A 179,278-nucleotide genomic window follows, 5' to 3' on the forward strand; every position below is an offset into this window, starting at 1 on the left:
CGCCGTTGACAGTCAGAGGAACGGGGGTCTAGCTTCGATCTACAGAGTCAGCCGCCGGGGACGGCGGACGGGCACGACGGAGTGGAGTGGTCATGGGGCGGTCGCGGACGGTCGAGTGGGAGGACGCGGGGGCCACGGCCCGGGCGGCGGCGTCGATGGCGGGGCTCGACTTCCTGCGCGAGATGATCGCGGGCCGGCTGCCGGGCCCGCCGATCGCGGCCCTGCTCGGCTTCTCCCTGGAGGAGGTCGAGGACGGGCGGGCGGTCTTCGCCCTGGAGCCCGGCGAGGAGCACTACAACCCGATCGGCAGCGTGCACGGCGGGGTCTACGCCACGCTGCTGGACTCGGCCGCGGGCTGCGCGGTGCACACCACGCTGCCGCTGGGAACCGCCTACACCTCGCTCGACCTGCAGACCCGGTTCCTGCGGCCGATCACGATGGACACGGGCAAGGTGCGGGCCGTCGGCACGGTCATCTCGCGGGGGCGGCGGACCGCGCTCGCGGAGGCCGGGCTGTACGACGGGGAGGACCGCCTCCTCGCGCACGCGACCAGCACCTGCATGCTCTTCCCGGTTCCCGGCCGGGAGGCGGGCGACGGCGCTCGCGCCTGACGCCCGCGCGCCCGTCCGGTCAGCGCAGCACGAGGACCGGGCGGGCGCGAGTGCAGCGGTCGGGCGCGGCGTCGGGAGCCGACATGGCCTGGAGGGCCGCGCTGACCAGGGTGGCGAGCAGGTCGATGTCGGAACCGGCGTCGAGCCGGACCGTGACCCAGCCGGAGCCAGCCCGGAGCCGTACCGCGGTCGAGGTCTGGAGGGCGGGCCGCAGTCGGGCGACCATCGCGCGGGTGAGGTGGACGTCGGCCTCGTGCTCGCCGTGGAAGTGGACGATCTCCTCCGTCGCCGTCCCGAGGCCGAGTGCGGCACCGCAGTGCGCCCGGCCACGGGTCAGCGAGGGCCAGCTCATCAGACGTTCACTGGCATGCCTGGCCGTGTTCATACGAGGAGCGTGCCGGGCGGCGGGGCGCGGCACAAGCGTCCTGGCGAAAGAATCCCGTCGAGGCCGGAAACCATCGGCCGGGAGGGGCGAGGTGACGTGCTGTCACCACCGTGGGTGGGGTCGGGGAAGCGGTCCGTCACGGGCGCGGGATCAGCCGGACGGGCGGGTCCGGACGCGGGCCGCGAGGACGGCGACGTCGTCCTCGGCGTGGTGGGCGTCGAGCCGGCCGAGAACCTCGGCGACGACCTGTTCGGGTCCGGGTTCCGGCGCCAGCCGCAGTCCGGCCAGCCGGGCCAGCGAGACGTCGATGTCCTCGCCCCGGCGCTCGACCAGGCCGTCGGTGAAGAGCAGCAGCGTGTCGCCCTGTCCGAGCTCGCGGGTGGCGGGCTCGTAGCCGCCGACGCCGGTGCCGAGGGGCGGGCCGACGGGCAGGTCCACGAGTTCGGCCGAGCCGTCCGGGCCGAAGACCACGGGCGGGAGATGCCCGGCGCTGGCGAAGGTGGCCGCGCCGCGCCCCGGGTCCACGCGGACCAGGAGGCAGGTCGCGGGGCGGCGGGCGCTGTCCTCCGCGACGACCGCGTCCAGGTGGCGCAGCACCCGGTGGGGCGGGAGGTCGGTCGCGGCGACCTCCCGGAGCGCGGAACGGTAGGCGTTCATGTCGACGGCGGCGTCGAGGCCGTGCCCCATGACGTCGCCGACGACGAGCAGGCTGCGCCCGAAGTGGAGCCGGACCGTCTCGAACCAGTCCCCGCCGACCAGGGCGCGGGGTCCGGCCGGAAGATAGCGGCCGGCGATCTCCAGGTTGGGGTGGGGCCTGCCGGGTTCGGCGACGAGGGCCCGCTGGAGGTGGAGGGCGACGTCCTCGGTGGCGGCGAGCCGCCGGGCGTGGCGGATGTGGCGGGCGGCGAGCCGGGCGGCCTGTCGCACCACGGCGTGGTCGGCGTCGGTGTACGGGGGCGCGGCCCGGGCCACCGTGACGGTCCCCAGCGGGCGCTCACGGTCCACGGCGAGGGGGGCGGTGAGCGTGTGGACGCCCTCCGGCCGGGCGGCGCCGAGCGGGACAGCCTGACCTGCGTCCGGGGCTGCGTCTGCGTCTGCGACCGGGCCTGCCTCCGCGTCTGCGACAGGGCCAGTCACATCCGCGCCGGCCGTGGCCGGCTGGGTGGCGTCCGGGGCCGCCGTGGCCTCCTGGGTGACGCCCGGTCCCGGCGGGGTCTTCCGGGTGACATCGGGTGGGCCCGGTGTGGACCGCTCAGGAGTGTCTGGGCGCGCTGCGGGCTGCGGGGCCGCGGGCGCGGTGTCCGGGTCGGCGTTCTCGGTCGTGCCGGGGGTCAGCGCGACGGTGGCGGTGCCGCCGGGGTGGCGGGCGAGGAAGGCGGTCAGTTCATGGCAGGTGAGGGCCTCGTCGAGCGTGGTGCCGATCAGGCCGATCGCCGCCTCCAGAGCGGACGACAGGCGCCGCTCGGCCTCGTCCCTCTCCGCGCTCTCCGCGCTCTCCGCCACGACACCTCCACCGCCGTGCGGCCACCGGGCGGGCGCCGGGCGCCCGCTCACCCCCATTGCACCAGCGGGCGGCGTTCCGCGCGCGGTACGCGGTGGCGCGGGAACGGTTGTGCGGCGGTGCGGGATCTGATCAAGTACCCCCAGAGGCTACCGGCCAGTAGGACACTTCGCTCCCCGGGGGGACTGCCATGACGAACGGGTTCTTCGGCTCCGTCGACGAGGTCGCCGAACGGCTCGCCGCGACCGGATACCTGGCCTCCCCCGCCATCGCCACCACCGTCTTCCTCGCCGACCGGCTGGGCAAGCCGCTCCTCGTCGAGGGCCCGGCCGGCGTCGGCAAGACGCAGCTGGCCAAGGCGGTCACCGAGGCGACCGGCGCCCGGCTCGTCCGGCTGCAGTGCTACGAGGGCGTCGACGAGGCCCGGGCGCTGTACGAGTGGAACCACGCCAAGCAGCTGCTGCGGATCACGGCCGGACGGGGCGAGTCCTGGGACGAGACGCGCACCGACATCTTCAGCGAGGAGTTCCTGCTCCCCCGGCCGCTGCTGACCGCGATCCGTTCCGAGGAGCCGACCGTGCTGCTCGTGGACGAGACCGACAAGGCCGACGTCGAGGTGGAGGGGCTGCTCCTGGAGGTCCTCGGCGACTTCCAGGTCACCGTGCCCGAGCTGGGCACCATCACCGCCGCCCGGCGCCCCTTCACCGTCCTGACCTCCAACGCGAGCCGGGAGCTGTCCGAGGCCCTGCGGCGGCGGTGCCTCTTCCTGCACATCGGCTTCCCGGAGGAGGAGCTGGAGCGCCGGATCGTCACCCTCAAGGTGCCGGGGCTCGACGCGGCACTGGCCGCCTCGGTGGTCCGGGTCGTGGGCGCGCTGCGCGCGATGGACCTGCGGAAGGTGCCCTCCGTCTCGGAGACGATCGACTGGGCCCGCACCCTCCTCGCCCTGGGCGCGGACCGGCTGGACGAGCGCGTGGTCCGAGAGACCCTGGGCGTGCTGCTCAAGCACCAGGACGACATCCTCAGGGCGGCGGCCAAACTCGACCTGGACGCGGTGTGAACGGCGGCCCCGGGCCCGCTCCCGCCGACTCCGCCGGGGCCGAGGTCCCGACGGAGGGGCCCGTGGCGCGGCTGACCGCCCTGGTGGCGGCGCTGCGCGACCACGGTTTCGGCATCGGCACCGGCGAGACCGTCGACGCCGGCCTCGCGCTGGAGGCGATCGGGTTCACCGACCGCCGGCGCGTGCGGGAGGCGCTCGCCGCGACCCTGCTGCACGGAGAACGGCAGCGCCCGGTCTTCGACCGCGTCTTCGACCTGTACTTCCCGGCGAAGGCGACGGCGCCGACGACGGCCACGGCCCCCGACGACCCCGACGACCGCGCCGACGCCATCCACGCCACCGCCGGCGCCCCGGGCGGGGCGGGCGACGCCGGACTCGCGGGCCTGCGCGCGAGGATCGCCGAGGCGCTGGCCGCCGGTGACACCGCCCTCCTGGACCGGCTCGCGGCCGAGGCGGTGGCCGGTTGGGGCGCGTACGGTTCCGGCCCCGGAACCGACGGCTGGTCCTCGTACCAGACCCTCTCCCGGCTCCGCCCCGAAACCCTGCTCGCCCGGGTGCGCGCCGCGCGCACGGCCTCCGGCGGGGAGCCCGAGTTCACCGACCGGCTGCTCGACGACGAGATCCGGCGGGCGATCGAGGGGTTCCGCGAGCGGGTGCGGACCGAGGCGCGGCGGCGGGTCGCCGACCGGCAGGGCCGGGACCGGGTCGCCCGGCGGGCGGTGGCCGGGACGGCCGACCGGGTGGACTTCCTGCTGGCCGGTCGCGAACAGCTGGACGAGCTGCGCAGGACCGTCCGCCCGCTGGCGCGCAAACTGGCGACCCGGCTCGCGGCCCGCCGCCGCCGCGCCGCACGCGGCGAGATCGACCTGCGCCGGACCCTGCGGGGCTCGCTCTCCACCGGCGGCGTGCCGGTCCGGCCGGTGCTGCGCCGACGCCGCCCCGGGCGCCCCGAGCTGGTGCTGCTGTGCGACGTGTCCGGGTCGGTGGCGGGCTTCGCCGAGTTCACGATGGCGCTGGTGCAGGCCCTGCACGACCAGTTCAGCCGCGTCCGTGTCTTCGCCTTCGTCAACCGGGTCGACGAGGTGACCGGCCTTCTCGCACGGGGCGCGGCGGACCCGGCGGGGCTCGGCGAGCGGATCCTCGCGGAGGCACGCCTGACCGGCTGGCACGGGCAGAGCGACTACGGAACGGCGCTCGACGAGTTCGTCGAGCGGTACGCGGACGCGCTCGGCCCGCGCACGGTGGTCTTCGTCCTCGGCGACGCCCGCACCAACCGGGCCGACCCGCGCGCGGAGTCGCTGCGGCTGATCGCCGAGCGGGCCCGCCGCGTGCACTGGCTCAACCCGGAGCAGCCGGCGCTGTGGGGCACGGGTGACTCGGTGGCGCCGCTCTACGCGGAGCTGGTCGACATGTGGCCGTGCCGCAACGCCCGCCGGCTCGGCGAGCTGATCGGGCGCCTGCTCCCCGTCTGACGCCCGCCCCCACCCCAGGCGCCCCGCCCGAACACAGGCACCCGCCCCGCCGCCCGAGCACAGGCACCCGCTCCGCCGCCCGACCCCGGCACGCCGTCCGGCCGCCCGACTCCGACACCCCGACACCCCGACACCCGGCACCCGACACCCGACACCCGGCACCCCGGCACCCCGGCACCCCGCGAGCGGAGCCCCCGCGGGTCCGGCCCGCCCGTGGCAGGATCGGCCGCATGGCCACGACCGGATCCGACCGTCCCGAGACCGACTTCCCGCGCGGGGTCGGCGCGCCCGCGACCCGCGCCCTCGCCGCCGCCGGCTACACGCGGCTCGCCCAGCTCGCGGGGGTTCCGGCGGCCGACCTCGCCGCCCTGCACGGGGTGGGCCCCAAGGCCCTGCGCGTCCTCGGCGAGGCCCTGGCGGAGCGGGGCCTCGACCCGCTGGGCTGAGCCTCCCCGCGATGCCGCGCTCCCGCCCCCACCGTCCCGGCTGTACGGTCCAGGGCCGGGCGAACTAGCGTGGGGCCCATGGAACTCCTGGGAGAGATCACCCCCGACCGGCCGCTGCTCGTCCTCGCCGTCAAGGAGGAGGCGCAGTTCTTCGAGACGACCCTGCCCGTGCTCCTCACCGGAATGGGCAAGGTGAACGCGGCGACCGCGCTCGCCACGGTCCTGGGCCGGGGCCCGCGTCCCTCCGGCATCGTCAACCTCGGCACCGCCGGCGCCCTGCGGGCCGGCTGGACGGGCACGCACGTCGTCGGCACGGTCGTCCAGCACGACCTGGACGGCGAGCTCCTCGCGACGCTGACCGGCGAGACGTACGGGGCGCCGATCGCGCTCCCCGACGGCGGTGACGTGGTGCTCGCCACCGGGGACGCGTTCATCTCCGACGAGGCCGCCCGGGTCCGGCTCGCCGAGCGAGCCCCGCTGGTGGACATGGAGGGCTACGCGCTGGCCGCCGCGGCGGAGGCGTCCGGGGTGCCGCTGCGGATCGTGAAGCACGTGAGCGACGAGGCCGGCGACGGCGCCGACCGCACCTGGCGCGACTCGGTCGCCGCCTGCTCCCGCGAGCTGGCCGACTGGGCGGCCGCCCACATCCCGGCGTACCGCTCCTGACACGAGCCGCCGGGCCCCTCCCCCGTACCGGTCACGGGTTGTGGAAGTGGACCTCCGGGTGCGCCCGGGAGGGACCGGCGAGCGGGCCGTCCGGCGCTCCGCGCAGATGGCGGTCGAAGAAGGCCGCCACATAGGCGCGGGTGAGGAAGACCGCCCGTTCGGGCGCGATCTCCGGGGCGGGCAGACCGAAGTGGCGTTCGATCATCGGGAAGTCCGAGTAGGTCGCGTGTGCCGTTCCGGCCACGGTCAGCCACCGCTTCCAGCCGTCGAGGCCCGGCCACGTCCGGTCCCAGGTGGTGTCCTCACCGCCGGGCAGGTGGACCTTGTCGTGGGTGCCGAGCATCAGGAAGGGGCGTCCGCGCAGCCGCTCCGCCGGCAGCTCCTCCCAGAAGGCGCCGTCCATGTTGACGCCGGCGTCGATCCTGCGGTCGGCCACCATCGCGCTGGCCGCGCTCGCGCCGCCGATGGAGTGCCCGGCCATGCCGATCCGGCGCGCGTCGATGACCCGGGCGTGCCGCCACGCGGGACGGGGACCGGTGAGCCGGTCCAGGACGTAGCGCATGTCGGCGGCCCTGGTCGAGGTCACGACGCTGCCGGGGACGCCCTGTTCGTCCAGGGCGACGCAGGCGACGCAGGGGAGGGTCTCGCCGCCGGGCAGGGTGATCCCGTACGACTCGTAGGCGTGGTCGACGGAGGCGACGACGTAGCCGCGCGAGGCGAGGTCCTCGGCGAGGTGCGTCAGGGTCCAGCGGGAGACGGAGAAGCCCGGGGAGAGCAGCACGAGCGGGCGTCGTCCGGGGGCGGGGCGGACGTCGCTCCGGCTGTGGGTCCGGGTGGCGGCGACGATGTCCGCCGGCATGACGGAGGACGCGCCGATCCCTTCGGCCATCCGGTGCGCCTCCTCGCGGCCCGCGTACGGGGCGCGCGGTCCGCCGCCGGGCCGTGCGGCCGGATAGTGGAGGGTGACCATCAGCCGCCGCCCGTCGGCGGTCGGCACCCACGGGTCGGTACGGGAGCGGTCGACGAGCGGCAGGACGGTGCTGCCCACGGGGTGCCGCCCGGTCGGCGCCGGCAGCGTGAAGGGCTTCGTGGGAACCGCGGCACCCACCACACCGGCGGGCGCCACCCGGCGCGGCAAGTCACCGCCCGACAAGGCATCGACCGACAAGGCACCGGTCAGTAAGGCCGCGGCGGCACCGGCCGGTAAGGCCGTGGCGGCACCGGCCGGTAAGGCCGTGGCGGCACCGGCCGGTAAGGCCGTGGCGGTGCCGGCCGGTAAGGCGAGGGCGCAGGCGAGGACGGCGGCAGCGGCCGCCCTGGTGAGTCGCTTCATGCGGATCACGCTAGAAGGACTCCCCCGGGCGCCGCGTCGTCCGCGAGGCGTACCCCGGGCGGAGGAGGTTCAGCCGAGGGGCAGCTCCAGGTAGGAGGCGGCCCCGGGCGGCGAGCCGACCTCCGTCTGCGTCCAGGTGACGGAGGCGTCCCCGTACAGCGGGTCCTTGCTGTCGATGACGAGCATCAGCCGGTGGCCGGCGGGGATGTCGTACGCGGCGGCCTGGAGCGACCAGGCGACGGTGGTGTCCTGATCGGCGGTCAGGTCGTACGCGTTCAGCGGCTCGTGGGTGATGATCCGCGCCGTGCCGTCCTCGGCCACGTCGAAGAGGTGGGCGATGAGGCAGGCCGAGGTGACGGTGGAGCGGACGGTGAGGCGGAGCCGGGGGACGCCGCGGACGCGCCGGCCGACGGGTCCCCCGTCGGCGGCGGCGAGGGGTTCGGTGGTCCAGGCGAGGGCGTGCCTCCGGTCGATCTTGTGCGTGTCGTAGAGCCTGGGGTCACCCTTCCACTCGGCCTGGCCGGTGCGCAGCGGTTCGCCCATCGCGGTGGCCTCGGTGTCGACGCCGGCGAGGAAGGTGCGGCGCCAGCCGGTGGTCTCCGCGTCCCCGTCCGCCGGGACGAGCAGGCCGTCCGTGCCGCCGGCGCCGTCCCCGGTGAGGCCGAGGAGTTCGCGGCCGACGGTGACGTCCTGCCAGGTGGGGCGGGACTCGCGGACGGCGGGTTCGACGATGCGGCGCGCCCCGGTGGGCCGGCCCGTGACGGGGTCGAGGGCGGGCTCGGTGACGTACGTGAACATCACCTGGCCGCAGACCTCGTCCCACTCCTCCACGCCGTTGCGTTCGCCCTTGAGGTGGTGGTCGAGCCAGGCGTACGCCTCGTCGAGGACCGGGTCGGGGGCGCCGAGGGAGGCGCCGAGGAGGCCCGCGCCCTCGGGGGCCGCGTGGTCGCCGATCCAGAGGTTGAGGCGCTTGGGGACGCGGAGCCGGTCGAAGGTGTCCACCGCTTGGTTGACGGCGAAGAGGCTCTCGTGCCAGGTGTTCGAGTAGAAGGTGGGGGTGCCGTGGTCGTCCGTGAGGTCGGTGTACGTGCGCGGCGAGCGGCGCTCGCCCCAGCTGACGACGGCGTCGAGGTTGCGGTCGTGCAGGAAGTCGTCCAGGATCCGGCGGTTCGCCTCGTCGAACTTCTCCTCCACGGGCCCGCCGGTGAAGTCGATGAGCGCCCTCACCGCGGCGAGATGGCGGGTCTTGTTGTCGTACAGCGCGGCGGCGAGGTCGCCCCAGGTGCTGAGGGCCACGACGGCGGCGACGCGCTCGTCGTGGGCGGCGACGAGCTGGCTGATGCCGGAGCCGTAGGACGCGCCGAGGAAGCCGATGACGGCGGGGGCGAAGCGCTCGACGGCGAAGTCGATGACGGTCGAGCCGTCTGCCACGTCGTGGGGGCCGGCGACGTCGACGTACCCCTCGGAGGTGGTGGGGAGGCCGGGGATGCCGAGGCCGCGCGGGGTGTAGGCGAGGACGTGGTAGCCGCGGAGGGCGAGGGCGAGGTAGGCGCCGGGGAAGAGGCCCCAGCCGAAGGGGGTCCAGCCGGAGGGGACGACGACGAGCGGGTGCGGGCCGGGGCCGAGCTGCCGCAGGCCGAAGGCGGAGAGGCGGTGGCCGTCGGTGGTCTCGACGCGGTGGTAGCCGGGCACGGCGAGGCCGCGCACCCGGGCGACGCGCTCGGCGAGCGCGGCGGGGAGCGTGCCGTGCGGGAGGGGCTGTTCGGCGAGGAGGGCGGTGACGACGGACTGGCCGAACCGGACGGCTTCGGGGTGGACCGTGCAGCCGGAGGCCCAGAGGCCGTCGGCCGCGACGGCCTCCGCGTCGGCCTCGGTGAGGGTGGTCCTGAGCCCGGGGAATCCCGGGAACTCCTCGGACGAGCCGTCGGTGGTGGGGTTGGGCTGGGGCACGTGCACCCGTTCCTCTCGACTGGACTGTGACCGTCCGCCGTGCGGACGCACGCAAGCCTCACGTATCGGGAAGTGAGCGGCCAGAGCGCACGAAGGGCGCACGCATCACGCAACGGGGCGGGAACGACCCAGGCCGCCGCGAACTCGACGTTTGGGAGCGGACGGAGTCGTTCCGGCAGTCGTCGGCGCGGGTTCCCGGGCGGACGGGAGCCGTCAGCGCGGAATCCCGGGCGGACGGCAGCCGTCAGCGCGGGTGGCCGGACGGACGGCAGCCGTCAGCGCGCGTGCCCGGGCGGCGCCGTACCGTCGGTGCGGGCGATGAGCAGGGCGGCGACGTCGTCGTCCAGGCCGCCGGTGCCGTAGGCGGCGAGGTCCCGGTGGAGCAGTTCGGGGACCCGCTCGGAGGCGGCGTCCGCCCACTGCCGGGCGCGCTCCTCCAGCGGGTAGAACACGCCGTCGCGGTCGCGGGTCTCGCTGACGCCGTCGGTGTAGAGCAGCAGCCGGTCGCCCGGTCCGAAGGGAAACTCCTCCACGTGGTGGCGGGATTCGGCGAGCCCGGCGAGGTTGAGCGGCAGCGAGGGTTCGGCGACGTCCACGACGGTGACGGTGGCGCCGCGCTGGAGCAGCGGCGGCGGATGCCCGCAGCTGAGGAGCCGGCCGGTGTCGCCGTCCTCCGGGATCTCGACGAGGACGACGGTGGCGAAGCGCTCCGCCGCGTCGGACTCGGGGTCCCACGCCACGTAGCGGGCGAGGCCCTCGTCGAGCCGGTCGGCGAGCGCGCCGAGGTCGGGGGCGTCGTACGCGGTCGAACGGAACGCGCCGAGGAGGACGGAGGCGGTCTCGACGGCTCCGAGGCCCTTGCCCTGGACGTCGCCGAGCATGATCCGCACGGCTCCGGGGATCCGCACGGCCTCGTAGAAGTCGCCGCCGATGCGCGCCTTGGCCGCGGCGGCCACGTACAGCAGGTGGAGTTCGACGGGGCCGAGGCGGAGCGGGAGCGGGCGGAGCACGACCCTCTGGACGACGTCGGCGACGGCCGTGACCTCGGCGAGGTCCCGCTCGTAGCGGGTGCGGACCGCGCTGACCCAGGCGGCGACGGCGGTGATGGAGAGGATGAGGCCCTCGCTGGCGAGGAGTTCGTCCACCGCCGCCCCGCCCCGGCTCACCGCGAGCACCGCCCGCAGGGCCATGGCGAGCAGGCCCATGCCGACGGTGCCCCACACGCTCCAGGTGGCGGCGGCGAGAGCGGGGACGGTGAAGAGGAGGCGGTCGACGCGTTCGGCGTCGGGGGTGACGAGGTCCGCCACGACGACCACGATCATGACGAGGACGGGCAGGGCGCGGCCGAGGTTGAACTGGGCCCTCGACGTGGTGGCGGGTCTGGGCCGGGGCCGGGGACCAGCTGCGTGCATTTCATGATCGTACGCAGAACCGGCGGCGCGACCGGGGCGCGGCGGGCTGGCGTGTCCCGCCGCGGGCTCGGGGAGCGGCCCGGGACTGACCCTGAGGTGGAGGGTGAGACCTGGGCCGCCCGAACGACCGGATCGACACTTTCCGCACATGTTCGCCCATATCTAGGTAGCAAAGGGACGGAACCGAGCTCCGAGCGATCCGTCCGTTACACTTGCGGGCAGCGAAGGGGAGTAGCCCTGCGAACCGGTCGTCGACACACTGGAACCCCCGGGTTCCCGGTGACCGGGTCCGCGTGTGAACGCGGACGGGCGAGACCTTCGGCCAGGCATCACCGCGTCCACACCTCCGTGGGCGTGGTTCGTCATGCCGGGCCGAGTGGTCCTCCCGTCGCCCGCCGAGGTGCCGTGCGGGGCCGCGTGGCCCGGACCGAGCAGAGAGCGCCGGTATGCACCTCGACCCCTTGGCGATCGTCACCGCCTTCGGGCTGATCTTCCTCGCCGAGCTTCCCGACAAGACGATGTTCGCGTCGCTCGCCATGGGCACGCGCATGCGTCCCCTGTACGTGTGGTTCGGAACCTCCGCCGCCTTCGCGGTGCACGTCGCCCTCGCCGTCGGCGCCGGCAGCCTCCTCGGGCTGCTCCCCGGCTGGACCGTCAAACTCGTCTCCGCGCTGATGTTCGGCTTCGGCGCCTTCATCCTGCTGCGCGGCGGGGGCGACGACGACGAGGAGGACACCGGCGGCAAGACCGTCACCGGCTTCTGGCCGGTGTTCTCCACGGCGTTCATGGCCGTCTTCATCAGCGAGTGGGGCGACCTGACGCAGATCACCACCGCCAACCTCGCCGCCACCAACGGCACCGCGTCGACCGCGATCGGCTCCTTCATCGCCCTCACCTCGGTCTCCGCGCTGGCCCTCGTCGCCGGCCGGTTCATCGCCAAGCGCGTCCCGCTCAAGACCGTCCAGCGCGTCGGCGGCGTCTGCATGGCGGGCCTCGCGATCTGGTCCCTCGTCGAGGTCTTCACCGGCTGACCGCGTCCCGCCACGCCCGCCTCCGGGGCCGTGCCCGCACACCGCGGGCGCGGCCCCGGAGCCGTACGCACCGCACCGGCCTTCCGTTCCGCGGCCCCGGCGGCGAGCCTGGCCGTGGGGACGCGGGCCATGGGGCAGCGTCGGAGCCGCGGACACCGAAACCGAAGCGGATACCCAGACCGAAGCTGACACCCGAACCGAAGCGGACACCCAGACCGAGGCGGACGCCAAAACCGAAGGGGAGCCCATGCGTCACGATCCCGTCCACACCGAGCTCGACCGGCTGGCCGAGAGGACCGCCGCGCGGGTCGTCTCCTGGCGGCGCCACCTCCACCGGCACCCGGAACTCTCCAACCGGGAGGAGGGGACGGCCAGGCTCGTCGCCGGCCATCTGCGTGACCTGGGGCTCGACGAGGTCCGCACCGGCATCGCCGGGCACGGGGTCGTCGGCGTGCTCCGGGGGACCGCCCCCGGAGGCGGCGGACGGGTGGCGGCGCTGCGCGCGGACACGGACGCGCTGCCGGTGAAGGACCTGTGCGGGGCGGAGTTCGCCTCCACGGTGGTGGACACGGAGTATCCGGGCGGGCCGTTCCCGGTGTCGCACGCCTGCGGGCACGACTGTCACACGGCGATGCTGATGGGGGCGGCGACGGTCCTCGCCGGGGTGCGCGACCGGCTGCCGGGGACCGTCCTGTTCGTCTTCCAGCCGGCGGAGGAGGGGCCGCCGGTGACCGAGACCGGCGGCGCGCTCGCCATGGTCGAGGCGGGCGCGTTCGCCGACCCGGTGCCGACGATGGCCTTCGGCATGCACGTGACGCCGTACCCGAAGGGGTACGTGGGGTACCGGGTGGGCAACCAGTACGGCGCCTCGGTCCTGGTCCGGATCACGATCAGCGGCACGCAGGTGCACGGTTCCACGCCGTGGCAGGGCGTCGACCCGATGCCCGCGGCCGGGGCGGTGCTCACCGGGATCGGGCAGCTGTACCGGCAGGTGTCGGCCTTCGACCCGGTGACCGTCACCATCGGACACGTCGAGGACGTCGGCCGGTTCAACATCATCGGCGAGACGGTGACGCTCTGGGGCACCGTCCGCTGCGCCGTGGAGTCCGACATGGCGGACGTGCGGGAACGGCTCCGGCGGCTGGCCGAGCACTCCGCGGCGGCGTACGGGGCCACGGCCGGGGTGGAGTACCTCCAGCCGGTGCCGCCGGTGCACAACAGCGGGCCGTGGGTGGCCGCCGGGCTGCCGACCCTCCGGCGGGTGGTGGGCGAGGAGCGGGTCACCGAGACCGGGGCGACCCTCGGCTACGACGACGTCTCCGAGCTCGTCTCGCGCTTCGGCGGCCTGTACGTGATGCTCGGGGTCCAGGACGCGACGCTCGGCCCCGGCGGCCTGCCCGTGCCGGAGGAGGGCGGCCGCGGTCTCGTCACCAACCACCATCCGCGCTTCTACGCCGACGACGACACCCTCGTCACCGGGGTCCGGCTCCACGCGCACGTCGCGTACGACCACCTCACGGGGGCGCTCCTGCCGGCCGGGTGAGCCGCGCCCGCGGCCCGAGTTGCGCGCGCGGACGCAGCCGGGAGGCTGGGGGTATGAACCTGGACCTCACGGCCCTCGCCGACGAGCACCTGGCCGCCGCCCGCACCGCCCCGCACGGCCGCAGCGCCCGCCTGGTGCTGCACGACGGGGTGCTGCGGCAGACCGTGATCGCGCTGACCGCCGGCACGGCCCTGGACGAGCACAACGCTCCCCCGGCGGCGAGCCTCCAGGTGCTCACCGGCCGGGTGAAGCTGACCACGCACGGCTGGGCGGACGAACTGACCGCGGGCGCGCTGCGGGAGATCCCCAAGGAGCGCCACGGCCTGACGGCGGTCGAGGACTCCGCGGTGCTGCTCACCGCGGTCAACGACTGAGCCCGACCGGCAGCCGCCACCAGCGACGACCCGCCCGACGACGCACCCGACGGCGCGCCCGTCATCCGATCGCGTCGAGGTCCCCCGCGTAGTGTTCGATGGCCGTGCGGTACGCGCGTACGGACGGGTCGTCGCTGGTGGCGGCGAGGAGGGCCAGGAGCAGCCGGACGGAGTCGTGGTGGCGGCCGGTGTTGTACAGGGCCATCGCGAGGAAGGCGCGCAGGGCGCCGTCCTCCGGGAACTCCGCCGCCGCCGGTTCGAGCACCCTGACGGCGTCCTCGTACCGGCCGAGGGTGCGATAGGTGCTGCCGAGGCCGAGGAGGGCGCCGCGCCGGTCGTCGGCGGTGAGGCCGGTGCCGGCGAGCGCGGTCTCGTAGTACGGCACGGCGTCGGTCTCCAGGCCGAGGACGTCGTGCGCCCAGGCGGTCTGGTAGGCGACCTCGGCGTCTCCGGGGAGGCGCGCGGCGAGGGAGACCAGCCGCTCGCGGGCCTCCTCCCGGCGGCCCGCGCCGCGGAGGGCGACGGCCTCCTTCAGCAGACGGTCGCGCTCGCCGGGGGTGGGGGCGGTGTCGTTCATCCGGTCATGATGGCAGCGGTGGGGGCGTACCGGCGGGGCAGGGGCGGGGTCTGACGTTCCGTCGTCCGCGTCCGGCTCGCCCACGCACCCCCTGTTAACGTTCATGGATGCGGCTTTTATCCCGATTCCCCCGAGGCGATGTGCGTGGTCTCGTACGGCGGGCGGCCGCGCTGCGGCCCCGGCGGCGCGCCGGCACGGTCACGCTGCCGGAGGACGAGACCGCGGGCCGGGAACGGCTCCGGGATCTCGCCGCGCTCCTCTGCGAACTCGGCTCCGACCTGCTGCGGGCCGCAGAGCGCAGCTCCGAGGTCGAGCGGACGCTGCACGACGTCGCCGCCCGCTACGGCACCAGGGCCCGCTGTTTCGTCGTCCCCACCGGGCTCTTCGTCCGCGTCGGCGGCGGCCCCGACGGTCGCGGCGGGGAGCTCGACTTCGCCCCCGTCGAGGGGCCCGACCTGCGGCTCGACCAGGTGGAGGCGCTCCAGGCGCTGGTCACCCGGATGCTGAGGGAGGAGGTGCCGTTCGACGAGGTGCGGCGGGCGCTGCGGCGGAACCGCGAGCGGCCGGAGCGCTTCAGCCCGTCGGCCACCGTCTTCGGCTACGTGCTGCTGACCGTCGGGCTCGGCACCATGCGGCACGCGACCCTGCCCGCGATCGCCGGGTACGCGGTGCTGGGCGCCGGCGTCGGTCTCCTGCGCCTCTTCGGCGACCGGCTGCCCTCGGCCCGTACCGCCCTGCCGGTGGTCACCGCCGTCCTGGTCACGGCCGCCTCGCTGCGATGGGCCGGCCCGCTGCTGCACGAGAACCCCGCCGTCCTGTACATCCCGCCGCTCATCGCCTTCCTGCCCGGTGCCGCGCTCACCCTCGGCGCGATCGAACTCGCCACCGGGGCCGCGCTGTCCGGGCTCTCCCGGCTGGCCGGCGCGGTGAGCGTCCTGCTGCTGCTCTCGCTCGGCATCCTGGTCGGCTCCGAGCTGCTGCGGCCCCGTCCTTCCGGCGGCGGGGCGGCGGAACCGCTCGGCGCGTGGGCGCCGTGGGTGGGCGTGCTGCTGCTCGGCTTCGGCTTCCTGCTGTACTTCTCCGCGCCGCCACGGGTGACCGGCTGGCTGCTGGGCGCGCTCCTCGTCGAACGGCTGGTGCAGTCGACCGCCGCCGAGCTGGCCGGGGCGGCCTTCGGCGCCTTCGCCGCCGGGGCGGTCCTGCCGCCGATGGCGACGTGGATCGAGAAACGCTCCCGCACCCCCGACCAGGTGGTCTTCCTGCCCTGCTTCTGGCTGCTCGTCCCGGGCGCGATCGGGCTCACCAGCGTCTCGGAGATCATCGTGGAGAAGGACACCGACGGCGGTCTGAACAGCCTGGTCGGGACGGTGATCACGGTGGCCGCGATCGCCCTCGGCGTGCTCGTGGGCGCCGGTCTCCAGCGCCGGCCCCGGCTCCTGCTCGGCGAACCCGCGCCGAGCACCCCCGCCCCCGCCCCGGAGAACTCCCGCGCCGATTCCGAGGACGGCGCCGGGGCACCGCCCCCGGGAGCCGGGAGCTGAGCCGTCCTCAGAGGACGGGCCGCAGCGGGCTGCCGGGCGGTGGGCGTGGCGGAGGAGAGGTCGGGGAGACGACTCGAATGGGTCAGCGTGGCGGTTCCGGAAGCTCCTCGCCCGTCTCCAGGAGCGACTTCAGGCTGGAGACGATCGCGGGCCAGCCCTCTCCGATGAGTCCGCGCATGATGCCGTCCGGCTCCAGGCCGCCGTGGGTGACGGTCAGCCGGACCATGTCCCCGGAGGGTTCGACCGTGAAGGCGACCGTGGACCGGCGCTCGCGGGAGAGGAGCCCGTACACCTCGTCGTCCAGGCCGACGGCCTTCGCCCATTCGGGGGTGAAGGTGTGCCAGGTGTACGCGAGCCGGCGGCCCGGTACGGCCTCCACGACGACCTGCTCGGGGTCGGCGGTCCTGCGGTCGCCCTCGTCCCAGACCATCGGCGCGCCGGGGGTCCACTCCGACTCGAAGGCCACGCCCCAGTAGCGCCGGGTCAGTTCCGGCTCCGTCAGCGCCTTCCAGAGGTCGTCCGGGGTGGTCCTGATGTAGCTGGTGTAGACGTACGCGTCGGTGTCCATGGCGCTGCTCGTTCCTCCGGCTCCCCGGTCGTCTCCCCCGCGGTGTCCTGGTGATCCAGCGTAGGCAGGCCCCGCGCGGGCTGCCAGGCAAGAGGGCGCGGACCACGGCTTCCGCGGCCCCGGACGGCGGGTTCCGCGGTCGTTGAATAGGTGCGGAGGAAACTATTCAACGGACTGCTAGCGTGTCCGGATGTCCCTCAAGCACGCCGTCCTCGCAGCTCTCCTGGAGGGCGAGGCGTCCGGATACGACCTCGCCAAGATCTTCGACGTGTCCGTCGCCAATTTCTGGGCCGCCACCCCCCAGCAGCTCTATCGCGAGCTCGACCGCCTCTCCGAGGCCGGGCTCATCACCGCGCGCGTCGTCGAGCAGGAACGGCGCCCGAACAAGCGGATGTTCAGCCTCACGCCGGAGGGACACCGGGACCTCGACTCCTTCACCTCCGTCGCGCCGCGCCCGCTGGCGGTGCGCGACGAGCTCATGGTGCAGGTGCAGGCGTGCGACGGCGGTGACACCGAGGCCGTGCGGGGCTTCGTGGCCCGGCGGATGGACGTCTCGCGGGAGAAGCTGGCGCGGTACGACCGGCTGCGGGAGTGGCTGCTCGGCGGGCGGGACGAGGAGACGTACCTGCGCGAGTCGGAGCGCGTGGGGCCGTATCTGACGCTGATGCGGGGCCGCTTGCTGGAGGAGGAGAACCTCCGGTGGAGCGAGCGGGTCCTCGCGGTCCTGGACGCGCGGATCGCCGCCGGCCGGGGCGGCGGCGGGGTGACGCCGGCTCCTACCCTGCGGTAGAACTCTCGGGTAGCCCGCCGGGGAGGCCGGGGGCAGGGCGGACGCCGGGAGACCGGCCCGTCCTAGGGAAGGGCGGACGCCGGGAGACCGGGCCGCTCTGCGGAAGGGCGGACGCCGGGGAGACCGGGCCGCCCGGCGAAGGGGCGGACCCATGAACGTCGGTGACCTCGTCGAGGACTTCACGCTTCCGGACGAGACGGGCACCCCGCGCTCCCTCTCCGGGCTGCTCGCCGAGGGGCCGGTCGTGCTCTTCTTCTACCCGGCGGCGATGACGCCCGGCTGCACCGCCGAGGCGTGCCACTTCCGCGACCTGGCCGCCGAGTTCCGCGCGGCGGGCGCGCTGCCCGTGGGGGTCAGCGGGGACGTCGTGGAGAAGCAGCGGGAGTTCACCGAGCGGCACTCGCTCGGCTATCCGCTGCTCTCCGACCCCGAGGGCGCCGTCCGCGAGCGCTTCGGGGTGCGGCGCGGCTTCTCGCTCGCCCCGACGAAGCGGGTCACGTTCGTGATCGGTCAGGACCGGCGGGTCCTGGAGGTGGTCAGCAGCGAGCTGCGGATGAGCGCCCACGCGGACCGGGCGCTCGCCGCGCTCGCGGCGCTGCGCGCGTCCTGAGGCGCGGGGCCCGGATCAGACGCCGAGCAGCTTGGCCTTCGCCGCGGCGAACTCCTCGGGGCTGAGCAGCCCTCGCTCGGCCAGTTCGCCCAGCCGGGTCAGCTGTTCCGTGAGACCGCCCGGGTCCTGGCCGCCGGGCTGTGGTGCCGGCGCGGCCTGCGGGGGCGGGGGCGTCGCGGCGGGCGGCACCGGGGACTGGTACGGCTGGGCCTGCTGGGGCTGTTGCGCCTGCTGGGGCTGTTGCGCCTGCTGGGCCTGGAGGTCGGCGATGGCCGCCTCCTGGTCCTGCTCGCGGCGGGAGGCCCGGGCGGCGCTGCGGCCCGCGGCATAGGCGGCTCCGCCGACGAGAGCGCCGCGCAGCAAGGGGGCTCCCGCGGGCCGGATCACCGGGCGGGCGAGGGGGCGTCGTCGCATGAACATCCGGTCAGCTCCTTCCGGCGGCCGCGGCGACCGCCTCGCGGTAGGCGGCGCGCGCCTCCTCCACATGGTCGTCGGGGATGCGGACGCTGGCGGCGATGCGGCCGCCGGCCTCGTGGATCGCCTCCAGCGCCCGCGTGGCCCAGATGTGCTCGACGAGGAGCATCAGCGCGCAGGAGCCCGGCTCCATCGACTGGGCCACCTCGGCCGCGTCCTCGGGGCCGAGGAGGTTCGCCTCGGGGCCGATCTCCGCCGTGGCCTCGTCGTACTCGTCGTACTCGACGAGTTCGGAGGTGGAGACCTCCCCGCTCGCCGCCTTGACCACCACGAGCGAGTCGATCAGCCGGACCTGGCCCTCCTTGCGGAGTCCGGCGACGGCGGCGACGGCCGCCACTTTCAACCGCTCCCCCGGAAAGGCGAGCACGACACATTCCACCGGTCCCATGGCACTCCGCTCCTCGTCGTCCCCGCGGACCGCCGTCCGCGCACGGGAGTTCCCATCCGAACACGGGGGCGGGCGGCTCGCACGCGGAGCCCGGACGGACCGCCACGACATGCGGGGGCGGGGCGGACGGGTGAGACTCGCTCCAACGCGCGGCCTCCCGGCCGCGAGGGAACGGAGTGCGCAGGAATGGACGACTACCCCCTCCTGAACGTCTTCTGGACGATGCTGTGGTTCTTCCTCTGGATCATGTGGCTCTTCCTGCTCTTCAAGGTCATCACGGACATCTTCCGGGACCACGATCTGAGCGGCTGGGGCAAGGCGGGCTGGCTGATCTTCTGCATCCTGCTGCCCTACCTCGGCGTGCTGGTCTATGTGATCGCCCGCGGCAAGAGCATGAACCAGCGTGACATCAAGCAGGCGAAGGACGCCGAGGCCCGCTTCCAGGAGTACATCCGGCAGACGGCGGGCACACAGGCCGCGGCGACCGGGACCCCGAGCTCCACGGACGAGCTGGCGCGGCTCGCCGACCTGAAGGCGAAGGGCGCGATCTCCGAGGAGGAGTTCCAGCAGGCGAAGGCCAAGGTCCTCGCCTGACCCGCCCCTCCCCACGGCCGAGCATCCCGGACCCGCACCCTTAATGCGAGTCCGGGATGCGCCTTTGATACGGTCGATTCGTGAGGCTGACCAAGTTCACCGACCTGGCCCTGCGCGCCGTGATGCGCCTGGCCGTCACCGACGACGAGGAGCCCGTCACCACACGCGCGGTGGCGGAGGAGATGGCCGTGCCGCACGCCCACATGGCGAAGGTGGTCACCCGGCTCCAGCACCTCGGCGTGGTGGAGGCCCGGCGCGGGCGCGGGGGCGGACTCGCGCTCACCGAGTTCGGCCGGCGCTCCTCGGTGGGCTGGCTGACCAGGACGCTGGAGGGCGAGGAGGAAGTCGTCGGCTGCGAGGCCGACCCGCCGTGTCCGCTGCGGGCGGCCTGCCGGCTGCGGGGCGCGCTGCGGGAGGCGCAGGACGCCTTCTACCGCACACTCGACCCGCTGACGGTCGCCGATCTCGTACGGTCGCCGACCGGCCCCGTGCTGCTCTCCCTCACCACCCGACCCCCGGCGTGAGCCCGTCAGGCGCCACTCCGGGCTCCACTCCGGCTTTAAATGCGTAGATCATCTACCAGATTGAGAGTTCCGATGCTGTCCGAGCAGGCCGTCCCCGTCGTCCGCGCCACACTGCCCGCCGTCGGCGGAGCCCTCGACGAGATCACCGAGCGCTTCTACGGGCGCCTCTTCGCCGCCCACCCCGAGCTGCTGCGCGACCTGTTCAACCGGGGCAACCAGGCCAACGGCGACCAGCGCAAGGCGCTCGCCGGCTCCATAGCCGCCTTCGCCGTCGCCCTCCTGGAGCACCCCGACACCCGCCCCGACGCTCTGCTCTCCCGCATCGCGCACAAGCACGCCTCGCTCGGTGTCACCGCCGACCAGTACAAGATCGTGCACGAGCACCTCTTCGCCGCGATCGTCGAGGTGCTCGGCGAGGCGGTCACGCCCGAGGTCGCCCGGGCGTGGGACGAGGTCTACTGGCTGATGGCGAACGCGCTCATCGCCCTGGAGAGCCGCCTCTACCAGGAGGCGGGCGTCGAGGACGGCCGGGTCTGGCGGACGGTGCGGATCTCCGAGCGCCGCGAGGAGACCGCCGACGTCGTCTCCCTCACGCTCACGGACCCGGACGGCTCGCCGCTTCCCCCCTTCCTGCCCGGCCAGTACGTGAGCGTGCGCGTCGCCCTGCCGGACGGCGCCCACCAGATCCGCCAGTACAGCCTCTCCCGCGCACCCGGCCGCCCCGCGTGGCGGATCACGGTGAAGCGCGTCGACGGCGACCCGGCGGGCGAGGTCTCCCACCGGCTCCACGCCCACGCCTCCGCCGGCGACCTCCTGGAGGTCTCCGCGCCCTTCGGCGACCTGGTGCTGCCCGAGGGCGACGGCCCGCTGCTGCTCGCCTCCGCCGGGATCGGCAGCACCCCGATGCTCGCCATGCTCGACCACCTGGCCGCCACCGGCGCCGGACGTCCCGTCGTCGTGGTGCACGCCGACCGCTCCCCCGACGCGCACGCCCACGCCGAGGAACTGCGCGCGCTCGTCGGGCGGCTCCCCGAGGGCAGCCTGCACCTCTGGTACGAGGAGCCGGGCGCGTCCGGCGCCCGCGCCGGCCGTGCCGACGTGACCGCGCTGGAGCTCCCGGCCGGCACGAGCGCGTACCTCTGCGGCCCGCTCCCCTTCCTGCGGGCGGTCCGCGGCGACCTCGTCGCCTCCGGCGTCGCCCCCGCCGACGTCCACTACGAGGTCTTCGGCCCGGACCTCTGGCTGGGCGCCCCGGCCTGAGCCCAGCCTGCATGATCCTTCGATCCCCAAGCGCCATGGCGTTCCCGCCGAGGATCCTGCATAGTGTGGGCGCGGATCGGCCTCGTAATCAGTGGGCCGACGGGGAATGGACGGAAGCGATGGGATCGTACGGAGCGGGTGGGACGCACCTGGACGCGCGGCGGCCGGTGCGGGGGATCGCCCTCGACATCGGCAGCTCACGCACGCGGGCCTGGGCCCCGGGGGCGGGCGTCTTCGCCGACGTGCCGAGCGCGGCGGTCCGGCGCGGCGGGGTGCCGGACACCTCCTCCCAGCTGTCGCTCCTCAAGCGGCTGACCGCCTCCGCCCCGGGCGGCGGGAGCCACGACACCGTCGTGATGCTGACCCATCCGGTGCTCGCCGCCCCGGCCGAACGCGAGGCGGCCCGCCAGGTGGTCGCCGGGCTCGGGGCGATCCGGGTGATCGCCGTCGACAGCGCCCGCGCCGCCGCGGCGTACGCGGCCCCGCCCGGCGGCGGTCCGCTGCTCGTGGTGGACCTCGGCGCCCGGCTGACCGAGGTCACGCTCGTCGTCGACGGTCAGGTGCAGGACGCCCGGCTCGCGGAGCTCGGCGTGGACGACCTGCCCCCGCACGGCGGGGTGCCGGACGCGGTGGCCGGCACCGCCGCCGACATGGTGAGCGACATGTGGCGCGCCGACGGCACCGGCGCGGTCCGCGGGGCGCTGCGCCGCGGGGTGCTGGTGACCGGCGGCGGCGCGCTCCGGCTCGACGTGACCGCCCGGCTGGCGCAGGTGCTGCGGGGCCGGGTGCGGCTGGCCAACGATCCGGCGACCAGCGTCGTGCGGGGCGCCGGTCTGATGCTGGCCTCGGCCCTGCGGCACCCGGGAGCCCGGCGCACCCCGTGACCGGGGCACGCCGGGGCCTGGGCACGCCGGGGCCGGGTTCAGCAGCCGGTGGCCCAGATGTGGGAGTCGCCGCGGTCGTTGGCCGCGCCGTTGTACCCCACCTCCTGTCCCGGAGCGAGGCAGATGGTCATGCTGCCGCCCTGCCAGGCGTTCTCGTAGACGCGGACGTGGTCCTTGATGCCGGGGCCGGAGATGCCGTGGTTGGCCCACGAGGAGTCGGTGTCGGAGATCCAGCTCTCCCACCAGCCGTCGTCGCCGCTCCAGTTGGCGCGCTGTCCGCCGAAGTTGGAGTCCTGCCAGACGCAGAAGTGGCCGGAGGGGCATTCGGCGGCGGTGGCGGAACCGGCGACGGCGAGGCCGGTGGTGAGGGCGAGCAGGGCGGCGGCCGTGGTGGCCAGGATGCGCTTCACGAGGGGGCGTTGCCTTTCCGTGGTGGGGTGGGCGCGGGCAGCTGGACCGCCCGCAGCAGCGCGCGGTCGCGCAACTGCCGGTACGTGGTGAGCTCGTCGTGGTGCAGGGCTCGCACCTCGGTCAGCTCGGCGCGCTCCAGTCGGGCGCGGATCTCGGCGAGGCCCGACTCCCGCGCGCAGCGGGCGGCGTCCTCGGGGTCGGGCCGGGCGGGCCGGGGCCGGCCGGCCGGTGCGACGCAGGCGGTCCAGCGGTCGAGGGCGGCCCGGTGGGCGGGGGCGTCCCGGTAGCGCGCCTGGGCCTCGACGCGGAGGTTGTCGACGACGACCTGTGCCCGGAACCAGCGGTGCTGGTCGCCGTAGAGGCGGTCCCGGGCGACGGCGAGGCAGCCGTCGCTGTGGGCGGTGACGGTGGCCCCGGTGGCGAGCGTCACGGAGAGTTCACGGGGCCCGGTGCCGAAGAGCGCGGCCCGGAGCACCCGGTCCTCGGCGGGCGCGCGCGGCGCGGCGGCGACGAGGAGGCCGCGCCCGGCGAGGCAGTCGTCGGCGAACCGTCGCTCCGCCGCCTTGAGGAGTGCGTCCTGCTCCGTGCGGGCGGTCGGCACGACGGGCCGTTCGGGCAGGTCGGGGCGGACCGATGTGCAGCCGGTGAGCAGGGCCAGCGCGGCGGCGGCCGGCACGGCGCGGCGGGCGAGCGGCGTGATGGCGAGCGGCATGGGTCCCCCTTCGCGCGGTGGCGCGGTGTCCGGTCGAGGGGCCGGAGGATGATCGTCGGCCGGCCCGAACGATCACTGCCCGTGACGACGGAGAGCATGCCTGCGCTCACTCGATCGGGTCGAACGCGCCGTCGCGCGCGCCCCCGGGGCGCCGTGCGCGCCGCCCCGGACATGGCGAGGCCCGGGAGATGGTCAGGCCCGGACATGGTGAGGCCCCGGCTGGACGGGGGGTTCCAACCGGGGCTGCTCACCGTGACGGGCGAAGGGCGGTCCACTCCGGGGGGGGAACCTGGGGACCGGGCCCCTTCGCCGTCACATGAGGGAGAACGCCGCACCTTTTCCGAATGTTCCGGGCGCTACGGGGCGAAGGGTGTGAGTCGGCTCACCCGGTCACGGGACGGGCACCGCGGCGGTCGTCAGTCCTTCTCGGGCCGGTACACGGCGCCGGCGCGGGCCGTACCGGGCGCGAGGAGTTCGGGGACGGTCACGAAGGTGTAGCCGCGGTTCCGCAGCTCGTCGATGATCTCGGGGACGGCGGGGACGGTGCCGTCGTATATGTCGTGGAGCAGGATGATGCCGTCGCGGTGCGCCTGGGTGAGGACACGCTCGCGTATCAGCCCCGAGTCGGTGGTGGAGTAGTCCTTCGCGGTGATGCTCCAGAGGACCTGCGCGAGACCCAGTTCCCGGCTGACGTCGCCGACGGTGGAGTCGGTGCGGCCCTGGGGCGGGCGCATCAGGACGGGCTTGCGGCCGGTGATCTTCTCGATGGCGTCCTGGGTGCGCGACAGCTCCTCGCGGACCTCGGCCTCGTCGAGGTCGGTGAGGATCCGGTGCGACCAGGTGTGGTTGGCGACCTCGTGGCCCTCGTCCGCGATGCGCCGGACGACCTTCGGATAGCGGTCGACGTGCTTGCGCCCGAGGAGGAAGAAGGTGGCGGGGATCCGCTTCTCCTTGAGGATGTCGAGGAGGCGGGGGGTGTCCTTGCCCGGCCCGGCGTCGAAGGTGAGCGCGATGCACTTCACCTCGGCGCAGTCGACCCGGCGGGTCCCGGTGCCCGCCTTGCCGTCGTCGCCCGACTCGGCCCGCGCCGCCTGAGGCGTCACGGTGTCCATGGAGCAGCCGCCCAGCGTGAGCATGAGCGTGGCGGCGGCGAGCAGGGCGGCGGTCCTCCCACCGCGACGGCCCGGCCTGGATCGGAACATGGTGGTACCCGCTTTCCCCGGTTTCGTGTGTGCGTCATGGCCACGCGTCCGCCTGGTCAGGACGGATGGCCGCATGGCCGCCGTGAACTCTACACACGGTGTATACCGAGGTCGGAAGGGGGGTCTCCCCTTCCGCGCGAGCCCGCCCGCCCCCGTCTCCGGGCACGACTCAGCCCCGGGCGGGGCCCGTCCGCTCCGCCCGGGGTGTCCGGTGACGCCCGCTCCGGCGCTGCGCGATCAGCGGGAGGCGAGGAGCAGTCGCGCCTCGGTCTCCTGGTCGCCCGAGACCGACTGGCGGGACTCGACGTCGAAGCCGGCGGCGAGCACCTTCTCGACCTCCGAGACAGCGTGGTAGCCGCCGGTCAGCAGGGCGACGACCTTGCCGGTGAGCCGAGGGGGACGCACCTCCTCACGCGGCCCGCCGGAGGTGTCGAAGGTGGCCATCCACACGGTGGTGACCGGTCCCGCGCCCGCGGGGCCCGGGGGCTCGACGTCCTCCAGCAGGTAGTAGTGGTCGAGGATCTCGAACACGGCCCGTGCGTCCTCCTGGCGGCAGTCGCTCAGCTGGACGGTGACGTCGGTGTCGATGTGCAAGTCGTACACGTCGCTCATCTCCTCGCGGCAGGCTTGCCACCCTTCCAGCATCCCCCTCGTCCCCCGCCACGTCGACGGCTCCCGCCGGCCGGTGTCAGCCCGCGGCGAGGAGCGAGTCGACGGTGTCGGCCTCGGCCGCCGGCTTGTCGGGGCGGTGGCGGAGAACCCGGGCGAAACGCAGGGTGATGCCGGCCGGATAGCGGGTGGAACGCTGGAGGCCGTCATAGGCGATCTCCACGACCAGTTCGGGGCGGACCTTCACGGTGAAGCCGTCGTCCTCGACCGCCAGCTCCGTCAGACGGTCGGTCTGCCAGCGCAGCATGTGGTCGGTCAGCCCCTTGAACGTCTTTCCGAGCATGACGAAGCCGCCGTCCTCGGTGCGGGCGCCGAGGTGCAGGTTGGAGAGGTATCCGGTGCGGCGGCCATGGCCCCGTTCGGCGGCGAGGACGACGAGGTCGACGGTGTGCACGGGCTTCACCTTGAGCCAGGTGCGCCCCCGCCGGCCCGCCACATAGGGCCCGTCGAGCGCCTTGACGAGGACGCCTTCATGCCCCCTGGCCAGGGTGTCGGTGAAGAACCGCTCGGCCGCCTCCCGCTGCGCCGGGTCGTCGGGGGCGGTGACCTCTACGCGGCGCACCCGGCGCTCCGCGGGCAGCAGCCGCGCGAGGACCGCGTTGCGCGCGCGGCCCGGCCGGTCGACGAGGGGCTCGCCGTCCGCGGCGAGGACGTCGAAGAAGACCGGGGTCAGCGGCAGCGCGGCACTGGCTCCGGGGACGTCCGCGCGGGAGCCGACGCGGCCGGCGATGGACTGGAAGGCGGCCGGGCGGCCGGTGCCTGGATCGAGGGCGATCAGCTCGCCGTCCAGGATGAACGACTCCGACGGCACCTCTCGGGCGACGGCCACGACCTCCGGCAGGCGGGCGGTGATGTCGTCGAGCGAGCGGGTGTGGACCCGTACCTCCGCCCCGTCGCGGTGCACCTGGATCCTGATGCCGTCCAGCTTCTCCTCCACGGCGCACGGCCCCAGCGCCGCCAGCGCCTCGACGACCGACCCGGCCGTGTGCGCGAGCATCGGCTGCACGGGCCTTCCGACCCGCAGGGTGAACCGGTCGAGGGCGGCGCGTCCGTCCGCGAGGACCGCCTGCGCCACCGGGGGCAGCGAGCCCTCCAGCATCACGGCCCGCCGCAGTTCCCCGGCCGGCACCTCGGCTGCCTTCGCGACGCCCTCCAGCGCGATGGCGTCGAGCGCCCCCTGCCGCACCTCGCCGGAGAGCAGGCGTACCAGCAGCTCCTGCTCCTCGACGGTCGCCGCCGCGAACAACTCCCGGACCCGGCGCGCCCGTTCCGCCTGGGATCCGGGCCCGGCGACGGCAGCCAGTGCCTCCATCGCCGCGTCCACCTCGGCCAGCGTCAGCGCCGGCTCGGGCGCCGGGGGCACGGCCGGCGGCACGACCTCCTTGAGCGTGCTCCAGCCGACTCCGATGCGGCCCTGCGGGAGCCGGCCCGAGAGATAGGCGATGACCAGGGGGCTCTCCTCGGGCGTGGCCTCGGCGAACAGCCCGGCGAGCAGGGCTGTCTTCCGCGACCTCGCCGGGGCGGCGGCGACCTGCCGGGAGACCTCCGCGACTCGGGCCAGCAACATGCCCCCATCGTCACCGGGCGTCCCCGTCGCCGCACCCGCAGCCGCAGCCGCAGCCGCAGCCGTGAGCCGATTCAGCCCCAGTCCCTCCGCTCACCCCAGCCGGACCCGGCCGTCGAGCCCGGGAGCGAACGCCGGATCCGTGCCAGCAGCCCCGGCCGCCGGGTCCGCGCCACCGCCCGTCCCGGCGGGCGCCCCGCCCCGCCGGGCGACCGCTGCGCCCCGCCACGCGGCCGTTCCGTCGTGGGCCGGGCGCCGTCTCCCGGGTGCGGCGCCTGACAGGCGGCGCGGGCCTCGTCCAGGGCGAGGGCGAGGCTCACCCGATGCCACAGGATCTCGTCCGGGTCGTCGGCGCGGACGAGCCGGTCGGCGATCTCGCGGGAGGCTCCGGAGACCGGGAAGCCCGGCGGCGGGGGCGGGCGCAGCCGGTCGAGGTGGTTGCGCTCGTAGGGGTCGTCGACGACCTCCGCGAGCTGCACCGGGTCGAGCAGCGAGGCGATCGCCGCCGCCCGGGCCCATGGGTCGTCGGTGCCGCGCAGCAGCAGGCCCAGATGGCGGGTGCGCCAGTTCCTGGCCCGCAGGTCCTCGACCGCCGCCCGCGCGCGCACCTCTGCCGGCAGCCGGCCGGAGAGGAGGGCGGGGTGGTCCTCGCCGAAGGCGGTGACCTCGGCCGCCACGTACAGCCAGATCACCGCCCGGTAGCGGTTGAGGTAGAAGCGGACCGGGCTCAGGTGGCCCGTGCGGGCCAGCCGGGTGAACCGCTCGTGGGTGATGGAGAGGAGACCGGCGGCCTCCCCCGCGCCGACGGTCCTGACCCGTGCGCGGAGGCCGTCGGGGAAGTCCGGCGCGGCCTTGAGCCGGTCGAGCTCGGCCCGCTCGACCGGGCGCCACTCGCGGGCCCGGACCCTTCCGCTCCCCCGGTCCCGAGCCGGTGCTCCCAGCTCCGGCTCCGGGACCGGGGCCGGGGCCGGCGCCTGGACCGGGACCGTCCTGATCAGCCCCATCCGCACGGCGAGCCGGAACTCCTCGCGCCCCAGCTCCAGTTCCTGCGCGGCCCGGGCGGGCGTCACCGTCCGCCCCGTCGCGTCCGCCGGCCGCCGCCCGCCCTCCGTCGTCCCGTCCACCGTCGTCCCGTCCACCGTCATGGCGTCCGCCACCTTCCCCCGCTGGTTCGCCCGGCCTGCCGACCGGTCCGGGTTCCGGCGAACCCGACACCACGAAGGTAACGCAGAGTGACGACATCCGCACGGCCTGTGGACAACGGCCTGTGGACAAGGTCCTGTCACAACCTCAGGACGTGGGCCCGCCCGGCTGTCGAGCGGAGACGCCCAGGTGCTCGCCGACCCGGTTGACCAGGAGCGTCATCTCGTACGCGACCTGGCCGACGTCGGCCTCGGCGTCGCTCAGCACACAGAGGCAGCTGCCTTCGCCGGCCGCGGTGACGAACAGCAGCGCCTCGTCGAACTCGACCATCGTCTGCCGGGCCCGGCCGGCCCGGAAGTGGCGGCCTGAGCCGCGCGCCAGGCTGTGCAGGCCGGAGGAGACGGCGGCCAGGTGCTCCGCGTCCTCCCGGGCGAGTTCGCTGCTCGCGCCCGTCACCAGGCCGTCGTTCGACAGCACCAGGGCGTGCCGTATCGGCCCCACCCTGCGGGTCAGGTCGTCCAGGAGCCAGTCGAGCCCCTTGTCCAGCGCCATGCGGTGGTCCTCCCCCTCGTCGGTGCGGTCGCGCCGGCCGGGCCCCGTGCCCGCGTGCGCCGGTACGGACCGCGTGTCCCGGCAAGCCTTACGCACTGTCGTGGACAGGGCAAGCACCCCACCGGCCCGGGTGTGCCGCCGAGCGCCACCGCGTGCCGCACGATGGGGTCATGACGAGAATGACCGAGGACCAGTGGCGGGACTTCGTGTCCCGGGGGACCCGTACCGGCAAGCTCGCGACCGTCCGGGCGGACGGCGGACCGCACGTCGTGCCGGTGTGGTTCGTGCTCGACGGCGACTGCTTCGTGTTCAACACCGGTAAGGACACGGTGAAGGGCCGCAACCTCGCCCGGGACGACCGGGTGTCGCTCTGCGTGGACGACGACGCTCCGCCGTTCTCGTACGTCACGCTGACCGGCCGTGCCGAACTGAGCGAGGACCCGGCGGAGCTGGTCCACTGGGCGACCGTGATCGGCGGTCGCTACATGGGCGTGGACCGCGCCGCGGAGTTCGGTGCCCGCAACGGGGTGCCGGGCGAGCTCGTCGTCCGGGTGAAGATCGAGAAGGTGTCCTCGGCGGGCGGGGTCTCCGACTGACGGCTCCACGGGACGGCGTTCAGCCGACCGTGTCGAGGAGCCGGGCGGTGTGCATGCGCCCGGCGTACTCGACGACCCGGATGAGGACCTCCTTGCCGGAGTCCCGGTCGCGCGCGTCGCAGAGGACCACCGGCGTGCCCTGGTCCAGGTCGAGGGCGCGGGAGACGTCCTGCGCCCCGTAGGAGCGGGCGCCCTCGAAGCAGTTGACGGCCACCACGAACGGGATCTTCCGGTGCTCGAAGTAGTCGACCGCCGGGAAGCAGTCCTCCAGGCGGCGGGTGTCGGCGAGGACGACGGCGCCGAGGGCTCCCTGGGAGAGCTCGTCCCACAGGAACCAGAAGCGGTCCTGTCCGGGGGTGCCGAAGAGGTACAGGGACAGTCCCGCGCGGATCGTGATCCGGCCGAAGTCCATGGCCACGGTGGTGGTGGTCTTCCGGTCCACTCCCCCGGTGTCGTCGACGAGTTCGCCCGCCCGGCTGAGCCGTTCCTCGGTGCGCAGCGGGCGGATCTCGCTGACCGCGCCGACCAGGGTGGTCTTGCCGACGCCGAAGCCGCCGGCGACGAGGATCTTCAGGGCGAGAGCGGTGTCGCCGCCGTCCGCGCCGGTGCTGTCAGAGCGCTCGTAGGCCATCGATCACTTCTCTCAGGATGCGTTCGTCGGGGAGCTGGGCGGGCGGTACGGGCCGGCTGACGCGTACGAAGCCCGCTTCGAGGAGATCGCCGAGGAGGACCCGGACGACGCCCACGGGGAGGTCGGCGTCGGCGGCGAGTTCGGCCACCGACTGGGTCTCGGACCGGCAGAGGGCGAGCAGGGCGCGGTGCTCGGGTCCGAGGACGGCCTCCTCGGCCGGGCCGGGCGGGTCGTCGTCGACGACGACGAGGGCGATGAGGTCGAACCGGACGTTGCTGGGGCCGGGTTTGGTGCGGCCGCCGGTCATCGCGTACGGCCGGACGAGCGGTCCGGCGTCGGCGTCGTACCACTGGCTGCCCGCCGTCCAAGGGCCGCCCCCGGCGGTGTCGGCCGTGGTGTCGCCGGTGCTGTCCATGGTCATGGGAGTCTCCGGTCAGCCGGCGGCCGGCGGGGTCACCGTGAGCCGCGGCGGGGTGTGCAAGTGCTCGCCGACGCGTTTGACGAGCCGTGCCATCTCGTAGGCGATGAGGCCGATGTCGGCGCTGACGGAACTGAGGACGGCCAGGCAGGAGCCGTCGCCGGCGGCGGCGACGAAGAGGAAGCCGTCGTCCATCTCGACCATGGTCTGGCGGACGCCGCCGGTGTGGAACTGCCGTCCGGCGCCCTTGGCGAGGCTGTGGAAGCCGGAGGCGATGGCGGCGAGGTGCTCGGCGTCCTCGCGGCTGAGTCCGCTGGAGGCGCCGACGGGGAGGCCGTCCCCGGAGAGCACCACCGTGTGCCGGACCTCACGGACCCTGGTCACCAGTTCGTCGAGGAGCCAGTCGAGTTCGCCGGAGCGGTGGTGGGAGATCCTCTCGTGGTCGATCATGCGTCGTCTCCTTCGGATCGGGGGTCCTGGGGCGGGTTGGCGCGAGCGCCGAAGTACGGGCCGAGGTCGGTACGCGCGCGTGCGTCGCTCCGCGGGTCGTGGGGGGCCTCGCCGTGGGTGCCGTGGGCGGTGGCGTACGTCGTGCCGGCGGGACCGGCGTCGGCGTAGGGGCGGGTGACGCGGCCCGGGTCCGCGACGGCCGCGTCACCGGCCTCGGGGGCGCCGTCGCCGAGCGGGCGCCGGCTGCCCGGAGCGGGGCCGCCGCCGCGCTGCCAGCCGTCGCGGTAGGCGGCCATCCGGTCGCGTACCCGCTCGGGCGTCCGCTCCGGACTGCCGGGGGCCACGGCGGGGGGCACGGGATCCGGCGCGGGCGCCGCCCGCAGCTGCGGGACGAGGCTCGCCTGCCGGATGCGGCGCGGCAGTCCCGCGTCGCCGTCCGCGGCCCCGACCCCCTGGTCGCGGCCCTCCGTCGACGGCTGCTGCCGCGGTACGGCCTGACCGCGCGGGCGCAGGGTGGTCACACCGGCCGGTACGGGGGCGGCCTCGGGGCTCGGGGCGAGCGCGGGAACGGCCGTGGGGCGGGGCCGGGCCGGCGCCCGTACGGACTTCGGGGGCGCGGGCGTGACGGCGGGGCCCGCCGTTCCCGGGGTGCCCGGGATGCTGCCCGTCGGCCCCGGGGTGCCCGCGCTGCCGCCCGCCGCCCCAGACGTACCCGCGAGGGTGCCCGCCGTCCCGGGGACACCCGCGAGGGGCTTCGGCGTACCGCCGGCGGGCGCGGGGGTACGGGGTGCGGCCGGCGGTGCGGTGAAGCGGCGGGCCTCCGCGCGGTGGGCCTCCGCGCGCTCACGGGCGGCGCGTTCCTCGCCCTGCCCGGCGGTGTCGGCGGGCGCGGCGTGTTCCTCGGTCGCGCGGTCGGCGGGACCGGACGGCGGGGCTCCCTGGAGGAGGTCGGTGGGCAGCAGGACGACGGCGGTGGTGCCGCCGTACGGCGAGGGCCGCAGATGGACCTTGACCGCGTGCCGGGAGGAGAGGCGGCTGACGACGAAGAGGCCGAGCCGGTCGCTGTCGAAGAGGTCGAGGGCCTCGGACTGCGCGATGCGGGCGTTGGCCTCGGCGAGGCTGTCCTGGCCCATGCCGAGCCCGCGGTCCTCGATCTCCAGGGCGTAGCCGTTGCCGACGGGTTCGCCGCTGACCCGGACCTTGGTGTGCGGCGGGGAGAACTGGGCCGCGTTCTCGATGAGTTCGGCGAGGAGGTGGGTGAGGTCGGCGACGGCGCCGCCCGTGACGGCGGTCTCGGGGAGCCGGCGTACCTCCACGCGCGCGTAGTCCTCGATCTCGGAGACGGCGGCGCGGACGACGTTGGTGAGGGGGACGGGCATGCGCCAGGCGCGGCCGGGGGCGGCGCCGGAGAGGATGATCAGGCTCTCGGCGTGGCGGCGCATCCGGGTGGTGAGGTGGTCGAGGCGGAAGAGGTCGTCGAGTTCGGCGGGGTCGTCGGCGCGCCGTTCCATGCTGTCCAGGAGGTTGAGCTGGCGGTGGACGAGGACCTGGCTGCGGCGGGCGAGGTTGACGAAGACCCCGGAGATGCCGCTGGCGAGTTCGGCGCGCTCGACGGCCGCGGCGAGGGCGGCCCGGTGGACGGTGGTGAGGGCCTCGCCGACCTGTCCGATCTCGTCCTGGGGCGCGGGTCCCGGCGGTGCCTCGGCCTGGACGTCGATCTCCTCGCCGGCGCGCAGCCGGCCCATGGCGGCGGGGAGTTTGCGGCGGGCGATGCCGAGGGCGGTGTTGCGGAGGCTGACGAGTTCGACGACGAGCCCGCGGCCGATGCGTACCGAGATGACGAGGGAGGCGGCGACGGCGGCGAGGCCGAGGACGACGGCGGCGCCGGCGGGGCTGAGCATGCCGCCCGCGAAGGCCCCGGTGTCGTCGGCCGCGGCGGCGCGCGCCTCGCTCTCGACGGCGGCGAGGCCGGTGCGTACGGCGGCGAGGGCGGGGTCCCAGTCGGCGGAGGGCGCGGCCTGGGCGGCGGGCCGGCCGTCGGCGGCGGCGGAGACGCGGTCCTCGGCGGCGGTGAGCCGGGCGTGGTCGGGGTCGCCGGTGAGCCGGGCCCAGGCGGCGCGGCCGGCCGGGGGCAGGTCGGCGGTGGCGGAGGCGAGGAGGGTACGGCGGGTCTCGGCGGCGCCGGTGAAGGCGCGGTGGTGGGCGGCGGTGAGCCGGCCGGTGAGGTGGGCGGAGCCGAGGAGGGCGTCCTGGCGGGCGAGCATCTCGCCGGCGCGGGCGAGTTCGAGGAGCACGCGCGCGTGGGAGCCCTGTCCGGTGTCCTGGATGCCGCTGAGGGCGCCGCCCACGGCGAAGCCGGCCGTGACGGCGGTGGTGTACGCGGCGTACACCCGGTCCCAGTCGCCTCGTCCCTCGGCGGCGGTGGCGCGGAGCCGGGCGAGGCCCTGGGCCTCGCGGACGAAGGCGCCGACGCGCTCGGCGACGTCGGCGGGCAGGTCGCCGGAGTCGCCGACGGTGTGGCCGGCGCCGAGACCGAGCCGGGCGACGGCCTCGTCGGTGCGGCGGACGCGGTCCTTGAGCTCGGCGGCGCGCACGGCGCCGGGGGCTGCGATCTGCCGCAGGGCGGCCCGGCGTTCCTCCTGGAGGGCGGCGACGGCGGCGGAGACCGGCTGCCGGATGTCGGCGTCGACGCGCTGGAGCTGGCGGATCCTGGCCATGTCCTGGGCGGTGGTGACGGTGGCGAAGCCCCAGAGGGCGAGGAGGGAGACGACCGGGACCATGAGGAGCGAGACGATCTTGGCGCGTACGGTGCGGGGCCGGAGCCCTCGCCTCGGGGCCGGTTCGGCGGGGGCGGCCACCGCGCCGTCCGACGAGGCTCCGGCCCCGCCGCCTTCCGCGTCGCCGGGCGGGGCGCCCGATCCGGCCGCGGTACTCGGGCCGGGGCCGGCGCCGCGCTGTTCCGGTTCGTCGGCGGGCGGCCCGGCGTGCGCGCGCCGCCCGCGTGCGGTCGCCGGCGGCGCGGGCGCCGCGGCGTCCTGGTTCTTGCGGGGAGTTCGCATGGGCTCCTCGTTCCGGCTGGGGGAGGCAGATCGGTCGCTGGACGGGGGGAAGGGGGGACGGAGGCGGGCCGCGGGGCAGGCGTCGGGCGTCAGGCGTCAGGCGTCAGGCGTCAGGCGTCAGGCGTCAGGCGTCAGGCGTCAGGCGTCAGGCGTCAGGCGTCAGGCGTCAGGCGTCAGGCGTCAGGCAAGGGGGAGACGGACGGCGGCGGGTCAGGGAGTCGGTGTGCGGACGGCGTTCCGGTCGGCGCGGAACCCGGGCGGGGCCACGTCGACCGCGCGCTCGTCCGGTTCGGTGAGGCTCTCGGCCGAGGCGTACGCGGCTCGTTCCCTGGCCGTCGGGGAGAGGGCCACGAACGCGGAGGTGATGAAGAGGTAGGAGCCGAGGCCCACGGCGAGCGGGAAGATGAACTGCATGACGGTGGCGCCGGGCAGGTCCGCGGAGGAGGGGACGACGTCCACCCCGACGGCGAGCATGCCCGTGTAGTGCATGCTGCTGACGGCCGCTCCCATGACGAGGGAGGCGAGCGCGACCGCGATCGGCGCGTGGATGTGGAGGGCGGCCCAGAGGGCGGCGGTGGCGGCGACCACCGCGATGAGGACCGAGAGGGCGACGAGCAGCGGGTCGTAGTGGACGGTGCCGTGGAGACGGAGGGCGGCCATGCCCATGTAGTGCATGCTCGCCACGCCGATGCCGGTCGTCAGCCCGCCGATCAGAAGTGACCGCACGCGATCGCGTCCGTAGCCGACGGCGAAGACGCCGACCCCCACGACGCCCATCGCGATGACGAGGCTGAGGAGGGTGAGCGGCACGTCGTAGCGGATGTCGGTGCCGGTGACGCCGAAGCCGAGCATCGCGACGAAGTGCATGGTCCAGATGCCGGTGCCGATCGCGGAGGCGGCGGTGAGCAGCCAGTTCCGCCGCGAGCGGCCGGTCGCGTCGAGCGCGCGGACGGTGCAGCGCAGCCCGAGGGCGGCGCCTATGCAGGCCATCGCGTACGACAGCACAGGTGTCAGCCAGCCGAAGGTGGCGTGGTCCAGGTGTCCCATGACTCGGGGACGCTAGTGCGCACGAGGGGGCGCACTGGGGGCGCATTTCGAAAGCTGCTGGAATATGACGGAGAGAAGTACCGGTTCGATCGGACGACGTTCGAACGTGCACACAGAACGTTCACACGCGCGGGTGGGCGATCATGGGCACATGAGCGATGACCCCACAGATGTCCGAGCGTTCTTCGCCACCCGCGCGGCCGGCTGGGACAGCCGCTTCCCCGACGACGGTCCCGCCTACGCCGCCGCCGTCGCGGAGCTGGGCCTGCGCCCCGGCGACGCCGTGCTCGACGCGGGCTGCGGCACGGGCAGGGCGCTGCCCCCGCTGCGTACCGCCGTCGGCCCCACGGGGACCGTCATCGGCGTCGACCTCACCCCGGAGATGCTGGCCGAGGCCGTACGGGCCGGGCGGCGCGGCCCCCTGGGCGCCGGGACCCTGCTCCTCGCCGACGTCGGCGGGCTGCCGCTCCGGGACGGCGGGCTCGACGCGGTCTTCGGCGCGGGCCTCGTCTCCCACCTGGCCGATCCGGTCGCCGACCTGCGCGAACTCGCCCGGGTGGTACGGCCCGGCGGCCGTCTCGCGCTCTTCCATCCGATCGGGCGCGCCGCGCTCGCGGCCCGGCACGGAAGGCGGATCACCCCGGACGACCTGCGGGCCGAACCCCGGCTGCGCCCCGTCCTCGCCGAGGCCGGCTGGCGGCTCGTGTCGTACGTGGACGAGGACGCCCGCTTCCTCGCGCTGGCCGTACGGGAGGGCTGAGGCGCGGGACCGGCGGCCGGGACCACCAACGCCCCCTTCTGTCCCGGCACTTCACTGTCTACCGTGGACGTGCCGGGCAGCCCTGCCCGGGGAAAGGCGGCCGGCCGTGGCACGGATAGCGGAACGCATGCGCAAGCTCCTCCCCTCCGCCCGACGCGCGCCCGGGGACGGAGCCGCCCCGGCGGCCCGCACCGGACCGCAGGGCCGCAATCTCTTCGAGGCGGCCGCGGTCTACGTCGCCGCCTGCGCCGAGGACGACCAGGACCGGATGGACGAGGCCGCGACCTGGGTCTCCCCCGGTCAGCTCAGCTTCGGCGTCAACGAACTCGCCTGCCGTGCCCTCCTCACCCTCGCCCGGGAACGGAACCAGACCCCGGAGACGGTGGCTCGCTCCCTGCTCGGGGTGCGCGCCCGCTGAGAGCCTCGTGAGGGCGGGGGCCCTCCCCGGGCCTCCCCCGCTCGGGGCCGCCGGCCGGGACGCGTACCGTCGCGAACACGAGCAGCGAGGCCAGCGCGCCCAGGGCCGCCGCCACGAGCAGCACCGCGTTCAGGCCGGACGCGAACGCCTCCCGCACCAGCTCCGCCATGCCGGCGCGCTCGCTCTCCGGCAGGCCGTCCAGGATCGCCCCGGCCTGCCCGCCGCTCAGCGCGGCGGCCGTCCCGTGCGGGTCCGGGATCCCGGCCCCCGCCCTGAGGACCTGCTCGACGCGCGACGAGAAGATCAGGCCGAACACCGCGACCCCCAGCGCGAAGCCCAGCTGGCGGAAGGTGTTGACCGCACCGCCCACCATGCCGCCGCGCTCCGGGGGCACCGTGGCGAGGGCCGCCGCCGCGAGGCTCGGCGTCACGAGCCCGACCCCCACGCCGGAGACGACGAGTCCCGCCATGAGACTCCCGCCCGTGGATCCCGCGTCGAGGCCCGCCTGCATGCCGGCGCCCAGGGCGATGAGCGCGAGGCCGCCCCCGATCGACACCCGGGGCGGCCAGGGGCCGAACCGGCCCGCGAGCGCCGACGCGACGAAGGCGGCGGCGCACATGGGCAGGATGTACAGACCCGCCTCGACGGGCGCGTACCCCAGGACGGACTGCATCCAGAGCGACTCGTACAGCAGGTGCGCGAAGGCGGCGCCCTGGAGGAACAGGGCGCCGGCCATGATGCCGGTGAACGACGGGACGCGGAACAGCGACAGGTCGAGAACGGGCTCTTCGTGGCCCCTCTCGACCAGGACGAAGAGGGCGAGGGCGACGCCCGCCGCCGCGAACAGGCCGAGGGTGAGGGGAGCCGACCACCCGTCCGAGTGGGCGCGGATCAGCCCGAAGGTGAGGGACCCGCTCGCCACCGTGAAGGTCACGACGCCGAGGACGTCCGCCCGCTGCCCGCCCCGGGGCCGGTCCTCGGCCGCGCGCACGCAGCGCAGGGTCGCCACGACGGCGACCAGGCAGAGCGGGAGGTTGACGAAGAAGATCCACCGCCAGTCCAGGTACTGCGTGATCAGTCCGCCGACCATCGGCCCGGCCGCCGCCGCGACCGAGTTCGTGGCCCCCCACACGGCGAAGGCGATCCCCCGGTCCCGGCCGCGGTAGTGCGAGCCGAGCAGGGCGATCGTCGTCCCGAACATGCCCGCGGCGCCCGCTCCCTGCACCGCTCTGGCCCCGATCAGCACAGCCGCGTCCGGGGCGAGTCCGCAGACCGCCGACGCCGCGGTGAAGACCGCGAGGCCCGTGAGGTACACCCGTCTGCGGCCGACCCGGTCGGCGCGGGAACCGACACCGAGCAGCAGCGACGCCAGGGCCAGCGCGTAGACGTCGAGGACCCACTGCACGTCGGAGAGGTCGGTGCGGAGGTCCGCCGCCATGGCGGGCAGCGCCACGATCACGATCGTGACGTCGAGCAGCAGCATGAAGGTGCCGAGGCAGATCGCCGCCAGAGGACCCCACCGACGCATCCGAACCCCTCTCCTCCGCCGTGCCGGGGCGACGGCCCCGGCCGCCCCATGATCCACGCCGGAGGCGGCTTCCCCGCCGGCCGTCGCGCGCCACGCCGGGCGGGTGGATCGCAGGGGCGTATGCCTAGGGCCGCCTGGAGGATCAGCGGTGGCGGGGCCGATGACCCGCTCATAGCTTCGCCGTATGACGAAACAGCAGATCGCCTACCTGGCATGCACCGTGACCCTCGTGGTCGCGGGAATGGGGGCCGCCGCTCCGACGGCCGACCACCGCACGGTGCACCGGGTGAAGCCCGGCGAGTCGATCCAGAAAGCGGTGGACGCCGCGAAGCCCGGAGACACGGTCGTCCTCTCCCCGGGCACCTACCGCGAGAGCGTCCGCATCACCACCTCGAACGTGACCCTGCGCGGTTCGAACGTCCTGCCGACCGTGCTCGTCCCCGGCAAGGCCGCCGCGGGCGACACCTGCGCCGCAGCCGGCCACGGTATCTGTGTCACCGGCACGGCCGACAGCCCCGTCGAGGGCGTCGCGGTCCGCTCCCTGACGCTCCGGGGCTTCACGAAGAACGGGCTGTGGGCCTCGCGGACCGACCGGCTGAGGATCCAGCGCGTCACCGCCGAGGAGAACGGCAACTGGGGCATCGCCCTGGAACGGTCCGTACGCAGCGTCCTGACCCACAACCGCGCCCGGAACAACGCCGACGCCGGACTCTTCGTCTCCAACACCACCGACACCGAGTCGGGCGCCGTCGACGCCGAGGGGACGGTCATCCGCCGCAACCACGTGTCCGGCAACCGCATCGGCCTCACCGTGCGGCGCCTGCGCAACCTGACCGTCGAGAACAACGAGGCGACCGGGAACTGCGCCGCCGTGTTCGTGGTGGGCGACGAGTCCACCCCGCGCGCCGGGGCGATGACCCTGCGCCGCAACCACGTCCACGCCAACAACAAGCACTGCCCGAAGACGCCCCGGCTGCCCTTCCTCCAGGGCTCGGGCATCGTCCTCACCGGCGCCGAGGAGACGCTGGTCGCCGAGAACAGGATCGTGGACAACGTCGGCACCTCGCCGCTGTCGGGCGGCATCGTGCTCTTCAAGAGCTTCGTGGGCGCCCTCAACGAGCGCAACGAGATCCGCGACAACGTCGTCCTCGGCAACGGCTCGGCCGACCTCGCCAACCGGGACACCGGCAAGGGCAACACGTTCCGCGGCAACACCTGTGAGGTCTCGGAGCCCGCGGGCATGTGCTGACGGCCCCCCTCCCCCGTTCCATCCCCCCATCCCCCCATCCCCCCATCGCACCTCACCGACGAGAAGGCGACAGATGACGACTGTTGATCCGGTTCCCCCCACCGTCGACCCCGTCCCTCCGCCACCCATGCGGCTGCGGGAGCTCGTGTTCGGGGCGGCCTGTGCCGCCGCGATCCGCGCCGCCGTCCGCCTCGGCGTGGCGGACGCCCTGGGCGACACGCCCATGACCGTGGAGGCCCTGGCCGCCTCGGCCGGGTCCGAGCCCCGGACCCTGCGCCGCCTGCTCCGCGCGCTCTCCTGCCAGGGCGTCTTCGCGGAGAACCCCGACGGCACGTTCGCGCACACGGAGATGTCGCGGCTGCTGCGCGAGGACGACCCGCACAGCCTGCGGTACATCGCCCTGTGGTGCACCGAGCCGTGGACCTGGAACGTGTGGCCGAAGCTCGACGAGGCGGTGCGCTCCGGCCGCGAGGTCTTCGAGGACGTGTACGACGAGCAGTTCTTCACCTACCTCAACGAGCAGGCCCCCGAGTCGGCGTACGTGTTCAACCGCGCCATGACCACGTCGAGCCGGCAGTCCGCCCAGGACGTCGCCGACCTCCTCGACCTGCGCGGCGCCTCCTCCGTCGCGGACATCGGCGGCGGCCAGGGGCACGTCCTGGCGAGCCTCCTGGAACGTCACCCCACCCTGGAGGGCACGCTCCTCGACCTGCCCGGGGTCGTGGGCAACGCCGACCCGCGCCTGCGGGACGGCGGCGCGCTCGCCTCCCGGGTCCGGGTCGTCGCGGGTGACTGCCGCGAGGACATCCCGGTCCGGGCCGACGTGTACGTCATCAAGAACATCCTGGAATGGGACGACGAGAGCACCCGCAGGACGCTCGCCAACGTCCGCGCGGCGGCGCGCCCCGGGGCCAGGGTCGTCGTGATCGAGAACCTCGTGGACGACACGCCGTCGATGAAGTTCACGACGGCGATGGACCTCCTGCTGCTCCTCAACGTCGGCGGCGCCAAGCACACCCGGCAGAGCATGGTCGACCGGCTGACGGACGCCGGCCTCGTCATCGGCGAGATCCGCCCCGTCAACGCGTACCTGCACGCCTTCGAGTGCACGATCCCCGTCTGACCCGACGGACCGCGACGGACCCGAGGCCGCCCGCCCCGCTTCACGCGGGGCGGGCGGCCTCGGGTCCTCTGCCGTGCGGTGCCTCGGAGGGTCAGGACCCTCCGTCGCGCTCCCAGCGGTAGAAGCACTGCGCCATGGCGTCCTTCGGGCTCCGCCACGTCTCCGGGTCGTACGCGCTGACGTACGCCGACAGCTTCTCGCTGGCGTCCCGGAACTCCGGGTGGCCGGTCAGCCGCGCGATGGCGGGACCGGGGTCCTTCTCCGATTCGATGAGGTGCAGGTACACGTCGCCGAACTGGAACAGGCGGCGGCGGGTGACGCCGACCAGGTGCGGGAGCTCACCGCGGTCGGAGGCGGCGAACACGTCGGCGATGGCGGGCGCGGAATCCGGCGCCATGCGGGCGACGATCAGGGCGTGGTGCATCGAGCGTCCTTCCTGGGGTGGTGGCCGGTCAGCCGGGCAGGACCGTGGCGCTCCGGCGGTCACGGGCGACCTGCTCGATGCGGTCCCGGATGAGGGCCATCTGCGTGCGGGAGTTGCGGTTGATGTTGTCGGTCATCCAGGCGTCGTCGACCGGGGCGTCGGGCTTCATCGCGAAGTCCTGGAGCCACCGCATGCGGACGCCGGCCGGGGTGTCCTCGTACTCCCACCGGATGTTCATGTGGTCGAACGGGCCGGTCTCGACGCGGTGGGCGCGGACGGTCAGTCCGGCGCGGTCCACGGTGCGCTCCGACACCCAGCTCCAGACCTTCCCGTTCTCGTCCGGGTGCATGGTCAGGCGGAAGGTGGTCGAGTCGCCCTCGCGGGAGAGCACCTCCAGGGAGGCGTACTCGCTGAAGAGGGAGGGCCAGTTCTCGATGTCGTTGGTGATGTCCCAGACGAGGTCGAGCGGTGCCTCGATGGTGATGCTGTTGTCGGTGCGGCCGGACACGTCAGGCCCCCTTCTGGAGAACGCCGTTGACCAGGTCGAGGAAGTCGGCCGGCGACTTGCTGCGCTCGGCGTCGGTGGGCAGCGCCACGCCGTACCGGTTCTCCAGCTCGCCGACGATGCCGAGCAGGCCGAGCGAGTCGACGCCGAGGGTGCTGAAGGGCGCGTCCGGGGCCTTCTGGAGCTCCAGGGGGTCGACGGTGACCCCGGCCGCCTGCTTCATCAGCGCGGCGAGTTCGTCGAAGGTCAGTGCGGTGGTGATCATCTGTGCTCTCCTTCCCGCCCGGTCCTACCGGGCGGAGTCGTCGCCGCGGCGCACGACCAGCGCCGCGTTGGATCCCATGAGTCCCCGGCTGAGGACGAGGGCCGTGCGCAGCTCGCCGGGGCGAGCGCGCGACATCACCAGATCGAGGTCGTGGCAGATGTCGAACACGTACGGGGTGGGGGGCACCACGCCGTGTTCCATCGCGAGCACCGCGGCGGCGGTGTCCAGGACGGGCGCTCCGCAGTAGGCGCGGCCGATGCCCGTCTTGGGCGCGGTGACGGGCACGCGGGCGGCGTGCGTCCCGAGGGCGTCGGCGAGCGCCAGCGCCTCGGCGCGGTCCGCCTCGGGCACGCCCATGGCGTCGGCGAAGACGACGTCGATCTCCTCGGGGGCGCACCCGGCCTCGTCCAGGGCGACCCGGATGGCGCGGGCGAGTCCCTCGCGGGACTCGCGCCACCGGGAGGCGCCGGTGAAGGTGGCGCCGTGGCCGGCGACGTAGGCCCGGACGGCCGCTCCCCGGTCCCGGGCGCGGTGTTCGTCCTCCACGACGAGCATCGCGCCGCCCTCGGCGGGGACGAAGCCGCAGGCGGCCTCGGTGAAGGGACGGTAGGCGCGGTCCGGGTCCTCGACGGTGCTGAGCTCCGGGTAGCCGAGCTGGCACACCACCGAGTACGGGGCGAGGGGGGCTTCCGCCGCCCCGACGACCACCGCGCCGGTTCCGCGCCGGACGGCGCGGGCGGCGTGGGCGATGCCGTCCAGGCCGCCCGCCTCGTCGCTCGCGACCACCCCGCAGGGCCCCTTGAAGCCGCTGCGGATGGAGATCTGGCCGGTGCTCGCGGCGTAGAACCAGGCGATGGACTGGTAGGGGCCGACGAACTTGGATCCCTGGCCCCACAGTTTCTGGAGTTCGCGCTGGCCGAACTCGCCGCCTCCGGAACCGGCCGCCGTGACGACGCCGATGGAGAACGGGTCCTCCGGGACGCCGTGGACGACGCCGGCGTCGTCGAGGGCGAGCTGGGCGGCGGCCATCGCGTAGTGGCTGAACCGGTCGGTCTGGACGAGGAAGCGCTCCTCGATCAGGTCGGACGCCTCGAAGCCGCGCACCTCGCCCGCGACCTTGAGGGGCAGGTGCTCGCACCCCTCGCGGGTGACGCGGTCCAGGACGCCGAGCCCTTCCCGTACGGATTTCCAGTACTCGTCGGCGCACAGTCCGTCGGGGGCGATCACCCCGATGCCGGTGACCGCCACCCGCCCTGGTCGCTCGGTGCTCATCGTGTCCTCCCGGCCGGCCCCGTGAGGAGGACCGCGGACTGGAAGCCGCCGAAGCCGCTGCCCACGGAGAGCACGTTCCCGAGCTTCCGGGAGCGGGCGGTGCGCGGCACGTAGTCCAGGTCGCACTCGGGGTCGGGGGTCTCGTAGTTCGCCGTCGGGGGGACCACCTGGTGCTTCAGCGCCAGGACGCAGGCCGCCACCTCGATGGCTCCGATCGCGCCCAGTGAGTGCCCCACCATGGATTTGATGGAGCTCATGGGTGTGTCGTAGGCGTGCGCGCCCAGCGACCGCTTCACCGCGGCGGTCTCGTGCCGGTCGTTCTGCCGGGTGCCGGATCCGTGCGCGTTGACGTAGTCGACGCGCGTGGGGTCGATCCGGGCCTGGTCCAGGGCGGAGTCGATCGCCCGGGACATCTCCACGCCCTCACCGGTCAGACCGGTCATGTGGTAGGCGTTGCCGAAGGTGGCGTAGCCGCCGATCTCGCAGTAGACGTGCGCGCCCCTGGCGCGGGCGTGCTCGTAGTCCTCCAGCACGAGGACGGCCGCGCCCTCGCCCATGACGAAGCCCTTGCGGTTGTTGTCGAAGGGCCTGGAGGCGTGCTCCGGGTCGTCGTTGTCGGGCGAGGTGGCCTTGATGGCGTCGAAGCAGGCCATGGTGATCGGGGAGATCGGCGAGTCCGACGCGCCGGCGATGCAGACGTCCGCGCGGCCCTCCTGGATGGTGTGGAAGGCGTAGCCGACGGCGTCGAGGCCGGAGGTGCAGCCGGTGGAGACCGTCTGCACCGGGCCGCGGGCGCCGAACCGTTCGGCCACGAGGGAGGCGAGCGTGCTGGGCGAGAACGCCAGGTGCAGCCGGGGGTCGGCCGCCCTGTGGTCCACGTCCCACCGCTGCCCGCCCGCGCTGACCAGGACGTAGTCGTGTTCGAGCCGGGTGGTGCCGCCGACGGCGCTGCCGAGGGAGACCGCGATCCGCCAGGGGTCCTCCGCGGCGGTGTCGAGCCCGGCGTCCTGGACGGCCTCGTCCGCGGCGACGGCGGCGAACTGGATGTACCGGTCGGCGTGGCGGCTCAGCTCCGGGCCGAGACCGTGGGCCTCGGGGTCGAAGTCGCACTCGGCGGCGATGCGGGAGCGCAGACCGGCCGGATCGAAGAGGGTGATGCCGCGCGTCGCGGTACGGCCGTCGGTGAGGAGGTCCCAGAACGCCTTCGCTCCGGTCCCGCCCGGAGCGACCACACCGATACCGGTGACGGCCACTCGCCGGGTCACTCGATGGCCCCGCTTCGCTCGGCCGTCCGCCCGGGGTCGTGGACGATCAGGTGGGGTCCCGCCACCGGGGCCGGCGCGCCGTCCTCGGTGACCTCGGTGTCCACGTGGCCGAGGCTCGGCCGGGGCGCGAGCGGGCCCAGGTGGAAGACCATCCGGGCCTCCTTCTTCCCCACGTTGCGGAAGCGGTGCCGCACGTCGATCGGGATGAGGAGCCCCTGGTCGGGCCGCAGCTCGTGCGTCTCGCCGTCCAGGTCCACCTCCAGCGATCCGGAGACCACGTACACGAACTCCTCGGAGTACGGGTGGTAGTGCTCGCCGATGCGCTCGCCCGGCTGCACGATGGCCAGGCCCATGAAGCCGCTGGTCGAACCGACCGTGGCCGGGGTGAGCATGGCGCGCAGGTCGCCTCCCCGCCTGCGGTTGGGTTCGGTCTCGCTCAGGTTCACGATGCGCGGATGCTGCTTGAGCATGGTTGATACCTCCAGATGTGGCTGTGCCGTGCGGGGGAGCGGCCGGCGGCCGTGGCGGCCGCCGGGGCCGGCCGTCAGGCGGACGCCGAGCGGTCGGTGACCGGCAGCATGTCGATGTGCGACAGGAGCCGGTTGACGTTGCGCTCCGTGTCCAGGGAGCCCTCGACGCCGACCGCGGCGCCGTCGAGCAGGCGCTCCAGTTCGGCCGCCTTGCCGGTGCCCTTCAGGCCGAGCGAGGCGAGGGCGTCGAGGTCCGGTTCGCCGACGACGTCGATCAGGCGGACCACGATGTCGTCGCGCTGGAAGACGGTGCTGCCGTACACGGGGCCGTCCGGGTCCTCGGCCGCGGCCCTGTCCTGGTGGGCGAGCAGCCGGGCGAGGTCCGTGCCGCGACCCTCCTTGGCCGGGTAGTACAGCGCGTGCCGGCGCAGCCCGGCCGGGGCCGGCCGGTCCGCCACCACGTGCTGGACGGCCGGGAGGGCGGCCCGGGTGAAGAACACCCGGGCGGAGTCCGGGTCGGACAGGTCCCGGTCCTGCTCCAGGTAGGGGTTGATGGCCTCCTCGACCGCGCGCACCTCGGGCTGACGGGCGACGTGCCGCAGCGCCGCGAGCAGGTCGCCCTCGACCTCCACGGCCCGCACGACCCGGTTGCCGTGCATGAAGAGCGAGGTGCGGCGCAGCCGCGTGTTCTCGTCGACCCGCGCGGAGGGGGACTGGTACCCGGAGAGGATCTCGGCGACCTTCGACTCCGAGCCGGGCTTGACGGTGAACGTCAGGGCGTGGCGGGCCACTCCGTCGCCGACGCGCGCCTGCACCTGCGTGTCCGCGGGCGTGGTCGGCTGGGGCTGGGCGGGGTTGGTCTCGCGGAGGATGCTGTAGCGCATCGAGCGGGTGTCCCGGACACAGCTGTGCATGGGCTTGACGGTCTCGACGTGCTCCTCGCTGTTCACCCACGCGAGGAAGGGCGGCGCGCTCTCCCACTCGCTGGTGATGAGCCACTGCGAGGGGTTCTCGATGGACTGGCACAGCTGGTCGCTGATGTGGCCGGGCACGGAGGCGACCTGCCGGCGCATGAGCTCGTACGCGTCGAGGAACTGCTGCTGCGCTCCCTCGTACAGGTCGAGCAGGAGGATCACCCGCAGCCTGGAGCCGTCGAAGACCGACTGTGAGATGCGTCCCGAGGGGGCCATCCGGCACACCTCTTTCTCTTCAGTGGGAGGGGGGTGGGAACGATCCGCGTGTCCGACACGCCGAGATCGCCACGTGTCGATGGTTGACAGGAGCGCCGAGAGCGCGCGAGTCCCGTGGGGCAGGCGAGTGAACCGCGCGCCATCCGGGTGCCCCGGCACGCGGACACGCTTCCGAAGGACTTGAATCTGGATTCCATCCCCGACTCTCGTCGCGGGCGACGCAGGAGGCGCACCATGAACCCACTCGAAGTGGCCGGTGAGGCGATCGGTCACCGGACACCCGTACTCATCGTCGGCGGCTCGCTGGTGGGCCTCTCCACCTCGCTGTTCCTGGGCCGTCTCGGAGTGCCGCACACCCTGGTGGAGCGCCACGCGGGGACGTCGATCCACCCGCGCGGCCGGGGCAACAACGTCCGCACCATGGAGGTCTTCCGCGGTGCCGGCGTCGCGGAGCCCATCCAGCGGGCCGCCTCGGTCCTCGCGCACAACAACGGCATCCTGCAGACGCCGAGCCTGGTGGGCGAGGAGGGCGACTGGCTGTTCAAGGAGATCGACCCCGGCGGCGGTCTCGCCCGCTTCAGCCCCACCGGCTGGTGCCTGTGCAGCCAGAACGACCTCGAACCGGTCCTGCTCGCGCGGGCCGGGGAGCTCGGCGGCGACCTGCGGTACTCGACGGAGCTGATGTCCTTCGAGCAGGACGCCGAAGGGGTGACCGCCCGGGTCAAGAGCCGCGAGACGGGTGAGCACACCACGATCCGCGCGGACTACCTCGTCGCGGCGGACGGTCCGCGCAGCCCGGTCCGCGAGCTGCTCGGCATCGGCCAGACCGGGCAGGGCGACCTGTTCCACAACGTGAGCGTCACCTTCACCTCGCGCGGCCTCGCGGGCATCGTCGGCGACCGGCGCTTCATCGTCGGCTACCTCACCAACCCGGACGCCGAAGGCGCGCTCCTGCCGATCGACAACCGGGAGCGCTGGGTCTTCCACGCCCCCTGGCACCCCGAACACGGCGAGACGCTGGAGGAGTTCACGGACGAGCGGTGCCGGGACCACATCCGGCGCGCCGTGGGCGTCCCGGACCTCGACGTGGAGATCACCGGCCGGGCGCCGTGGCACGCGGCCGAGCGGATCGCCGAACGGTACGCGGACGGCCGGGTGTTCCTCGCCGGTGACTCCGCCCACGAGATGCCGCCCACCGGGGCGTTCGGCTCCAACACCGGGATCCAGGACGCGCACAACCTGGCCTGGAAGCTCGCCGCCGTCCTGAACGGCTGGGCTGGTCCCGGCCTGCTCGCCTCCTACGACACGGAACGGCGGCCGGTGGCCGTGGTGACGAGCGCCCGGGCCGCGGCGCGGTCGGTGGAGCACAGCCACCCCGGGTACGCCCCCGCGACCGGATTCGGCGGCCCCAAGGGCGGCAAGGGCGGCATCCTCAACGAGGTGCTCGGCTACCGCTATCCGCAGGGCGCCGTGCTGGGCGCCGACCCCTCGGTGCCGGTCGTGTCCGACGGACTGCGTCTGACGGGCGAGCCCGGCAGCCGGGCGCCTCACGTGTGGCTGGACCGCGCCGGCACCCGGCTCTCCACCCTCGACCTGTACGAGCGGTCCATGGTGCTGCTGAGTTCCGAGGACGGCGCCGGCGGCTGGCACGCGGCGGCGGTGCGCGTCGCCGGGGAGCTCTCGGTGCCGCTCGACGCCTACCGGATCGGCGGCGGACCCGAGGCCGAGCTCTCCCCCGCGAGCGACACGGACTGGGCGGAGGCCCACGGCGTCACCGCAGACGGCGCGGTGCTGGTCCGGCCCGACGGCTTCGTCGCCTGGCGGTCCGAGGGCGCGGCGGCGGACCCCGAGGCGGCGGTGCGGGAAGCCCTCACGGCGATCCTGAGCCGGGGCTGACCCTCCTCCTCGACGCAGCTCCCCTCCAGGGGCGGGAACCCGGCCGGTTCCCGCCCCTCGCCCGTTCGCGCGCAGCCCACCCCACGTTCTCCGGTTTCACCGGGACGCCCGTGACCTGCGGTGATGGAGGCGAGGACGGACGATCAAGCCTCCGAACGCGCGACATCGCGGGCGCGGCTCCCGTTGCGGCGGTCACCGGCCGGGGGTCTTCTCGTGCACGGAGCACAGCACAGGGGCCGCGCAGTCCAGCCGGCCGGGAAGGCTCCGCCGAACGAGAGAAGGAAGCATGCGCCTCGCACGTACGGGTGCCCAGCTCGCCCTGGCCCTGTCCACCCTCGCCCTGTCCGCGCCCTCCGCCATGGCGGCGACCTCCGGTGAGGTCCGGGTCAACCCGGGGCTCGCGGCCCCCGGCACCACCGTCACCGTCACCACCACCGCCTGCGGCAAGGAGACCTACGGCAAGGGCGAATCGGTGGCGGGCGGCCCGTTCCACCTCTTCGCCGGGGAGCGGCCCGGCGTCCTGGTGGGCCAGTTCACGCTGCCGGCGGACGCCGCGTCCGGCACGGACACCGTGACCCTCAAGTGCCCGCCCCGCATCAAGCAGACCGTCACCTACCGGATCTCCGGCGCGCCGAACGGCGCGGTGGAGGCGGGCTTCGGATGGGCGGCCGGCGGGGACGGCGGCACGGACGGGGACGCCGGATCCCCGTACGGCCTCGCCGCGCTCGGCCTGGCCGGCGCCGGCGCGGGCCTGCTGTTCGTCCGGCGCCGCCGGGTCGTCGCCGCGCGGCACACGGCCTGAGCCCCGCGCTCCCCGCGCCCGGCCCCGGACCTCTCCCCCGAGGAGGCCCGGGGCCGGGCCGCGTCGCGGGCGGGTCCACGGCGCGGGCGGGTCCACGTCGTGGGCGAGTCCCGCGTCGTGGGCGAGTCCACGCCGCAGGCCGGTTCTCCTCGCAGGCGGGTCCCGCGTGTGGGCCGGGACGGCCGTCGTGGAGCCCCTCTCGACGGCGAAGCTACTCACTGGTTAAGGTGCGCCGACGATCCGATGGGCGGCGAGTCGAGGAGGGTGCCGTGGTGGCGGAGGAAACGACGGCCGACGGCGCGCGGGCCGCGTCCCCGGCCGACGTGCCGGCGGACGAGGACGCGCTGTTCGTGCTGACCGCGTGCCTGCTGACGCCCGCGCGCTTCCCCTCCGTGCTCGGCGACGACTACCCGGCGGCCTGCGCGGCGCTCGGCCTCGCTCCGTACGAGGAGGGGTACGGGCTCGTCTTCGGCCAGGACGGGCTCGGCGCGCGCTGGACGGTCGTCATCGACGACGTGTCGCTGGTCGCGGTGGCGATCGCCTCCTGGGACTGCGGCATGGCCTACGACCTCTCCCCCGACGAGGCGTCCGTCGTCGCCGGGCTGCCCGGCTGGCCGCTCGCCGTGGCCACCCAGGCCCCCGGCGTCCCCGACCCGCACGATCCCGAGCCGGAGGAGGGCGACCCCGACCCGCTCACCCCACCCGCCGAGGACGTGTGGGGCCCCGCGCAGCGGCGGCTGGGGGCCGACGAGGTGGCCCTGCACTGGAACGAGTGGCGTGGCCGGTTCGCGCCGGAGGACGCGGTCGGGGCCGCTGCCGACACCGGGCCCGGGTCCGGTGCCGAGGCCGCTGCCGAACCCGGGTCCGAGCCCGTCCCCGGGGCCCCGGAGGCCGCGCCGGATCCGTACACCGGGGTGCGGCGCGCCCTGGAGGAGCTGCGCGGCTACCTGGAGGAGCCGCCCCCGGTGGGCCGGGTGCGGTCCGGCTTCGCCGGCGAGGGGGCCCGGATGCTCCGCGCCGACGGTCCCGGCTGGTCACTGGTGGCCCGCACCGACGACATGGCCTTCGTCCTCCTCGACGACCGGCCGCGCGAGGTGCTTCCGGTGGCCCGGGGCCCTCGCCTCCCGGCCCTCCTCGAAGGGCTCGACGCGCTGGCCGTGCGCCCCGCCTGAGGGGCGCGCGGCGCGAGGCTCAGACGCGCTCCAGCGGACGGTGCGAGGCTCAGACGCGCTCCAGCGGACGGTGCGGGCCGGCCGGCAGCTCGACCCGGATCGGGTCACCGGGCCGCACCTCGCCGCCGGTCAGCACGATGCCCATGATCCCGGCCTTGCGGACGAGTTCGCCGTCGGCGTCGCGGCCCACGACCCGCTTGAGCAGTCCGTTGCGGAAGTTGTCGATCTGGACGCAGGGGTTGCGCAGGCCGGTGACCTCGACGACGGCCTCCTCGCCGAGGTGGAGGAGGGCGCCGGTGGGCAGGGCGAGCAGGTCGATGCCCCGGGTGGTGACGTTCTCGCCGAGGTCCCCCGCGGCGACCTCGAATCCGGCCTCGGCGACCTCGTCGAAGAGCTCGCCGTGGATGAGGTGGACCTGCCGGAGGTTCGGCTGGGTCGGGTCCTGGGCGACGCGGGAGCGGTGCTTGACGGTGACGCCGGCGTGCACGTCGCCCTCCACGCCGAGTCCGGCGAGGAGCGTGATGGAGGAGCGGTTGGGCTTGGTGAAGGAGTAGACGCCGTTGCTGCTCACGGTGGTGACGGTGCCGTCGCTCATGTGGGAGACCCCCCGGGTGCTCTCTGCGGTGATCGGATGCGCGTTCGACCTTACTCCGGTCGCCCCGCGCGCTCCTCGCGAAGCCCCGCGCCCACCTCGTGGAGGTGGCCGAGCGCCTGCCGGTAGGAGTCGGTGAAGCCGGTCTCGGTGTACGGGATGCCCAGGGCCCGGCAGTGGGCGCGGACGGCCGGCTGGGCGAGCCGCAGGTGGGGGCGGGGCATGGACGGGAAGAGGTGGTGTTCGACCTGGTAGTTGAGGCCGCCGAGGAACCAGTCGGTGAGGGCGCCGCCCCGGATGTTGCGCGAGGTGAGCACCTGGCGGCGCAGATGGCCCCAGCTGTCGCCGTCCTCGTGCTGGTCGGGACGCTCCATGCCCTTGTGGTTGGGGGCGAAGGCCATGCCGAGGTGGAGGCCGAGCAGCATCTGGTGGACGAGCGCGAAGGCGAGGGCCTGGGCGGGGGTGAGCGCGGTGAGGAGCAGCGCCGCGTACCCGGTGAAGTGGAGCAGGAGCAGCGCGCCTTCGGTGAGGCGCTCGCGCCGGGTGCGGTACGGGCCGTCCTTCGCGAGCACGGCCTGGACGCCGTAGAGCTTGAGCGCGAGGGCCTCCAGGGTGGTCAGCGGGAAGAAGAGCAGGGCCTGGTGGCGGGTGAGGAAGCCGCGCAGTCCGGTGCGCCCCGCGGTCTGGTGCTCGGCGAAGACGAGGACGTCAGCGGCGACGTCCGGGTCCTTGTCGAGGTGGTTGGGGTGGGCGTGGTGGCGGTTGTGCTTGTCGTTCCACCATTCGCGGCTCATGCCGAGGAGCAGGTTGGCGTGGAGGAGCTGGATCGCGCGCCCGGCCCCGCGGTCGGCGGTGATCTGGGCGTGTCCGGCGTCGTGGGCGAGGAAGGCGGCGCGGGCGGAGAGCACGGCGAACGGGACGGCGAGGAGGAGGGACCACCAGGTCGGGCCGGCGAGGAGCAGGACGGCGGCGACGGTGCCGAGGCCGAGCAGGGTCAGGCCGATGTCCAGGGCGTACCAGCCGGGGCGGTGGTCGAGGAGGCCCTGTTCCCGCACCTGGCGCAGGAGCGGGGAGAACTCGCTGCCGCCGCGCCGCGGCCGGGCGGAGGGCGCCGGGGCGGGGGCGGTGGCGGTGGCCTGGGGCATGGAAGGCTCCGGCTTCTGTGAGGAGGGGGCGGCCGGCCCGCGCCGTGGCGGCGGCGGCCGTCCTCACCGTACGAAGCGGTGACGGTCCGGAACCATGGCGTCACCACCCGGCCCGGTGCGGGGGCGGGCGGGGGCGGCGGGGTGGGGTGTTCCCCACCCCGGCGCGTCGGCCCCGGTGTCGCCCCGGCCGGGAAGGGTGCACATGTGTCGGGCGTCACGCCCGGATGTGCGCGTTCCGCGGCGCGGTTGGGGTAGGGTCGGCCACTCCTTCCGCAGGTAGTCAAATTTGAGGAATGCGTTGACGTCGTCGCTCGGATCCTCTCGCCCCACCCCCGAACCCTCCTCCGCCCCTCCCTCCGGCGCGGCTCCCGCCGCCGTCTTCCTGCCCGCCGATCCGCCCCGCGCCGGACGGATCGTCCTCTGGTCGCCCGAGGACGAGCCCCTTCCCGCGCCGGCGCCGGCGGGCGCGGTGCCGGACGAGCTGACGGTGGTGGACGGGACCGACCTCCAGACCGTGGCCGTCCCCGCGCTGTCCCTGTCCGTACGGGACGCCCTGCCGTTCCTCGCCCGTGCCCGGCTCTCCGGCGAGGCCGACCCGGCCGCCGCGTTCTGGGGCGGCGCGGCGCTCCTGGCGCTGGACTTCGCGGCGCGCGGGCTGCTGCTGCCCGGTGTGACGGCCGCGGGCCACGACGCCTGGCGGGCCGGGCCCCTGGGACCGGAGGAACTGGACCGGCTGCGGACCCTGGCCGCCTCGATGCCGCCCACCGCGCACGCGGCCCCGTCGGCCGCCGGCCCGGACGAGGACCCGGACGGCGAGCCGCTGCTGCCCGAGCCGGAGGCGCTGCTGCGGGCCTTCCTCGACGCCGTCGCCGACACCCTCCCCCGTACCCCCGCGGCCCCGATCGCGGCCGGCGGCCCCGCGTTCGCCGCCGAGGAGCCGCAGGCCGTACCCGAACAGCGGCCGTGGGCCGCCGATCTGGCGGCCGGTCACGACGCCGGGGTACGGCTCTCGCTCCGCGTCGAACTGAGCGGCGCCGACGGGCCGGAGGCGGCCCCGGGCTTCCGGGCGGTGCTCCAGCTGCACTCCGCGGCCGACCCGACGCTGGTCGTGGACGCCGCCGACGCCTGGTCGGGTGCGGGACCGGTGGCGGCGGCGCTCGGACCGCGCGCCCGGATGGACACGCTGCTGGCGCTGCGGCGGGCCGCGCGCGCCTGGCCGGCGCTCGCGCCGCTGCTCACGGCCGCCGTGCCGGACACGATGGAGCTGGCCGACGAGGAGGTCGTGGAACTGCTCGGCCCGGCGTCCCGCGCGCTCGCCGCGACCGGGATGCGGGTGCACTGGCCGCGCGAACTGGCGGACCGGCTGACGGCCCGCGCGGTGATCGGCCCGGCGGAGCCGCCGACCGGACCGTCCGGCGACGGCCCCACCGCCGCCGGCGCCTTCGGCGGCGTCGCGCCCGGTGACGGGGCCTTCGGCGGGGCGTTCGACGGCACCTCCCCCGATGACGCGGGCGGCGCCGGCGGTCTGCCCTCGTTCCTCTCCGCCGACGCGCTGCTCGCCTTCAACTGGCGCTTCTCCCTGGGCGACCAGGAGCTGACACGGGCCGAGCTCGACCGGCTCGCCGAGGCCGGCCGGCCGCTGGTCCGGCTGCGCGACCGGTGGGTCCTGGTCGACCCGGCGGAGGTGCTGCGCGCCCGGGAGCGGCAGGACCGCAAGGTGACGCCGGTCGACGCGCTCGCCGCCGTCCTCACCGGCACCACGGAGGTCGACGGCCGTCCGGTCGAGGTGGTCGCCACCGGCACCCTGGAGCGGCTGCGCGAGCGGCTGGCCGACCCGGAGGGCGGCGCCCACGAGGTGCCGCAGCCCGCCGCGCTCGCCGCCACCCTGCGCGACTACCAGCTGCGCGGGCTGAACTGGCTGCACCGGATGACCTCGCTCGGCCTCGGTGGCTGCCTCGCCGACGACATGGGCCTGGGCAAGACCATCACCGTCATCGCCCTCCATCTGCACCGGCAGGCGGACCCGGCCACCGCGGGACCCACGCTCGTGGTCTGCCCGACCTCGCTGATGGGCAACTGGCAGCGGGAGTTCGAGCGGTTCGCGCCCGGCACGCGCGTGCGCCGCTTCCACGGCACCGCGCGCGACCTCGACGGGCTCGGGGACGGCGACGTCGTCCTCACGACGTACGGCACCATGCGGCTCGACGCCGAACGGCTCGCCGCCCGGCCGTGGGGGCTGCTGGTGGCGGACGAGGCCCAGCACGTCAAGAACCCGTACTCCGCGACGGCCCGCAGGCTGCGGACGGTGGGCGCACGCGCGCGCGTGGCGCTGTCCGGCACGCCCGTGGAGAACAACCTCTCCGAGCTGTGGGCCATCCTCGACTGGACGACGCCGGGACTCCTCGGCGGGCTGGGCGCGTTCCGGCGCCGGTACGCGGCGGCCGTCGAGGGCGGCACCGACCCGGCCGCGGCGGAGCGGCTCGGCGCGCTGGTCCGCCCCTTCCTGCTGCGCCGCCGCAAGTCCGATCCGGGGATCGCCCCGGAGCTGCCGCCGAAGACCGAGACCGACCGGGCCGTCTCCCTGACGCCGGAACAGGCCGGTCTCTACGAGGCGGTGGTCCGCGAGAACCTGCTGGCCATCGCGGAGGCCGAGGGGATGGCGCGGCGCGGCCTGGTGGTGAAGCTGCTGACCTCGCTCAAGCAGATCTGCAACCACCCGGCGCAGTACCTGAAGGAGGAGCGGCCCCGGATCGCGGGCCGTTCGGGGAAGCTGGAGCTCCTCGACGAACTCCTCGACACGATCCTCGCCGAGGGGGCGAGCACCCTGGTCTTCACCCAGTACGTGGGAATGGCCAGGCTCCTGGAGGCGCATCTGGCGGAGCGCGGGGTGCCGACGCAGTTCCTGCACGGCGGCACCCCGGTCGCCGAGCGGGAGGCGATGGTCGCCCGCTTCCAGGACGGCGAGGTCCCGGTCTTCCTGCTGTCGCTGAAGGCGGCCGGGACGGGGCTCAACCTGACCCGCGCCGAGCACGTGGTGCACTACGACCGCTGGTGGAACCCGGCCGTGGAGGCGCAGGCCACCGACCGGGCGTACCGGATCGGGCAGTCGCGGCCGGTGCAGGTGCACCGGATCGTCGCCGAGGGGACCGTCGAGGACCGGATCGCCGCGATGCTCGCCCGCAAGCGCGAGCTGGCCGACGCGGTGCTCGGCACAACGGGCGACACGCCCACGGAGCTGACCGAACTGACCGACGCGGAGCTGGCGGAGCTGGTCTCCCTGCGCGGGGACGGGGACGGACGATGAGCGGGTACGGAACGGGCCAGGGGGCCGAGGAGCTGACCTTCACGGCACCTCCGCCGGTACGGGGCGGGGCGTTCACCCGCACCTGGTGGGGGCAGGCGTGGCTGAAGGCCCTGGAGGACACGGCGCTCGACGGCCGGCAGGTCAAGGAGGGCCGGCGGCACGCGCGCGCGGGCGCGGTCGGCGCGGTGACGGTGCGGCCCGGGCGGATCACCGCCGTCGTCCAGGACAGGGACGGCACCGGGTACCGCAGCGACGTGCTGGTGCGGACCCTGACGGACGAGGAGTGGGACCGGCTGCTCGACCTCGCCGTCGACAGCGCCGGGCACATCGCCGCGCTGCTCGACCACGAGATGCCGCCGCACCTGGTGGAGGACGCGGCGGCGGCCGGCGTCGAGCTGCTGCCCGGCATCGGCGACCTGGACCCGGAGTGCGGCTGCGAGGCGTGGGACCACTGCCCGCACACGGTGGCGCTGTGCCATCAGATGGCGCGGATCCTGGACGAGGACCCCTTCGCTCTGCTCCTCATGCGGGGGCGGGGGCAGCGGACGGTCGTGGACGCGCTCCACGCCCGCAGCGCCGCCCGCGCGGGCGGCGGGACACCGGCCGGCGCGCCGGGGAGGCCCGGGGCGGAGCGGGGTGGCGCGGGCGACCGGGGCGGGGTGTCGGCGGCGGAGGCGTACGCGCTGGGGGACATCCTGCCGCCGCTGCCGGCCGTGCCGGTGCCGGACGCCGCTCCCGGGGAACCGCCGTCGCTGGACACGGAGACGGATCCGGAACCGGGCGTGGAGCCGGAGGCGCTGGAGTTCCTGGCGGCGGACGCGGCGGGCCGGGCGCACCGACTGCTCGGCGAGCTCCTCGCCGGCCGGACGGTCCCGGCGGGCCTCTCCGCGGCGGAGCTGACGGTCGCCGAGGACGCGGTCCGGCTCGCGGCCGGGCGTCCGCCGTCGTGGGTGGCGGCGCGGCTCGCCTCCCGGACCGGCCGGTCGCGGGCGGGTCTGGACGCCGCCACGCGCGCGTGGCGGTGGGGCGGGGCCGCGGCCCTCGCCGTGCTGGAGGAGTCCTGGACCCCCGGCGAGGAGGCCCTGGCCCGGGCGGCGGCGCGGCTCGCCGACGCCTGGGAGGACGGGGAGCGCCCGGAGCTCGTCCGGTCGGGGGCACGCTGGACGGTGGCGGGCGCGGGGGCGCAGCTGCGGCTCGGCGAGGACGGGCGGTGGTGGCCGTACCGGCGGGAGGCGGGCGGCTGGTCCCCGGCGGGTCCGGCGGACCGCGATCCGGCGGCGGCGCTCACGACCGCCGAGGGCGTGCCGGACGAGGAGGGCGTGCCGGACGGGAGGAGCGCGTCGGACGAGGAGAGCGCCGGTTCTTCCGCCCTTTCGGAATGACCGGTAAAAGGCACACAGCCTGATCGGTTGCTGTCATTTTCGATATGCATTCCTGCCCTCTTTCCGAGGCAGTTTGACTGATAGAACCCTTCCTTCCATCGAGGTCACACGCCAATCCCGAACTGACTATGCTCCGCAGATGTGTTGCGCCGCGCTCACAGCGAGTCATGAACGCTGGGAGCGGGCGCGTCGACGGAGCACGGCCCCAGGGAGACACGGCCATCGACGCGTGCGCGAGAGGGACCCGAAAGCGGTCCCATTCGAGCACGTGTGCGTGATCGATCACATGTCCGCTCTTTCCTGCCGGTACGTCGCGCCACTTCAGTCCTCTCCTATTTCCAGACGTTGAGGGAAACCGTTGATGGTTCGCGCAGGTTCAACTTCCAGAGCCAGGCCCGGTGCGATGGCTCCGGTGTGGCTCGTCCCGCCGGGGGTGCTGGCCGCCCTCTTCGCCATAGGGCTGCTCTACGCGCCTGCGCAGATACGGACACCCGTGGCCTGGTACGGCTTCGCGGCGGTCTCCCTCACGGTCGGCAGCACGATCCTGACCGTGCGCCTGGCCCGGGCGGCCGGCGAGGCCCGGCACCTCCGGGTCATGCACGCCGCCCAGCAGGCCCACGCGGAGCGCGAGACCGCGCTGCTCGGACGCCTCGCCGACCAGACCACCACCACCATCTGGATGGCCGAGCAACTCCTCCCGGCCGCCGTCGCCCGGCTCCGGAAGGGCGACACCACCTCGGAGATCGTGCACTCCATCCGGTTCGGCGACCACCTCGACGACGCGTTCACCAGCGCCCTCAGGCAAGCCCTCAAGGCGCTCCTGGAGGCCGTCGAGACCGAGGAGAACACCCGGGACTCCTCCCAGCGGACCCTCGTCGCCGTCGCCCGCCGCGTCCAGGCGATCGTGCACCAGCTCGCCAAGGACCTCCGGGAGATGCAGATCGTCCACGGCACGGACCTCGTGCTCGCCCGCGGTCTCCAGGACGTCGACCACCGCAACGCCCTGATCGGCCGCCTCGCGGCCAGCATCGCCGTCCTCGGCGACGCCCGCCCCGGCCGCCAGTGGTCGAAGCCCATCCCGCTCTACGACGTGCTGCGCGGCGCCATGTCCCGCATCGTCGCCTACCCGCGGGTCAAGCTCCAGTCGGTCACCGAGGCGGCGATCACCGGCCCCGGCGCCGAGCCGCTGATCCACCTGCTCGCCGAACTCCTCGACAACGCCACGTCGTTCTCGCCGCCGCACACCCCCGTGGAGGTGAGCGCCTTCGAGGTCCCCTCCGGCATCGCGATCGAGATCGAGGACCGCGGCGTCGGCCTCACCGAGGAGGTCCGCGCCCGCATCAACCGCGTGATGACCGACTCGGCCTCGGGTCTGTTCCTCGCGGGTCTCGGCGAGGTGACGCAGCTCGGCCTCCCGGTCGTGAGCCGGCTGGCCCGCGAGCACGGCTGCGACGTCGACCTGCGCCCCTCCGCCTACGGAGGCGTACGGGCCGTGATCCTCGTACCCCGGCGCCTGATCACCACGGTGGAGAGGCCCGTCGTGAGAACCCCCGAACCCGCCCGGAAGCGCGCGGGCGGACCGATCCGTCCGCTGCCGTCGCGCACCGGCCCGACCGTGCCGCCGCCGGCCCCCGCGCCGCTGCCCGTACCGCCGCCCCCGGCGCCCGACCCCCTCCTCGCGGCCTTCGACGACGACGCGGCCCCCTTCATCGACGGGACGACCCTCAACGGTCTGCCGCGCCGCCGCCGCGACTCGCCCGTACCGACGCCGGTCCTCCGCACCGGCCCCGACCCCGCCCCGGCCCCCCGCAGGTCCACGCGCGAACCCGGACTCATGTGGGAGGCGTTCAACGCCGACAAGCACGCGGGCGCATCCCCCACTCCGCACAGCCAGCCGTCTGATGAGGTCGAATAACATGCAGCCACTGCCCAACATCGACTGGATGCTCACCGAGCTCGTGGGCGGCGTTCCGCACGTACGGCACGTGGTCGTCCTCTCCGCGGACGGCCTGTCCATCGGCCAGGCCAACACCGCGCCCGACACCGCCGACGCGATCGCCGCCGCCTGCTCCGGCATCCAGAGCCTGGCCCGCGCCATCGCCCAGATGTTCCCGCACGGCAACGGCACCACCCACATGGTCGGCATCGAGGCCGACGGCGGCTACTTCTCCCTGATGGCGGCCGGCCCCGGCGCGTACCTCGCCGTCCTCGCCGACGAGGAGGTGGACGCGGGACTGCTCGGCGCCCGCATGCGCGCACTGGTGGTCAGGATCGGCAGGCACATGACCAGTCCGCCCCGTGAAGACATCGTCCGGCAGGCGATGTGACCTCGGACAACCCCCATCCCCCGGACCGGCCCCGCCCCTGGGAGGAGGGAACCCCCGTCCCGCTGTACGTCATCACCGGCGGCGAGGGCTCCTCGGCCAAGACCTTCGACCTCGTCACGCTGATCGCGACGAGGTCCACGCCGGAACCCTCGATGCAGCCCGAGCAGGCGGCCATCCTCTCCATGTGCGAGTACCCGCTGTCGGTGGCCGAGGTCTCGGCCTACCTCAGCCTCCCGTTCAGCGTCGTCACCGTGCTGCTGTCCCAGCTCGTCGACGACGAACGCGTCGAGGCGATTGCACCCGTGCCCGTCGCGGCCTTCCCCGACCGCGGCCTATTGGAGGCGGTGATCCATGGACTACGGAGACTCTGACACGCTCAGGGCAGGACCCCGCGACACCGACCTGCTGCTGCCGCACGGCGCCAGGGGCGTCAAGGTCGTCGTCGTCGGCGGCTTCGGCGTCGGCAAGACCACGATGGTCGGAGCGGTCAGCGAGATCCCTCCGCTGACCACCGAGGAGCGCATGACGCAGGCCGGCGTCGGGATCGACCACAATCCCGGGGCGTCGGGCAAGACCACCACGACCGTCGCGATGGACTTCGGCCGGATCAGCATCAACGAGGAGCTGATCCTCTACCTGTTCGGCACCCCGGGCCAGGAACGCTTCTGGTTCCTGTGGAACGGGATCTTCGAGGGCGCGCTCGGCGCCGTCGTCCTCGTCGACACCCGCAGGGTCGAGGTCTGCTTCGAGATCATCACCCGCCTGGAGGACCGCCGCGTCCCCTTCGTGGTGGCCGTCAACACCTTCCCCGAGGCCCCGCAGTACCCGCTGTCAGAATTGCGCACGGCCCTGGCCCTCAGCGAGTCCGTCCCCCTCGTCGCCTGTGACGCCCGCGACCGGGCGTCCTGCCGGGACGCGCTGCTCTCGCTGATGGTCTACCTGTGCTCCCTCGCCGCCCAGGAGACCGCATGACCCTCCCCGCCCACGAGCACGCCCCGCGCGAGAGCGGGCTCGTCCCCCCGCCCGGCTGCCCGGCCCACGCCTCGACCGGACCCGGCGGCGCGGCCCGGCTCTACGGCCCCGCCGCCGAGACGGACCCGATGGGCCTGTACGAGGAACTGCGCGCCACGCACGGCCCGGTGGCGCCGGTGCTGCTCGACGGCGACGTCCGCGCCTGGCTGGTCCTCGGCTACAACGAGAACCGGGACGTCGCCACCCGCTCCACCCAGTTCTCCCGCGATCCACGGGTCTGGCACGGCTGGTCCACCGGCGAGATCGACCCCGCCACCTCCCCGCTGATGCCGATGATCGGCTGGCGACCCGACTGCGTCTGCGCGGACGGCGAGGAGCACCAGCGGCTGCGCAGCGCGGTCACCGCCTCCCTCGACCAGTTCGACCACCGGGGCATCCGGCGCCGCATCAACCGCTTCGCCCACGAACTGATCGACACGTTCTGCGAGGACGGCCAGGCCGAACTGGTCGACCGGTTCACCGAGCACCTCCCGATGCTCACGCTCAGCCATCTGCTCGGCATGTCCGACGAGACGGCACCCCAGCTCGTCCGCGCCGCCCGGGACCTCTTCAAGGCGACCGAGACCTCGCTCGCGAGCAACGCGTTCGTGGTGGAGAGCCTGGAACAGCTCGTCCGGGAGAAGCACGAGGCCCCCGGGCACGACATCGCCTCGGCGCTGCTGGCCCACCCGGCGGGACTCACCGACGAGGAGGTCGTGCACCACCTGCGTCTGGTCCTGCTCGCCGGCTACGAGACCACCGCCAACCTGATGTCGAACGTGCTGCGGATGGTGGTGACCGATCCCCGGTTCCGCGGCTCGCTGGCCGGTGGTCAGATGACCCTGCCGGAGGCCGTCGAGCAGGTGCTGTGGGACGAACCGCCGTTGATGGTGTGCCCGTCCCGGTACGCCAACGGGGACACCACGCTCGGCGGGCAGCGGATCGGCGCGGGCGACATGCTGCTGCTCGGCCTCGCGGCCGGGAACATGGACCGGGCGGTCCGCCCCGACCCGGCGGCGCCGGTCCACCACAACCGCGCCCACCTGTCGTTCAGCGCCGGCAGCCACGAGTGCCCGGGCCAGGACGTCGGCCGCATCATCGCCGACGTCGGCATCGACATCCTGCTCACCCGGCTGCCCGACATCGTCCTGTCCGTCCCGGAGGAGACCCTCAGCTGGCGCTCCTCCACCTGGGCGCGGCATCTGACGGCGCTGCCGGTCACGTTCGCCCCCCGGGCTCCGCGGGGCGAGCAGTACGAGACGCCGCTGCCGGATGCCCCGCCCGCCCAGCTGTCCGGGATCCCCGCGCCGGCCGCGGCCCCGGAGGAGGTACCGGAGACCGCGCCGGGGTCGCCGGGCGGGCGGCCCGCGGCGCGGCCGTCATGGTGGGACCGGCTGCTGCGCCTGCTCCGGCTGCGGTAGCCCGCTCATGGCTCGGCGTCGCAGCCGAGCCAGACGGCGGACGGGGGTGTCGGCGCGTGCCTGCCGGCACCCCTTCCGTACCACTCCTCCTGGGTGGCGGAGGAGGGGAGGCGCTGTTCCGGGAAGGCCGGTTCGGCGGGGACGTACCGGGGGGCGCCGGTGTACCAGGCGTGCAGTCCGGAGAGGAAGCTGCACGCGCCGTCCAGCCAGGTGTCCAGCTCGGTTCGCTCCTCGGGGCTGAGCCCGGCGCGGTGGGCGAGCAGCGGGACGTCCTCCTCGCGCAGCTGCTCGAAGTCGCGCATACGGGAGTTGACCAGGTGGACGGAGGCCGGCACCGCCTGGCGGAGGGGGATGCCGAGGGAGGTGCCGAGGACCACGACGAGGTTGTTGACGTCGTGTTCCTCGTGGACCTCCCGTTCGTAGGAGGCGATGTCGTTCGCGAGGCCCATCACGTCCATGAAGGCGGCGACGAGTCCGCGGACGGTGCGGCTGTGGCGGATCCGCTCGGGTATTCGGGCGCCGGTGGCGAGCTCGACGGAGTAGGGCGCGGTGTGGGCGGCGAAGCTGTCGCGCCGGAAGGGCGCGTAGTCGATGAGGTGGGGGACGCGGCCGGTGCGGCTGTTGGCGAGCTCCTCGACGCCCGCGTCGATGTAGCGGGCGAGGGCCCGGCAGAACTCCTGCCGCCAGTGGGCCAGCCGGGGCGGGAAGAGGTGCTGCAGGAGGTCGGCGATGCCGCGCTCGACGGCGTTGACGGGCTCGGGCAGGCGGGCGCCCTCCTCGGGGCGCAGGAAGGCGTGGAGCCTGGCGGTGAAGTCGTGGGCGCCCTGGAGGTCGCTGGTCCGCTTGAAGGCGTGCGCGAAGTAGTCGTCCCAGGCCAGGGCCCAGATGTTGAAGCGGTGGTTGAGCCGGAGGGCGGCGGGGCCGGCGTCGGGCAGCGTCCAGGCGGTGAGCAGGTCCACCGTCATGGCCCGGAACTGGGTCTGGGTCCAGATCGGGCGGCGGTCGGGCCGTCCGTCGCCGGCGTCGAGCATGCCCATCTCGCGTGCCCACGTCTCGCTCTCCGTCCGTAGCCCCGGCAGATGCGGATTGACCTTGAGTGGATGAGGCATCCACAGCTCGGGGATTTCGACGGCATGCAGGGGCATGGTCGCTCCACCTCCTTCAGTCCTCGGAATCCGTTGTATGTTGCCGCTGTCACTGACGGCCGACAATTCCCGCCACGCGACGCTGCAAACCTGCCCGCCCTTCCGGGACCACAACCCCCGGACCGGACGGGTCCGGATGCCGGGAACCCTCGCGCCTTGCTGGGCAGTTGTGTCCTCCCGAAGCGCCGGGCCCGCCCGTACCGGGCCGGCGGGCGGTCCGGACGACCATGGCCGGTTCCGGCTGAGAACAGAAGCCGCCACCCGGCGCGTTCGGGTTCACGCGCTCCCGGGGGCGCGCGGTTCCCGACAGCCGGGAGTGATCACGGACCGGTTCAGCGGACGCCGCGCGGGCGGAACTGGACGCTGATGCGGGGGCCGACCGCGCGGCTCGTCTTGGGCACGGCGTGGTCCCAGGTGCGCTGGCAGGAGCCGCCCATCACGACCAGGTCGCCATGGCCGAGCGGGAGGCGGAGCGCGACCGGGCCTCCGCCGCGCGGGCGGAGGACGAGGTCGCGGGGGTCGCCCAGGGAGAGGATCGCGACCAGGGTGTCGCGGGTGGAGGAGCGGCCGGTCCGGTCGCCGTGCCAGGCGACGCTGTCGCGCCCGTCGCGGTAGAGGCAGAGCCCCGCGGTGGCGAACCCCTCCCGGAGCTCCGCCGCGTAGTGCGCGCCGAGGGCGGTGCGGGCCTCGGCGAGGGCCGGGTGCGGGAGGGCTTCGCCCTCGCGGTAGTGCGCGAGGAGGCGGGGGACGGCGACCACGTCGTCGTACATCCGGCGCTCCTCGGCGCGCCACTCCACCCCGTGGGCCAGTTCCTGGAAGAGGGTGTCCGCGCCGTGGAACCAGCCCGGGAGGTGGTCGACCCAGGCGCCGTGGGCCAGCGGGATCCTCCGGAGGCCGTCCAGGGGCCCGGGGCGGGGGTCGTCGCCCTGGTCGAAGAGGGATCCCTGGAGGCCGGGGAGGTCCGGTGGTGCCGCGGTCATGGATCCAGCATACCCACGGAACCGAACAGGTGCTCGAATAACGGTGGCGGGGCGCCGCTCCCGTCAGCCCTGCCCGCCGGAGAGCTCGCCGAGGAGCTTCCAGGTCCTGCGGCGGGCCTCCTCGCCGCCGAGGTCGGTCGCCGTGAAGACCACCTCGGTGGCGCCGGCGTCCCGGTACCGGCGTACCTCGGCGGCGACGGTCTCCTCGTCGCCGAGGACCGCCAGACCGGCGGCGCCGTCGGCGCCCGACAGTTCGATGACGCGCTGGTAGGAGGGGACGCGTTCGTAGAGGGCGAGGGCTTCGGCGGCCCGCCCGCGCAGACCGTCGGGGTCGTCCGTGACCACTCCGGGCACGAGGGCCACGATCCGGGGCGCGGGGCGGCCCGCCGCGCTCGCCGCGGCGGTCACGGCGGGGACGATGTGCTCGGCGAGGGCGCGGGGGCCCGCGAGGAAGGGCAGGATGCCGTCGGCGAGCTCGCCGCTGACCCGCAGCGCCTGCGGGCCCATCGCGGCGGCCAGGACGGGCACCGGCGGTCGGGCGCCGGGGACGGCCGCCGGGTAGGGCGTCGTCGCGGTCAGCAGCTCGCCGTGGAAGTCGGCCTCGCCGGTGTGGAGGAGCGGACGCAGGGCGGTGAGGAACTCCCGCAGCAGTCCGATGGGCCGCTGGTACGGGAGCCCGAAGGCGGTCTCGGTGAGGTGGCGGGTGCCGAGGGCGAGGCCGAGGTGGTACCGGCCCCCGGTGGCGGCCTGCGCGGTCTGTGCCTGACCGGAGACGAGCAGCGGATGGCGGCCGAAGACGGGCAGGGCGGCCGTCCCCACGTGCAGGCCCGGCACCTCGCGGCCGACGAGCGCGGCCAGCGTGGGCGAGTCGTACGCGAAGGACTGGCCGAACCACGCGGAGCGCAGTCCGGCGTCCCTGGCCTCGCGCGCGAGGCGCACGGTGTCGTCGAGGGGGAGCTGTCGGTGGGTCGAGCCGAGTACGATGCCGAGGGTCATGCAGGGGCCAACAGGCAAGCGTCTCGGGGGAATTCCTCCGTGGTGTGAACAGCGTGTGACGGCACGGGCGCGTGCGTTCTCGCACACGGCGCGGGATACGGATGCCGGCGAGGCGCGGATGCCGGGATGATGAGGGCATGATGACCCTCGCCGAAGTGGACGCACTGGCCGACCGGGCTCACGCCGGTCAGGTCGACAAGACCGGTGTCCCGTACGTGGAGCACGTACGGGCCGTCGCCGCCGGCCTGGCGCCGTTCGGCACCGAACTGGCCATGGCGGGACTCCTCCACGACATCGTCGAGGACACGGCGTGGACGGCCGAGGAGCTGCGGGCCGCCGGGGTCCCCGACCGGGTGGTCCGGATCGTCGAGGCCGTCACCAACGACCCGGAGGGCTCGTACGAGGCGAAGATCCGGCAGGTGGCGCGGGACCCCGACGCGACCCTGGTGAAGATCGCCGACAACGCGCACAACAGCCGGGCCGACCGGGCGGCGGCGCTCCCGCCGGAGCAGCGGGAACGCCTCGCCGCCAAGTACCGTGCGGCGAGGCGGGTGTTGTGGCCGGCAGCCGATCCCGCCCACGTGGCGACGATCCTGCGGACCGTCAACCCGGACCTGCTGCCGGAACTGCCGGGGGCGTGAGGCGGGACCCGAGGCGGGACCGAGCCGGGGCCCGAGGCAGGACGCGAGACGCGGCCCGAGGCGGGACCCGAGGCAGGACCGAGCCGGGGCCCGAGGCAGGACCCGAGGGTGGGACCCGAGGCAGGACGCGAGGGCGGAACCCGAGCCGCGGCCCGGCCGGGCCGGGGCCCGAGGCAGGACCCGAGGGCGGGACCCGAGGCGGGGCCGGGCCCTCGCTGTCGCGTCGGGCCGGGTACCGGGCCCGGGGGCGCGCGGTCGGCGGCGGGCCGGTGCGTGCCCCCGGGGGCTTCGCGGGGTCAGGCGCGGCAGCGCAGGAGCACCAGCGGCGGGTGGGCGAGGAGGTCGGCCCAGTACGCCTCGCCGTAGGTGCGCAGCCCCTCCTGGGAGACGTGCAGCGGGACCCACTCCACGTCGCGGAAGCCCGCGCCGGTCAGGGCCTCCTCGTAGACCTCGCGACGCACGACGGAGCCGAGGATGCTGATGGGCTCGGGGTCGAGGAGCGCGGTGACGCGGACCCGCCGCCCCAGCTCGTTCTCCTCGCCGGTCGGCTCGCAGCGGAAGCCGTACGTCTCCAGGGAGGCGCAGTCGAAGGCGTAGTCGGGCTTCTGGGCGAAGACGTAGAACATGCCGCCGGGCTTCAGGCTGCGGTGGATGTGGGCGCACATCCGGTCCAGCTCCTCCCTGGAGCCGGCGTAGTTGAGACACTGCACGCCGAGCGCGAGGTCGAACGGCGCCTCGACCGGCTTCAGTTCGGCGACGTCCTCGACCTCGTACCGCACGCCCAGCGGGTCGCGGGCCTCGATGCCTCGGGCGGCGGCGATCATCTCGGAGGAGATGTCGACGCCGAACACGTCGGCGGCTCCCCGGCGCTTGAGCTCCCGGCTGTAGAAGCCGGTGCCGCAGGCGAGGTCGAGCACCGTCTTCCCGGTGACGTCGCCGACCAGTTCCAGGACGCTGGGCACCTCTCCGTAGCGGATGATCGGCAGCGCCTTGAAACCCTCGAACGCCTCGCCGATCCCGTCGTACTGCTGCACCGTCATGTGCTGCCCCTCGTGATGTGCCGGGTGATGGTCCGTCAAGTGGTGTGTGGGCGCGCCGGATCCGCGGACGGGCGGGTCCGCCGGGTCCGCTCGGCGCGGCCGTGGCACCGAGTCTGCGCCGCCTCCGCTCGACCGCCGTACTGTCGGATGACACGAGAAACCGCAGGGGCGACACTCGTATCCCCCAAGAAGAGCCGCTGATCAGGGGCCTGACCCCGAGAGGGTGGTGCGGCGGGCGCGAGCGCGGCCGTCGACGTCAGCGGACATCGTTCTCGTTTCCGGCAAGGCCCCGGGTGGGTTCCCGGGGGCTCCCGGGGGCCGGTCCGACGACGATGAGGACGTCTCCCGTCCTCCAGCAACGCGCCTCGGACTTGGGCGGGTTGAGGCGGGGACGCGTGGAGCCGCGGGGACGGTAGCCGATGGCGGCGGCGCCCTGGTGGGCGGCGGCGGTGACGAGGGTCCCGAAGGACGCCTCCGTGCCGGGCGGGACGAAGTCGGTGGCGGGGCGGAGGCGGACGCCGTCGCCGGTGGCGGCGAAGAGCGCGTCGAAGGCCGCCGCGAGGTGGACGTCCTGCGCGATCTGGGCGATCAGGAGGGCGGCGAGCCGGCCGGTGGGCAGGAGCTCGGTGCGGGGTCCGGCGGGGGCGAGCCCGCGGTTGCGGGCGTCGGTGATCTCGGCCACGGCCGGCACGGTCCGGCCCGACTCCCGTGCTCGCGCCCGGAGGTGGAGCAGGGCGACGAGCGCCGGACCGTCGGGGTCGGGGTGCCCTTCGCCGTCCGGGCCGGCGAGGACCACCACGTGGTCGTACTCCTCCGGTGCCGCCGGGAGCCCGGCCCCGTCGTCCCGCACCGCGGCGACGCCGCCCCGCGCCAGGCCCTCCAGGAGGCGGTCGCCCCGGCGGTTCCAGCCCAGGACGAGGGCCCGGCGGAGCGCGGGGGCCGCCCGGGGCCGGACGGGGCGCGGAGCCGGGACGGGTGCCGGAGCCGCGGGGAGGACGGTGGCCCGGTGGTCCTCGGCCAGGACGACCAGGCCGTCGCCGGGGGCCAGGACGGTCCGCGGGGACGGGTTGAGGTGCGGGGTGCCGTCCGCGCGGACGATCCCGACGGCGCAGGAGTCCGGGCAGGCGGCGGCGAGTTCGCCGTAGCGGCGGCCGGGGAGGCCGGGCGGGCGGAGGACGTGGAGCTCCGCGCCCGCGAAGTCGAGCAGATCCTCCAGGACGAGCGCGAGCCCCGGCTCCAGGACGCACTGGACGAGCAGCCGGGCGGCGAGGTCGTCGACGTCCAGGACGACCGCGCCGGGTCCGGCGGCGAGGCGGGCGGTGGCGAGGTGGGCACCGTCCCGGACCGCCGCCACGACCCGGACCTGGCCCCCCTCCCCCACCACCGCCCGCAGCGCCAGGAGCGCCCTGGTCACCTCGGCGTCGGCGCCGGGGGCGTCCGGCGGCAGGACGACCACGGCTCCGGCGGCGGCCGGGGTGACCCGGGCCAGCGCGCCGGGGTCGGTGGGGCGGCCCCGGCGGCACAGCAGGCGCACCCGGGTGCGCGGCGGCAGCGCGTCCCGTAACCCTCGCTCCATCTCGGCCTTGTCGCGGTCGGCCAGGACCACCACGGCGCCGCGGCCCCGCTGGGCATGGGCGGCGAGGAGTTCCGCGACGACCGTGGGGGTCTGCTCGGACCAGCCGAGGACCAGGGTGTGGCCGCGCTCGACCACGGTCGTCTGACCGCGTTCCAGCTCGGCGAGCCGGTCGGTGAGCGCGGTGGTGACGATGCCGACGAGGAAGGAGACGTACAGCAGGGACACGAGGGCCAGGAAGACCGACAGGACCATCCGCAGCGGAGGGCCCACCTCGCCGCCCAGCCGGAGGGTCTGGCCGACGGTCCGCCAGACCGTGGCGGCCTTGCCCTGGAGGGTGTCCGGCGCCTTGCTGTCGGTCCAGACGAGGAGGGCGCTGACGGGGGCCACCAGGCCCAGGCAGGCCAGGGCCAGCCAGCCGACGAGGGCGGTCACCCCGCGCACCACGGTCCGGTCGACCCAGTAGCGGACCCGGGGTTTCAGGCCCGGCCCCGGCGCCGGTTGTCGCACCGGCCGGACGGCCGGTCCCGCGGCGGGCCGGGGACGCCATGGCGTCCGCTGGGAGGGGACCGTGGACTCGCGCTCCTTACGCACGTCAGCAGGGTGGCGGCGCCTCCGGTGCGAAACGCCGCCGACCGCCGCTGTTCATCCTTTCGGGCAAGCGCGCGGGGGGCAGGCGTTCGATGGACGCGCGCCGGGGCGCGCCGGTCCCCGTTCCGGTCAGCTCCGCAGGTAGGAGGCCCCGTTGAGGTCCAGGATCGTGCCGGAGGCCCATTCGGCGGCCGGGGAGGCGAGCCAGAGGACGGCCGCCGCGATCTCGTCGGCGTCCGCCACCCGGCCGAAGGGGCTCTGCGCGCGGATCGCCTCGCCCTCCGGCCCTTCCAGGCGGGGTGCGACCCGCTCGGTGGCGAAGAAACCGGGGGCGACCGAGGCGACGCCGATGCCGTACGGGGCCAGGGAGACCGCGAGGGACTGGCCCAGCGCGTGGACGGCGGCCTTGGTGGCGCCGTAGGCGGGGTGGTCGGGCTCGCCCCGGAAGGCGCCCCGGGAGCCGATGTTGACGAGGCGTCCGCCCGTGCCCCTGTCGATCATCCCGCGGGCCACGAGGTGGCTCAGGTTGGCGGTGGCGAGCAGGTTCACGGCGACGTGCCGCTGCCAGAGCGCCGCCCACTCCTCGTACGGGGTCTCCGCCAGGGGGTGCGGGAGGTTCACGGCGGCGTTGTTGACCAGGACGTCGATCCCGCCGGCCAGGCCCTCGACCGCCGCTCCGACGACCTCGGCCGCCCCGGCGGGGTCCGCGAGGTCGCCGCCGACCAGGACGTGTCCGGTCCCTTCGAGGGAGGCGAGGGTGGCGCGGGCGTCCTCGGCGCGCGTGCCGTGGTGGACGGCGACGCGGTCGCCGTTGGCGGCGAAGGCGCGGGCGACCGCCCGGCCGAGTCCTCGCGAGGCGCCGCTGACGAGGACGCGCCTGCCGGTGTCGGGCAGCTTCACGGGGGGCCTTCCGGTCGGGGACCGGTACGCGCCGCCGCGGGGCCCGTACCGTACGGACCGTCATTCTGCCTCTCCGGTACGGGCGATGGGCGCGCCGCCCCCTCCGCTGCTGGGCGCGCCGCCCCTCCGCTCACGCCGTAGCGGAATTCGCGCCACCTTTTGGAAGGTTTTGTGTCACTCCGGATACTGATCCGGTCAGGGAGAGTTCCGGACCGATCAAGAACGGCTCTATAGTGCGGTCGTTCCGATCCTCCCTGTGCCTGCCTCTCGAGAGTCCGGTTGATGTCGGCGTCGCCCACCCCGTTCCGTCCTGCCCTGATCTCCGCCGTGCTGACCGCCGCCGCGGGCGGTGCGCTCACCGCCGCCGCGACGAGCGCCGCGCCGGCCGAAGTCCGCTCCTCCCTGGCCTGGTTCGCGGTCTGCGGCGTGCTGCTCCTCGCGGCGGCCGCCTTCGCCGTCACCTGGTACGCGCGCACCGCCCGCGGGCTCGCCCGGCGGGCCGAGCGGCTGACCGCCCAGGTCGCCTCCCAGGACACCTACGCCACCCAGCGCCAGGCCGCCGCCGAGCGCGAGGCGGCCGCCCTGAAGGAGCGTCACGAGGCCCAGGCCGCCGCCGAGGCGGCCGCCCACGCGGCCCGCGCGGACGAGCTCGTGCGCGCCCAGCGGGCCGAGGCCGAGCGCCTCGCCGCCGGTCACGCGGCGGCCGTCGCCGGCCTCGAACAGCGGCTGCGCCGCGCCGAGTCCGCCCGCTCCGCCGCCCTCGCCGCCGCCGCCAACGCGGCCGGCCGCATGCAGGCGCTCGCCACGAGCATGATGGCCGACCTGCGCGAGATGGAGCACCGGCACGCCGACGAGGACGTCCTCGCCGACCTCCTCCACCTCGACCACCGCACCGCCCAGGCCGGCCGGCTCGCCGACTCCGTCGCCGTGCTCACCGGCGCCCGCTCCGGCCGCCGCTGGGCCCGGCCGATCGTCATGGAGTCGATCCTGCGCGGCGCCATGGGCCGCATCGCCGGCTACCAGCGGGTCCGGCTGCACTCCCAGTGCGAGGCGGCCGTCGCCGGGCACGCCGCCGAGGGCGTCATGCACGCGCTCGCCGAACTCCTCGACAACGCCGCCAACTTCTCCCCGCCCAGCGCGGAGGTCCACGTCTACGTGGAGGAGGTCCCGGCCGGCGTCGTCGTCACCGTCGAGGACAGCGGCCTGACCATGAGCGACGTCCAGCTCCGGCGCGCCGAGGCGGCCGTCGACGCGGGGACCCAGGACCTGGCCGGCCTCTCCGGCACCCGCCTCGGCCTCCACGTGGTCGGCCGGCTGGCCCGCAAGCACAACCTCTCGGTCTCCTTCCGGCCCTCCGCGCGCGGCGGCACCGGTGTCGTCCTGATGATCCCGCAGGAGATCGTCACCCGGGGCACCGAGACGGCCGCCCCCGCCGCCGCGCCGGCCGCCGCACCGCTCCCCGTGCCCGGCCCCCGTACCTCCCCCGACTCCGTCCCCGCCGCCGAGCCGGAGGCCACGCACACGGCCGCGGACGACACCCCGGCCGCGGAAACCGGGCCCGGGACCCTGCTGCCGCGCCGCCGGCGCGGCCGGACCCTGGCCGCGCACGAGGAGAGCGGCAAGGCCCCGGCCGACCCCGCCCGTCCGGCGGCGCCCCGCACCGGGGCGTCGGCCCGCGCCCGCTTCGGTGGCTTCCAGAGCGGCCTGCGCGGCACCGAGGGCAAGCCCGGCGCGACCGGCGCCGCCGACCCCGACGCCTCCGCCCCCGGCACGGCGGAACCGACCACGCCGTCCTCGAACCACCCCCATTCGGAAGGCAATCCGCGATGACCGGCACGACCACCGACGACAAGCTCAGCTGGCTCCTGGAGGGCCTGCTGGAACGCACCCCGGGCACCCGGCACGCCCTGGTGCTCTCCCGGGACGGCCTCAAGCTCTGCCGCACCTCCCGGCTCTCCGTCGACCAGGCCGACCAGCTCGCCGCCATCGCCGCCGGCATCCAGAGCCTGTCGCACGGCGCCTCCATGGAGTTCGGCGACGGCACCGGCGGGGTCCGCTCGGCGATGGCCGAGTTCTACGGCGGCATCCTCTTCATCGTCGAGGCCGGGGAAGGCGCCCACCTGGCGCTCGTCGCCGACGAGGACGCCGACGCCGGGCTCGTCGGGCACAACATGACCGAGCTGGTCGAGCAGCTGGGCGAGCACCTCGTCGCGAGGCCGCGGGGATGAAGGGCCGCGCCAGGCCGGGCCGCGACGACTCCCCCGACCGTCTCTACACCCTGACCGGCGGCCGGAGCAGCTCCGGGTCCACCGCCTTCGACGTGGTCACGCTCATCGTCGCCGAGTGCGACCCGGCCCCCGGCATGCAGTCCGAGCACGCCGCCATCCTGCGCATGTGCCGCTTCCCCACCGCCGTGGTGGAGGTGGCCGCCGGGCTCGGACTGCCCGTGTCGATCACCCGCATCCTCCTGGCCGACCTGCACGACACCGGCCGGATCAGCGCGCGGCACCCGCGCCCCTCTTCGTACCGCCTACCCGATCACGACATCCTGGAGCAGGTGCTCGTTGGACTCCGCAATCTCTGAGCCGCACCAGACCCTGAGCAGCACCGCCGACAACGGACTGAAGATCGTCGTCGTCGGCGGCTTCGGAGTCGGCAAGACCACCCTGGTCCGCTCGGTCAGCGAGATCCGTCCGCTGAACACCGAGGAGACCATGTCGCAGGCGGGCGAGGGCATCGACGACACGGGCGGGGTGGCCGCCAAGACGGCCACCACCGTCGCCTTCGACTTCGGCCGGATCTCGCTCGACGCGCGCAACGTGCTGTACCTGTTCGGCGCGCCCGGCCAGGAGCGGTTCTGGTTCCTCTGGGACCGGCTCTTCTCCGGGACGCTCGGCGCGGTCGTCCTCGTCGACACCCGCCGGATCGCGGACTCCTGGTACGCGGTGGACCGGCTGGAACACCACGGCACCCCGTTCGTCGTCGCCTGCAACGACTTCGGCGGGCCCGCGCACAGCGCCGCCGAGATCCGTGAGGCCCTCGACCTCCCGGACGAGGTCCCGCTGGTCTTCTGCGACGCCCGGTCCCGGGAGTCCAGCAAGCAGGTCCTCATCTCGCTCGTCGAGCACCTGAAGAACGTCGTCGCCGCCGACCCGGAACACGGTTCGCGGCCCGTACCGGAGCCCGCCCCGTGAACCCTGCCGAGACCGCGCCCGTCCCGCTGAGCGGCCCCCGCTTCCACACCGACCCCGTCGAGCTGTACCGGCGGATCCGGCGGGACCACGGGGCCGTCGCCCCGGTCGTCCTCGACGGCGACGTGCCCGCCTGGCTCGTCCTCGGCTACCGCGAGCTGCACCAGGTCACCAGCGACCCGGTGCTGTTCTCCCGCGACTCCGAGCTGTGGAACCAGTGGGACGCCATCCCCGCCGACTGGCCGCTGCTGCCCATGATCGGCCGCAAGCAGCCGTCGATCCTCTACACGGTCGGCGAGCGCCACCGCGAGCGCGCCGGGGTGATCTCCGCCGCCCTGGAGTCCGTCGACCCCTTCGAACTGCGGCGGCGCGCCGAGCGGTTCGCCGACGAGCTGATCGACGGGCTGTGCGGCAAGGGCGCGTGCGACATCATCGCCGAGTACGCCATGCTGCTGCCGGTCCGGGTGCTCGCCAGCATCTACGGTTTCTCCGACGAGGAGGGGCCCGCGCTGGTCACGGCGATGAACGACATGATCAACGGCGGTCCGGGCGCCCTCGCGGGCCAGCAGCACCTGGCCGCCTCGATGGGGGCGCTGCTCGCCGCCAAGGTGGCGGAGCCCGGCGACGACGTCGCCTCGCGGATGCTCGGCAACACCGCCGGGTTCACCGTCGAGGAGGTCGCCCAGGACCTCATGGTGATGATGGCCGCCGGGCACCAGCCCACCGCCGACTGGATCGGCAACTCGCTGCGCCTGATGCTCACCGACGACCGCTTCGCGGCCTCGCTGTCCGGCGGCCGGCACAGCGTCGGCGAGGCCATGAACGAGGTCCTGTGGGAGGACACCCCCACCCAGAACGTCGCCGGCCGCTGGGCCTCGCGCGACACCCACCTCGGCGGGCGCCGGATCGAGCGCGGCGACCTGGTCCTGCTCGGCCTCGCCGCCGCCAACGCCGACCCGCACGTCCGGGCCGACGCCGCCGCGCTCACCGGCGGCAACAACGCCCACCTCTCCTTCGGCCACGGCGAGCACCGCTGTCCGTTCCCCGCGCAGGAGGTCGCCGAGACCATCGCCAGGACCGGCATCGAGGTCCTGCTCGACCGTCTGCCGGACGTCGACCTCGCCGTCGCCGAACCCGCCCTGACACGTCGCCCCTCCCCCTGGCTGCGCGGCCTCACCGCGCTGCCGGTGACGTACACCCCGACCCCCGCCCTTGGAGGGACCGCATGACCTGCCCCATCGACCACACCGCGGGCGCCGGACCGGTCGTCCTCGACCCGTTCGTGGCGGACCTCGACGGCGAGAGCGCACGGCTGCGCGAGGCGGGCCCGCTGGCCCGCGTGGTGCTCCCGGGCGGCGTGCCCTGCTACGCGGTCACCCGCCACGCCGAGGCCCGGGCGCTCCTCACCGACTCCCGGCTCGTGAAGGACATCGAGCGGTGGGGGGCCTGGCAGCGCGGCGAGATACCGCTCGACTGGCCGCTGATCGGCCTCGCCAACCCCGGGAAGTCGATGCTGACGGTGGACGGCGAGGAGCACCGGCGGCTGCGGACCCTGGTCGCGCAGGCGCTCACCGCGCGCCGGGTGGAGCGGCTGCGGGCCGGTATCGAGGAGCTGACGAACGGGCTGCTCGACGCGCTCGCGGCGCGGCCTGCGGGCGAGACGGTGGACCTGAAGGCCGAGTTCGCCTATCCGCTGCCGATGAACGTCGTCGGCGAGCTGATGGGCGTGGACGCCGCCGACCACCCGCGGATGAAGGCGCTGTTCGACAAGTTCTTCTCGACGCAGACGCCGCCGGAGGAGGTGCCGCAGATGATGGCGGACCTCGGCGCGCTCTTCGCCGGGATCGTGGCGGGGAAGAAGGAGTCGCCCGGCGACGACCTCACCAGCGCGCTGATCGAGGCGTCCGAGGACGGCGACCGGCTCACCACCGAGGAGATCACCAACACGCTCCAGCTGATGGTGGCGGCCGGTCACGAGACGACGATCAGTCTCATCGTGAACGCCGTGGTCGCCCTGGAGACCCACCCGGAGCAGCGGGCGCTGGTGCTCAAGGGCGAGGTGCCCTGGGAGAACGTGATCGAGGAGACGCTGCGCTGGGCGACGCCCACCTCGCACGTGCTGATCCGGTTCGCGAGCGAGGACATCCCGGTCGGCGACCGGGTCCTGCCCGAGGGCGAGGCGCTGATCGTGTCGCACGGCGCGATCGGCCGGGACGAGGTGCAGCACGGGCCGACGGCGGGCGACTTCGACGTCACCCGCGCCCCGATCAGGCACATCTCCTTCGGCCACGGTCCGCACGTCTGCCCGGGTGCGGCGCTCTCCCGCCTCGAGGCGTCGGTGGCGCTGCCGGCGCTGTACGCGCGCTTCCCCGAGCTGCGGCTCGCGGTGCCGCGCGAGGAGCTGCGGAACAAGCCGGTCGTCACCCAGAACGACCTCTTCGACCTGCCGGTGGTGCTCGGCTGAGCGCCGGACCCGCCTGCCGCGGTGGCCCGTTCCCCTCGGGGAGCGGGCCACCGCCGTCTCCGCGCCCGCCCCGCCCCGCCCCGCCCGCAAGTTTGCGCAAGATCTTGCGGAGTCGGTGGCGGGGCTGGTTGACTCGCCGGGGTTCCGACGAGTGGAGTGGTGATGAGCGGCAGCGCGTACGACGTCCTCGTCCTGGGAGGGGCGGGCGTCGACACGATCGTGTACGTCCCCGAGCTCCCGCTGCCGTACGCCGACAGCTACATGATCCGCCCCGGCATCGAGACCCGGGCGGGCCAGACCGGTGACTTCGTGGCGCTCGGCGTCAGCGCGCTGGGACTGCGCACCCACCACGTGGACATGATCGGCGACGACCCGTCAGGCGACCTGGTCCGCGCCTTCCACCGCGACCGCGGCATCGCCTTCACCGAGGTCCCGCTCCCCGGCGGCACCAAACGGGCCGTCAACCTCGTCGCTCCCGACGGCCGGCGGCTCTCGCTCTACGACGACAGCCGCTCCCGGGAGTCGGACCGGCTGCCGGAGGGCCTGGTCCGCGAGCTCGCCGCGGTCTCCCGGCACGCGCACGTCTCGATCACGTACCCCTGCGCGTTCGCCCTGCCGCCGCTCCACGAGGCCGGGCTCACCGTCTCGACGGACCTGCACGACTGGGACGGGGAGAACCCGTACCACGAGCCGTTCGCGTACGGCTCCGACGTCGTGTTCGTCTCGGCGGCGGCGCTGCCCGACCCGGTGGCGACGATGCGCCGCGTGCTGGAGCGGGGCCGGGCGGAGGTGGTCGTCGTCACGGCCGGCGCGGCGGGTTCGTCCCTTCTGACCCGGGCGGGCGGCGAGCCGCTGCGCGTGCCCGCGGTCGCGCCGCGCGGCCCGGTGGTGGACTCCAACGGCGCGGGGGACGCCTACGCCGCCGGCTTCCTCTACGGCCGGCTCACGGGCGAGCCGCCGGAGCGGTGCGCCCTGTACGGGGCGGTGGCCGGCGCCTTCGCCTGTACGGTGCCCGCGACCGGCGGCGCGGCCGTGGACCGGGAGACGCTGCTCGCCGAGGTGGCCGCGCTCAGCTGACGCCGGGCCCGGGCAGCGCGGCGCCGACCGCCGCGTGGACGGCGCGCGCCAGGCGGGCGCCCCAGAGGGAGCGGGGGCCCGCGAAGGGCTCGGCGGGGCCGCCGGGCCGCGGCTCGGGGGCGAGGACGCAGACCGCGTCGGTGGGCGTGCCCGAGCAGTCGTGGCCGGCGTCGAGGAGGGCCTGGACCTTGGCCTCGGTGGCGGTCGCCACGGCGTTGACGAGGGCGGCGTCGGTGAGCGGCGCGGGCACGAAGGCGACGATGTTGATGGTGCCGGGGGCCTGGGGTCCGGGGACGCCGGGCCCGGGGGCCGCCGCCCAGCCGCGTACCTCGATCCCCGCGGTGGCCACCGCGTCGACGCCGCCGTCGGAGGCGGCGCCGGGCCGGCTGACCTCGGCGGCGGTCATCAGGCCGACGCCGGGGCCGTGGAGGCCGGCCCGCCGGGCGAGGTCGGCGAGGTGGGCGTCGGGGTCGGTGCGGGTGTAGCCGTGGGCGACCTGGACGTTCAGCACCCAGGACCGGGGCCCGATCCCGCCGCCGAGGACCGCGCTGCTGACGGCCCGCCAGCCGGGCCCGGGGCGCCACAGGAGCGCGCCGAGCCGCTGCCCGTCCTCGTCCCGTTCGAGCGGCTCCGGGGCCGTGCTCCGGGTCGGTGCCGCCCCTGTGGTCACGGTCACGTGTTCCTCGCTCTCCCCGTACGTCCCGGAGATCCTACGGGCCGGTCAGCGGCGGCTGCGGACCAGGAGGTACAGGAAGTACGGGGTGCCGATGATGGCCGTCATCGTGCCGGCGCCGAGCTGGGCGGGGGCGATGACGGTACGGCCCACGGTGTCGGCGGCGCAGACGAGGACGGCGCCGAGGAGCACGGCGACCGGGATCACCCGGTGGTGGCGGCGGCCCACGAGGGCGCGGGCGGCGTGCGGGGCGACGAGGCCGACGAAGCCGATGGTGCCGGCGGCGGCGACGGCGGTGGCGCTGAGCACCACGCTCAGGACGAGGAAGCCGAGCCGGCCGGGGCCGAGCGGCAGGCCGAGGAGGCGGGGGGTGTCCTCGTCGAGGGAGACCAGGTCGAGCTCGGCGCGGCGGGCGAACGCGAGGACGAGGCCCACGACGACGGCGACGGCCAGCGGTAGGACGTCGGGCAGGGTCCGGCCGTAGGTGGAGCCGGAGAGCCAGGTGAGGGCCTTGGTCGCGTTGAAGGGGTCGGTGAGGATGATCAGCAGGGCGACGACGGCGGCGGTGGCGGTGTGCACGGCGAAGCCGACGAGGACGAGCCGGGTCTGCTTGAACCCGCCGCGGGCGGCGAAGCCGAAGACGACGAGGGCGGCGCCCGCGGCGCCGGCGAACGCGGCGCCCGCCACGCCCCAGGACCCGGCCATCGGCACGGTGGTGACGAGCAGGACGGCGCCGAGGGCGGCGCCGCCGGAGACGCCCATGATGCCGGGTTCGGCGAGCGGGTTGCGGGTGACGGCCTGGACGAGGGTGCCGGCGAGGGCGAGGGCGGCGCCCGCGAAGAGCGCGGCGAGGACCCGGGGCACGCGGGTGTCGAGGACGAAGGAGACGGCCTGGCCGGCCTGGCCTGCCGCCCAGTTGGCGACGTCGCCGAGGAGGAGCTTGGCGTCGCCGAGGAGGACGCCGCCGATCATGACGCCGGCCAGCGCGGCGACGAGGACGGCGGTGGTGGCGAGGAAGGCGGCGCGGCTGCGGATGCGGAGCCGCTCGACGGCGACGTCGCCGGGGTCCCGGAGCCGGGCGGCCATGACGATGACGAAGACGGCGCCGACGAGGCTGGTGACGACTCCGGTCGGGACCAGAACGGCGGTGTCGGCGGGGACGAGGGTGCGCAGCAGGACGTCCGCGCCGAGGACGAGGGCGGCGCCCGCGAGTCCGGCGGCGGGGACGAAGACCCGGCTGCGGGCGTAGCCGCGGAACCGGCGGGCGAGCGGCCGCATGAGGGCCGGGGCGCAGAGGCCGACGAAGCCGACGGGCCCGGCGAGGGTGACGGCGGCGGTGGCGAGCAGCGCGGCGAGCACGACGGCGATGACGCGGGTGGAGCGGACCGGCACGCCGAGCCCGCGGGCGGCCTCGTCGCCGAGGGCGAGGGCGTCGACGCGGCGGGCGAGGAGGAGCAGTCCGACGAGTCCGACGACGGCGATCGGCAGCATCTGGAGGATGCCGTCGAAGCCGTTCTGGGCGATGCTGCCCTGGTTCCAGTGGTAGACGCCCTCGGTCTGCTGCGGGAAGAGCAGCAGCAGGCCCTCGGTGAGGGCGGTGAGGCCCAGGGTCAGGGCGCTGCCGGCGAGGACCAGCCGGACGGTGCCGGAGCCGAGGCCGGAGAGGCCGAGGACGACGGCGGCGGCGATGAGTCCGCCGGCGAAGGCGATGCCGGAGGAGGCGAGGAAGGGCAGCGAGACGCCGGTGGCGGCGGCGAGGCCGAGCGCGAAGTAGGAGCCGGCGTTGACGGCGAGGGTGTCGGGTGCGGCGAGGACGTTGCGGCTGACGGCCTGGAGGGCCGCGCCGGCCATGCCGAGGGCGGCGCCGACGAGGAGTCCGGCGACCATGCGGGGCAGCCGGGAGGCGACGACGACGGAGGCGTCGCCGGGGTCGGCGTCGCCGGTGATCGCCTTGACGATCTCGGCCGCGCCGACGGAGGCGGTGCCCTGGGTGATGTCGACGAGCGCGAGGCAGGTGACGAGGAGGACCAGTGCGGCCGTCACCGCTGCCGCGCCCGTGCGGGTGGCTGCGGCCTGTGGACGGGCGGCGGGGGTGGTCGCGGTGACGGCCATGGTGCTGGGTTCCTCGTGTCCTACTTCTTGGTGAGCGCGCTGACGACGGAGTCGACGTACTGGTTCATCGACTCGGTGCCGCCGAACATCCAGATGCCGTCGGGGAGGCGGTGCACGTTGCCCTTCTTGACGAAGGACAGGGAGGTCCACACCTTGTCCTTGGCGAGGACGCCGGAGAAGGGGGTGGCGCTCGGGTCGCCGTCGTTGCCGATGTAGGCGAAGTGGACGTCGTCGCCGAGCTTGGTGAGGCCCTCGACGTCGGTGGCGCCGAGGCCGTAGGCCGGGTCGCCCTTGACGGTCCAGGCGTTCTTCAGGCCGAGCTTCTCGTTGACGGCGCCGATGAGCGAACCGCCGGTGAAGGGGCGGATGGAGACCTGGTTGGAGACGAGGTAGCCGTCGGCGAAGGCGTAGTCGGCGCCCGCGAGGCCGGCGGCGGCGAGGGCCTTCTTGCCCTCATCCAGCTTGGTCTCGAAGCTCTTCTTGAGCTCGTCGGCCTTGGCCGTGGTGCCGGTGGCCTTGGCGATGAGGTCGAGGTTCTTCGTCATCTGGCCGATGGGGTTGGCGCCGTCGGCGGCCTTGACCTCAAGCACCGGGGCGACGGCGCGCAGCTGCTTGACGGCAGCCGGCGGCAGGTCGGAGGTGGCGAGGATGAGGTCGGGCTTGAGGGCCGCGATGGTGTCCATGCTGGGCTCGCCGCGGGTGCCGACGTCCTTGGGGTCGTTCTTCAGCGGGACGGCGGTGTTCCAGGTCTTGTAGCCCTTGACGTCGGAGACGCCGACGGGGTCGACGCCGAGCGAGATGAGCTGCTCGACGACGTTCCACTCGGTGCCGACGACCTTGGTGGCCGGGCCGTCGAGCTTGACCTCGGTGCCGGTGTCGTCGGTGAGGGTGATCGGCTCGGACTTCTTGTCGGCCTTGGCGTCGGCGGCGGGCTCGGTGGTGCCACACGCCGTGAGAGTGGTCAGGGCGAGGGCCGCCGTGGTGAGGGCCGCGGCGGTGAGGAGGTGCTTTCTCATGGGGTGGGGCTGAGCCTTTCGGATCGCGCGGAGGTCCGCGTGTGGTGCCGGCCGATGGCGCGGGTGCGGAGCCGGCCGGTGAGGGTGTCGGTGTCGACCTCGATGCGGATGCCGTACGTCTCCGTGAGGCGGGGTCCGGTGAGGACCTCCTCGGGGAGGCCGTCGGCGACGACGCGTCCCGCGTGGAGCAGGACGATGCGGTCGGCGACGGCGGCGGCCTGGTCGAGGTCGTGGAGGACGGCGCCGACGGCGATGCCGTGGTGGTCCGCCAGGTCGCGCATGAGGTCGAGGAGTTCTACCTGGTAGCGCAGGTCGAGGTAGGTGGTGGGCTCGTCGAGGAGGAGGACGCCGGTCTCCTGCGCGAGGCAGCCGGCGAGCCAGACCCGCTGGAGCTGCCCGCCGGAGAGGTGTTCGGCGCCCCGGTCGGCGAGTTCGTCCACGCCGGTGAGGGCGAGCGCCCGCTCCACCGCGGCGGGGCCGTCCGGGTCGGACTTCCCCCAGCGGCCGCGGTAGGGGTAGCGGCCGAACTCGACGAGGTCGCGGACGGTGAGTCCGCCCGGGGTGGGCCGACCCTGGGTCAGGAGGGCCACCTTGCGGGCGAACTCACGGGGGCTCAGGGCGAGCCCGTCGGTGTCGCCGTCGAGGACGAGTTCGGCGCGGCGGGGCCGCTGGAGGCGTGCGACCGTGCGCAGCAGCGTCGACTTGCCGCTGCCGTTCGGTCCCACGAGGACGGTCACCTGGCCGGGCCGCAGGGTCAGGGAGGCGTCATGGACGACGTCGACTCCGTCATAGGCGACGGTGACGGCGGTGGCCGACAGCTCGTGACCGCGCGGGCGGGGGACCGTGGAGGTCTCTTCACCTGCTTGCACGGCGCTTAGGTTAGCCTAAGCTGAATTTGGCTGACCAGGGGGTTCCCTTCTTCGGCTCCGATCCGTTACGAGACCGGCGCCGAGAACGAGTCCCATCGCGATCGCGGTGACGACGAGGACGAGCTCCAGGAGGTCGGTGAACCCGTCCACCACGTGCCCGCCGGCCAGCGTGGTCAACCCCCTCATGCCGAGCGAACCGACCGTCAGCGTGAAGAAGCCGGGCAGGATCAGGATCAGCCGGGGCGGCCGCGCCGGGCCCCGGGACAGCAGCGTCGCCGCCAGCGCCAGCACCACCGCCGCCACGAAGGTGCCGCCGGTCTCCCCGATCAGGACGGTGGCCCCGGACTGCACCGCGACGGTCAGGTAGACGAGCGCGAGGAGCACCGGGAGGAAGCGGAGCGGGATCGCGAAGGCCGGCACGGCGCCGGCGGTGAAGACCGTCCACGAGGCGAAGAGCACCCAGCGGGGCAGGTCGGCCTCCGCCGCCGTGTCGAAGAGGGCGTGGGTGGAGGTGCCGGTCACGTACACCCCGAGCAGGACGCCGACGCACAGCTGGACGAGCAGGAAGACCGCGTACACCAGCCGGATCGCGCCGGTCGTCACGAGTCCCGCGCCGAGTTCGGCGGCGGCCGCGCTCAGCAGGTCGCCGGGGACGAAGAAGAACAGCGCGGGCAGCATGAGCAGCACCGGCCCGCCGTGCGCCGGATCGCCCGCGAACAGCGCGAGCGTGACGACCGACACCAGGACCGAGGCGACCAGCGGCAGGACCCGGGCCATCCGCGGGATCCGGTCGGACGCCACCGCGAGACCTCCGGCGAGCGCCGCGAGGACGGCGGTGGTGCCGACCTCGTACCAGGTGGGCTGCATCAGCGGCGCGAAGCCCAGCGCGAAGAGCACGATGCCGAACATTTTCAGCCACCCCGGGTACGGCGGCGGCGCCGTCTCGATCCGCGCCAGCCGGGCGCTCGCCTCGGCCGGCCCGCACCGCCCGGCGCGCACGTCGGCGAGGAGCGGCTTCAGCGCCGCGATCCGGTCCAGCCGGGCCACGTCGGGCGCGGCGTGCGCGATGACGGTGCGCGCCGTCCCGTCCGGGCCGGTGACGGTCAGGGTGGCGGTGTCCATGACGAGCATCACCGAGACCTCGGCGCCCCACGCCCGCCCGGCCGCCTCGACCTCACGCGCGATCAGCTCGGCGCCCTCGCCCGATGTCCGCAGCATCAGCACGGTGAGCCGGGCCAGCAGTCCGGCGACCCCGTCCGGCTCCCCGCGGCCCTCGCCGGCGGCGCCGTCCGCACCGGGCGCACCGGGCGCACCGGCCGTACCGGTCGCGTCGCCCGTGGGCTCCCGCGAGTCCCCCGCTGTTCGCGCCACGGCCGCCTCCACGGGATCACGGTGACGAAGGATCGAAAACTCGGGAACACGGAAACACGGAAACACGGTGACGAAGGATCAGCATCCCCCACCCCGCCGCACCCGGCATCCGCCGCCGGTCCCCCTGGCCCCGGCCGGCATCCCCGTCACCCGGACGGCCCTCCCGGACGGCGCGCGCGCCCCTCGTCGCCGAGCCTGGTGCGGATCTCGTCGATTCCCCAGGGAGGGTCCCATGGCCTCGATGGACGCCGCGGCCGATCTGCCGAGCCCCCGCGCCGAAACTCGGTCGGCCGCACCGCCCACCCTCACCTGGGTGACGCTGGCGCTCATGACCACCGCGTCGGTCGCCAGCCTGCGCGCCGCGCCGACGATGGCGGTCTACGGACTCGCCTGTGTCTTCCTGTACCTGGTGCCCGCCGTCGTCTTCCTGCTGCCGACCGCCCTGGTCTCCGCCGAACTCGCCTCGGGCTGGTCCGGAGGCGTCTACCGCTGGGTGGCCGAGGGGCTCTCGAAACCGCTCGGCTTCCTCGCCGTGTGGTGCCAGTTCGCCATGACGATCTTCTACTACCCCAGCCTGCTGGCCTTCGTGGCGTCGACGATCGCCTTCGTCATCGATCCCGCGCTCGCCTCGAACGGCGTCTACACCGCGATCGTCATCATGGTCCTGTACTGGACCGGGGTCTGGGTCTCCTCGCGCGGCACGAAGGCCCTCGCCGGGCTGTCCAGCTGGGGTCTGATCATCGGCACCCTGGTGCCCGGCACGGTCCTCGTCGTGCTGGGCATGGTCTTCCTCGGCCAGGGCAACCCCTCGGCGGCGCCGATGGACGGCAGCCATCTGCTCCCCCAGTGGACCGGACTGGCGAGCCTGGTGCTGATCGTGAACAACTTCCTGTCGTACTCGGGCATGGAGATGAACGCCGTGCACGTCTCCTCGCTGAAGAACCCGGCGAAGGAGTACCCGAGGTCGATGTTCCTGGCGATGGGCCTGGTGCTGCTGATCTTCATCCTGCCGGCCCTGGCCATCAGCTGGGTCGTCCCCGCCGACCAGCTCAGCCTCACCGCCGGCGTGATGCAGGCGTTCGACGCCTTCTTCTCGTACTTCGACGTGGGCTGGATGACCCCGATCGCCGCCGTCATGCTGATCTCCGCCTCCCTCGGCGGCATGCTGACCTGGCTGGCCGGCCCGTCGAAGGGCCTCCTGGAGATCTCCCGGAGCGAGGGCTACCTGCCGCCCTTCCTCCAGAAGCTCAACAAGTTCGGCATCCAGCAGAACATCCTCGTCACCCAGGGCGTCGTCACCTCGGTCATCGCCCTCGGCTACGCCCTGATCCCGAACGTCTCCAGCGTGTACTGGATCTTCTCGACCATCACCACGCAGGTCTACCTCATCGTCTACCTGCTGATGTTCGTCGCGGCCATGCGGCTGCGGAAGCTCAAGCCCGACCACCCGCGCGGCTACCGGGCGCCCGCCCTCGGCCTGATCTGCTCGGTCGGCCTGCTGGCCTCGATCGCGGCCCTGCTCATCGGCTTCGTCCCGCCCTCGCAGTTCGGCAGCGGCAGCGTCTGGTCGTACATCCTCATCGTCGGCAGCGGCCTGCTGATCCTCGGACTGCTCATCCCCTGGGCCTTCCTGAAGCTGCGCAAGCCCGGCTGGCGCACCGCCGAGGCCGCCCCGATCGAGGGAGACGCCGCATGAGCCCGACCCGCTTCGCCTCCGAGCACAAGGTCGTCTACTGGGGCGCCATCGTGATCCTGGTCGGCCTGCTCGTCACCGGCCTCGTCCGGTACAGCGGCTTCAAACGGAGCACCGAGGCCACGAACAAGGCCGGACAGCTCAGCGAGGAACTGGTGAAGGCCGGCTACCCGGCGCCCGACCTGGAGACCGCCGAGCGGCTCCTCGGCACCGACGGCGGCCAGGTCTGCGAGGACCCCGCCAACGCCCTGAAGAAGGCGCTGTACCGGCTCCATCAGCTGTCGAACGGCGCGACCGGTCCCGGCAGCCGCCCGGTCATCGCCGACTCCAAGGCCGTCGACGCCGAGCGGATCGTGCTCCAGGTCTACTGCCCCGACCAGCTGGACGCGTTCGACGAGGCCGTCGGGGACCTCAAGACCGACGACACCGTCAGGCGCTGACGGACCGTGCGGCCCCGGGCCTCAGGGGGTGTCCGGGGCGGTGCGGACCGGGAAGCTGAAGGTGCGCCCCTGCTCCTTCAGCCACGGCAGCACCTCCCGCAGCGCCGCCACGCTCTGCGAGCGGTCGCCGCCGCCGTCGTGGAAGAGGATGGTCGGCCCGTTCGGCAGCTCGTTCTTGACGGTCGCGACGATGGCGGCGGCGCCGGGCCGCTCGAAGTCCTTGGTGTCCACGTTCCACCCGAGCGGCCGCATCCCGGCGGCCGCGGCTATCTTCCGGCTGTCCGGCGTGAACGCGCCGCCCGGAGCGCGGTAGTACTGCACCTCCACCCCGCCGGCGGCCTCCTCGATCATCTTCCGCGCGTCGAGGATCTGCCGCTTCTGGTACGCGACGGGCTTGCGGTCCATCGCCGTGTCGTGGGTCATGGTGTGGTCGCACAGCCGGTGCCCCTCGGCCACCACCCGCTTCACCAGCTCCGGGTACCGCTGCGCCTGCGGACCGATCATGCAGAACACGGCCTTGACGTCGTGCTGCTTCAGGATGTCCAGCATCTGCGGCGTCCAGCGCGGGTCCGGGCCGTCGTCGATGGTGATGTTGACGGCCCGTCCGCCCGCCTCCGCCGCGTGCGCGATCCCGACCGGCACCCGCGTCGTCGGCTTCGCGGGCCGGTCCGGCTGCTCGGCCCGCTGCGCCGGCACCCCCGGCCGGGCCGCCGCCCCGGTCGCCGGCGTACCGGCCTCGTCCTCCCCGCCCACCAGCGCCGTCGCCCCCCAGGCGGCCAGACTGATGCCGACCGCCGACGCCAACACGGCCACGTGCGCGGTGTACTTGCCCATCCGGCGCATGCGCCCTCCGATCCTCGCGTTCCCGATGCGACCCCGCGCCCTCCGGCGCGCTCCCGGGAGGGAGGACGAAACTCACCCCGAACAGGTTTCACCCGTTCGGAGGATGTGACACAGCTACCGTTCGACTCCGATTCCGCTGCTGTTCGGATGGTGCGCCGGACCGGCTTCCGGTGCAGACTGTCCCTCACACCGGGTCGAGATCGCGTCTGGAGGCCGGAAGAGTGAGCGGCGGCAGCGGCGGACGGCGTCTGACCGGCAGGGTCTCGGCCGTGCGGACCTCGACCGTGTACCGGTCCGCGGCGCTCCGCGCCCGCCGCCGCCGTGACTCCGGCGGGATTCCGCTCGACGGGCCCGGCACCGAGGGACGGCTCGCCTGGCTCAGCGCCGCGAGCACCCGGATCGGCACCACCCTGGACCTGGAAAGCACCGCACGGGAGCTGGCCGAGTTCACCGTGCCCGGCTTCGCCGACGGCGCCGCCGTCGATCTGATGGAGAGCGTCCTGCACGGCGAGGAGGGCTCCCGCTGGACCGGGCGGGGGGTCCCGCCCATGCGCGCGGTCGCGCTCTCCGCCGTCGCCACCATGTCCACCCTGGAGGCGACCCCGGTCGGCGAGACCTTCGTCCGCGACCAGAAGCACCACGAGACGCTGCTCCACCAGAACTGTCTGCGCCAGGGCAAGCCCGTCCTCGTGGCCCGGATGCGCGAGGAGGACTTCGCCCGCGTCTCGCCCACCGCGAGCGGCGCGGCGAAGATGCGCGCGCTGGGCGTGCACAGCTATCTCGCGGTGCCGCTGATCGCCCGCGGGCTGCTGCTCGGCAGCGCCGACTTCGTCCGCGGCCCCGGCAGCCCGCCGTTCTCCCCCACCGACCTGGCCCTCGCCGAACAGCTGGCGTCCCGCGCCGCCGTCTTCATCGACAACGCCCGGCTGTACGGCCGGGAGCGCGAGCGCGTCGTCTCCCTCCAGCGCAGTCTGCTCCCCCGCGCGACCCCGGTCACGCCCGGGCTGCGGGTGCGCGCCGAGTACGCCCCCTCCGCGGCCCGGCACCCGGTGGGCGGCGACTGGTACGACGTCATGTCCCTGCCCGGGGGACGGACGGCCCTGATGGCCGGCGACGTCATGGGCCAGGGGCTGCCCGCCGCCGCCACCATGGGCCGGCTCCGGGCCGTCGCCCGCACCCTGATGACCCTCGACATGGCGCCCGAGCGGGTCCTGGCCCGGCTCGACCTCGCCACCCGCGACCTGGAGGACGACCAGGTCGCCACCTTCCTGTGCGCGGTCTACGACCCGGCCGACTCCCGCTGCACCCTGGCCGGAGCCGGGCTGCTGCCGCCGCTGCTGCTCGACGGGCGCGGCGGGGCGGACTTCGTCCCGCTGCCGGCCGGGGCGCCGCTGGGCGCCGGGGTGATCCCGCACGACCCCGTCACGGTGGCCGTGCCGGAGGGCGGGGCGCTGGTGCTGTACACCGACGGTCTGGTGAAGGCGCGCGGCGCCGATCTGGAGGAGCAGCTGGGCCGGCTGCGGTCGGCGGCCCTCGGCCTGTCACCGGCCGCGCTGGAGGACGGCGGGCTGATCGCGGCGGCTCCGGCCGGGTCAGGCCGCTTCGACGAGGCGGTGCTGCTGACCGCGCGGGCCGTACCGCTCGGCGCGGAGACGGGGCTGCGGGTGTGGCCGCTGTCCGGCGACGGCAGGGCCGCCTCCGAGGCCAGGCGGCTGGTCACCCGGCAGCTCGCCGAGTGGGGCCTGGACGAGCTGGCGGACGTCTGCGAGCTGGTCGTCTCGGAGCTGGTCGGCAACGCGCTGCGGTACGGCAACGGGCCGGGCGAGCTGCGGCTGCTGCGCGGCGAGCGGCTGGTCGTCGAGGTGTCGGACACCGGCCCCGACCTGCCGCAGATCCAGCACGCCGACCTCAGCGACGAGGGCGGCCGGGGCCTCCAGCTGGTCAACATGCTCTGCCGCCGCTGGGGCTCCTGCCGCACCTCCGGCGGCAAGGTCGTCTGGGCCGAGCAGAACCTTCCCTCCTGAGCGACCGGGCCAGGGCCCGACGGCCCGGTCCCGGGTGACGTCCGGCCCTGCCGACGGACCGCGCCGCCCGGGCATTCTGGCCGGGTAGGCGCCCGGCCCCGCCGCGGGGCCGAAGTCCGGGGAAGGAGAGTCATGCCCGCGGATCCGACCACGACCGTACGGCGGTCACCCGCCCCGGGTGCCGCCCGCCGTGCGGAGCTCCGCTACGCCCTCGGGCGGCTGCTGCCGTTCGCGGTGATCGTCCTCGCGGCCCTCGCGGACGTCCTGACCTCGCCGGAGGAACGCTTCGACCGGTTCCTCATCGCCGCCCCGGCGCTCGCCGCGGCCACCTGGAGCGCGCTCGGCACGGCCGCGATCGGCGGTGTCGCCATGACCGTGACCGCCGTCCTGTCCCTCGTGCGCGGCGACCCGCTCTTCCCCGCCCTGCTCGCCACCCAGGTGCTGCTGACCGTCGTGGTCCTCGCCGCGGTCGTGTCCAGCCACGCCCGGCAGCGGCGCGAGGCGGAGCTGCGCCAGATCAGCGCCGTCGCGGAGGCCGCCCAGTCGGCCGTCCTGCGCCCGCTGCCGCCCCGCCTCGGCACCGTCGACCTGCGGCTGCTGTACGAGGCGTCCGCCGCCTGCGCGCACGTCGGCGGCGACTTCTACAAGGCGCTCAAGGTCCGCGACGGCGTCCGGATCATGCTCGGCGACGTCCAGGGCAAGGGCCTGCCGGCGGTGGAGGCCGCCTCGCTGCTCCTCGGGTCCTTCCGCGAGGCCGCGTACACGGCCCCGGACCTGCCGGCGATCGCCCAGCGACTGGAGGCCAGCATGGCCCGGTACGCGGAGCGGGCCCCGGAGTCGGAGGCGGCCGACCGCTTCTCGACGGTGCTGCTCGCGGAGATCCCCGACGACCGTCCGGTGATCCGGCTGCTCAGCTGCGGCCACCCGGCCCCGGTGGTGCAGCGGGGCGGGACGGTGGAGTCGGTCGCGCTCTCCGCGCCGTCCGTCCCGGTCCACCTGCCGGTGCCGGTGGACGCCCCGTTCACCGTGGAGGAGGTGCCGTTCGGCCCCGGCGACCGTCTGCTCATGTTCACCGACGGCGTGTCCGAGACCCGGGACGCGAGCGGTGCCTTCTACCCGCTGGAACGGCGGCTGCGGGCCTGGGCGGACGAGCCCGCCGACCGGATCCCCGACCTCCTGCGGGAGGATCTGGCCCGGTTCGGCGCGCACGGCCTGGAGGACGACACCACGGCCCTCCTGGTGGTCAGGGACGGGCCCGGCGCCCCGGCCGGGGGGATCCCGCCCCGGCCCCGGTCCGCGGGCGTCCCGGTCTGACGGCCCGGGTCCCCCGCCCCGGGGCGGGTGAGGGCCGTGCTATCAAGGCCGGATGACGCTCACACAGGGCCGGCGGGTGCGCCTCGCGGCCGATCTCAGGGTGGCCGGCACGGTCACGGTGGCCGGCGACCCGGCCGAGGAGCCGGCGGCGGTGGCCGGGGCGCTGCTGCTCGGGGAGGGCGCGGAGGGGGTCGTCGAGCGGGTCGACGCGCCGGAGGAGTCCCGGCCGGACCCGGAGGCGGCCGAGTACGAGCGCCTCGTCTCGCTCCTGGAGTCGTTCGGCGCCCAGATGCCGCCGGCGAGCCGGGAGCGCCTGGCGGAGCAGGTGCGTGACCTGGAGCCGGCGTGGCGGGCGTACCGGAGCCGGCGGCCGGTGGTCACGGCCCGGGTGCGGCTCGACGGCGGGCTCGTCCTGGAGCGGGTGCGCGCGGACGTGCTGACCGCCGTCTGAGGCGGACCGGCCGGGCACCTTACCAGGACGGACCGTCCTCCCTGGCGAACTTCGAACACTCTCCACAGTCGGACGAATCCGTACGGTAGTCATGGAGCCAGGGAGGAAACACCTTGGTCTTCAGTCTGATCCGTCGCCGCGCGTCCGCTCCCGCCGGCGCCGCATGCCCCTACACGGCCGCCGCCGCGGCCGCCGCCCCCGTGCCGCCGCCCGCCGGTCCGCGCGATCCGGACCGGGTGGACCGGCGGCAGGCGGAGGAGTTCGTCCGGCAGTTCCACGAGGAGACCCCGGGCGCCGGGGACGCGGACGCCCGGGTCCGCCGGGTGCGGGCCGAGATCGCCCGTACCGGCACCTACGAGCACACCCCCGAGGAGCTGGCCTTCGGCGCCCGGGTCGCCTGGCGCAACGCGGCCCGCTGCATCGGGCGGCTGTACTGGAGCAGCCTCGTCGTGCGGGACCTGCGCGGGGTGTCGTCCGCCGACGGGATCGCCGCCGCGTGCGCCGAGCACCTGCGGGCGGCGGGCAACGGCGGCCGGATCCGCCCGGTCCTGACCGTCTTCGCCCCGGACCGGCCCGGCCGCCCGGCGCCCCGGATCGTCAACGACCAGCTGGTCAGGTACGCGGGCCACCGCACTCCCTCCGGCCGCTGGATCGGCGACCCGCGCGCGGCGGCGGTCACGGAGCTCGCCCGCGAGCTGGGCTGGAAGCGGGAGGAGGAGCCGTTCCAGGTGCTGCCGCTGATGGTGCGGGAGCGGCCGGGCGGCCGCCCGGAGTGGTACGAGCTGCCGGACGGCGCCGTGCGGGAGGTGGCGCTGCGCCATCCCGAGCACGCCTGGTTCGCCGGGCTGGGGCTGCGCTGGTACGCGGTGCCGGCGATCAGCGACATGGTGCTGGAGATCGGCGGCGTGCGGTATCCGGCGGCGCCGTTCAACGGCTGGTACATGGGGACCGAGATAGGCGCCCGGAACCTCGCCGACGCGGACCGCTACGACCTGCTGCCGCTGGTCGCGGAGAAGCTGGGCCTGGACCGCTCCTCGGAGCGGACGCTGTGGCGGGACCGGGCGCTGGTGGAGCTGAACGTGGCGGTCCTGCACTCCTTCCAGGAGGACGGGGTGACGATGGCGGACCACCACACCGAGTCGGAGCGGTTCCTGAAGCACATCGCGCGGGAGCGGCGGCACGGCAGGCCGACGCCGGCCGACTGGAGCTGGATCGTCCCGCCCCTGTCGGGCGCGGCCACGCCGGTCTTCCACCGCTACTACGACCCGGTCGACCCGACCCTGCGCCCGGCCTTCGTCCCCCGGCACGAGCGGCCCGGCGGGTGGGGCGGCGCGTGACCGGGGCGGGCGGGGTGTGTCCTTCGGACGCTGCCCCCGCCCGTGGTCAGTACCGTCCGCCGCCGCCCGTACGGTTCCCCCGTCCGCCCCGGCGGGGGCGGCGGCCCTGGCGCGGGCCGCCCGGCTCGGTGGCGCCGCCGGCCGCCTCCGGCGAGGAGAACAGCGGGACGGCAGGTCCCGAGGCGGCGGGGGCGGCCGGGGCCGCGGTCCGCGGCTCGGGCACCCGCTCCGCGCGCCGGGTCTCGGCGGGGCTCGTGGCGCGCGCCACGATCCGGGCGTGGGTGATCAGCGGGGCGCACGCCTCGCAGATCTCGGCGAGCGTCCACACCTCGCCGACGGCCGGGTTGTGGATGAGGACGAGGAGGGTCCGGCCGGAGCACAGCGCCCGGGCCTGGTGGTGGCGGCAGCCCGCTCCCCCGCAGGCGCACGAGGCGTTCGGCCGCGGGGTGGCGAGGCGGGCGTGGGCCCGCACGTGTTCGGCGGCGAAGGCGCGCAGCGCGCGCACGTCCTTGGAGCGCTCGGGCATGCGGCAGCCCGTGGTGGTGCAGCTGACCCGCGCCGAGTGGTCGTGGTGGCCGGTGAGGCGAATCGTCCAGGTCCTGCCTGGCACACGGGATCCGAGTGGCATGCTCAACGCACACAAGTCCGTTCGGGAGAGGAGGCGTTCGGTCTCTGTTTACCCCGAAGACGGTGGCTCGACGCGTCCTCGCGGCGCGTGTCAGGCGGTGTCGTCGTCCTTCCCGCCGCCGGGGCGGAGCGCGGCGGCGAGGAGAACCGCCGCCCAGATGCCGAGCGGGGTCACCGGCCAGTAGAACTGCAGTTCACCGTCGCTGAGGCAGTTCACTCCCCAGATCACCGACAGGACCAAGGCGCCGCCGAGCCAGTAGCGCCATTCGGCGTACCACTCGGCCAGCTCCTTGCGCTTGCGCTCCTCGCGGCTGGGCCGGGGGGCGGGCAGGTCCGCGGTGAGGGCGGCGAGCTCGGCGGCGGTGCGGGCGCGGAGCGCGGCCCCCACCCGGTCGGCGTGTTCCTGCGGGAGGAGACGCCCCTCGGTGAGCGCGGCGGCGAGGATGTCGACGGCGGCGTCGCGCTCCCGGTCGGAGACCCGAACCTCGGGCACGGCGCCCTGCTTCCGCAGCGGGTCGACGGGGCGTTCGGGCTGCTGTTCCATGACTCCCCCATTCGTTAGGATACGATCGTATCCTAAACCGTGGAGCGTGACGATGCCGAGGACCGTCGACCGGTCGGAACAGCGCCGGCAGATCGGCACCGCCCTGCTGCGCCTGGCCGGCGAGGAGGGGCTCGACCAGGTGAGCGTCCGCACGGTGGCGGCGGCCAGCGGACGGTCCCCGGGAGCCGTCCAGAAGTACTTCCGCACCAAGGAGGACCTGCTCCTGTTCGCCTCCGAGCTCGCCGGCGAGCGGATCGAGCACCGGATGGGCACGCTCGACCCGGCACTGCCGCCCCGGCGGGCGCTGCGCGAACTGATCCTCACCACCCTCCCGCTGGACGAGGAGCGGCGCGCCGAGACCGCCGCCCAGCTGGCCTTCGCGGTGCACGCGGCCCATCACCCCCGGCTGGCCGAGGTCCGGCGGCGGATCGACCGGGAGCTGCGCGACGCGCTCGCCCACCGGCTCGCCTCCCTCGGCAGCCCGCTGCCCGAGGCGACCGCCGACGCCGTCATCGCCGTCTCCGACGGGCTCGCCCTGCGGATGCTCTACTCCCCCGCCGAGGCGCCCGCCCTGCTCGCCGCGCTCGACCGGGCGCTCGACGCCCTCACGCCCCCGGACTGACGGGGCTCCACCCGGCGCTCTGTCACGATGGGGCGGTGAGCGACACGGTGGCCGGCGGCGGCGAGGGTGCGGGGGGACGGGCGCGACGCCGGAGGCGTGACCCCGAGTGGACGTACGCGGCGCTGATCGACGCGCTGCTGACCCTGGTGGCGGAGAGCGGGCGGGAACCCACCCGGAAGGCGATCGCGGAGCGCGCCGGAGTCTCCGAGCGGACGGTCTTCGTGCACTTCGCGGACCGCGAGGCGCTGCACGTCGCCGCGGCGCGCCGACAGGCGGAGCGGTGGCGCGCCCACGCGGAGCCGGTCCCGCCGGACTGGGCCACCGGACGCAAGGTGACGGCGCTGCTCGCCCAGCGGGCGCGGATGTACGAGGTGATGACCCCGATCCGCAGGATCGGCCTGGCCCTGGAGGCGGACTCCCCCGGGCTGCGCGAGGTGATGGCGGCGGGCGACGCCTGGTTCCGCGCGGACCTCGCGGAGGCGTTCGCGCCCGAGCTCGACCGGGCCCCCGACGCCGCCGCTCCCGGCGGGCTCCTCGACGCGCTGGAGGGGGCCTCCTCCTGGGCCGCCTGGGACCATCTGCGGTCCCGGCGCGGCCTCGGCGAGGCGGACACCCTGAGCGCGCTTGGCCGGACGCTGCGGGCACTGCTCGCCGCGCCGGACGCCGCCGGCCAGGACTGACGGGCCCTCCCCGCCCTCCGGCCGCTCGCCGCGCCGAACCGGCCGGGACCGACGGACCCACGCCGAAGCCTCCGACCTGGACTGACGGACCCACGCCCCCTCCGACCGCTCGCCGCGCCGAAGCCTCCGACCTGGACCGGCGAACCCGCCCCCCTCCGACCGCTCGCGGCGCCGGAGCCCACGACCTGGACCGGCGGACCCACCCTCCCTCCGACCGCTCGCCGCGCCGGAGCCCACGACCTGGACCGGCGGACCCACCCTCCCTCCACCCTGCCCGCCTCCCACCCCTTGACGCGTATTGCAGTCCGACTGCAATAGTGGGCGCCCGACCAGGAAGGGTGCGCACGGCATGACTCCGATCAACCGGCGCGGCTTCGTCGCGGCCACCATGGGTGCCGCGGCAGCCGCCGTCTCCCTCAACCCGCAGACCGCCCAGGCCGTCCCGGCCGCCACCGCCTCCGGGGGCCGGCCCCGCCCCGGCACGACCCCCACCCCGACCCGGACCGACGGGCTGCCGTACGACGACGACGCCGACTTCGCGGACGCCGACCGGGGCTTCGTCGCCGCCTTCACCGGCGGCCCCGTCACCACCACCGCCGGGCGGACCGTCTGGGACCCGGCCGCGTACGACTTCGTGCGCGAGGCCGAGGCGGCGGGCCGGACGCCCGGCACCGTGGACCCCAGCCTGTGGCGCCAGACCCGCCTCCTGTCACGCCAGGGGCTGTACCGGGTCACCGACCGGATCTACCAGGTCAGGGGGATGGACCTGTCCAACATGACGATCGTCGAGGGCGACACCGGCATCATCGTCATCGATCCCCTGATCTCCGCCGAGACCGCCGCCGCGGCACTCGCGCTCTACCGAGAGCACCGCGGCGACCGCCCGGTCCGGGCCATGATCTACACCCACCCCCACGTCGACCACTTCGGCGGCTGCCGGGGCGTGCTGCCGGACGGCGCCGGGGACGTCCCCGTCCTCGCGCCTCAGGGCTTCATGGAGCACGCCGTCAGCGAGAACGTCTACGTGGGCACCGCCATGGCCCGCCGCGCCTCCTACATGTACGGCTCCACCCTCCCCAGGAACGCCGCCGCCCAGGTCGGATGCGGCCTCGGACTGACCGTCTCCCTCGGCACCGTCGGGCTGATCGCGCCCACCCGCTCGATCTCCGCGACCGGCGAGGAGGTCACCCTCGACGGGGTGCGGATCCGCTTCCAGATGACCCCGGGCACCGAGGCGCAGGAGGAGATGAACTTCCTCTTCCCGGACCTGCGCGCGGTCTGCATGGCGGAGAACGCCACCCACACCATGCACAACATCCTCACCCTGCGCGGCGCCCAGGTCCGCGACGCCCACGCCTGGGCCGGCCACCTCACCGAGTCGATCGGCCTCTACACCGGCACCGCCGACGTCGCCTTCGCCTCCCACCACTGGCCCACCTGGGGCAACGACGCCATCGTCGCCCTCCTCACCCACCAGCGGGACCTCTACGGCTACCTGCACGACCAGACCGTCCGCCTGATCAACCAGGGCCTCACCGGCACCGAGATCGCCGAGACCTTCCGCCTGCCGCCCGCGCTCGAAGGGGTCTGGGCCAACCGCGGCTACTACGGCTCCCTCAGCCACAACGTGAAGGCCGTGTACCAGCGCTACATGGGCTGGTTCGACGGCAACCCCGCCCACCTGTGGGAGCACCCGCCGGCCGAGGAGGCCCGCCGCTGGGTCGAGACGCTCGGCGGACAGGCCGCGGTCCGGGCCCGGGCCCGGCACTACGCCGACCGCGGCGACCTGCGCTTCGCCGTCACACTGCTCAACCACGCCGTCTTCGACGACCCGGGGAACGAGCGGTCCCGGCGCCAGCTGGCCGGGCTCTACACCCGGCTGGGCCGGGCGGTGGAGAACGCCGTCTGGCGCAACTTCTACCTCACCGCCGCGCGGGAACTGCTGCACGGCGTCGCCCCGCACGCCACCGCGTCCCTCGGCCCCGACATGTACCTGGCACTCACCGTCGGCCAGATCGTCGACAGCATGGCCGTCCGCGTCGACGGCCCCCGGGCCTGGTCGCTGCGGATCCTCCTGGACTGGCACGTCGAGGGCACCTACTGGCACCTCCGGCTCGTCAACGGCCTCCTGACCTGGACCAGCGACGACCGTCCCGCGCCGGACGCGGCGCTGACCATGACGATGACCAGGCCGCAGCTGCTGCGGCTCCTCGCCGGCGAGGGCACCGACGGGATCGCGATGACCGGCGACAGGAGTCTGCTGACCCGGCTCCTGGGCGTCCTGGAGGCGCCCCGGCAGGACTTCCCGATCGTCACGCCGTGAACCGGTCCGCGGCCGGCCCCGGCCCGAGGGAGGCCAGCAGGCCGTCCAGCGGAGCCGGTACGCGGGCGAGGTCCAGGCCCTCGACGAGGACGCGCCCGTAGCGGATCTTCCGCCCGGACGTGGTCCCGAGGAACCGGCGCATCCGCAGCACGGGGCTCCGGTCGCGCTGGGCGGGCTGGTTCAGGAAGGTGCGCAGGGCACGCCCCTCGCCCTCGGACACGACCAGGTCCCCGACCCGGTCCACGCCGAGGGCCCGGATCAGCTCGTCCTCCAGGTCGGCGACGCACACGAAGAAGGCGTCCGGATCGGCTCCGGCCGCTTCCAGACCGCGGGCGTAGTGGGCGCGTTCGGCCTCGTCGCAGAGGCCGGTGAGCCGCAGTCCGAGACCGGTCGGGCCGAGGAGACGGGCGTGGCGGGCGGCGTTGGTGGCGCCGTTCATGGACAGGACGCAGACGCCCTCGGCGGCGAGGTCGCGGCCGCGACGGGCGGCCAGCGCCTCGACCGCCGCCACGTCGCTGCGCCCTTCGAGGAGCACCGCGGTCCGGACGGGCAGGAGCGCGGCGAGTGCGCGCGCGGTCTCTCCGGGTCCGCCGGCCGCCCACGCGGCGACCTCGGTCCGGAAGGCGTCCATGTCGGTCATGAGCGGGAGTCTCGCCGCACGGCGGCCCGGACGGTACCGGTTTTCCGCGCGGCGGACACCGCCGGGGCGGTCAGTAGCGCAGGGCGGTGGTGACGGAGGGGGTCACGGAGCCGGAGAGCTTGTGGGTGCTGCGGGCGGTGCCTTCGCCCGGTTTGCCGGCGGGCACGTCGGAGATGGTGACGACGACGGTGTCGACGAGCTTCCCCTCGCCGTTCTTGAACGTCACCTGGACGGCGAAGGACCGGGCCTGGTCGTCCGTGTTGTCGACGGTGACGGGGACGGTGGTCCGGCCGTCGGCGTCGGTGGCGGGGTCGCCGAGCCGCACCTCGTCCCGGGCGTCGACGCCGTCCTTGACCTCGGACAGCTGCTGTTCGGCCTTCGCTGCTGCCTCGGAGGCCGCGTCGGTGACCCCCTCGGCGGCGGAGGCGACCGCCGACGCGGCCTCGCTGACCGCCCCCGACACGGGGTTGCCGTCGTCGGAGCAGGCCGCCGTGCCCAGCAGGACGGCTCCCGCGAGCAGGCCGGCGGCGGCGCCGCGTACCCGGCGTCCGGTCATGTCGTTGTCTCCCTCGGCTCGCGCGTGGTCGTCGGCCCCAGTCAACGGCAGCGCCCGGCGCCCCGCATCCCGGGAGCGGCGGTCAGTGGTGGCCGAGGGCGATGACGGCGATGTCGTCGGCGAGGTGGTGGGTCCAGTCGCGGACGTCGTCGTCGAGGTGGCGGACCAGGCCGTCCGGGGTGCGGTGGCCGACGTCGGCGAGCCGCTCGGCGAGCGGGTAGAACTCGCCGGTGGAGTTCCGCGCCTCGCTGAGGCCGTCGGTGTGGGTGAGCAGGGTGGCGCCGGGGGCGAGGTCGAGCCGGTGGGCCCGTACGGCTCCGGCCGCGCCGAGCAGGCCGAAGCCGAGCGGCAGCACGGCGGGCACGTCCAGCTCGCGGGTCCGCTCCGGGCCGACCTCCAGCGGGGCCAGGTGGCCGCAGTTCACGATGTGCAGGTCAGGGGAGCCGCCGGAGTGCTGGATGAGGAGCGCGGTGGCGAAGAGCTCGTCGTCGCCGCGGGCGGTGGCGGCCCGCTGGACCTGGCGGTCCAGGCAGGCGGCGACCTCGCCGAGGTCCTCGGTCTCGTGGGCCTGGCTGCGGAAGCAGCCCAGCAGGTCGGTGACGGTCTGGACGGCCTGGAGGCCCTTGCCGCGCACGTCGCCGATGAGCACGCGGGTGCCGTAGGGGGTGTCGAGGGCTTCCAGGAAGTCGCCGCCGATGGCGGTGCCGGCGGTCGCGGGCTGGTACAGGCCGGCGAGCCGGAGGCCGCCCAGCCGGTCCGGGATCGGGTGGAGGACGGCGCACTGGAGCGCGGTGGCGGTCTCCCGGGTCCGGGTCAGCCGCTCGGCCTGTTCCCGGCGCGACCAGGCGACCGCCCCGGCGGTGGCGCCGACGGCGAGGGCGACGATCACGCTCATGGGCTGGCTGGTGTCGGCGTCCACCATCACGTACTGGAGGGCCGAGGCGGCGGCCGCGACGAGGGCGACGACGGGACGGCCGAGGGCGAGCGCGGCGACCGCGACGACGATCGTGCCGACCCAGAGCAGCTCGCGGGCCTCCGTCGGCAGCGGCATGGGGCCGAGTACGGAGGTGTAGGGCAGGGCCTGGGCGGCGGCGGTGCCGACGAGGATCGCGGCGGGCAGCAGGGCGGCGTTCACGCCCAGGTGGGGCCGGGGCACGGCGGCGAGGAAGCGGGCCATCTGCGGGGCGGCGGCCAGCATGGTGCCGAAGCCGATGAGGGTCACGACGGCGATCCCGCCCGCGAGGGCGTGGACGGCGTGGTCGACCAGGGCGTGCAGCAGGGCGAGGCCGAGGGCGGCGAGGGGCAGCCCGAGGGAGGCGCCGGCCAGCGGGGACACGGCCCGGTACCGGACCAGCAGGCAGGCCGCGGCGCCGCCGGCGCCGAAGCCCGAGAGCACCAGGGCGGCGGTGGCGGTGGAGAGGCCGACGGCGGCGACGAGCGCCGGGACGGCCATCGTGAGGACGACCTGGGTGAAGCCCAGGGCGAGGCCGGCGACGAGCGCTCCGGTCCTGACGACGCCGGGCACGTGCTCGGCGCGGGCGCGTTCGGCCTTGCGGCGCAGGACGCGGGCCCGGGCGGTGGCGCAGGCGAGCACGGCCGCGGTGAGCAGGGCGCCGACGCGGAGGTCCTGCCAGCCCCACAGCGGGGCGAGCTGGAGCGCGGCGGCGAGGGTGGCGGCGCACAGGACCAGGGAGACCGTGCGGACGGGGTCGGGCAGCGCCTCGGGGGCGCGCGGCCGCGTCTCGGGCAGCAGCCGGCGGACGAGCACCAGGGCGGTGCCGGCCGCGGCGGCCATGAGGGCGGCGGTGACGCGCCAGCCGGTGAGGGTCGCCGCGTGCGGGGCGAGGTTGACCGCGAGCACGAAGCCGGCGGACATGGCGGCGAGCCAGCCGCCGATGATCCGGCGGATGCGGCCGGGCATGGAGACGGTGGTCAGGAAGGCCAGGCAGGAGACGAAGACGGCGGCCAGGGCGGCGGCCACCAGGATCCGGCCGAGCACGTAGGTGGCGGGGTCGAAGGAGGCGGCGAGGGCGGTGGAGCCGAGGCAGAGCGCCGCGAGGGACGCGGTGAGGGTGGCCCTGCGGCCTTTGAGGTCGCCGGCGCGGCCGGTCGCCGCGAGGACGCCGATGGCCAGGCAGGCCCCGGTGATCTGGGCGACGGCGTTGTGCTCGTCGGTGACGCCGAGGTCGGTGTGGACGAGGGGGGCCACGGCCGCGTTCATGGCGGGCGCGACGACGTACAGGGCGGCGACCAGGGCGAGGACGAGCCCGATCACGCGGGGGGAGACGGCGTGGCCGTTCCCCGGCGCCGGTGCGGCACCCGCCCCGTACGGCGTGGTGGTGCCGGTCATCGACAGGACCTCCTCGTTGGTTCCCCCGTGGACTTCCCCTCACGAGGGTCCCAGCGAGGCGATATGTACTTTTAGGGGCGAAAGGCCCAAAAAGTCATACGTATGCCCCCCCCGCCGCCTACCTCACTCCCCCGCCCGCAGCGCGGGCAGCAGGGTGGTCCTGGCCCACTCCAGGAAGGGGGCCTGATGGCCGCCGCCGATCTGGACGAGGGCGAGGTCGGTGAAGCCGGCACGGCGGTAGGCCGCGGCGGCCTCGACGACGGCGTCCGGGTCGTCGCCGCAGGGGATCGCCTTGGCCACGTCCTCGGGGCCGATGTGCGCGGCGGCCTGGGCGAAGCTGCCCGGCACCGGCAGCTCGGGGTTGACCCGCCAGCCCCCGAGGGACCAGCGGAACTGCTCGTGGGCGCGGGCCACGGCGGCGTCCCGGTCGGTGTCGTAGCAGAGGGCGAGCTGGCCGATCCTGGGCTTGCCGCCGCCGCCGTGCCGGTCGAATGCCTCGGTGAGCTCGCGCTCCGGTTCGACGGCGACGAGGAGGTCGGCGAGGCGGCCGGCGAGCGCGCAGGACCGGGGCCCCGAGGCGGCGATGCCGATCGGGGGCGGCCGGTCGGGCAGGTCCCAGAGCCGGGCGGCGGTGACGTCGAAGTGGCGCCCGCGGCGGGTGACGTACTCGCCGGTGAAGAGGGCCCGGATGATGCCGACGGCCTCCTCCAGGCGGTCCAGCCGGTCGCGGGCGGTGGGCCAGCCGGCGCCGACGATGTGTTCGTTGAGGTTCTCCCCGGAGCCGAGGCCCAGCCGGAAGCGGCCCTCGGAGAGGAGTTGCAGCGTCGCCGCCTTCTGCGCGACGACGGCCGGGTGGTAGCGGAAGGTCGGGCAGGTCACGAAGGTCATGAGGGGGATGCGCGTGGTGGCCTGGGCGGCCGCGCCGAGCACGCTCCAGGCGTACGGGGAGTGTCCTTGCTCGTCGAGCCAGGGGAAGGAGTGGTCGGAGATCACGGAGAAGTCGAAGCCGACGCGTTCGGCCTCGACCACGTGGTCGACCAGCTCACGGGGGCCCGCCTGCTCGGTCATCATCGTGTAGCCGTAGTCGGTCATGCGCGGCGACTTGCCGGACCCGCCCGGTCCTAAACGGCGGGGAGGCCGCCGGGCACGTTCATTCCCGGAGGGGTACGGTCGCCGGGGCTCTGACCGGGCCGACGACCGTGAGCGGTATCCGGACGTTCTCGCAGAAGCGGCGGACGCGGGAGAGCACGCTCAGCGAGGCGGGGCTGGGGTCGGTGGTGGAGAGCTGGACCCGGACGTGCCGGGGGCGGTGCGCGTGGGCCAGGGCCTGGGCCTCCAGGTCGGCGGCGGAACGGCTGGAGAGAGCGAGGTCGCCCGGGAGCGACAGGTGCAGGACGCCCTCTTCGAAGGCGTGGCCGATGAGCATGGCCGCCTCCCTTCCGTCGTACGCCGTCCCACCGCCCGGAGGCGGTGGGACGGACGGTTTCCGTCAAGGCGTTGTGCCGGGCACGCTGGCACCAGGCTGGCAGACGCGGACCGTGTCCGCACCCGCACGGCCCGCAGCCCCCGCGGCCCGGCGGGGGCGGTGAAGCGGCTGGTCGGCGCGGTACGGCCGGGGCGGGCGGGTCAGGGGGACACGGTGGCCCCCGGTCCGGGCCGGCCGCTCGGGGCCTCGTCGAGGAAGCCGCCCGACTGGTGCTGCCAGAGTTTGGCGTACGCCCCTTCCGCGGCGAGCAGTTGGTGGTGGTCGCCCTGTTCGACGATCCGGCCGCGGTCGAGGACCACGAGCCGGTCCATGCCGGCGACGGTGGAGAGCCGGTGGGCCACGACGAGCGCGGTCCTTCCCTCCATGAGCCGCCACAGCGCGTCCTGGACGAGGAGTTCGCTCTCCGAGTCGAGGGCGCTGGTCGCCTCGTCGAGGAGGAGGATCGGCGCGTCGCGCAGGATCGCCCGGGCCAGCGCCACGCGCTGCCGCTGCCCGCCGGAGAGCTTCACCCCGCGCTCCCCGACCAGCGTGTCGAACCCCTCGGGCAGCGCGTCGGCGAACTCGGTGACGTGGGCGGCCTCGGCGGCCTTGCGGATCTCGGCCTCGGTGGCCCCGGGCCGGGCGAAGGCGATGTTCTCCCTGAGGGTGCGGTGGAACATCGCCGGGTCCTGCGGTACGGAGGCGATCAGGCCGCGCAGCTCGGACTGGCGCATCCGGCTGATGTCCTGACCGCCGATCAGGATCCGGCCGCCGTCGACGTCGGTCATGCGCAGCAGCAGCCGGGTCAGGGTGGTCTTGCCGCCGCCGGAGCGGCCGACGAAGCCGACCTTGGTGCCGCCGGGCACGTCCAGGTCGAGGCCACGGAAGAGCGGATCGGCGCCCCGGTGGGCGAAGTGCACGCCCTCGAAGCGAACGTGGCCGGACGGTCCGGCGAGCGGCTCGGGGGCCGGCGGGTCCACGACGCTCGGCGGGTCGAGGAGGAGTTCGGTGAACTGGGCGGCCTCCGTCATGGAGCTTTCGAGCCGGCGGTAGATCTGGTTGAACTCGAACATGATGCGGGTGGCGTTGAAGTAGTACGTGAACGCCACGATGATCGCCTCCACGCCCCGCTCCCCCGCGCCGAGCGTCAGCGCGAGCACCAGGCCCAGCACGTTGGTGAGGACGGAGAGCGGCCCCACGAGGGTGTCGATGCGCAGGTTGCCGTAGTCCCAGGAGCGCAGGGTGATCCGGCGCGACTCGGCGACCCTGGCCCGGTGTTCGGCGGCCTCCCGCTCCTCGGCGGCGAAGGAGCGGACGCTGTCCATGTTGGTGAGCACGTCGGCGACGTGTCCCGAGACGCGGGCGATGGCCCGCTCGCGGTCGGCGACGATGCGCTGGCGGCGGCGGATGAGCGGGAACACGCACGCCCCGGCGAGCGCGATCATCACCAGCAGGCCGGCGACGAGGAGCGGGTCGTACTGCCAGAGGACCACGGAGGCGAAGAGGAGCGGGACGAGGCTGCCCACGACCTGGAAGGTCAGGGTGTCGACGAAGTCCTCGAAGCGGGTGGCGAAGCTGATGACCCGTTTGGTGAGCGAGCCGGCGAAGTTGTCGTGGAAGAACGCCGCGTCCTTGGCGAGGAGTTCGTCCATGCCGACGACGTAGAGGTGCTCGATGCCCCGGGCGTCGGTCCGGTTGAGGCAGTGGTACCCGACCCGCCAGAGCGCCTCGCCGAGGAGCAGGACGCCGGCGAAGGCGAGGGCGTAGGGCAGGACCGAGTCGAGGGTGACGGAGCCGCCGTCGGCGACCCGGCCGACGAGTTTGGCGACCACGAGCGGGGCGAGGTACAGGGCGGCGATGTTGCCGAGCGCCGGCAGCAGCAGCGCGGGCACGGCCACCCGCCGGAGCCGTACCAGCTCTCCTCCGTAATGGCGGAGCGCGAGGCGGACGGAGCCTTTGCCCGGTCCGCCGCCGCGTTGTTCTGACGTTCCCATCACGACCTTCCGTCGTCGTACCGACACGTTGAGTGACGGAGTGTGGCGGAGAGCGGCGGGTCCGGTCCACGGGTTTTCCAGCCGATCCGGGGGCGCGGCGGGCGCGCTTCCCCGGCCCGGCGAGGGCCGGCGCCGTACGCTTCCCCGACCGGGAGCGGGCCGGGACCGTACGCCTCCCCGCCCGGGAGCGGGCCGGGACGTGCGTCTCAGCCGCGCAGCGCGGCGGTGAAGGCGACGAGTTCGCGCGCGACCCGGTCGGGGTCCTCCCAGTACACGACGTGGCCGGCGCCCTCGTGGACGAGGAACCGGGAGTCGGGGATCGCGTCGAGGAGGAGCTGCTGGTCCGAACGGGTGAGCAGCGGGTCGCGGTCGCCCCAGACGACGAGCGTGGGGACGAGGATCCCGGTGAGGGTGGCGGCGAGGTCGGCCTCCAGGAGCCCGCGCAGGGTCGCGCGCCAGACGCGGGCCGGGACCTTCAGGTTCTCGTCGACGAGCGTCTCCAGGAAGCCCGGAGCCACCCGGTCCGCGGCGAACCCCCGGGTGAAGCCGGCGGCGAACGCCCGGTCCACCGGGTCCTCCAGGGCCTCGACGGTCTCCCGCAGCGCGGCGGCGCCGGGCTTGTCGGCGAGCAGGGCGGGGACGCCGAGGAGGACGAGTCCGGCCACCCGGTCGGGCCGCCGGCCGGCGACGATCCGGGCCTGCACGCCGCCGCTCGACCCTCCGACGAGGACGGCCCGCTCGATGCCGAGGTGGTCGAGGAAGGCGACGAGGTCGTCGGCGAAGTCCTCGGGGAGGTACCCGTCCTCGGGCTTGTCGGCGTCGCCGTGCCCCCGCTGGGTCGGCGCGTAGGCGTGCAGCGCGGACGGCAGGGCGCGCAGCGTCGGCTCGAAGGTCCACCAGGAGTCCGCGTAGCCGTGGACGAGGACGAGCGGCGGCCCGCTCCCGGGGCGGCCCGCCTCCGCGTACGGGAGGGTCGGGCGCCCGCCGCCGAGGGCGGCGCGGTGCACGGCGACGGCGGCCATCGGCGTCCTCCTCGGCGCTCGCCTTTGCGAAGCGTGGACTTTCCCAGCGTAGGGAGGCCGTTCCCGGGGCTCAACCGGGAGTACGGCGGAAAGGCGTCCGGCGGGTCGGCGGCCGTTCCGGTGAATTCCGCGCGGTCCGGCCCTGCGTGTTCACATGCCCGTGAGGACCCCGGTGCGCGACCATACGGACGCGTCGCCGTGTCCCTGGAGGGCGGTGGCGGAAAAGAGCGAGAGCACACAGGAAGAAGGCCGTACGTGACCGGCAGCGAGAGCGAGAACCCGGTAATTCCGTCCCCCAGCCCGGAGGAAACCCGGCCCCGGACCAATCAGGACTGGTGGCCGAACCAGCTGGACCTCTCCGTACTCCATCGGAACGATCCGCAGGCCGACCCCCTCGACCCGGGCTTCGACTACGCGAAGGAGTTCGCCGCCCTCGACGTCGAGGAGCTGAAGCGGGACGTCATCGCCCTGATGACGGATTCCCAGGAATGGTGGCCGGCGGACTACGGGCACTACGGTCCGCTTTTCATCCGAATGAGCTGGCACGCGGCCGGCACGTACCGGATCGCCGACGGCAGGGGTGGCGGCGGAAGCGGCGCGCAGCGTTTCGCGCCGCTGAACAGCTGGCCGGACAATGCGAGCCTGGACAAGGCCCGCCGGCTTCTCTGGCCGGTCAAGCAGAAGTACGGGCAGCGGATCTCCTGGGCCGATCTCCTGGTTTTCGCCGGTAACTGCGCGATGGAATCCATGGGTTTCAGGACCTTCGGATTCGGATTCGGCCGCGAGGACATCTGGCAGCCGGAGGAGATCTTCTGGGGACCGGAGGACACCTGGCTCGGCGACGAGCGGTACAGCGGGGACCGGGAGCTGAAGGGACCGCTCGGCGCGGTCCAGATGGGCCTGATCTACGTCAACCCGGAGGGCCCGAACGGGAATCCGGACCCGATGGCCGCCGCCCGCGACATCCGCGAGACCTTCGGCCGGATGGCGATGAACGACGAGGAGACGGTCGCGCTCATCGTCGGCGGCCACACCTTCGGCAAGTGTCACGGGGCCGTGAACCCCGAGTACATCGGCCCGGAGCCGGAGGCGGCGCCGGTCGAGCTCCAGGGCCTCGGCTGGAAGAACACGTACGGCACCGGCTCCGGCGGCGACTCCCTCACCAGCGGTCTGGAGGGAGCCTGGACCAACAACCCCACCACCTGGGACAACGGCTTCCTCGACAACCTCTTCCGGTACGAGTGGGAGCTGACGGCCAGCCCCGCCGGCGCCCAGCAGTGGAAGCCCGTCGACCCGGCCGCCGAGGGCACCGTCCCGGACGCGCACGACCCGTCGAAGCGGCACGCGCCGATGATGCTGACGACCGACCTGGCGCTGCGGACGGACCCGGTGTACGAGCCGATCGCCCGCCGCTACCACGAGAACCCCGAACTGCTGGCGGAAGCGTACGCCAAAGCCTGGTACAAGCTGCTGCACCGTGACATGGGCCCGGTGTCGCGCTACCTCGGCCCGTGGATCCCGGAGCCGCAGCTGTGGCAGGACCCGGTGCCGCCGGTCGACCACGACCTGGTCGGGGACGAGGACATCGCCGCCCTCAAGGAGCGGATCCTCTCCTCCGGGCTGACCGTGCCCCAGCTGGTCACCACCGCCTGGGCGTCGGCGGCGAGCTTCCGCGGCACCGACAAGCGCGGCGGCGCCAACGGCGCGCGGCTCCGGCTCGCCCCGCAGAAGGACTGGGCCGTCAACGACGTTCCCGAGGTGGCCGAGACCCTCCGCACCCTGGAGACGATCCGGGAGGAGTTCGCCTCCGGCCGCAGCGACGGCACCCGGATCTCGCTGGCCGACCTCATCGTGCTGGGCGGCTGCGCGGCGGTCGAGCGGGCTGCCAAGGACGCGGGCCACGAGGTGACCGTGCCGTTCGCCCCCGGGCGGACGGACGCCACGCAGGAGCAGACCGACGTGGAGTCGTTCGCGGTGCTCGAACCGCGCGCCGACGGCTTCCGCAACTACCTGCGCCCCGGCGAGAAGCTGTCGCCGGAGACGCTGCTGCTCGACCGGGCCAGCATGCTCACGCTGACCGCGCCGGAGATGACGGCGCTGATCGGCGGCATGCGGGCGCTCGACACCGGCCACGGCGGGGCCCGCCACGGTGTGTTCACCGACCGTCCGGGCAGCCTGACCACCGACTTCTTCGTCAACCTGCTCGACATGGGGACGGAGTGGAAGGTCTCCGAGGCGGACGAGAACGTGTACGAGGGCCGGAACCGGGCCACCGGCGAGCTGAAGTGGACGGGCACGGCCGTGGACCTGGTCTTCGGCTCCCACGCCCAGCTGCGGGCCCTGGCCGAGGTGTACGCGGCGAAGGACGCGGACGCGAAGTTCGTGCGCGACTTCGTGTCCGCGTGGTCGAAGGTGATGAAGCTGGACCGCTTCGACCTGCGCTGACGGGCCCCGGCCGGGCCCGGACACGGGCCGGCGCCCGGACGGTCGTGCTGCGGCCGTCCGGGCGCCGGAGTCGGGAGGGCGTCAGGTGGAGATCGCGGGGAGCAGCCCGGTGACCGGTGCCGCCTGGTCGGTGAGCTGGTGGAGCTGGTGCAGTTCGTTGATCCGGCTCAGTCCGCCGAGCTGCTCGCCGACACCGGGGTAGCCGGCACGGGCCTCCTGCGGCATACCGGTGGTGGCGAGGGCGTCGAGCTCGGCGATCGGGCTGATCGGCGGTCCGAGCGGTCCCGCGGGGGCGGCGACGGCCTGCGTGGCGGCGCCGCCGAGGCAGGAGAACGCGGCGGCGACCGCGAGGACCGAGGAGATGCGTCGAGGTGAGGTCACACTCTCACAACGGAACGTTCCGCCGGGGGACACGCGCCCCGCCCCGGCGTCCTCCGAACGGGCCACCGACCCCGCCGGCCGCCCCTCCTGGGGCGGAGGACCGCGCTGTAGGGTGGGCGTGCGTACCGAGGCCGACCCGCGTGCGGAGGGCAGTTGACCGAGCTCGTCAAGGGCACCCCCGGACTCGTACGGGCGGTCAACGACCGCGCCGCCCTCCATCTTCTGCTCCGTCAGGGTCCGCTCACCCGCCCCGAGATCAGCCGCCTGACCGGCCTGTCCAAACCCACCGCCTCCCAGGTCCTCGCGCGCCTCGAAGGGGCGGGCCTCGTGGTCGGCAACGGGCTGCGCACCGGGTCTCCGGGCCGCGTCCCGGAGACGTACCGGGTCAATCCGGCGGCGGCCTACGTGACGGCCGTGGACGTGACGCCGGAGTGGATCGCGGTGCGTACCGCCGACATCACCGGCACGGTGCTCGGCGAGGCCGAGGCGCCCGCGCCCGCAGGGGCCGGGCGGGAGGAGCTGATGGCGGCGCTGCGCGCGGCGCTCGCCCGGGTCCCGGCGCCGGAGCCGCCGAAGCGGGTGGTGGTCGGCGTGCAGGGCGCGGTGGACCCGACAACCGGCCGGCTCGGCTACGCCAGCGCGGAGGACATGGCGGCCTGGCTCTTCCCCGACGTGGAGCGGACGCTCGGCGAGGCCCTCGGGCTCCCCGTCCGCATCGAGAACGACGTCAACCTGGCGGCCGTGGCCGAGCGGGCGCACGCGGCCGCCGACTGCCCCGACTTCGTCCTCCTCTGGGCGGACGAGGGCCTGGGCGCCGCGCTCGTCCTCGACGGGCGCCTGCACCGGGGCCACTTCGGCGGCGCGGGCGAGGTCGGCTACCTGCCGTTGCCCGGCGCGGCCACCGCCCGCGAGGCCGGCGACCCGTACGGACACCACGGCTACCAGCAACTGGCGGGCGGCGACGCGGTACGCGACCTGCTGCACGCGCACGGGGTGCCGGGCGCGGACTTCACGGAGACGGTGACGGAGGCGGTACGCCGCGCGGGGCACGGAGCGAGCGGCCCGCCGCCGGCGGACGAGGGGGCCGAGGCGGCCAGGACGGGGCTGGAGCTCGTGGCGGCCAGGCTGGCCTCGGGACTGGCCTCGATCGTCACCGTCGTGGATCCGGGGCTCGTCGTCCTCGCCGGACGGCTCTGCGCGGCGGGCGGCGAGCCGCTGCGCGCGCTCGTCGAGCGCGAGCTGCGGGTCCTGTCCCACTCGCGGGCCCGGATCCGGCTGTCGGCGGTGGCCGGGAACCCGGTGCTCGCCGGCGCGCTCGACCTCGCCCTGACGGCGGCCCGCGACGAGGTCTTCGGCGGGCCGAGGCCGGTCGGCCCGAGCCTCTGAGCCCGGGCCGGCGGGCGCGCCTCAGCGGCCCCGGGAGAACCAGTTCTTGCGGTCCTGCGGAGCCGGGGTCTGCCACGGGTTCGCGGGAGTCTGCCACGGGTTCGCCGGGGTCTGCCACGGGGTCGCCGGGGCCCCGTCGGCGAAGAGCGGGCCGGTGCGCGGCTGGACCCGCTTGAGCCGGGCGCGCCACGGGCCGTCCGCCATCTCGAACTGGACGATGAGCGGGCCCTCGGTGAGCGGGACGGTCTCCCGCCGCTTGCCGATCTCGTTCACGACGTTGTCGTCGTCGGGGAGCGTGGCGTGGTCGTCGTGGCCGGCCAGTTCGAAGACGTTGACGATGAGGTTGTCGTCGCCCCGGTAGTGGATCGCGAGATCGGCGACGCCGCCGGTGTGCAGCAGCACGTCCGGGCCGCGGAACTCCGCCTCCTGCTCGGTCAGCCGCAGGGCCGACGCGAGCGGCGACACCTCCACGCGCCACGGGCCCTCGGCCTCCAGGCGGAAGCGGAGGGTCCCGTGGCCGGGGACGGTGGCGAGGACCCGGCCGAAGTAGTGGTCCTCGGTGCTGTTGACCAGGTTGTCGCCCTCCTTGTTGCGGCGGTCGAGGAGGGTCAGTCCCGTGTATCCGGCGTCCGGGACGTCCAGCTGGACGACGACGGGGCCGGGCGGCAGCCCGTCCACGGTGATCACGTCGTTGTCGCGGCCGGTCTCGACGTACGGGGGGAACACGGGCCCGTACGCCCACACGTCGCCCTGACCGGGCGTCACGGGCGCGACGGGGACGGCGGGGACGCCGTAGCCGGGCGGCGTCGTCGGGGCGGGGGCGGGGGCCGGTAGGGGGGCAGGAGCCGGTACGGGAGCACCTCCCGGCGGTGCGAAGGCGACCGGCGGCGGCGCGAAGCCCGGGGCCGGGGCCGGGGCGGGAGCCGGGGTTGAGGGCGCGGGTGCCGGCGCCGGGGGCGCGAAGGCCGGAGGCGGCGTCTGGGGCGCGGGAGCAGGGGCGGGGGCGGGAGCCTGCGCGGGGGCGGGAACCTGCGCGGGAGCAGGAGCCTGCGCGGGGGCGGCCGCGTTCGGCGGTTCCGCACCGGCGACGTGGACGCCGTGGTCGGTGGCCAGGCCCTCCAGGCCGTTGGCCCAGCCCTGCCCGACGGCCCGGAACTTCCAGCCTCCGGCCCGCCGGTAGAGCTCGGCGAGGACCATCGCGGTCTCCCCCGCCGCGTCCGTCACGTCGTAGCGGGCGACCGGCGTGCCGTCCGGGGCGAACGCCTCGACGCCGAGGCCGGGCACGTCCCGGAGGGCGCCGCGGTCGGTGGAGCCGACGACGAGGACGCGGGCGACGTCCGGCTCGACGGCCGGCAGCGCGATCTCCAGCCAGTCGCCGCCGTCCTCGGCGCGGAGGAGCCGCACGGCACCGTTCGGGTGGGCGGGCTGCCCGTGGAAGACCACGTCGGCGTCGCCCCGCACGAGCCCCCGCTCCGTGAGGAGGAGCGCCATCGCGTCCGTGGCCCGGCCGCGCACGGCGACCCGCAACGGCACCGTCGGCACGAAGCCGTTGCCCCCCTTGATCAGCGTCGTCATCGCGCTCGGACCCTTCCCCTCGTATCCCCACCCGGTCGAACAAGGAAGATCCTCCGCGACGCGCGGCCCCGGGACAAGGGCCGCGGGCACGGGCCGCGCGTGCGCCGCCGGGCGCGGGGCACGCGCGGGGTGTGACACTGGTTCCGTCCGGCGGGCGAGGAGGTGAGGGCGGTGGTCCACGACTCCATCCGGGTCGACGCGCCGCTGCGGCGGGTGTACGACCAGTGGACGCAGTTCGAGGAGTTCCCGCGCTTCATGCACGGGGTGATCGCCGTGGAGCAGACCGACGACCGGCATCTGCACTGGCGGACGGGGATCGCCGGGGTCCGGCGCGAGTTCGACACCGAGATCGTCGACCAGCTGCCGGACGAGCGGATCGCCTGGCGCACCGTGGGCGGTGAGGTGCGCCAGCACGGTGTCGTCACCTTCGAGCCGATCGACGCCACGCACACGCGCGTGCGGCTGGTCATCGAGATGGAGCCCGCCGGGCCCGCCGAGAAGGCCGCCTCGGCGCTGGGCGTCGTGTCCAGCCGGGTCTCCGGCGACCTCCGGCGGTTCAAGGACTTCGTCGAGGACCGGCACGCGGCGACCGGCGCCTGGCGCGGCCGACTGCGGCCCGGCGAGGCGCGGCGCGCCCGGCCCGGCGAGGCGCGGCGCTCTCCGGGGGCGGCGCCGGGTCCCGTACCGCCTCCCTCGCCCCCTCCCCCCGACACCCTCATTTAGTTTGCTCTTCAACTACCTGTCGGGGATGATGTCCGCACGCCCCGCGGCACGCGCGGAGCGACGGTGAAGGAGCGGACAGTGAGCGACGCCGTGGCGGCAACGGCCGGACAGCGGATCTTCCTCGACCGGCAGACCCCCGACGCCTACAAGGCGTACGTCCGGACGGCGCGCACGGTCCGCGCCGCCGCCGACGGCGCCGGCCTCGACCGCACCCTGGTCGAGCTGGTGAATCTGCGGGTCTCCCAGCTCAACGGCTGCGCCTCCTGCCTCGACGTGCACACCCGCGCCGCCCTGGCCGCCGGCGACACCCCCCGCCGCCTCGGGGTGCTCGCCGCCTGGCGGGACACCGAGCTCTTCACCCCGCGCGAGCGGGCCGCCCTCGCCCTCGCCGAGGCCACGACCCACCCCGCCGACGCGGACGCCCAGGAGCGGGCCTACGCCGAGGCCCGCGAGGTACTGGACGACGCCGCCCTCTCGGCGGTGATCTGGGTGGCCATCACCATCAACGCCTTCAACCGGGTGTCGATCCTCAGCAAGCACCCCGTACGCCAGGACTGACGTCGGGCGCGCCGCCCGCGGTGCCGGGCCGCGCCGCAGCCCGGTCGAACAGGCGGACGGTTCCGGAGCGGCGCGGACAGGTAAAGTCTCCAGGTCGCCCGAGCCGCCGCCCGGGGCCCGCCCTCCCCCGTACGACAGGTCCTGCTTCCTTGCCTTCCACCGCCACACCCGCCACATCCGCCCCTTCGCCTGCCCCTGCCCGCTCCCGGTTCCGGTTCCGCGCCTCCGGGCCGGACTGGCTGCGCGATCCTCGGGTGTGGCGTACGGAGGTGCTCGCCGGGCTCGTCGTCGCCCTGGCCCTGATCCCGGAGGCGATCGCCTTCTCGGTGATCGCCGGGGTCGATCCCGCGCTCGGGCTCTTCGCCTCCTTCACCATGGCCGTCACCACGGCGATCGTGGGCGGACGGCGGGCCATGATCTCGGCCGCCACCGGGGCCGTGGCGCTCGTCATCGCGCCGGTCAACCGGGAGCACGGCGTCCAGTTCCTGATCGCCACGGTCATCCTCGCCGGTCTGTTCCAGATCGTGCTGGGGCTGGTGGGGGTGGCGAAGCTGATGCGGTTCGTCCCCCGGCCGGTGCTCGTCGGCTCGGTGAACTCGCTGGCCGCCCTGGTCTTCCTCGCCCAGCTCCCCGAGACACGGAACGTGCCGATGGCCGTGTACGTGCTGATCGCGGCCGGGATCGTGCTGCTGGTGCTGTTCCCGAGGGTGACGACGCTGGTGCCGGCGCCGCTCGTCACGATCACCGTCCTGACCCTGGTGACGGTGGCCGCCGGCATCGCCGTGCCGACGGTCGGCGACCGCGGCGCGCTGCCGTCGGCGCTCCCCCTCCCCGGCCTGCCGGACGTGCCGTTCACCCTCGGCACGCTGGCGACGATCGCCCCGTACGCCTTCGCCGTCGCCCTGGTCGGACTCGTCGAGTCGCTGCTCACGGCGCAGCTCGTCGACGACCTCACGGAGACGCCGTCGAACAAGACCCGGGAGTCGGTCGGGCAGGGCGTAGCGAACGTCGTCACCGGCCTGTTCGGCGGGATGGGCGGCTGCGCCGTCATCGGCCAGACGATGATGAACGTCAAGGTCGCGGGCGCCCGGACCCGGGTCTCCACCTTCCTCGCGGGCGTGTTCCTGCTGGTGCTGTGCGTGGTCCTCGGGCCAGTGGTCTCCCGGATCCCGATGGCCGCGCTGGTGGCGGTGATGGTGATCGTGTCGGTCGCCGCGTTCGACTGGGAGTCCGTCGCACCGCGCACCCTGCGGAGGGCGCCCGTCGGGGAGACCGTCGTCATGCTGGTCACCTTCGGCTGCGTCCTGGTCTCGCACAACCTGGCCCTCGGCGTGATCGTGGGTTCGCTCACCGCCGCGGCGATCCTCGCCCGCAGGGTCTCCCCGCGCAGGACGGCGCCCTCGGAGACATCGGCGACGCCGGTGACCTCGGCGGCCTCGGTGACCCCGGTAACCGGGGTGACCGGGGTGACCTCGGTGACCTCGGTGGCCGAGCAGGACCGGACGACCGCCGGGTAGGGCGGCCGCGCCGGGAACCCGGCGCGGCCAGGAGGAGACGGCCGGGCACCGGGACGACCGACACCAGGACGACCCGGCACCGGAACGGTCCGGCACCGGAACGGCGCGGCCGGGTGCGCCGCCGCCGCCGAGCGGGACCGCTAACGGCCCTCGGTCCGGGGCTCCTCGGACACCCCCCGGACCGAGGGCCGTGACCGGTCCGGGGACAGCGAGCGGTCGGCCACCCGGCGGAGGTGAGTGGCGAAGACCTCGGGCGCGTCCGGGGTCAGGGTGCGCAGGGCGACCAGGGCGGTGATGACGACATCGCAGAGCTCCGCCTCGACGTCGGCCCAACTGTGGCTGGTGCCCTTGCGCGGGTTCTGCCCGGTGGCGCCGATCACCGCCTGCGCCGCCTCCCCGACCTCCTCGGAGAGCTTCAGGACGCGGAGCAGGATCTCCTGACCGGGCGGCAGGTCCTGATGGGCCGTGAGCCAGTCGTGGAGGCGGGTGATGGTGGTCCAGGTGTCGTCGGTCATGGCGGCAGCCTGACAGTCGGGACGGTGCTCCCGCGCCGCCGGCGCTACGCCTGCCGGTCCTGCGGGTACCAGCGGAGCTCGACGGTGTTGCCGTCCGGGTCCTTCACGTAGACGGACTGGGCCGAGCCGCGGGCGCCCCAGCGCGGGACCGGGCCCTCCAGGACGTCGAAGGCGCCGGAGTCGATGACCTCCTGCCAGTCGAGCGGGTCGACGACGAGGCAGATGTGGTCGACGTTGGACTCGCCGCGGGGCCGGGAGAACAGGTCTATGACGGTGCTCTCGTCGATCCGGACGGACGGGAACGACACCTTGCCGGCCCGCCACTCCTCGACACGCTCCGGCGCGAGGCCCAGCGGCCCGGTGTAGAAGGCGAGGGCCCGCTCGACGTCGGTGACGTTGAGGACGAGGTGGTCGAAGGCTTTCACGCGCATGCGGTGTCTCCCGTGGTTCCGTTCGGTGTGCCGGTACGCCGGGGGCGACGGCGGTCGCCGCGTACGGCCGCGCCGCACCCGTCCCCCGGACGGCACCGCGCCTCCGCACGCCGCCACCGGTCCGCACCTCCCCCGTGCAGGTAGTTGCCTATCACGCCGAACCGCCCGCGCCCACCGTTTTTCCCGGTGCCGCGCCGCGGCGACGGCGGGCCCCCTCCTCCCTCACGGTCGCCCGCGCGTCCCTCCGCCACCACACGCCCCAGCGCACCGACCGGTTCGCCTTCGCCCCGCAGCGATCCAGCACCGCCCCATGGCACTCGCACGCTCCACCCCCCGTACGGCCGGCTGACCGGCCGCCTGTCCGAGGCACCGCCTGACCACCACTCCCCCCGGCCCGATCGCTGCCGACGGTTCTCAGCCCGAGACGAGCGCGGGCCCGGGGGCGCAGGGGACCGCAGGCGAGGGCGAGGGCGGTGCGCGGCACGCAGGTGCAGGAGTGGCCCCAGGCGCGGGCTGGGGCGCGGAGCGGAAGCGCAGGCGCTGGCGCTGGCACGGGACGCGGGCGTGAACGTGCGCGCGGGACGCAGGCGCACGGACGGACGTGCGCGCGGGCGGGCACGCGGGCCGGGCGCGGGCGCGGGCGGCCACGCGGAACGGAGGCGCAGGCGCTGGCGCTGGCGCTGGCGCTGACAAGCGACGCGGACGTGGGCGCGGGCGGGCACGCGGCCCGGTGCGAGCGTGGAACAGGCGCAGGATGCGCAACGCGCGTGCTGGGCGCGAGCAGGACAATTGCACGGGATACAGGCGCGGGCACGGGAACGGCACGGAGGCGCGGGCTCAGGAGCGGACACGGACAGGCGCGGGAACGCAGGGACACGGAGCCCAAGCCCGGGAACGGGGGCGGAGCTCGGACGGCTCGGACGCGGGCTCGGGCAAGGGACACGGGTGCGGACAGGTCGGCACGCGGCCCGGCGACGTCCTCGGCGCGGGCGCCGGACACAGGCCCGGCAGGGGACGCGGAACGCAAGCCCGGGGCGGGCACGGGACGCGGGCCCAGGCCCACGCGCGGGAAACGGACGCAGAACGCAGCCCAGGTAGGCGGGCGCGGAACGCGAGCGCGGGCGCGATGCACGGACGCCGACGCGGGACGCGGGAGCGGGACGCGAGCACGGGACGCGAGCACGGGAGGCGGGCACGGGAGGCGGGCACGGGCACAGGCGCGGGCAGGGGCCCAGGCCCAGCCCAGGCACGAAGCGCAGGCCCAGGCGCAGGCCCAGGTGCAAGCAGCCCGCGGCGGCTCGGTGTGCCTCGCCGGCGGGAGGGTCGGGGCGGTACGCCCCCTGGCGCACCCGGCCCGGTTCGTCCGGCGCGCGGCCGGATTCGTGCGCGTCGTGTCCGAAGTCTTGTCAGGTGCTCGCCGTCCCGCCTATCGTCACGCGCCGAAAGCGCTTTCTAGAGAGCGCTTTCCATGTTGCGTTTCTCCAGGGACGGGGCTGACGACGACATACACGTCCGCGACCGCGCGGGCGTCTACGAGAGGGCAGGCGAGCATGGGACGACGATCCCCCTCCACGCGACTCCGGGCGGCTCTGGCCGCCATGGCGGTCGCGGCCGCCACGGGTGCGGTCCTGACCATCCCGGAAGCCTCGGCCGCCGTGGCCGCCGGCGCCACCGGCTACGCGAGCCAGAACGGCGGGACCACCGGCGGCGCGGGCGGGCAGACCGTCCGGGCCACCACCGGCACCGCGATCCACGCGGCCCTCTGCGGACGCGCCTCCAGCAGCACCCCGATCACCATCCAGGTCGAGGGCACGATCAACCACGCCAACACCGCCAAGGTGTCCGGCGAGAGCTGCAACACCGCCGCCGGGGTCATCGAGCTCAAGCAGATCAGCAACGTCACGATCGTCGGCGTCGGCTCGGGCGCCGTCTTCGACCAGCTCGGCATCCACATCCGCGAGTCGAGCAACATCATCATCCAGAACGTCACCGTCCGGAACGTGAAGAAGTCCGGCTCCCCCACCTCCAACGGCGGCGACGCCATCGGCATGGAGAGCGACGTCCGCAACGTCTGGGTGGACCACGTCACCCTGGAGGCGTCCGGCGGCGAGTCCGAGGGCTTCGACGGGCTGTTCGACATGAAGGACAACACGCAGTACGTGACGCTCTCCTACAGCGTGCTGCGCAACTCCGGCCGCGGCGGACTGGTCGGCTCCAGCGAGACGGAGCTCAGCAACGGCTTCATCACCTACCACCACAACCTGTACGAGAACATCGACTCCCGCGCCCCGCTGCTGCGCGGCGGCATCGCCCACATGTACAGCAACCACTACAAGCAGCTGAACGAGTCGGGCATCAACTCCCGCGCCGGCGCCCGCGCCAAGGTGGAGAACAACTACTTCGAGGACTCCAAGGACGTCCTCGGCACCTTCTACACCGACGCGGCCGGCTACTGGCAGGTCGCCGGGAACGTCTTCGACAACGTGACCTGGTCCCCCGCCGGCACCGACTACCGTCCGGCCGGCCCGAACCCGGCCTCCAACACGACCGTGTCCGTCCCGTACGGCTACACCGCCGACAGCGCCTCCTGCGTCCCGGACGTCGTCGCGCGCACGGCCGGCGCGGGCAAGGGCCTGCTCGTCTCCGACGGCTCCTGCACCCCGCAGACGCCGAACCCCACCCCGACCGCCACCACCCCCAACCCGACCCCGACCCCGACCCCGACGACGCCCACCCCGACCGCCACCGCCACCACCGCCCCGCCGTCCGGCACCAACCTGAGCATCGGCGCCGGCGCGGACGGCTCCAGCAAGGCCGCCGGGACCAGCTACGGCAACGTCCGGGACGGCAGCCTGAGCACCTACTGGTCGCCCGCCGGCACCACCGGATCCGTCTCGGTCAAGTGGGGCTCCCCGACGACGATCTCGTCCGTCCGCGTCCGCGAGGCGTCCGGGGGCGGCACCGTCACCGGCTGGCGGCTCCTGAACGCCGACACCGGTGCCGTCCTCGCCACCGGCGGCGCGGCCGGCACGGCGAGCTTCCCGGCGACCTCGCTCTCCAAGGTCACCTTCGAGATCACCGGTGCCACCGGCACACCGCGCGTCGCCGAGTTCGAGACGTACGCGTAACGGTCCCGGCGTCAGAAGTCGACCGGGTCGCGGACGAGGGGGCAGGTCATGCAGTGGCCGCCGCCCCGTCCGCGGCCCAGCTCCGCGCCGACGATGGTGATGACCTCGATGCCCGCCTTCCGCAGCAGCGTGTTGGTCTGGGTGTTGCGGTCGTAGGTGAAGACCACGCCGGGCTCCAGGGCGACGGCGTTGTTGCCGCTGTCCCACTGCTGGCGCTCCGAGGCGTAGACGTCGCCACCGGTCTCGATGACCCGCAGCCCCGGGAGCCCGAGCGCCTTCGCCACGACGTCCGTGAACGGGGTGTCGCCCTCGTCGGTGATCTCCACGCCGGGGGCGCGGTCGGACGGGCGCAGCGAGAAGCTGTGCACGGCGTCCATGATCCTCGGGTAGAGCGTGACGACGTCCCGGTCGGCGAAGGTGAAGACGGTGTCGAGGTGCATGGCGGAGCGCAGCTTGGGCATGCCGGCGACGACGACGTGGCGGGCGGCGCCGTGCTCGAAGAGGCTGCGGGCCACCTGCGTGATGGCCTGCCGTGAGGTGCGCTCGCTCATGCCCATGAGGACGACGCCGTTGCCGACGGGCATGATGTCGCCGCCCTCGAAGGTGGCCTGGCCCCAGTCACGCTCGGGGTCGCCCCACCAGACGGTGGCGTCCTTGAAGTCGGGGTGGTGGGTGTAGATCGCCTTCATGAGGAGGGTCTCGCCGTGGCGGGCGGGCCAGTAGAGCGGGTTGAGGGTGACCCCGCCGTACAGCCAGCAGGTGGTGTCGCGGGTGTAGAGGGTGTTGGGCAGCGGCGGCATCAGGTACTCGCGGGCGCCGACCCCCTCGCGGGCGAGGGCTGCGTAGCCGGAGCGGACCTCGGCGGGGAGGTCGGCGGTGGACAGGCCGCCGATCAGGTGGTCGGCGAGGTCGCGCGGGGCCAGGGAGTCGAGGAAGGCGCGGGTGTCCTCGATGAGCCCGAGGCCGACCTCGTTGGCGATGATCTTGCGGTCGAGGAGCCACGCCTTCGCCTCGGGGAGGGCCATGGTCTCGGTGAGCAGGTTGTGCAGTTCGACGACCTCGACCCCGCGCTGGACCAGTTTGTTGACGAAGTCGGCGTGGTCGCGCTGGGCGTTCTCCACCCACATGACGTCGTCGAAGAGGAGGTCGTCCGAGTTGGTCGGGGTCAGCCGCCGGTGGGCGAGGCCCGGCGAGCAGACGAGGACCTTGTGGAGCCGGCCGACCTCGGAGTGGACGCCGAGGGTGCGGGAGCTCGCGGCGGGCGCGGGGGCTTCGGGGGGCGCGGGGGTCATCGGCTGGCCTTCCTGGCGGTGAGGGCGGTGAGGGCGGTGGTGGCAGTGCCGGCGGTCCTGGCGGTCGGGTGCGCGGGGGTGTTCAGAGCTCGATCCAGCCGGCGGCGAGGGCGATGACGCCGACGACGGCACCGGCCACGGAGACGGCGCAGATGACCGCCTCGCGCGGGGAGAAGAGGCGCCTGCCCTGCTCGCGGCGGGCCTTGACGAAGAGCAGGGTGGCGGGGGCGTACAGGATGAGGGAGACCAGGAGGAACTTGAGCCCGGCCGCGTACAGCAGGAAGGCGGTGTAGAGGGTGGCGACGCAGGCGACGACGAGTTCGCGCCGGGTGCTGTCGCCGGTCACCCGGTTCTCGCGGGGCCGCAGGGCGATCTTGACGGCGAAGGCCGCGGCGAGGAGGAAGGGGATGAGGCTGAGGGCGCTGGTGAGGTCGAGGGCGAAGTTGAAGGCGTCGTCGGAGAAGGCGGTGACGACGAGCACGATCTGGCTCAGCGCGGTCGTCATGAGCAGGGCGGGGACGGGGACGTCGTTCTTCGTGGCGCGGCCGAGGAAGCGGGGCATGTCGTCGTCCTTGGCGGCGACGAAGAGCACCTCGGCGGCCATCAGGGTCCAGGCGAGGTAGGCGCCGAGGACCGAGATGATCAGGCCGACGCTGACGAAGACCTTGCCCCAGGTGCCGACGGCCGCCTCCAGCACGCCCGCCATGGAGGGCTGGCGCAGCTCGGCGATCTCGCTCATCGGCAGGATGCCGTACGACACGATGGTGACCGAGGCGAAGACGGCGAAGACGCTGAGGAAGCCGAGGACGGTGGCGCGGCCGACGTCCTCCCGGCGTTTGGCGTGCCGGGAGTAGACGCTGGCGCCCTCGACCCCGAGGAAGACGAAGACGGTGGCGAGCATGGTGCCGCGGACCTGCTGGAAGAGGGAGCCCGCGTAGTCGGCGCCGCCGAAGTTCTCCGCGAAGACGGAGGGCTTGAGGCAGAACAGCGCCAGGAGGACGAAGACCAGGATGGGCACGACCTTGGCGACGGTGACGATCCGGTTGATCGCCGCCGCCTCCTTCACCCCGCGCCGGACGAGCAGGAAGAAGGCCCAGAGTCCGGCCGAGGAGAGGACGATCGCGAGGGCGGTGTCCCCGTCGCCGAGGGCCGGCGCGATGGCGCCGACCGTCGACATGATGAGGACCCAGTAGGTGACGTTGCCGACGCAGGCGCTCGCCCAGTAGCCGAAGGCGGAGAAGAAGCCCAGGTACTCGCCGAAGCCCGCCTTGGCGTACGCGTACACCCCGGCGTCCAGGTCGGGACGGCGCACGGCGAGCGTCTGGAAGACGAACGCGAGCATGAGCATGCCGGTGCCGGCGACGGCCCAGGCGATCAGCGCGCCCGCGACGCCGGTCTCCTGGGCGAAGCGGCGCGGCAGCGAGAAGACCCCGGCGCCGACCATGGAGCCGACGACCATCGCGGTCAGGGTGAGGAGGCTGAGCTTGACCGCCGGCGGAGTGCCGCCCGAGGCGGTCTCGACACCGGGTTCCGCTGTGCTCATGGGCGTACCTCGCCGGTGCGGGTGCGCCGCGGTGCGCACGGGGAGAAGAACCTCGGGCCGCTCAGACTCTAGTACCGTTCAACCACTTATGCCCGTTTTGTACGATCATGGGGGCCGGCCCTGCGCGCATGCCGTCCCCCGAACGGGGCAGCCGCCGCGTGTACGGGTCCCCGGGATTCCACTCGACCTGCGGCAGGTGGTCACCATGTCCACGGCACGCGACATCATGACTCCGGACGTGACCTGTGTCCGGAGCGACGAGAGCGTGGTCGACGCCGCGCGGAAGATGGTCGAGCTCGACGTCGGCGCGCTGCCGGTCCGCGGGCCCGACGAACGCCTCAGGGGCATGCTCACCGACCGCGACATCGTGGTCCGGGTGGTCGCCGAGGGGCGGGACCCGGCCGCGTGCACCGCCGGTGAGCTGGTCCGGGGCGAGCTGGTGACGGTCGGCGCCGACGACCCGCTGCAGCGGGTCCTGGAGCTGATGGCCGACCGGAGGATCCGCCGGGTGCCGGTGATCGACGGGCATGCGCTGGTCGGGATCATCGCCCAGGCGGACGTGGCCCGCCGGCTCCCGGACAGCACCGTCGGCGATCTGGTCGCGGACGTCTCCCGCCCGCCCGCCTGACCGGCGCCCCGCCGAGCCGAGACCGCCGCACGGCGCACTCCCGTACGGCGGCCAGGTCCCCCCGTACGTCGGTCAGAGGCGGCGCAGGGCGCCCTCCGCGCGCAGGTCGGCGAGGGCCGGATAGCCGTCGACGGCCATGATGAGGTCCGCCTCGGCGAGGAGGGAGCGCAGGACGTGCACGACGCCGTCCTCGCCGCCGGCCGCCAGGCCGTACGCGTACGGGCGGCCGATGCCGACCGCCGTGGCGCCGAGGGCCAGCGCCTTGATCGCGTCCGCGCCGGTGCGGACGCCCGAGTCGAAGAGGACCGGCAGCCCGTCCGCGGCCTCCACGACGCCGGGGAGGGCGTCGAGCGCCGGCAGTCCCCCGTTGGCCTGCCGGCCGCCGTGGTTGGAGCAGTACACGGCGTCCACCCCTCCGTCGCGGGCCCGCCGCACGTCCTCCGGATGGCACAGGCCCTTGAGGATCAGCGGAAGGTCGGTGAGGGAGCGCAGCCACGGCAGGTCGGCCCAGGTGAGCGGGTTGCCGAAGACGCCGACCCATTCGAGGATCGCGGCCCCGGGGTCCTCCTCGGGCGCCTTGGCGAGACGGGCGCGGAAGACCGGGTCGGAGGTGTAGTTGGCGAGGCAGTGCCCGCGCAGCTGCGGGAAGTTGCTCGCGGCGAGGTCGCGGGGGCGCCAGCCGGTCACCCAGGTGTCGAGGGTGACGACGATCCCCTTGAACCCGGCGGCCTCGGCGCGCCGCACCAGGCTCTCCGCGAGGTCCCGGTCGGTGGGGGTGTACAGCTGGAAGAAGCCGGGGGTGTCGCCGAACTCGGCGGCGACCTCCTCCAGCGGATCCACGCTCAGGGTCGAGGCGACCATGGGCACCCCGGTGCGGCGGGCCGCCCGCGCGGTCGCGAGGTCGCCGTGGCCGTCCTGGGCGCAGAGACCGACGAGGCCGACCGGCGCCATGAACAGCGGGGTCGGGAGCCGGAGCCCGAAGAGGTCGACGCCGAGGTCCCGTTCGACCGCCCCGACCATCATCCGGGGCACCAGGCCCCACCGCTCGAAGGCCGCCACGTTGGCCCGCTGGGTGAACTCGTCGCCGGCCCCGCCCGCCACGTACGACAGCACCGACGGCGGCAGCGCCGCGCTCGCGCGGGCCTCCAGTTCGGCGTACGTCATGGGCAGGGCGGGGAGCACACCGCCGAGTCCGGCGAGGTAGATCTCGTTCTGGTAGTCCCCGTACCGCCCGCCGAACGCGCCGCCCATCGTGGCCCCGCCTCTCCTCGCCGTCCCGGCCGGGACCGCCCCGGCCGCCGGTGGCGCCCACGGTGCCAGCCCGCGGGCCCCGGGTCCACGGTCCGGCGTCAGATGGCGCCGGGCACGGACGGGAGGGACGGCGCGGCGCGCGCCGCTCCCGCTTCGCGTGCGGGTCCGATTCCCGGTGCGTGGCCTTCGAGGTGGAGGCACATGCGGAGTTCGTCCTCGGCGACGGCCGTGACCGGCTGCCCCCAGTGCTCGGTGAGGAGGCGCGCCACGTCGACCAGCCGCCGGCGGTCCTCGGGCGTGTGGGCGGGGAAGCGCGCCCGCCCCCGGGCGGAGATCTCGTGGCCCAACTCGGCGAGGAGGACGGCGCGGAAGCGGCGCTCCTCCTCGTCGGTCAGCGGGGAGAGCACCGGCTCGCCGCCCACCGTCCTGACGTTGTACAACTCGCGGGCCTCCGCGGGTTCCTCGCGCACGCCTCTCCTTCCGCCGCCGGTCAGGCAACCGACCCTAGCCGCCCCGAGCCCTGCCGCGACCGGCGCATATTCCCGTGCGCGCGGGAGCGGCCCGGTGGTGGAATCGCCGGATGCGCACGAGTGACGAGCGGACGACGGTGGTGGACCGGGGCAGGTTCACGGACGCGACGACCCCCTGGGACGACGCGGAGTGGCGGCGGGAGGTGCTCGGCTGGGCCGAGGACGTCCTGGCCGGTCACGGGCGGGTCGAGTGCGGGACGCGCGAGGTCCGGGTGCGCCCGTGGTCGGTCCTCGTCCGCTTCCGCACCGGCGCGGGCGAGCGGGACGCGGTGTGGCTCAAGGCCGGCGCGCCGTCCAACGCCTTCGAGGCCGGGCTCTCCCAGGAGCTCGCCGCGTGGGTGCCGGAGCACGTGATGACCCCGCTGGCGGTGGACGCCGGGCGCGGCTGGTCGCTGCTGCCCGACGGCGGGCCGCTCTTCCGGGGCGTCCTCGACGCGGGCGCGGCCGGCCCCGGGGAGTGGGCGACGGCGCTGGGCCGGTACGGCGCGATGCAGCGCCGTGTCGTCCCGTACGCGGACCGGCTCGACGGCCTGGGCGTGCCGGGCGCGCGGACCCGCGAACTGCCGGAGGTCTTCGACGCGCTCGTGGCCGGCAACCCGCTGTTCGACGCCGCCGAGCGGGCGGCGCTGCTGCGGCGGCGGCCCCGGCTCGTCGAGCTGTGCGCCGAACTCGACGCGTATGGGCTGCCCGACTCCCTCGACCACTGCGACCTGCACGACGGGCAGATCCTCGCTCCGGCACCCGGCCGGTTCACCTTCTTCGACTGGGGCGACGCGTGCGTCGGGCACCCCTTCGGCAGCCTGCTGGTCCCGGTCAGGGAGGTCCGGGAGCGGTACGGGCCCGAGCACGTGGCCCCGATGGTGGACGCGTACCTGGAGCACTGGACCGGGCTCGGCCCCTCGGCGGCGGAGCTGCGCCGGGCGGCGGCGCTCGCCGTGCGCCTGGGGGCGCTGGGCCGCGCGGGCTCCTGGTTCCGGCTCTTCCCCGGCACGCCGACCGGCGACAGCGAGGAGGCGAGCGCCTACTGGGTCCGCGAGCTCTTCGCCGCCGCCGACGCGTGGTGACGGCCGCAGGGCGTTGGTGGTGACGCGTCAGGGCCCTGATGGTGACGCTTCAGGACCCTGCTGGTGACGCGTCAGGGGCCCTATACGCCGACGTCCCGGGCGCTCAGGTCCTCCAGGGTCTCCCGCCGGACCAGGAGCCGGGCGGCGCCGTCGCGGACGGCGACGACGGGCGGGCGGCCCACGAGGTTGTACGAGGAGGCCATCGACAGGTGGTACGCCCCGGCCACGGGCACCGCGAGCAGGTCGCCCGGCCGGAGGTCGGCGGGCAGCTCGACGTCCTCGGCGAGGAGGTCGCCCGCCTCGCAGTGGCGCCCGGCCACGGTGGTGGGGACGGCCGGCGCGGTGGAGTGACGCCCGATCAGGCGGGGCGCGTACCGGACCCCGTACAGGGCGGGGCGCGGGTTGTCGCTCATACCGCCGTCGACGGCGGCGAAGCCGCGGCCTCCGCTCGTCTTCACGGCGAGGACCCGGTAGAGGGCGACACCGGCCGGACCGACGACGGCCCGGCCGGGTTCGACGAGGAGCCGGGGGACGGGCAGTCCGGCGGCGGCGCAGCTCTGCGCCAGGGTGGCGCGCAGCCGGCGGGCGAGGGCGGTCGGATCGAGGACCGGGTCGCCGGGCCGGTAGGCGATGCCGTGACCACCGCCGAGGTCGAGCTCCGGCAGGACCACACCGTGGGCGTCCCGGATCCGGGCCATCAGGCCGACGAGTCGGCGCACGGCCGTGAGATAGGGCTTGACCTCGGTGATCTGGGAGCCGAGATGGCAGTGGAGGCCGGTGAGTTCGAGCTGCGGCTGCCCGAGCACCCGGGCCACGGCGTGCTGGGCGTGCCCGTCGCGCAGCGAGAGCCCGAACTTCTGGTCGTCCGCCCCGGTACGGACCTTGGCGTGCCCCCCGGCGGCGACGCCGGGCGTCACCCGGAGCATGACCCTCTGGTGGCCGCGGGGGCCGACGGCGGCGGCGAGCCGGGCGATCTCGGCCGCGCTGTCGATGACGATCCGGCCGACGCGGAGGCGCAGCGCGGTGTCGAGGTCGGCCGGGGACTTGGCGTTGCCGTGCAGGAGGATCCGCTCGGGCGGGAAGCCGACGGTGACGGCGAGTTCGAGTTCGCCGGCGGAGCAGACGTCGAGGCCGAGGCCCTCCTCGTCGACGAGGCGGACGAGTCCGCGGCAGAGGAACGCCTTGGCGGCGTAGTGCACGTCGGCGTCGGCGAACGCGGCGCGGTAGGTGCGGCAGCGGTCGCGGATCTCCGCCTCGTCGAGGACGTAGACGGGGGTGCCGTGGGCCTCCGCGATGTCGGCGAGCGGCACGCCGGCGAGGAGGACCCGGCCGCCGCCCTCCTCGGTGGTGGTCGCGGGCCAGACGGAGAACGCGCGGCAGGCGTCGGCGGATCCGGCCGCGTCGCCGAGCAGGTCGGTGAGGGTCATGCGACGGTTCCCGTCGCGGTCGCGTCCCACCGGCGGGCGCACGGCGCCCCGGGGCGCGTGGCCAGGGGGACGGTGGCGGGGTCCGTCGCGGGGCGCGCCGTGAGGACGGGGTCGACGGTCAGGGTGTGGACGCCGAGGGGGCGGGCGAGGGCGCGCAGCGCCGGCGCGGCGAGCGGGATCCAGGGGTGGGCGGAGCCCAGGGTGGCACGGAGCCGTTCCGGGGTGGTGAAGGCGACGGCCGTGCGGGCGCCGAGGGGCGTGCGGAAGAGACGAGCGGAGACGCCGTGGGCGCCCGTACGCACGGGCACGCACAACCGCCGCCCGGCCACGCCCGGTGCCGGTCCCCGCTCCGGCTCCGGTGCCGGTCCCTGCTCCGGTGCCGGTCCCTGCTCCGGCTCCGGTGCCGGTCCCTGTTCCGGCTCCGGCTCCGGCTCCGGCTCCGGCTCCGGCTCAGCGCGCTCGGCCTCGGGCCCGGCGGACCGGGGACCGACGGGCCCGGAACCGACGGGCTGGGGACGGTCGGACCCGGTACGGACCGGCTCGGAACCGAGGCGCCCGGGATCGGAGGACTCGGGAACGTAGGACTCGGGATCGTAGGACCGGGGATCGGTGGACTCGGGATCGGGGTACCTGGGATCGGAGGAGTCGGGAACGTAGGACTCGGGATCGGCGGGTTCAGGGGCACACGCGCCCCGGTCGGCGGGTTCTGGGCCGGCGGGTTCTCGGTCCCCGGATTCCTGGTCGGCGGGTTCTCGGTCCCCGGATTCTCGGTCGGCGGTGAGCGGGGTGTGGGGCATGGATCCTCCCGGGCGGTCGGCCCCTGTGGTGGTCCGGCGGGGCGCGTTCCTCGCAGCCTTGCCCGGGGGGACGCCGTTCGCCCCGCCCCCTGACGCGACCCTGACGCCCGGGGCGCCGACTCTGACGTGTTGGTCACGCCGGTGGCGCCCACGTCGGACGACCGCCCGAGACGACGGCCCAAACCGGCCCGTACGACGGGGGCGTCACGGCGGGTCACCCGCCCGAGCCCTTCTGGCACTTCGTGTCTCCCCGTCACCCGCCCGGCCGGGCATCCAACGCCCCCTCTTATACCGCTGGGGGTATGTGATCCCTTTGCCGGCCGGGTTTGTCAGCGCTCTCCCGGCTGGAAGACGGGGATGGCACCCCGTGCCTGGTCGGAGGGGACCGGAACGTCGGCTGGACGGAGGGCCCGGGGAGCTGAAAGCCTCGGCGTTCGAGGACTCGATCACCGGTCCCGTACGTGCGCCGCCGCGAGGGGAGCGTGGCGCGGGCCCGTGATCGTGGCGTCCTCGAAGGCGCGTCCGCCGCACCCGAACGCGCCGGCAACGCGAGGAGGAGGACCACCGATGACCGCCGCCCGGGAAGAACGGCTCCAGCTCGACGCCGCGAGCGTCGACAACGCGAGGACGACGCTGCTCCAGCTCCTCGCACGGGCGGGGGTGTACTCCGGGGACGCCGAGGAGCTGATCGGCCTGGTCGAGGCGGGTGCGCTCGCCGGCGCGCACGAGGCGCTGGCGGGCGCCGGCCGGCAGGCCCCGCCGGGCAGCGAAGAGCCGTACGCCGCGGGCTGGCGCGACGGCTCACGTGCCGTCACCGAGGGGCTCGCGGGCCTCGCCGACCGGGCCCTGGGCGCCGCCGTCGCCGCGGACGCCCCCGGGGACCCGGACGCCCGGCCGCCGGTCGGCCGGATGGAGGTCGAGCGGGCCAAGGTCGCGGTCGTGCCCCTGTACCTCTCCTTCACCGAGGAGTCGGACCTCGACCCCGAGGTCACCGAGCAGGTCCTCGCGGCGTCGCTCAGGACGATGGGCGTTCGGCAGCGGGCCGCCTATCCGGGCCGGCTGACGGCGTTCGCGGCGGAGCACCGGGCCCATCTGGAGCGGCTGTACGCCACGTACGGCCCGGGCAGCGCCATCGCCATCCACGGCCGCTACACCCTGGTCCACTCCCCCACGAGCCTCGCCGTCCTGGAACGGCTCGCCGTCCGCCCCGGCGAGCTGCGGGAGGAGTGGGACGCCGCCGAACTGCCGCCGGCCTGGCTGGACGGGCTCACGCGCGCCTGGGACGCGACGATCTGACCCGTCCCCCGCACCTGGCGCGCTGCTCCCGGCGCCCTGCTCCCGGCGCCCGGTGCGGCGTTCGGCCCACATGCTGATACCGCGCGGGTGCGATCCGTCACAACGGGGCCCGGTGAGGGGTGGGCCTGTGGCGTGGGGGGCGGGTGGCCCGCATAGGGTGTCCGCATGCCCAGAACTTCTCCGGCCCTCGCCCTCGACGCCCTCCTCGACGGCAACCGCCGTTTCGTCTCGGGCACGCCCGAGCACCCCAACCAGGACGCGGCCCGCCGTACCGAGCTCGCGCCCGGCCAGGACCCGTTCGCCGTGATCCTCGGCTGCTCCGACTCCCGGCTCGCGGCCGAGATCATCTTCGACCGGGGGCTCGGCGACCTGTTCGTCGTCCGCACCGCCGGCCACGTCGCCGGACCCGAGGTCCTCGGCAGCGTGGAGTACGGGACGAGCGTCCTCGGCGCCCGGCTGGTCGTCGTCCTCGGCCACGACTCCTGCGGCGCGGTCGCCGCGGCCCGCGCGGCCGTCGAGGAGGGCTTCGCGGCCACCGGTTTCGTGCGCGACGTGGTGGAGCGGGTGACGCCGAGCGTCCTCGCGGCCAGGAACGCCGGCCTGACCTCGGACAGCGACATCATCGACGAGCACATCCGGCACACCGTGGACCTGCTGCTCGAGCGCTCCCGCGTGCTCTCCGACCAGGTCGCGGCGGGCGAGACGGCCGTCGTCGGCCTCGGCTACGAGCTGGCCGGCGGCACCGCCCGCCTGGTGACCACCCGCGGCGCCGTCGTGGAGGAGGGCACCCCGGCGTGACGTCCCGCTTCGACTGCTCCGACCCCGCCGCCCGCGCGGCGGGCCTCGCCGAGGCCACCGCCGCGGTGCGCCGCGGCGAGCTGGTGGTCCTGCCGACGGACACCGTGTACGGGGTCGGGGCGGACGCCTTCGACCCGAAGGCGGTCGCCTCGCTGCTGGCCGCGAAGGGCCGGGGCCGTCACAAGCCCTCCCCCGTCCTGGTCGACTCGGCCGCGGCGCTCGCCGAGCTCACGGACGAACTCCCGGACGCGGCCCGTGCGTTGATCGACGCCTTCTGGCCGGGCGGGCTGACCCTGGTGGTGCGCCACCGCGCGTCCCTGGACTGGGACCTGGGCGAGACCGGCGGCACGGTGGCCGTACGCATGCCGGACCACCCGCTGACCCTGGAACTGCTCGCCGCGACGGGCCCTCTGGCGGTCTCCAGCGCCAACCTGACGGACCAGCCGTCCCCCCAGGACTGCGACGCCGCGCAGGGCATGCTCGGCGACTCCGTCGCCGTGTACCTCGACGGCGGGCGCACGGCCGGGGCGGTCTCGTCGTCCATCGTGGACCTCAGCGGCGACACCCCGCTCCTCGTCCGCGACGGCGTCCTGCCGTTCGCCGAACTCCGCGCCCTCGTCCCGGACCTGATCGTCCGCTGACCCGAGGGGCCGCGCCCCCGGCACCCCGCGAGGGTGCCGGGGGCGCGGTCTTCCGTCAGGCGTCGAGGACGGCGGCGACGGCCTCGATCTCGACGAGCTGGTCGTGGTAGCCGAGCACGGTCACGCCCATGAGGGTGCTGGGCACGTCGTGCGCGCCGAAGGCGTCCCGCACCACCTCCCAGGCGGCCACCAGATCGGCCTGCCGGGTGGAGGCGACGAGCACCCGGGTGCTGATGACGTCCTCGATCCCGGCCCCGGCGTCCTTCAGCGCCGTCCGCAGGTTCTCGACGCAGGCCGCGGCCTGCCCTCGGTAGTCCCCGACGGCGACGGTCGCCCCGTCGGCGTCGAGCGGGCAGGCGCCCGCCAGGAAGATCAGCCGGGCCTCGGCCGGCGCGGTCGCCGCGTACGCGTACTCGGCGACGCCGGACAGGGTGGCGGAACGAATGAGGCTGACGGCACGGGGCACGGGGCGTCCTCTCGGCTACGACGGCGGCCCGGGGCCGCGCCGGCCCCGGGAACACCCCACCCTCTCAGGCTTCCTTTCCGCGCTCGACCGCGTTTCCCACACCCCCGGACACAGCGCCGTACCGCACCGGGTCGGGCCTCGCGGACGCCCGCGGCCCGGTCGGCTCGGAGCGCCCGTCGGGGCCGTTGGGCCCGACGACGGTGACGTCGGGGGACGGGGCGGTGGCGTCTGGAGGCTCGGGCGTGGAGGGGATGGTGCCTGATGGTGAGGGGTCAGCCGGTGGGGGTGGGCCAGTGGGGGTGCAGGGGGTCGATGCGGAAGGGGTGGACGTGGCGGTGGTCCGGGCCCGTGGCGGCGGCCGTGTGGGGGTGGCCGGCGGGGAGTTCGGGGTGGGCGTGCTCCAGTGCGTCGGGGTCGCCGCGCGGCCAGAGGCGGACGGCGGCGAGGGCCGCGGCCAGGGCGACGGCGGTGAGCGCGGCGGCGGAGACGGCGGTGCCCGCGCGGGCGGCGAGCCAGCCGGCGAGCGGGTAGGTGAGCAGCCAGCAGCCGTGGGAGAGGGAGAAGCGGGCGGCGAAGACGGCGGGCAGGTCGGGGTCGGCGGCGGACCGGCGCAGCAGCGTCCCGCCGGGGGTGAGGACCGCCGAGGTGGCGGCGCCGAGGCAGCACCAGAGGGCGAGCAGCCCGGGCCAGGCGGCCCCCGGGTGGGCGTCGCCCCAGCCGGTGGCCAGTCCGGCGGTGATCAGGGCGAGCACGGCCGCGAGGGCGCCGCCGGCGGGGAGCATGACGGCGCGGCCACCCGAACGGCCCAGCAGGCGCGGGAGGAGCAGCGCCACGGTCATCGAGCCCGCGCCGAACGCGGCGAGGGCGAGGGAGACGTCGCCGGGCGGGCGGGCGAGGCCGTCCTGGACGAGGACGACGGTGTCGACGAGGACCAGCGCGCCGGCGGCGGCGACCGCGAGGTCGAGCGCCAGCAGGGCGCGCAGCCGGGGCGTGGCGAGGAAGAGCCGGACGCCGGGGATCCGTCGCTCCGAAGGGCGCCTCCCGGCGTCCTCCGGGAGGCGCAGGGGCAGGACGAGGAGCGCGGAGAGGAGGAAGCCGGCCGCGGTGCCGGTGAACAGCCCGTCGTACGGGACGAGGGTGAGCAGCGCGGCGGCGAGGAGCGGGCTGACCAGGCTCTCCAGGTCGTACGCGAGCCGGGAGAGGGCGAGGGCCCGGGTGTAGTCGCGCTCCGCGGGCAGGACGCGCGGGATCGTCGCCTGGAAGACGGGGGTGAAGACGGCCGAGGCGGCCTGGAGCAGCAGCACGAGGGCGTACACCTGCCAGACCTGGTCCACGAAGGGCAGGGCCAGCGCCGTCAGGAGCCGGACGAGGTCGGCGCCGACGAGCAGGGTCCGGCGCGGCAGCCGCCGGGCCAGCGCCCCGGCGAGCGGTGCCAGACCGACGTACGCCGCCATCTTGAGCGCGAGCGCGGTGCCGAGCACGGCGGTCGCGTGGACGCCGGCGAGGTCGTACGCGAGAAGGGCCAGGGCGACGGTCGCGAGGCCCGTGCCGGTGAGGGCGACGGCCTGGGCGAGGAAGAGGTGCCGGTAGGTGCGGTCGCGCAGGACGGACAGCATGGGGACGCCCCCGGTCGGCGGTCGGATGCGGTCCTCTTCACCCTAGCCGACGCGTGCACATGTGCGCACATGTATGCCCTCGGGGGCTGTCAGTCGTGCCAGGGCTCCCCCGTCACCACGTGGTCCGCCCTGTTCAGGGCCTCGACGACCAGCCGCTTCAGATGCCCGTCCGGCAGCGCGTACACCATCCGCCGCCCGTCCTTCCGCGCCTGCACGAGCCCGCCGAGCCGCAGCTTGGCCAGGTGCTGGCTGACCGCGGGCCGGGCGGCCCCGCACGCCTCCGTCAGCGCGCCGACGTCGGCCTCCCCGCGCGTCAGCACCCACAGCAGCTGGAGCCGGGTGGGGTCGCTGAGCAGCCCGAACACCTCGGCCGCCGCGGCGAGCTCCGGCGCGCCAGGCGTGCGCGGATGGACGGGGGAGACGGGGGACAGCGCCTGTTCACGTACGGGATCCGCCATGCGCCCATCGTAGGGAGGCGGGGCCGGGCCGGACCGCCGGAGGGAGGGGGAGCTGTCCGCGTCTCGGGACGGGTGACCGATCCGTGGACCGCCGTGCACGGGAACACACTCTCGGGTGAGGATGCTCCGGACGGCCGGGACATGGCCGGGAGCGAGGAGAGACGACGATGACCATCGAGTGGCGCTACACCATCCACCCCGGCCTCGGCGTGCTCTCCCTGGCCGGTTTCCTCGGCCAGGAGGCCGTGGGACGGTTCCAGGGGGCCGTCGGCTGGGCGGTCGCGAGGGGCACCGGGCCCGTGGTGCTGGACCTGACCGGGCTGCGCGGCTGGTCCGACGGCGGCCGGCTCGCCGTGTCCGAGGCCGCGTCGCGGCTCGCCGCCGAGGGGCGCGGCCTGGAGCTCGCCGCCGTGCCCGGAGGCGGGGCGGACGGCGGCTTCGGTGACGGGAGGCCCGGCGGCATCGCCGTCCACGGCGACCTCGCCGCCGCGCTCGCCGCCCACCGGGACCGGGGCGTCGAGGAACGCGAATGGCGCAGCGACGCCTGGCCGGGGGACGCCTGAGCGGAGCCGCAAGGGCTACGGCACCCGTGGCGGTGGCCTTACGGACGCCTGAGCGGAGTCGCGCGGGCTACGGCACCTGCGGCGGTGGCCCCACGGCCACCTGAGCGGAGTCGCGAGGGCTTCGATGCCCGTGGCGGCACCCTGCCTGACACGCTGAGCGGGCTTCGACGCCCGGACCCGCCCGATCGCTGCCGCGCGGGCCCGGCGCCCGTGGCCTCGCCGCGCCGCCGAGGCGGGGGGGGCGGCGCGGTGCGTGCGGACGCGGCCGCCCGGGCCTTCCGGCCCGGACGGGCGGGGGGCCGCACGCCGTCGCGCGCGCCGTCAGTCGAGGCAGAACTCGTTGCCCTCGATGTCCCGCATCGCGATGCAGGACTCGTTCTCGCCGTCGGCGTACAGCGTGTAGTCGTGCACCGCGCCGAGCGCGACCAGGCGGGCGCACTCCGCCTCCAGGACGGTCAGCCGCTCCGCTCCGACGAGCCCGGTGCCGGCCCGTACGTCGAGGTGCACGCGGTTCTTGGCGACCTTGCCCTCGGGGACGCGCTGGAAGAACAGCCGGGGCTCGCCGTCCACCGGGTTGATCGAGGCCCAGTCGGCGCCCCTCCGTCCGGGCTCCGTACGGTCGAACTCGTCCCAGGAGGCGAAGCCCTCCGGCGGCGGGGGCGCGTCGTACCCCAGCGCGGAACGCCAGAAGCGGGCGACCCGCTCGGGTTCCGCGCAGTCGAAGGTGATCTGGAGCTGCTTGATGGACGGCATCGGGCCATCGTAGGGCGGGACTTCCGGCACCCCCAGCCATTTTTCGCGCGGCCCGGTCCGCCCCTGTGAAGCCGATCACGGTCGGGGCACCGCAGCGCCTCCGTACGGAATCATGATCCGGATGGACGCTCGCTTCCTCAGCATCCCCGCCCTCACCGAAGTCCCGTCCGCGGCACCGTCCGTGGCGGTCGTCGTGGACGTCATGCGCGCCTACACCGTGGCCGCCTGGGCCTTCGCCCGGGGCGCCGAGAAGATCGTCCTCGCCGCGTCGCGGGCCGAGGCGCTGGCGCTCCGGTCCCGCCACCCGGAGTGGGTGGCGCTCAAGGACGGGCCGCCCGCGCCCGGTTTCGGCCTCGTCAACTCCCCGGGGCTGCTGCGCTCCGCCGACCTCGCCGGGCGGACCGTCGTGCAGAAGACCACGGCGGGGACGGTCGGCGCCTTGGCGGTGAAGGACGCGGAACTCGTGCTGTGCGCCGGGTTCGTCGTCGCGGAGGCGACCGCGCGGGTCCTGCGGGAGCGCGCGGCCGGAACCGTCACGTTCGTGGTCACCGGCGAGGACGGACGGGCCGACGAGGATCTGGCCTGCGCGGAGTACATCGCCGGCCGGACCGTCGAACCCGGCACGGACGCCGCCGCGTTCCTCCGCCGCGCCGCCGCGTCCCGGGCCGCCGCCGAACTGGCGACGGGGATACGCGAGGGCGCCCACCCCGACGACGTCGCCCTCTGCCTGGAGCTCGACCGTTTCCCGTTCGCCATGGTGGCGGCCGTGGAGGACTCGCTGATGGTCCTGCGCCCGCAGCCCGTGCCGCCGGCGGACGGTGGCGGCGCCCCCAGCTGACGTCCGCGGCTCCCGGGCCACCCCCTCGGCCGCGGAATCCGCGGACGGTGGCGCCCCCAGCCGACATCGGAGCGGCTCCCGGACCGCTCCGAAGCCGCGGAATCCGACCCCTCACGACACCCCCTCACGTTCATATTCATGAACAGCCTTCACGTACCCGCATCTTGACGTGTCTTCGACACTCGCCCTAGCGTCGGCGCGAGCAGTCCCAGAAAGCGCTTTCTCCACTGTGTCCGAGCCGCCTCCCCCACCAGGAGACACCGATGCGCACCCCTTCCCTCGCCGTGAGCGTGGGCCTCGTCGCCGGCACCCTCGTCGCGCTGTCCGCCGCCGGCGGCGCCCAGGCCGCGACGGCCCGGTACGAGGCCGAGTCCTCGCCCGCCCTCTGCACCGGAACGATCGACTCCGACTGGACCGGGTTCTCCGGCAGCGGATTCTGCAATGGCACCAACGCCGTGGGCGCCGCGGCGCAGTTCACCGTGGCGGCGCCCGCCGCCGGGACGGCGACGCTCACCGTGCGGTTCGCCAACGGGACGACCACCGCCCGCCCCGCCGACGTCCTCGTCAACGGCACGACCGTGGCGGCGGGGGCGTCCTTCGCGTCCACCGGCACCTGGACCGGCTGGACGTCGAAGACGTTCACCGTGCCGGTCGCGGCCGGAAACAACACCGTCCGGCTGAGCCCGACGACCGCCGCCGGGCTGCCCAACGTCGACCACGTCGAGCTCTCCACCGCCGACACGCCCGCCCCCTCAGGACCGGCGCTCTACGTGTCCCCGACCGGCACCGCGGGCGCCTCCGGCACCCAGGCCGATCCGACGACGCTGGCCTCCGCGATCACCCGGGTCGGCGCCGGCGGCACGATCTACCTGCGCGGCGGCACGTACGCGCACGCGCAGACGGTGACCGTCGCCGCCGGCAACAACGGCACCTCGGCCGCCCGCAAGACGATCGCCGCCTACCCGGGCGAAACGCCGGTCCTCGACTTCTCCGCGATGGCCGAGTCCTCCTCGAACCGGGGGCTCGCCCTGAACGGCGACTTCTGGCACGTGAAGGGCCTGATCGTGCAGCGCGCCGGCGACAACGGCATCTACGTCGGCGGCAGCGACAACGTCATCGAGCGCACGGTCACCCGCTTCAACCGGGACACCGGCCTCCAGCTCGGGCGGATCGCCTCCTCCACCCCGCGCGACCGGTGGCCGGCCCGCAACCTCATGGTGAGCGTCGAGTCCCACGACAACGCCGACACGGCGGGCGAGAACGCCGACGGCTTCGCGGCGAAGCTGACCACCGGGCCGGGCAACGTCTTCCGGTACGCGGTCGCCCACCACAACATCGACGACGGCTGGGACCTCTACACCAAGCCGGACACCGGCCCGATCGACCCGGTGACGGTCGAGTACTCCCTCGCGTACACCAACGGCACCCTCTCCGACGGCACCGTGAACGCCAACGGCGACCGCAACGGCTACAAGCTCGGCGGGGAGTCCATCGCCGTCGACCACGTCGTGCGGCGCAGCATCGCGTACCGCAACGGCAAGCACGGCTTCACCTACAACAGCAACCCCGGCTCGCTGAAGGTCTCCGAGAACATCTCTGTCGACAACGCGCAGCGCAACTTCACCTTCGAGGCGGGCACCTCCGTCTTCCGGGGCAACACCTCCTGCCGGAGCACGGGCGGCGGCACCAACGACAAGCTGGTGGGCGACGCCGACGCCACGAACCAGTTCTGGACGGGCACCAACGGTTCGCGCTGCGCGAACTACGGCGGCGCGCTCGGCTGGTCCTTCGCCTCGAACGGCTCGCTCGCCGTCACCTTCGGGGGCAGGCCCGTCACCTGGTGACCCGCGAACCGCGCGCCCGTACCGGCTCGTTCAGGGACGGGCGCGCAGTTCCCTGCCCAGGGCGTACGCGGCCCGCAGGTCGTCCCCGTCGTAGCCGGCGCGGGCGAGGGCGCGCAGCCCGGGGCCCGCGTTGACGGCGACGGTGTGCCGCAGGACGGAGAAGAGCGGCACGTCGGAGCCGGAGTCGCCGTACGCGACGCAGGAGTCCCGGTCGAGCCCGAAGGAGGAGCGGAGCCGGTCGACGGCGGTCACCTTGTCCTCGGGGACGAGGATCCTCGCGGGGTCGGGAGCGGTCCGGAAGGGCGGTGGCGGGAAGCCCGAGGCCACGACGGCGTCGACGCCGAGGCCCCGGAGCCGGTCGGCGAAGAAGTCCGGCGAGAGGGTGACGACGACGGCCCGGTCGCCCCGGCTCCGGATGTCCGCGAGGACGTCGGCGAGCCCTCCGATCCACGGCGCGCCGTCGAACGCGTCGGCGACGACCTCGGGGGTGAGCGCGCCCCACAGCCCGTGCAGGGCGGCGGCGAAGCCCCGGGTGTCGATGATCCCGGCGGCGAAGTCGGCCTCAAGGGAGCGGAGTTCGTCCAGGCAGCCGAGCCGGGAGGCGATCTCCAGACTGGCCGAGGTGTCCCTCAGCAGGGTGCCGTCCATGTCGAAGACATGCAGCAGCCGTGCGTCCATCGCCGTCTCCTCCGGGGTCCGGGGGTCAGCGTACGTGGGGGGGCGGTCAGCTGCCGAAGCCGAGGCCGAGGCGGTCGAGGGTGCGCAGCCAGAGGTCGCGGCGGCCCTCGTCGCGGTCGGACCGGGCGAGCGAGCGCTGGGTGAGGCCGATGCCGATCGAGCGGGCCGGCTCGGGCGGGAAGGGCAGCGGCTTGCGGCGTACGAGCGCGAGGGAGGTGCGCTCGGTGCGGGCGCCGGCCAGCAGGTCGAGCATCACCTCGGCGCCGAAGCGGGTGGCGCCGACGCCGAGTCCGGTGAAGCCGGCGGTGTACGCGACCTTGCCCCGGTGGCTGGCGTCGAAGAAGACGCAGAAGCGGGTGCTGGTGTCGATGGCGCCGCCCCAGGCGTGGCTGAAGCGGACCCCCTCCAGCTGCGGGAAGGTGCGGAAGAAGGTGCGGGCGAGGGTGGCGAAGGTCTCCGGGCGCCGGTCCCGCTCGGCGCCGACGCCGCGCGAGCGGTCGTACACGACGTCGTAGCCGCCCCACAGGACGCGGTCGTCGGCGGAGATCCGCACGTAGTGGAAGTGGTTCGCCGGGTCGGACCAGCCCTGGCGGTTCTTCCAGCCGAGGGCGGCGAGCCGCTCCGCGCTCAGCGGTTCCGTCATCAGCGCGTAGTCGTAGACGGGGACGGTGTAGGGGCGGTGGCGGCGCAGCAGCGACGGGTAGGCGTTGGTGGCGAGGGCGACGCGGCGGGCGGTGATCCGGCCGTAGGGGGTGCGGACGGCGACGACGGCGCCGTGCTCGTCGAGGGCGAGGCCGGGGGTGTGCTCGTGGACGCGGACGCCGAGGTCGAGGCAGGCGCGCTTGAGGCCCCAGGCGAGGCGGGCGGGGTTGACCATGGCCGTGTCGCTCTTGTTCCACACCCCGCCGAGGAAGGTCGGCGAGTCGATCTCGGCGCGGACGGCGTCGGCGTCGAGGAGGGCGGTGGTGGCGCCGTACCGCTCGGCGGTCTCGGCCTCCTCCGCGAGCCAGGGGACCTGGTGGGGTTCGGTGGCGATGGTGAGGGAGCCGGTCCGCTCCCAGTCGCAGTCGATCCCGTACCGCTCGACGGCGTCCTCGATGGCCTGGAGGTTCTCCCGGCCGAGGCGTTCGAGGGTGGCGATCTCGCCCGGCCAGCGGGCGAGGCCGTTGCCGAGGCCGTGGGTGAGGCTCGACTCGCAGAAGCCGCCGTTGCGGCCGGAGGCGGCGTGGCCGACCTCCTCGCCCTCGATGAGGACGACGTCGGCGGAGGGGTCGCGTTCCTTGGCGAGGAGCGCGGTCCACAGGCCGGCGTAGCCGCCGCCGACGACCAGGAGGTCGCAGGTGGTGCCTCCCACGAGGGCGGGGGTGGCCGGCGGGCGGCGGGGGTCGGCGAGCCAGAACGGGGTCGGAGCGGTGTCCCGCAGCGCTTTCAGGTGGTCCATGGGGGTGTCCTTCGGATCGCGGAGGAGCCCGGTCGCGGGGCTCCTTCCGAGGTGCCGCCCATGAGACCCGGCCGCGCAGGACAAGGTCAATGGTGTTGACGTAAGGATGCCCGTATCGGCTCTGACCTGGACCGATGCCGTTCAGCTCCGCGGGTCCCAGCGGTCCAGGAGCTCTTCCGCGATGCGGCGGGCGCCGGGGTCGTACCGTTCCGAGAGCGTCCGGAAGCTCCGCTCGGCGGCCTCGGCGGGCCAGGCGTCGGGGAGGTGTTCGGCGGGGAGGTACGGGTCGCGGCGGACCAGTTCCAGCCAGTCGGTGTGGAGCAGCAGCTGGCGGCCGAGGTCGTCGCGGGCGTCGGCGGAGGCGGCTCCCCCGTCGTCCCAGCGGGCGGAGAAGGCGCGGTAGCCGGCGGCGATGGCGTCGAGGTCGAAGGCGGTACGGAGCAGGGGGCCGGCCTCGGTCGGCGCGGCGGCCTGGCCGTGGAAGGCCCTGATACGGTCGCCGAGCCCGAGCTCCGCCGCGAGGGGTTCGACGTCGACGCGGCCGGGGGCCGCCCACAGGCCGCTCTGGAGCGGGCCGAAGCCGGCCCAGACGAGCCGGGAGCGCAGGTCGTGCCGCTCCCGGCGCCAGGACTCGGGGAGCGAGAAGCCGACGAGGGTCCAGGTGCCGTCCCAGGCGCGGTTGACCGCGCCGGTGCGCCGGACGCGTTCCTCGCCGTCGGCGAGGACGGCGGCGGCGCGCTCGGTGAGCGAGAAGTACATGCGGCGGCCGCGCCGGTGCCGGTCCAGGAGCCCTCGTCCGACCATGCGGGTCAGCGTGGAGCGGACGGCGTCCTCGCCGACGTCGGCGCGGGCGAGGGCGTCGATGACGCTCGCCGAGGAGAGCGCGGTGCCGGTGCCGAGCACGTGGATGCCGAAAAAGCTCAGCATCAGGGACTGGGGGCGGGGCGCGGCGCCGTGTGCGCCGGATTCGGGCTCGGCTTCGGCGGCGCGCCGCGGGGCGGAGGGGGTCACGGGGACAGCGTAGGCGGGCGGGTCGCCGGGGAGGTCGCTTCCCGAAGAATATTCGGCACTTTGTTGACCGCAGCCGAGAAACTGCCTAACTTGGGCGCCGCCGGTGGGTATGCGAGGCGCCGTTCCCGCGCCCCGCCCCCGGCGTCCCTCGACTCACGGGAAGGACCCCGTTCATGACCCCTCCTCAGCCGAACCCGGTGGATCTCACCGGCAAGGTGGCCGTCGTCACCGGAAGCGGCCGCGGTCTCGGCCTCGCCTACGCCCGCTCGCTCGCCGCCGCCGGCGCCGCCGTCGTGATCAACGACGTGGACGCCGGGGCCGCGACCGCCGCCGTGCGGCAGATCACCGAGGCGGGCGGGCGGGCCGTCGCCGAGGTGGTGCCGGTGGGTACGGCCGAGGCGGCCGACGCGCTCGTCGCCCGGGCCGTGGACAGCTTCGGCCGGATCGACACGATGGTCACCAACGCGGGCGTGCTCCGCGACCGGGTGCTGTGGAAGATGACCGACGACGACTTCGACACCGTCGTCCAGGTGCATCTGCGCGGCACGTTCACCTGCGTCCGCGCCGCCGTGGAGCGCATGCGCGAGCAGGGTGACGGCGGACGGATCGTCGTCGCCGGCTCCCCCGCGGGACAGCGGGGCAACTTCGGCCAGACCAACTACGCCGCCGCCAAGGCCGGCATCGCCGCCATGGTCCGCACCTGGGCGATGGAGCTGGGCCGCGCGGGCATCACCGCCAACGCCGTCGTCCCGGTCGCCGCCACCGCCATGACCAGGACGATCCCGGCCTTCGCCCCGCACGTCGAGGCGCTGGAGCGGGACGGCGTCCCGCTCCCGGACAGCCTGCGCAAGGGCGAGGGCTTCGGCACCCCCGAGGACGTCGCCGGCCTGGTGGCCTTCCTCGCCTCCGACGCCTCGGCCGGCGTCACCGGCCAGTGCATCGGCATCGGCGGCGACAAGCTCGCCCTCTGGTCGCACCCCCAGGAGATCGCGGTGGCGTACGCGGACGGCGGCTGGAGCGCGGACGCGATCGCCGCCGCCTGGCCGGTCTCGGTCGGCCGCGCCCCGGAGACCTACGGCATCCCCGCCCCGGTCCTGTGAGCGCCGCCGTGATGGACCTCGACGCGCTCGTCGCCATCGACATGCACGCCCACGCGGAGGTCTCCGCGAAGGGCGGGGCGTCGCTCTCGGCCGAGCTGGACGCCGCCGCCGGGGCGTACTTCAAGACGGGGCACCGGCACCCCACGCTCCCGGAGATCGCCGCGTACTACCGCGAGCGTGCGATGGCCTGCGTGGTCTTCACCGTGGACGCGGAGTCCGCCACCGGCACCCCGCCGGTGCCGAACGAGGAGATCGCCGAAGCCGCCGCCGAGAACCCGGACGTCATCATCCCGTTCGCCGGCGTCGACCCGTACAAGGGGAAGGCGGCGGTCCGTCAGATCCGGCGCCTGGCCAAGGAGTTCGGGGTCAAGGGGTTCAAGTTCCACCCGAACCTCCAGGCGTTCCACCCCCACGACCGGATGGCCTACCCGCTGTACGAGGCCATCGAGGAGGCGGGCGCGATCGCCGTCTTCCACACCGGGCAGACCGGCATCGGCGCGGGCGCCCCGGGCGGCGGCGGGATCCGGCTCAAGTTCTCGAACCCGATGGACGTGGACGACGTCGCCGCCGACTTCCCCGGCATGCGGATCGTCCTCGCCCACCCGTCCTTCCCCTGGCAGGACGAGGCGCTGGCGGTGGCCACGCACAAGCCGAACGTGTACATCGACCTGTCCGGCTGGTCGCCGAAGTACTTCCCGCCGCAGCTCGTCCACTACGCGAACAGCCTCCTCCAGGACAAGGTCCTCTTCGGCTCCGACTATCCCCTGCTGACCCCGGACCGCTGGCTCGCGGACTTCGCCGGGCTGCCGCTCAAGGACGAGGTCCGGCCGAAGATCCTCAAGGAGAACGCGGCCCGCCTGCTCGGCCTCACGCGGTCCTGAGCCCCCACCACCACCCGAGTCCCACCACCACCCGAGTCCCACCACCCTCCGAGGGAGACGCCATGCGCAACCAGGGCATCGGGTCCTGGCCGGCCCGCCGGAACCGCAGGAGCCCCCGCCGCACCGCCCTCCTCCACGAAGGGCGCGCGACCGACTACGCGACCCTCCACGAGCGCTGCACGCGCCTCGCCCACGCGCTGCGGCGCGCGGGCGTGGAGCGCGGCGACCGGGTCGCCTTCCTGGGCCCGAACCATCCGGCGTACCTGGAGACGCTGTTCGCCGCCGGGATGCTCGGCGCGGTCTTCGTCCCGCTCAACAACCGGCTCGCCGTCGCCGAACTGGCCCACCAGCTGACCGACTCCGGCAGCCGGGTGCTGGTGCACGCCCGGCAGCCCGACGGCAGAGCGGCCGCGCTGGCCTCGGCCGCCGGGCTCGCCACCCTCCTCTCCGTCGAGGGCGAGGGCCCCGGCCAGGGGTACGAGGAGCTGCTCGCCGCCGCGCCGGCGGAGCCGCTCGACGAGGAGGTGGGCCACGACGACGTCTGCCTCATCATGTACACCTCGGGCACCACGGGCCGGTCCAAGGGCGCCGTCCTCACCCACGGCAACGTGATCTGGAACAGCCTCAACGTCGTCGTCGACACGGACGTCACCGGCGACGAGGTCGCCCTCGTCGGGGCGCCGCTCTTCCACACCGCCGCGCTCAACATGAGCTGCCTGCCGACCCTGCTCAAGGGCGGCACGGTGGTCCTGGAGTCCGCCTTCGACCCGGAGCGGGCGCTGCGCCTCATCGAACTGCACCACGTCACCGCGCTGTTCGGCGTACCGACGATGTACGACGCGATGGCCGCCGCCCCCGCCTGGGCGGAGACGGACCTCAGCGGTCTGCGGCTGCTGCTGTGCGGCGGGGCGCCCGTGCCGGGCCGCACGGCACGGGCGTACCTGGAGCGGGGGCTCGCCTTCGTCCAGGGGTACGGGATGACCGAGACCGCTCCCGGCGCGCTGGTCCTGGGCCGCGCCGAGGCGGCGAGCCGCGCGGGTTCGGCGGGCGTGCCGCACTTCTTCACCGACGTGCGGGTGGTGCGCCCGGACGGCACGGAGGCGGCGCCCGGCGAGAAGGGCGAGGTGGTGGTCTCGGGGCCGAACGTGACCCCGGGCTACTGGAACCTCCCGGAGGCGACCGCCGCGGCCTTCCGCGACGGCCGTGACTTCCGCTCAGGCGACGTCGCCACCGTCGACGCCGACGGCTACGTCACGCTCGTCGACCGCCTGAAGGACATGATCATCTCGGGCGGGGAGAACATCTACCCCGCCGAGGTCGAGGACGCTCTGCTCCGGCACCCCGACGTCGCCGAGGCGGCCGTCTTCGGCGTCCCGGACACCCGCTGGGGCGAGGTCGGCCGCGCGGTCGTCGTACCGCGCCCCGGCACCTCGCCCACCGCCGGGGAACTCCTCGGCCACCTGGAGGGCCTGCTGGCCCGCTACAAGCTCCCGCGGAGCGTCGTCCTCGCGCCCGCGCTGCCCCGCAACGCCACCGGAAAGCTGCTGAAGGGGCCCCTCAGGGACCGCTACGGCGACGCTCCCACCCCCTGACCCGGAACCGCCCCCTTGCCCCGGAACCGCCCCCTCGACCCTGCACCGCACCCCTGCCCCTGCCCCTGCCCCTGAACCACCCCCTCTCCTCCCGACTTCCCACCTTCAGGAGACACCCATGTCCCTCACCGTCCACGGCATCGACGAGATCCGCGCCCAGGCCGGCGCCGACCTCGGCCACAGCTCCTGGGTCGAGATCGCCCAGTCCCGGGTGAACACCTTCGCCGACGCCACCGGCGACCACCAGTGGATCCACGTCGACGAGGAGCGGGCCGCCGCGGGCCCGTTCGGCGGCACCATCGCCCACGGCTACCTCACCCTCTCCCTCCTGATCCCCATGTGGAGCGAGCTCCTGCGCGTCGAGGGCGTCTCGATGGCCGTCAACTACGGCCTGAACAAGGTCCGTTTCCCCTCGCCCGTCCGGGTCGGCTCGAAGATCCGCACGCACGGCAGGATCGACACGGTCACGGACGTGCGCGGCGGCGTCGAGGTGGTCGTGGACCTCACGGTGGAGATCGACGGCTCCGAGAAGCCGGCCTGCGTGGCCCAGGCGGTCTACCGCTTCTCCGCCTGACCCCCTGACCTCCTCCGGAGCCGGGTACCGTTCTCCCGGCTCCAGAGGAGGACGGACATGACGGCGGCGAAGCCCGACGAGGTGGTGGGCCCGCTCGACCGGGGGCTCGCCGTGCTGCGGTCCGTGGTCGCGGGACCGGACGGACGCCGGGGTCTCGGCGAGATCGCCCGGGAGACCGGCCTCGCCCGGTCCACGGTCGACCGGGTCGCCACCACCCTCGGCGTCCTCGGCGTGCTGCGCGCCGAGGGACGCGACCTCCTGCTCGCGCCCGGCGCCGCCGAGATCGGCAACGCCTATCTCGACCACTGCCGGCTGCCGGCGCTCCTCGGCCCGCACGCCGCCGCGCTCGCCGAACGCCTCGACGCGCCGGTGTCGCTCGCCGTCCCCGACGGGGACGGCGTCCGCTTCCTCACCCAGGCGACCCGGCGCCGTGCCATGGCGTTCTCCTTCCGCCCGGGTGACCTGCTGCCGGCCGAGTCCTGCGCGCCCGGCGCCCTGTTCGCCGCCACGTGGGACGAGGAGCGGTTCGCCGCGTGGCGCGAGCGGCACGACGGCGCCCACCCGGACGACGCCGGCTTCCCGGCCCGGGTGCGGCGGGCCCGCGAGCGCGGGGCGTCCGTCGACGACCAGCTGATCGAGCCGGGGCTCGTGGCGATCGCCCTCCCCGTACGGGACCCGGCGGGCGCGGTGGTCTGCGCCGTCAGCGTCGCCGGCCACACCCGCCGGCACGACGCCGCGGCCCTGGAGGCCCTGGCCCTGCCGGCGCTCACCCGGACCGCCGCCGCCATGGAGGCGGCGCTCGCGGCCGACACCGGACGCCCGCGGGCCGCCGACGTCCTCCCCGCTGCCGCCCCCGCCACCGACGGCCCCGCCCTGAAGGAGGAGCTGGGCTCCGGCTTCCTCCAGTCGCTGGCCCGGGGCCTGGACGTGCTGCGCGCCTTCGGAGCCGTACGCGGGCCGGCCCGGCTCACCGATCTCGCCCGGCTCACCGGACTGCCCCGGGCGACCGCCCGCCGCTCCCTGCTCACCCTGCGCCACCTGGGGTACGTACGCGAGGAGCCGGCGGGCTTCGTCCTGCTCCCCCGCGTCCTCGAACTCGGCCACGCGCGGCTCTCCGCCCTCACCCTCCCCGAGATCGCCACCCCGCACCTGGTCCGGCTGGTCCGGACCGTGCGCGAGTCCGCGTCGGTCGCGGTGCTCGACGGCGACGACATCCGGTACGTGGCGCGGGTCGCGGGCAGCCGGCTCCTGCACATCGACATCGTCGTCGGCACCCGGCTGCCGGCCTACGCCACCTCCATGGGCCGGGTGCTGCTGGGCGCGCTGCCGGAGGCCGAGCGGGACGCCCGCCTCGCCCGGGTCACCCCGGAGGCCCTGACGCCCCGGACGCTGACCGGGCCCGGGGAGCTGCGGGAGGCGGTGGCGGTGACCGCCGCGCGGGGCTTCGGCTGGGTGGAGGAGGAGCTGGAGGAGGGACTGCGGTCGATCGCCGTTCCGGTGCGCGACGGGTCGGGGCGGGTCGTCGCGGCTCTCAACGTCGCCCTGAACGCGGGCCGTTGCGCGCCGGAGGAGAGCCTCGCGGTGCTCCTGCCGCGGCTGCGGGAGACGGCGGGCCGGATCGGCGCGGACCTCGCGGCGGTCGGCCGCCACGCTCCCGTACCCAGCGCGTGACGGGTCGTCAGGCGGTCGGTACGGCCGCCGCGCCCCCGGACCACCGCCCGGCGGGCGTCAGGCCGTCGGTCGGGCCGCCGCACTCCCGTGCCCGCCGCCCGAAGGGGCGTCAGGCGGAGTCTCCGCCGCCCCTCGCCGGGGGCCCGGCCGCGGCCGGGTGGAGTGCCTCCAGCGCCGTCAGCAGGAGTTCCAGGGCGAACGGGTAGCCGCTCCGGCGCATGTCGGCGGCGAGGAGGGGGTACGTCGCCGCGATGTGCGGATGGGTCTCGGCCGTGAGCCGGCCGTAGACCTCCCCCCAGACCTCGGTGTCCGCCTCGCCCGCCGCCTCCGGCAGCGCGGAGGCGGCCGCGTCCTGGGCCGCGAACGCCAGGGCCTGGTCGACGAAGGCGTGGTAGGCGCGGACCGCCAGGGGGTCGGGGAAGCCGCCCTCCCGCAGGATGCCGAGGATCTTCTCGACCGCCCGCGTCTCGTTCGGCCCGCCCGTCGTGCGGTGCGCCGCGAGGAGGGCCGCCTGGGGCTGGGCGACGTAGGAGCCGTGGATGCGCCGGCCCATCGCGCGCAGGTCGGTCCGCCAGTCGCCGCTCGACTCCCAGCCCTCCTGCGCCCGGCCGATGACTTCGTCGGCGATCGCGATGAGCAGGGCGTCGGTGTTGCGGAAGTAGCGGTAGAGGGCACTCGGGTCGGCGCCGAGGGCGGCGCCCAGCCTGCGTACGGAGAGGGCTTCGGCGCCGTGCTGGGCCACCAGGCGCAGCGCGGTGTCGATGATGAGCCGTTCGGAGAGGACGGCGCCCTGCTTGGTGGGCCGGCGGCGCTGCCGGTTTCCTTCGGGTACGACACGTGCGGACATGGCCGGGACCTTACGTCAACACCATTGACGTGTAAACGGCTCGCGGGCTTCCATGACGCCCGTGACCCGCACGGCGGTGCCCCGCGAGAACCGGACCCGTCCGGACCCGCCCGCCGGAGCCGGCACGACCCCGTACGACCCCGCACGCAAGGGAGCTGGTATGCCCCAGGCCGATCTGGTCTTCACCGGAGGCCCCGTCCTCACCCTGGATCCGGCGCGGAGCCGGGCCACCTCGCTCGCCGTGACCGGCGAGCGGATCACGGCCGTCGGCCACGACGAGGTGCGCGAACTGATCGGCCCCGGCACCGAGGTGGTGGACCTGGCCGGCAAGCTGCTGCTGCCGGGCTTCCAGGACGCCCACGTCCACGCGGTGGGCGGCGGCAGCGAGCTGGCCGAGTGCGACCTCACGGAGAGCGTCGACGTGCCGGAGTACCTGGAGCGGATCCGCGCCTACGCCGAGGCCCACCCCGACCGGGAGTGGATCACCGGCGGCGGCTGGTCGATGGAGAGCTTCGCGGGCGGCATGCCGACCCGCCGGCTGCTCGACTCGGTCGTCGCCGACCGTCCCGTCCTGCTCTCCAACCGCGACCACCACGGCGCCTGGGCCAACACCCGGGCCCTGGAGCTCGCCGGGATCACCGCCGACACCCCGGATCCGGCCGACGGCCGGATCGAGCGGGAGGCCGACGGCACCCCGAGCGGCATGCTCCAGGAGGGCGCGACCGGACTGGTCTCCCGCCTTGTGCCGCCGAGCACGGCGGAGGACCGGCTCGCGGGGCTGCTGCGGGCGCAGCGGCTGCTGCACTCGCTGGGCATCACGGGCTGGCAGGACGCGCTGCTCGGCTCCTTCAACGGCATGTCCGACCCGTCGGACGCGTACCTGACGGCGGCCAAGGACGGTTCGCTCACGGCCCGGGTGACCGGCGCGCTGTGGTGGGACCGGGAGCGCGGCTCCGAGCAGATCCCCGAACTGGTGGCGCGGCGGGCCGAGTTGACGTCGGGACGGTTCCGGGCGACCTCGGTCAAGATCATGCAGGACGGGATCGCGGAGAACTTCACGGCCGCGATGCTGACCCCGTACCTCGACGGCTGCGGCTGTGCCACCGGCAACACCGGGCTCAGCTTCGTCGACCCGGTGGCGCTGCGCGGCCATGTGACCGCACTCGACGCCCTCGGCTTCCAGGTGCACTTCCACGCGCTCGGCGACCGTGCCGTGCGGGAGGCGCTGGACGCGGTCGAGGCGGCGATCGAGGCGAACGGGCGGCGCGGCAACCGCCACCACCTGGCCCACCTCCAGGTGGTCCACCCCGACGATCTGCACCGCTTCGCCGCGCTCGGCGCCATCGCCAACATCCAGCCGCTGTGGGCGGCCCACGAACCGCAGATGGACACGCTGACGATCCCGTTCCTCGGGGCCGAACGGGCGTCCTGGCAGTACCCGTTCGGCTCGCTGCTGCGCTCCGGCGCCACCCTGGCGGCCGGCAGCGACTGGCCGGTCTCCAGCCCGGACCCGCTCGCCGGCATCCACGTCGCCGTGAACCGGCGCGACCCGGAGGCCGGGGACGACCGGGTGTTCTACCCGGAGGAGCGCATCGACCTGCTCTCCGCGCTCACCGCGTACACCGCGGGCACCGCCCATGTGAACGGCCTCGACGACGCGGGCAGCCTCCTCCCCGGCCACCTCGCCGACCTCGTCGTCCTCGACCGGGACGTCCTGGCCGCGCCGGCCGAGGAGATCGCGGAGGCCCGGGTGGAACGCACCTACGTCGGCGGCCGGCTGGTGTACGCGTCCTGAACGGCGCACGGCCGGCGTGTACGCGTCCTGACCGGCGTTACGGCCGGCGTGTACGCGTCCTGACCGGCGTTACGGCTCCGGCCCCGGCGGCCCGACCCCGGGCACGGCGTACGGCTCCGGCCACGTCGTCCCGCACCAGGCCCACGTCGTCCCGCGCCAGGCCCCCACCAGGCCGGCGTCAGGCCCACGCCAGTCCGGCGCCGGGCCCACGCCAGTCCGGCGCCGGGCCGGCGTCAGCCCGGCCGCAGCGACGAGGCGCGGACGTCGAGTCTGACCGGCACGAGCGCGCCGCCGGTCTCCTCGCGGCCCTCCTCCAGGACGGCGACGAGGTGGGCGATCCCCGCCTCGGCGACGGCGTCCGGGCGCAGGCTCAGGGTCGTCACGGGCGGCTCGGTGTGCACGGCGGTCTCGTCCTCGCTGACACAGACGAGGAGCAGGTCGCCGGGGACGCCGTAGCCGTGCCGGCGGGCCGCGTCCAGGACGAGCGGCGGGCTTGCCTCGGCGACCACCAGCAGGGCGTCGGGGCGGTCGGGCCCGCCGAGGGCGGTCTCCACGGCCCGGATCACCGGCCCGTTGCCGGGCTCCGCGGCCCGTACGGTCCGCTCCGGCAGTCCGTGCGCGGCGCACCACGCCCGGTGCGCCGCGTCCACCTCGCGGTGGAAGCGGGTGCTGGAGTCGGGGACGACGAGGACCGGGCGGCGGGCGCCCTGGGCGTGCAGGTGGTCCAGGGCCTGGCCGACGGCCGCGGTCGCGTCCACGTCCACCCAGTGGGCGCCGGGCCGGCCCTCCACGGACCGGTCGCTGAAGACCGGGATGCGGGCGGCCAGCAGGTCCTCGACGATCCGGTCGTCGGCGACGGGGTCCGCGACGACCACGGCGTCGAGGGGCAGCGCCGCCCACTCGCTCTGGAGCGAGCCGGCGGGCAGCAGCACCACCGCGTAGCCGCGCGCGAGCGCGGTCGCGGCGGTGGCCCCGGTGAGGCGGGCGAAGTACGGCGACTCCAGGAAGGTCCACGGGGTGTCGGCCAGCTCGCCGACCACGTAGCCGATCAGCCGGGCCCGTCCCGCGCGCAGCTGGCGCGCGGTGGCGTTGGGCCGGTACCCCATGCGGCGGGCGGTCTCGCGGGCCTTCTCCCGGACCTCGGGGGAGAGCCGGCCGGTGCCGTTCAGGGCCGCCGAGACGGTGGTCTTGGAGAGGCCGGCCTCGCGGGCCACGTCGACGAGGCGGACCCGGGGGGCGGGCGGCACGGCGGCCCGTCCGCCCGCGCCGTCCCGCCCCGGCGCACCCCGCCCCGGTGCCTTCGCGCCCCGCTCCGGGGTCGCTCCGCCGTGCTCTGAAACGTCGGTCATGGGCTGATGCTGTCACCTCCATGACCATTGCAAAACCGTTCCCGCAAAGCTGGCGGGAACTCTTGTGCGGGAACGTTCCCGCATCAATACTCGCTCCATCCCCCCAGCGCCCGTCACGACACCCGTAAAGGGGTGGGTCCGCATGCGCACGCCCAGAATCACCGCACTCGTCTGTACCGCCGCCCTCGCGGCCTCCCTCACCGCCTGCTCCGGCGCCACCCGCCCGCCACAGGGCACCACCGGAGGAGCCGACTTCCAGGTCTCCCCCACCTCGCCGGCCGCCAAGGGCCCGCTCTCCTCCTTCACCTGGTCGCTCTACGCGGAGCCGTACACCCTCGACTACGCCCTCGCGTACGACTACCCGCCGAACACCGTCCTCGCGAACGTCTGCGAGCAGCTGCTGCGGGTCACTCCGGACCTGCGGATCGAGCCCGGTCTCGCGGTGAAGTGGACGCGGCCCGACCCCCGCACCCTCGTCTACACCCTGCGGCCCGGCGTGAAGTTCCACGACGGCACGGTGATGACCGCCGACGACGTCGTCGCCTCCCTGAAGCGGCAGATGGACCCGGCCACCGGCTCCCCGTGGGGCTCCGCCTTCAAGACCGTCGAGTCCATCGAGAAGTCCGGCCCGCTGGAGGTGACGATCAGGCTCGGCAAGGCCGACGCCCTCTTCCACGAACTGCTCGCCGCCTCCCCCGGCACGGTCGTCAGCGCCGCCTCCCTCGCCGAGGAGGGCAAGGACTACGGCACCCCCGCGGGCAAGCTGAACTGCACCGGCCCCTACTCCCTGGAGAAGTGGGCGCAGGGCGACAGCATCACGCTGAAGAAGCACCCGGACTACTGGGACGAGAAGCTCACGCCGAAGTCCGAGGCCGTGCGGTTCACCTTCGTCGAGGACGCCGCCGCCCGCGCCAACGCCTTCCTCTCCGGCACCGCCGACGGCGGCTACATGGTCCCCGCCTCCTCCTTCGCCCAGCTGCGCGGCAGCGGAAAGGGCCGGCTGCTCTTCGGCCCCAACACCGCCGCCGCCAACCTCGCGGTCACCGACTTCAAGGGCACCCTCGGCGACCTCCGGGTCCGCAAGGCGCTGTCGATGGCGCTCGACCGCGCGAACATCGTCAAGGCCGCGGCCGGCGGCGTCGGCGTACCGGCCAAGGCCCCCGCCGCACGCGGTGCCTGGGCGCTCGTCCCGGAGAAGACCGCCTCCCTCTTCGACACCCTGCCCGAGCCGGTGTACGACGTGGCGGCGGCGAAGAAGCTGATTCAGGAGGCCGGCGCCACCGGCCGCAAGGTCACCCTCGCCACCAGCTCGCTCTCCCCCGAGATCAGCGTGGTCGCCAACGCCGTCCAGGCGGCCGGCCGCCAGATCGGCCTGGACGTCGAGCTCCGGCCGGTCGCCCCGGACGCGTACAGCAACCTCTTCGTCGACCCGGCCGCCCGCGACGGCCTCGACCTGGTCATCACCAACGGCTACGACAACACGCCGGACCCGCTGGAGTTCTACCAGTACCTGCGCACCGGCGACTTCGGGAACTACGGCTCCTGGTCCGACGCCGAGTACGACCTGGCCTTCGACCGCGCCAACACCGAGTACGACCCCGCGAAGCGCACCGAACTCACCGCGAAGGTGCAGGAGATCGCGCTCGCCCAGCTGCCCGTCATCCCGGTCTACGAGGCGCCCTACTCGGTCTTCCTCGGCAAGCGCGTCACCGGCGCGCCGACCGGCATCGCCCAGCTCTACTACCCGTGGGCCGCGACGATCGGGGCCGCGCAGTCATGACCCGCTTCCTCGCCGGCCGCCTCCTCGGCCTCGTGGCGGTGCTCTTCGTGACCTCGGTCATCGTCTTCGGCACCGTCCACCTCGCCCCCGGCGACCCGGTCACCTTCCTGCTGCACGGCCGTCCCGCGACGCCCGAGGCCGTGGCGGCGCTGCGGGCCGAGCACCACTTGGACGACCCGCTCGTCGTCCAGTACGGGCGGTGGCTCGGCGGCGTCCTCGGCGGCGACCTCGGGCGCTCCGCCCAGTACCACCAGGACGTCACCGCGCTCCTCGGCTCGCGGCTCCCCGGCACGGCCCTCCTCGTCGGCTACGCGGCCGTCCTGGTCACCGTGGCCGGCGTCGGCGCCGGCGTCCTCGCCGCGCTCCGCCCCGGCGTCCTCGACAAGACCGTGCTCATCGGCACCGGCGTGGCCACCGCCACCCCGTCGTTCGTCACCGCGATCGCGCTCGTCTCGGTCTTCTCGGTGCAGCTCGGCTGGTTCCCCGGGCCGGGCGCCGGGGCCGCCGAGGGCCTGGGGGCCCGGCTCCACCAGCTGACCCTGCCCGCGCTCGCGCTCGCCCTCACCTTCGCGGGCCTGCTGGCCCGGGTCACCCGCTCCGCGATGCTCGACGAGCTGGGCCGCGAGCACGTCGAGGTGGCGCGCGCCCGGGGCGTCGCCGGCCGGACCGTGGTCCGCCGGCACGTGCTGCGGAACGCCCTGGGTCCCGTCGTCACCGTCGGCGGCACCATGCTCGCCGGTCTCCTCATCAGCACCTCCATCGTGGAGACCGCCTTCGACGTGCCCGGACTCGGCTCGCTGCTCGTGCAGTCGGTCACCTCCCAGGACTTCGCGGTCGTCCAGGCGATCACCCTGCTCAGCGTGGCGGCGTTCGTCCTCGTCAACCTCGCCGTCGACCTGCTCGCCCCGCTCATCGACCCCCGTCTCTCCCCCGGGGAAGGCTCCTCATGACCTCCACCCTCACCACGGTGCCGTACCGCAGGCCGGGCCTGCGGAGGCTGCGCCTCCTCGGGCAGGGTCCGCTCTTCACGGTCTCGGTCGCGGTGCTCGCCGCGCTCGTCCTCGTCGCCGTGCTCGCCCCGCTGCTCACCCCGTACGACCCCGAGGCCCTCGACCTGGGCTCGAGCCTCGTCGGCACCTCCGGCGACCACCTCCTCGGCACCGACCAGTCCGGGCGCGACATCCTGTCCCGGCTGATCCAGGGCGCCCGCACCGGTCTCCTCGGCCCGCTCCTGGTCGTCGGCGTCTCCACCCTGCTCGGCACCCTGCTCGGCGTGGTGGCGGCCTGGCGCGGCGGCTGGGCCGACACGCTCCTCTCCCGCGCCATGGACCTGGTCTTCTCCATCCCGGGCCTGATGCTGGCGATCCTCCTGGTCGCCGTCACCGGCCCGGGCATGACGGCCCCCGTGATCGCCATGTCCGTCGCGTACACCCCGTACGTGGGACGGCTGGTGCGCGGCATCGCCCGGCAGGAGAAGGCGCGGCCGTACATCGAGGCGTACGTGGTGCAGGGCTGGTCGGGCTGGACGGTCTGCGTCCGGCACCTGCTGCCCAACATCGCGCCCACCGTCCTCGCGCAGTCCGCGATGAACTTCGGCTACGCCCTGATGGACCTGGCGGCCCTGTCCTTCCTGGGCTTCGGCGTCCAGCCGCCCACCGCCGACTGGGGCGCCATGATCAACGAGGGGCAGGGCGCGGTGCTCCAGGGCGCGATGCTGCCGGCCCTCGCGCCGTCCGTGTGCATCGTGCTCGCCGTGGTCGCCTTCGGCATCGTCGGCGAGGGGCTCGCCGACCGCATCGCCCGACGGGAGAAGTGACCCCCATGAACCACTCGACACCCCCTCCCGTCCTGGAGATCGACGGCCTGGAGCTGCGGCTCCCCGAGGGCCGGGCCGCCCGGCCGATCCTCGACGGCGTCAGCCTGACCGTACGGCCCGGGGAGACCGTCGGCCTGGTCGGCGAGTCCGGCTCCGGCAAGTCCGTCGCCTGCCGCAGCGTCCTCGGCCTGCTCCCCAAGGGCGCCCGCACCGCCGGCTCGGTGCGGGTCAACGGCGCGGACGTCCTCGCCATGGACCGGACGCGGCTCGCCGCGCTGCGGGCCCGCGAGGTCGCCATGGTCTTCCAGGACCCGCGTGCCTCCGTCAACCCGCTGCGCCGCGTCGGCGACTTCCTCACCGAGGGGCTGCGGGCCGCCGGCACCCCCGCCGCCGAGGCCACCGCGCGCGCCGAGGAACTCCTCGCCGCGGTCGGCATCCGCGATCCGCGCGGGGCCCTGCGCCGCCGGCCGCACCAGTTCTCCGGCGGCATGCTCCAGCGGGTCGTCATCGCCGCCGCGCTCGCCGCCGAACCGGCGCTGCTCGTCGCCGACGAACCGACCACCGCCCTCGACGTCACCACCCAGGCCGAGGTCCTCGCGATCCTGGCCCGGCTGCGGGCCGAGCGCGGCACCGGCATGCTCTTCGTCACCCACGACCTGGAGCTGGCCGCCGCGATCTGCGACCGGGTGTACGTCATGTACGCGGGCCGGATCGTGGAGACCCGGTCCACCGGCGAACTGTTCGACCGGCCCCGGCACCCCTACACCGCGGGGCTGCTCGCCTGCACCCCCCGCATCGAGGCCGGTTCGCCCGCGCCGCGCCCGATCCCGGGCCGCCCGGTGTCGCTCGCCGAGGCGCCGCCCGGCTGCGCCTTCGCCGCCCGCTGCGCGCACGCGGTGGCGCGGTGCGCGCGGGAGAAGCCCGAACTGGCACGGTACGGCGAGGGCCATGCCGCGTGCCTCCGCGCCGAGGAAGGGATCGCGCTGTGACGACCGTGGTGGAGAAGGGCCTCGTGGTGGAGGGGCTGCGGAAGCGGTACGGCGACCATCCGGCGGTCGACGGGGTGTCGTTCACCCTGCCGGCGGGCGGTTCGCTGGCGATCGTCGGGGAGTCCGGCAGCGGCAAGACGACCACGGTCCGGATGCTGGTGGGTCTGGAGCGCGCGGACGGCGGCACGGTCCGGCTCGACGGCCGCGACCGCTCCGCCCGCCCCCGGGGCCGCGCGGAGCGCCTGGCGCGGGCCCGCGAGATCCAGATGGTCTTCCAGGACCCGTACCTGTCGCTGGACCCGCGGATCCCGGTGCGCGGCTGTCTGGACGAGGTGCTGCGGCTGCACACCGCGCTGGACCCGGCCGCCCGCGCGGCCCGGGTGGCGGACCTCCTCGACCGCGTCGGGCTCGGCGCCCGTGAGGCGGCGGCGCTGCCGCGGGGGCTCTCCGGCGGCCAGCGCCAGCGGGTCGCGATCGCCCGCGCGCTGGCGGTCGAGCCCCGGGTCCTGGTCCTGGACGAGGCGGTGGCCGCGCTCGACGTGTCGATCCAGGCGCAGATCCTGGACCTGCTGCGGGAGATCCGCCGCGAGGCCGGCATCGGCTACCTCTTCGTCACCCACGACCTGGCGGTGGTCCGGCACGTCGCCGACGACGTCCTGGTCCTCAAGTCGGGCCGGGTCGTGGAGTCCGGCCCCGTGGACCGCGTCCTCGGCACTCCCGAACACCCCTACACCCGCCTCCTGCTGGACTCGGTGCCGCGCCGGGGCTGGGACCCGACGGGGGTGACGGGGGCGGCGTGACGCCTGGGGAGCCGCCGGGAGCGGCCGTCGCCCGCCCCTGGTGCCGCCGGGGGGCGGCACCACGGCGCCCGGGGCCGCCGACTCCTCATTCCGCGTCGGCCACCCGGCGCAACACGGCCCGCGCCGACCGGGCGACGGCCTCGCGCGACGCGTCCGTGCGGTCCAGTGCCTCGAAGCCGTGCCGCCCGTCCGGGACGTCGACGACCTCGACGTCCGCCCCGTGCCGCCCCGCGGCGGCGAGGAACTCGTCCACCGTCGCCGCGAACGCGGGGTGTTCGCGGCCCGCCCGGACGAGGACCACCGGCGGTGCTCCGGCGCCCGCGAGCGCGTCCGCCGGCCGGAAGCGCTTCTCGACGGTCTCCCAGCCGGGCGGGGTGCCGAGGACCGGGTACGAGAGGGCGAGGCACCGCAGCCACGGCGGGGGCGCCGCCAGCCAGTCGGCGGCGAGGAGGCCGCCGCCCGAGAAGATCCAGAGCGCGATCCGGTCCGGGTCGACCCGGGGGTGCGCGCGGAGCGTCTCCACCGCCTCCGCGAGGTCACCGGCGGCGCGGGCGTAGTCGGTCAGGGCGTACAGCCGGTGGTCGACCGTGGCGCCGACGGCGCCGAGCCCGGTCAGGTACCGGGCGTAGCCCCGGTAGAAGGGGGTGTCGCGCGGCGTGGGGGCCCGGTCGGCGTCGACGGGCCCGCCGTGCACGAGGAGGACGGCGGGGCGGCGCCCCGCGGAGTCCGGCGGCGGGTAGACGTCGAGACGGCCGTGCCGCTCGTACGGGTACTCCACCGTGTCCATCAGGAACTCCTGCTCCGCGTAGGAGGGTTGGTCGTCCCCGAGGGTGATGCGCCGGCCCTCCCCCGCCGCCGCGCGCAGGAGGGTGTCGGCGAGTTCGCCCGGGTGGGAGAGCATCGGCCAGTGCCCCGTGGGGAGTTCGTGGAAGACGTAGCCGGGCCCCGCGAGCTTCCGGAAGCGCGGCGGGCCCGTGCGGACCAGCATCTCGACGACGTCGACGCCCGGCCCGTCCGCCGTGCACATCACCGCGCAGGCGGGCACCCGGTCCAGGCCGCCGCCGAGCCGCAGCGGTTCGGTGAGGGTGCGGGCGGGCTGCGGCACGGCCAGCCGGTCCAGCCGGGCGAGGTCGTCGCCGGAGAGGCCGTCGAGGCTCCCCCAGAGGGCCCACTCCTCGCCCCGGGGCGGCGGGAGGGGCGTGGTGTCGTGGCCGAGCCGTTCCCGGACGGTCTCGTCGCGGACGAGCAGCAGGGCCGGGTCGCCGTCCGAGGGGAGCCCGGCGGCGACGTACACGACCCGGGCCACCCGGCCGGGGCGCCGGTCGGCGGCGGCGAGCACCGGGTGGATGCCGTAGCCGTGCCCGACGAGGACGGTCTCCGGGTCGTCGATCCGGTCGAGGAGCGCGAGCAACTCCCGTGTGTGCGTGCCGAGTCCGGCCCCGGGGTCGGTGTCCGGCGTCACCGGGTACGCCTCCGCCCCGGCCTCGCGCAGCCGTTCGGCGACCCCGTCCCACAGCCACCCTCCGGTGAACGCCTCCCCCACCAGAACGAACGCCGTCATCCCGCCTCCTCGTGCGCGTGTCCCACTGCCTCCGCCGCGTTCGCCGCGGCTGCCCGCACGTTAGGAACTCCCCCGGGGGGAGATTCCACCCCCGACCCGGGCGGCTAGGGTCGGCGGGGCGGGAGGTGCGGGATGACCGGGACGGGGATGACGGCGGCGGACGGCGGGACGTGGAGCATCGGCGAGCTGGCCGGGCGGGCCGGGGTGACGGTGAAGACCGTGCGGTACTACTCCGACCGGGGGCTGCTGCCCGAGGCGGGGCGCAGCGGCGGCGGCCACCGGCGGTACGGTCCGGGTGCGCTGGTCCGGCTGCGGGAGATCCGGTCGCTGCGGGCGCTGGGTCTCGGCGTGGCCGAGGTGGCACGGGCGCTGGAGGACGACGGCCGGCTGGCGGAGGTGGTCGCCGGGGAACTGCGGGGCGTGGCGCGGGAGCGCGCCGCGCTGGCGTGGCGGGAGGCGTCGCTGCGGCTCCTCGCGGAGTGCGACGGCGCGGAGCGGGCCGAGCTGCTGCCCCTGCTGGGCGCCTCGGCACTGCCGCCGGACGGGGACGCGCTGGTCCGGTTCTGGCGCCGCTCGCTGCCCGTGCGACTGCCGGCCCCGCTGGTGGCGCGGGTCCTGGACGAGGTGGTGCCGGTGCCGCCGGACGATCCCTCGCCCGGTCAGGTACGGGCCTTCGCCCGGCTGGGCGCCCTGGTGTCGGACCCCCGGCCCGGGCGGGCGCCGGGCCCGCCGCTGCGGGGCGAGCGGTACCGGCCGGCGGTCCTGTACGAGGGTCTCGGTGAGGCGTACGACCTGGCGGGCGCGGAGGTGCGGGCCGGGCGTCCGCCGGCCGGCCGGGGCGCCCTGGACTGCTTCGCCGGGGCGTACGCCGTGGCGCTCGGGGAGCGGGACTCGCCCGCGTTCCGCCGGCGTCTCTCGGAGGTGCTGGCCCGGGAGGAGACGGGGGTGATGGCGCGGTACTGGAAGCTGGTGGTGCCGCTGCTCCCGGCGGACCGTCCGGCCCTCGGCCTGCTGCACCATCATCTGACGGAGGCCCTCGCCGGCATCTGACGGAGGCCCTCGCCGGCTGACGCGCGCGGCGGGGCCGGGTGTTCGGATCGTGGGCGGCCCGCCGTCCGACTGGTGGGCGCGCGGGTGGCGGATCTCCGCCTCTCGCCGGCGTCCACGCAGGTCAGAGCGGTGGATTCGCGTTCTCCTGTGGCGCAATGTTGCGGCAACACCACCGGGGCCGTCCCCCGGTTACGTTCCCTGCCATGCCCGCCGAACGCACCCCCGCCGCCCTTCCGGTCGCCGCCGCCCGCCGTCGCCGGCTGCGCGCGGACCGGGCCCGGCAGCTCGCCGACCTGCTGCGGCACCAGATCCTGACCGGCGCCTTCCCCCGGGGGGTGCTGCCGCTGGAGGACGTGCTCGCGGCCGACCACCACGCCAGCCGGAACACCGTCCGGCAGGCCCTCGACCTGCTGCGGGGCGAGGGCCTGGTGGATCGGCAGCCGGGGGTAGGGACGGTGGTCGTCGGCGAGAAGTACCCGCACGGCCTCGACCGGCTCCAGGGACTCGCCGAGACGCTGCACGAGCACGGCAGGGTCACCAACGAGGTGCGGAACCTGGGACCGGTGCGGGCACCGGGACCGGTGGCGCACCGGCTCGGCCTGCCGGACGGGGCGGATGTGCTCTGCGTCGAGCGGCTGCGCCGGCTGAACGGGCTGCCGCTCTCGCTCGACCTGTCGTACCTGCCGATGGACGTCGGCGGCGGGCTCCTCGGCTGCGACCTGGAGAACACGGACGTGTTCCGGCTCCTGGAGCGGCTGACCGGCGGGCCGCTCGGCCACGCCGACATCACCCTGGAGGCGGTGAACGCCGACGCGCACGCGGCGGCGGTCCTCCAGGCCCCGCGCGGCGCCGCCCTGCTGATGCTGGAGCGGCTCACCCACCTGTCCTGCGGGCGGCCGGTGGACCTGGAGTTCATCCGCTTCCGCGGCGACCGGATCACCATGAGCGGCGTGCTGCGGCGCTCCCTCTGACGCGACCGCCCCCCTCCAACTCCCTTCCCGTCCCCCCCCAGCTCCCTTCCCGTCCCTTCCCTTCCCTTCCCGGAGAACGCCATGCCCCTGGTGCCCCAGCGTGCCGACGTGCCCGTGACGATCGACGAGTCCCTGTGCATCGACGGCTGCACCCTCTGCGTCGACATGTGTCCGCTGGACTCGCTCGCGATCCGCGAGGAGGACGGCAAGGCGTACATGCATGTGGACGAGTGCTGGTACTGCGGCCCGTGCGCCGCCCGCTGCCCCACCGGCGCGGTGACCGTCAACATGCCCTACCTGCTCCGGTGAAAGGCACCGAACTCCCATGAAGACGAAGAGACTCGTACGTCTGCTTTCACCGGCGCTGCTCCTTCCCCTGGTCGCCGCCTGCGGCGGCCCCGCGGGCGCCGGCGAGGAGCCGGGCGGGGCCGTCACGGTGACCGTCGGCTACCAGTCGAAGACCATCAACACGGTGACCGCCGGCACGCTGCTGCGCTCGCTCGGCTACTTCGAGGAGGAGCTGGCGGCGCAGGGCCGGAAGGACGGTGTCCGCTACCGGGTGCGGTGGCAGGACTACGCGACGGGGGCGCCGATCACCGCGCAGATGACCGCCGGGAAAATCGACATCGGGTCGATGGGCGATTTCCCGCTGCTGCTCAACGCGGCCCGGGGCCGGCAGCTGAAGGAGCCCACCCGGCTCGTCTCGGTGACCGGCTACAACCTGCGCGGCGGGCTCAACACCGTGGTCACGGAGCCGGGTTCGGGGCTGCGGTCGCTCGCCGACCTGAAGGGGAAGCGGGTGTCGACGAGCGTCGGCTCCGCCGCCGACGGGACGCTCGTCCGGGCGCTGCGCCGGGCCGGTCTCGACCCGGCGAAGGACGTCTCCAAGCTCAACCAGCAGCCCAGCGTGGGCGCTTCGGCGCTCGCGGGCGGCAGCGTGGACGCCCTGTCGCAGTTCGTGGCCTGGCCGGGACTGCTCGCCTTCCAGGGCAAGGCGCGGGCGTTGTACGACGGGGCGGAGCTGGACCTGCCGACCTTCCACGGGGTCACCGTGCGCGAGGAGTTCGCACGCGAGCAGGCCGGTGTCCTGGACGCGTTCCTGCGGGCGCAGCGGCGGGCCACGGACCGGCTGCGGTCGGCTCCGGTGGCGTCCGCCGAGTCGGTCGCGAAGGAGACGGGGCTGCCGGCCGAGGTGGTGTACCTCTACAACGGCGCCCAGGGCATCGCGACCTTCGACCCGGAGCTGCGGCCGGAGCTGCTGGCCGCGCTGAGGGAGGACGTGCCGGTGCTGCGGGAGGCCGGTCTGGTGGACGACGTCGACGTGGACGCCTTCGTCGACCCGGCGCCGCTGCGGCGGGCGGTCACCGCCCCGGGCTATCCGAGGGCGGCCGCGGCCAAGGCGGAGCTGTGGCTGCGCGGGCACTCCTCGACCCGCGCGTTCGGCTCGGCCGGGGAGCTGCTGAAGGCGGTGGCGGCGGCCGGGCCGGGGACGGTCAGGGCGGCGTACGTGCCGGACGCGGTGACGGGGACGCCGTGGTTCGCGGACCGGGCGGTGTGGGTCGCGGGCGGCGGCGCGTGGCAGGCGTTCGTGACGCGGGCGGCGGCCGAGCGGTGGGTGGCCGCCCATCCCAACGCGCGGGTCGTGCCGTACGCGGAAGCGGTCCGGGCGGCGGGCTCGTGAGCGCGGCGACCCGGGCGGGGCGGCGGCTGGTCCGGGCGGGTTCGCTGGTCGCCGCGCTGGGCCTGTGGCAGCTGCTCACCGCGTACGACGTGAACCTGTGGCTGCGGTTCGAGCAGTTCCCGACGGTCGGCGAGGTGGCCTCGGCGCTGGCCGACCGGGTGGGCACGTCCGCCTACTGGCAGGACCTCGGGCACAGCCTGCGCCGGATCGTGACGGGCTTCCTGCTGGCGGCCGTCCTCGGCGTGGCCGCCGGCACGGCGATCGCCCGCTCGCGGTGGGCGGCCGACCTGCTGGGCCCGCTGGTGGAGGTGGTGCGGCCGATCCCGGCGATCGCCCTGGTGCCGGTGGCGATCCTGCTGCTGCCGACGAACGAGCAGGGGATCGTCTTCATCACCTGCGCGGCGGCGTTCTTCCCGGTGCTGGTCTCCACCCGCCACGCGGTGCGGGCCCTGAGCCCGGTGTGGGAGGAGGCCGTCCGGACGATGGGCGGCGGCCGGGCACGCGTGCTGTGGTCGGTGGTCCTGCCGGGCGCGCTGCCCGGGGTGTTCGGCGGACTCTCCGTCGGCGTCGGTGTGGCGTGGATCTGCGTGATCTCCGCCGAGATGATCTCCGGCGAGTACGGGGTGGGCTACCGGACCTGGCAGGACTACACGGTCGTCGACTATCCGGGCGTCTTCGTCGGCATGGTCACCATCGGCGCCCTGGGCCTGCTGACCTCCACCGCCGTCGAGCTGGCCGGCCGGCGGGTCACGGCCTGGCTGCCCCGCCCGGCGGCCCGGGGCGCGACGCCCAGCCCGGGACGCCGCGCTCCGACCCGGGGCGCGGCACCTCCCGCTGAAGCGCCCTCCGGGCCGGGCACCCCGTCCGGAGCCGCCGCACCCGCCCCCGTACGCGCCGCACCCGCGGACGCCCCCGTACCCGATCCCGCATCCCGTCCCGCGGACGCCCCCGCGCCCGATCCCGTATCCCGTCCCGCCGACGCCCCCGCACCCGCACCCGCACCCGCACCCGATCCCGCAACCCGTCCCGACCCCGGTCCCGTATCCGACCCCGCACCCGATCCCGTGTCCGAGAAGGAGCCGGTTCCATGAGCACGACCGCCCTCGCCCCGCCCGCCCCGCCCGCCGCTCCCCCGCTCGCGGGTGCCGAGCTCACCCTCGACGCGGTACGGCTCGGGCATCCCGACGGAACCGCCCTGGGCGGGAAGCTGAGCCTGCGGGTGGCGCCCGGCGAGGTGCTGGCCGTCGTCGGGCCGTCGGGCTGCGGCAAGACGACGCTGCTGCGCACGCTCGCCGGGCTGCTGGCGCCGGTGGCGGGCCGGGTCGCGCGCGACGGCGAGCCGGTCCGCGGGCCCGGCGCCGACCGGGCGCTCGTCTTCCAGCACGACGCGCTGCTGCCGTGGCGCTCGGTGCGGGCCAACGTCGAACTGCCGCTGGCGATCCGGGGTGTGGACCGCGCCGGGCGCCGGCGGGCCGCCGGGGAGTGGCTGGAGCGGGTGGGTCTCGCCGGTCACGCGGCGAAGTGGCCGCACCAGCTGTCCGGCGGGCAGCGGCAGCGGGTGCAGCTCGCCCGGGCCCTGGCGGGCAGGCCGCGCGCGGTGCTGATGGACGAGCCGTTCGGCGCGCTGGACGCGCACACCAGGACCGGGATGCAGGACCTGCTGGCGGGCATGCTGCGCGGCACCGGCGCGACCGTCGTGTTCGTGACGCACGACGTGGACGAGGCCGTCCACCTGGGCGACCGGATCGCCCTGCTGCCGTCGGGCGAGGTGCTGGACGTGCCGCACCCCCGGGACCGCGCCGCCCGGGACGCCCCGGCCACGCGCGAGCTGCGCCGTCGCGTCCTCGACTCCCTCTGACCCCCCGCCCCTCCCCGCCCCTTCCCGCCCCTCCCTGTTCCCCCTGCCGGAAAGGCCCGTCGTGTCCTCCCCCCTGACCTCCGTCCCCCCGCTCGCCGACGCCCGCTCGTACTCCTGTGACGTGCTCGTCGTCGGCGGCGGCACCGCCGGCACGATGGCGGCGCTGACCGCCGCCGGGCGCGGCGCCGACGTCCTGCTCCTGGAGAAGGCGCACGTCCGGCACTCGGGCGCCCTCGCCATGGGCATGGACGGGGTGAACAACGCGGTGATCCCCGGCCGGGCGGAGCCGGACGACTACGTCGCCGAGATCACCCGCGCCAACGACGGCCTCGTCGATCAGTCGACGGTCCGTCAGACCGCCGTGCGCGGCTACGACATGGTGCGGCGCCTGGAGTCGTACGGGGTGAAGTTCGAGAAGGACGAGCACGGTGAGTACGCGGTCCGGCAGGTGCACCGCTCGGGTTCGTACGTGCTGCCGATGCCCGAGGGCAAGGACGTGAAGAAGGTCCTGTACCGGCAGCTGCGGCGGCGGGAGATGCGGGAGCGGATCCGGATCGAGAACCGGGTGATGCCGGTGCGGGTGCTGACCCACCCGGAGGACGGGCGGGCGGTGGGGATCGCCGGACTGCACACCCGCACCGGGGAGTTCGTGATCGTCCGGGCGGGCGCGGTGATCCTGGCGACCGGCGCCTGCGGCCGCCTCGGGCTGCCCGCCTCCGGGTACCTGTACGGCACCTACGAGAACCCCACCAACGCGGGCGACGGCTACGCGATGGCGTACCACGCGGGCGCCGCCCTCACCGGCATCGAGTGCTTCCAGATCAACCCGCTGATCAAGGACTACAACGGCCCGGCCTGCGCGTACGTGGCCAACCCCTTCGGCGGCTACCAGGTGAACCGGCACGGCGAGCGGTTCGTCGAGTCGGACTACTGGTCGGGGCACATGATGGCCGAGTTCGCGGCCGAACTCGCCTCCGACCGGGCGCCGGTGTACCTCAAGCTGAGCCACCTCCCAGAGGAGACGATCGGCGCGGTCGAGTCGATCCTGCACTCCACGGAGCGCCCCACCCGGGGCACCTTCCACGCGAACCGGGGCCACGACTACCGCACCCACGACATCGAGATGCACATCTCCGAGATCGGCCTGTGCGGCGGGCACTCGGCCTCCGGGGTGCGCGTGGACGCGCAGGCCCGCACCACCGTGCCGCGCCTCTACGCCGCCGGCGACCTGGCGTGCGTGCCGCACAACTACATGATCGGCGCGTTCGTCTACGGCGACCTCGCGGGCGAGGACGCGGCCCGCTACCGGGCGTACGAGGGCGAGCTGGACCGGGCCCAGCTGGAGGCGGCGCACGCGCTGGTCTACCGGCCGCTGCGGAACCCGGACGGGCCGCCGCAGCCCCAGGTCGAGTACAAGCTCCGCCGGTTCGTGAACGACTACGTGGCGCCGCCGAAGTCGGGGGCGCGGCTGTCGCTGGCCGTCGAGGCGTTCGAGCGGATGTCGGCGGAGATCGCGGAGATGGGCGGACGGACGCCGCACGAGCTGATGCGCTGCGCGGAGGTGTCGTTCATCCGGGACTGCGCGGAGATGGCGGCCCGCGCCTCGCTGGCCCGGACCGAGTCGCGCTGGGGGCTGTACCACGAGCGGCTCGACCACCCGGCGCGCGACGACGGGGAGTGGCTGTACCACCTGGACCTGCGCAAGTCTCCTGCCGGGGCGATGGAGTTCACGGCGCGGCCGGTGGAGCCGTACGTGGTGCCGGTGCCGGAGTTCGCGCCGCCGGCGGGTCCGGAGCGTCCGCTGGGCGAGGTGGCGCTCGTGCCGGTGGCGACGGCGGGCCCGCGCGAGGCGCCGCCCACGACGCCGGCGGCCGGGGAGGCCGCGCCGAGGCCGGAACCGCGTGCCGTGACCGGTCCGCACCCGCGCCTGCTGCGGCTGCTCGCCGTGGCTGACGACGCCCCCGAACTCGAGGCGCTGCTCCCCTATCTGACGGACGGTGAGCCCGAGGTGCGGGCGGCGGCCGTCGCGGCCCTCGCGGAGACCGTGCCCGCCGGGACGGGTCCGGCGCTGGCGGCCCGGCTGCGGGACGAGGACGCGTCGGTGCGGTCGGCGGCCGTCGGCGCCCTGCGCGAACTGGCGGAAGTCCTGGACGCGGACGCGGAGTTGGGCGAGGGACTGCGGGCCGCGCTGGAGACGTCCGACCCGGCGGTGCGGGCGGTGGCGGTCGAGGTGCTGCGGGCCCGGCGTCTCGGCGGGGCCGGGGTGTACGCGGCGGCGCTGGCCGACGCGGCGCCGGAGGTGCGGCTCCAGGCGGTACGGGCCCTGGTGTCGGTGGACGCGGTCGCCGCGCTGGCCGGCGCCGCGGCCGACCCGGCCCGTGAGGTGCGGGTCGCGGTGGCCCGGGGTCTCGCGGCGGTGTCCGTGCCGGAGGCCGGGCCGCTGGTCCCGCTCCTCGACGACGCCGACCCGCTGGTGCGGGGCGCGGCCTTCGGGGCGCTGGCGGCGGCCGGCTGCCCGCCGCCGCTGGCGGAGCGGGCGGTGGCCGCCCTGGACGATCCGGCGTGGCAGGTGCGGGCGGGCGCGGCGGCGGCGCTGCGGGCGGCGGCGGCCGGGCGGGCGGTCCCGGCGCTGGCGAAGGCGCTCGCGGACCGGAACGCGGACGTGCGCAAGGCGGCCGTGCTGGCGCTGCTCGGGCACGTCCCGGCGCCGGAGGCGCGCGCCGCGCTCGCGACCGTGGCGGCCGACCCGGACGCCGATGTGCGGGCGTACGCGGCCCGGGGGCTCGCGCCGGCGTCCTGAGCGCGCCGCCGGCCGGGTGAAGCGGGGTGTGCCGGGCCGCCCGCCGGGGAAGGCGCGCGGGGTGGCGTCCGGCCGGCGGACGCTCGGTCAAGGAGGTGGTCCGGTGACGGAGCCGACGACGGCGCGGGCGCTGGGCGCGCCGTGCTGGCTGAGTCTGGCGACGCGGGATCTGGGCGCGGCTGAGCGGTTCTACAGCGCCGTGCTGGGCTGGACGTTCCGGCCGGGCAAGCTGGAGGCGGGATCGGCGTACGCGGTGGGAGAGCGGGACGGGGTGCCGGTCGCGGGGATCGCCGCGCTGGCGGCGGAGCTGGCCGTGCCGGTGGCGTGGACGGTGTTCTTCGCGGTGGAGGACGCCGACGCGGCGGTGGCCCGGATCCGGGAGCGGGGCGGCACGGTGGGCGTGGGCCCGGTGGCGTATCCGCCGCAGGGCCGGGTGGCGCTGGCCACGGACCGGGACGGGGCCGCGTTCGCGGTGTGGGAGGGGCGGCTGGTGTCGCGCTGGCACGTGGGTGAGCGGGGCGCGCCCGCGTGGGTGGAGCTGCACACCCGGGACGCCTTCGACGCGGCCGTGTTCTACGGCGGGGTGCTGCGCTGGGCGGAGGACCTGCCGGGCGCCTGCGAGACCTCGTACGAGGAGGACCGGGTGGTGCTGCGCAGGGACGGGGTGCCGGTGGCGCGGCTCGACAGCGGCCCGGTGGAGGCCGCCTCGCCCCGGCCCCAGCTGCGTCCCCGCTGGCTGGTGAGGTTCCGGGTGCCGGATCTGACGGCCGCGGTGGCGGCGGTGACGGAGCACGGCGGCGTGGTGGTGCCGGGCGGCGAGTGGGGCGGGGCCCGGGAGCCCGGCGCGGCCGGGGAAGGGCGGCGGATGGTGGTGCGGGACCCGGACGGCGCGCTGTTCACGCTGGAGGCGGACGGGGAGGGTTGACGCGGTGAAGCGGTACGCGGGGCGGGCGGGCCCTCCTCCCGTACCGCTCCGGGTCAGGCGGCGCGCGCGGTCCGCGGCGCGGGGCTCGTGGCCGGGGAGCCGGCCGCGGGGGTGTGCCGGGCGGGGATGAGGGCCGCGACGAGCGAGGCGAGGAGGGCGACGCCGGCGCCGATGAGCATGGCGGCCCGGAAGCCGTTCTCGGAGGGCAGGGTGTGGCCGCCGAGGGTCGTGGTCATCTGGGCGAGGACGACGCCGATGACGGCGGCGGAGACCGAGGTGCCGATGGACCGCATCAGGGTGTTGAAGCTGTTGGCGGAGGCGGTCTCCCCGGCCGGGACGGAGCCCATGATGAGCGCGGGCATGGCGCCGTAGGCGAGGCCGACGCCGGTGTTGCAGACGAGGGTGACGACGAGCAGGCCCCAGGTGGAGCCCATGAGGGCGAGCGAGGAGGCGTAGCCGGCGGAGATGACGAGGGCGCCGACGGAGAGGGTGACCTTGGGGCCGCGGGCGGCGGACAGCTTGGCGCCGAGCGGGGCGAGCAGCATCATCGCGAGGCCGGCGGGGGCCATCCAGAGGCCCATCGCCATCATCGACTGGCCGAGGCCGTAGCCGGTCGCCTCGGGGAGCTGGAGGAGCTGCGGGACGACGAGCGACTGGGCGTACATCGAGAAGCCGACGAGCACCGAGGCGAGGTTGGTCAGCAGGACGACCGGGCGGGCGGTGACCCGCAGGTCGACGAGCGGGTCTCGGGTGCGCAGCTCCCAGAAGCCCCAGGCGAGGAGGGTGACGGCGGCGGCGGCGAAGAGGCCGAGGGTGGTGCCGCTGCCCCAGCCCCAGGCGGCGCCCTTGGAGACGGCGAGGAGGAGGGCGACGAGGCCGGCGCCGAGGCCGAGGGCGCCGGGCACGTCGAAGCGGCCGGGGGCGGGGTTGCGGCGGCCTGCGGGGACGCGCCGCCAGATCAGGGCGGCGACGAGGGCGCTGAGGGCGGCGGCCACCCAGAAGAGGACGCGCCAGCTGGCGTGCTCGGCGACGGCCGCGGAGAACGGCAGGCCGAGGGCGCCGCCGACGCCCATCGATGCGCTCATCAGGGCGATGGAACCGCCGAGCTTCTCGGGCGGCAGGACGTCGCGGAGCAGGCTGATGCCGACGGGGACGACGCCCATGCCGAGGCCCTGGAGACCGCGGCCGACGATCATCGGGACGACGGAGTCGGCGAGGGCGCAGACGACGGAGCCGGCGATCAGCGGGACGGTCGAGGCGAGCAGCACGGTCCGCTTGCCGAGGGTGTCGCCGAGCCGGCCGGCGACGGGCGTGGCGACGGCGGCGGCGAGCAGGGTCGCGGTGATCACCCACGAGGCGTCGGAGGCGTCGGCGTGGAGGAGCCGCGGCAGATCGCCGATGAGCGGCACCACGAGGGTCTGCATGAGTGCCGCCACGATGCCGGCGAAGGCGAGGACGCCGACGACGCCTCCGGGGCGTGCGTCGGTCTGGGCGCGGTCCACGGGTCTCTCCTGGGTTCACGGAAGTAAGGCACATACGGGCTTGTGCATCATGCACATCGATTGCATGATGCACAAGTTGTGCTGGATGCACACCACGGAGCAGCGGGAGAGAATGCCCCCATGGACCAGCCCGACCAGCCCGAGGACACGCCTGTGGAGAGGCCCGAGAAGCCCGCGGACGAGCCCGCGAACGAGCCCGCGAAGACGGCCGAGCCGGAAAAGCCGGGCGAGCCGGACGTGGCCGCCGACCGCGTCGAGTTCGAGACGATGCTGCTCAGCCGCCACTCCCACCTCCACACTCCGCGCACCCGGGCCGGTGGCGCCGGCGGCCTCGACCGGAGCGCGTACGTGCTCCTCACCCGGATCCGGATGCACGGCCCCATGTCCATCGGGCAGCTCACCGACGCCTTCGGGCTCGACGCCTCCACCCTCAACCGGCAGACCGCGGCGATGCTGCGGGCCGGGGTCGTGGAGCGCATCCCCGATCCGGACGGCGGCATCGCCCGCAAGTTCCGGATCACCGAGGAGGGCGAGCGGCGCCTGGAGGCGGACCGCTCCTTCAACATCCGCGGCCTGCGGCGGATCATGGAGCACTGGTCACCCGAGGACGCGGCCGCCTTCGCGGACCTCCTGGAGCGCTTCAACCGGGACATCGAACGCCTGGAGGGCCGCCCCTGGCCCCGGGCGTGACCCGGCCCGGCCCCGCGGCCCCGCCTCACCCGTCCGGCGCGGCGGGCTCGCCGCCCCCGGCCGCTCCGGCCAGGCTCGTCGGCAGGGACGCCCACGAGACGAGGTGCCGCCGATGCCCGCCGCCGCCCGTGCACGCCGTGGCGCGCCCCTCGCCCTGACCGCCGTCCTGCTCGCGGGCTGCGCGGCGCACCCGGCGGCGCCCTCCCCCACCCCGTCGGCCACCCGGGGCACGGGCCGGCTCGTCGTCTCGTACGAGGCCGCCCGCACCCCCGAGGAGGACGCCGCGCGCGCCTTCCTCCGCAAGCGCCGCGTCCTGGAGGACGCCGCCGCCTACGCGGACGCCCGGATCGCCCTCCCCCGCGACGTACCGCTGCGCGCCGCGAGCTGCCCGGCGCCCAACCCGTACTGGGACCGGGAGACCGGGCGGATCACCTACTGCTACGGCTTCGTGCCCGACGCGCGGCGGGTCTTCGCCGGCCTCGACTCCGGCGGCGCCCCGGCGCGGAGCGCCGCCGTCGACGAGGACGTCGTCGGCCTCTCGAACGGCGTCCTCTTCCACGAGCTCGGGCACGCCCTCGTCGACCTGTACGACCTGCCGGTCACCGGCCGCGAGGAGGACGCGGTCGACCAGCTCGCCGTCCTCCTCCTCGCCTCGGGAGACGAGACCCACACCGACTACGCGATCTCCACCATCAACGCCTGGGGCGCGCTGTGGCAGGCGGCCGAGGGCGGCGACCCGGGGGTGGCCGCGTACTCCGACATCCACTCCCTGGACGGACAGCGGTTCTTCAACTGGGCCTGCTGGCTGTACGGCTCCGATCCCGGGCGTTTCGCGGACGCCGTGGACGCGGAGGGCAACCCGGACGGCGTGCTGCCCCGCGACCGCGCCGCGCTCTGTCCGGCGGAGTTCCGGCGCATCGACTCCTCGTGGCGGACCCTGCTCGGCCCGTACCTCGAGCAGCCCTGAATCCCACGATGCGAACCGCTTCGACGCGGACCCTTTACGCGCGCGCCGCACGGGGGTAACTTCCCGCCGACGCAAGAACTTTCCGCAACTTTCCGCACGCGCTTCCAAAGGGGCCGATCCCCGGCGTACCCCGGCCCCTTTCCCCGGCGCGCCCTCGTCTGGAGTCCGCATGACCCCCACCCGCATACGGCCGCGGCGGCGCGCACTCGCGCTGCTCGGTGTCGCCGCCGGTCTCACCGGCCTGGTCGCGGCGCCGCCCGGCGCGCCTCCGGCCGCCGCCGCTCCGCTCGCCGCCGCCCCGGCGGCGGCCGTCGCCGAGACCACGGCGACGGTCCACTACTGGACGAAGACCAGGAACTGGTCGGCCTACAACCTGCATTACGCCCCCGACGGCGGCTCCTGGACCACCGTCCCCGGCACGGCGATGGAGCCGGCCTGTACGGACTGGGTGAAGAAGACCGTCAGCCTCGGCACCGCCGCCGGCCTCCAGGCGACGTTCAACAACGGCGCCGGCACCTGGGACAACAACGGCGGCCGCAACTACGCCCTGGGCACCGGGAACATCACCGTGAAGGACGGGGTCGTCGCCCACTCCGACCCGTGTGCCGACACCCCGCCGCCCGCCGCGCGGAAGGCGACGGTGTACTACTCCTCGGCCTCCCTCGGCTGGTCGACGGTGAACGTCCACTACCAGCCGGCCGGCGGCGCGTGGACGGCCGTGCCCGGCCTCGGCATGACGGCGGCCTGCACCGGCTGGTGGAAGCGGGAGCTCGACCTCGGCACCGCCACGTCCCTCAAGGCCGCGTTCAACAACGGCAACGGCGTGTGGGACAACAACGGCGGCTCCGACTACACCATCGGCACCGGCACCTCGACCGTCCGGGACCGGGTGGTGACCGCGAACGCGACCGACCCCTGTGCCGCGACCCCGCCCGACACCCAGGCGCCCACCGCCCCGGCCCGGGTCACCGCGAGCGCCGACGGGGTCTCCGTCCTGCTCTCCTGGGACGCCGCCACCGATGACCGGGGCGTGACGAAGTACCAGGTCACGCGGGTCGGCGGCACCGGCGGCACGGTGGTGACGGACGTCGGCTCGACGGTCTTCTCGGACACCGGCCTGGCCGAACGGACCGCGTACACGTACACGGTGAGGGCCGTGGACGCCGCCGGGAACGTCTCGCCCGCCTCCGCCCCGGCCACCGCCACCACCGGGGACGAGCCGGCCGCCCCGGCGAACGGCAAGCCGCTCGGCACCGACCCGCGCAAGGACCCGATCTACTTCGTCCTCACCGCCCGCTTCCACGACGGCGACCCCACCAACAACCGGGGCGGCAGCCAGCACGTGAAGTCGGGCAACGCGGCCCACGACGACCCCATGTTCCGGGGCGACTTCAAGGGCCTCATCCAGAAGCTCGACTACATCAAGGGCCTCGGCTTCTCCGCCGTCTGGGTCACGCCGGTGGTCCTCAACCGCTCGGACTACGACCACCACGGCTACCACGGCTACGACTTCTACAAGGTCGACCCACGCCTGGAGTCGGCCGGCGCCTCCTACCAGGACCTGATCGACGCCGCCCACGCCAAGGGCATGAAGATCTACCAGGACGTCGTCTACAACCACTCCTCCCGCTGGGGCGCCAAGGGCCTGTTCACCCCGACCGTGTACGGCGTCCGGGACTCCCAGTGGAGCTGGTACTACGACGAGAAGCAGCCCGGCTTCGAATACGACGGCCTGACCGTCGACGCCAAGTCCGGCAAGTCGTACTACAACGGCGACCTGTGGTCGACCGCCGAGCCCACCGGCAACACCTGCGTCAACTGGGGCAAGCCGACCGGCGGGAAGAGCCCGGAGGGGTACACGCTCTACAACTGCCAGTGGCCGAGCCCGACTTCCGGCATGTTCCCGAAGGCGCTCTTCCACCAGTGCTGGATCGGCAACTGGGAGGGCGAGGACTCCCGTTCCTGCTGGCTGCACGAGGACCTGGCGGACCTGAACACGGAGAACCCGACCGTCCAGAACTACCTGATCGGCGCCTCCAACAAGTACATCGACATGGGCGTCGACGGCTTCCGCGTCGACACCGCCGTGCACATCCCGCGCACCACCTGGAACCGCCGCTTCCTCCCCGCCATCCAGGAGCGGGTCACCCAGCGCCACGGCGCCGAGGCGGCGAAGAACTTCTTCGTCTTCGGCGAGGTCGCCGCCTTCGTCAACGACAAGTGGAACCGCGGCTCGGTGAACCACTCGGCGCAGTTCTTCACCTGGAAGGAGCGCAAGGAGTACGACGCCGACGACACCAAGGCGGCGCTGGAGATGTACGACTACGAGCAGCAGCAGGGCACCGGCAACCAGCCGACCTCGACCAACGCCTTCCTGAACGGCAACAGCTACCACGCACCCGACCACAGCCGCTTCTCCGGCATGAACGTCATCGACATGCGAATGCACATGAACTTCGGTGACGCCTACAACGCCTTCTCCAACGGCAAGGACTCGGACGACAGTTACAACGACGCCACGTACAACGTCGTCTACGTCGACAGCCACGACTACGGGCCGAACAAGTCCAGCGAGCGATACACCGGCGGCACCGACGCCTGGGCCGAGAACATGTCCCTGATGTGGACCTTCCGCGGCATCCCGACGCTGTACTACGGCTCCGAGATCGAGTTCCAGAAGGGCCAGAAGATCGACTGCGGGCCGACCTGCCCGCTGGCGACCACGGGCCGCGCCTACTACGGCGCGCACCTCGCCGGCACCGTCACCGCCTCCGGCTTCTCCCAGGTCTCCGAGGCGAGCGGCCAGGTCGCGACCACCCTCCAGCAGCCCCTGGTCAAGCACCTCCAGCGGCTCAACGAGATCCGCCGGGCGATCCCCGCGCTCCAGATGGGCCAGTACTCCACGGAGGGCATCTCGGGCGGCATGGCGTTCAAGCGCCGCTACACCAGCGGCTCCACCGACAGCTTCGCGCTCGTCACGGTCTCGGGCGGAGCCACGTACAACGGCATCCCGAACGGCACCTACACCGACGCCGTCACCGGTGACGTCAAGGTCGTCTCCCACGGCACGCTCTCGGTCGGCGCGCCCGGCAAGGGCAACCTGCGGGTGTACGTCCTGAACGGGCCCGGGAAGATCGGGGCGGCCGGCCCCTACCTGAAGTAGCCGCACGGCCGTGACGCGAAGGGGCGGGGGAAGGAAACCCGCCCCTTTCGCCATGTTCAAGTCAAGATTTTGTCACATGAACGGGCTTGTCGGACTGAAGTCTTCCTTCCGCCCCGCCCGTCTGGGATCTTGCGTCCACCCCACACATCACAGGGCCCGGCCGGCGCCACCCGCGCCACCGGGTCATCGGAGGACGCATTGTTTTCCCACATATCCGGCCGGATGAGACTCGCGGCCATCGCCCTCGGCACGACGCTGGCGATCGCGGGCCCGGTCTCGCTCGCCCAGGCCGCCCCGCTCGACAACGAGCCGCTCGCGGCCTTCACCGCGAACGCCAGGACCACGCAGCAGGCGCCCGCCGCCTGGGCGGCAGGCACCCGCGCCTACCTGGTCATCACCACTCCCGGTGACACCACCGCGGTCCGCGGCGCCGTGGCCGCCAACGGCGGTTCGGTCTTCTCCTCCTTCGACGCCATCGGCGTGATCGTCGCCCACTCGACCTCCGCCTCCTTCGCCACCACCATGCGTGGCGTCACCGGCGTGCAGAAGGTCGGCGCGACCCGCACCTCGGACGTCCCGGCCGACGCGTACAACCCGGCCCTCCCGTCCAGCCCTTCGCAGTCGGCGGCTCCCTCCACCGAGCCCGTCCGCTCGGACATGACCCAGATCAAGGCCGACCAGGCGTGGGCCGTCAACCCCGGCTCCGCCTCGGTCAAGGTCGGCATCCTGGACACCGGCGTCGACGACCAGCACCAGGACCTCGCGCCCAACTTCAACGCCGCCGACTCGGTCTCCTGCGCCTACGGCAAGGCCGACACCCGCGCCGGCGCCTGGCGCGACATCGACCAGCACGGCACCCACGTCGCCGGCACGGTCGCCGCCGCCAAGAACGGCAAGGGCGCGATCGGCGTCGCCCCGGGCGTGAAGATCTCCTCGGTGCGGATCGCCGAGCCCGGCAGCACGCTCTTCTTCGCGGAGAACACCATCTGCGGCCTCGTGTGGGCCGGTGACCGCGGCTTCAAGGTCACCAACAACAGCTACTACACGGACCCGTGGCAGTTCAACTGCCCGAACAACCTCGACCAGGCGGCCATCCTGGAGGGCGTGGGCCGCGCCCAGGCGTACGCCGAGGGCAAGGGCTCGCTCCAGGTCGCCGCGGCCGGCAACTCCAACGTGGACCTGGCGAACAAGACCACCGACTCGTCGAGCCCCAACGACTCGACGCCGGTGACCCGGACCATCACCAACGACTGCCTCGACATCCCGGCCGAGCTGCCGGGCGTCGTCACGGTCGCGGCCAACGGCACCAATGGCAGCTCCAAGGCGTCCTTCTCCAACTTCGGCCGTGACGTCATCGAGGTCTCGGCCCCCGGCGAGTCCGTCTACAGCACGGTCCCCGGCGGCAAGTACTCCTCGCTGAGCGGCACCTCGATGGCCGCCCCGCACGTGGCGGGCGTCGCCGCCCTGCTGGCCAGCGCCAACCCGGCGTACACCCCGGCGGACATCCGCGCCAAGCTCGGCGAGCACGCCACCGACCTGGCCTGCCCCTCGGACTCCCGGTGCACCGGCACCACGGCGAAGAACGGATTCTTCGGCGAGGGCCGCGTGGACGCGCTCAAGGCCGTCGGCGGCTCGACCCCGCCGCCCGGCAAGTACTTCGAGAACCTGAGCGACGTCACGATCTCCGACAACGCCACCGTCGAGAGCCCGATCACCGTCAGCGGCGTCACCGGCAACGCGCCGGCCGCCCTCACGGTGGGCATCGACATCAAGCACACCTACATCGGTGACCTCAAGGTCGACCTGGTCGCCCCCGACGGCTCCGTCTACAACCTCCACAACCGGTCCGGCAGCGGCACCGACAACATCGCCCGGACGTACACCGTCAACGCCTCCTCCGAGGTGGCCAACGGCGTCTGGAAGCTCCGCGTGAACGACAACGCGAACGCGGACACCGGGAAGATCGACGCCTGGAACCTGACCTTCTGATTCCCGCGATCCCCCGAGGGGGCCGGAGCGCCTGCGCTCCGGCCCCCTTTCGCGTGTCTTGGTTCGCGTGCCCCCTTTCGCGTGCCCGGTTCCGCGTGCCCCGGCGAGAAAGTCCGCACCGGGGGGTAGCCCGCGCCAGGCCCTTGCTATACGTTCCGTCTAACAAGCTTGCTAGACACCGCGTCTAACAAGCGAGTGAACGACCACGACGAGCCGACCGACCGCGTGACCCAAGGAGCCGCACCGATGGCCAGCAGCACCGTTCGCCCGGACCACCACGACCCCGACGACGTCGCCGAGCGGCTGCTCCGGTCGGCCGCCAAGCTCAGCTACGACCCCAACGCCGAGGTCGACTGGGACACCCCGCTCGACAAGGACTTCCACGGGCAGAGCCCCGAGTGGAACAGCCTCTACGGCACCGCCTACTGGAACGAGCTGACCGAGGAGCAGCGCAAGGAGCTGACCCGCCAGGAGTCCGCCTCCGTCGCCTCCACCGGCATCTGGTTCGAGATGATCCTCCAGCAGCTGGTCCTGCGGGACATCTACCGCATGGACCACACCGACCCCCGCTTCCAGTGGGCGCTCACCGAGATCGCCGACGAGTGCCGCCACTCGATCATGTTCGCCCGCGGCTCCCAGAAGCTCGGCGCCCCCGCCTACCGGCCCAAGCGCGCCGTCATGGAGCTCGGCCGGGTCATGAAGACCGTCGGCTTCGGCGAGGCCGCCTACGCCGGCATCCTCGTCGCCGAGGAGGTCCTCGACGTCATGCAGCGCGACTGGATGCGCGACGAGCGGGTGGTCCCCTTCGTGCGGACCATCAACAACATCCACGTCGTCGAGGAGTCCCGGCACATGAAGTTCGCCCGGGACGAGACCCGCCGCCACCTCGCCCGCGCGAGCCGCGCCCGCCGCCACTTCCAGGCGCTGATCGTCGCCATCGCCGCGTACTACATCATCACCAGCCTGGTGAACCCCGAGGTGTACGTGCGGGCCGGCCTCGACCCCGAGCGCGCCCGCCGCGAGGCCGCCGCCAACGAGCACTACAAGGCGCGGCTCCGGGCCAGCTGCTCCGGCCTCATGGAGTTCCTCGGCGACGTCGGCATGCTGACCCGCCCCGCGCAGCACTTCTACCAGCGCGCCCACCTCCTCTGACCCCGACGAGCCGAGCCGAGCCGCCGCCATGACCTACGCCATCACCCAGACCTGCTGCTCCGACGCCACCTGCGTCGCCGTCTGCCCGGTCAACTGCATCCACCCGACCCCCGACGAGCCGGACTTCGGCACCACCGAGATGCTCTACGTCGACCCGAAGAGCTGCATCGACTGCGGGGCCTGCGCCGACGCCTGCCCGGTCGACGCGATCTTCCCGGTCGACCGGCTCACCGGGCCGCTGAAGAAGTACGAGGCGATCAACGCCGCCCACTACGAGGGCCGCGAGCCCGCCCCCGTCCTCGCCTCCCCCACCTTCCACGCCTGGGGCGCGCCGTCCTTCGACCGCTCGCTGCCCTCCGACTTCGCCCCGATCCGGGTCGCCGTCGTCGGCACCGGCCCGGCCGGCATGTACGCCGCCGAGGACCTGCTGCTGCACACCAACGCCGAGGTCACCCTCATCGACCGGCTCCCGGTCGCCGGCGGGCTCGTCCGCTACGGCGTCGCCCCCGACCACCCGGGCACCAAGGGCGCCGGCGACACCCTCGCCCGCTTCCACACCCACCCCCGGGCCACCGTCCGGCTCGGCGTGGACATCGGCGGGGACGTCACCCCCGAGGAGCTGGCCGCCCACCACGACGCCGTCGTGTACGCGGTCGGCGCCCCGTCCGACCGCCGCCTCGGCATCCCCGGCGAGGACCTGCCCGGCAGCCTCTCCGCCACCTCCCTCGTCTCCTGGTACAACGCCCACCCGGAGACCCCGGCCGACGCGGTCTCCCTGGGCACGGCCGAGCGGGCCGTGGTCGTCGGCAACGGCAACGTGGCCCTGGACGTGGCCCGGATCCTGGTCTCCGACCCCGCCGCCCTCGCCGGCACCGACATCGCCGACCACGCCCTCGCGGCCCTGCGCGGCGCGCGGATGCGCGAGGTGGTGCTGCTCGGCCGGCGCGGTCCCGAGGACGCGGCGTACACCGCCTCCGAGCTCCTCGCCCTCGCCGAACTGCCCGGCGTCGAGCTCGTCGTCGACACCCACGACCCGCGGACCGCCGAGGCGATCGACGCGGCGACGGCCGGCGGCAAGGCGGGCCTGCTTCGGGGCGTGGCGCGCGAGACGGTGGACTGGACGCGCGGCCCCGACGCCGGCCGCCGCCGCGTCGTGCTCCGCTTCCACTCGGCGCCCGAGGAGGCCATCGGCCCCGACGCGGTCCGCGCGGTCCGCGCGGGAGGCCCCGAAGGGCCCGCCGAGATCCCCGCCGGGCTCCTCGTGCGAGCGATCGGCTACCGGGGCGTCCCCCTCGCGGGACTGCCCTTCGACGAGGCCACCGGCACCGTCCCGCACACCGCCGGACGGGTGGACGGCATGACCGGCACGTACGTCGTCGGCTGGATCAAGCGCGGCCCCTCCGGAGGCATCGGCGCCAACCGCTCCTGCGCCGCCGAGACCGTCGGCAGCCTCCTCGCCGACGCCGTCGAGGGCCGCCTGCCGAAGCCGACCGGCTCCGCGAAGGCGTTCGCGCGGCTCGCCCGCGCCCGCAGCGGCCGGGTCGTGGACGCCCGCGGGCTCGCCGCCATCGACCGGGCGGAACGGGCCAGGGGCGCGGCGACCGGCCGGCCACGGGTCAAGCTCGCGACGGTCCCCGAGCTGGTGGCGGCGGCCCGCCGCGGCCGGCTGCGCGGACCAGTGGGCTGACCGGAGGCATACGGGGCGGGAGCGGGGGCACCCGCCCCTTATGACCGCCGAAGAAACGGTCCGGCACGACGACGGACGCGGCGAGAGCCGCGAGGAGCGGGCCGACCGACGCTGGAACGAGCTCCTCCAGGAGCTGCGGGTGGCCCAGACCGGCACCCAGATACTGTTCGGCTTCCTCGTCGCGGTCGTCTTCCAGCCGCGCTTCACGGAGCTGGGCACGACGGACAGGATCATCTACGTGGTCACGTTCTGTCTGGGAGCGGCGACCACCGGTGCGCTCGTCGCGCCGGTCGCGGTCCACCGGCTGATGGCCGGGCGCCGGCTCAAACCGGAGACGGTGAACTGGGCGGCGCGCCTGACGCTGGTCGGCATGGTGCTGCTCTACCTGACGATCATGTCGACGTTCCTGCTGATCATGCGCATGGTGCTGGACAACGGCATCGCCATGTGGCTGCTCATCGGCATGGCGGCATGGGTGGGACTCTGCTGGTTCGTGGTGCCGATCGTCGCCCGGCTCCAGGGCAACAACGGCGGCGACGGCGACGGGAAGGGCAAGGGGCGGGACGGCTACGGCCCCTGGCCGCACTGAGGACACCGAGGGCGCGTACGGCGCTGAGGGTCCGGCCCGGGACGGCGGGCCGGCGCACGCCGCGGATCAGGCCGCGACGGGCAGCGGACGGCGCAGCACGATCGCGTTCAGCCCGACGGAGAACGGCGCGATGTCCGTCAGACCGAGGCCGAGCACCCGCTCCTTCGGCAGCTCGACGGTGACGTCCACACAGAACGCGAGCGCGTGCAGCACCTCGCCCGAACCCTCGTCCTGGAGCGCGAAGAAGAGGTCCCGGTAGTAACGGGTGCGCTCCTCGGACTCCTCGTAGAACGAGAGCCCCGCCTGCTCCGCCGCGTCACCGAGGCCGGTGAACGCGGCGACGAGCTCCCGCTCCACCGTCTCCCAGAAGCCCGCCTCCGCGCACGCGGCCGGCAGGGCCTGGCGGACGGCCTCCTTCAGCGACAGCACCATGACGAGCAGCGGCGCGTGCTCCTTGAGGCCCCAGCCGCGCACCATGCGGACGACGGTGCAGTCCGGCACGGCGGCGGCCGCCCGGTGGATGGCCTCGAAATCGAAGTTGACGGTGGCGGGGGCGATCGCCTCCTGGAAGACCCGGTCGATCGACCGGGCCTCGTCGAGGTGGGCGGGCGCCACCTCGATCACGGTCCTGAAACTGCCTGCCAAGGCATCCTCCTGTGCTCGGCGCCCACCGCGGCGGGCGCGTGATCATCAGGAGGAGTATGCCGAGGGGTCCGCTCAGCGCCCTCGGCGGGGCTTCCCGCCGCGCCCCGCGGCGCCGCCCTTGCCCCGTGCGGGCTTCGCCGGCCGCTGCGGCCTGCCCCCCGCGGCCTTCTTCGCGGGCTTCGGCGCCGGCTTGGCGGTCTTCTGGCCCTTCAGCTCCTCGGCCCGCCGGCCACGGGTGCTGTTGACGGTCCGCCCCCGGACGATCCCGATGAACTCCTCGACCAGGTCGGGAGCCTCCTCGGCCTTCGGCCAGGAGAGCGCCACCCGCGACTGGGGGACCCCGGTGATCGTGCGGTACGTGAGGTCCTTGCGGTGGTGCAGCCGGGCCAGCGACTGCGGCACGACGAGCACCCCGACGCCCGCGGCGACCAGCTCGATCGCGTCGGCGGTGGTCTCCGGCCGCTGGAACGCCGGCCGGCCGGGCGGCGCCTCCCAGTCGAGGGTGTCGTCCAGCGGGTGCAGCACCAGCTCCTCCGCCAGATCCGCCGGGCTCAGCTCCTCGGCCGCAGCGAACAGGTGGTCCTTCGGCACGACCACCACGGTGGTCTCCTCGTACAGCGGGATCGCGGCCAGGTCCTCGCCGTCGACCGGCAGCCGCAGCAACGCGGCGTCCGCGGCCCCCTCACGCAGCGTCCCGAAGGACTCGCCGGGCGCGACCTGCACCAGCGTGAGCGGCACGTCCGGCAGCCGCTGCTCCCAGATCCGCACCCACTTCGAGGGCGTCACACCGGGCACGAAGGCCAGCCGGAAGGTCGTGGGGGAGGAAGAGGAGTCGCTCACCCCGCAAGATTACCCGCCGGTCCGTCCCGTCCGTCCCCTCCGCGCGGGTCCGCGCAGGTCGGCGGGCGGCCGTGGTCGGAGGACGCCCGTGTGCTCGATACCCTGGACACCATGACGCAGCACCAGAACTCCCAGACGATGAAGCCCGCGACCGCGGCGAAGAAGCTGGGTGTGTACCTCGACGCCACCCCCGCCGACTTCCAGGAAGGCGTCGTCTCCCGCGCCGAGCTGAACCAGCTCCAGGCCGACCCTCCGGCCTGGCTCCAGGAGCTGCGCCAGAACGGCCCGCACCCGCGCCCCGTCGTCGCCGCCAAGCTCGGCATCTCCATCTCCGGTCTCGCCCGCGGCGGGATCACCGAGGCGCTCACCACCGAGCAGATCGAGGCGCTCAAGGCCGAGGCCCCGGAGTGGCTGGTCAAGGAGCGCGCCACCCAGTCCGAGGTCCGCAAGGAGAACGTGCGCATCAAGGAGCGCAACGCCCAGCGCGCGGCCGACCAGGCCACCCGCGAGCAGAACGCCTGACGGACCGGGACACCGACGGACCCGGTCGCCGTCGCCCGGTGTGGCGCGGCGCCGGGCGCGGGAGGCATCCCCGCATGAACGAGGTATCCGAACCGCCCGTCATCGCCGCCGTCGACGGCTCCGAGCACAGTCTGCGCGCCCTCTCCTGGGCGCTGGGCGCCGCCGAGTCCCTGGGCGCTCCCCTGGTCGTGGCGCACGTCCGCTCCGAGGCGCTCCAGCTGGGCGCCGCCCGCATCGCCTCGCTCGGCACCGAGCCGAAGCTGCCGGACACCGTCCTGGAGGCGGTCCGGACGGTCGTCGAGGAGCGCGGGCACACGGTGCCGGTGCGGTACGCCTCCCTGGACGGCGTGGTCACCGAGGTGCTGCCGGAGAGGGCCCGCGGCGCCCGCCTCCTGGTCACCGGCTCCCGGGGCCACGGCGGCTTCGCCACCCTCCTGCTCGGCTCCACCGGCCGCACGCTCGCCGCCCGCTCCCCCTGCCCGCTCGTCGTGGTCCCGCACGAGGCCCGCACCGCGTCCCTGGACAGCGCCCCCGAGGCCGGCCGGATCCTGCTGGGGCTGCACCCCGAGGAGACCCCGGACGAGGTGGTCGCCTTCGCCTTCGAGACGGCCGGGCTCCGCGGCGTACCGCTGGAGGCGCTCACCGCGCTGCGGCTCCCGCCCACCCCCGCCGCGCTGGTCGCCGCCCCCTCCCCCGCCCTCCAGGTGCCCCCGCCGCTCCCCCTCGCCGAGGACACGGAGAACCTCCTCGCCGAGGCCCGGCGCGAGCAGGAGGCACGGCTGCGCCCCTTCGCCGACCGCCGCCCGGACGTGAAGCTGGTGCGCACGGTGGCACCGGGGGACGCGGCCGGCCTGCTCGTGGACGCCTCCGCCGACGCGGCCCTGCTCGTCGTGGGCCGGCACCACCGGCACCGGATCGCGGAGCTCCTGGTGGGCTCGGTGGCCCACGCGGTCCTCCACCACGCCGCCTGCCCGGTGGCGGTGGTCCCGCCGGCCGCCGCGACGTGACCCCGCTGTCGGACCCGGCTGGTAGACAGAACGCATGACGTCCGACGCGTACGCCTCCCCTCCCTCCGCCGACCCGGCCGCCGCCGCCCGCAACACCCGGCCGCCGACCCCGAGCGCCGCGCTGGGCGCCGGGATCGTGGTGCTCGACGCCCGGGGCCGGGTCCTGCTCGGTCTGGACCGCTCGGGCGTGTGGGAGCTGCCGGGCGGCGGGATCGAGCCGGGCGAGTCGATCGAGGAGGCCGCGGCCCGCGAGCTGGCCGAGGAGACCACCCTGGTGACCGGCGCGGCCGACGTGGAGGTACTCGGCCTGCTCCTCGACACGGTCACCTCGCCGACCGTGACGCGGATGACGGCGGCCACGGTCGTCCGCGCCTTCACGGGCGCCCCCGCGGTCGCCGAGCCGGAGAAGATCGAGCGCTGGGAGTGGACCTCCCCCGACGCGCTGCCGCCGGCTCTCTTCCTGCCGTCCGCGCAGGTCCTCTCCGTGTGGCGGCCGGACCTCCGCCTGCCCGAGGCGCCCTTCCACCGCTACACCCTCGGACGGCCTCCGCACCACACGGAGACCGCGCGTCACCGCGCGGGACGGCCGGGTCGTGACTAGCGTGGGCGGCGTCCACCAAACGACATAGAACGCCACGAATCGGAAGCGAGAGTCACGTCATGGCCGTACGATCCGAGGGCACCCCGGCATGGACCGACGCGATGTTCACCGACGCCGAGGGAGCCAAGACGTTTTACGCCGATGTGCTGGGCTGGACCTTCGGCGAGGAAGCGACGGAGTTCGGCAACTACACCCAGGCGTACAAGAACGGGAAGGCGGTCGCCGCCGTCGTCCCGCCGATGCCCGGCGGTGACACCCCGCCGCAGTCCGCCTGGTGTCTCTACTTCGCCTCGGACGACGTCGCCGCCACCGCGGAGAAGATCAAGGCCGCGGGCGGCACGGTGCTGATGGAACCGATGAAGGTCGGCGACTTCGGCTCGATGTGCCTGGCCCAGGACCCGGCGGGCGTGGTCTTCGGCCTCTGGCAGGCCGGGGTCCACCAGGGCTTCGAGCTCGAAGGGGAGTCCGGCTCGTTCGTCTGGGCCGAGGTCTTCACCCGCGAGCCCGAGAAGTCCGACGCCTTCTTCACGAGCGTCTTCGGCTACAACGCGAAGAAGATGGCCGACGAGACGATGGACTTCAAGGTCTTCGACCTCGGCGGCGACCCGCTCCTCGGCCGCATGCGGATGGCCCCGGACGACTTCCCGCCGGAGGTCCCGTCGTACATCCAGATCTACTTCGCCGTCGACAACTGCGACCTGGCGGTCACCGCCGCCGAACGCCTCGGCGGCCGGAAGGTCTTCGGCCCGATGGACAGCCCCTTCGGCCGCTTCGCCGCCCTTCTCGATCCGCAGGGCGCCGCGTTCGCGGTCATCGACGTCCGGACCACCGTCGGCGAGATGCCGCCGATGGACTGACCCCCGAGTACGGGGGTACGGCACCGGCGCGGCGCCCGGCCGAGGGCACCGCGCCGGTCCTCCGCGTCCGCGCTCAGACGGTGTCGCGGACGGCGACGATCCCGTTGAAGACGCCGACGTACGCGGTGCCGTCGGGCCCGAGGGTGATGGGCGCCCAGTTGTTGTCGTAGGCGAGCCCGGTGCCGGTGAACCGCGAGAACACCCGCGCCCCGGTCCGGAAGTCGACGGCGGTGAGGTACCAGGCGTCGACCCCGAGCGCGTGGGGGCGCTTCTCGTAGAAGTACAGCAGCCCGTTGGCCGTGGACAGCTTGGGCACGGTGGACGGCGACCGCACGTCGCTCTCCCAGACGACGTCGCAGCCGCTGCCGTCGGCCCGTACGTCGATCCGGGTCGCCCCGCCGACGACGCTGCGCCCGAACCCGAGCGACGAGGGGTTCTCGTACCCGTAGTTGTTCTCCACGACGAGGCTGTCGCCCCAGCTGATCAGCGAGTTGTCGGTGGTGGAGGCGCCGGTGCGGAAGACGGGCACCTTGCAGACCAGTCGCTGCCCGGCGGGTACGTCCGCCGCCCGCCGGTAGACGAGCACGTTCATCCGGTCGTCGGCGTTGTCGGTGATGGCGACGTACTCGTCCCGCCGCCCGAAGAGGTCGGGTGTGGTCCCCGATCCCTGGTTCACCGATCCCGGCTTGGTCCCGGTCCCCCGGTCGTACGCCTCCCGCCAGACGACCCGCGGGGTCCCGTCGGCGCCGGCGCGGAAGCTGTACAGCGCGTGGTCGGTGACGATGGAGACGCCGTCCTCGGCCACGGAGAACGAGTTCTGGATCTCCTCCCCTTCCAGCCGTGTCACCCGCAGCGTTCCGCTGTCCGGGTCGACGGTCCCGACCCGCCCGAGCCGGGTGACCCACCAGATCCGTCCGTCCCAGTCCGGCATGACGGAGGTGACGGGGTCGCAGACGCCGCTGGGGAAGAGGTTGGTCCAGCTGACGCAGTCGTGCGGTACGAGCGGGGTGAGGTCCCAGTCGTCCTCGACCTCGAACTCCCACCGCCCGTCGGCCTTTTGCGCGTGGGAGATCCGCAGGACGTGCTGGCGGGAGTCGGCGAGGACGACTCGGTCGCGGTCGTCGAGGTAGAAGTAGGCGCCGCCCGAGGTGTCCTTGAAGATCTTCTCGAAGTCGAGCCGGGTGATGGCTTCCACGGTGGAGGACCGCTGCGGCAGCTTGTACTCGGCCAGTGTGTCGAGGCTCCGCGGGTCGAGCAGTTTCAGCAGGAACCCGCCGAAGGTCCCGCAGACGGTGATCAGCCGCCCGCCGGCGTCGAAGGTGGCGGTCGCGCACTCTCCTCCGACCGGCGCGATCTTCTCGCTGGTCACTTCGGGTTCCCGCCCCAGCGGCCCCGGGTGGGGGTGTGTCCCGCTGCCCGCCGCGTCGGCGTGCATGCCGCTGCGCCCGTTGGGGGCGAGGTGGGGATGCTGGGCGGGCCCGGTTCCCGGCAGTGGACTGGCGGTGCCGGGGGCGCCCAGGTAGTGCTCGACGAGCCGGTGCCCCAGAGCGAGGGGGATCTCCTCGGCCTGGGCCACGGGCGCGGAGCCGACGAGTAAGACCGCGGCGAGGGCGGCGGCCACGGCGGCCGCGCGTCCTCGGCGTGGGCGTGTGCGTGAGGTCAAGGCAGCTCCCACGGGTGGGTTCGACAGTCGCGCCGGCCGCCGACGCTAGGCGGGTCCCCCGGAGAAGGGAAGCGAAGCTCCCCACGTTTCACATGAACGCAAAAATGCCTCAACCCCCGGACATGGTCCGGGGGTTGAGGCTAATGATTGTTCGGCGGCGTCCTACTCTCCCACAGGGTCCCCCCTGCAGTACCATCGGCGCTGAAAGGCTTAGCTTCCGGGTTCGGAATGTAACCG

General features: G+C 74.6%; 166 protein-coding genes, 1 rRNA gene and 1 pseudogene. 91 read left to right on the top strand and 77 right to left on the bottom strand.

Features of this window, described 5'->3' with window-relative positions; translation table 11 throughout:
- Positions 1-92: 92 nt before the first annotated feature.
- A complete protein-coding gene (locus ACIGHB_RS20345; RefSeq protein ID WP_360317510.1) occupies positions 93-611 on the top strand; it encodes a PaaI family thioesterase in 519 nt (172 codons plus the stop codon).
- 19 nt (positions 612-630) lie between these two features.
- Here the strand turns inward: ACIGHB_RS20345 and ACIGHB_RS20350 are convergent, their stop codons facing one another.
- Together ACIGHB_RS20350 and ACIGHB_RS20355 are read right to left on the bottom strand one after the other, a co-directional pair.
- A complete protein-coding gene (locus ACIGHB_RS20350) occupies positions 631-996 on the bottom strand; it encodes a luciferase family protein (protein WP_360317513.1) in 366 nt (121 codons plus the stop codon).
- A 150-nt stretch (positions 997-1,146) separates the two neighbouring features.
- Positions 1,147-2,499, bottom strand: coding sequence for a PP2C family protein-serine/threonine phosphatase (locus tag ACIGHB_RS20355; protein WP_399914798.1), 1,353 nt, complete (start codon positions 2,497-2,499; stop codon positions 1,147-1,149).
- A gap of 188 nt (positions 2,500-2,687) precedes the next feature.
- Between ACIGHB_RS20355 and ACIGHB_RS20360 the strand changes: the two genes are divergently transcribed.
- The 4 genes from ACIGHB_RS20360 to ACIGHB_RS20375 all read left to right on the top strand — a co-directional run bounded on the left by ACIGHB_RS20360 (position 2,688) and on the right by ACIGHB_RS20375 (position 6,141).
- Positions 2,688-3,557, top strand: a complete 870-nt coding sequence (locus tag ACIGHB_RS20360; protein WP_399914800.1) for an AAA family ATPase — start codon at positions 2,688-2,690, stop codon at positions 3,555-3,557.
- 62 nt (positions 3,558-3,619) lie between these two features.
- On the top strand, positions 3,620-5,029 hold the full coding sequence (locus ACIGHB_RS20365) for a VWA domain-containing protein (RefSeq protein ID WP_399914802.1): 1,410 nt from the start codon (positions 3,620-3,622) through the stop codon (positions 5,027-5,029).
- A 230-nt stretch (positions 5,030-5,259) separates the two neighbouring features.
- The gene (locus ACIGHB_RS20370) at positions 5,260-5,475 is read left to right on the top strand and encodes a DNA-binding protein (RefSeq protein WP_360317522.1); all 216 of its coding nucleotides are present in this window, start codon (positions 5,260-5,262) and stop codon (positions 5,473-5,475) included.
- 78 nt (positions 5,476-5,553) lie between these two features.
- On the top strand, positions 5,554-6,141 hold the full coding sequence (locus ACIGHB_RS20375; RefSeq protein ID WP_399914805.1) for a nucleosidase: 588 nt from the start codon (positions 5,554-5,556) through the stop codon (positions 6,139-6,141).
- A 31-nt stretch (positions 6,142-6,172) separates the two neighbouring features.
- Here ACIGHB_RS20375 and ACIGHB_RS20380 read toward each other — a convergent pair whose 3' ends face one another.
- From ACIGHB_RS20380 to ACIGHB_RS20390, 3 genes are all read right to left on the bottom strand, one after another.
- Positions 6,173-7,189: an alpha/beta hydrolase family protein gene (locus ACIGHB_RS20380; RefSeq protein ID WP_399914807.1), complete on the bottom strand. Its 1,017-nt coding sequence runs from the start codon at positions 7,187-7,189 to the stop codon at positions 6,173-6,175.
- 354 nt (positions 7,190-7,543) lie between these two features.
- Positions 7,544-9,424 (bottom strand): CocE/NonD family hydrolase C-terminal non-catalytic domain-containing protein, encoded by a 1,881-nt coding sequence (locus ACIGHB_RS20385; RefSeq protein WP_399914809.1) that lies wholly within the window; start codon positions 9,422-9,424, stop codon positions 7,544-7,546.
- A 275-nt stretch (positions 9,425-9,699) separates the two neighbouring features.
- Positions 9,700-10,836, bottom strand: coding sequence for a PP2C family protein-serine/threonine phosphatase (locus ACIGHB_RS20390; RefSeq protein WP_399914811.1), 1,137 nt, complete (start codon positions 10,834-10,836; stop codon positions 9,700-9,702).
- Positions 10,837-11,282: 446 nt separating this feature from the next.
- Here ACIGHB_RS20390 and ACIGHB_RS20395 point away from each other — a divergent pair, with 446 nt between their 5' ends.
- The 3 genes from ACIGHB_RS20395 to ACIGHB_RS20405 all read left to right on the top strand — a co-directional run bounded on the left by ACIGHB_RS20395 (position 11,283) and on the right by ACIGHB_RS20405 (position 13,784).
- Positions 11,283-11,867: a TMEM165/GDT1 family protein gene (locus ACIGHB_RS20395; protein WP_399914812.1), complete on the top strand. Its 585-nt coding sequence runs from the start codon at positions 11,283-11,285 to the stop codon at positions 11,865-11,867.
- Between the two features lie 247 nt (positions 11,868-12,114).
- The gene (locus ACIGHB_RS20400) at positions 12,115-13,410 is read left to right on the top strand and encodes a M20 family metallopeptidase (protein WP_399914814.1); all 1,296 of its coding nucleotides are present in this window, start codon (positions 12,115-12,117) and stop codon (positions 13,408-13,410) included.
- A 53-nt stretch (positions 13,411-13,463) separates the two neighbouring features.
- On the top strand, positions 13,464-13,784 hold the full coding sequence (locus tag ACIGHB_RS20405) for a cupin (RefSeq protein WP_360317538.1): 321 nt from the start codon (positions 13,464-13,466) through the stop codon (positions 13,782-13,784).
- A 61-nt stretch (positions 13,785-13,845) separates the two neighbouring features.
- On the opposite strand, the gene ACIGHB_RS20410 is transcribed toward ACIGHB_RS20405, so the two are convergent.
- Entirely contained in the window at positions 13,846-14,361 is a 516-nt protein-coding gene (locus ACIGHB_RS20410; RefSeq protein ID WP_399914816.1) for a tetratricopeptide repeat protein, read from the bottom strand.
- A gap of 140 nt (positions 14,362-14,501) precedes the next feature.
- Between ACIGHB_RS20410 and ACIGHB_RS20415 the strand changes: the two genes are divergently transcribed.
- Positions 14,502-15,902 carry a threonine/serine exporter family protein gene (locus ACIGHB_RS20415; protein WP_399914818.1) on the top strand — a complete coding sequence of 467 codons (1,401 nt, stop codon included), beginning with the start codon at positions 14,502-14,504 and terminating at the stop codon, positions 15,900-15,902.
- 82 nt (positions 15,903-15,984) lie between these two features.
- Here ACIGHB_RS20415 and ACIGHB_RS20420 read toward each other — a convergent pair whose 3' ends face one another.
- On the bottom strand, positions 15,985-16,470 hold the full coding sequence (locus tag ACIGHB_RS20420; RefSeq protein WP_360317544.1) for an SRPBCC family protein: 486 nt from the start codon (positions 16,468-16,470) through the stop codon (positions 15,985-15,987).
- Between the two features lie 190 nt (positions 16,471-16,660).
- Between ACIGHB_RS20420 and ACIGHB_RS20425 the strand changes: the two genes are divergently transcribed.
- Entirely contained in the window at positions 16,661-17,260 is a 600-nt protein-coding gene (locus tag ACIGHB_RS20425) for a PadR family transcriptional regulator (RefSeq protein WP_360317547.1), read from the top strand.
- Between the two features lie 151 nt (positions 17,261-17,411).
- Positions 17,412-17,870: a peroxiredoxin gene (locus ACIGHB_RS20430; RefSeq protein WP_399914820.1), complete on the top strand. Its 459-nt coding sequence runs from the start codon at positions 17,412-17,414 to the stop codon at positions 17,868-17,870.
- A gap of 15 nt (positions 17,871-17,885) precedes the next feature.
- On the opposite strand, the gene ACIGHB_RS20435 is transcribed toward ACIGHB_RS20430, so the two are convergent.
- Both ACIGHB_RS20435 and ACIGHB_RS20440 read right to left on the bottom strand, forming a co-directional pair.
- A complete protein-coding gene (locus ACIGHB_RS20435; RefSeq protein WP_399914822.1) occupies positions 17,886-18,290 on the bottom strand; it encodes an SHOCT domain-containing protein in 405 nt (134 codons plus the stop codon).
- A gap of 4 nt (positions 18,291-18,294) precedes the next feature.
- Positions 18,295-18,732 carry a DUF6325 family protein gene (locus ACIGHB_RS20440; protein ID WP_360317556.1) on the bottom strand — a complete coding sequence of 146 codons (438 nt, stop codon included), beginning with the start codon at positions 18,730-18,732 and terminating at the stop codon, positions 18,295-18,297.
- Between the two features lie 186 nt (positions 18,733-18,918).
- Between ACIGHB_RS20440 and ACIGHB_RS20445 the strand changes: the two genes are divergently transcribed.
- The 4 genes from ACIGHB_RS20445 (at position 18,919) to ACIGHB_RS20460 (ending at position 21,994) form a co-directional block, all read left to right on the top strand.
- Positions 18,919-19,326 (top strand): SHOCT domain-containing protein, encoded by a 408-nt coding sequence (locus ACIGHB_RS20445; RefSeq protein WP_360317559.1) that lies wholly within the window; start codon positions 18,919-18,921, stop codon positions 19,324-19,326.
- Positions 19,327-19,406: 80 nt separating this feature from the next.
- Complete coding sequence (locus ACIGHB_RS20450; protein ID WP_360317561.1) at positions 19,407-19,850, top strand: Rrf2 family transcriptional regulator; 444 nt, start codon at positions 19,407-19,409, stop codon at positions 19,848-19,850.
- A 72-nt stretch (positions 19,851-19,922) separates the two neighbouring features.
- On the top strand, positions 19,923-21,110 hold the full coding sequence (locus ACIGHB_RS20455) for a globin domain-containing protein (RefSeq protein WP_399914825.1): 1,188 nt from the start codon (positions 19,923-19,925) through the stop codon (positions 21,108-21,110).
- A gap of 119 nt (positions 21,111-21,229) precedes the next feature.
- Positions 21,230-21,994 carry a rod shape-determining protein MreC gene (locus ACIGHB_RS20460; protein ID WP_360317567.1) on the top strand — a complete coding sequence of 255 codons (765 nt, stop codon included), beginning with the start codon at positions 21,230-21,232 and terminating at the stop codon, positions 21,992-21,994.
- Between the two features lie 38 nt (positions 21,995-22,032).
- Here ACIGHB_RS20460 and ACIGHB_RS20465 read toward each other — a convergent pair whose 3' ends face one another.
- The 7 genes from ACIGHB_RS20465 to ACIGHB_RS20495 all read right to left on the bottom strand — a co-directional run bounded on the left by ACIGHB_RS20465 (position 22,033) and on the right by ACIGHB_RS20495 (position 28,247).
- Positions 22,033-22,404, bottom strand: coding sequence for a peptidase inhibitor family I36 protein (locus ACIGHB_RS20465; RefSeq protein ID WP_360317569.1), 372 nt, complete (start codon positions 22,402-22,404; stop codon positions 22,033-22,035).
- A complete protein-coding gene (locus tag ACIGHB_RS20470; RefSeq protein WP_399914828.1) occupies positions 22,401-23,117 on the bottom strand; it encodes a hypothetical protein in 717 nt (238 codons plus the stop codon). The genes ACIGHB_RS20465 and ACIGHB_RS20470 overlap by 4 nt, the downstream gene beginning before the upstream one ends.
- A 416-nt stretch (positions 23,118-23,533) precedes the next feature.
- Positions 23,534-24,319, bottom strand: coding sequence for a polysaccharide deacetylase family protein (locus ACIGHB_RS20475; protein WP_360317575.1), 786 nt, complete (start codon positions 24,317-24,319; stop codon positions 23,534-23,536).
- A 237-nt stretch (positions 24,320-24,556) separates the two neighbouring features.
- Complete coding sequence (locus ACIGHB_RS20480; protein WP_399914831.1) at positions 24,557-24,931, bottom strand: hypothetical protein; 375 nt, start codon at positions 24,929-24,931, stop codon at positions 24,557-24,559.
- A gap of 76 nt (positions 24,932-25,007) precedes the next feature.
- A complete protein-coding gene (locus tag ACIGHB_RS20485; RefSeq protein ID WP_399914833.1) occupies positions 25,008-26,555 on the bottom strand; it encodes an ATP-dependent DNA ligase in 1,548 nt (515 codons plus the stop codon).
- Between the two features lie 71 nt (positions 26,556-26,626).
- A complete protein-coding gene (locus ACIGHB_RS20490; RefSeq protein ID WP_399914835.1) occupies positions 26,627-27,697 on the bottom strand; it encodes a DUF6397 family protein in 1,071 nt (356 codons plus the stop codon).
- Positions 27,698-27,842: 145 nt separating this feature from the next.
- Complete coding sequence (locus ACIGHB_RS20495) at positions 27,843-28,247, bottom strand: roadblock/LC7 domain-containing protein (protein ID WP_360317586.1); 405 nt, start codon at positions 28,245-28,247, stop codon at positions 27,843-27,845.
- A gap of 170 nt (positions 28,248-28,417) precedes the next feature.
- Between ACIGHB_RS20495 and ACIGHB_RS20500 the strand changes: the two genes are divergently transcribed.
- Positions 28,418-28,843, top strand: a complete 426-nt coding sequence (locus ACIGHB_RS20500; protein WP_399914837.1) for a PPOX class F420-dependent oxidoreductase — start codon at positions 28,418-28,420, stop codon at positions 28,841-28,843.
- Between the two features lie 19 nt (positions 28,844-28,862).
- Here ACIGHB_RS20500 and ACIGHB_RS20505 read toward each other — a convergent pair whose 3' ends face one another.
- The 5 genes from ACIGHB_RS20505 to ACIGHB_RS20525 all read right to left on the bottom strand — a co-directional run bounded on the left by ACIGHB_RS20505 (position 28,863) and on the right by ACIGHB_RS20525 (position 34,448).
- Positions 28,863-29,474, bottom strand: coding sequence for an ATP/GTP-binding protein (locus ACIGHB_RS20505; protein WP_388879981.1), 612 nt, complete (start codon positions 29,472-29,474; stop codon positions 28,863-28,865).
- A complete protein-coding gene (locus ACIGHB_RS20510; RefSeq protein ID WP_399914840.1) occupies positions 29,455-29,895 on the bottom strand; it encodes a DUF742 domain-containing protein in 441 nt (146 codons plus the stop codon). The genes ACIGHB_RS20505 and ACIGHB_RS20510 overlap by 20 nt, the downstream gene beginning before the upstream one ends.
- A gap of 12 nt (positions 29,896-29,907) precedes the next feature.
- Positions 29,908-30,342, bottom strand: coding sequence for a roadblock/LC7 domain-containing protein (locus ACIGHB_RS20515; RefSeq protein WP_360317592.1), 435 nt, complete (start codon positions 30,340-30,342; stop codon positions 29,908-29,910).
- Positions 30,339-33,401, bottom strand: a complete 3,063-nt coding sequence (locus ACIGHB_RS20520) for a nitrate- and nitrite sensing domain-containing protein (RefSeq protein ID WP_399914842.1) — start codon at positions 33,399-33,401, stop codon at positions 30,339-30,341. The genes ACIGHB_RS20515 and ACIGHB_RS20520 overlap by 4 nt, the downstream gene beginning before the upstream one ends.
- A 210-nt stretch (positions 33,402-33,611) precedes the next feature.
- Complete coding sequence (locus tag ACIGHB_RS20525) at positions 33,612-34,448, bottom strand: MHYT domain-containing protein (RefSeq protein WP_360318578.1); 837 nt, start codon at positions 34,446-34,448, stop codon at positions 33,612-33,614.
- 151 nt (positions 34,449-34,599) lie between these two features.
- Here ACIGHB_RS20525 and ACIGHB_RS20530 point away from each other — a divergent pair, with 151 nt between their 5' ends.
- Together ACIGHB_RS20530 and ACIGHB_RS20535 are read left to right on the top strand one after the other, a co-directional pair.
- Positions 34,600-35,208, top strand: coding sequence for a class I SAM-dependent methyltransferase (locus ACIGHB_RS20530; protein ID WP_399914845.1), 609 nt, complete (start codon positions 34,600-34,602; stop codon positions 35,206-35,208).
- 127 nt (positions 35,209-35,335) lie between these two features.
- A complete protein-coding gene (locus ACIGHB_RS20535) occupies positions 35,336-35,626 on the top strand; it encodes a hypothetical protein (RefSeq protein WP_360318584.1) in 291 nt (96 codons plus the stop codon).
- Here the strand turns inward: ACIGHB_RS20535 and ACIGHB_RS20540 are convergent.
- Positions 35,553-37,154 carry an MFS transporter gene (locus ACIGHB_RS20540; protein ID WP_399914847.1) on the bottom strand — a complete coding sequence of 534 codons (1,602 nt, stop codon included), beginning with the start codon at positions 37,152-37,154 and terminating at the stop codon, positions 35,553-35,555. The genes ACIGHB_RS20535 and ACIGHB_RS20540 overlap by 74 nt on opposite strands.
- Positions 37,155-37,338: 184 nt before the next feature.
- Between ACIGHB_RS20540 and ACIGHB_RS20545 the strand changes: the two genes are divergently transcribed.
- Entirely contained in the window at positions 37,339-38,403 is a 1,065-nt protein-coding gene (locus ACIGHB_RS20545; RefSeq protein WP_399914849.1) for a nitrous oxide reductase family maturation protein NosD, read from the top strand.
- Positions 38,404-38,476: 73 nt separating this feature from the next.
- On the top strand, positions 38,477-39,526 hold the full coding sequence (locus ACIGHB_RS20550; protein WP_399914851.1) for a methyltransferase: 1,050 nt from the start codon (positions 38,477-38,479) through the stop codon (positions 39,524-39,526).
- Positions 39,527-39,617: 91 nt separating this feature from the next.
- Here the strand turns inward: ACIGHB_RS20550 and ACIGHB_RS20555 are convergent, their stop codons facing one another.
- From ACIGHB_RS20555 to ACIGHB_RS20585, 7 genes are all read right to left on the bottom strand, one after another.
- On the bottom strand, positions 39,618-39,950 hold the full coding sequence (locus ACIGHB_RS20555) for a TcmI family type II polyketide cyclase (protein ID WP_360318594.1): 333 nt from the start codon (positions 39,948-39,950) through the stop codon (positions 39,618-39,620).
- Between the two features lie 28 nt (positions 39,951-39,978).
- The gene (locus tag ACIGHB_RS20560) at positions 39,979-40,458 is read right to left on the bottom strand and encodes an SRPBCC family protein (RefSeq protein ID WP_399914854.1); all 480 of its coding nucleotides are present in this window, start codon (positions 40,456-40,458) and stop codon (positions 39,979-39,981) included.
- Between the two features lies 1 nt (position 40,459).
- Positions 40,460-40,720, bottom strand: a complete 261-nt coding sequence (locus ACIGHB_RS20565) for an acyl carrier protein (RefSeq protein ID WP_360318599.1) — start codon at positions 40,718-40,720, stop codon at positions 40,460-40,462.
- Positions 40,721-40,744: 24 nt separating this feature from the next.
- Positions 40,745-41,992 (bottom strand): ketosynthase chain-length factor, encoded by a 1,248-nt coding sequence (locus tag ACIGHB_RS20570; protein ID WP_399914856.1) that lies wholly within the window; start codon positions 41,990-41,992, stop codon positions 40,745-40,747.
- Complete coding sequence (locus ACIGHB_RS20575; RefSeq protein WP_360318604.1) at positions 41,989-43,257, bottom strand: beta-ketoacyl-[acyl-carrier-protein] synthase family protein; 1,269 nt, start codon at positions 43,255-43,257, stop codon at positions 41,989-41,991. Before ACIGHB_RS20575 ends, ACIGHB_RS20570 begins: the two co-directional genes overlap by 4 nt.
- Positions 43,254-43,727 carry a cupin domain-containing protein gene (locus tag ACIGHB_RS20580; RefSeq protein ID WP_360318606.1) on the bottom strand — a complete coding sequence of 158 codons (474 nt, stop codon included), beginning with the start codon at positions 43,725-43,727 and terminating at the stop codon, positions 43,254-43,256. The genes ACIGHB_RS20575 and ACIGHB_RS20580 overlap by 4 nt, the downstream gene beginning before the upstream one ends.
- A 74-nt stretch (positions 43,728-43,801) precedes the next feature.
- Positions 43,802-44,917, bottom strand: a complete 1,116-nt coding sequence (locus tag ACIGHB_RS20585; protein WP_360318609.1) for a SchA/CurD-like domain-containing protein — start codon at positions 44,915-44,917, stop codon at positions 43,802-43,804.
- 234 nt (positions 44,918-45,151) lie between these two features.
- Between ACIGHB_RS20585 and ACIGHB_RS20590 the strand changes: the two genes are divergently transcribed.
- From ACIGHB_RS20590 to ACIGHB_RS20600, 3 genes are all read left to right on the top strand, one after another.
- The gene (locus ACIGHB_RS20590) at positions 45,152-46,813 is read left to right on the top strand and encodes an FAD-dependent oxidoreductase (protein WP_399914859.1); all 1,662 of its coding nucleotides are present in this window, start codon (positions 45,152-45,154) and stop codon (positions 46,811-46,813) included.
- 286 nt (positions 46,814-47,099) lie between these two features.
- Entirely contained in the window at positions 47,100-47,615 is a 516-nt protein-coding gene (locus tag ACIGHB_RS20595; protein WP_360318614.1) for a sortase, read from the top strand.
- Between the two features lie 272 nt (positions 47,616-47,887).
- Positions 47,888-48,787 (top strand): hypothetical protein, encoded by a 900-nt coding sequence (locus ACIGHB_RS20600; protein WP_399915039.1) that lies wholly within the window; start codon positions 47,888-47,890, stop codon positions 48,785-48,787.
- 49 nt (positions 48,788-48,836) lie between these two features.
- On the opposite strand, the gene ACIGHB_RS20605 is transcribed toward ACIGHB_RS20600, so the two are convergent.
- Together ACIGHB_RS20605 and ACIGHB_RS20610 are read right to left on the bottom strand one after the other, a co-directional pair.
- Positions 48,837-49,382, bottom strand: a complete 546-nt coding sequence (locus ACIGHB_RS20605; RefSeq protein ID WP_360318617.1) for an MOSC domain-containing protein — start codon at positions 49,380-49,382, stop codon at positions 48,837-48,839.
- Between the two features lie 50 nt (positions 49,383-49,432).
- Positions 49,433-50,524, bottom strand: coding sequence for a fatty acid desaturase family protein (locus tag ACIGHB_RS20610; RefSeq protein WP_399914862.1), 1,092 nt, complete (start codon positions 50,522-50,524; stop codon positions 49,433-49,435).
- A 298-nt stretch (positions 50,525-50,822) separates the two neighbouring features.
- Here ACIGHB_RS20610 and ACIGHB_RS20615 point away from each other — a divergent pair, with 298 nt between their 5' ends.
- The 7 genes from ACIGHB_RS20615 to ACIGHB_RS20645 all read left to right on the top strand — a co-directional run bounded on the left by ACIGHB_RS20615 (position 50,823) and on the right by ACIGHB_RS20645 (position 59,969).
- Positions 50,823-53,828: a DEAD/DEAH box helicase gene (locus tag ACIGHB_RS20615; RefSeq protein WP_399914864.1), complete on the top strand. Its 3,006-nt coding sequence runs from the start codon at positions 50,823-50,825 to the stop codon at positions 53,826-53,828.
- Positions 53,825-55,210, top strand: a complete 1,386-nt coding sequence (locus ACIGHB_RS20620; protein WP_399914866.1) for an SWF or SNF family helicase — start codon at positions 53,825-53,827, stop codon at positions 55,208-55,210. The genes ACIGHB_RS20615 and ACIGHB_RS20620 overlap by 4 nt, the downstream gene beginning before the upstream one ends.
- 403 nt (positions 55,211-55,613) lie before the next feature.
- The gene (locus tag ACIGHB_RS20625) at positions 55,614-57,125 is read left to right on the top strand and encodes a sensor histidine kinase (RefSeq protein ID WP_360318626.1); all 1,512 of its coding nucleotides are present in this window, start codon (positions 55,614-55,616) and stop codon (positions 57,123-57,125) included.
- A 1-nt stretch (position 57,126) separates the two neighbouring features.
- Positions 57,127-57,537: a roadblock/LC7 domain-containing protein gene (locus ACIGHB_RS20630; protein ID WP_360318629.1), complete on the top strand. Its 411-nt coding sequence runs from the start codon at positions 57,127-57,129 to the stop codon at positions 57,535-57,537.
- A complete protein-coding gene (locus ACIGHB_RS20635; protein ID WP_360318631.1) occupies positions 57,534-57,908 on the top strand; it encodes a DUF742 domain-containing protein in 375 nt (124 codons plus the stop codon). The genes ACIGHB_RS20630 and ACIGHB_RS20635 overlap by 4 nt, the downstream gene beginning before the upstream one ends.
- Positions 57,889-58,509 (top strand): ATP/GTP-binding protein, encoded by a 621-nt coding sequence (locus ACIGHB_RS20640; RefSeq protein WP_360318634.1) that lies wholly within the window; start codon positions 57,889-57,891, stop codon positions 58,507-58,509. Before ACIGHB_RS20635 ends, ACIGHB_RS20640 begins: the two co-directional genes overlap by 20 nt.
- Positions 58,506-59,969 carry a cytochrome P450 gene (locus tag ACIGHB_RS20645; RefSeq protein WP_360318637.1) on the top strand — a complete coding sequence of 488 codons (1,464 nt, stop codon included), beginning with the start codon at positions 58,506-58,508 and terminating at the stop codon, positions 59,967-59,969. The genes ACIGHB_RS20640 and ACIGHB_RS20645 overlap by 4 nt, the downstream gene beginning before the upstream one ends.
- A 5-nt stretch (positions 59,970-59,974) precedes the next feature.
- On the opposite strand, the gene ACIGHB_RS20650 is transcribed toward ACIGHB_RS20645, so the two are convergent.
- The 3 genes from ACIGHB_RS20650 to ACIGHB_RS20660 form a co-directional block, all read right to left on the bottom strand.
- On the bottom strand, positions 59,975-61,114 hold the full coding sequence (locus tag ACIGHB_RS20650) for a terpene synthase family protein (protein ID WP_360318640.1): 1,140 nt from the start codon (positions 61,112-61,114) through the stop codon (positions 59,975-59,977).
- 332 nt (positions 61,115-61,446) lie between these two features.
- A complete protein-coding gene (locus ACIGHB_RS20655; RefSeq protein WP_360318643.1) occupies positions 61,447-62,094 on the bottom strand; it encodes an alpha-ketoglutarate-dependent dioxygenase AlkB in 648 nt (215 codons plus the stop codon).
- Positions 62,095-62,157: 63 nt separating this feature from the next.
- Complete coding sequence (locus ACIGHB_RS20660; protein ID WP_399914870.1) at positions 62,158-63,090, bottom strand: LLM class F420-dependent oxidoreductase; 933 nt, start codon at positions 63,088-63,090, stop codon at positions 62,158-62,160.
- A 137-nt stretch (positions 63,091-63,227) separates the two neighbouring features.
- Between ACIGHB_RS20660 and ACIGHB_RS20665 the strand changes: the two genes are divergently transcribed.
- The gene (locus tag ACIGHB_RS20665; protein WP_399914872.1) at positions 63,228-63,731 is read left to right on the top strand and encodes an HD domain-containing protein; all 504 of its coding nucleotides are present in this window, start codon (positions 63,228-63,230) and stop codon (positions 63,729-63,731) included.
- Between the two features lie 296 nt (positions 63,732-64,027).
- Here ACIGHB_RS20665 and ACIGHB_RS20670 read toward each other — a convergent pair whose 3' ends face one another.
- From ACIGHB_RS20670 to ACIGHB_RS20680, 3 genes are all read right to left on the bottom strand, one after another.
- Positions 64,028-64,771 (bottom strand): class I SAM-dependent methyltransferase, encoded by a 744-nt coding sequence (locus ACIGHB_RS20670; protein ID WP_399914874.1) that lies wholly within the window; start codon positions 64,769-64,771, stop codon positions 64,028-64,030.
- A gap of 256 nt (positions 64,772-65,027) precedes the next feature.
- A complete protein-coding gene (locus tag ACIGHB_RS20675) occupies positions 65,028-66,938 on the bottom strand; it encodes an NAD-binding lipoprotein (RefSeq protein ID WP_399914876.1) in 1,911 nt (636 codons plus the stop codon).
- Positions 66,939-67,064: 126 nt separating this feature from the next.
- Positions 67,065-67,835: an SDR family NAD(P)-dependent oxidoreductase gene (locus tag ACIGHB_RS20680; RefSeq protein ID WP_399914878.1), complete on the bottom strand. Its 771-nt coding sequence runs from the start codon at positions 67,833-67,835 to the stop codon at positions 67,065-67,067.
- Between the two features lie 282 nt (positions 67,836-68,117).
- Here ACIGHB_RS20680 and ACIGHB_RS20685 point away from each other — a divergent pair, with 282 nt between their 5' ends.
- From ACIGHB_RS20685 to ACIGHB_RS20715, 7 genes are all read left to right on the top strand, one after another.
- The gene (locus ACIGHB_RS20685; RefSeq protein ID WP_399914880.1) at positions 68,118-69,665 is read left to right on the top strand and encodes a sensor histidine kinase; all 1,548 of its coding nucleotides are present in this window, start codon (positions 68,118-68,120) and stop codon (positions 69,663-69,665) included.
- Positions 69,662-70,063, top strand: a complete 402-nt coding sequence (locus tag ACIGHB_RS20690) for a roadblock/LC7 domain-containing protein (RefSeq protein ID WP_360322395.1) — start codon at positions 69,662-69,664, stop codon at positions 70,061-70,063. Before ACIGHB_RS20685 ends, ACIGHB_RS20690 begins: the two co-directional genes overlap by 4 nt.
- Complete coding sequence (locus ACIGHB_RS20695) at positions 70,060-70,419, top strand: DUF742 domain-containing protein (protein ID WP_360322398.1); 360 nt, start codon at positions 70,060-70,062, stop codon at positions 70,417-70,419. Before ACIGHB_RS20690 ends, ACIGHB_RS20695 begins: the two co-directional genes overlap by 4 nt.
- A complete protein-coding gene (locus ACIGHB_RS20700) occupies positions 70,400-71,029 on the top strand; it encodes an ATP/GTP-binding protein (RefSeq protein WP_360322401.1) in 630 nt (209 codons plus the stop codon). Before ACIGHB_RS20695 ends, ACIGHB_RS20700 begins: the two co-directional genes overlap by 20 nt.
- Positions 71,026-72,255, top strand: coding sequence for a cytochrome P450 (locus tag ACIGHB_RS20705; protein WP_360322404.1), 1,230 nt, complete (start codon positions 71,026-71,028; stop codon positions 72,253-72,255). The genes ACIGHB_RS20700 and ACIGHB_RS20705 overlap by 4 nt, the downstream gene beginning before the upstream one ends.
- Positions 72,252-73,490 carry a cytochrome P450 gene (locus tag ACIGHB_RS20710; RefSeq protein WP_399914883.1) on the top strand — a complete coding sequence of 413 codons (1,239 nt, stop codon included), beginning with the start codon at positions 72,252-72,254 and terminating at the stop codon, positions 73,488-73,490. Before ACIGHB_RS20705 ends, ACIGHB_RS20710 begins: the two co-directional genes overlap by 4 nt.
- Positions 73,491-73,652: 162 nt before the next feature.
- Entirely contained in the window at positions 73,653-74,567 is a 915-nt protein-coding gene (locus ACIGHB_RS20715; RefSeq protein ID WP_360322410.1) for an adenosine kinase, read from the top strand.
- Here the strand turns inward: ACIGHB_RS20715 and ACIGHB_RS20720 are convergent.
- From ACIGHB_RS20720 to ACIGHB_RS20740, 5 genes are read right to left on the bottom strand one after another with little or no spacing between them, the layout of a single operon-like run.
- Positions 74,560-75,237 carry an adenosylcobinamide amidohydrolase gene (locus ACIGHB_RS20720; RefSeq protein WP_399915041.1) on the bottom strand — a complete coding sequence of 226 codons (678 nt, stop codon included), beginning with the start codon at positions 75,235-75,237 and terminating at the stop codon, positions 74,560-74,562. The genes ACIGHB_RS20715 and ACIGHB_RS20720 overlap by 8 nt on opposite strands.
- 51 nt (positions 75,238-75,288) lie before the next feature.
- Positions 75,289-77,445, bottom strand: a complete 2,157-nt coding sequence (locus tag ACIGHB_RS20725; protein WP_399915043.1) for an iron ABC transporter permease — start codon at positions 77,443-77,445, stop codon at positions 75,289-75,291.
- The gene (locus ACIGHB_RS20730) at positions 77,373-78,368 is read right to left on the bottom strand and encodes an iron-siderophore ABC transporter substrate-binding protein (protein WP_399914886.1); all 996 of its coding nucleotides are present in this window, start codon (positions 78,366-78,368) and stop codon (positions 77,373-77,375) included. Before ACIGHB_RS20730 ends, ACIGHB_RS20725 begins: the two co-directional genes overlap by 73 nt.
- Positions 78,365-79,237 carry an ABC transporter ATP-binding protein gene (locus ACIGHB_RS20735; RefSeq protein WP_360316844.1) on the bottom strand — a complete coding sequence of 291 codons (873 nt, stop codon included), beginning with the start codon at positions 79,235-79,237 and terminating at the stop codon, positions 78,365-78,367. The genes ACIGHB_RS20730 and ACIGHB_RS20735 overlap by 4 nt, the downstream gene beginning before the upstream one ends.
- A gap of 15 nt (positions 79,238-79,252) precedes the next feature.
- The gene (locus ACIGHB_RS20740; RefSeq protein ID WP_399914888.1) at positions 79,253-80,608 is read right to left on the bottom strand and encodes a threonine/serine exporter family protein; all 1,356 of its coding nucleotides are present in this window, start codon (positions 80,606-80,608) and stop codon (positions 79,253-79,255) included.
- A 232-nt stretch (positions 80,609-80,840) separates the two neighbouring features.
- Here ACIGHB_RS20740 and ACIGHB_RS20745 point away from each other — a divergent pair, with 232 nt between their 5' ends.
- Positions 80,841-82,304: an APC family permease gene (locus tag ACIGHB_RS20745; protein WP_399914891.1), complete on the top strand. Its 1,464-nt coding sequence runs from the start codon at positions 80,841-80,843 to the stop codon at positions 82,302-82,304.
- Positions 82,301-82,741 (top strand): hypothetical protein, encoded by a 441-nt coding sequence (locus tag ACIGHB_RS20750; RefSeq protein ID WP_360316837.1) that lies wholly within the window; start codon positions 82,301-82,303, stop codon positions 82,739-82,741. Before ACIGHB_RS20745 ends, ACIGHB_RS20750 begins: the two co-directional genes overlap by 4 nt.
- Positions 82,742-82,762: 21 nt before the next feature.
- On the opposite strand, the gene ACIGHB_RS20755 is transcribed toward ACIGHB_RS20750, so the two are convergent.
- Positions 82,763-83,584 (bottom strand): polysaccharide deacetylase family protein, encoded by an 822-nt coding sequence (locus tag ACIGHB_RS20755; RefSeq protein WP_360316834.1) that lies wholly within the window; start codon positions 83,582-83,584, stop codon positions 82,763-82,765.
- Positions 83,585-83,805: 221 nt separating this feature from the next.
- Here ACIGHB_RS20755 and ACIGHB_RS20760 point away from each other — a divergent pair, with 221 nt between their 5' ends.
- The 4 genes from ACIGHB_RS20760 (at position 83,806) to ACIGHB_RS20775 (ending at position 88,710) form a co-directional block, all read left to right on the top strand.
- The gene (locus ACIGHB_RS20760) at positions 83,806-85,608 is read left to right on the top strand and encodes a SpoIIE family protein phosphatase (RefSeq protein WP_399914893.1); all 1,803 of its coding nucleotides are present in this window, start codon (positions 83,806-83,808) and stop codon (positions 85,606-85,608) included.
- Between the two features lie 132 nt (positions 85,609-85,740).
- Positions 85,741-86,922, top strand: a complete 1,182-nt coding sequence (locus ACIGHB_RS20765; protein ID WP_399914896.1) for a PP2C family protein-serine/threonine phosphatase — start codon at positions 85,741-85,743, stop codon at positions 86,920-86,922.
- 52 nt (positions 86,923-86,974) lie between these two features.
- A complete protein-coding gene (locus tag ACIGHB_RS20770) occupies positions 86,975-87,373 on the top strand; it encodes a hypothetical protein (protein WP_360316827.1) in 399 nt (132 codons plus the stop codon).
- Between the two features lie 113 nt (positions 87,374-87,486).
- The gene (locus ACIGHB_RS20775) at positions 87,487-88,710 is read left to right on the top strand and encodes a nitric oxide synthase oxygenase (RefSeq protein WP_399914898.1); all 1,224 of its coding nucleotides are present in this window, start codon (positions 87,487-87,489) and stop codon (positions 88,708-88,710) included.
- A gap of 46 nt (positions 88,711-88,756) precedes the next feature.
- Here the strand turns inward: ACIGHB_RS20775 and ACIGHB_RS20780 are convergent, their stop codons facing one another.
- Together ACIGHB_RS20780 and ACIGHB_RS20785 are read right to left on the bottom strand one after the other, a co-directional pair.
- Complete coding sequence (locus ACIGHB_RS20780) at positions 88,757-89,320, bottom strand: hypothetical protein (protein ID WP_360316824.1); 564 nt, start codon at positions 89,318-89,320, stop codon at positions 88,757-88,759.
- Positions 89,321-89,428: 108 nt separating this feature from the next.
- Entirely contained in the window at positions 89,429-89,881 is a 453-nt protein-coding gene (locus ACIGHB_RS20785) for a DUF1707 domain-containing protein (RefSeq protein ID WP_399914900.1), read from the bottom strand.
- Positions 89,882-89,933: 52 nt separating this feature from the next.
- On the opposite strand from ACIGHB_RS20785, the gene ACIGHB_RS20790 reads away from it, so the two are divergent.
- From ACIGHB_RS20790 to ACIGHB_RS20800, 3 genes are all read left to right on the top strand, one after another.
- Positions 89,934-90,503 carry a TetR/AcrR family transcriptional regulator gene (locus ACIGHB_RS20790; RefSeq protein WP_388880168.1) on the top strand — a complete coding sequence of 190 codons (570 nt, stop codon included), beginning with the start codon at positions 89,934-89,936 and terminating at the stop codon, positions 90,501-90,503.
- A gap of 35 nt (positions 90,504-90,538) precedes the next feature.
- Positions 90,539-91,183: a TetR/AcrR family transcriptional regulator gene (locus ACIGHB_RS20795; RefSeq protein ID WP_399914902.1), complete on the top strand. Its 645-nt coding sequence runs from the start codon at positions 90,539-90,541 to the stop codon at positions 91,181-91,183.
- Positions 91,184-91,532: 349 nt separating this feature from the next.
- Entirely contained in the window at positions 91,533-93,506 is a 1,974-nt protein-coding gene (locus ACIGHB_RS20800; RefSeq protein ID WP_399914904.1) for an alkyl/aryl-sulfatase, read from the top strand.
- Here ACIGHB_RS20800 and ACIGHB_RS20805 read toward each other — a convergent pair.
- From ACIGHB_RS20805 to ACIGHB_RS20835, 7 genes are all read right to left on the bottom strand, one after another.
- Positions 93,496-94,146 (bottom strand): TOPRIM nucleotidyl transferase/hydrolase domain-containing protein, encoded by a 651-nt coding sequence (locus tag ACIGHB_RS20805; protein ID WP_360316812.1) that lies wholly within the window; start codon positions 94,144-94,146, stop codon positions 93,496-93,498. The genes ACIGHB_RS20800 and ACIGHB_RS20805 overlap by 11 nt on opposite strands.
- 70 nt (positions 94,147-94,216) lie before the next feature.
- Complete coding sequence (locus ACIGHB_RS20810; protein ID WP_399914906.1) at positions 94,217-94,702, bottom strand: hypothetical protein; 486 nt, start codon at positions 94,700-94,702, stop codon at positions 94,217-94,219.
- 82 nt (positions 94,703-94,784) lie between these two features.
- A complete protein-coding gene (locus tag ACIGHB_RS20815) occupies positions 94,785-97,052 on the bottom strand; it encodes an MFS transporter (RefSeq protein ID WP_399914908.1) in 2,268 nt (755 codons plus the stop codon).
- A gap of 123 nt (positions 97,053-97,175) precedes the next feature.
- Positions 97,176-98,144 carry a TIGR03557 family F420-dependent LLM class oxidoreductase gene (locus ACIGHB_RS20820; protein ID WP_399914910.1) on the bottom strand — a complete coding sequence of 323 codons (969 nt, stop codon included), beginning with the start codon at positions 98,142-98,144 and terminating at the stop codon, positions 97,176-97,178.
- Positions 98,145-98,202: 58 nt separating this feature from the next.
- Entirely contained in the window at positions 98,203-98,478 is a 276-nt protein-coding gene (locus ACIGHB_RS20825) for a hypothetical protein (RefSeq protein ID WP_399914912.1), read from the bottom strand.
- A 200-nt stretch (positions 98,479-98,678) separates the two neighbouring features.
- Positions 98,679-100,511 (bottom strand): ABC transporter ATP-binding protein, encoded by a 1,833-nt coding sequence (locus tag ACIGHB_RS20830; protein WP_360316798.1) that lies wholly within the window; start codon positions 100,509-100,511, stop codon positions 98,679-98,681.
- A 206-nt stretch (positions 100,512-100,717) separates the two neighbouring features.
- Positions 100,718-101,533, bottom strand: a complete 816-nt coding sequence (locus tag ACIGHB_RS20835) for an alpha/beta fold hydrolase (protein ID WP_399914914.1) — start codon at positions 101,531-101,533, stop codon at positions 100,718-100,720.
- Positions 101,534-101,788: 255 nt separating this feature from the next.
- Between ACIGHB_RS20835 and katG the strand changes: the two genes are divergently transcribed.
- On the top strand, positions 101,789-103,978 hold the full coding sequence (katG, locus tag ACIGHB_RS20840; protein ID WP_399914916.1) for a catalase/peroxidase HPI: 2,190 nt from the start codon (positions 101,789-101,791) through the stop codon (positions 103,976-103,978).
- Positions 103,979-104,059: 81 nt separating this feature from the next.
- Here the strand turns inward: katG and ACIGHB_RS20845 are convergent, their stop codons facing one another.
- Positions 104,060-104,359 (bottom strand): hypothetical protein, encoded by a 300-nt coding sequence (locus tag ACIGHB_RS20845; protein ID WP_360316789.1) that lies wholly within the window; start codon positions 104,357-104,359, stop codon positions 104,060-104,062.
- Positions 104,360-104,512: 153 nt separating this feature from the next.
- On the opposite strand from ACIGHB_RS20845, the gene ACIGHB_RS20850 reads away from it, so the two are divergent.
- Complete coding sequence (locus tag ACIGHB_RS20850; RefSeq protein ID WP_360316786.1) at positions 104,513-105,745, top strand: ROK family transcriptional regulator; 1,233 nt, start codon at positions 104,513-104,515, stop codon at positions 105,743-105,745.
- 21 nt (positions 105,746-105,766) lie between these two features.
- On the opposite strand, the gene ACIGHB_RS20855 is transcribed toward ACIGHB_RS20850, so the two are convergent.
- Complete coding sequence (locus ACIGHB_RS20855; RefSeq protein WP_399914919.1) at positions 105,767-107,320, bottom strand: TerD family protein; 1,554 nt, start codon at positions 107,318-107,320, stop codon at positions 105,767-105,769.
- A 171-nt stretch (positions 107,321-107,491) separates the two neighbouring features.
- On the opposite strand from ACIGHB_RS20855, the gene ACIGHB_RS20860 reads away from it, so the two are divergent.
- The 3 genes from ACIGHB_RS20860 to ACIGHB_RS20870 all read left to right on the top strand — a co-directional run bounded on the left by ACIGHB_RS20860 (position 107,492) and on the right by ACIGHB_RS20870 (position 110,118).
- Complete coding sequence (locus ACIGHB_RS20860; protein WP_399914921.1) at positions 107,492-108,043, top strand: SRPBCC family protein; 552 nt, start codon at positions 107,492-107,494, stop codon at positions 108,041-108,043.
- A 78-nt stretch (positions 108,044-108,121) separates the two neighbouring features.
- Positions 108,122-108,601 carry a carboxymuconolactone decarboxylase family protein gene (locus ACIGHB_RS20865; protein WP_399914923.1) on the top strand — a complete coding sequence of 160 codons (480 nt, stop codon included), beginning with the start codon at positions 108,122-108,124 and terminating at the stop codon, positions 108,599-108,601.
- A gap of 149 nt (positions 108,602-108,750) precedes the next feature.
- Positions 108,751-110,118 carry a SulP family inorganic anion transporter gene (locus ACIGHB_RS20870; RefSeq protein ID WP_399914925.1) on the top strand — a complete coding sequence of 456 codons (1,368 nt, stop codon included), beginning with the start codon at positions 108,751-108,753 and terminating at the stop codon, positions 110,116-110,118.
- A 140-nt stretch (positions 110,119-110,258) separates the two neighbouring features.
- Here the strand turns inward: ACIGHB_RS20870 and ACIGHB_RS20875 are convergent, their stop codons facing one another.
- On the bottom strand, positions 110,259-110,633 hold the full coding sequence (locus ACIGHB_RS20875; RefSeq protein WP_360316773.1) for a MazG-like family protein: 375 nt from the start codon (positions 110,631-110,633) through the stop codon (positions 110,259-110,261).
- 44 nt (positions 110,634-110,677) lie between these two features.
- Positions 110,678-111,064, bottom strand: a complete 387-nt coding sequence (locus tag ACIGHB_RS20880; protein ID WP_360316771.1) for a VOC family protein — start codon at positions 111,062-111,064, stop codon at positions 110,678-110,680.
- 1,550 nt (positions 111,065-112,614) lie between these two features.
- Here ACIGHB_RS20880 and ACIGHB_RS20885 point away from each other — a divergent pair.
- Positions 112,615-114,192: a polysaccharide lyase family 1 protein gene (locus ACIGHB_RS20885; RefSeq protein ID WP_399914927.1), complete on the top strand. Its 1,578-nt coding sequence runs from the start codon at positions 112,615-112,617 to the stop codon at positions 114,190-114,192.
- An 11-nt stretch (positions 114,193-114,203) separates the two neighbouring features.
- Here the strand turns inward: ACIGHB_RS20885 and ACIGHB_RS20890 are convergent, their stop codons facing one another.
- Both ACIGHB_RS20890 and ACIGHB_RS20895 read right to left on the bottom strand, forming a co-directional pair.
- Positions 114,204-115,484 (bottom strand): arginine deiminase, encoded by a 1,281-nt coding sequence (locus ACIGHB_RS20890; protein WP_399914929.1) that lies wholly within the window; start codon positions 115,482-115,484, stop codon positions 114,204-114,206.
- Positions 115,485-115,566: 82 nt separating this feature from the next.
- Positions 115,567-117,027, bottom strand: coding sequence for a basic amino acid/polyamine antiporter (locus ACIGHB_RS20895; RefSeq protein WP_399914931.1), 1,461 nt, complete (start codon positions 117,025-117,027; stop codon positions 115,567-115,569).
- A gap of 205 nt (positions 117,028-117,232) precedes the next feature.
- Between ACIGHB_RS20895 and ACIGHB_RS20900 the strand changes: the two genes are divergently transcribed.
- Positions 117,233-117,655: a CBS domain-containing protein gene (locus ACIGHB_RS20900; RefSeq protein WP_399914933.1), complete on the top strand. Its 423-nt coding sequence runs from the start codon at positions 117,233-117,235 to the stop codon at positions 117,653-117,655.
- 72 nt (positions 117,656-117,727) lie between these two features.
- Here ACIGHB_RS20900 and ACIGHB_RS20905 read toward each other — a convergent pair whose 3' ends face one another.
- Together ACIGHB_RS20905 and ACIGHB_RS20910 are read right to left on the bottom strand one after the other, a co-directional pair.
- Positions 117,728-118,906 (bottom strand): alpha-hydroxy-acid oxidizing protein, encoded by a 1,179-nt coding sequence (locus ACIGHB_RS20905; protein WP_399914935.1) that lies wholly within the window; start codon positions 118,904-118,906, stop codon positions 117,728-117,730.
- 98 nt (positions 118,907-119,004) lie between these two features.
- The gene (locus tag ACIGHB_RS20910) at positions 119,005-119,376 is read right to left on the bottom strand and encodes a hypothetical protein (protein WP_399914937.1); all 372 of its coding nucleotides are present in this window, start codon (positions 119,374-119,376) and stop codon (positions 119,005-119,007) included.
- A 110-nt stretch (positions 119,377-119,486) separates the two neighbouring features.
- Here ACIGHB_RS20910 and ACIGHB_RS20915 point away from each other — a divergent pair, with 110 nt between their 5' ends.
- Positions 119,487-120,500 (top strand): phosphotransferase, encoded by a 1,014-nt coding sequence (locus ACIGHB_RS20915; protein WP_399914939.1) that lies wholly within the window; start codon positions 119,487-119,489, stop codon positions 120,498-120,500.
- Between the two features lie 80 nt (positions 120,501-120,580).
- On the opposite strand, the gene lysA is transcribed toward ACIGHB_RS20915, so the two are convergent.
- Both lysA and ACIGHB_RS20925 read right to left on the bottom strand, forming a co-directional pair.
- Positions 120,581-121,927, bottom strand: coding sequence for a diaminopimelate decarboxylase (gene lysA / locus ACIGHB_RS20920; protein ID WP_399914941.1), 1,347 nt, complete (start codon positions 121,925-121,927; stop codon positions 120,581-120,583).
- Entirely contained in the window at positions 121,924-122,235 is a 312-nt protein-coding gene (locus ACIGHB_RS20925) for an SAV_915 family protein (protein ID WP_399914943.1), read from the bottom strand. Before ACIGHB_RS20925 ends, lysA begins: the two co-directional genes overlap by 4 nt.
- A gap of 1,056 nt (positions 122,236-123,291) precedes the next feature.
- Here ACIGHB_RS20925 and ACIGHB_RS20930 point away from each other — a divergent pair.
- The 3 genes from ACIGHB_RS20930 (at position 123,292) to ACIGHB_RS20940 (ending at position 125,459) form a co-directional block, all read left to right on the top strand.
- Positions 123,292-124,020 carry a hypothetical protein gene (locus ACIGHB_RS20930; RefSeq protein ID WP_399914945.1) on the top strand — a complete coding sequence of 243 codons (729 nt, stop codon included), beginning with the start codon at positions 123,292-123,294 and terminating at the stop codon, positions 124,018-124,020.
- A 165-nt stretch (positions 124,021-124,185) separates the two neighbouring features.
- Positions 124,186-124,818 carry a carbonic anhydrase gene (locus ACIGHB_RS20935; protein WP_360316745.1) on the top strand — a complete coding sequence of 211 codons (633 nt, stop codon included), beginning with the start codon at positions 124,186-124,188 and terminating at the stop codon, positions 124,816-124,818.
- Positions 124,815-125,459, top strand: coding sequence for an L-threonylcarbamoyladenylate synthase (locus ACIGHB_RS20940; protein WP_399914948.1), 645 nt, complete (start codon positions 124,815-124,817; stop codon positions 125,457-125,459). The genes ACIGHB_RS20935 and ACIGHB_RS20940 overlap by 4 nt, the downstream gene beginning before the upstream one ends.
- A gap of 55 nt (positions 125,460-125,514) precedes the next feature.
- Here the strand turns inward: ACIGHB_RS20940 and ACIGHB_RS20945 are convergent, their stop codons facing one another.
- From ACIGHB_RS20945 to ACIGHB_RS20955, 3 genes are all read right to left on the bottom strand, one after another.
- Entirely contained in the window at positions 125,515-125,925 is a 411-nt protein-coding gene (locus tag ACIGHB_RS20945; RefSeq protein ID WP_360316739.1) for a RidA family protein, read from the bottom strand.
- A 272-nt stretch (positions 125,926-126,197) separates the two neighbouring features.
- Complete coding sequence (locus tag ACIGHB_RS20950; protein WP_399914950.1) at positions 126,198-127,541, bottom strand: MFS transporter; 1,344 nt, start codon at positions 127,539-127,541, stop codon at positions 126,198-126,200.
- Positions 127,542-127,630: 89 nt separating this feature from the next.
- On the bottom strand, positions 127,631-127,999 hold the full coding sequence (locus ACIGHB_RS20955) for a metalloregulator ArsR/SmtB family transcription factor (protein WP_360316733.1): 369 nt from the start codon (positions 127,997-127,999) through the stop codon (positions 127,631-127,633).
- A gap of 167 nt (positions 128,000-128,166) precedes the next feature.
- On the opposite strand from ACIGHB_RS20955, the gene ACIGHB_RS20960 reads away from it, so the two are divergent.
- On the top strand, positions 128,167-128,562 hold the full coding sequence (locus ACIGHB_RS20960; protein WP_360316730.1) for an anti-sigma factor antagonist: 396 nt from the start codon (positions 128,167-128,169) through the stop codon (positions 128,560-128,562).
- A 321-nt stretch (positions 128,563-128,883) separates the two neighbouring features.
- Here the strand turns inward: ACIGHB_RS20960 and ACIGHB_RS20965 are convergent, their stop codons facing one another.
- Positions 128,884-129,315: a VOC family protein gene (locus ACIGHB_RS20965; RefSeq protein ID WP_360320189.1), complete on the bottom strand. Its 432-nt coding sequence runs from the start codon at positions 129,313-129,315 to the stop codon at positions 128,884-128,886.
- Between the two features lie 121 nt (positions 129,316-129,436).
- On the opposite strand from ACIGHB_RS20965, the gene ACIGHB_RS20970 reads away from it, so the two are divergent.
- Both ACIGHB_RS20970 and ACIGHB_RS20975 read left to right on the top strand, forming a co-directional pair.
- Positions 129,437-130,153: a 2-phosphosulfolactate phosphatase gene (locus tag ACIGHB_RS20970; RefSeq protein ID WP_399914953.1), complete on the top strand. Its 717-nt coding sequence runs from the start codon at positions 129,437-129,439 to the stop codon at positions 130,151-130,153.
- Positions 130,154-130,416: 263 nt separating this feature from the next.
- Positions 130,417-131,997 carry a carbohydrate-binding protein gene (locus ACIGHB_RS20975; protein ID WP_399914955.1) on the top strand — a complete coding sequence of 527 codons (1,581 nt, stop codon included), beginning with the start codon at positions 130,417-130,419 and terminating at the stop codon, positions 131,995-131,997.
- Positions 131,998-132,027: 30 nt separating this feature from the next.
- Here ACIGHB_RS20975 and ACIGHB_RS20980 read toward each other — a convergent pair whose 3' ends face one another.
- The 3 genes from ACIGHB_RS20980 to ACIGHB_RS20990 form a co-directional block, all read right to left on the bottom strand.
- A complete protein-coding gene (locus tag ACIGHB_RS20980) occupies positions 132,028-132,675 on the bottom strand; it encodes an HAD family hydrolase (protein ID WP_399914957.1) in 648 nt (215 codons plus the stop codon).
- Positions 132,676-132,721: 46 nt separating this feature from the next.
- Positions 132,722-134,116: an NAD(P)/FAD-dependent oxidoreductase gene (locus ACIGHB_RS20985; protein WP_399914959.1), complete on the bottom strand. Its 1,395-nt coding sequence runs from the start codon at positions 134,114-134,116 to the stop codon at positions 132,722-132,724.
- Positions 134,117-134,257: 141 nt separating this feature from the next.
- Positions 134,258-135,127 (bottom strand): PaaX family transcriptional regulator C-terminal domain-containing protein, encoded by an 870-nt coding sequence (locus ACIGHB_RS20990; protein ID WP_360320204.1) that lies wholly within the window; start codon positions 135,125-135,127, stop codon positions 134,258-134,260.
- A gap of 173 nt (positions 135,128-135,300) precedes the next feature.
- Between ACIGHB_RS20990 and ACIGHB_RS20995 the strand changes: the two genes are divergently transcribed.
- The 5 genes from ACIGHB_RS20995 to ACIGHB_RS21015 all read left to right on the top strand — a co-directional run bounded on the left by ACIGHB_RS20995 (position 135,301) and on the right by ACIGHB_RS21015 (position 140,945).
- Entirely contained in the window at positions 135,301-136,227 is a 927-nt protein-coding gene (locus tag ACIGHB_RS20995) for an SDR family NAD(P)-dependent oxidoreductase (RefSeq protein WP_399914961.1), read from the top strand.
- Between the two features lie 11 nt (positions 136,228-136,238).
- Positions 136,239-137,108 (top strand): amidohydrolase family protein, encoded by an 870-nt coding sequence (locus ACIGHB_RS21000; protein ID WP_399915045.1) that lies wholly within the window; start codon positions 136,239-136,241, stop codon positions 137,106-137,108.
- 62 nt (positions 137,109-137,170) lie between these two features.
- Complete coding sequence (locus ACIGHB_RS21005) at positions 137,171-138,700, top strand: long-chain fatty acid--CoA ligase (RefSeq protein ID WP_399914963.1); 1,530 nt, start codon at positions 137,171-137,173, stop codon at positions 138,698-138,700.
- A 118-nt stretch (positions 138,701-138,818) separates the two neighbouring features.
- Complete coding sequence (locus ACIGHB_RS21010) at positions 138,819-139,274, top strand: MaoC family dehydratase (protein WP_360320213.1); 456 nt, start codon at positions 138,819-138,821, stop codon at positions 139,272-139,274.
- A 57-nt stretch (positions 139,275-139,331) separates the two neighbouring features.
- Positions 139,332-140,945 (top strand): IclR family transcriptional regulator C-terminal domain-containing protein, encoded by a 1,614-nt coding sequence (locus ACIGHB_RS21015; RefSeq protein WP_399914966.1) that lies wholly within the window; start codon positions 139,332-139,334, stop codon positions 140,943-140,945.
- Between the two features lie 109 nt (positions 140,946-141,054).
- Here the strand turns inward: ACIGHB_RS21015 and ACIGHB_RS21020 are convergent, their stop codons facing one another.
- Complete coding sequence (locus tag ACIGHB_RS21020; protein WP_399914969.1) at positions 141,055-141,792, bottom strand: TetR/AcrR family transcriptional regulator; 738 nt, start codon at positions 141,790-141,792, stop codon at positions 141,055-141,057.
- A gap of 160 nt (positions 141,793-141,952) precedes the next feature.
- On the opposite strand from ACIGHB_RS21020, the gene ACIGHB_RS21025 reads away from it, so the two are divergent.
- Positions 141,953-143,587 (top strand): amidohydrolase, encoded by a 1,635-nt coding sequence (locus tag ACIGHB_RS21025; protein WP_399915047.1) that lies wholly within the window; start codon positions 141,953-141,955, stop codon positions 143,585-143,587.
- A 233-nt stretch (positions 143,588-143,820) separates the two neighbouring features.
- Here ACIGHB_RS21025 and ACIGHB_RS21030 read toward each other — a convergent pair whose 3' ends face one another.
- Positions 143,821-144,936 (bottom strand): LacI family DNA-binding transcriptional regulator, encoded by a 1,116-nt coding sequence (locus ACIGHB_RS21030; RefSeq protein WP_360320225.1) that lies wholly within the window; start codon positions 144,934-144,936, stop codon positions 143,821-143,823.
- Between the two features lie 142 nt (positions 144,937-145,078).
- Between ACIGHB_RS21030 and ACIGHB_RS21035 the strand changes: the two genes are divergently transcribed.
- Genes ACIGHB_RS21035 through ACIGHB_RS21055 form a run of 5 tightly spaced genes read left to right on the top strand, consistent with a single transcriptional unit; the run spans position 145,079 to position 150,321 of the window.
- A complete protein-coding gene (locus tag ACIGHB_RS21035; protein WP_360320228.1) occupies positions 145,079-146,716 on the top strand; it encodes an ABC transporter substrate-binding protein in 1,638 nt (545 codons plus the stop codon).
- Complete coding sequence (locus ACIGHB_RS21040; RefSeq protein ID WP_360320231.1) at positions 146,713-147,666, top strand: ABC transporter permease; 954 nt, start codon at positions 146,713-146,715, stop codon at positions 147,664-147,666. The genes ACIGHB_RS21035 and ACIGHB_RS21040 overlap by 4 nt, the downstream gene beginning before the upstream one ends.
- Positions 147,663-148,532, top strand: a complete 870-nt coding sequence (locus ACIGHB_RS21045) for an ABC transporter permease (RefSeq protein WP_399914972.1) — start codon at positions 147,663-147,665, stop codon at positions 148,530-148,532. The genes ACIGHB_RS21040 and ACIGHB_RS21045 overlap by 4 nt, the downstream gene beginning before the upstream one ends.
- Before the next feature lie 5 nt (positions 148,533-148,537).
- On the top strand, positions 148,538-149,521 hold the full coding sequence (locus tag ACIGHB_RS21050) for an ABC transporter ATP-binding protein (protein WP_399914974.1): 984 nt from the start codon (positions 148,538-148,540) through the stop codon (positions 149,519-149,521).
- A 5-nt stretch (positions 149,522-149,526) separates the two neighbouring features.
- Positions 149,527-150,321 (top strand): ABC transporter ATP-binding protein, encoded by a 795-nt coding sequence (locus tag ACIGHB_RS21055; RefSeq protein WP_399915049.1) that lies wholly within the window; start codon positions 149,527-149,529, stop codon positions 150,319-150,321.
- Between the two features lie 85 nt (positions 150,322-150,406).
- On the opposite strand, the gene ACIGHB_RS21060 is transcribed toward ACIGHB_RS21055, so the two are convergent.
- Positions 150,407-151,882, bottom strand: coding sequence for an alpha/beta hydrolase (locus tag ACIGHB_RS21060; protein ID WP_399914976.1), 1,476 nt, complete (start codon positions 151,880-151,882; stop codon positions 150,407-150,409).
- A gap of 132 nt (positions 151,883-152,014) precedes the next feature.
- Here ACIGHB_RS21060 and ACIGHB_RS21065 point away from each other — a divergent pair, with 132 nt between their 5' ends.
- From ACIGHB_RS21065 to ACIGHB_RS21100, 8 genes and pseudogenes are all read left to right on the top strand, one after another.
- Positions 152,015-152,932, top strand: a complete 918-nt coding sequence (locus ACIGHB_RS21065) for a MerR family transcriptional regulator (protein WP_399914978.1) — start codon at positions 152,015-152,017, stop codon at positions 152,930-152,932.
- 203 nt (positions 152,933-153,135) lie between these two features.
- Positions 153,136-153,903, top strand: coding sequence for a GntR family transcriptional regulator (locus tag ACIGHB_RS21070; protein ID WP_399914980.1), 768 nt, complete (start codon positions 153,136-153,138; stop codon positions 153,901-153,903).
- A gap of 81 nt (positions 153,904-153,984) precedes the next feature.
- Positions 153,985-154,212, top strand: coding sequence for a ferredoxin family protein (locus tag ACIGHB_RS21075; protein ID WP_399914982.1), 228 nt, complete (start codon positions 153,985-153,987; stop codon positions 154,210-154,212).
- A gap of 16 nt (positions 154,213-154,228) precedes the next feature.
- Positions 154,229-155,584 (top strand): ABC transporter substrate-binding protein, encoded by a 1,356-nt coding sequence (locus tag ACIGHB_RS21080; protein ID WP_399914984.1) that lies wholly within the window; start codon positions 154,229-154,231, stop codon positions 155,582-155,584.
- A pseudogene (locus tag ACIGHB_RS21085) lies at positions 155,581-156,432 on the top strand (ABC transporter permease); the annotation flags it as partial. The gene ACIGHB_RS21080 and the pseudogene ACIGHB_RS21085, both read left to right, overlap by 4 nt.
- A 239-nt stretch (positions 156,433-156,671) precedes the next feature.
- A complete protein-coding gene (locus ACIGHB_RS21090; protein ID WP_399914986.1) occupies positions 156,672-157,442 on the top strand; it encodes an ABC transporter ATP-binding protein in 771 nt (256 codons plus the stop codon).
- A 61-nt stretch (positions 157,443-157,503) separates the two neighbouring features.
- Positions 157,504-160,242: a fumarate reductase/succinate dehydrogenase flavoprotein subunit gene (locus tag ACIGHB_RS21095; RefSeq protein ID WP_399914988.1), complete on the top strand. Its 2,739-nt coding sequence runs from the start codon at positions 157,504-157,506 to the stop codon at positions 160,240-160,242.
- A 103-nt stretch (positions 160,243-160,345) separates the two neighbouring features.
- A complete protein-coding gene (locus tag ACIGHB_RS21100) occupies positions 160,346-161,167 on the top strand; it encodes a VOC family protein (RefSeq protein WP_360320462.1) in 822 nt (273 codons plus the stop codon).
- Between the two features lie 53 nt (positions 161,168-161,220).
- On the opposite strand, the gene ACIGHB_RS21105 is transcribed toward ACIGHB_RS21100, so the two are convergent.
- Positions 161,221-162,669 (bottom strand): MFS transporter, encoded by a 1,449-nt coding sequence (locus ACIGHB_RS21105; protein WP_399914990.1) that lies wholly within the window; start codon positions 162,667-162,669, stop codon positions 161,221-161,223.
- A gap of 267 nt (positions 162,670-162,936) precedes the next feature.
- Between ACIGHB_RS21105 and ACIGHB_RS21110 the strand changes: the two genes are divergently transcribed.
- From ACIGHB_RS21110 to ACIGHB_RS21140, 7 genes are all read left to right on the top strand, one after another.
- Positions 162,937-163,359, top strand: a complete 423-nt coding sequence (locus tag ACIGHB_RS21110) for a MarR family transcriptional regulator (RefSeq protein ID WP_360320504.1) — start codon at positions 162,937-162,939, stop codon at positions 163,357-163,359.
- A gap of 112 nt (positions 163,360-163,471) precedes the next feature.
- Positions 163,472-164,326: a DUF4344 domain-containing metallopeptidase gene (locus ACIGHB_RS21115; RefSeq protein WP_399914992.1), complete on the top strand. Its 855-nt coding sequence runs from the start codon at positions 163,472-163,474 to the stop codon at positions 164,324-164,326.
- 169 nt (positions 164,327-164,495) lie between these two features.
- The gene (locus ACIGHB_RS21120; RefSeq protein ID WP_399914994.1) at positions 164,496-167,489 is read left to right on the top strand and encodes a carbohydrate binding domain-containing protein; all 2,994 of its coding nucleotides are present in this window, start codon (positions 164,496-164,498) and stop codon (positions 167,487-167,489) included.
- Between the two features lie 222 nt (positions 167,490-167,711).
- Positions 167,712-169,478 carry a S8 family serine peptidase gene (locus ACIGHB_RS21125; protein WP_399914996.1) on the top strand — a complete coding sequence of 589 codons (1,767 nt, stop codon included), beginning with the start codon at positions 167,712-167,714 and terminating at the stop codon, positions 169,476-169,478.
- 246 nt (positions 169,479-169,724) lie between these two features.
- Positions 169,725-170,630: a diiron oxygenase gene (locus ACIGHB_RS21130; protein ID WP_360320477.1), complete on the top strand. Its 906-nt coding sequence runs from the start codon at positions 169,725-169,727 to the stop codon at positions 170,628-170,630.
- Between the two features lie 28 nt (positions 170,631-170,658).
- Positions 170,659-172,317 (top strand): FAD-dependent oxidoreductase, encoded by a 1,659-nt coding sequence (locus ACIGHB_RS21135; RefSeq protein WP_399914998.1) that lies wholly within the window; start codon positions 170,659-170,661, stop codon positions 172,315-172,317.
- 40 nt (positions 172,318-172,357) lie between these two features.
- On the top strand, positions 172,358-172,906 hold the full coding sequence (locus tag ACIGHB_RS21140; RefSeq protein ID WP_360320483.1) for a DUF6328 family protein: 549 nt from the start codon (positions 172,358-172,360) through the stop codon (positions 172,904-172,906).
- A 66-nt stretch (positions 172,907-172,972) separates the two neighbouring features.
- Here the strand turns inward: ACIGHB_RS21140 and ACIGHB_RS21145 are convergent, their stop codons facing one another.
- Together ACIGHB_RS21145 and ACIGHB_RS21150 are read right to left on the bottom strand one after the other, a co-directional pair.
- The gene (locus ACIGHB_RS21145) at positions 172,973-173,551 is read right to left on the bottom strand and encodes a Type-2Aa cytolytic delta-endotoxin (RefSeq protein ID WP_399915001.1); all 579 of its coding nucleotides are present in this window, start codon (positions 173,549-173,551) and stop codon (positions 172,973-172,975) included.
- Between the two features lie 72 nt (positions 173,552-173,623).
- Positions 173,624-174,391, bottom strand: a complete 768-nt coding sequence (locus ACIGHB_RS21150; RefSeq protein ID WP_360320489.1) for a LysR family transcriptional regulator substrate-binding protein — start codon at positions 174,389-174,391, stop codon at positions 173,624-173,626.
- 111 nt (positions 174,392-174,502) lie between these two features.
- Here ACIGHB_RS21150 and ACIGHB_RS21155 point away from each other — a divergent pair, with 111 nt between their 5' ends.
- The 4 genes from ACIGHB_RS21155 (at position 174,503) to ACIGHB_RS21170 (ending at position 177,378) form a co-directional block, all read left to right on the top strand.
- Positions 174,503-174,913 carry a DUF5997 family protein gene (locus ACIGHB_RS21155; protein WP_388879649.1) on the top strand — a complete coding sequence of 137 codons (411 nt, stop codon included), beginning with the start codon at positions 174,503-174,505 and terminating at the stop codon, positions 174,911-174,913.
- A gap of 74 nt (positions 174,914-174,987) precedes the next feature.
- A complete protein-coding gene (locus ACIGHB_RS21160) occupies positions 174,988-175,920 on the top strand; it encodes a universal stress protein (RefSeq protein WP_399915004.1) in 933 nt (310 codons plus the stop codon).
- 34 nt (positions 175,921-175,954) lie between these two features.
- Complete coding sequence (locus tag ACIGHB_RS21165) at positions 175,955-176,521, top strand: NUDIX domain-containing protein (RefSeq protein ID WP_399915006.1); 567 nt, start codon at positions 175,955-175,957, stop codon at positions 176,519-176,521.
- Positions 176,522-176,580: 59 nt separating this feature from the next.
- Complete coding sequence (locus ACIGHB_RS21170) at positions 176,581-177,378, top strand: VOC family protein (protein ID WP_360320501.1); 798 nt, start codon at positions 176,581-176,583, stop codon at positions 177,376-177,378.
- A 73-nt stretch (positions 177,379-177,451) separates the two neighbouring features.
- On the opposite strand, the gene ACIGHB_RS21175 is transcribed toward ACIGHB_RS21170, so the two are convergent.
- Both ACIGHB_RS21175 and rrf read right to left on the bottom strand, forming a co-directional pair.
- Complete coding sequence (locus ACIGHB_RS21175) at positions 177,452-178,999, bottom strand: hypothetical protein (RefSeq protein ID WP_399915008.1); 1,548 nt, start codon at positions 178,997-178,999, stop codon at positions 177,452-177,454.
- Positions 179,000-179,190: 191 nt separating this feature from the next.
- Positions 179,191-179,278 (bottom strand): 5S ribosomal RNA (rrf, locus tag ACIGHB_RS21180); the annotation flags it as partial.

The sequence above is a fragment of the Streptomyces sp. NPDC085460 genome, assembly GCF_044541975.1.
Lineage (GTDB): Bacteria > Actinomycetota > Actinomycetes > Streptomycetales > Streptomycetaceae > Streptomyces.

What these genes read in the sequence shown, in the direction of transcription:
- ACIGHB_RS20425 (WP_360317547.1), top strand. Translation starts at nt 16,661, where the DNA reads ATGTCCCTCAAGCACGCCGTCCTCGCAGCTCTCCTGGAGGGCGAGGCG.
- ACIGHB_RS20715 (WP_360322410.1), top strand. Translation starts at nt 73,653, where the DNA reads ATGAGCGGCAGCGCGTACGACGTCCTCGTCCTGGGAGGGGCGGGCGTC.
- ACIGHB_RS21015 (WP_399914966.1), top strand. Translation starts at nt 139,332, where the DNA reads ATGACGGCGGCGAAGCCCGACGAGGTGGTGGGCCCGCTCGACCGGGGG.
- ACIGHB_RS20980 (WP_399914957.1), bottom strand. Translation starts at nt 132,675, where the DNA reads ATGGACGCACGGCTGCTGCATGTCTTCGACATGGACGGCACCCTGCTG.
- ACIGHB_RS21030 (WP_360320225.1), bottom strand. Translation starts at nt 144,936, where the DNA reads ATGACCGACGTTTCAGAGCACGGCGGAGCGACCCCGGAGCGGGGCGCG.
- ACIGHB_RS20620 (WP_399914866.1), top strand. Translation starts at nt 53,825, where the DNA reads ATGAGCGGGTACGGAACGGGCCAGGGGGCCGAGGAGCTGACCTTCACG.
- ACIGHB_RS20900 (WP_399914933.1), top strand. Translation starts at nt 117,233, where the DNA reads ATGTCCACGGCACGCGACATCATGACTCCGGACGTGACCTGTGTCCGG.
- ACIGHB_RS20565 (WP_360318599.1), bottom strand. Translation starts at nt 40,720, where the DNA reads ATGATCACCACCGCACTGACCTTCGACGAACTCGCCGCGCTGATGAAG.
- ACIGHB_RS20540 (WP_399914847.1), bottom strand. Translation starts at nt 37,154, where the DNA reads ATGCGTCGGTGGGGTCCTCTGGCGGCGATCTGCCTCGGCACCTTCATG.
- ACIGHB_RS20420 (WP_360317544.1), bottom strand. Translation starts at nt 16,470, where the DNA reads ATGGACACCGACGCGTACGTCTACACCAGCTACATCAGGACCACCCCG.
- ACIGHB_RS20875 (WP_360316773.1), bottom strand. Translation starts at nt 110,633, where the DNA reads ATGACCGACGACACCTGGACCACCATCACCCGCCTCCACGACTGGCTC.
- ACIGHB_RS20475 (WP_360317575.1), bottom strand. Translation starts at nt 24,319, where the DNA reads ATGTTCCGATCCAGGCCGGGCCGTCGCGGTGGGAGGACCGCCGCCCTG.
- ACIGHB_RS20455 (WP_399914825.1), top strand. Translation starts at nt 19,923, where the DNA reads ATGCTGTCCGAGCAGGCCGTCCCCGTCGTCCGCGCCACACTGCCCGCC.
- ACIGHB_RS21135 (WP_399914998.1), top strand. Translation starts at nt 170,659, where the DNA reads ATGACCTACGCCATCACCCAGACCTGCTGCTCCGACGCCACCTGCGTC.
- ACIGHB_RS20485 (WP_399914833.1), bottom strand. Translation starts at nt 26,555, where the DNA reads ATGTTGCTGGCCCGAGTCGCGGAGGTCTCCCGGCAGGTCGCCGCCGCC.
- ACIGHB_RS20655 (WP_360318643.1), bottom strand. Translation starts at nt 62,094, where the DNA reads ATGACCGCGGCACCACCGGACCTCCCCGGCCTCCAGGGATCCCTCTTC.
- ACIGHB_RS20975 (WP_399914955.1), top strand. Translation starts at nt 130,417, where the DNA reads ATGCGCACCCCTTCCCTCGCCGTGAGCGTGGGCCTCGTCGCCGGCACC.
- ACIGHB_RS20610 (WP_399914862.1), bottom strand. Translation starts at nt 50,524, where the DNA reads ATGCCCCAGGCCACCGCCACCGCCCCCGCCCCGGCGCCCTCCGCCCGG.
- ACIGHB_RS20550 (WP_399914851.1), top strand. Translation starts at nt 38,477, where the DNA reads ATGACGACTGTTGATCCGGTTCCCCCCACCGTCGACCCCGTCCCTCCG.
- ACIGHB_RS20815 (WP_399914908.1), bottom strand. Translation starts at nt 97,052, where the DNA reads ATGACCGGCACCACCACGCCGTACGGGGCGGGTGCCGCACCGGCGCCG.
- ACIGHB_RS20430 (WP_399914820.1), top strand. Translation starts at nt 17,412, where the DNA reads ATGAACGTCGGTGACCTCGTCGAGGACTTCACGCTTCCGGACGAGACG.
- ACIGHB_RS21025 (WP_399915047.1), top strand. Translation starts at nt 141,953, where the DNA reads ATGCCCCAGGCCGATCTGGTCTTCACCGGAGGCCCCGTCCTCACCCTG.
- ACIGHB_RS20440 (WP_360317556.1), bottom strand. Translation starts at nt 18,732, where the DNA reads ATGGGACCGGTGGAATGTGTCGTGCTCGCCTTTCCGGGGGAGCGGTTG.
- ACIGHB_RS20345 (WP_360317510.1), top strand. Translation starts at nt 93, where the DNA reads ATGGGGCGGTCGCGGACGGTCGAGTGGGAGGACGCGGGGGCCACGGCC.
- ACIGHB_RS20630 (WP_360318629.1), top strand. Translation starts at nt 57,127, where the DNA reads ATGCAGCCACTGCCCAACATCGACTGGATGCTCACCGAGCTCGTGGGC.
- ACIGHB_RS20375 (WP_399914805.1), top strand. Translation starts at nt 5,554, where the DNA reads ATGGAACTCCTGGGAGAGATCACCCCCGACCGGCCGCTGCTCGTCCTC.
- ACIGHB_RS20765 (WP_399914896.1), top strand. Translation starts at nt 85,741, where the DNA reads ATGCCCGCGGATCCGACCACGACCGTACGGCGGTCACCCGCCCCGGGT.
- ACIGHB_RS21060 (WP_399914976.1), bottom strand. Translation starts at nt 151,882, where the DNA reads ATGACGGCGTTCGTTCTGGTGGGGGAGGCGTTCACCGGAGGGTGGCTG.
- ACIGHB_RS20660 (WP_399914870.1), bottom strand. Translation starts at nt 63,090, where the DNA reads ATGACCCTCGGCATCGTACTCGGCTCGACCCACCGACAGCTCCCCCTC.
- ACIGHB_RS20730 (WP_399914886.1), bottom strand. Translation starts at nt 78,368, where the DNA reads ATGAGAAAGCACCTCCTCACCGCCGCGGCCCTCACCACGGCGGCCCTC.
- ACIGHB_RS20360 (WP_399914800.1), top strand. Translation starts at nt 2,688, where the DNA reads ATGACGAACGGGTTCTTCGGCTCCGTCGACGAGGTCGCCGAACGGCTC.
- ACIGHB_RS20805 (WP_360316812.1), bottom strand. Translation starts at nt 94,146, where the DNA reads ATGACCGACATGGACGCCTTCCGGACCGAGGTCGCCGCGTGGGCGGCC.
- ACIGHB_RS21010 (WP_360320213.1), top strand. Translation starts at nt 138,819, where the DNA reads ATGTCCCTCACCGTCCACGGCATCGACGAGATCCGCGCCCAGGCCGGC.
- ACIGHB_RS21155 (WP_388879649.1), top strand. Translation starts at nt 174,503, where the DNA reads ATGACGCAGCACCAGAACTCCCAGACGATGAAGCCCGCGACCGCGGCG.
- ACIGHB_RS21140 (WP_360320483.1), top strand. Translation starts at nt 172,358, where the DNA reads ATGACCGCCGAAGAAACGGTCCGGCACGACGACGGACGCGGCGAGAGC.
- ACIGHB_RS21020 (WP_399914969.1), bottom strand. Translation starts at nt 141,792, where the DNA reads ATGTCCGCACGTGTCGTACCCGAAGGAAACCGGCAGCGCCGCCGGCCC.
- ACIGHB_RS20390 (WP_399914811.1), bottom strand. Translation starts at nt 10,836, where the DNA reads ATGCACGCAGCTGGTCCCCGGCCCCGGCCCAGACCCGCCACCACGTCG.
- ACIGHB_RS20670 (WP_399914874.1), bottom strand. Translation starts at nt 64,771, where the DNA reads ATGACGGTGCAGCAGTACGACGGGATCGGCGAGGCGTTCGAGGGTTTC.
- ACIGHB_RS20915 (WP_399914939.1), top strand. Translation starts at nt 119,487, where the DNA reads ATGCGCACGAGTGACGAGCGGACGACGGTGGTGGACCGGGGCAGGTTC.
- ACIGHB_RS20625 (WP_360318626.1), top strand. Translation starts at nt 55,614, where the DNA reads ATGGCTCCGGTGTGGCTCGTCCCGCCGGGGGTGCTGGCCGCCCTCTTC.
- ACIGHB_RS20935 (WP_360316745.1), top strand. Translation starts at nt 124,186, where the DNA reads ATGCCCAGAACTTCTCCGGCCCTCGCCCTCGACGCCCTCCTCGACGGC.
- ACIGHB_RS20470 (WP_399914828.1), bottom strand. Translation starts at nt 23,117, where the DNA reads ATGCCGCTCGCCATCACGCCGCTCGCCCGCCGCGCCGTGCCGGCCGCC.
- ACIGHB_RS20950 (WP_399914950.1), bottom strand. Translation starts at nt 127,541, where the DNA reads ATGCTGTCCGTCCTGCGCGACCGCACCTACCGGCACCTCTTCCTCGCC.
- ACIGHB_RS20890 (WP_399914929.1), bottom strand. Translation starts at nt 115,484, where the DNA reads ATGACCCCCGCGCCCCCCGAAGCCCCCGCGCCCGCCGCGAGCTCCCGC.
- ACIGHB_RS20930 (WP_399914945.1), top strand. Translation starts at nt 123,292, where the DNA reads ATGACCGCCGCCCGGGAAGAACGGCTCCAGCTCGACGCCGCGAGCGTC.
- ACIGHB_RS21110 (WP_360320504.1), top strand. Translation starts at nt 162,937, where the DNA reads ATGCTGCTCAGCCGCCACTCCCACCTCCACACTCCGCGCACCCGGGCC.
- ACIGHB_RS21125 (WP_399914996.1), top strand. Translation starts at nt 167,712, where the DNA reads ATGAGACTCGCGGCCATCGCCCTCGGCACGACGCTGGCGATCGCGGGC.
- ACIGHB_RS20545 (WP_399914849.1), top strand. Translation starts at nt 37,339, where the DNA reads ATGACGAAACAGCAGATCGCCTACCTGGCATGCACCGTGACCCTCGTG.
- ACIGHB_RS21000 (WP_399915045.1), top strand. Translation starts at nt 136,239, where the DNA reads ATGGACCTCGACGCGCTCGTCGCCATCGACATGCACGCCCACGCGGAG.
- ACIGHB_RS20520 (WP_399914842.1), bottom strand. Translation starts at nt 33,401, where the DNA reads ATGCGAACTCCCCGCAAGAACCAGGACGCCGCGGCGCCCGCGCCGCCG.
- ACIGHB_RS21090 (WP_399914986.1), top strand. Translation starts at nt 156,672, where the DNA reads ATGAGCACGACCGCCCTCGCCCCGCCCGCCCCGCCCGCCGCTCCCCCG.
- ACIGHB_RS21170 (WP_360320501.1), top strand. Translation starts at nt 176,581, where the DNA reads ATGGCCGTACGATCCGAGGGCACCCCGGCATGGACCGACGCGATGTTC.
- ACIGHB_RS20880 (WP_360316771.1), bottom strand. Translation starts at nt 111,064, where the DNA reads ATGCGCGTGAAAGCCTTCGACCACCTCGTCCTCAACGTCACCGACGTC.
- ACIGHB_RS20405 (WP_360317538.1), top strand. Translation starts at nt 13,464, where the DNA reads ATGAACCTGGACCTCACGGCCCTCGCCGACGAGCACCTGGCCGCCGCC.
- ACIGHB_RS20820 (WP_399914910.1), bottom strand. Translation starts at nt 98,144, where the DNA reads ATGACCGACTACGGCTACACGATGATGACCGAGCAGGCGGGCCCCCGT.
- ACIGHB_RS21050 (WP_399914974.1), top strand. Translation starts at nt 148,538, where the DNA reads ATGAACCACTCGACACCCCCTCCCGTCCTGGAGATCGACGGCCTGGAG.
- ACIGHB_RS20595 (WP_360318614.1), top strand. Translation starts at nt 47,100, where the DNA reads ATGCGCCTCGCACGTACGGGTGCCCAGCTCGCCCTGGCCCTGTCCACC.
- ACIGHB_RS20530 (WP_399914845.1), top strand. Translation starts at nt 34,600, where the DNA reads ATGAGCGATGACCCCACAGATGTCCGAGCGTTCTTCGCCACCCGCGCG.
- ACIGHB_RS20830 (WP_360316798.1), bottom strand. Translation starts at nt 100,511, where the DNA reads ATGGGAACGTCAGAACAACGCGGCGGCGGACCGGGCAAAGGCTCCGTC.
- ACIGHB_RS20505 (WP_388879981.1), bottom strand. Translation starts at nt 29,474, where the DNA reads ATGGCCTACGAGCGCTCTGACAGCACCGGCGCGGACGGCGGCGACACC.
- ACIGHB_RS20965 (WP_360320189.1), bottom strand. Translation starts at nt 129,315, where the DNA reads ATGCCGTCCATCAAGCAGCTCCAGATCACCTTCGACTGCGCGGAACCC.
- ACIGHB_RS20710 (WP_399914883.1), top strand. Translation starts at nt 72,252, where the DNA reads ATGACCTGCCCCATCGACCACACCGCGGGCGCCGGACCGGTCGTCCTC.
- ACIGHB_RS20640 (WP_360318634.1), top strand. Translation starts at nt 57,889, where the DNA reads ATGGACTACGGAGACTCTGACACGCTCAGGGCAGGACCCCGCGACACC.
- ACIGHB_RS20580 (WP_360318606.1), bottom strand. Translation starts at nt 43,727, where the DNA reads ATGCTCAAGCAGCATCCGCGCATCGTGAACCTGAGCGAGACCGAACCC.
- ACIGHB_RS20500 (WP_399914837.1), top strand. Translation starts at nt 28,418, where the DNA reads ATGACGAGAATGACCGAGGACCAGTGGCGGGACTTCGTGTCCCGGGGG.
- ACIGHB_RS20885 (WP_399914927.1), top strand. Translation starts at nt 112,615, where the DNA reads ATGGGACGACGATCCCCCTCCACGCGACTCCGGGCGGCTCTGGCCGCC.
- ACIGHB_RS20970 (WP_399914953.1), top strand. Translation starts at nt 129,437, where the DNA reads ATGGACGCTCGCTTCCTCAGCATCCCCGCCCTCACCGAAGTCCCGTCC.
- ACIGHB_RS20750 (WP_360316837.1), top strand. Translation starts at nt 82,301, where the DNA reads ATGAGCCCGACCCGCTTCGCCTCCGAGCACAAGGTCGTCTACTGGGGC.
- ACIGHB_RS20510 (WP_399914840.1), bottom strand. Translation starts at nt 29,895, where the DNA reads ATGACCATGGACAGCACCGGCGACACCACGGCCGACACCGCCGGGGGC.
- ACIGHB_RS20350 (WP_360317513.1), bottom strand. Translation starts at nt 996, where the DNA reads ATGAACACGGCCAGGCATGCCAGTGAACGTCTGATGAGCTGGCCCTCG.
- ACIGHB_RS21070 (WP_399914980.1), top strand. Translation starts at nt 153,136, where the DNA reads ATGCCCGCCGAACGCACCCCCGCCGCCCTTCCGGTCGCCGCCGCCCGC.
- ACIGHB_RS20460 (WP_360317567.1), top strand. Translation starts at nt 21,230, where the DNA reads ATGGGATCGTACGGAGCGGGTGGGACGCACCTGGACGCGCGGCGGCCG.
- ACIGHB_RS21035 (WP_360320228.1), top strand. Translation starts at nt 145,079, where the DNA reads ATGCGCACGCCCAGAATCACCGCACTCGTCTGTACCGCCGCCCTCGCG.
- ACIGHB_RS20960 (WP_360316730.1), top strand. Translation starts at nt 128,167, where the DNA reads ATGACCATCGAGTGGCGCTACACCATCCACCCCGGCCTCGGCGTGCTC.
- ACIGHB_RS20810 (WP_399914906.1), bottom strand. Translation starts at nt 94,702, where the DNA reads ATGACCGGACGCCGGGTACGCGGCGCCGCCGCCGGCCTGCTCGCGGGA.
- ACIGHB_RS21160 (WP_399915004.1), top strand. Translation starts at nt 174,988, where the DNA reads ATGAACGAGGTATCCGAACCGCCCGTCATCGCCGCCGTCGACGGCTCC.
- ACIGHB_RS20895 (WP_399914931.1), bottom strand. Translation starts at nt 117,027, where the DNA reads ATGAGCACAGCGGAACCCGGTGTCGAGACCGCCTCGGGCGGCACTCCG.
- ACIGHB_RS20665 (WP_399914872.1), top strand. Translation starts at nt 63,228, where the DNA reads ATGATGACCCTCGCCGAAGTGGACGCACTGGCCGACCGGGCTCACGCC.
- ACIGHB_RS20525 (WP_360318578.1), bottom strand. Translation starts at nt 34,448, where the DNA reads ATGGGACACCTGGACCACGCCACCTTCGGCTGGCTGACACCTGTGCTG.
- ACIGHB_RS20555 (WP_360318594.1), bottom strand. Translation starts at nt 39,950, where the DNA reads ATGCACCACGCCCTGATCGTCGCCCGCATGGCGCCGGATTCCGCGCCC.
- lysA (WP_399914941.1), bottom strand. Translation starts at nt 121,927, where the DNA reads ATGACCCTCACCGACCTGCTCGGCGACGCGGCCGGATCCGCCGACGCC.
- ACIGHB_RS20395 (WP_399914812.1), top strand. Translation starts at nt 11,283, where the DNA reads ATGCACCTCGACCCCTTGGCGATCGTCACCGCCTTCGGGCTGATCTTC.
- ACIGHB_RS20785 (WP_399914900.1), bottom strand. Translation starts at nt 89,881, where the DNA reads ATGGAACAGCAGCCCGAACGCCCCGTCGACCCGCTGCGGAAGCAGGGC.
- ACIGHB_RS20745 (WP_399914891.1), top strand. Translation starts at nt 80,841, where the DNA reads ATGGCCTCGATGGACGCCGCGGCCGATCTGCCGAGCCCCCGCGCCGAA.
- ACIGHB_RS20495 (WP_360317586.1), bottom strand. Translation starts at nt 28,247, where the DNA reads ATGGCGCTGGACAAGGGGCTCGACTGGCTCCTGGACGACCTGACCCGC.
- ACIGHB_RS20445 (WP_360317559.1), top strand. Translation starts at nt 18,919, where the DNA reads ATGGACGACTACCCCCTCCTGAACGTCTTCTGGACGATGCTGTGGTTC.
- ACIGHB_RS20695 (WP_360322398.1), top strand. Translation starts at nt 70,060, where the DNA reads ATGAAGGGCCGCGCCAGGCCGGGCCGCGACGACTCCCCCGACCGTCTC.
- ACIGHB_RS20835 (WP_399914914.1), bottom strand. Translation starts at nt 101,533, where the DNA reads ATGGCCGCCGTCGCCGTGCACCGCGCCGCCCTCGGCGGCGGGCGCCCG.
- ACIGHB_RS20800 (WP_399914904.1), top strand. Translation starts at nt 91,533, where the DNA reads ATGACTCCGATCAACCGGCGCGGCTTCGTCGCGGCCACCATGGGTGCC.
- ACIGHB_RS20480 (WP_399914831.1), bottom strand. Translation starts at nt 24,931, where the DNA reads ATGAGCGACGTGTACGACTTGCACATCGACACCGACGTCACCGTCCAG.
- ACIGHB_RS20515 (WP_360317592.1), bottom strand. Translation starts at nt 30,342, where the DNA reads ATGATCGACCACGAGAGGATCTCCCACCACCGCTCCGGCGAACTCGAC.
- ACIGHB_RS20770 (WP_360316827.1), top strand. Translation starts at nt 86,975, where the DNA reads ATGACGCTCACACAGGGCCGGCGGGTGCGCCTCGCGGCCGATCTCAGG.
- ACIGHB_RS20585 (WP_360318609.1), bottom strand. Translation starts at nt 44,917, where the DNA reads ATGGCCCCCTCGGGACGCATCTCACAGTCGGTCTTCGACGGCTCCAGG.
- ACIGHB_RS20400 (WP_399914814.1), top strand. Translation starts at nt 12,115, where the DNA reads ATGCGTCACGATCCCGTCCACACCGAGCTCGACCGGCTGGCCGAGAGG.
- ACIGHB_RS21120 (WP_399914994.1), top strand. Translation starts at nt 164,496, where the DNA reads ATGACCCCCACCCGCATACGGCCGCGGCGGCGCGCACTCGCGCTGCTC.
- ACIGHB_RS20435 (WP_399914822.1), bottom strand. Translation starts at nt 18,290, where the DNA reads ATGTTCATGCGACGACGCCCCCTCGCCCGCCCGGTGATCCGGCCCGCG.
- ACIGHB_RS21045 (WP_399914972.1), top strand. Translation starts at nt 147,663, where the DNA reads ATGACCTCCACCCTCACCACGGTGCCGTACCGCAGGCCGGGCCTGCGG.
- ACIGHB_RS20650 (WP_360318640.1), bottom strand. Translation starts at nt 61,114, where the DNA reads ATGCCCCTGCATGCCGTCGAAATCCCCGAGCTGTGGATGCCTCATCCA.
- ACIGHB_RS20370 (WP_360317522.1), top strand. Translation starts at nt 5,260, where the DNA reads ATGGCCACGACCGGATCCGACCGTCCCGAGACCGACTTCCCGCGCGGG.
- ACIGHB_RS20605 (WP_360318617.1), bottom strand. Translation starts at nt 49,382, where the DNA reads ATGAGCGACGGCACCGTCACCACCGTGAGCAGCAACGGCGTCTACTCC.
- ACIGHB_RS20410 (WP_399914816.1), bottom strand. Translation starts at nt 14,361, where the DNA reads ATGAACGACACCGCCCCCACCCCCGGCGAGCGCGACCGTCTGCTGAAG.
- ACIGHB_RS20690 (WP_360322395.1), top strand. Translation starts at nt 69,662, where the DNA reads ATGACCGGCACGACCACCGACGACAAGCTCAGCTGGCTCCTGGAGGGC.
- ACIGHB_RS20790 (WP_388880168.1), top strand. Translation starts at nt 89,934, where the DNA reads ATGCCGAGGACCGTCGACCGGTCGGAACAGCGCCGGCAGATCGGCACC.
- ACIGHB_RS20570 (WP_399914856.1), bottom strand. Translation starts at nt 41,992, where the DNA reads ATGAGCACCGAGCGACCAGGGCGGGTGGCGGTCACCGGCATCGGGGTG.
- ACIGHB_RS20955 (WP_360316733.1), bottom strand. Translation starts at nt 127,999, where the DNA reads ATGGCGGATCCCGTACGTGAACAGGCGCTGTCCCCCGTCTCCCCCGTC.
- ACIGHB_RS20985 (WP_399914959.1), bottom strand. Translation starts at nt 134,116, where the DNA reads ATGGACCACCTGAAAGCGCTGCGGGACACCGCTCCGACCCCGTTCTGG.
- ACIGHB_RS21130 (WP_360320477.1), top strand. Translation starts at nt 169,725, where the DNA reads ATGGCCAGCAGCACCGTTCGCCCGGACCACCACGACCCCGACGACGTC.
- ACIGHB_RS20755 (WP_360316834.1), bottom strand. Translation starts at nt 83,584, where the DNA reads ATGCGCCGGATGGGCAAGTACACCGCGCACGTGGCCGTGTTGGCGTCG.
- ACIGHB_RS21080 (WP_399914984.1), top strand. Translation starts at nt 154,229, where the DNA reads ATGAAGACGAAGAGACTCGTACGTCTGCTTTCACCGGCGCTGCTCCTT.
- ACIGHB_RS21040 (WP_360320231.1), top strand. Translation starts at nt 146,713, where the DNA reads ATGACCCGCTTCCTCGCCGGCCGCCTCCTCGGCCTCGTGGCGGTGCTC.
- ACIGHB_RS20905 (WP_399914935.1), bottom strand. Translation starts at nt 118,906, where the DNA reads ATGGGCGGCGCGTTCGGCGGGCGGTACGGGGACTACCAGAACGAGATC.
- ACIGHB_RS20685 (WP_399914880.1), top strand. Translation starts at nt 68,118, where the DNA reads ATGTCGGCGTCGCCCACCCCGTTCCGTCCTGCCCTGATCTCCGCCGTG.
- ACIGHB_RS21005 (WP_399914963.1), top strand. Translation starts at nt 137,171, where the DNA reads ATGCGCAACCAGGGCATCGGGTCCTGGCCGGCCCGCCGGAACCGCAGG.
- ACIGHB_RS20535 (WP_360318584.1), top strand. Translation starts at nt 35,336, where the DNA reads ATGCGCAAGCTCCTCCCCTCCGCCCGACGCGCGCCCGGGGACGGAGCC.
- ACIGHB_RS21165 (WP_399915006.1), top strand. Translation starts at nt 175,955, where the DNA reads ATGACGTCCGACGCGTACGCCTCCCCTCCCTCCGCCGACCCGGCCGCC.
- ACIGHB_RS21075 (WP_399914982.1), top strand. Translation starts at nt 153,985, where the DNA reads ATGCCCCTGGTGCCCCAGCGTGCCGACGTGCCCGTGACGATCGACGAG.
- ACIGHB_RS20490 (WP_399914835.1), bottom strand. Translation starts at nt 27,697, where the DNA reads ATGACGGTGGACGGGACGACGGTGGACGGGACGACGGAGGGCGGGCGG.
- ACIGHB_RS20590 (WP_399914859.1), top strand. Translation starts at nt 45,152, where the DNA reads ATGAACCCACTCGAAGTGGCCGGTGAGGCGATCGGTCACCGGACACCC.
- ACIGHB_RS20825 (WP_399914912.1), bottom strand. Translation starts at nt 98,478, where the DNA reads ATGCTCATCGGCCACGCCTTCGAAGAGGGCGTCCTGCACCTGTCGCTC.
- ACIGHB_RS21065 (WP_399914978.1), top strand. Translation starts at nt 152,015, where the DNA reads ATGACCGGGACGGGGATGACGGCGGCGGACGGCGGGACGTGGAGCATC.
- ACIGHB_RS20645 (WP_360318637.1), top strand. Translation starts at nt 58,506, where the DNA reads ATGACCCTCCCCGCCCACGAGCACGCCCCGCGCGAGAGCGGGCTCGTC.
- ACIGHB_RS21115 (WP_399914992.1), top strand. Translation starts at nt 163,472, where the DNA reads ATGCCCGCCGCCGCCCGTGCACGCCGTGGCGCGCCCCTCGCCCTGACC.
- ACIGHB_RS20995 (WP_399914961.1), top strand. Translation starts at nt 135,301, where the DNA reads ATGACCCCTCCTCAGCCGAACCCGGTGGATCTCACCGGCAAGGTGGCC.
- ACIGHB_RS20855 (WP_399914919.1), bottom strand. Translation starts at nt 107,320, where the DNA reads ATGACGACGCTGATCAAGGGGGGCAACGGCTTCGTGCCGACGGTGCCG.